The sequence below is a fragment of the Vibrio sp. Vb0667 genome (assembly GCF_033391095.1).
Window position 1 is genome coordinate 1 of the sequence record NZ_JAWPOL010000001.1, and the last position, 230686, is coordinate 230686.

Below are 230686 nucleotides of genomic sequence, written 5' to 3' on the forward strand. Positions count from 1 at the left end.
TACGAGAGGACCGGAGTGGACGAACCTCTGGTGTTCGGGTTGTGTCGCCAGACGCATTGCCCGGTAGCTAAGTTCGGGATCGATAACCGCTGAAAGCATCTAAGCGGGAAGCGAGCCTTGAGATGAGTTCTCCCTGATACTTTAAGTATCCTAAAGGGTTGTCGTAGACTACGACGTTGATAGGCAGGGTGTGTAAGCGTTGTGAGGCGTTGAGCTAACCTGTACTAATTGCCCGTGAGGCTTAACCATACAACACCCAAGGGGTTTTGATGGACTCAATGAAAGAACATTGAATGTGTAAGAACGAGAATTAAAAAAACAGCTTTCCAGATTAAAGAATTTGCTTGGCGACCATAGCGTTTTGGACCCACCTGATTTCCATGCCGAACTCAGAAGTGAAACGAAATAGCGCCGATGGTAGTGTGGGGCTTCCCCATGTGAGAGTAGGACATCGCCAGGCTTTAAACATCGCTTTCAAGTTCTCTTTAATTGAGATAACTGAAGGCAAAACTAAAAATTAGCATCAATAGTATAAGACTAAGTTTTAGTGACAATTTGTGGAGAGATGGCTGAGTGGTTGAAAGCACCGGTCTTGAAAACCGGCATACGTTAATAGCGTATCTAGGGTTCAAATCCCTATCTCTCCGCCACTTTTAAAAAAACCGCTGTTCTTACAGCGGTTTTTTTTATCTGCTGTTTTTTTAACCGCTGTTATCGAAACTTCTAATTGATTTTTCTCTAGCTCTTTCTCCAAGTTTTTGCGTACCTACTTTGGGTTTAGTTTACGCAGTAATACCTTCAATCGAAGACATTTCCATACGTCTCATTTGGGCTTCAAATAGAGCTTTCTTAAGTCTCAACGTGGGATGCTTAAACGCATTTTGATAGAGTTCCAGTCTAAATACTGCGGATGCACTTGGAGAAAAAATGAAGCTACTTTACTGGTTAGATGAATGGCAAGCTCTTACTCAACAAGAACAAGAGATGGCTTTACCTATCTCTGGCTACGATTTACTTGATGATGTGTTTGTGAAGTATGAACTCGTCGATCTTAACAAGCCATTGTTGTTTACATTTTCTCCTTCCGGTACTGATGTGCAGGTACAAGATTTAACTCCGGATTTTTCTCCTTGGGGCTACGAGCTCGGAATACAACAACAAGTAAACATTATTGCCTTTCAACATTTAGGACAAAGTAATTGGTTCCGTAGTCGGAATTTGATTTTCTTTCTGGAGCAGCTATCTGAGTTGCTTCATCCCTTCAAATGTCGTTTGGGTTATGGGCAAAGTCGAGGTGGCTTTGCAATTGGCGCGTTCGCTAACTTGCTGAAACTAGAACATCTTTTGTTGTTTTATCCTGTTAGCACTAAAAATAAAGCGTTAGTGCCTTGGGATGATCGGCCGAGTACTGAGCTTGCTCAGCAGTTTGCTTGGGAAAGCGGCTACCATGATCGAGATTTGGGCAATGCCAAAGGTTATATTATTTATGACCCATCCAATCGCATTGATCGTCTTCATGCTGAACGTTATCCAGAGCTTACCCATTTAAAAGTTGTCGGTATGGGACACGGCACTCAATCCACACAATTAGATAAATTAGAATTTTTTAATCTGGTGGCGCAGGAGTTTGTTCGCCATCAAACCTTAGATATTGACCAATTTAATAAGCAAATTCACGCTTTGTTTTAAAAGAGGACTGATATCAGAGTCCCCTGTAACCAGGGGGAGATGATCACACACTAAAAACTAGATTTTTAACACAATTGCTAGGCGCAATTTAGATGGAGGATTAATGAAGTTACTGTACTGGTTGGATGAATGGCTGGCTCTTTCTCGTGAAGAACAGCAAACCAGGCTACCGATGTCCGGGGAGGACTTACTTGATGATGTATTTGTTAAGTATGAGTTTGTCGACCGCAATAAACCGTTGTTGTTCACCTTTTCCCCTGCTGGTACGAATCTACAAGTACAGGACTTACACTCAGACTTTGCGCCTTGGGGTTATCGCTTAGCCCAGAAACAAAAAGTAAATATTATTTCATTTCAGCATCTTGGGAAAAGTAACTGGTTTCGCAGCCGTAATTTGATTTTCTTTCTAGAGCAGCTATCAACTTTACTTGAGCCTTTTGAATGTCGTTTAGGTTATGGGCTTAGCCGCGGTGGTTTTGCTATTGGTGCCTTTTCCAATCTATTAAAGTTGGATCAAGTATTGATGTTTCACCCGGTCAGCACAAAAAACAGAGTTTTGGTGCCATGGGATGATAGGCCAAGTACTGAACTAGCCCAACAATTTGATTGGGAAGGAAAGTATCACGACCTTGACCTTGGCGATGCAAAAGGCTACATCATTTATGATCCAACTAATGAAATCGACCGCCTTCACGCCAAACGCTACCCAGAGCTCACTCACTTAAGAGTCTTCGGGATGGGACATGGTACCCACGCGACGTATTTGAATAAATTCGGTTTTTATAAGCAAGTGGCTGTAGACTTTATACGTTATCAGAAGATAGATATAGCGCAGTTTCGTCATCAGACTAAAACGCTGCGATTAAAAGAAGATTACTATCAGTGCCTTAACAAGGCGAATGCGAGTTCACAGCATCGTTTGAACTTACTGAGTACCGCTCATAATGTGTTAATTGAAGAAAAGAAAGAACATGTGAAGGAGCATCAAGCGCAAATCGATATTCAGCCACTTGTTGATATTGCGATGAAGCATGAGCATGACAATCCGCAAGATGCAGTACAACTTTTGGAAGTGGCTCAGCAGTTAGTTCCGAATGACCCCGTTGTGGAGCACAAGTTGCAGCAACTGTCGTAGGCGAGTAATGCAGACTGGCATTTTGAATTTGGTCAGTGGCTTTTGTCGCTGGCCTTTTTAATAGCTTATGGATTGATATTTCGATGAAATCTAATGAAGCAGTACAAAATAAAAAGCCCAAGCAAATGCTTGGGCTCCATAAATGTTAATGCGAGTTTTAAAACTCTTTTGGCGCAAAGCCTGTCATCACATCAAGGCGAAGTTCTTTACCAACTTTTGTTAATGGGTGAACGATTACTAAGCCGCGTACGCGTTTTTTCAGTTTGCCGATGTCCGCTTGTTCTGCTTTGGTGATTTCACGAGAGAAAGGCATATCAAGTAAGCTTTTACGTTCTTTGTTCAGCTCATAGTTTTGCTTGTGCTTTAACTGGTTAAGCTTTTTGGTAAGCTGTTCTACTTCATCCGTGAACTTTGTAATCATTTCGTGATCACCACGAGAACGTGCCGCATCAAGTTTACGTTGGCATGTATCTAAACGGTTGTGCAGCTTTTGAATATCAGTTTTTATGCTCATGGTAATTTGGCTCAAATTTTAAATAGTCGAGAAGTATAGCATAGCTGAGATCACACGCTCTACTATACTTCTCGATTGTCTGGCTTTAGTTAATCAGTTCATTGCCCGATACGTTACCAGAGAAAAAGGCTTCGACGTTATCAAGCGTCACAGAGGCAATATTATTAAGTGCTTCGTGAGTCAAGAATGCTTGGTGGCCAGTAAACAGCACGTTATGACAAGCCGATAAACGGCGGAAAACATCATCTACAATGACATCGTTAGATTTATCTTGGAAGAATAAGTCTTTTTCATTGTCATACACGTCTAGGCCAAGCGCACCAATCTTACCTTGTTTCAACGCTTCTATCGCCGCTAGTGAATCTAGCAACTCGCCTCGACTGGTGTTAATGATCATTACACCATCTTTCATTTGCGCGAAGGCTTTTTCGTTCAATAAGTGATAGTTTTCTTCACTCATTGGACAATGGAGAGAGATAATATCCGCATTAGCGTAGATTTCTTCAAGCGAACAGTAACGGGCTCCCATTTCTAGCGCTAATGGGTTTTCGTAGGGGTCGTAGCAAAGCAGCTCCATGCCAAGCCCTTTGAAGATACGCATCGTCGCGATACCAATCTTACCCGTACCAATAACACCAACAGTTTTTCCGTAAAAGTTAAAGCCAACAAGACCCTCTAGCGAGAAGTTGGCGTCACGTGTGCGTTGGTAGGCCTTGTGAAGGCGGCGGTTTAGGCACATCATTAAACCAACCGTGTGCTCTGCCACTGCTTCTGGTGAGTAAGCAGGAACTCGAACCACTTGTAAGCCTAGTTCTTTGGCTGCTTGTTGATCAACTTTATCATATCCCGCGCAGCGCATAGCAATAAGCTTGGTCCCGCCCAGAGAAAGCTGTTTAAGGACAGGAGCTGAAAGATCATCATTAACGAACGCACATACAACATCACTGCCGTGCGCCATCTTGGCTGTTTTTTCGGTTAGTCGGAAGTCGTGATAGTGAAATTCAAAATCGCGGTTATTTTTAATTTTATTAAAAGAGGCTTCGTCGTAGGATTTTGCACTAAAAAAAGCAATGTTAATCATGGTTCCCTCTCAAAAAGTACGGACTTTATAAATAAATATGCTTATAAAGTAATGCAACTTAGCCGTAATGAATAGAGAAATCTTCTCTTTGACTTTGTTGTATCAAATAACGATAAGAAGTACGCCTTTCAGCGAGTGCTATCTTACGGTTCCGCATTAGATACTGTTTGCTTTACGAGCATTAACTGACTAGCATTATCGCTCTTTTCTTGTTCACTTTATTAGCTTAGGCGTTACGACAATGTCAGTAAAATGGTTCTCTATGTTCTTGTGTTGTGTGTTTGCTTCGGGCACTCACGCAGCTGTTGACCTTGTTAAAGTCGACAAGTCTAAGCGTCGAATGTATTTGATGGAACAAGGAGCAGTGCTAAAAGAATACCGAATTGCTTTAGGAGCGAACCCGCAAGGACATAAACAAGAAGAGGGAGACAATCGCACGCCAGAGGGCGAATACACTCTAGATTATGTTATAGAGGACTCTGCTTTTTATCGTTCTGTGCATATCAGTTACCCTGATGCGATTGATACGTTGGAAGCGAAGCGCCGAGGTGTGTCCCCTGGAGGGAACATCAAAATTCATGGCTTAAAAAACGGTGAGAGTCAGTTGCCGATTTACATCCAAAGTTTTGATTGGACTAATGGGTGTATTGCGATTACCAACGAGGAGATGGACGAATTTATCCAGCTTGTCGAGATGGGGACACCAATTCAGATTGAGTGGTAATAAAAGGTCCCCTTTAATGTTCTGGCTCTTATAGGCTATGGCATAAAGCGCTGTGGATGATCACTAAAAATACCGTCTAATTGAGGTAGGTATTTCAGTTTATTTGGATTGTTCACCGTATAGCACATCACTTTGTAACCGGCTTGTTGGAGTTTGTTTATCTGGCGAGTACGAACCCAGTTAATATTTAGGTTGCAGCTATAGGCACTAACTTCTTCCAAAAGGCGTTTATCTTTTCTCGTAAAGAATTCACTTAACACACCCAATCGGTAGCCACTGCAGTATTTGTGCATCGCTCTAATGACGTCATGACTAAAGCTCGATAGGAGTACATTCTCTTGCGGCATTGGACTTTTTGTTAACGCATTGGCGAGAGTCTGCGCCACTTCTTCCGCTGGATGGTTGTCTACTTTAACTTCGATATTCAAGTTAAGCTTATTCTCAGTAGCTAAAGTGAGCAGTTCATCTAGTGTCACGATCTTCTCGCCTGAAAAGTCTGTGCTAAACCAACTACCGAAATCTAATGCTTTTAAGTCTTCCAGGGTGAGCTCATCAACACGCCCTTGTCCATTGCTGCATCGATTGACGGTATGATCATGGCAAACCACTAAAACATTATCTTTGGTAGGCTGTATATCCACTTCCACCCACTTCAACCCCAGGTCAATGGCTGCCTGAATGCTTATTTTTGTATTCTCAGGGTATGAACCTGCCACGCCACGGTGACCAATTAATAACGTTTCCATTCGCTTTATCTTTTGCTTTGCGGTTGCCAGATTGTACTCGTTTTTTCTATGAAGATATATCTAGGTGCATATTGTTAGGAACCTTTAGTAAAAGTGAACATTAAACTCTAATGGCACGTTGCTGCTTCTTGGACTGAGTCCTGTGGACTTAAAGCATTAGAGTGTTAGTTGTTTAATTGGTAAATGAGTAATAAAATGCGAACCATTTTTATTTGAATGGTGAGTGGTAATGTCACGAGTTTTGATAGTCGATGATGACGTTCCTTTGTGTGAGCTGTTAGAAGCGGTTTTGCAAGAGGAGGGCTACATCGTCTCTTCTGTACATTGCGGTGAAAGTGCGCTGCAATATATGGAAAAAACGCCTGTAGATCTTGTATTGCTTGATGTCATGTTACCAAACCTTAACGGTATGCAAGTTGCTCGTAGGATCTGTCAGCGCTTCGCGACACCTATCCTAATGCTTACCGCTCTCAACGATGAAAACTCGATGCTTGATGGTTACCAAGCGGGGGCCGATCAGTATATCGGAAAGCCCTTTAATGTCGCTGAGCTTCTAATGCGCATCAAAGCGATTCTTCGTCGTGTTGGCTTGGAACGTCAACGTCAGACGATGTGTAGTACCGTTCAAACGATCAGTGACCAGCTTAATAGCTTACCCCTCACAAGTACGGAAGCTGAACTATTGAGCTACTTGGTAAAAAACCAAGGAGTCGTGATTTCAAAAGCAGAGCTTCAAACTGAAGTGTTAAAGAAAGAGCTGAGTCCTTTTGATCGCAACCTTGATATGCACATCAGTAACATACGTCGCAAGTTAGTTGAAGCGGGGCTTTCCAAGCAACATATCAAAACCTTCCGTGGCAAAGGTTACAGTTATTTAGAGGCTGTAAACTGTTAATGAAGCTCCGGTGTCCACCTTTTATTGCAAAACGTAAAGACAGCTTAGCGTTCAAGTTATTTAGTTGCATGACCGCAATTGTCATTAGCATTTTGGTCGTGCAATCCTTAGCGGAACAAGCTCTGGTGAAAGCCATGTTGAAAGTGCCCGATAGTGTGCGAGAAGAAATGCTAGACCTTGCACATCAAGCTAACGTATTGATTGAGCACGGAGACATGGACGAACTTGCTGACTGGGCAAATGCGCAAAACTTTTATTTATTTGTGTTGAATGAACATCAGCAACCAGTTACGCACCGTCTGATGCATCCGCACTTCGAGTTCAAACTTCAATTTAAGAGAAGCATCGATGATCAACTTGAGGGGAAAGTGAATCGCCCCATCATCAATATTCCTTTAGTTCATGGCAATACTTTAGTGATTCAGTTGCCACATCGACTGCACCCTGCAAATGACTTCATTCTGTATTTCTCTATTCTCAAAGTCGTGATTGCAGTGGTTATTTTGGCGCTCTTTTCGCTGCTAATGGCACGTAACTTACAGCAACCATTGGATCGATTGAGAGAAGCAAGCAAAAAGCTATCTAATGGCGATTTTAATGTTAGTGTCGTGAAAGAGCTGAAGTCGAGCACGCGTGAGTTTAACGAGTTAGCGCAAGATTTCGATCACATGACGCAACAGATTCATTCTCTCGCTGAAAAGCAGCGACTGCTTATAAGAGATGTCTCTCACGAATTGAGAACGCCGTTAGCGAGGCAGAACTTGGTTCTGCATCTTTTGCGAAAGCGTGTTGGAGAAAGTGAGCAAAGCCTAGTGACAAGGCTAGAAGATGAAGCAAAAGAGCTAAACCATTTGATCAGCGATATATTGGAGTTCAGTCGCTTGGAAAATGCGCGCTTCGACAAAGCCACGAAACGCTGTGATTTAGAAGTTTTGCTCTCCCCGCAAGTAGAGCGTTGCAAAATAGATTTGAAGTCAGAACAGACGTTGTCTTTCCGCTCAGAAGCTGTATGTGCTAAAGCTTTTTGTGAAGAAACGCTCGTCATTCGTTGTTTGAACAATCTTATTGGTAATGCCATTAAATATTCAGGACAAGCAGCTCAGATAGAAGTTTCTCTGGAAAATTATGTCAAAGAAGGGCAGCAGTTCACCACCATGTCAGTATCTGATGATGGGCCTGGTATTCCAGAGAACAAGCTGGTCGATATTTTTGATCCGTTTACACGCTTAGATGCTTCTAGAGATAAAAAGCTTGGTGGCTACGGTTTAGGTCTTGCGATTGTCAAAGAATCCATGCGTATTATGGGTGGAGCAGTTACGGCGAAAAACCGTGAGCAAGGTGGTCTGAGGGTTACTTTAGTGTTCAAGCAATAAGTATGATTAAGTCGTAATTTTTGTGACTAAAGTCACATTATAATGGCGCATCATCAGAGAGTACTTTACAAAAGTTTGCAAATGCAAAGAATGTAAATTTAATGCAAATGGTAATACTTATCACTTATATTCACCCGCGAAATAATTAAGAGGGAATCGCATTCAACAAGTATGTGACCCGAAAAATAATAATCGGAGTGAAAGGATATGTTTACTAAGAGCCATTTGGCGTTAGTGATCGGTGCAGTGTTAGCAACACCTGCAGTGGCGGAAGTTCAAACAGACGAACATGTAGTTGTAGAAGGTCGAGAGTTCGGCTACAAGGCAGATACAAACAGTACAGCAATGCGCATGGAAATGACGCAGCTGGAAACGCCGGGACAAGTAGCGGTTATCGATGAAACGGTAATTGATGAGCAGCGTGCAAGTACACTTGGTGAAGTGCTACGTAACGATGCAAGTGTTAGCGCGGGTGGTACAAGCCGTAACCGCGAACGTTTCTCTCTACGTGGTTTTGAACTTAGCAGTTCAGACGGTTTTCTTCGTGATGGTCGTCAACACTGGTCACACTACCGTCAGCCAATTGAGCTTTTAGAGCGTGTTGAAGTGCTTAAAGGTCCATCAGGTCTGCTATACGGTAAATCTGAGCCGGGTGGTTTGGTAAACATGGTTTCGAAAAAACCAACAACTCAAACACAAGCAAGTTTGAGTCAAGATCTAGGTTCGAATGATCACTCACGCACTGTGCTTGATGTGAGTGGCGCGCTAAATGATGCAGAGACACTGCGTGCGCGCGCAATTTTTGCCAAAGAAAGCTACGGCTCTTGGCGCAGATACGGTGATGGCACTGAGCCTAAAACAGATCGTACGGTAGCGGGCTTAGTGGTTGAGTACGACATCACCGACAACTTTATGGTATCGGCTCATTACGATCGCACGAAAGACGATGGTAGCGTAGACTCTGGCGCATACATTGTTGATGGCAAAGCGGTTCGCGGTGATAAGTACATTTGGGATGCGCAGTGGTCTGAAATTGATAACGAAGTAGAAAACTACGGTGTCGATATTAATGCGCAAGTCACGGATAACGTGAACGTAAAAGCAGGTTACAACCGTCAAGACTTTAAGCGTTTTGATGTGGAGTCTTACCCAGGTTTCGAAACTTATGACCAAGATACTAAGATCGACCATTCTGGTAACGAACGCAAAGATAATTGGGTGTTTGATACTGCATATATAGATGTGACGACGGACTTTTCTTTGTTTGGTACAGATAACACGTTTTTGGTAGGTGCGAACTACCTAGAGTATACCTATGACCGTTTCCAAAAGTATTACAACCCTATAAGTATAGAAGCCGGTCAGACAGTGCCTCGTCCTGGCTACTCTGGGAAAGTTAAACAGTCCACAAGCGAGCACGACACTTGGGGTATCTACGCGCAAAATATGATGACGATTAATGACTACTGGCAAGTGCTTGCAGGCGTTCGTTATGACGAAAAGCGTGATGATGAACTGACCGAAAACCAAGTTTCTCCAAAGTTAGGTGTGATATTCCACCCATCGACGAATGGCTCGGTTTACGTTCAGTATTCTGAAAGCTTCATGCCTCAAGGTGAAGTCAGCAACGGTAGTCGTACCTACATCAATGAAGGTGAGAAACTCGACGCTGAGCGTGGTATCTCTTACGAGATCGGAACTAAGTGGGAACTGTTTGATCAGCGTTTATTTGTATCTGGTGCTGTGTTTGATATCACATTAGAGAACATGTCGCTGGATGTTGAAAGTGGTAAAGATGCTAGTAATAAAGTTCTACATAAGAAAACTCAAGGTGGTGAGCAAGTACACAAAGGTGCTGAGCTAATGGCCCAAGGTTTTGTGACCCCTGAGTTGTCGCTAACCGCTTCTGCAATGTACTTGGATGCAGAGCTTAAGAAGGCAGAAAGATATGAAGGCAACCGCCCTGTAGATGTGCCAGAGTTTTCAGCAAGTCTATGGTCTAGCTACAAGGTTCAGGACAATACGAACCTAAACCTTGGTTTGATTTATGAAGGTGATCGCTACGGTGATGCGGCGAATACCTTCAAGAAAGATGGCTACGCTCGCGTTGATATGGGCGTGTCATACAAACATAAGTACGATGAAAACTTGGATATCATTGCTCGATTCAATGTCGAGAACTTATTCGATACCGACTACTTCGCAGGTGGTGGTAGCACGAATAGCGAGCAAAAAGGTGCGAGTGGGGTTGTGGTTGGAGAAGGCCGCAACTACATGGCAACAATCCAGTTCAAGTACTGATAACAATTTGATTATTAAAGGGGAAGGGTAGTCTTCCCCTTTGGTCGTTTTTGGAACACAGAAATATAACTCGTATGAATCTAATGAAATCAAGTATCGCTCTGTTGATATCATCGGTTTTGATTCCCGCTCACGCGGCGAACTTAAACGATGCACAAGCTGTGCAGAGTAAAACAAACCAGTCGTCGGCGGTAAGCCAAAAACGTATTGATGCAAGCGCAGAAAAATCACTTACTCTAGAAGCTGAAATTGAGCAGCTGCAAGAAGAAGTCGGTAACTTGAAGATTTATCGCGATCATCTTGCAAGCCTTGTTGAGAGCCAAAATCAAGAAGTTGATAGCTTGAACGAGCAAATTGAACAGATTGCTCAAACTCGTCAAGGTGTCGTGCCTTTAATGTATCACATGCTTGAGGGCTTAAAAGTGCTCGTCGCTAACGACAAGCCTATACGCAAAGCGCAACGTGAGGAGCGAATTGCAAAGCTGGATTCCATGATGACGCGTGCAGACGTTGCGGATGCAGAGAAGTTTCGTCGTATTTTAGAAGCGTACCAAATTGAAATGGATTACGGCACCAAGCTTGGCGTTTACCAAGGCAAGATTAACCTGGGTGACAATGAAGCTGTGGAGGCGGACATTCTCTATTTAGGCCGTTTGTCTTTGGTAGCGCGTAGCTTATCTGGTGACACATTTTGGAGCTGGTCACAGCAACAACAAGCATGGCAACAAGTGGGTTCTGAGCAAAAATCAGAGCTAGACAAAGCGTTCGCTATGGCGAATAAACAGATCGCGCCGAGTATGTTAACTCTGCCAGTGTCGTTAACCGCTGCGGAGGGCAAATAAATGATGAAAAAATGGTTATCGGTTGCATTAATCTCGACAGCCGCATTAATGCCTTATACAACTTTTGCTAGTGATGCGTTGTTACAAAAGGCGCAGCAAGAAAATCGTCAACAGCAATCGCACAATGTCGCGCGTGAATCAGGTTTTAAGCAAACAGAGCAAGACCTACAGGCTATAAAGAATAAATTGGTGGCAGAGCGTGCTGCTCTTCAAGCAGAGGCGGACTCATTAAGTGTTACCTTCGGTGAAAATGAAGCAGAACTGGCACAGCTAGAAGAAAAGTTGCGTCTAGAAACCGGGAGCCTAGGTGAGTTATTTGGCGTCGTTCGCCAGAACGCAAAAGAGCTAGAGTCTGAGCTAAAAAGCTCAGTAACCGGTGTAGATGCAAACTCATATCAGAAAGATATCGATGCTATTGTTGCGGCTAAATCACTGCCAACGTTGACCCAACTTCAGGCGATGTGGCGCAGCATGGAAGAACAAATCAAAGCAAGCGGTGAAATGGCAAACGTCTCTTTCACACTGCTAAATGGCGAGGGCCGTGAACAAACGGTTAGTGGTGTTCGTCTTGGTTCTATGGCGCTGCTGGATGACACTGGCTACGTTAAGTGGAATGGTCAACGCGGAGATGCGGTAAACTATCTTCGTCAGCCTGAAAGCGGTCCAACAGCGAATACTATTTCCTCTGGTGACATTGATGCGCTTGTCATAGATCCGTCACGTGGCATTCTTCTTGAGCAGCTCGCAAACTCACCGACTTTGGCTGATCGCCTAAATGCGGGTGGCGTTGTCGGCAAAATCATCCTTGGTTTATTGGCTATCGGCCTATTGATTGCGCTCGTACGTGGTGCATCTCTGATGATTTCGCGCCAGAAAATCATGAAGCAACTGAAAACCCCAGCGCAGCCAGGAAACAACCCTTTGGGTCGCGTGCTTGCGGTATACCAGAAAGACAAGCATCGCAGCGTAGAAGCGTTAGAACTACGTCTTTTGGAAGCCGTTGTTGATGAGCAAACCCACCTAGAAAAAGGGTTGTCGATGCTTAAGCTTCTTGCTGCTCTAGCTCCTATGCTTGGCCTACTAGGCACGGTAACGGGTATGATCGAAACCTTCCAAGTCATCACTCAATTTGGTAATGGTGATCCGAAAGTAATGGCGGGTGGCATTTCGATGGCACTTGTGACTACCGTACTTGGCCTTGTTTCAGCCATGCCTTTGCTATTAGCGCACAACGTATTGAGCTCTCAAGCAGAAAATATTCGCAGTATCTTAGAAAAACAAGGCATCGGTTTAGTTGCAGAACAAGCTGAGCGTGATATGCCGAATAACAAAAGTCACTCTAACACCTTAGCGGAGAACGCAGCGTAATGGAGCAGATCCTACTCAGCACATTGGGTTTGATCAGTGAGGATTGGGCCACAACCTTGACGAGCTTTATGCAGCAAGGTGGTCAAATCCTATGGTGGCTGGCCGCCGTCGTGGCGGTGTGCTGGCTGTTGGTTATGGAGCGAGTTATTTATCTCACAACGGTTTTCCCTGGGGTAAAAAAACAGCTTTGTGAGCAGTGGCACGCAAGATCAGAGCACCACTCTTGGTACGCGCATCAAATCCGTGAAGGATGGATTGCAAAAGCGCAAATCGAACTACGCCAAAACCTATCGACTATTAAGCTACTTGTGGCGGTTTGCCCAATGCTAGGGTTGTTAGGGACGGTGACAGGCATGATTACGGTGTTTGACGTAATGGCATCGCAAGGCAGCAGCAATCCGAAATTGATGGCTTCTGGTATCTCACTTGCTACGCTGCCAACCATGGCAGGTATGGTAGCAGCGCTTGCGGGCATGTTTATTCATGCTCGCCTTAGCAAAGTGTGTGAACGAAAAGCTATCCAGTTAGAACAATCTTTAAGGAGTCAAAAGTGAGACTCGGACGCAGACCTAACCAACAAGATGAAGCTCAAGTCGATTTAACCTCGATGCTTGATATCGTCTTCATCATGTTGATCTTCTTCATTGTGACCAGTTCGTTTGTACGTGAATCCGGTGTAGAAGTGAATCGCCCCCAGGCTTCTAATGTAGTAAGTCAAAAAGACGCGGGCATTTTTATCGCAGTAACGGCAGCGAATGATGTGTACATTGACAAACGAGTGGTTGATATTGAGCGTGTTGAGGCCTCTATTGAGCACCTGTTACTTGATCAACCTGATGCCTCGTTAGTTATCCAAGCTGACGAGCATGCTTACAATGGCACTGTCGTGAAAGTGATGGACGCTGCAAAGGCGGCGGGTGTGAAGAACATTGCATTGGCGGCGGAGAAACCTTAATGGGCAGGCTGTTACTTGCACTACCAGCATCACTGTTAATTTCTGTGAGCTTGTTTAGCTTTATGGCGTGGATGGTTGATAAAGGCAACCAGCGTGCACCAGAAGCTTCAGAAGCCGTTCGTTTTGATATGGTGATGGTAGAGAATGAAGCAGACGTACAGCGTCGTCAACGTTCAGTGCCGGAGCAACCAGAACCACCTCAAGCGCCGGAGCCAATGGATCTGTCTCAAGCTGACACTCAAATGGAACCAATGAGTCAGATGACGCCAGTCAGTGCTTTAGGTTTAAACACAGCCCTTGAAGGCATCGCGATTAGCGCCCCAAACTTGAAGGGAACAATGGGCAACCAGCAAGCACTGCCGTTGTATCGTGTTGATCCCCGTTATCCAAGTAAGGCGCTGAAACGTAGAGTGGAAGGTTATGTCATTATGCGTTTCACGATCGATGCAACTGGACGACCAAAAGATATTGAAGTGATCGAGGCTGAGCCCGAGCGCATGTTTGAAAGGGAAGCAATCCGTGCGCTTAAAAAATGGAAGTATCAGCCAAAAGTTGAGGATGGTGTGTCAATTGAGCAGTTCGGACAAACCGCTAAAGTGGAGTTCAAGTTAGCCAAATGATGAAAAAATTCTTAATCGGTACGGTATTAAGCCTGAGTGCACTCTCAACCATTGCCAGTGAGTTAAGCCAATACACCGCAGCGAGAGTTCAACGAGCACACAACTTGGCTCAAGAGGAGAAACTAAAAGAAGCGATTTCATCTCTTGAAGCTATGGAGCTTTCTCGTGGATATGACCAAGCTTATGTCGCTCGAATGTTGGGTATTTTTTACTGGCAGAACGAGCAAACTCAAGCGGCGATTAAGCAACTTGAGTTGGCAGTCAATAGTGGTTTGCTACAAGATGAGCAAGCATGGCAAACCCGAAAAATGTTGGCTGATATACTGCTGAACGAGCAACGTTTTTCTAAGGCTTTACCTCATTACTATGCCTTGAGCAAAAACATTCCTAAAGGTCAAAAAGCGCATGAACTATGGCTGCGTATTTCCCAATCTCATTATCAACTGAGTCAGTGGCAAAAAGTGCTTTCAGCAATGGCTCGTTATGAGAAGTTTGGTCAGCCAGACAAGCTTGGCGCATTGTCGATAAAGCTTTCTGCTGAGCTAGAACTGAAAAAGTGGAAGCCGGCAATCTCGACCATCAAACGCTTAATAGTGATTGAACCTGAGCGAATTGAATGGTGGCGTCAGCTTGTTGCTCTATATCTACGGGTTGATGACAACAAACGTGCCCTAGACTCTTTGGCGTTGGCAAAACTGAAAGGGTTACAACTTAGCCAAGATGACTTAAAGCTGCTGGCACAATTGTACGCGAAACGAGGTATTCCTGAGAGAGCTGCATTGGTGATGAACGAGCTAGAGGATGTAAACTCGAATAGTAAGCTAAAAGCTCAGCAAGCAACGTATTGGCAAATGGCAAAAGAGTGGGAAGAGTCTATTGATAGCTGGCGTATTGCAGCTCAGCTAGATAGGCAGTATTACTGGAACTATTCTCAACTGCTGGTGCAAGAAGGCCATTATAAAGATGCCATTGCCGCGCTCGATAATGTCAGAGGTCGTAAAGCGGATGTTGCACTTATCAAAACTCGCGCTTACTACAAACTTAAGCGGTTTGACGATGCGCTCGCTAATGCCAAAAGAGCGAATGAGATTAAGCCATCGAATCAGGCAAAAAGTTGGGTTAAGTATCTATCTCAGCTACGCAAAGTAGAATCGACGCAGAACTCATAGCGAACATTTTTATTAAATACCCGAGCTCAGTCTCGGGTATTTTTTTGTTTAAAGTAAACAATGTAAATTAAATGCCAATACGAATGATTATCACCTAAATTATGCCCCACATTTATTGGTGATGATTGTTTCTATGTTGCTTAAAAGCAAAGGTGTTCAAACTTGGGCTCGCCGCCTACATATCTATATTTCGATGGCTCTTCTCTTAGTTACGCTGTTTTTTGCAGTAACTGGTATTACCCTCAATCGCCCCGAATTGTTTGAACGCAGCGAACCTATCATTCAACAACATACTCTGACGGTTCCGCACTCAGTTTTATTCTCACATTCAGATACCTTTCAACCTAATCGTGAAGGGCTGGTGGCTTTCTTGACTAAAGAAACCGAGCTTCGCGGCACTCCCTCCGCACTAGATGTGTATACCGAAGTTGAGCAAGGTGAGTTGTTACTCGGAGAGCTTTCTATGGATTTTAAAGGCCCGGGTTATAACGCTACGGTCTTTATTGATATGACTACTGGTGCAGCAGACGTCGAAACGACGCACTACGGTATTGTTGCGCTGCTGAACGATCTACATAAAGGACGCAACAGTGGTGGGATTTGGAAGTGGTTTATCGACGTCACTGCGCTTTTGATGGTGTTTTTTGTTCTTACAGGCGTGTGCTTGTTACTGCCTAAGAAGAAGACGCTCAGAACGTCAATGCAATGGATGAGCTTTGGTACGTTACTGTCGCTCGTAATTTATTTTGTTGCTGTTCCATAACAGCTTTTTTAGAGAACACTTATGTTGAACACAGGAAGATTTTTCCGCCGTAATCACTTTTGTAAAGCCGCTTTGATCGCGGCTTTTACTCCTTTCTCTCTTTCCGCGGCGCCTCTACCAGATAACGCGAAGGTCGACTTCGAACTCGAACTTCCAAAGATAGATACCTCAATGTATGCACGCCCTTATGTGGCGGTTTGGGTTGAAAACGATCAGCGTAAACCAGTTAAAACCATTCAGTTATGGGTAGGGAAAGACGAATGGTTAAAAGATCTACGCAGCTGGTGGAGAAAAACGGGTCGTTATGATCGTGAACTTGTTGATGCGGTGACTTCTGCAACACGTCCTGCTGGTCAATACCGCTTTGTCTGGGATGGAACCAATGACTCAGGGGAGCGTTTGGAACAAGGAAATTACACGTTGTACGTCGAAGTCGTTCGTGAACACGGTGGGCGAAACTACTTACGTCAAAAAATAACGCTAGCGGACAGTGACGTACGCTATGAGCTTAAACCAACACAAGAGACGGGTGTCATCACCGTCAATTATCAAGTTAAGTGATTAAAGGACACAACAATGAAAACCAAAATGAAAGCAGTGGCATTGGCGAGTGTAATGGCAATGGGATTGGCTGTAACCACCACCGCACAAGCACATCCACGTTGGGTTCTGCCCTCTCACTTTACGGTTTCTAAAGAAGGCGGTGACTGGCTGACATTTGATGTTACTGCCTCTCACGGAACGTTTGTTTTTGATAAGCCTGCGGGTAGTGACCAGGCATTTGTGGTGATGCCGGATGGCCGCTCTGAGCGTCCTAACTTTGTTGTTCGTGGCAAGCGTCGCTCTATGTTTGATTTCTTTTTTACAGAAGAAGGCACGCACAAAGTCGCGATTAATAATCAGCCGAGCTACTACACACAATACAAAGCGGGCCGTCGTGATACGGTGAAATGGGCGCGAGCAAACAAAGCTGAGCGTGGTGACGTGCTTCCTGAGCAAGCGCGTGATGTGGTTACTCAACTAAGTTACACCCGAGCAGAAAGCTACATTACGGTTGGTATGCCAACGGACAAAGCGTTGGAGATTGAAGGCAAAATGCTGGAGATGAAACCGATCACGCATCCATCGGACATCATTGAAGGTGAGCCTGTGACTTTCCAGTTTTTCTTTAACGGAGAGCCACAAGAGGGCGTTACTGCTGAGATTACACGTGAAGGGACCATGTACCGAAACCATCAAGAACAAATCGATGTGGTGAGCGATAAAGATGGCAAAGTGATCTTCACGCCAGAAGTCGCCGGGCGCTACTTAATGAAAGCGAACTACAAAGGTGAATTAAAAGATAATCCATTGGCGGATAAAGCGAGTGCCAATGTTCATCTTACGTTTGAAACTCAACTTAACTAATCGAATTAGGCTCAGCAATTGCTGGGCCATTTTGGAATTATCATGAATAACACTTCTCTTCTAAAAGCGGTTTTGTTTTTTTCTGGATTTGCGTCCTTTCACGCTGCTGCACATTTTCCTCTGATGAGCTGTCACTTGGCGCAAGATAAAGTGATTTGTGAAGCGGGCTACTCGGATGGATCGACAGCGGTCGACTACGATGTCGAAATGTACGATTACGACGACAATCTGATCGCCAAAGAAAAAACAGATAAGCGTTCCATCGCAGAATTTACTCACCCTGAAACAGATTTCTATTTGGTATTTGATGCCGGACATGAAAGCCCGGTGGAAGTGGATATCGTTGAGCTGAAAGAGAAATGAGTGTACAGAAAGTTCGCCCTGATGATGGTAACCGAGAAGGAAAGTGGGTCGCACTGACAATCGCAGCAATTCTCAGTTCAGCAGCCATACTTATGCCCTACCATCAGGTCGCGACTGAAAAGCCAGACATGCAGTCTCATCAAGTGTTAATCACGGATTTACATCAAAATGAGTTGGGGTTGATCGCTGAGCTTAAGCTCGCTCATGAAGAGATTCGTGATTTGCAGTTAGATACCGGAACTTGGCCTGAGATCTCTGATATGGAGGTGCTTTGGATTGCTCCGTTCGTGAAAGACCAAAACTGGAAGCGTAAAGGTTCTCATCAGTGGCAACGAATTGATGACGGTGTCTACATTGGCGTGAAGACCAGTGCCCAAGGCTCTGCTTCCATGCTATTGGATAGCCGCAGTTCTCAAGCTGATATTTGGTTTAATGATTCTAGCCGTTCGTTAAATGTGGAGGGACTAAGCGATCTAGCTAAACGCCACGATTTCGGGTGGAAACAAATCGTTCTGTCAGACTCTTCCTCTCATTCTCACGCCCATTAAGACAACATAATTGATAAGTACTATGATCAAACGCTCTCTTTTACGTCGTATTCTTACAGCCACCGCGTTATTGACGGTGTCTTCTACTGGCTTTGCTGCCGATAAACTCAGTATTGGTATTACGCTTCAACCTTATTACAGCTATGTTAAAGCCGTTGTTGGTGAGAAGGCGGACATCGTTCCTTTAGTTGATGCTGGTTTTAATCCTCACAACTATTTGCCACAACCTAATGATCTTAAGCGCTTAAATGAAATGGACGTAATAGTGATCAATGGTATTGGTCATGACGATTTTGCACTGAAAGTGATCAAGGCTTCTCAGCGTGATGATCTCGTGGTTATCGAAGCGAACAAAGAAGTGCCTTTATTGCCCGCTATGGGGCAGTCTGTTGGTCAAGGAGCAGTGAACCCTCACACCTTTGTCGGTCTATCAACAACCATTCAAAAGGTTTACACCATCGCGAGTGAGCTAAGCCAACTGGACCCAGACAATGCTACGTTCTATCGCCAAAATGCTCGTAAATACGCGAAAACATTTCGCCTGATGAAGCGTGATGCAATGTTGTCTCTTGGTGAGTTGGACACGGCTGGTATGAAGGTGGCGACAACCCACAATGCTTACGGATATATCCTTCAGGAGTTTGGTGTTGACGTTGCCGCTGTCATTGAGCCTGCTCATGGTGTAGAACCAAGTGCAAGTCAGCTACAGGAAACGATAGAGAAAATTCGTGAATCGGGCATTGATGTTCTGTTTTATGAGCTCAATATGCCGAATCGCTTTGTTGATACCATCGAAGAGGCGACCGGGGTGCAGCTTTATCGCTTTTCTCACATGACTCACGGTGAGTATGAGGCTGATAAAGTCGAGGTTGAGATGCGAGATAATGTGGAAACACTAATCGAAGCCATGAAATTTGTGGCGAGTAAGCGAGCAGGGGAAAAGGCGTAATGACTGGACCTTCCGTTTCCTTAAGTAACGTGGGCCTAAAATACGCCGACAATATCATTTTGCAGAACATCAGCGCCGAATTCGAGAACGCGAAATGTCACGTGATTATGGGACCGAACGGCGGTGGTAAAACCTCTTTGCTTCGTTCGGTACTTGGACTCACGCCATTTTCGGGAAACATAGCGCTCAATTGGCCAGAACCATCAGCTGCATCGGGGAAGATAGGGTATGTGCCACAAAAAGCGATGTTTGAAGCAAGCCTCCCGTTAACCGTGATGGATTTTGTACTGCTTAACCAAACTCGTATCCCTCTATTTTGGCGACGTAAAACGAAACAAACTCAACATGCCCTGGCCCAGCTGGATCGCGTGGGTATGGCAACGCGTAGCGACCGTCGTATGGGGCAACTCTCTGGCGGTGAGCAACAGCGTGTTTTGTTTGCGCAAGCTTTACTGGATGAGCCCAATTTATTGGTTTTAGACGAACCTACAACTGGCATGGATGAGCAAGGTGTTCGATATCTTGAAGGTTTGATTCATGAAGTCGTTGGAGAAGGCAAAACGGTACTGGCAGTACACCATGACGTGACCGCAGTGCGCCGTTTAGATGCGCAGGTCCATGTTGTAAATCGTCAAATTGTGGCGTCAGGACACCATTCAGATGTGCTAAGCCCTGATCGTATAGAAACATTATTCAAGCACTACACAGCAAAAGTGGAGGCTGCATAATGGATTGGTTGCGAGAGTTAGCGGTTAGCGGCGTTGAAGCTGGATGGTTAAGCGATAGCTTTTCTTATGCTTTCATGGTGAACGCAATTGTTGCAGCGCTGATATTAGGACCATTACTTGGTGGTCTTGGTACATTAGTCATCGCCAAGCGACTGGCTTTTTTCTCTGAAGCGGTTGGGCATGCTGCGCTTACCGGAATCGCGATTGGTGTGTTGCTCGGTGAGCCGCCAGAGAATCCGATCATCGGATTGTTTAGCTTTTGTATGATTTTTGCGCTGTTGCTTCACTTTGTTCGTAATCGTACGAATGTACCTTACGACACACTGGTTGGGGTTTTTCTTGCACTAGCGTTAGCGGTTGGTGCTGCGCTGTTAATGTACGTTGCTCGCAAGATCAACATTCACATGTTGGAGAACGTGTTGTTTGGCTCGATCTTGACTGTGACGGACAACGATATCCTTATTTTAGCGATCAGTTGTTTGATCATATTACTGCTTCTTATTCCAACGTTTAACCGCATTTTGCTAACTTGTATCAGCCCGGATATTGCACGTGTACGCGGCTTTAATACCAGCTTTTATGATTACTTATTTGTCATGATGATCACCTTGGTCACCATCGCCGCGGTAAAGATTATTGGCGCGGTATTGGTTGGTGCATTGCTACTGATTCCTGGTGCAACGGCTCGGTTATTGACTAAACGCATGGGCAGTTTTGTTCTCCTTTCTTCTTTATTGGCAACCATTGCGTGTTTAGTAGGAACCATACTGCCGATGGAGCTTGAGCTACCAGTGCCATCAGGCGCATCCATCATCATTGTTTCTGCGGCATTTTTCCTAACAGCAACGGTTTACCGAATTATCCAAAAAGCGTAACCCTTTTTATAAAGTAATGAACATGAAGATAAAAAAATTAGCGATAACTTTTGGTTTGGTTATAGCGACAACACTTCCATCGTTGGCAAGCGCCAAAGACATTTTAACCAGCACTCCCGTCACGTACATGTTGTCTGAGCAACTCATGAAAGGTACAGGGATAGAGACTCAGTATCTGCCTCCAAAGCGTTACGGCGTTGAGCGTCTTGAGAACTGGTTCGCAAATAAAGGTACAGAGCAAGTTAAGCAAGCGGGTCAAGCCGCGACGGTTGCTATTACTCTTGGTGCGATTTGGAAACAAGACCCGACTTATGTTTACGCTCGACAGGGCAACATTCACTTGATTGAAATCGATGCATCGCAGGCCATTTCTCCTAGAGCTCAAGGAGTTGCAGTTCTGACATTGGAAAACGGGTCAACATCGAAGTACGCATGGCTGAACCCTACAAACTTAATCCGAATGGCGGGCATTGTTGGAGAGGATCTACAACGTGTATATCCTGAACACCAAAAGGCGATTCAAACGAATCAACAGGCTCTTATGCTCAATGTGCGTGAACTGATCAACCAACAACAGGCAGAGATCTTCGATAAAGGCATCGATTCAGTGGTACTGATGAGTGAGTCATTAGAGGACTTTGCCTCTGGCAACCAATTGTTTGTGGTTGGGCGCGAATTTAAGCCGGAACTTGAGTGGACAGAAGAAGACAAATTATCTTTAAAAGCTCAGTTTGAACAAGATAAAACGCTATGGTTAGTGACGGATAAACGACCGTCGAAAACCTTGACATCGCTTATTAAACCGAGCCGCATACTGCAAATTGATGTTATTGACCGCTGGGGCAGTAACGGTATCAAAACTGAGAAGCCACTCGCACGTTGGGAGATGTGACACGTAAAAAGCCACAGATTTTATGATGGGGAGTGAAAAGTTCCCTATTTTTTTGTGATTAAGTTCAAAATGTGAGCATTGATACCACTGGTTGCATAAGAAAGTGTTTGTTTCATTTCTATTTCATTACTACTTTGTTATGTGTTCGTTGCGATTGATTCGGATTTAATCTGTTTCTAAGCGAACCGGTACAAACAACTATACGGATGTTAACAATGAAAATGAAAACTCTAGCCGTTGCAGTGGCGGCACTAGCATGTGGTTCACAGGCCTTCGCAGCAGAAGTTTACAACAGCGATGGTACATCTTTATCGATCGGCGGTCACGTTTCAGTTGGCGTGGGTGAGTATTTCGAAGAAGAAGTAAAAGTTCACCAAGTGTCTCCACGTATCAATGTTGCGGGCAAGAAAGACATTGGCAACGGTATCACTATCGACGCTAAAGGCGAATGGGCACTTAACTACCTAAATGGTGGTAGCCAGTCGTTTTCAACTCGTTTGGGCTACATCGGCGCGACCCACCAGCAGTTTGGCCGTTTAGTGGGAGGTACACAGTGGTCTCCGTACTACGATGTCGCTGGCGTTGCGGATCTACCAATCGCGTTCGCGAACGACTTTTTGTACGACAATCACAACAATCTAGGTACTGGTCGTGCTGAAAAAATGATCAGCTACCGTAAAAGCTTTGAGTTTGGCGAAGGTTTTGCTTTCAACCTAGGTCTTGGTTGGCAAGGTGAAAATGATGATAGAGGCCTATCATTACAACAAAACCCTAACACAGGTCTTCCAGAATACGTTTCTAAAGGCAGCAAGTATGACCAACGTGGTCAAATCGCACTGAGCGGCTCTGTTGCGGGCTTTGGTCTAGGCTACGTATACAGCGGCGGTGATGTTGAGAATTCTGGTCTAGGTACTAAAACTGCTGAATCACACCTTGTTTCTGTAAATTACGGTGAGTATGGCTCTGGTCTGTACGCAGCTGTTGTATACGGCATGAACGAATACTTCTACGAGATGCGTGAAGAAACTACTCAGATTGAGGGCCTACTAGCGTACGGAGTCAACAATTGGACGTTCAGCGTTAACTACGAAGGTGTAGAAGACGACAAAGACAACAAGACAGTTTCAAGCGAAACTGCGCTACAAGCAGAGTACGCAGTAACTCCTGCATTCGTTACTTTCGCTGGTTACCAGTTTGACCTAGGTAACGACTACAACAATGAAGAGAACGACTACTGGACTCTAGGTGCTCGTTACTACTTCTAATAAATAGGCCAGTTTCTACTGCCTAAACACATTTATTGTGTTAACGCCTACTCGTTGTGAGTAGGCGTTTTTCTTTCTGCTTTCCTTTGGCTATAAGAGACGCTGGTCGTTCTGTGCTTAGGTAACCCCACTCCTTGTTTAGAGAGTGCGTCTATAAAAAATGCCCGCAACTTGCGGGCATTTTTTGTTGTTAGAGATACAGTTCTATTAATACGCTTATTCTTTATCGAGTAAATCGAGGAAGAAGGCATACTCTAGCGCATCTTCTTTTAAGCGCTTAAATCGACCAGATGCGCCGCCGTGTCCGGCTTCCATATCGGTTTTGAACAACAAAACGTTATCGTCTGTCTTCATTTCACGAAGTTTGGCGACCCACTTCATTGGTTCAAAGTACTGTACTTGAGAGTCGTGCAAGCCAGTCGTTACCAACATGTTCGGGTAGTTTTGCGCCTTGATGTTGTCGTAAGGCGAGTAACTCAACATATAGTCATAGTATGTTTTGTTATTTGGGTTACCCCATTCATCATACTCATTGGTGGTCAATGGAATTGATTCATCGAGCATAGTGGTTACCACGTCCACAAACGGAACATGTGCACCGATACCGCGGTACAGTTCTGGTGCTTGGTTGATGATAGCCCCCATTAAGAGACCTCCTGCAGAGCCACCAACAGCGAAGACTTTATCTTTCGCGCCGTAGCCTTGTTCAACCAAACCTTTAGTCACATCAATAAAGTCGTTGAATGTGTTTTGCTTGGTTAGTTTTTTACCGTCTTCATACCAAGGGCGGCCAAGCATTTCAGATCCACGAATATGAGCAATGGCGTAAACAAAGCCGCGATCCAATAGACTCAAACGTGTCGAGCGGAAAGTTGGCTCAATGGTTGCGCCATAAGATCCATAACCATATTGGTAGAGTGGATTCGTACCATCTTTCTTAAATAAGTCTTTACGATACACCAAAGAAACGGGTACTTCTTTACCGTCACGGGCTGTGACCATGATGCGTTCTGATTGGTAATTGTCAGGATTAAAATCACCAAGTACAGGTGTTTGCTTCATGATTTCTGACTCGCCCGTTTTTAGATCGAAATCGTAGTAGGTTCCTGGAGTGGTTAAACTGCTGTAATAAATACGAACTTTTTCGTTATCCAGCTCTAGGTTACCTGTCAAATAGGTAGCAAACGCATCGTCATTAAATGTGAGGGGGAATTCTTTTCCTGTTGAAAGCTGACGTACAGTGACGCTTGCTAGGCCGTTAGAGCGCTGCTCGTAGACGATGTGATCATCGAATAACTCGAAGTCGACAAGTTGAGTGTTGTCGTCTGCGGCAATCACATCTTGCCATTTAGAGCGGTCATGCATGTCATTTTGATGAACTTTCATCAAACGGAAGTTGACGGCTTGATAGTTAGTATAAATGTAGTACCAATCGCCTAGCTTAGAAATACTGTATTCAATGCCATCTTCACGAGGATAGAACGGTTTCGCCTTTGCTTTAGGGTTGTTCGCATCAATGATAGAGACCCCACTGGTTTCTGTACTCGAATGCCAGATATAAATATCTTCGCCATCTTTGCTTTTGCTTAGTGAGGTGTAATAGGCGCTGTCGGTTTCCTCAAAAATCAGCTCATCGTTGCTTTGTGGTGTGCCCAATACATGACGATAAACTTGGTAGCCCAATAAGGTCTGTGGATCTTTTTTGATGTAGTAAAAGGCGTTGTTATCGTTCTGCCATGCGACAGCGCTTGAGGCCCCTTCGATTTCATCTTGTAGGTAATTGCCTGTTGTCAGGTCTTTGATCTTAAGGGTGTACACGCGGCGGCTTAATGTGTCTTCGCCATACGCCAATAAGTTTTCATTCGGACTAACGTATAGGCCGCCGATACTGAAAAACTCATGTTCTTTTGCTAGTTCATTGACATCTAAAATGATTTGTTTGTCTTTGCCTGCAAAGTCTTTAGCTCGCAAATGGACTTCGTACTCGTTATCTCCGGTCACTTCACTGGAGTAGAAGTAGTTGCCTTTACGAACCGGTACAGAGTTGTCGTCTTTTGCGATGCGCCCTTTAATTTCTTCAAATAGCGTATCTTGAAATGTTTCAGTGTGCTTTAGAACGGTTTCTGCGTACTGATTTTCTTTCTCTAGGTGATGTAAAATTTCAGGGTCTTTACGTTCGTCGTCACGCATCCAGTAGTAGTTATCAACGCGGGTATCGCCATGAATAGTCATCGCGTGAGGGACTTTTTTCGCAACCGGAGCTTGAGTTTGTTGAGCAACGATCTGTGTTTGGGAGTATTGAGTCATGCTGGGGATTCCTTGATTGCTGCATCCGGCGACAAGCGCGACCGAGACGGCCAACGTAGTTAAAGTGAAACGCATCTGATTTTATCCTTATTGTACACCCAAGTGGCCTCATCCTGAGGGCTGGGCTTTCATTTTGTTAGTGGTTTTCAGTTGTCCATTCTTTGTTATGGGGTATACCGAAAAAGTGAGAATCCTCAATATTTCCGAGTTGGATACTCAATTTGAAGGGAGCTGAAAACACATTGTGTAAGCAGCTGTTATTTTTAACAAATATCAATTCGAAAGTTAAATCATTCTCATCGGGAAATCGATATAGTGTGATATGAAAAAAGGGACACACTTGTTGAGTGTGTCCCTTTTGGATTTTGAAAGTAAGCTGATAATGATCAGATAACTTGCGGTACTTCGTTTGAGTGATTGTGTGCTCGATTCACCCACATTAACCCAAGCATTGCAATTACCGACATTGCCATCATCAAAATGCCCAAAGGCATCTGGTTATGCGCTGGAAATAGTGACGCGAGCAAAGTTGCTACACCTGCCCCCAAGTTTTGCATGCCACCCAATGTCGCGCCTGCTGTTCCTGCATGGTATGGGAATGGCGCAATCGCTCCAGTTGTTGCTGCTGGGAAGAGAATACCCGCACCCAAAAAGTACACGGTTGCGCCTCCAACCAGCGTTAATGCCGTGGTTAAACCAAACAAGCCTGGGATGAGCACAATAGCAGAGCCCACAAAAATAGAGACCAAGCCTACATTTAAAGCACGACGCTCAGAGCGACGTCTTGCGATGTAGCTAGATAAGCCTGCGCCCACCAAGTAACCTGGGATCGGCAATATAAACAGCAAACTTACCGTTGTTGCTGGTAATTCTAATACCCCACCTAACAATACCCCAGCCGCCGCTTCGAATACACCCACACCAGCGAATGTTGCAACCAGGCAAATCAAAAAGCCTTGAAAGCGACGGTCAGACAAAACGTGTTTGTAGCTTTTGGCTACTGGTTCGAATTTGCGCTTCTCTTTTGGTAGCGTCTCCATCATGCTTGTCATCATGGTGATCACAACCGCGATAGCAAATAGCGCTAAGAACAAGTAGCTCGACCGCCATCCGAAAGCTTCTGTTAGGTAACCGCCTAATACTGGTGCCATTAATGGTGAGAAAATCACACACATGCTAATTAAGCTGTTTGCTCTGTGTAGATCAGAGCCTTCAAAGCAATCGCGAGTCAGAGTGCGTGACATCGCACCGCCGCAGCCAATACCTAAGCCTTGGATAAAGCTACCAATCAAGAACCATTCAAATTGATGTGCAAATAATGCTACCAGTGTACCCGCGATGTAGATAAGCAGCCCGACGATGATGATCGGTTTGCGTCCCAAGCGGTCCGATAGTGTGCCATACGCAAATTGCGACAAGCCATACGGGATTAGGTAACAAGCCATCACAGCTTGAAGTGATGACGCAGATACCAAAAACTCGCCCGCCATATGACCGATTGAAGGCACGTACATTGTCTGGGTCATTTGACCCACGGCAGTCAATATAGCGATTAAAAAGGTAAGTTTCGCTAATGGAAACGAAGCAGACATTTGCGTATCTCTCCAAAAAATTTAAGACGTAAAAACCCTTAGCGCTCTTTTACAGAGTGCCAACTGAATTCTTGTGTTGCGGGGGTATTTGCGCGAGATAATAGTGCTTGCTTGTATAATTAGCAATCGAAAAGTGTGAAGTTTAGCAAGATAAAAATCTATGATTTCAATTAGAAAAACTAATCCGACTTTGTTTTCAAAAAGCGGTGCATTTCTTTGTCTAATTACGTTAAGTCTTTTACTTTTCGTGAATAGAATGAGCCTTATAGGTAACTGGTTTTAATGGTTAAAGTGCAAAAATAAAGCGTCTGCTCGGTTGAGCTGAGTTCAAGATGAAACGAGTGAATAAAAGGTAGAGGAAAGCATCAGAAAGAAAAGGGAGCCGAAGCTCCCTTAGAAATGATTATGTCTATTCGCGCTCAGATGCGTATGCGTAAAGCATTTCTAGTGCGATGGTTGCTCCCGCTAGTGCGGTAACATCACTGTGGTCGTATGGAGGCGATACTTCGACAACATCCATACCCACGATATTCATGCCGGCTAAACCACGAATAATTTTCAGCGCTTTGTCTGAGTTCAAGCCACCACAAACTGGTGTACCAGTTCCCGGTGCGAAGGCCGGGTCTAAGCAGTCGATGTCAAAAGTGACATATACTGGCTTGTCTGCGACGGTGCGACGAATTTCTTCTAGGATCTCGTTCACCGACATGTCATTCGCTTGCATCGCATTAATCACATTGAAGCCGTGATCTTGCTGTTTGTACTCCGTACGAATGCCGATTTGTATTGAGTTCTTTGCTGAGATCAAACCTTCTTTCGGCGCATGGTAGAACATCGTACCGTGGTCGTATGAACTGCCATTTGCATAGGTGTCCGTATGAGCATCAAAGTGAATCAACGCCATTTGGCCATGATGCTTCGCATAGGCACGCAGGATAGGTAGCGTAATGAAGTGGTCACCGCCCAATCCCAACATGGTTTTACCACTTTTTAGAATTTCACTGGTTGCCGCTTCAAGGCGGTAAGTAAAATCTTCCGCATCACCGCAATCGAACACGAGATCACCTGCGTCGATCACTTTCAGTTTATCCAATACGTTGAAGCTCCAAGGGAACTTCTTACCTTCCCATGCCAAGTTGACTGAGGCACGGCGAATTGCATCTGGACCCATACGCGCACCTGGACGCCCAGATGTTGCCATGTCCAGAGGGACTCCCAACACCACAACGTCTGCGTCTGCCGATACCGGGTTACGAATGTACGGCAGACGTAAAAACGACATAGAGTTGGAGTAAAGCGAATAATCAGTTTTAGTAAACAAATCATTCATATCAGAAGTCCTCTAAATAGGTGTATCCTGCTAGACCTTGTTCTAGTTCTGCTAGGATTTGTGCTTGTTCATTGGCTTCAACTCGCTGTGAAACCAATTGTTTATAATTGTCACGAATCGCATCCACGTCGATATGAACGTAGCGCATCATGTCTTCTACACTATCACCTTCGTTGATGTAACTGATCTCAAATTGACCATGTTCATCAACATTGACTACAGCACTGTGGGTATCACCAAATAGGTTGTGCATGTCACCAAGGATTTCTTGGTATGCGCCTACTAGGAAAAAGCCCATTAAGTACGGTTTGTCTTTGCTCCAAGCTGGTACAGGCAGCGTGCTCTCGATGCCTTGACCATCAACGTAGTGATCGATCGCGCCATCAGAGTCACATGTGATGTCCAACATCACTGCACGACGCTCTTCCGCCTCGCCCAGACCAGAAAGTGGCAGAACAGGGAACACCTGATCAATACCCCAAGCATCTGGTAGAGATTGGAAGAGAGAGAAGTTCACGAAGAACTTATCCGCAAGACGTTCGCTCAACTCGTCCAGAATCGGACGGTGGAAGCGATTCTTAGTGCTCATCTTGCGGCTTAATTCGAAGTAAATGCGCAGTGACAATTGTTCTGCCCACGCACGTTGTTCCAAGTTAAGCACGCCTGTAGCAAATTGAGAGTGCACTTCTGCCAAATCACTTTGGGTATCATTGTAAATCTCAATTAACGCACGAGCGTCTGTACCATCTTGTAAGTTTTCCCAGTTTCGCCACATGTTTTGTAGCAACAGCGGAGCGTCCTCATCAAGCTCATGTACTTCTTCCGGTAGGTACGACTCGGTACCAATTACGTTAGAAATCAATACAGCGTGGTGCGCTGTTAGCGAGCGACCCGATTCCGAAATGATCACTGGCATTGGTTGTTCGTATTGCAGACACACATCGCCCACAGTGTTGACGATATTACGTGCGTATTCTGCAAGTCCGTAGTTCATCGAATTCGATGATTGGCTGCGTGTGCCGTCATAATCCACTGCCAAGCCGCCGCCCACATCGAAGTACTCGATGTTTGCACCGAGTGCGCGTAGTTCGCAGTAGAAACGTGCAGACTCGTTCACACCATTGCGTACATCACGGATGTTTGCCATCTGTGAACCAAGGTGGAAGTGAACCAGTTGCATCGCGTCTAGGTTGCCTTCGCGTTTAAGACGTTCAATAACGCTAAGCACTTGCGATGCTGATAAACCAAACTTCGATTTTTCACCGCCACTTGCTTGCCATTTCCCTGCGCCTTGAGAGGCGAGGCGAATGCGTAAACCAAGGCGCGGTTTTACGCCCAAACTTTTCGCTTCTTCTAGTACCAGATCCAGCTCAGAAAGCTTCTCTAATACGATGAATACCTTGTGACCCAGCTTTTCACCGATCAGTGCAAGACGCACATACTCACGGTCTTTGTAGCCATTACACACGATCACGGAGCTACCTTGTTGAGCCAATGCAAGTACCGCCAACAATTCTGGCTTGCTACCCGCTTCAAGACCAAGCTGCTTGGTTTCTAGTTGAGCTTGGCTCGCTAGAATTTCATCCACCACTTCACGTTGTTGGTTTACTTTAATTGGGTACACCAACAAGTATTTGTTTGGATATTGGTATTCTTCAATTGCTTGGTTGAATGCGTGGCAAATACCATGCACACGTTGGTGCACGATTTGCGGGAAGCGTACTAATACAGGCAGATTTAACTGCTTCGCTTCTAGCTCATTTACAATAGCGCTGAAAGGGATTTGATGTGCACGATCACTACGTGGTGATACATATACTTCGCCTTGGTCATCAATGCCGTAGAAACCTTGGCTCCAGTAGTGAACGTTGTAGTCCGCGCGGATGCGGTCTAATTTAGTTGCTTTTTCCAACTCGATTCTCACAAAAATGTACTTAACTCCTTAATTAGAAGGAAAAGTACAAAAAAGCAAATCATGAGGTATTTACCTCATACCCTGACACGAACTCCGTGTGCGCGCATTAACGGATAAAAGGGCCCTTGAGTCTAATGATTAAAATCTATCATCTCGATTATGATTTGTTGTCGTCGCTACGTGTGAATATTTGTTTACCGAAGCGTCCATTCTGCTGTTATAGTTGGTCTGACCAGTAAGGATTCGGTCATGAAGCATCTCACTAAAATAAGGACATATTTTGCAGCTGCACAGAATTCAGGGGTACATTCAGACCATGTATCTCGCCGAATATCCCGATAAATTATTGTTGCTTGATGGTGCCAGTCGAGCAGACATCCCTCATCTTAAAGACTTTATTGAACATCAACTCCATCGTCCTTTTTCTGACCTAAAGTTGGTTGTTGTGACCCACATGCATCCAGACCATGCTGGTGGTGCGCACAAACTACGTGACTTAACAGGATGCAAGCTATTGGCCGCAAAGCGAGAGAACCAGTGGTATAGCGGTGTAGACGGTTGGCTAATGCATTTGACCGATTTGATGTTAGCACGCTGGATGGCGAATCGGATGCGTAAACCAAAGCAAAACCTGTGGTATTCCCGCAAGCTAAAGCCAGATATTGAACTTATTGATGGAGAGTTTATTCCTGGATTTGATGATTGGCAGGTGCTAGAAACACTAGGGCATACCGACCGAGATCTGTCGGTTTATCATTCTGAACAAGATGTACTGTATGTGGCGGATTTAATGGTGCAGGTGAAACAGCATCTGATTGCTCCGTTTCCCATATTTCATCCGAATCAATATCGGCAATCATTAAAGCGTGTGTTTGAGATGAATCCGCAATGTTTGCTTTTGGCACATGGGGGAGAGGTGACTTTGGATGAAAAAGCGTATCAGCACATTTTGAATACAGCGCCGACTAAGCCAATGACGCACTGGCGAGTGACAAAAGTTAAAGCGAAGGGATTGTTGTTTGCGTTATTTCGTAGGAAGTAGGCTAAGATAAAGCCAGACGAGTGATGCTCAACAAAAACGTTCGATCACTCATCTGAAGCTACGGGGTTAAGATGCCAATAAGTGAGATTGGCTAGGATCAACGAGCACTTTGTCTGCCATACCCTGACGACCTAACAACATCATGTAAGTCATTTTTTCACGGTTAGTCAACGTAATGTCGATTGGCCATTGTTGGTCGCCCATACGCAGCATCGTTGTGATCACGCAGCGGTGCTCAAAAGTACCGTTAGAAGATTTAACCTTACGGTTTGCTTTTAGTTTCGCTGTGCAGCGAACCACTTGTTCTAAATGGTATACATCTGGGTGCAAATCGAATGCAACATAAGACTGACCATCTTTTTCAAAGCAATCAATATTGTCTACATGTAATGAAGAGGTTTGAGCGCCTGTATCAATACGCGCTTCAAGGTGAGTAATCCCTAACTCTGGCAAGCAAATAGCTTCGGCATTCCCAATGATCATTTTCTGATTCATAGTGTCATCCTAGCGACGAGTAACAAGAGAGCCGGTTTTTGGCTCTCTTGTGCGTTAAACAAAAATCAACCTTTACCGCGAGTACGGTTTGAATTTGGCTTAGCGTTTTTCTCGATAAAATCGAAGATCATACCTGCAATGTTTTTACCCGTTGCTAGTTCGATGCCTTCTAGACCAGGGGAAGAGTTCACTTCCATTACCACTGGGCCATTTTTAGATTGAAGGATATCCACACCACAAAGGTTCAAGCCCATCACTTTCGCTGCATTTACAGCGGTCGCACGCTCTTCTTTGCTCAAACGCACGAGTTGTGCAGAGCCACCACGGTGAAGGTTAGAACGGAACTCGCCTTCTTTTGCTTGGCGCTTCATTGCGGCAATCACCTTATTTCCGACAACAAAACAACGGATGTCCGCGCCTTTTGCTTCTTCGATAAATTCTTGCACCATGATGTTAGCTTTCAAACCCATGAAAGCTTCAATCACGCTTTCTGCCGCTTTATTTGTTTCAGCAAGTACAACACCAATGCCTTGAGTGCCTTCTAGCAATTTAATTACTAGAGGTGCGCCACCAACGTTTTTGATCACGTCCTGAATGTTGTCAGGATGGTGAGCAAAGCCAGTGCGTGGCAAACCGATGCCTTTACGTGATAGCAGTTGCAATGAGCGCAACTTGTCACGAGAGCGGCTGATCGCGACAGATTCGTTGACACAAAATGTACCCATCATTTCAAACTGACGTACAACAGCAGTGCCGTAAAACGTAATAGATGCCCCAATACGTGGAATAACAGCATCGTATTGCGGTAATTCTTCACCCTTGTAGCGGATCTTAGGGTTGTTGCTCGTAATGTCCATATAACAGTGAAGCGTGTCGATCACATCGATTTGATGCCCACGTTCTTCACCCGCCTGTTTTAGGCGCATGGTTGAATATAAATTCTCATTACGAGAGAGAATAGCAATACGCATGGCAATTCCTTAGTAAGTCAGTACCAAATTAAAATATAAGTATAGAGCATAGAATGCAGTAGGCAGGTGATCATGTTATGACATAACCTACTTACTTCAACGATTTAGAATTGTGGTTGAACAACCACGTCGTCAGAGGTGCGCACCTTAGGGCGTTTTTTTGTGAGATGAAAACGAAAAAGCATCGTCGACACGACAAAAATATTTTATCGAACGCTCACGCCTTGCGGTATGAGACTGTCAAGGGTGAGATAAATAAAATTGAGCAAAAATTTCATCGCTTTGTCACGAATTATCGCTTAAAAAAGCGGCCAATTTGACCGCTGTTTTTAGCTGTTTTGATAGTGACTTAAAAAAAGTTCCGCCGTTTGGGTAGCTAACAGCCTAGATTCTTCATTCGACAAAGAGGGGCGAATTCCCATTAACTGCGGCCAGAATGCACTGCCTTTAAGTAAGTTGTGCAATTGAGTGCTTGCTATATGTACATCATCAATTTGCAAAGCGCCACTGTTCGATTTCTCAGTAAGCCAGCGGTACAGGGCGGTTTCCTGTTTCGACATTTGTTCTGCTTGTTCTTTGAGATCTTCCGGCTTAAATAAGAAGTGCCCAAATGCCACTTTTGCCAGCTCAATATAGTTTGGTTCCGTCACCACAATGATCTCGCTGTAGAGTAATTCAATCAATTGATCTTTGAGTGGCAGAGTGGGCAATCGTTTAATATCGCTTTCCATCATTGACGAACGCCAAAGCTCAGTCAGCAACTCCGTCACGATCGCTTCCTTAGAAGGGAAGTGATTATAGACCGTGCGCTTAGAGACTTGTGCGATTGCAGAGAGCTTATCCATGCTGGTGTTTTGCACCCCAAACTCTTGGAACGCTTGCCTTGCCGCGCATAAGATGGCTTCTCTTTTGGTTTCGCTACGACTTTTTCTTTTTACATTCATAAGCTTGCTAATTTAAGAAGATCATTTCTTGATCTATTTTACACTAAGTAGTTTACTTTTGATAATTAGAATGTAAACTGCACTGTTTAGTTTACTTTTGTTCGGGTTAACTTTTTATGAAAAAAACTTTGCTAGCCACAGTAGGAGCGTTCGCGATGGGTACATCCATGATTTCTTGTTCTAATGTTGATACTGAAAAAGCGCCAACATACCCGGACAAATTTGCAAATACAGAGTTGGAATACAAAAGCGGTTTGGGCGACATGTTCGAAATCATGAAAGCGTATTTTACGACTGAGCGCCTTAACCCAACACCAACGATTGAAATTCCAGTGCATGCGATCACAGCGCAGCAGTTGTTAGAAGAGCAAGATGACGTCATCTATCGTCTGGGTCACTCAAGCGTATTAATGAAGCTCGATGGAAAACTGGTGATGACCGACCCTGTATTCAGTGATCGCGCGTCTCCTGTGAAATGGGTTGGACCAAAACGTTTTCACAAAACCCCCATCACGATAGAAGATTTGCCAACTATCGATGTGGTGGTGATCAGTCATGACCATTACGATCACCTAGATAAAGCTTCTATTAAAGTGCTAGGTGACAAAGTGGGCACTTTCTTGGTGCCGTTAAAAGTTGGCCAATTACTGGTGAATTGGGGTGTACCCAAAGAGAAAGTGATCGAACTAGACTGGTGGGAGTCACACTCTGTTGACGGCATTGAATATACACTAACTCCGACTCAGCATTTCTCTGGTCGAGGTTTGACAGACCGCGATACGACGCTATGGGGCAGTTGGGTTATTAATGCACAACAACACAAAGTGTTCTTCAGTGGTGACTCTGGTTACTTCAATGGCTTTAAAGAGATTGGTGAAAAGTACGGTCCGTTTGACTTCACTATGATCGAAACCGGCGCATACAATGAACTTTGGTCAGACATTCACATGTTCCCAGAGCAAAGCGTTCAAGCACACATTGATGTGCAGGGCAAAGTGATGATGCCAATTCACAACAGTACGTTTGATTTATCGATGCATGATTGGAATGAGCCGATGCAACGCGCGTTAGATATTAGTGAAGAGCGCGGTGTAACGTTAGTGAGCCCTGAGATTGGTCAACGCTTGGCGATTGCGGAGCCTCAGCCTGCGAAGGCATGGTGGCAATAATTGCTGAGCTAAGCAGTCAAACACCAGAATAGTTAAGTCACTTATCAGTAGTTACTATTAGTAGTTATGTGGTCAGGGATAAGGATAAAGGTGCGATGAAAGCAAAGTGGACGTTGTTACTTACATTAAGCATTCTGCCTACCTTTGCACTAGCAGGGGTAGAGCAAGATATCTCGACGTTGATAAAACGAGTTGAGCAATCCTCTTGCACCTTTATCCGCAACGGCAAGGCGTACACTAATCAAGAAGCGGCAGAACACATGCGCAATAAATGGGATTACGCCAAAGATGACGTTGATTCCGTGGATGTGTTTATAAAAGAGGTCGCGTCAAAGAGCTGGTTATCTGGCAAACCATATTGGGTGGATTGCCAAGAGGAACGCATTACCAGCGAAGAGTGGCTAACATCATTGATGCGCACCACCGATCACATCCAATAACACTTCTTTGATGGTCTGATAGCGCAGAGGTAGAGCACGACTGCGCTTACGAACTAGAAATAGCTCTTCACATACAGTGTTTTTCAGTTGAGCAATGTATAACGTGTCTTTTAGTGGAAAATTGTCGACCGCACTTTGAGGCAGCACGGTGAAGCCAAGTCCTTTGCTGACAGGCAGCAAAATTTGGCTCAATTGATTTACGTAGCCGGATAATGGTAAATCGCTCATCTTAATTTCTTGGAGCTGTGGTTCTTCACATTGGTCAAAAAACAGCGTCATGTAATGCTCGGCATCAGGGTGGCTAATGACACCACAGTCATGCAAGAGTTGTGGCGTTATCTGCTTATTTTGATAATGCTTTGGCAGAACCAAGCACAACCTCTCTTTACCAATTCGCTCACTGTGAAACAGACCTTTGTTGGGAACATCAGTCACGATACCAATATCGATGTGCCCTTGCGTTATGGCGTTGAGAATAGATTGATTTGGCGCGGCTTCTAAATGTAACGATAAGCTCGGGTGCTGTTTTTGCTTCTCCAAAATGGGCCCATACAACATTAACGCCATTGCACCAGAACAAGCCAGTTTACAGTGGCCTGAAAACGCATCATCAAAACTGAGCTCTTCGAGCAGCTTCTTCTCTCTATCTTCTAACTCGAGCGCATATGCGTAGACAATCCTGCCTTGCTCGGTTAATTCGAAGCTTTTGTTTTCGCGCTTGATCAAGGCATGCTGACAGCTTTGCTCTAATTTTTTGATGTGTTGGCTGACGCCAGGCTGAGTCATAAAAAGTTTTTCTGCCGTTTGCGTAAAATGACCGACTTCAATCAATGTCTTAAATGTATGTAACCAAACAGGATTAAGCATAGTGTGTGATTTTCTGAGAGCTTTGTTGGGAGACGTAAAGAAAATGATAGCACGGTGTTTTATGAAAACAGAGAAGACTTAAACGATAAAAGATGAATCGTTATCAATACATTACAGACAAAATAAAACCCCGCCTGGTTTCCCAGACGGGGCTTATTCTTTTTCGCAGCAATCCAGCTACTAATAGGTGCTCCCTGCATCTATCCTTGATTGTGGCTAAGTCCTTTAACCGAGTTCCTTGTTCATCGCCTTCCTAGCGGTGTCCATTCTTGCCTATCATCCTGACGGGCGAACTCTATCCTAGAGCTTAACTACATCCTTGCTGACAACTCATCCTAAGTTATCAAATCTTCATCCTGAAGATACCCAATCCTTTAGGCTTTTTTCCTGTTCCCGCCAACATCCTGTCGACAAATTGAGTATTGATGTTTTGCTGATTTGACTCAATTAACTTTTCTAAATTATTTTTACTTATTATTTTAAGTGAATTTAAATATTACTTTTAAATCATATATTTAATGTTTTTTCTGGCATTGCTCTTAGAGGTGATTAATCTATTTGCTTACAACTCTTGTAAGAGATCTCGCACAAGTTTGGTGGTGAATGTATTAATGTGCGCTTTTTGTTCCGAGTTCTGTGGATTGAACTGGATCACAATGCGTTAAAAGGGAGACGATAAAGATGAAAGTGAATTGATCTTGAGTAGAGATTTGTTTGAAAAGAAATAAAAATTCTTGCGGTTTTTATAAACAGTATGGTAAATCTGAAATGCCCACCTTGTTAATCCTTATTAAGATTCAATGACAGTATAAGTAGGGAACTTGATTGCCATTTTTCTGTCATATCTGGTGAGTAAGTTAACCGTGTCAGATAGATAATATGCCGTTTGCCAGTAAAAACATGCTGCAAGAAACCGGTAATTATCATTATGTTGTGAAATTGGTCACGGTTAAATGATTGGTTCCCTTATAGATTGAAGGGGATACGACCTTAGACAATAAGCTCCATGAGGAGCGTTACTTATATAAGATGAGGGACTTTACTATGAAAAAGACTAGAAGAGCTCAGCTACATCGTGTGCGTATTCAATACTGGAAAGACACGAAAGACGCACCAGCTAAAAAATCATAGTTAATTATACCTAAAGGCACGAGCTGGCTGTGGAACGCAGTTTCCCGTTGATTGCCAGCTCAAAAACACCACAATCACATTCACTCCGCGCAACTTCCCAACCCACCTATTTTTACTATCGCATTCTTCAAAAAATAAAAAAGCCAGTCTTAAGACCAGCTTTCTCTACCATTTATTGAGCTCTGCGTATTACAGGTTGCCCTTTAGTTACAGGTAGTTGGCGTCAACTAGTTCGCCCGCTTGCGCGCTTTTCACTTCTGGGCGTGCTTCTAACCATTTGATAACTTGCGCTTTCTGTTCTTCAGTCGCACTGCCGTAACGGTCAGTAGAACATAGGAAGCCTTCAAACAGTTCTAGACCACCGCCACCGAAGCAAAGACCAAGCTCGTCAATGTAGTCGATAAAGTCATCAACGAATGCATCGTAACGGTCGAAGTCGTTAATGTCTGTTTCACAGCTGATCTCGAAACCTAGGATTGCGAACTCACCTAAGAACAGCTTTTTACGGATACGACGGCTCTTGTTATCGATCTTGTCTAATTTCATGATTATCTCTCGTAGATGATTTGATTTCGTACACCTTATACCTTCTATCATACTTTAGCCCAAGTAAAATCAGAATGAAGCGATACAGTTGGTGATTATGTGACCAGAATTTAATTGCTTCGTTAGCTGTGTTGGTTGGTTTGCAGTATTGTTGAAACACAAGTTTCATATGTTTTAAGCACTTTTGTCATTTTTCTTATCCAAACTTCTTGCCGTTCAACTAATCACTTATTTATTAATTAAACTATAAGATCGGGAAAGTAAAAATGAGCAAGGAAACCTTTGACGCGACGCGTTATAACCAAAGTGAAAACAAACCATTTGAAGAAGTATTAGAAGCGAGCCTATCTCGACGCAGCATTCTGAAAGGTGGTTTAGGTATCAGTGCGATGACAGCGTTTGGTGCTTTCGGATTGGCTGGTTGTAACTCGTCTGACTCAGGGAGTACAGTAAGCAGTGGTTCGGGCGCATCTAAAGCCGTTCTTAACTTTGAATCTATCCCTGGCTCACTCACTGACGCAGTCTCAATTCCACAAGGCTACACCGCACAAGTACTAGTACCTTGGGGAACACCACTTAATGCACAAGGCAGCGCATGGCAAAATGATGGTACCAACACCAGTACCGATCAGTTAAATGCGCTAGGCATGCACCATGACGGCATGCATTTTTTCCCATTGAACGATAGCACTACAGATGGCTTGCTATGTATTAACCACGAGTACATCGACACATCAGCACTGCATCCAAACGGTCCGACGGTTGAAAATGGCGTACGTACCATTGTAGATGAAGTGCGCAAAGAGATTAACGCGCACGGTGTATCAGTGGTTCGCATTCAACTGGAAGACAACATGTGGAAGTTGGTTGATACCGACCCACTAAACCGTCGTTATACTGGTGCGACAGTCATGGATTTGTCTGGCCCGGTAGCCCACACATCTTTAACTGTCACTCGTTTCTCACCAGATGGCAGCCAAGCGCGTGGTACGTTAAACAACTGTGGCAACGGCTACACGCCGTGGGGCACGTACTTAACGTGTGAAGAGAACTGGCCAGGTTACTTTGTTAACGCCGGGACTCGTACAGAAGAGCAAGATCGCATTGGTGTCGATGACCAAAGCACTCGTTACCTATGGGAGACATTAGCAGGAAATGCAGAAGAGCGTCTTGATGAGTTCTCTCGCTTTAATGTGGCTCCAACAGGAGCAAGTGCGATGGATGATTACCGTAATGAAGCCAATGGTCACGGTTACATTGTCGAGATTGACCCTTACACGCAAAACTCACGTGCGAAGAAACGTACTGCGCTAGGTCGTTTCCGTCACGAGGGCTGTACTTTCGGTAAGCTTGAAGAAGGCAAACCAGTGGTATTTTATTCTGGTCACGATTCTCGCTTTGAATACCTATACAAATTTGAATCTGCGGCAGCGTGGGATCCAGCAGATGCTAACCCTGATAACCGCTTGGCGATGGGTGACAAGTACATGGACGAAGGCACACTGTATGTGGCGCGCTTCAATGAAGACAGCACAGGTACTTGGTTACCATTAACGCTTGATAGCGTAACAACCGCTGGTGGTACGTTAGCGGATCACTTTGATTCACTGGCTGAAATTATCATCAATACTGCGGGTGCGGCGGATTTAGTTGGGGCAACACCAATGGATCGACCAGAGTGGTGTACGGTTGATCCATTCACGGGTTCAGTATATTTAACATTGACGAACAATACGCGCCGTACAGAGGAAACTAACCCTGCAAATCCACGTTTGAACAACAAGTTTGGTCACGTAATCCGTTGGGATGAAGGCGAAGCAGCAACAGACTTCACGTGGGATATCTTTGTGTTTGGTTCTCCAGCAAACGGTGATGCGGACACTAACCGTTCGAGCTTGACCGAGCTTAACCAGTTTGCGAGCCCAGACGGCTTAGCGTTTGACCCTCGCGGTATTCTGTGGATTCAAACAGACAACGGTGCAGACGAAGTGACGTCTTACACCAATGACCAAATGCTTGCGGTTGTACCTTCTAAGCTGACGGATGAAAACGGCACACAAGAAGTGATCGGTGCAGAAAACCAAGCTGAGTTGAAACGTTTCTTTGTTGGCCCTAACGGCTGTGAAGTGACGGGCTTTACCATTAGCCCAGACTACAAGTCTCTGTTCGTGAACATTCAGCACCCAGGCAACTGGCCTTACAGCGACAATGCAGCAGAAGAAACACCTGCGGGGATGACACTGCGTCCACGTGCCGCGACGGTGGTTATTCGCCGTGAAGACGGTGGTGAAATTGGTGTTTAACCAATAGGTCATACGACTGAATATCGGGAATAAGAAAAGCCCTGCGTTTGCAGGGCTTTGTTTTTTCTATCTAAATACACATGCACTTTGTATCTAGGCTTGTATCTAGATAATAAGCTTAGTTTTTCAGCGAGCCGCCCGCAGTGCGAATCACATCTTGATACCAGAAGAAGCTCTTCTTACGTTTACGTTCTAACGTACCTTGACCATCGTTGTGGCGATCAACGTAGATGTAACCGTAACGTTTGCTCATTTCAGCGGTTGAGTTCGCGACCAAATCGATTGGTCCCCAACTGGTGAAGCCCATCAGCTCAACGCCATCCAAAATTGCTTCATGTGCTTGTACAAGATGGTCGTTCAAGTAAGCGATGCGGTAATCATCTTGAATCTCACCGTTTTCATCGATTTCATCACGCGCACCTAGGCCGTTTTCTACGACGAACAGTGGCTTTTGGTAGCGGTCGTGAAGGAAGTTCAGCAGAACACGCAGGCCTTTTGGATCGATCAGCCAGCCCCATTGGCTCTTTTCAAGGTATGGGTTTGGTACGCTATCGACGATGTTACCCACTTCTTTCTGTTTCGGATCCGCACTTGCACAGCCGCTTGCGTAGTAGCTGAATGAGATGAAATCGACACTCGCAGACGCAATTTCTTCTAAGTCGCCTGCTTCCATCTGAATTTCGATGCCGTTTTCACGGAAGTAACGCTTCATGTAGCCTGGGTACTGACCACGTGTTTGTACATCACCGAAGAACAACCACTTGTTGTTTTCATGCATGGCAGCCAGCACGTCATCAGGGTTACAGGTGTATGGGTAGTTGATTGCGCCAAGCAGCATGTTACCAATCTTGCCGTTGGGTACGATTTGCTGACACAGTTTTACCGCTTTTGCGTTGGCGACTAGTTGGTGGTGAATCGCTTGGTAAATCTCTTGTTCACTGGCGTCTTCTTGCAAACCAACACCAGTAAATGGTGCGTGTAGAGACATGTTGATTTCGTTGAACGTTAACCACAGCTTCACTTTGTCTTTGTAGCGTTCCAGCACGGTGCGGGCATAACGTTCGAAGAATTCGATGACGCGACGATCGCCCCAACCGCCATAGTTTTCAACCAGTGCGTAAGGCATTTCGTAGTGAGATAAAGTTACGAAAGGTTGGGTGTTATGCTCGGCAAGTTCGTCAAAAATTTTATCGTAGAACGCCAAACCTTCTTCGTTAGGTTCTAGCTCGTCACCGTTCGGGAAGATGCGGCTCCACGCTAAAGACAGGCGCAGACAGTTAAAGCCCATCTCTTTGAATAGCGCAATGTCTTCTGGGTAGCGATTGTAGAAGTCGATCGCCACGTCTTTGATACCCGGCGTACGCTCTTCACGAGTTTGATGCGGACTCAAAATACCGTTTGGCAGCATGTCTGATGTCGATAACCCTTTACCCCCAAGGTTGTACGCCCCTTCTACTTGGTTTGCAGCAATGGCACCACCCCAAAGAAAATGTTCAGGAAACTTAATCATGCTTCTCACTCTTTATATTTAGGAAATGTTTGTGGATTTATTGCTTGAGAATAGTGTAGGAGACACCTCGATACTTGTATCGAGATCGTATTTTTCTCAAACAGCGGGGATGCTTAGTTCTAATGATGATTTTGTAATCAATATCAACCTAGGCTGATTTGAACAATAGAGTGAAAGTCAGCCCATTTTGTTCATTCTTATGCACGGTAATTTGTCCGTTCATATCACGCATATTGTTGGCCGTAATCGCTAAACCCAGCCCCAATCCTTCACCAATTTTCTTTGAGGTTTGGAAGGGTTCGAACATGGATTCGAGCATCTCATCCGACACGCCGCAGCCATTATCACTGACGATCAGTTCGACCCGATTAACGGTTGGATTGACGATCAAGTTGAGCTGCGGGTTGGTGGTGTTGTTCATTGCGTCTAGCGCATTTGAGACAAGATTACCGAGCACCTGAAGCAGTCGTTGTTCTTCGCCCATGATGTTAGGTAAGTCATGAGGAACTCGAACACGCACATCCACTTTGTCTAATTGGGTTTGATAAACGCGTAAGGTCTCTTCGAGTGCGGAGGTAAGAGAAATTGCTTGTAGGCTTTCTGGTTTGTTATAGGCAAACGTCTTTAGCTGACTAGTCATGCTTGCCATGCGATCAATGAGCTTCTGCACCAATACGTTGTTAGCTTTCATCATCTCGGTTTCACCGCGTTCTGCTAACAGTTCGTTTGTTGTGAGCAGGGTACGCAAGCCTGTCAGTGGTTGATTGAGCTCATGAGTGATCGCGCTCGACATGCGACCCAAAGCGGCCATTTTGCTCGATTCAATCAACTGGCTTTGCGCTTCTTTTAGCGCTTGAGTACGCTCTTCTACCCGTTGCGCCAGTTCTTGGTTGACCTGTTGCAGCGATTGCTCGGCTTTTTTCCGCTTACTGATGTCTATGATCGTTGCAAGGAAGTACTGCTCGCCATGCCAAGGGAAACTGGTCAGTGAGAACAAGACAGGGAAGACGCTTCCGTCACTGCGTCTGGCAATGGTTTCGACCGTGCTGATCTCTGCGAGCTCTTTATGTTTAGGTAAATCCTTAAGCAACTTGAGTGTGGTGGAGTTGGGATTGCCTGCGTCGAATAACTCCCAAGCAAAAGCATGTCGATTGACGCTTTCTGGTAAACAGAACAAACGCTTCGCCATTGGGTTGAGATCGAACAGTTGCCCTTGTTCATCAATCAATAGCAAACCAACGTGGGTCTTATTGATCATCTGTTTCAAGCGGCGTTGAGACTCTTCCAACAGGGCTTGAATTCGCTGTTGATTGATGTGCTTTTGGCGACGTTGTAAGCCAATGATGACGAGTAATACAGCCAACAAGAGCAGCGCCGCTACGCTCCAACCAATCACGTTGATGGTTTGTTGAATCGGCTTAGAAGGGGTGAGGTAGCTGACGTACCAATTCAAATCATCCAATTTAACGGTGTGCGCAAAATAACGTTGCTGGTTAAGTGTCCACACACTGATATTGGTGTTGTCGTATAAGCGCTGCGTTTCTAACTGAACGGTGTTGCTCGGTTCGTTAAACCAGTCTGCGTTATAAAGCGAGCTGCTTGATAGGAAAAAGCGTTGCTGGCGATTTTGCAACGTAATGATGTCTTGGCTGGTAATGGTCTGTTCGGTCAACAGGCTGAGGTTGATTTGCACCACGACAATACCTGCGATATCCAAACCATCATAGATAGGGGCTGCAAGATAATACAACGGGCTCGAACCTTTGGTTTTGTTCACCAAGGAAACCCCACCGCCTTGATTGTGAATTTGTTCCACAATGGCTTTTCGGTCAGACAGGCTAAAGCGCTCTTCGATTAAACTCGAGACCAATACTTCGCCAGAGTTAGACAGGATTAGCCAACCTTCAGTATTGGCGGCTTTATCGAGTTGAGTCAGTTGGGTTTGCAACGGTTCGTAATAAGTCAGATTCCCTTTCACAAACGCGATGGTTTCTGGATTGTTGGTGACGAGGTAAGGCAGGTGATAGAAGCGTTTAAGTGCACGACGAACTTCACCAATATAGTCGAGCAGTTTTTGTTGAGCTTCGGTTTGAGTTTGTACGCTCAACCATTGACGAGCAACCTCTCTGCTGGCGCTATAACAAGACAACATCAGCACTGCTGCAATTACGACCACAAGCCAAGTTTTGCCATTCCTTTTGCGCTGCATACTGACTCCGTTCAGCTAGTGCGTTCTCACCGAGAGTCATTAAAGAGTGCGCCTAACTGGTTGGATGTTAAAGACTTGTAAGCAAGAAGTGAGATCTAGCTCCTTTTCTCCTCAGTGGTTTTTGCTACCGTTAGCAAAGAGCGATTTCTATTCCACCTACGGTAGTAACTCATGGCTTTTGACGACACCCCTAAAATTGCACTTATCGAAGACGATGACATTGTTCGTCAGGCTACCAGTCAGTGGCTGCAACTCGCGGGGTTCGACGTGACCGCGTTTAGTTTGGGGGAGGAGGGCAAAGCCGCCATTCTTAGCCAAGAATTTGATGCGATTGTCAGTGATGTTCGCCTGCCGGACACCGACGGCTTGTCGATACTAGAAAGCCTGATTGCCAATCACATTCCAACGCCGGTTATCTTGATCACCGGACATGGTGATGTCGATATGGCAGTTGGGGCGTTGCAAAACGGTGCGTTTGATTTTATCGAGAAACCTTTCCAACCTGAGCGCCTATCCCAGCGAGTGACCGATGCGGTCGAGAGTTATCGCGCACAAACGTCTACTCAAGATCGCCAAGAGTATCTATCTAGCGTTAGCGGCTTAGAAGAAATGCTGATTGGCCGAAGCCGAGTGATGCAACAGCTTAGAGAACAAGTAGCCAAGTTAGCACGCATTGATACTAACGTGATCATTTACGGCGAAACAGGTTGTGGTAAAGAGCTGGTGGCGACCAGTTTGCATAATGAAAGCCAACGCAGATCCTATCATTTTGTGCCAATCAACTGTGGCGCTATTCCTGAGAACCTGTTTGAAAGTGAGCTGTTTGGGCATGAAGCAGGGGCATTTACCGGAGCGGGTAAAAAGCGCATTGGTAAGTTGGAATACGCGGATAAAGGCACTTTATTCTTTGATGAAATCGAGAGTATGCCGCTGTCTATGCAGGTGAAAGTGTTGCGTTCATTGCAGGAACATACGGTTGAGCGCGTTGGGGGTAATCAGCAGATCTCGGTTGATTTGAGAGTGATCGCCGCCGCGAAAGAAGATCTCAATGATCATGACGAGTTTCGTCAGGATTTGTACTATCGTCTTAATGTGGCGCAGATCTATTTGCCACCGCTACGTGAGCGAGAAGAAGACGCGTTGATCTTGTTCGAACACTTTGCTCTGAAAAGTAACCCTGAGAGCCGCCCACTGAGTGAAGCCGATAGAAAGGCCATTCTTGCTTACTCTTGGCCTGGTAACGTACGTGAGCTTAGGAATGTAGCGATGCGTTTTGCATTGGATGAAACCGTCTCCGTAATGGAAATTCTCTCCAGTCGACCATCCTCAACAACCGAAGAGACGCATGCGGGCGTGCCGTTGGCGATTCAGCTACATAACTTTGAACGTAAGGTGCTACATGATTCTTTAGTCAGGCATCATGGACGCATCAATGAGGTGATGCAGGAGTTGGATTTACCACGTCGAACCCTTAACCAAAAGATGCAGAAGTTTGGTTTGAATCGCTCCGACTATACTTAGTACGATTTCTAGCTAATGTAAAATCATTGGCATAACAAACATGTTATGCGCTTTTGGCAGGAGCTGGGACAAACTTATAATTTAGGTCTTTACCTTCTCCAAACAAGGTAACGAGGTTCCTTCCAGTATGTTTAGAGCTATATAGCGCTTCGTCTGCTTCAGCAAGCGCCTCTTGAAGTGATTGCCCTTCAGATAACTGACTGATACCAAAGCTCATGGTCACTTCAGTTTTAAATGATTGCAAAGCGGTTTCAGTTTCGACCGCAAGGCGAATTTGCTCTGCGACAATTTTGGCTTGCTGTGCTTTTTCGAGCAAAACAATCATGAACTCGTCACCACCAAATCGCACAATGCAGGCGGACTCAGGAAGATGCTTTTTAAAAATAGTGGAGATCGTTGCCATGACGGAGTCGCCAACCGTGTGACCATAGTGATCATTAATCGCTTTGAACTTGTCTACATCAGTCATAATAATGCTGATTGCTTGGCTTTTTTTATGTGCTTTACTAACCAAGTTTGGAACGATTTCTTCCATGGCTCGACGATTATATAGCCCTGTGAGTGCATCTAAATGAGAGAGATCATTAATGGATTGCACCAAGCGTCCGTTAATTAACCATAGCATACTAAAGCTCAAAGCAACGATCAGGCAGATGCTAAATAAGAAAGTCAGCTGATGGATAAGGCCTGCGACCATAAAACTTGGTAACTCACCTGAAAAAGTACTCCAAAGCGCCCTAAATCCCATAAAAAAACTAAATCCAAAGAAAGAGTAAGCCATTGCTTTAACAGGGAGCTTTAAGTCCTTTTGGGTACCTTTAAGCATGGCGACACCACTAAAGAAGGTGACGATACAAATATACATGCTCAGATAAATAATGCGGCTTTTGATAGAAGGGTCATGGAAGGTGAAATAGTAAAATGAACCACTGAAAACAGGTGTTAACAAGGTAAGACAGTGAGCCAATTTTAAAGGGTATTGACGAAAAATGCTTACGCTATATAGCGTAAGCAAGAAGCCGACTAATATGAGAGTGTTGGCTATGACGATGGTCAGCCAGTCTGGCGCAGAGCCTCTAAAGCCAAGTAAAAAAGGGCCTAAACCAATAAAAAGTAGTGATATCGAGAAGGTTTTTAGGCCTTTGACTCTACCCTGAGTGTATTGATAACAAAGCAGACTAATAGAGTAAATGCAAGAGAACAGAATAACGATAAAGTTCAGTGTTCTGATGTCTAGATACTGATTATCCATAGGCGACCCATATCAATCTTTCATTCAGGCAACTCCTTTGCCTGATATCAATAAGCGAGCTACATAGTAACGCACTTATTGAGCGATGTCTTATGTTAAACGGCTATTCATTCACCAGCTCGAATTGTTCGGTTTGGTTGGTTTTCGTCGTAAACAGCAGACCAACAATCATCATAAATACGCTAGGCACAATCCAGCTAGCAAAGTCATTGTACAGAGGCATGTAATTACCCATCCACTCATCAGTGGAACTTGGCATGTAACCTAGGATGTGCAGCGCATCAACACAACCAAACATTAGAGCAGTGAACGCGGTTGCGACGACCATGATTTGCGACATCTTGTCGCGCACCGGTGCCATGATCATCAACGCAATCGCTACTGGGTGAAGCGCCACAACCGCTGGTAATGTGATAGCCAATAGTTGCTCTAGACCTACGTTGGCGATCAAACCAGCCAATACCATGGTCGTGATAACGCAGCCTTTGTAGTTCACTTTGCTGAAAGTGTTGTCGTAAAACTCACTGCCTGCTGTGGTTACGCCGATAGCAGTAGTCAAACACGCCAATACCATCACGGCACCTAGTAATAGTGAGCCAAATGCGCCGAAGTGGCTGAAGGTGAATGCCGTTAAAATGTCGCCACCATTGCTGAACTCAGAACCCAAGTATGAGCTTGTCGAACCAATGTAAGCCAATGAGATGTAAACAAATGCCATGGCAACCGCGTACATCAAAGCTGCGATTAGCGTGTATTTTGCGGTGGCTTTCGGGCAATCCACACCCATGCTGCGAATCGCGCGGAAGATAATCCAACCAAAACCGATAGAACCTAATGCATCCATGGTCATGTAACCTTGGGTTAAGCCTTCAGCAAATGCGCCAGATACGTATGGTCCCGTTGCGGCAGTTAGCTCACCTGCAGGAGAAACCAAAGCCGTCACAGACATGATGATCAAGATTGCCATCAAGGCAGGCGTTAAGATCTTGCCTAGGTTGTCGACCAACTTACCCGGATATAGAGCAAATAGAATGGTGATAGCACAGAAGGCAATAGTGAAAGGCACCAAAGCGGCATCACCAAACATTGGCGCAAAGCTGAATTGATAAGCGACGGTAATCGCACGTGGGATTACGAACGCAGGGCCAATCACAATAAATACCATCACCCAAAAACTTGTCGCCAAAGGTTTAGGCAGGGCAGCGGTTAATTTGTCTGAACCGTTTACGATAGCCACCATCACCAGTGCCATCGCAGGCAGACCAACACCCGTTAAGAGGAAGCCAGACATCCCGCTCAGAAAGTTTTCACCTGCTTGGTAACCCAAAAATGGAGGGAAGATCAGGTTACCTGCGCCTAAGTACATGGCGAAAGTCATGAAGCCCAAAGCGGCGATATTGCGTGCGCTTAACATTGTTATTCCTCTTATGTTTCGCTTGGAAGAAACTGAAAGGAATGGGAGGAGTATGTGGTGTTCCCGTCAGCTTCTTCTCAAGCTGACAGAAAGTTTAGATATAGCCTGTCAGCTCTGAATCAGTTTCAGAGAGAGCAGGAGGATCGCAGCAGCAACGCCAGATGGGCGTTTTAAAGCGAATTGTAATTGCGCAGTTGCTGACATGGGTGATCCTTAAAGACGAAAAAATACCAAGGAATATGTTTGCCTTGGTGTGTTGTTACACTAACGAACATAGGGCCATTGGCACAACCCCGAAGTAGAAAATAAGTTGATACGGTCAATGTTTGTTTCTGAACTGGTGGATCGAGCTGCTTTTTAAATTCAAAATTAGAATAAATGACTTTTCATTTCTGTAACATGGCTTGCTTTGCTGTATTTTTGTGCTATTTGAAGTCGTTTAGGCTATAAACCTTAGCTGATAAAGTGAGCAGTTTAGAATGATACGCTTTTTCTTCTTATTGTTAAGATGCTCATTAGCTGCAGTTCAATCCAAAATTGCATCGGCAAAATATTGCTTATTAGTGAATCGTGCATTTATTTTGTCTTGATCACATTTTATTAACCTTTTGCGATCTAGGCGTACAACCTTCTCATCTTAGATAGGCAAGATCTTGCTCATTGCTTTGCTATCAAATCAGCAGAATCTTGCTCATTTTTGATGTCTTTCAGCTCTTAGTTCAATAAATACAAAGGTTTAAAAGTTGGCATTTCAATTGCTCTAGGGAATGTGTTGTTAATAAAGGTTTAACATGATGTAAATCCCCAATCGTGAAACGACTACACGGAGAGTAATAATGAAAATGAATAAGCTGGTAAAAGCTTTGGCTGTCGCTGTGACTTCTTTTGGTATTGCTGCTAACGCTGCGGCAGAAGATCGTAGCTACATTCTTGCAACGGCATCGACAGGTGGTACTTACTACCCTGTGGGCGTAGCGTTGGCGACGTTAAGCAAAGTGAAATTGGCACCAAAGCACCACTTCTCCCTTTCTGCAATCAGCTCTGCGGGCTCTGGTGAAAACGTCAAACTACTGAACGAAAACGAAGCACAGTTCGCGATTCTGCAAGGTCTTTACGGTGCATGGGCTTGGTCTGGTGAAGGTCCTTATGAGAAGAGCGGTCGCCAAGAGCAGTTGCGTTCGGTCTCTATGCTGTGGCAAAACGTTGAGCACTTTATTGTTCGCTCTGACCTAGCAAAAACGGGCACAGTGACTGACCTGAACAACCTAGATGACAAGAAGTTCTCTATCGGTAAGAAGAACTCAGGTACTGAGAACTCTGGTCGCCAAATCATGAAAGGTCTGAAAGTAGATCCTGATAAATTCAACCTTGCTTACATGGGCTACGGCGGTAGTGCGAGCGCACTTCAAAACGGCACCATTGACGGTATGAACACGCCTGCGGGTGTACCTGTTGGTGCGGTTACTCAAGCTTTTGCTGCGTTGGGTAAAGACATTTCGATCCTTTCGTTTACTGACGAGCAAATCAAAGAGGCGAACGGCAACTACAACCTATGGACGAAGTACGAGATCCCTGCGAACACGTATCCAGGTCTAGATAAGCCGATCACCACCATTGCACAGCCTAACTTCTTGGCAGTTCGTGAAGATATCTCGGAAGAGGACGTTTACCAGCTAACCAAAGCGATCTACGAGAACCTGCCTTTCCTACAAGGTATTCATAAAGCAACCAAAGCAATGGCAATTGAGAAAGCAATTGCAGGCTTGCCAGTGCCTCTTCACCCAGGTGCGGTGCGTTACTACAAAGAAATGGGCATCGAAATCCCATCAGACCTAATGGCGAAATAACGCCAACTTCGCCCCGAGTTTCGGCTCGGGGCATTTTATCCCTACCGATTTCTAAGATGGAAAAAGCCGCCAGAGCTTGGAGTATGAGATGAGCGACTCAATAGAAAAGGAATTGCAGAAATTTGAGCTGCCCACGCGCACTGATTTTCCGTGGGTAACCACCACAATCACAGTGTTTGGCGTGGTGTTGTCTGCTTTGCACATTTGGTTTAATACCTTATCGACGTTACCAGAGTTATGGATTTCCGCGACCCACTTTGCTGGCTTTGCGGTGATTTGTGCGCTTTGTTATCCGGCTCATATCTCTCTTAAGCAGAGTAAGATTGCACTCGGCATCGATGTGTTAATTGCCATGGGCGCAGTCGCGTGTTTGCTCTACATTCCCTATGCCGAAGATGCGCTGTATGAACGTGGCGTCAAGTTCGTGACCAGCGATTGGGTCTTCGCCATCATGGCAATCCTGATTGTGATTGAGCTTATCCGACGCACCATGGGTTGGTTTATTCCAGTGCTGATTGTGGTGTGTTTAAGCTACGTTGTGCTTTGGGGTAAGTGGGCGACAGGTATTTTCCACTTCCCGGGTTTGAGCATGGAAACCTTGCTCTACCGTAGCTTCTATTCTTCTGAGGGCATGTTTGGCTCTATCTCGCGCATCAGTTGGACTTTCGTATTCATGTTCATTCTGTTTGGTGCGTTTCTTGTGCGCTCTGGTGTCGGTGATTACATCATCAATGTGGCACGTGCTGCGGCTGGCAAAATCATTGGTGGTCCCGGTTTTATCGCAGTGATTGGCTCGGGATTGATGGGCTCAGTATCTGGATCTAGTGTGGCAAATACGGTTTCAACTGGTGTTATCAGTATTCCTTTAATGCAAAAAGCAGGTTTCCCTTCGCGCTTCGCGGCGGGCGTTGAAGCTGCGGCGTCGACAGGTGGTCAGTTGATGCCACCTGTGATGGGAGCGGGTGCTTTCATAATGGCGTCTTACACGCAAATTCCTTATGTTGATATTATTGCCGTTTCTTTCATTCCTGCTCTTATCTATTTCTTGTCTGTGGCGTTCTTTGTGCGTATTGAAGCCAAACGCAGCGGCGTTCAAAAAATCACGACAAGTGATGAATCTCTATTAAAAGTGCTGATCAGCGGTTGGCACAACCTTATCCCACTGGCGGTATTGGTCACTTTGTTGGTTCAAGGTTTTACACCGACTTACGCTGCAGGTTTGTCAATCATTTCTGTGGTGGTGGCTTCTTGGTTCTCGAAAGATCATAAGATGGGACCAAAAGCGATCATCGAAGCGCTATCGCAAGGTGCAAAGAACATGGCGACAACCGCCGTATTGCTGGTGGGTATCGGTTTGGTGATCAACGTGATCAGTACAACTGGCATCGGCAACACCTTCTCACTGATGATCGACGGTTGGGCGAATGGCGACTTGTTCATCATGATCGTTCTGATTGCGCTCGCTTCTCTTGTTTTAGGTATGGGTTTACCTGTGACAGCGGCGTATATTGTATTGGGTACTCTGTCTGCCCCTGCGCTTTACAAGTTAATTGCCGAAAACCAATTGCTTGAATTGATGGTGTCGGGTCAATTGCCTGAACAAGCAAAAGCTATCTTCATGTTGGCGGCGCCAGAAAAGTTGGAACTGCTTAATGCACCAATGGCGTTGGAAACCGCGAAAGAAATGGTGGCGCTAGTACCTGCGGACTTTATGGAAACCCTACTAGAGCAAAGTTTGGGTATGGAAGCGGTAGGCTTGGCATTGCTGGCTGCTCACCTCATCATCTTCTGGTTATCGCAAGACAGTAACGTAACGCCTCCAGTGTGTTTGACCGCATTTGCAGCGGCAACCATCGCGAAAACACCTCCAATGCGTACCGGCCTGATGGCGTGGAAAATCGCTAAAGGTTTGTATCTTGTACCGCTACTTATTGCCTATACAGGCTTGGTCAGTTGGGATGTGACGTCGGTAATTACCGTAGGCTTCTTTGCCATCATCGGTACCTATGCATTGATTGGTGCGATTGAAGGCTACTTGGAAGGTCCTCTAAACATTCTGACGCGTCTCTTGTTGGTAGTGGTGGGTACATTGCTGGTTTGGCACGATATCCCAATGTTGGTTCGTGTGGCAAGCTGCGCGGTATTTGTCGCGGTGTTCATTTACAGTGGTCGCAAGTTCAAATTGCAACAATCTCAACTATCGGTTTTATAAGAGGTCGTATGAAATCAGTCTATGACTACATCATTGTTGGTGGCGGTATCGTTGGTGTGTCGACAGCATGGCAACTACAGCAACGTCATCCAGACAAATCCATTTTATTGGTTGAGAAAGAGTCCGGTTTTGCCCAGCACCAAACCGGACACAATAGCGGCGTGATTCATGCCGGGGTGTACTACGCACCGGGCAGCTTAAAAGCGGATTTTTGTAAGCGTGGGGTAGAGCGAACCATTTCGTTCTGCGCCGAGCACGATATTCCGGTGGAGAACTGTGGCAAGTTACTGGTTGCGACCAATGAGCAAGAAGTCGAACGCATGAATGCCCTCTATGAGCGCTGCCATGTCAACGGCATCGACGTAAAGCTACTCGATGAAGTTCAACTTAAACTGGCTGAACCAAACATCACGGGATTGGGCGCGATTTATGTCAAAACCACCAGTATTGTGGACTATCGTTTGGTCACTGAGCAGATGGCGGAAGAGTTCAAAAAGCTCGGCGGTCAAATCAGCTTGAGAACCAAAGTGGTGGCTGCCGAAGAGAAGGACGAAGAAGTTCAACTGACCTGTATTTCAGACGGTCAAACCATGCAGCTCAATGCTAAGTTCTTGGTTACTTGCAGCGGCTTGATGGCGGATCGCATGACGAAGATGATGTCTATTCCGACCGATTTCCAAATCATCCCTTATCGTGGTGAATACTACCGCTTAGATAGCAAACACGACCAAGTGGTGAATCATCTTATTTATCCAATTCCCGACCCTGATTTGCCATTCTTGGGCGTCCACCTGACTCGCATGATTGATGGCAGTGTGACCGTAGGTCCAAATGCGGTGCAAGGCTGGAAGCGAGAAGGGTACGACAAGGTTAACTTCAGCTTGCAAGATACCATGCAAATGCTGAGCTTCTCCGGTTTCTGGAAGGTGACACAAAAGCATCTAAAAACCGGATTGGATGAGTTTAAGAACTCGTGGTGGAAGCCGGGCTATCTCAAGCTGGTCAATAAATACTGCCCAAGCATCAAGGTAGACGATCTCAAACCATATCCTGCGGGTATTCGTGCGCAAGCGGTGTTATCCGACGGAACCTTGGTTCATGACTTCTTGTTTGCCGAAAGCGCCAGAAGCCTGCACGTTTGCAACGCCCCCTCTCCTGCAGCGACATCTGCAATGCCTATTGGAGAGTACATTTGCGATAAAGTGAATGAAAAGATAGAGGCGAAAACGGTATAAAACAAAGGCGACGTAACTGTCGCCTTTATTGTATTTGAATCTGGGAATTAGGAGTTGCCATCTTTAGGGCAGAGTTCCCCTTTCTTGGCGTGTCTTTCTATCATGTAATCGCCTCGGGCACTGTGCAATACAATTGCATTCCAGACCTGACCATCTTGCAACTCGAACTCAAACGCATAATGGGTGCCGCCGACCATTTTGGTTCTCACCTCATGAATTGCTTTCAATTTATCATCGGCATTCATTTGATAAAGCACCATGTTGAGTGAGCGTCTGGCGTCAGGAGTTGCCTCAGCAAGTTGCCAACGGCCCTGCTCGTTTGTTGCGGAGCAAATAGACCGCATTTTACTTTTCATGGCGGATGACATCTGCTTGTCTACGGCCAAAGCATTTGGTGAAAACAGTGGAACCGTCAAAGGAATCAAAGTTACCAGAAACCGCTTTAAGGTCATAAAAACACTCCGTTGTTTTACTCTTGCTTGAGTATAGACCTCAATGGCTTCAGATGTGGTGCAGTAGACTCTGGGCCTACAATATCGCAGTTCGTATCAACGAACTGATGATAAACAAGGCGACCACGCTTACCAGCCAAATGCCAATGAACCACAAAATGGGTTTTAGTTTCATCAGTGATATCCTTCTCCACGTTTAATCTTGCCGCGGAAAACCCAGTACGAATAAGCCGTGTAGGCTATGATCAGAGGAAGTAATACCACCGCACCGGCAAGTAAAAATGCCAAACTCTTATCTGGCGCGGCGACGTCTTGATAAGTGAGTGCGAATGGGACCAAGTAAGGGAATGTACTGACACCGAAACCCATCGCGGACAAAAGAAACAGGCCGATCGCAAGAACGTAGGCTCGGACGGCTTTGTGGTCGAGTAAGGCTTTGAATAGCTGCCAAATAAGTGCCGCTGCAATAATTGGTAATATGAAAAACAGTAGCGAGTTTGGTAATGAGAACCAACGTTCAAATACGATATTTTGGCTCAATGGCAGCCACAAACTGGCGATGAATATACAGGCTACCATCGCTAGCCCCCATCGTCGCGCGACCACGTAATAGCGCCCCATCAGCTCTTCTGGAAGCTTGATTAATAACCAGCATGAACCGAGCAGAATATAAGCACAAACAAGCGCCAAGCCACAAAATACGCCAAATGGCGAAAGCCAATCAAACCATCCACCTGCGTATGCTCGTTCACTAACCTCTATACCTTGGAGCAGGGTTCCGAGCATAATGCCTTGCATCAATGCCGCGGTGAGTGAACCAATGAAAAAAGCGCTATCCCATAAAAACTTTCCGCGTTGTGTTCGGAAGCGATACTCAAAAGAAACCCCGCGCAGAATTAACCCGAGCAGCATTAAAATCAGAGGAGCATAGAGTGCTGGCATAATGACCGCGTAGGCGAGGGGGAACACGGCAAAAAGCCCACCACCGCCAAGAACTAGCCAAGTTTCATTCCCATCCCAAACAGGAGCGATGCTGTTCATCATCATGTCGCGCTCTTCATCGTCATTAGCGCTGAGGAATAGGATACCAATACCGAGATCAAAGCCATCTAACACGACATAAATCAGAACAGAGAGCCCAATCAAAGCGTACCAAATTAATGCGTAATCCATGAGTTAGCTCCTAGGTTAGATGGTTAGAATGTGTGATGGCATCAGTTTTCGTGCCATCAGGAAGTCGGCTATCTAGACCTTCTTCATATCGAGTTGGAGACTTGCGCATCAAACGTAGGAGATAGAAGAAGCCAGCTCCAAAAACCACAAAGTAAACCACGATGAACGCCGTCAGGGAGACGCTCACCGCGGCGGCATCAATAGGCGATGCCGAATTGGCTGTGGTTAAAAGACCGTATACGGTGTAAGGCTGTCGACCGACTTCGGTGGTTATCCAGCCTGCTAAAACTGCAATGAACCCCGCAGGGGCAAACAGGACACAAATACGTTGAAGTGCCCTTGAATCAAATAGTTTGCGACGCTTTCTTAGCCATAGGCTCCACAAACCAATAACAAGCATGCCAAAACCAAGCGCGACCATTACTCGGAAAGACCAGAAAACGATAGAGACAGGAGGGTGTTCCTCCTCTGGAAAAGCATCTAATCCCTTCACTTCACCGTTGAGGTCATGAGTTAAAATCAAACTACCGAGTTTGGGGATTTCCAGTGCGTATTCCATACGTTTTTCTTCATCGTTAGGGATACCGAAGAGGATCAATGGCGCGCCTTGGTGAGACTCATAGTGCCCTTCCATCGCGGCGACTTTGGCGGGTTGATGTTCAAGGGTGTTTAATCCATGCATGTCTCCAGCAACGATTTGAATTGGTGTCACGATGGCAGCCATCCACATTGCCATCGAGAACATAATTCTGGCTAGAGGGTTATGGTTTGCTTTTAGTAAGTGATAAGCGGCAACGCCAGCTACAACAAAGGCAGTAGTAAGGTAAGCGGCGAGCAACATATGAACGAGCCGGTAAGGAAAAGAAGGGTTGAAGACAATCGCCCACCAGTCTTCTGGGATAAACTGTCCGGCTTCGTTGATACTGTAGCCCGCTGGTGTTTGCATCCAACTATTAACCGAAAGTATCCAAAAAGCAGACAAAAACGTCCCGAATGCGACAATACAAGTCGCGGCGAAGTGAAGCTTCTTACCCACCTTATCCATACCGAAAAGCATCACGCCTAAAAACCCAGCTTCGAGGAAAAACGCAGTAAAAACTTCATAACCCATTAGCGGGCCTAGGATTGGGCCTGTTTTGTCGGCAAACACGCTCCAGTTAGTACCGAATTGATAGCTCAACACGATGCCACTCACCACACCCATACCAAAACTGATGGCAAAGATTTTGAGCCAGTACTTATAGATTTGCATGTACTGTTTGTTGCCCGTTTTTAAGTACAAGCCCTCTAATACAGCGAGATAACTTGCCAAACCAATCGTAAAAGCTGGAAAAATAATGTGGAAAGAGACAGTAAAGGCAAATTGGAATCTAGCTAGGTCAATGGCGAGTGTGTCCATGAGCGGTCCCTTTTTCGTTGGATAAACTGTTCGCCGGATTTAAAGAGGAGACAGAAGAGTGGCGAACAAGGTGAAGTACGAAGAAGGAAGACGAAGAGATTAAAAAACGATCGCTTTTTACACATGTGCGTACCATCTTTTAGATAAAGGAGGAGCGTTATGAGCCTTAAACACTACTTTGAGAAAGCGACACCTAAGTTTGGTCCAGGTGGGAAGTATCACAAGTTCTACCCATTGTTCGAAGCTGTCGAAACCATTTTTTACACGCCTGGTAAGGTAAACCAAGGCATGACTCACGTTCGAGATAGCATCGATTTAAAACGTATTATGATCATGGTGTGGCTGGCGGTCTTCCCTGCCATGTTCTGGGGTATGTACAACATAGGCCAGCAAGCGAGTGATGCCTTGTTGTATGGAATGGATCAAGCCTCAGCTCAGCAAGCGCTTGTTTCTTCATGGCAACTGAGTTGGGTATGGGGCTCGTTAGATGCGGTTTCACAAGCGGGGTGGGGAAGTAAAATGTGGCTTGGTGCTACTTACTTTCTCCCGGTTTATGCGACGGTGTTTATCGTTGGTGGTTTCTGGGAAGTTCTGTTTGCTATTGTGCGAAAGCATGAGGTGAACGAAGGTTTTTTTGTCAGCTCTATACTCTTTGCGCTGATCCTTCCTCCGACAATTCCACTGTGGCAAGCGGCTTTAGGTATCACTTTCGGTATTGTTGTGGCGAAGGAGATTTTCGGTGGTACTGGACGAAACTTCCTAAATCCAGCTTTAGCAGGGCGCGCGTTCTTATACTTTGCCTATCCTGCCAACATGTCAGGTGGTGCGGTATGGGTCGCGGTTGATGGTTACTCTGGCGCTACTCCACTTAGCCAATGGTATGAAGGTGGGCAAAGTGCCTTGATAAATAATATGACAGGACAAACAATTTCATGGGGAGATGCTTTTGTTGGTAATTTACCAGGCTCGATGGGTGAAGTCTCCACGTTGTTGATCGCACTAACAGGCTTGGTTCTCATCTTTATGAAGATTGCATCGTGGAGAATTGTTGCGGGCGTGTTGGTCGGTTTAATCGGAGCTTCACTACTATTGAATGCGATCGGTTCAGACTCTAACTCCATGTTCTCCATGCCGTTCTACTGGCACTTCGTGATTGGTGGGGTTGCGTTTGGTACCTTCTTTATGGCGACAGACCCTGTCTCGGCAGCTTTTACCAATAACGGGAAATGGGCATACGGACTATTAATCGGTGTGATGACGATTTTTATCCGAGTGTTGAACCCGGCTTATCCAGAAGGCATCATGTTAGCGATTCTATTTGCTAACTTATTCGCGCCACTTTTCGATTACCTAGTCAAAGAAAGTAATATCAAACGCAGAATGAAAAGGGCGAGACCTTCTTAAAATGAGGGTAACCTCACTGAAAATTGATTGAAAACTGCACTATATTGAAAAGGTCAGAGACATGGGGTTTCTGGCTTTTTATTTTTATCAGGAGGACGAAGACGATGAGAATAAAGGATATTCTCGATAGCCGTTTGGTGCTGTCGTTCTGGTATAACCTAGACTACTGCTTGTCTCTTCTTAGTAAAATCTCTTCTCGTTGATTTCCTCAATGCAATCGCATTGAAAAGCATTCTATCTATTTGTTTTTTAGTCTTACGTGAAACTGCGTAGGGCAATGCGTATAAGGAAGTTAACAATGAAACGTATTCCAGAACCTTTCCGTATCAAAATGGTTGAGCCAATCAAAATGACGACTTTGGCAGACCGTGAAGTCGCGTTAAAAGAAGCGGGCTATAATCCATTTCTTCTTCGTAGTGATGATGTTTATATCGATTTGCTGACTGACTCTGGCACTGGTGCCATGAGTGATAATCAGTGGGCTGGCATCATGATGGGGGATGAATCCTATGCGGGGAGTCGAAATTACTACAACCTGTGTGATGCAGTGGAGCACTTCTTCGGTTATAAGCTCACCGTGCCTGCACACCAAGGGCGTGGTGCCGAGCAAATTTTGTTCCCCGCTTTGATTGAGCGTATGCGTCAGGTGCGTGGTGGCGAAACGCCAGTATTTATCTCGAACTACCATTTTGATACCACAGCGGGTCACATTGAACTCAATGGCGGTAAAGCGATTAACGTGGTAACGGAAGAAGCATTCGACACCACTACGCCTTATGATTGGAAGGGCAATTTTGATATCGATAAGCTGGTGGCAACAATTGAAGCGCACGGTTCGCATAACATCTGTGCAATTATCACCACGATTACTTGTAATAGCTCCGGTGGTCAGCCTGTGTCGATGGAAAACATGCGCAGTGTGTACGAGATTGCAACCAAGTACGATATTCCAGTGGTGATTGACTCGGCTCGTTACTGTGAGAACGCCTACTTTATCAAGCAGCGTGAAGCGGGTTACGAGAATAAATCGATTCTGGAAATCATCCGTGAGATGTACCAGTACGGTGATATGCTCACCATGTCAGCTAAGAAAGACCCGATGGTAAACATTGGTGGCATGTGTTGTATTCGTGATCATAAGGAGTTGTTCCAGGCGGTGCAGACGCGCTGCGTACCCATGGAAGGATTTGTAACATACGGCGGCATGGCTGGGCGTGATATGGAAGCGCTCGCTCGCGGTTTGTATGAAGCCGCGGATGAGGATTTTCTTCACTATAGAATTAGCCAAGTTCAATACTTAGGTGAGCGCTTACGTGAAGGCGGTATTCCGATTCAATACCCAACGGGTGGTCATGCGGTGTTTGTGGATGCCGCTAAGATTTTGCCACATATTCCAGCGGATCAGTTTCCTGCGCAGGTATTGTGTAATGCTTTGTACTTGGAAGCGGGTATTCGAGCAGTAGAGATAGGATCGTTGCTGCTTGGTCGAGATCCGGAAACGGGTAAACAAAAAGCGTCAGAGCTTGAGTTGATGCGTTTGACCATTCCACGTCGTGTCTACACAAACGATCATATGGATTACATTGCGGATGCGATTATCGAACTGAAAAATCGTGCACATGAGTTAAAAGGGCTCACTTTCGAGTACGAGCCACCAGTGCTGCGCCACTTTACTGCTCGATTTAAAGAGATCGATTAACTCAAGTTTAAATCTAGATAAGCAAAAGGCCGCGAGTTTCACGGCCTTTTTCGATTCGTTTATTTCTTAGCGTTACAGTTACGCTAACTCTAATGTGATGCGAACGAACTGGTCGTCTTGATACTGCACTTCATAATTGAAGGTACCACTGGCGTAAATGCTGCCAAGGAAAAGTGAGCGTTGACTCATTGGTCCGCGGAACAGCATCGAAATAGGAGCGATTAGGGCGTTATTATCATCGAAGTGCTGATTTAAGTTCTCAGAAAGCACACACAGCAAACAGCCGTGTTGGTCGTGAGATAAGTCGACGTCTTCCGGTCGCGATAATAACACGGTAGTCCCCAGTTTCTTCTCAATCTCGTTGATCAGCAGCAAGTAGCTATCTAGATCGGGTTGAGGGTTGCTGGGTTTGTCTGCACCGACGCAGCGCTCGAGTAATACTTCCAGATTTCCGTTCTCACCTTTTGCCTGCTGAGTCAAAGACTTTAACGGCTTTTTAATCAGCTTATAGCGATTACTCTTCAGTTTTGGTTTCAGCCATTTCTGAAGTAAGTCATTACGTTCTTTAAGGGAGAGGCCATGCGAGGACGCGTGAATTTTAAAGTGCAGGTGTAATAAAGCGTGAACCGCAAGCTCACTCAGAAGTTGATTAGCATCTGTAGACTGTCTTGCCTGCTTAGAACTTTGCATTACACTCGAACAAAATTAGGGAAGAAGGATAATGGTGCCGAGAGAGGGACTCGAACCCTCACACCAAAGGCACTAGCACCTCATGCTAGCGTGTCTACCAATTTCACCATCTCGGCATCATGATGCTCTGAATACTCAGAGGCCTCGAAAGAAGCAACGCGAATTATAACCAAAATCCACCTGTTGGCGAGAGCAAAATGACGAATTTTGGCTCTTTCGAGTTTGATTGCATATTTATTGGTCACTTTTATGTTTTTTACCATCAACGCCTATCCTCATTTCCTTACTTTTACTAATGGTATGACGATAAAAGAGTGCTTTTGCCTAAATTTTGAACGCTTGAACGTTTGCGTAAATAAATGTGATGAATATCTCTTTTTGTTGGCTATACTTGCGTCCCGTTTAAGCGGGAATTAGGGTTTAGTTGTTCAGGACCCTTACCCATACAAGCCGTCACATGGAGCAGGCCAAGCAACATGCTCGCCAGCAGTGAATGACCCCACGGACCGGACCAGCTACGTTCAATTGCTTGTATAAGGTAAAAATAAGATGTCGAACTATTCGTTCTGTCTACATTCTGGATCTAAAAGTGAGTTATCACTCGCTGCGTTGTCCCTTTCTTCTGCCAATTCCTTTGGCTCTTTTTTCTTTTTCAACGTTTAGTAGGTCCAGCTCATGAGTGTTCTATTTAGTCTATTTGGTATTGTTGCACTGCTAGGTTGTGCTTTCCTACTTTCTGAGGGTCGTTCTTCCATTAATTGGAAAACTGTATCTCGCGCCTTGATGCTACAAATGGGGTTTGCTGCGTTAGTGCTCTATTTCCCGTTGGGTCAAGCGGCGCTGGCGAGTTTAAGTAATGGTGTCGCGGGGCTACTCAGCTTTGCTGATGAAGGGATTAAATTCCTCTTTGGTGACCTCGCTTCTTCTGGCTTTATCTTCGCTATTCGTGTCCTTCCTATCATCATCTTCTTCAGTGCTCTTATCTCCGCCCTTTACTATTTGGGCATTATGCAAAAAGTGATTCAATTTATTGGCGGCGCTATCCAGAAGTTCTTGGGTACGAGTAAAGCAGAGTCTTTGGTTGCAACAGGGAACATTTTCTTATCTCAAGGCGAGTCACCACTTCTTATTCGTCCATTTCTTTCTAACATGACTCGCTCTGAACTGTTTGCTGTGATGGCTGGTGGTATGGCTTCAGTGGCGGGCAGTGTGCTTGGTGGTTATGCTGGTTTGGGGGTCGACCTCAAATACTTGATCGCGGCAAGCTTTATGGCAGCGCCAGGTAGTTTGATGATGGCAAAAATTATCGTTCCTGAGCGTCAAACGCCAAGCGATTACAACAATATTGAGCTAGATAAATCAGAAGAAAGCAACGTAATTGATGCGCTAGCAAGCGGTGCTATGGGCGGTATGAAAGTTGCTGTTGCTGTTGGTACCATGCTTATCGCTTTCGTGAGTGTTATCGCGATGGTGAACACGGGGCTAGAAAACTTGGGTGAGATACTTGGTTTCTCTGGCGTAACGCTACAAGCGATTTTTGGTTATTTGTTTGCACCTCTCGCATGGTTGATTGGTGTGCCAAGCCACGAAATCCTAGCTGCGGGTTCATACATTGGTCAGAAAGTGGTGATGAATGAGTTTGTTGCGTTTATCGATTTTGTGCAGCACAAAGCGACACTGTCTGAGCATACTCAAATTATTATCACTTTTGCGTTGTGTGGTTTTGCGAACATTGGCTCAATTGCGATTCAGTTGGGTTCTATCGGCGTGATGGCACCTGAGCGCCGCAAAGATGTTGCAAGTCTAGGCCTAAAAGCGGTTGCTGCTGGTACACTCGCTAACCTGATGAGTGCGTGCTTAGCGGGCATTTTTATCTCTCTCTAATTTAGATTGAAGATACACACTAAAAACCCGCCTAAATGGCGGGTTTTGTTATTTCTAAGGCTTGGGCATTAAGCCGTAAGGTATCGATTTAAAAGCCTCTGGGTGCTCTTGATAAGTTGGCGCTTTATGTACCCCTTTCCAATCGAGCAGCATGATGGCTAGCACGTTACGGTGTTCGCCGTACTTGAGATCAAAGTTACCGTCGACCGACGGAATCATCCCTTTTTCTGCGTTGATTGCGTGACGAATGGCTTGGCGGGTTTTCTTTACGACCGGATCATGGTCCAAGCCTGCTAACAAAAACGAAATGCCGACTTCCGCAATCACGTCTTCTTTGGCGCGCAGTAGGATAGTGTCGATATTGTTGCGAAAGTAATCATAAATCCATTGGTGTTTCTTCTCGCTTACTCGCTCCTGATAATACTGTGAATCGGCAAAGATGATGTGCGTCATCCCATAGAGTTTGTTCCAATACTGCTGAGCTGAAAGCATCTTATCTTTATCGTCGGGGTAGGTGTCACGGAAGGTTTGAGTGAATTCCTCGACCACATCTTGCTCTCCTAACTGACGAAGCCAGTAGACTTGGTTTGCAAGCTGAGCTGCCCATGCTTCTATCATCTCTTTGTCCGTAACGTAACGCGAGAAATCGTAGCGCCTAATAATTTTTCTCAGCGTTTTGTCTTGTTTATGCTTTAGGCCGTATTCGTTTGCTCTTGCCATTGCGCCAAGCAAATCCACACCAAGATAAAGGTACTCAGGATGGTGTTTAGTCACGGTATAGCGTCGCTGCCCTCGTTCGGTTTCTTTCTCTTGATACGTGGTCAGCCTTTGAGATGAATAGAGAATGATGTCTTCTGGTTCAACAACTTCATTAGCAAATTGGTTTAACCGGCTGGCTACTTGTGCCATGTCGGTCCAAATGGCAGCGTGATATTTCTCATCTAATGTTTGGCGGTACATGCGTAAGCCAAAATGGCCCTCTTTAAACGCCGGGAAAGTGAACAGTTCCTGTTCGTAGGTACTACGAATCAACTGCGCTGATTGAGTATTATCGAGAAGCGGTACCTCTTCCTGTGATGCCTGAGCTGCAAAGGTAAGTGAGCAAGAGAGTAAGACCGCTAAGCTAAGAGGTTTAATACGCATAAATCCATTCCCTATGAAGTCCTGAACCTAAACCTACCATCAATATTAATTGAGAATGTAAAAGCTGAGTCAATAGTTAAAAATTTGCCTAAAAGTCAGGTTGATACGTTCACCTTTGGTTTTCGCGGTTTTTGGTACGCAGTGCTTCCAGTGATGCTGTAGCTCGCCAGCCATAATCAGTAAGGAGCCGTGAGAAAGCTCATATTCAATCTCAGTTTTACAATGTAAATTTCTAAGCAAAAATCGACGTGTTTCACCTAAGTTCAAAGATGCGATAACAGGGTTTCTACCTAACTCTGGTTCATTATCTTGGTGCCAGCCCATTGAGTCTTGGCCGTGTCGATATAAGTTAGCGAGAACAGAATTAAAAGTGACATCAGCAACTGATTCACAACGCACTTTGAGCTGAGTTAACTCAGGAGTCCAAGGGTGAGGTTGCATGGTTAAGCCTGAGTAAGTATATGCTGCATCACCGTGCCACGCTTGTAAGCGAGGTTGAAGTACTGACTTGCCGAACATAGTAATGTGTTCTTGGTGCCATGGCAGTGTCTTTCGAAGTTGGTCAAAGTAATTATCCGCCTCAAGATGGTTAAGAAATTGAGGATCATAATAAAGTTTTCCTCTTTCTACTTCTTGCCATAGATCGCCGCCAAATAAATCGCCTTGTTGATGCATCATCTCACACCTAAAACATAAAAGTTGTCAATCACTGTTACCTTTCTGATTATGATTGGTTATTCTTGTGATAATAAGAATTTTAACAATAAATAAAAAATCTCGTAGTTGTATACGAGTTGTGGGGAGAAAATGCGTTATTTACCCAGAAAACGATGCTATTTTGCATTGTTCTTCCTCACCTTTTTCGCTTTGTGTATTGGGGTTATCGAGCTGTTAAATCGAAACCAGCAAGAGCTTCACAAAGAGCGAGTTCAAGTTGAGGCCAAAGAACAACTTTCCATTCTCCGTTCCAATTTGGAAGCGGTACTTATGGCGGATATCTACAAAGCCAGTACTTTAGCGACACTCATTACGTTACTTCCTAAAAACCAAGAAGAAGAATTGAGTATCGCCGCTCACCGAATCCTAAATAAAAGTAAACATATTACAATCATCGGTATCGCGAAAAATGATGTAATTAGTCATGTATTTCCACGCCAAGGTAATGAGCGCCTAATCGGCCTTGATTACCGCGCAGTGCCACAGCAGTGGGTACAGGTGCAAAAAGCCAAGGATGTACAAGAAATTTTCATCGCAGGGCCAGTGACTTTGATTCAAGGTGGCCGAGGTTTGATCGTGCGTGTGCCTGTTTTTCTTGATCCTCCAATGAATCAGGACTACTGGGGAGTGATCAGTGCGGTGATTGATTTCGATGCTCTGATGAGAGAAACCGGCGTAATTGATTTCTCGTATCGTTACCCTTTAATGATCCGTGGTTACGATAGCGGTGGCTCATTTGGTGATGCTTTCTTTGGCGCGCAAAGTGTAAGTAGCATGGCATATGCAAAAGAGATGGTTCATTTTCCTTATGGTGGGTGGAGTATGGTGGTTTTCTCTGGAGGCAAAGCTGATCGCCAAATCTCTTGGCATCAGTTGCATTTAGCTAGAGTAATCGGCTATCCCATTATATTCGCACTTAGCCTCGCGCTGTTCGCCATTTATCGACTGTATACCATTGCAGATGACAGAGCTTTACACGATGAACTCACGAATTTACCAAACCGTCGCTATTTTATGAAGTTTTACAAGCAGCAGTTCGAAATAGCGAAACGTTATAAAAAGCGTTATAGCTTCGCCTTAATTAATATTGACCTAGATAGGTTTAAACACATTAACGACACCTATGGTCACGACGCAGGTGACAAAGTTTTAATCGCTACGGCTGAAAGGGTAAAAAGCTCTCTGCGTAAATCAGACATCGTGGCCAGAATGGGCGGTGATGAGTTCTTAGTTGTAGTTCATCACCCAGGAACGGAAGAAAATGTTCAGTCCCTTCTACAAAAACTTCGATTAGCGCTATGCTCGACGCCCGTCATTTACGATGAAACGCTTATCTATTTGAAAGCCAGTATTGGGTACGCGATATTTGACCCGAAAATGTCATCTCCTGAGCAAATGATGAAAATAGCCGATGAGAGAATGTATCAACAAAAGCATGGCGGATGAGCCTGAACCCAGTTTCAATAAGGGGTTAGAGGAATGGTAAAGTTGGGAGCCCGAAATCTCATCATCATTGAGGTGCAAGAATATGTGACTTCATATGTTCACAGACACTTTGCTGAGAGAGTCGTTATTAGTAGTGCATTCAGTGGCATATTTGAATAATGTTGCATTTTGCAAATGCAGTTTGCGAAATTAATGGTTAATAAAGCAACGATATGCATCTGGATCTACTAAAAAACGGCTTTTTTAAAGTTGGCACGCATCGTGCTTTACTTAGAGTGACCCTTATTAAGCCGAGGGTCACCTAGCCAACTGACGTTGTTAGTGAATACAAATTGTTCACAAGTATATACCGCCAATCACGTTTATTGTGATTGGCGTTTTTTCTTTCTAAAGCCCGATGATATTCACGTCGCTGCCCGTCTCATCAGCTTCTCCGCACTTGCTGTAACAACTAGGTTGTCTTGGACAAACCGCCCCTCTGGAGCAGATCAACCTTGCTTGGGTTTGAATCCCGCGCTCTATCCAGTTGATGTTTAATATCTTAGCGATAGTCGTTAAGTCTTTTTTGATGTGGGGAGGAATAACACTACTTCCGCCGGAAGCGACACAAAGGGACTTAAGTTCTTCCGCTATGGAAACGGCATCGCCACCTTGTGCAGAAATAGCAGGGTTAAGATCAATACCGGCACATAGCACGCGATTATTTCCCGCAGGGTCAAATACGTTGACCGATTCGCAGCAGTAGATACGTGGCTCGTCGCCAACATTTAAGATCGAGATTTGCGCTGAACTGGTATCCAAAGGCTGGGAAAGGCGTCGGAATACCGCCCAGTGCTGGCAAGGGTCGTTTACTTTGCGCATGTTGCCCCAAGGCAATGGAATACCATTTCCTCGATACACTGCTTTTAACTTGCCGGGGCCATAGGCATCAAAATAGTGCCAATGAGGGTAAGGCGAGACCACCGTCATGCGACGCATTGCAACGGAAGGAGAAACGCCGGCCTTTTTGTGAACATCAATTTCGTAACCGGAGCGGTCAAGCAACTGACGAAATGGTACTTTGGGGCAAAGCAAGGCACCAGCAAAAAAGCTGGACTCAAAATCACGCCAAGCTTGCAGGATATCTTGCGAATTGAGTTCAGAGTTCGACACAGGGCTGTCCATTTGCTCCCAATTGTTTTGATGCCCGATAGATAAAACGTTATTCATTGCATCGCTGCTATGGAGCACTCGATGGCCGATATATACCGCCAAGTCATACTTCAATCGGGTTGGATAGTCACGCATTCGTTTATTGAGATAAATAGTCCCAGGTGGCTCCATGAAAGACGTAATCAACTGTTTGGCGCTGACGCCCAGTTCATCAATCACATCTTGTGGCGCTCGATCTACCCAGCGGATATCCAATCCCATACTCTTTGCAATGTCTACGAGATCTTCTACAGATAGATTCAGCCGCTTCAAGCCGACCTCTTCGGCGGCGCGCTCTAAATCAGGAAAATGGTTTTGATGGTTTTCTTGGTGTGCGCGGATCAGTAAGTGGGCGAATTGACGCCCCGTGATACCTGTTTGGGAGAGCATTTCTGGTATCGCGATTTGAAGAATATCATTGGAAAACAGGAAGCTCGGCTCCAACGCCATGCCACTAATCCCGCCACGATTTCCTTTGTTGGGTGTGATGGCTTCTAATTCGGGTTCATCATCTAAAAACCACGCCGGATCTTTTTGAAAAACTTCCGCGATCACTTCGAGCATATCGATACTCGGTACGCGTTTTCCGCGCTCAATCATCGAAAGGTAAGAAACCGAAGGAGCGTACTCTGGATTAATTCTTACACAACGGGCAGACAAATCTTCCATCGTTAAATGGTTGTTTTTTCTTAGGTTACGAATTTTCGTACCAAGAAAATGAGACTGACGAATAAGGCTTTTTGACACAGACATTTTGTAAAATTCACATTGTAAAATTTTTGTTGTGAAATTGTAGTCAATATTTCGCTAGTCTACATAATGAGCAGGCAAGGAAATTAACCATCCACTTCACAGAATTGCCTGAAACTTAAATAAAGGATTTAAGTTTTTACTCTAGGACGAGTTTTTAAGTGCGAGGATATGACGATGAATATGCTGAACTTCGATAAAAAAGAGATGCAACAACAACAACGCCCATTTATCGCTGAAGCCGTATTTGCCGTCGAAGCGGTAAGTGCTGAGCAGCAGAGTGAGAAACAAGTAAAAGCGAAGCAACTCCTTGACCGCATGTTCCCATTGGAGAACGGGTCGCACCAAGATGTATCAAGTTACGTGATTGATTACCGCCATGTTTTGGCTTATTTCAAAGACGGTACACACAGCGGCCTGAAAAGCCCGAAACATTTTGTGGCGTACACTGGTGGAAAGGAAGATCCAAAGTCGATTTTGTTTAAAGATGATTCGGGCAATCATGTAGAAGTGCTGTTTGGCTGTCACAAAGGCACTGGTTGCGTGGAATTAGTGGACATTGACGATATTCAATTAGAAACTCGCACGACGTTTCATCCTGAACTAACTGGCAATGCACCAACCGCGATGCGCCATTGGATAAGTCTAATCAAAGGCGACAAAAAAGGTAAGCCGATGGCATGCAGTGAAGATAAAGAATATACCGCAAAAAATGGTGACGACTACATTCTAAGTTACTGTTACAGCGTCGATTAAGATACTCATGATTGGATACAAAACCCCCGCACTTTACAGCGCGGGGTTTTCTTTTTCATCATAAAAGTCGTTTTCGCTTAGCCAGTTTATTTAAATTGGCATCACGCGGTTACGACCGAGTTGTTTTGCTTCATAAAGCTGTTTATCGGCTTTATTGATTAAGGCTTCAGGCGTATCACCCGGCTCAAATTCTGCTACCCCAAAAGAAGCTGTAATGCTGTGAACTTGTGTGCCTGAGCGCTTATCTCTGATACGCAGTTTTTCTATCATCCGGCGTAGTGTGTCTGCATATTGGCGAGCAATTCGCAGAGATTTGTTAGGTACAATTAACGCGAATTCTTCACCACCAAAACGGTACGCACATATCCCATCTCGACAGCTTTGTTGTAGCCGGCGGGCAATGGCTTTTAATACTGTATCGCCAAAAAGGTGCCCGTAATTGTCGTTAAATGATTTGAAATGATCGATATCAAGCATGATCAAGGTCATTGCCTGATTTGATGCAATAAGTGAAGAGAGATCTTTGTCAAATGCTCGGCGGTTGTATAGGTTTGACAAACCATCGAACAACGCATCTTGCTGTACTTCAGCCAGTTGGTTTTTGAGGCGAGAAATTTCTTCACTCGCGTTAGTCAATTGGCTATTCAAAAACTTTGTTGAGTGACGAATTTCATGTGACTCTGCGACAAGTTGACGAATCACCACCATCACTTCTTCAATGCTTAGGCTATTGTCCTCAACTTTTTCCAGTTTATTAAAGCTTTTGTCTACCATCTCGGAAAAGGAGGAAGTATCTGAAATCGTATCGCTCATTGAACTGGATACTTCGTGTAGCAGAACTTCTACATTGGTTCTAAGATCTTCAAGGCTGGTTTCTGCTTTGCTGGCCACATAGTTGTTGTAAAGCTGTTTATTGGTTGCTGGCGGGCAAATACCGTAGTTTTCTAACACCGTGTCTAACTCAAAGTTGAGTTCTGGAATGGTCTTGTCAACGTAGGTATACCAAAGCGCGTAGTTGGCTGGCGTGGCAGCAACATGGTTTTTGATCATCAGTGGGACCGCTTTTTTTAAATTAGCGGTTGATTTCTTAAACTCGTCGGTCATTTCTGCGATGGTACTAGCAAAATGGGATTGGGCTTAGATTAACGGATATTAACTAATGTCGCTTTAATTTTTATCACTTTTGCATGGTTTATATAGAAAATGAGTGATTAAGATCGTGATCAATACCGTTGGATTCAAATTTTATAAAATATCAGTATGAAACATGTACAGGCATTTGGTGGTATTGCGTGTTTTGAGATATCCAGCAAATGGATTCCGTGTGAACGTTAGTAACCTAATGATCGTCAAACTCTCGTTTTCGTATAAAAGCAAGTAAATCAAAAGGCTTAACGTCAGGGTCTCCGTGAAAAGAACTCGTAGACGAAGAATTAACATCTGAGGGTGCGAATTGAAAAAGAAAATAGGACTTTATTGGTTCACGAACGACTTGCGATTGCACGACAACCCACTGTTGAAAAGCGCCAGTGTAGAAATGGACGAGTTAATTTGCTTGTATTGCTACCCTTCAATGACGCCTTACTTGCATCACTTTGCGCAGGAAGCCTCTTTCGGGCGCGCGAAATTGCAGTTTCTCGACTCATCGCTTAGTGAACTCAATCAATCTTTGAATCACCTTGGTCAGCGATTATGGGCGGTTGAACTAACGCCCGATCAAGCAATCAAGTATGCTGTTAATCGCTTCGGCGTCACACATATATATGCTGACGCCTTTCCCGGTTCGGATGAGCAACAAGCGTTAGATCGCGCAGTTGAAGGCGCGTCTCATGTAAAAATAAAACAGCAAGCAATCCGGACCCTGTTAAGGGAAGAACAACTGCCATTTGACTTGAGCAATCTGCCTACCACTTTCACGCAGTTTAGAAAGCAAGTTGAAGGTTTAGACATCTCTCGGCCCCACGAGAGTATCCGTTCGTTACCTCCAATTCCTTTAGGTGTGAATCTTCCTTCCGTTACTGCATATTACTTTGACGCAAAAGCTGCGTTTCATGGTGGAGAAAGCCGCGGGCTTGAACATTGTCGCCAGTATTTTGCTTCCACACTAGCCAGTGAATACAAACAAACACGCAACGGTTTAGATGGCATGGATTACTCCACCAAGTTCTCTCCTTGGTTAGCTCATGGGTGCGTTTCTCCGAAAACTATTTATGCCATGTTGAAACGTTATGAAGCGGAGAATGGTGCAAATGATTCAACCTACTGGATTTACTTCGAACTGCTTTGGCGTGAATACTTTTATTGGTATGCCCGTCGACACAAGCGACAGCTCTTCCGATTCGGTGGCATCCAAAATCGAGCACCACTCACCAGCTTTTACGCGCACCGTTTTCAACAATGGAAGAAAGGTGAAACGCCATTTCCTATCGTCAATGCGTGTATGCACCAACTTAATGAAACGGGTTATATGTCGAATCGTGGCAGACAGTTAGTTGCCAGTTGTTTGGTGCATGAGCTTGGCCTCGATTGGCGTTATGGCGCGGCGTACTTTGAGTCACAACTGGTCGATTACGATGTGGCATCAAACTGGGGAAATTGGCAATACTTAGCAGGCGTTGGTGCTGATCCGCGTGGTTCACGACAATTCAACCTCGAAAAGCAAACCGAAATGTACGACCCGCACATGGAGTTCATCGATAGGTGGCAAGGTCGTTGTCCTGGCGCGCATTTGGATAGTGTAGACATGGTCGATTGGCCGATTGTGATGGGCAGCAGTGACAAAGCTTCGTCATCGGAGAAACCGTAATGCAATTTGAAACCGTACGATTGATCTTGGGCGATCAACTTAACAGTGAGCACTCTTGGTTTCAGCAACCGGATGAGCAAGTGCTTTACCTGATTGCGGAGCTCAAGCAAGAGAATACTTACGTCACGCATCATATTCAGAAAGTGTGTGCGTTCTTTTCCGCAATGGAACAGTTTGCGAAAGAGCGTCAGAGTGAAGGTCACCAAGTTCTGCACCTCACGTTGGATGACACACAATCCTTCGACGATCTTGAGCAAGTCTTGCAACACTACGCGAGTGAAGTTGGTGCAAGTAAGTTTGAATATCAACGCCCGGATGAATACCGTCTTCTGGAGCAGTTAGCCAAACTAAAGCTTGATGGGGTCGTGACGCGTTGTGTCGACTCGGAACATTTTTTGTTGCCGTTTGAGGAAATAGAATCGCAGTTTCCTCAAGGTAAACACATCATGATGGAGCACTTTTACCGCCGTATGCGCAAGCGCTTCGACATCTTGATGCAAGACGGAAAGCCCGTCGGCGGAAAATGGAATTACGATGCCAATAATCGTAACAAGCTCAAAGCCAAAGACATTGAACAACTGCCACAACCTTTGATGTTCAGTACTGACATCCACGGCATTATTGAGCGGCTGGCACGACATGACATCAAAACCATCGGAAATCTCGAAGGGGACTTGTTGTGGCCGATTAATCGCGCGCAAAGCCTCTCTTTACTCGCGCATTTCTGCCAAGTCTGTCTGCCGTTATTCGGACGTTTTCAAGATGCCATGACAGGCCAGCACGACGCTAAGTGGAGCTTGTATCACAGCCGAATTTCATTCTCGCTTAACAGCAAATTACTGCACCCGAGAGAAGTCATTGATGCTTCACTCAAGGCATTTCATTCCAACGCGGACATCGACATTTCTCAAGTTGAAGGGTTTATTCGCCAAATCTTAGGATGGCGAGAGTACATTCGAGGGGTCTATTGGGCGAACATGCCTCATTACCCGAAAAACAACGAATTGGGCGCAGAAAGAAAGCTGCCAGATTTCTTCTGGAATGGTGAAACTAAAATGGCTTGTATGCGCAATGCGATTGGGCAGTCCCTCGATTACGCCTACGCACACCACATCCAACGATTGATGGTCACTGGTAACTTTTGCTTGCTAACCGAGATCGACCCAGATCAAGTGGATGAGTGGTATCTCGGTATCTATGTTGATGCGATTGAATGGGTCGAAATGCCGAACACTCGTGGCATGGCATTGTTTGCGGATGGCGGCATTGTTGGCACCAAACCTTACGCGGCGAGTGGTTCTTACATCAACAAAATGAGCGACTACTGTAAGGGTTGCCATTACGACAATAAGGCGAGGAGTGGGGAAGGATCGTGTCCGTTTAACAGCCTTTATTGGCGCTTTATGAACAAACACGACAAGCGCCTCGCAGCCAATCCACGAATCGGGATGATTTTCCGCTCTTGGGACAACATGGAAGAACAGCAGCGCCAAGCGATTCTTGATACCGCAGAGCACTACATAGAAAACGTGGAGAACTTGTGATGGAAATACTCATCGTCGGTGGCAATGGTGGAATTGGTTTGGCGATGGTGAGAGAAGCCGCAGCTCGGTTTCCTCAAGCTCGCGTGCATGCCACTTATCGTAAGCAGCAACCAGATTGGCAACACCCAAATGTCGTTTGGCATCAAGTGGATGTATCGCAAGACGAGCAGGTAAAAGCGTTCAGTGAGCAGATTGAACACGTCGATTGGTTGGTGAACTGTGTTGGTATGTTGCACACCCAAGAGAAAGGTCCTGAGAAGAATCTTAGCTCGCTCGACGCAGACTTCTTTCAGCAAACCATCACGGTTAATACTTTGCCAAGTTTGCTGTTGGCGAAATACTTCACGCCCAAGCTAAAGCGCAGTACTGCACCCAAGTTTGCGACCATTTCGGCCAAAGTTGGCAGCATTAGCGATAATCAGTTAGGTGGTTGGTACAGCTATCGAGCATCGAAAGCCGCATTAAACATGTTCCTAAAAACCATGTCGATCGAATGGCAAAGAGTGGTCAAACATGGCACGGTGCTTTCACTTCACCCTGGCACCACAGATACCGCTTTGTCGGCACCTTTTCAAACCAATGTCCCAGAGGGAAAGTTGTTCATGCCAGAGCGAGTTGCTAAGGATTTATTAGGCTTGATAGAAAAAGCAACCCCGCAAGATAGCGGGGCGTTTTGGGCTTATGATGGGACGTTATTACCTTGGTAAGAGAACGCGTACAAACGTTAATACAAATGAAATAACATACTCCAGAGAGGGTCGGAGTGACCTACGTTTTCGTTGATTTATTTCTTCGGCAACGCTCAGAACAATAAACGATTTCCTCCCAATTTCGCGCCCACTTCTTTCTCCAAGAAAATGGGCGCTGACAGACCGGACAGACTTTCATGGGAAGGTTGGATTTAAAACCTTTCATCGCGCTGAATGTTCACTCCTAATTTGGTTAAAACTACTTATCAAATAGGTACAGGTAATCGCCGTAGCCTAAACTCGCCATCTTGTTCACAGGTACAAATTTCATCGCAGCAGAGTTCATACAATAGCGTAATCCCGTCGGCTTCGGACCATCTTTAAACACATGACCTAGGTGTGAATCACCAAACTTACTGCGGATCTCCGTTCTAGGGTAGAGCAGTTTATAATCGGTTTTCTCCACGATGTAACCCGGGTTAATTGGTCGAGTAAAGCTTGGCCAACCTGTGCCAGATTTGTATTTATCAGTAGAAGAAAATAGCGGTTCACCGGTCACAATATCCACATAAATTCCCGCTTCTTTGTTGTCCCAGTATTCATTATCAAACGGACGCTCCGTGCCTTCTTCTTGCGTCACGTAATACTGTAGCTCTGTTAAGTTTGATTTGATTTCAGACTGAGCAGGTTTACTGTACGCTTTCACTTTCGAAAGCAGCTTTTTTTCTTCAATCAACTGTCGAAGTGTTTTAGGACTTTCTTTTCGATCTTCACCAAATACTTCGTCGAGATATTTATCGCGACCTGATGCGTAGCGGTAGTATTTGTACTTCAAGCTACTCTTCTTGTAGTAATCCTGATGGTACGACTCCGCAGGGTAAAACTTTTCAAACTCGATCAGCTCTGTTTTCAACGGTTTTGGATAGATCATCGCCTTGTCGATTTCCATCATAAACTGCTTAGCAATCTGCTTTTGCTCCGCATTATGGTAGAAGATCGCTGGACGGTATTGAGGACCACGGTCAACAAATGAACCTTTATCGTCGGTAGGGTCGATATGACGGAAGAAGTAGTCCAGCACTTGCTCGTAGTTCACGACAGCAGGATCGTACTTCACCTCAATCACTTCAATATGACCAGATTTACCAGAAGAGACTTGGCGGTAAGTCGGGTTTTCAATATGACCACCTGAATAACCTGATACAACATCGATTACGCCGGGCAGTTGCTCTAAATCCGATTCTGTACACCAGAAACAACCGCCAGCTAGCGTTGCGATTCTTGTATTCTCTGAAGCCTTCAGCTTATCCATCGTATCGGCGGTACCTGTTTTACTCAATAGTAGAAACAAGACTGGAAGTGCGAAGGAGAAACCGGCCAATAACTTAGACATATTCTTCATAGCTACCTCATCGTTATTTTTGTAGAAAGTGTTACTTAAATAAAAAGTGTTACGTATAGAGAAAGGTAACCGAGCGAAAAAATTACAGTAATGTTGAAAATTCCGTTGCCCTTTTATGCGATAGAGCTAAAGTATCGACAAGAAACACACCGCTAGTAAGGGCAACGATGCCTTGAATAAGCGATGCTAAATGAGGTAAATCATGCAAGCTGAAGTTAAATGGATAGAAGATTTTAAATTCCTTGGGCAATCTCAGTCGGGCCACTCCGTAGTGATGGATGGCAATGGTGGTGCAACCGCACCAAGCCCAATGGAAATGGTACTAATGGCTGCTGGTGGCTGTAGCTCTGTCGATGTTGTTGATGGTTTGAAAACAGCAGGCCAAAAGGTTTCGTCAGTTAATGCCAAGCTAACCACAGAGCGTCGTGAAACCGCACCGCGTATCTTTACGCAAGTGAATATCCACTTTGAAGTGTCAGGTGACGAGCTTGACCCAGAAGTCGTAGCAAAAGTGGCGGCTGACTCGCTAGAAAAATACTGCTCGGTTTGCTTAATGCTAGGCGAAGGTGTTGAGATGACCCACAGTTGGGAAATTGTGTAAGTTGACAGACTCCACAAAATATAAAAACAGGAAAGAGAAAAGTCCGGGCTTTTCTCTTTTTTTATTTCGCAGTTCACGTACCTTGTGAAGAATCTGAAAGCAGTAATTGCAGGTTGTAGGAGTCTTCCAGTGACAGAACTAGAAAAAATGATGTCTGGCCAGGTCTTTGATGGCATGGACAAAGAAATTGACGCCATTAGAAGCCATGCTCTTCAAGCACTTAGAGCACTTAATAATAACACCGACGAAAGTCAGCGCGACGAATTGCAAAAGCAGCTATTTGGCAAGGTAGGCCGTTGTATTGTCCAGTCCCCTTTTCATTGTGAATTTGGTAAGACCATCGAAATAGGTGAAGAAACCTTTATCAACATGAACGTTGCCATGCTCGATGGTGCCAAAATTACCATCGGGAACCACGTGCTCATTGGACCGAGCGTGCAATTTTATACCGCTTCTCATTCTGTTGATTACCGAAGTCGTCGGCGTTGGGAAACGTTTTGTAAACCTATCACGATTGAAGATGATGTGTGGATTGGCGGAAATTCGGTCATTAACCAAGGTGTGACGATTGGTGCTCGCTCGGTTATTGCGGCGAACTCGGTAGTCAACCATGATGTGCCGCCAGATTGTCTATACGGAGGCACGCCAGCTAAGTTGATTCGTCGTCTCAACGAAGAAGAGTAAGAATCGATAGTGATGGCATGATGACTCGCTTTACAGGCGTAAGAGAATCATGCCAGCAGAAAGGGATAATTCATCAAGGAGCCTAAGATGTCGAACAAGACAGAAGTCCTCATGTGCCCTACATGTGGGGTAGAAACGCATCATGTCGTGGTGTTAGTTAGAAAAAAAAGTGGCTTTGAAGGTGATAAAAATCGCAAAAAGAAAGAGTTCATCGCTGGCTTTCTCAAAAGTGTAGTATTCGGCGCCTTCCTTGCCTCTATGGATGAATTTGAACGTCATTTGATCTGCGAAAACTGTGGTCATAAAACCATTCAATAGTAACTGATAGTCCTTCTTTCTCTGCATAAGTTCATAAGTGCGGTTTGAAGCACTGGTTATTCAAATCGCATCATCCTCTTTTAGTGCTTTTGCTCTTCTTGTGTTCCTCTCTCAAAAATGAGTCACATTAGTACGCATTTTAACCGCTTGGATACAGATAACTCACTGCTATATATAATAAATTTTGGTGGGAAATACGTGTTTCAGCTCGATGTTTAAACTCTGTTCTATCGACACGTTTTGGGTCAGTAAACACTTAAATTTCGTTTGCTTTATGTTGTATGTAGCGCAATTGTGTGAAATTGGTCACATTAACGTTTAATTTATAAAAAAATAATTAATGAATAGTAATTCACAAATATGCTGACCGTATGTGCTATTTAGTTTTGATTTATCTTTTGTGTATTCGCTTGGTGAATATTTTGTTGTTTTTAGATTGACTAAAGGTTTGATTTTCTATTCAAACTTGTGAAAGGTTGAATGGATATATTAGAAAACATGAATTTGATCTTGTTTCTATCTTTTGTTTTAAATGCGAAATTCATTATTAACAACGGATGGTTTTGATGATTTCTCTTATGTGTATCCCACCAATTTTAGAAATTGAAAATTAAACTCTCTCAATACAATAACGACTAAAATTAAACGGAATGATGTTCTTATATTTTTATTGTATTTTAACTTATACATTTTGACTCATTCATTTTAACTGTTTTTGTTGATTTTAAGTTGTTGATAATAATTGTCTTTTAACTTTTGTTTTAATGACGTTGATTTGCTGCTTCTTTAATGTTGTGGTGTGTGGCTTTATTTATAAAAAGTCATTTTAAAGTACGTTTTTAAGCAAATTAGAACGCGACAATACTCAGATAAATAGTATTAAAAAGTTAAATAAGGATTTAACCATAAGAGTAATTTTATGGTTGATAGGTTTATTGGGGTTGATTATCTGAATTTTTATGGAATTTCATCCCAATAATCTGTTTGTCTTTAAGTTTATTCTAATGAACTTAATTCTCATGGAAGTTTCAAAACATGCAGCACACAACAAAGTGGATGATGACGCCGCTTGCAATGTTGTTGGGTACGCTGTTTTCAGCGCCATCATTCGCGGTGGAAACGAGTGTAATTGATAGCACTAGCACGCCTGAATCTACACAAAATGAAGGAGATACGTCCTGTATTGTTTGTAAGTTTAGTGGGGCCGTTTACCTATCTTACGATACAAACATTTACGATAAAGACGACTACCGTTCTGTCCGCAATTTCTCGTGGGGAGGCGATCTCGTTTATTCCTTTTCGAGCGACACAAAAGCCTATTTTTCTACGGGGGGCTATCGTGCCCTAGAAGATGAAGTCGGCACCTACGCGACAGATTCGGTGTTGGGCTTGCAATACACGAACCTATATCGCTTTGGAGATACAGGGAAAATCGGCGTTGCGGGTCAGCTCACCATTCCAACTTCAGAAACATCTCGTAAAGATGAACTGCACACCGCAGTTCGTTTAGATGTGCCGATCTCTTTTTCAGCTTGGAGAGTCGATTTTTCGGTTTCGCCAAGACTGAGAAAAAATTTCCACGAATACAAAACCATGGGTGGACGCTCGCTGACTGAGTGGACTTACTCGTTGTTTGCTGTTGCGGAAAAGTCGTGGGAATCGTTCGCAGTGGGGATTACGGCGTTAGGTGGTAACAGCATCAGTTATCAAGGTACGCGCAGAAGCAGTTGGCAGTATGAGGGGGCGTTGTACGGCACATACGAGCTTGATGAAAGCTGGTCATTGCTACTCGCGGCATCATCAACGGGTTTCTATCAAGATGCAGAGCGAGGCACCTTGGGCAACATCGATTTGTTGGACCAAGAGAAAGCGTCTTACATCGTGACAGTGACTTACTCCTTCTAGGAAAATAACAACAATTAAGGATATCCAAATAATGTTTAAAAACTTGACTCTGGTGTCAGCAATAACGGCCGCACTTGCAGGCTGTGGCGCAGATGATCAGGCGTATGACTATGTCGAAAGAGATGCAAAAGAAGTCGCAGTAAAAGATCTTAAAGACGGTCGTTGGTTTTACGTTCCGACGACTGGTGCCGCTCCACGCTTTGCTCTTAACCAATTCCCATTCTTGCAAGGTTCACCTCGTTACGTTGAGCTTTGTTTTACCAAAGAAGGTCTGGAAGTTCGCAGTTACGATAAAAACTACCCAGACGCGCATCTAAGCAAAGATGCTAATAACTACTGCGGTGAAGAGAAATTTGTCGCAGACGACGACGGCGTTAACTTCGCGCAAGTGCTGACGATTCCGGGTGACTTTGCGGCGTATCGCTGTCAAGAAGACGCGCATGGTGATTGCACCAACAAAGAAGAAACCAACGAAGACGCAAGCCTAAACTACAAGAAGAAAACCCACTTCACTCCTCGTCCTGAAGATCTCGAAATTGCAGAATTCAATATGGAAGATCTGTATGGCATTACCGAAGGCATTGATGAAATTGGCGCACCACGATTGATCTCGTGGGACTTTGACCCTAAAAACGGTCTTCTCAATTTCGAACTAGAGCGCACGTTCCGTATCGATTTAGATAATATTTCCGACTACATCAACTTTGCAACGAAAGCGAGCTTGGATGAAGCGCTTGTAGATGGCGCGTTTAAATCTCGGTTCTACTATTCGTTAGTGCACGAAAGTGAAGTGGCAACCGAAGGTTACCAACCGATCTTGTACCCAGTGGGTGATGAGAACGACATTGGTTTCTTCACTACGTCGACGAAAAAGCTTAACCCAGTCACGAATAAATACGACCGTGATGTGGTTTACCTCAATCGTTTCAACCCAGATCAAGGCTCTATCAAATATTACTTGAGCGACAATTTCTTTGAAGAGAAGAACAAGTTGTTCTTGGATGCAACGCTGCAATCGATCGACAAGATGAACCAAGCGCTGAATGTATTTGGGGCGGATGCAGGCAAGCCTGAAATCGAGATTGTGAACAAAACCAAAGCGGCTGGTATTCACCCAGGAGATCTGCGTTACAACGTGATTAACCTGATTGACGAGCCTTTAGCGAACGGTCTGCTTGGCTATGGCCCGTCGGTTTCTAACCCGATGACGGGGGAAATCATCAAAGGCCACGTGAACCAATACGCAGGCGTTGCAAGAACGGGTGTGCCTTTCTATTGGGATAACTTGGCGCGTTTCTATAATCGTAATCAACTGGACTTAGATGGCTTAGATCCATTGCCAACCAGCAGCGAATCTGTGAAAACAGAAGTTGCGGATAGAATTGAAGCGCTTTCTACAATGGCGGCGATGACTAGCCTGAAATCGGATGAAAACATTCATGCGCCGCTCGTTTCAAAAGAAGACATCGTTTCTGGAAAAGCAGCGACGAAGAGCCCAACTCAGCTAATGAAAAACTTCAATGATGACATGGAGTTTGAAAAGGTGGTTGAAGCTGAAGAGAACCGTTTGTCTTTCTGGGCAGAGAACAACGTCTATCCAATCGAAGCGTCGTGGGTTTCTTCAACCAACAAGGCCATGTTGGACAACTTGAAGTTGGATGACGAGCGTTACTTTGAGATCAAACTTGATGACGCAGGTAACGAAGTATCGCGTCAGCTTAAGCGTTGGAAATACCTGCCAAAAGAGTTGCAAGTGAAAGCCGCAGATGCGATTACGGTTGCGACTTACAGCAATACGCTTGTTCACGAGCTTGGTCATAACATGGGTCTGCGCCATAACTTTAAAGGCTCAAATGACAAAGCGAACTACTACACGCTAGAGCAAGCGCATCAACTCGGCTTGAACAACATTCCTGCTTACAGTTCGACAATGGACTACGCACCAAGCATGTTGGATGAAACGCCAACTTGGGGTCTGTACGACATTGCGGCGTTTAAGTTCGGCTACGGCCGTAAAGTCGAGACGATTCAAGATTCTTCAGGTTCAGCTCCTGCACCTGTTGCGAAACCGGCAGACAGTGCGAGCGATGAAGACAAAGCGGTATATGCTCGTTACCTCGCTGATCAGCAAGCCTACCAACAAAGCTTTGCATACAAGTTTGGCAACAATCCAGACAACACATCGCTGATGGTGTGTTCTGAAGTGAAGGCGCTAACGGGGGACGAGAAAGGCAAATCACTCTACAACTGTGACTTTAGCCGATTCGATATCGCTGCGTTGTCTGATGATCCTGAACTGAATGCGAAAACTCGTTATGGCGCACTTTACTACCTAGATAAAGTGAATGAAATTGAGCGTAAGTCTTACGATTTCTGTACCGATGGGAACGTTTCTCTAAACAGCGACTGTAACCGTTTTGACGAAGGTACAAACCTAGAAGAAATTGTTTCTTACGAGTGGCAGAACTATCTCGATAGCTATGATCGACGCAACTTGGAGTTATATGGGACCACAGGATTATTCTCGTCCGATTATCCTGGTTACTTAGTGCGCCGTTACATGGAAATGAGCGCTATCCGTGACAAGATGGAAGATCTTGAGCGCATCGATAACCTGTACACCAATTTAGGTTACACTTCGTCAACGGATAAGCCGGGTGATTTCTTATTGCGCCTTGCTTCAAACCCTCAATACTGTAGCGAAGGCAAAGCCGATAACTCATGGTTCTGTGATTACGCGAATGGTGCGAAAAAATCCGCGGCGTTCTTCCTTGATATCTTGCGCACACCAGAGCATCAATGTGTGATAGAAAATGCGGCAGGCAACCAAAAAGTGATTTCTTTTGGTCAACTGTTAGACAACAACTCACACCAAATTCCGGCTGATTACGATCTTTCAACAGCCAGCTGTTTTGATGATTTGGCAGCACGCTTTATCGAAGATTCAGATGAGGGCTATATAGCTGTTGCGGAAACTGCGAATGGACGCTTCCTAAACTCAATTGGTAGCTTTGACCCGGATTACCCTTGGTCAAATGCGGTGTCTGTGTTGGGTAACTGGCCAGACAAAGCGCTTGCTAGCTATTTCTTGGCACGTCGATTCTCGAACCGTTTTACTGATGAGGTGAGCTTTGCATCGCTGCTTGATATCCCTGGGGTGCAAGCTGAATACGAAGACATCATGGGCAACGTCGTGGCAAATGATGCGTTAAATACGCCAGTTAAATTGGTGGGTAAAGACGGTAAGGAATACATCAATCTAAAAGGTGTTACCGTGAACCTACACATCACTGAGCAAATGGAGTCCCTACCACCAATGCCTCGTGGTATTGCAAGATTCCTTGATATTGGTGCAGAAGGCCGCGGACGTGTTGGCGATGTCATCTTGAGAATGGGTGTGCGCCAAATGAAGTCTTACGACTACACAGTGAAGACTCGTGGTCAATCTCAGTTTGATACGTTTACGAAGCAACAAGACCGCTACGGTATTATCGCGGGTGACAAGGTTGAGTTTGTTATCGACGGCGAGAAGTTTGTGGCAACAAAAGCAAACAAGCTGGCTTACGACTACGCAAATCAACTGGTGACGTCCAAAGGTTACGATCTAAAAACTTACCTAGATAGCTATGAGCCTGCAACACTAAACAAGGTCGCAGAGAGCATCGATAGTGCTTGGGGGCCATTCCGAACAGCGATTGTCCCAGCGTTCCACGATCCTGTATTGCTGCTGGATGCGCCAATGGTCAACGCAATGAAGCGAACCATTGATGCGGATATTGCGGCAGGTGTGCTGTCGTTTAGCCAGTCGTTCATCAACTTTACGACAGCGAATGTGACTTCGGGTGATTTGGTCATCGATGCAACTTCAGGCACATTGAGCTATAAAGGTGGTAAAGCGCACGATGAGCTGAAAGCGTTCGAAGCTTACACAGATGCGATGCTTTTGATTTACAACGATCACGCCGAAGACATGATGTTCGCGGTCGACAATGTGTACGCAGGGTACATGGCGTCTTCAGATGCTGACAAAGAACTTTGGCTGAAAGATCTCAATATGATTCAAGCGTATTTGCGTGGTGATATCGGCGCTGTGGCTGGTGATTACTACAAGATGCTTGATCGCCTACCAACTGCAGTGAGTTTCCAGTAAATAACTCTTAATTCACTCATACAAAGGCCTGCAGCAATGCAGGCCTTTTTCGTCATAGGATTGATGGAATTTAGGAGTGAAAGATGATCTGTCCGTCTTCTGTCATCACAAGTGTCGCTTTGCTTTGTTCGATAAGTTGGGCAGCATAAGAAGGGGTAACTGCCTGCATATCACCTTTAGATCGAAGAGTTAAAGACTCCCACGCTTGATCTCGATATTTCCCTGCTTGGGTGTATTGAATCAGTACTTTCATAGCTTCACGCTCCGGTGTGGTTGACGTGCTACTTAAGTTAACGATCTTAGGTTGGTTGCGCATCTGTTAAAAATGAAACATTAGTTTAACTAAACGTGCCTTTCCAAATATCTCGCATTGAGCAGAGCAATTTAGAATCCTTGTGATGGAAGGATGAAGAACACTCAATCTTTCGATTCATACTGCGCAATATAATGTTTGAGAGATTTGGTTTCCGCACTCTGAAACTCTTCATCGTGCATACGCAGTGCTTGGATACGGTCGAGGCGGAACTGGCGGTAGCCATCGCGCAATTCGCACCAGGCGACCAGCGTCCAGACTTTGCCCCAAAAGAACTGGCCTAACGGTTGGATTTTTCTTTCGGTCACTTGTCCGCTTTCATCTTGGTAATCCAAACTGACCTTAAACTGATGATCAATCGCGTGGCGCAGAAGCTGCCCTCGTTTGGCAGTCTCGGATTGGGTGTGATAATCGGGCACAATCAGCGGACAATCTTCCACTTGTTGTTTGAGCTTATCGGGCAATACCGAAAGTATTTTGGTGGACGCAGAGTGAGACGCTTCGGCGAGTTCAACATCCGACCAGGCTCGAACCATCCGCATACCCAGTTCAAGCGCCATCATCTCTTTTTCTGAGAACATCAAAGGCGGCAGATGAGAGCCAGCTTGCAACAGGTAGCCAACACCTGCTTCACCTTGAATCGGAACACCAGAACTAAGCAACGACTGAATATCGCGATAAATCGTACGTTCGCTAACTTCCATTCTTTCTGCGAGCTCTTTCGCTGTCACGGCGTAACGCTTTGCGCGCAGAAGCGTCAGTAGCTCAAACAGTCGTTCTGATTTGCTCATGATGTTCCTTATCTAGACCTACTGGTTGTTAGTGGTAGTGTGGCTGATTACTTCTCTAGCTCACTGCACATTTTTAAGTTGTGATGTTTAAGCTCGAAGCTTTCGCAGTCAATCATTGATAACAGAGGCTGAAATTCAACGGCTTGCTTAATCTGTTTTCCCGCCTGTTTTGCATCGTCCATTGAACGCCAGTAAATGATGTCTGTCCACACACCGTCAGTCGCTTCGTGACTGAGTGAGCGATACAAAAAGCCCGGCAGATTCTTCACAAACGTTTGTGACTGTTTGGCAGCGGCGATCACGTCTTGCTCTGTTGTGCCTGCGGTTAGACGAAATTGCACAGTTTCGATAACGGTTTCCATATTGTGATTCCTTATTGGTTTTGGCGGATTGCCTGTTGAGTTCCAAATAAGGTTACGCGGATGGAATGTCAGAACGTGTCAGTAGTGAAATCTCACTCACTTATCATCAATATGGTTATTTTTCTGGGCTATTGTAACGATCCCAGTAAGGTAAATCTGTGCCGAGCTTTTCGCTGATAAAATCGATAAAGGCTCTTACTTTCAACGGCATGTGCTTGCGCTCAGGGAACACCGCATAAATGGCGTGTTCTGGTAGAGAGTACTCTTCCATCACCGGTTTTAGATTTCCTGCGGCAAAGTCTCTTCCTGCAATAAATGTTGGCAGTTGAGCAATGCCCGAACCTCTTAACAGCAACTGGCGAATGGCTTCGCTGTTATTGACGATAAAGTTTCCTTTTGGAAGTACCTTGTATTCGCTGCCGTTGTTGATGAACATCCATTCGACGCCGCCACGGAAATAGGAGTAGCGCAGGCAGTTGTGACCGACTAAATCACTTGGTTTTTGCGGTGTTCCAAACTCCGCTAAGTAATCTGGTGAGGCACAAAGCACACTTTTACAAGGGGCGAGACGTTTTGCGATTAGATTGGAAGAGGTGAGTTCACCAATACGGATCCCCAAATCAAAACCGTCTTTAACCAAATCGACCATTTTGTCTTCGAGGTTTAAATCCACTTCAATTTTCGGGTAACGAGCGAGAAACTCGCTGATCAAAGGCGCGATATGCAGCACACCGAAAGACATCGGCACGGTAATTTTGAGCCGACCTTGTGGCGAGCCTTGCAGTTCCGATACCGCGTCTACGCCTTGCTGGGCTAGGTTGAGCGCTTGAGAGGCGTACTCAAAATAGCGTTCTCCTGCTTCGGTCAGGCTCAGCTTACGTGTAGTTCGATTAAGGAGACGAATGCCCAAATCGTCTTCTAGTTGGTTGATGCGTTTGCTGATCGCCGATTTCGTCAGATTCAGCTGTTTGGCCGCAAGGGAAAAGCTGCCGCATTCGACAACAGCAACAAAAACGGGCAGGGAGGCAATCGCGTTCACATCAATCTCCTATTATCGTGAAGCATTTATTGTTGAGCACAAGGATACAATTAATTTCCAATTATAGAGATTATCTTCAAGAAGAAAACAATCTAGACTATGCACCAGTATTACGACCTTGATTTTGGGAAGAAGAAAATGAAGTACGATTGGATCCTGTTTGACGCTGACGAAACCTTATTCCACTTTGATGCTTTCAAAGGTTTACAGCTTATGTTTTCTCGCAAAGGCGTAGATTTTACTGAACAAGATTTTGCTCATTACCAAACCGTAAACAAACCGCTTTGGGTGGATTACCAAGACGGCAAAGTAACGGCAGATGAGCTAAAACATAAGCGTTTTACCGAGTGGGCTGAGAAGTTGAATACCACAACAGCAGATCTCAATAGCGCATTTTTAGAAGCAATGGCCGATATTTGCAGCTTGTTGCCAGGTGCAAAAGAGCTGATGGAAGCGCTGCAAGGCAAAGCTAAAATGGGCATCATCACCAACGGTTTTACAGAGTTGCAAGCAATTCGCCTTGAGCGCACAGGGATGACTGAGTACTTCGATAAAGTGGTGATCTCTGAACAAGTGGGCGTAGCAAAACCGGACTTAGGTATTTTTGAATACGCGATGCAGCAAATGGGCAACCCATGCAAAACGCGCGTACTGATGGTGGGTGACAACCTGCATTCCGATATTCTGGGTGGTAATAATTTTGGTATTGAAACTTGCTGGTTAAATACCACAGGCGCAAGCGTCGATGAGCGTATCGCACCAAATTACACCGTTGAGTCTTTGAGTGAACTAAAGAACATTTTGGTGGCGTAACCGAATCGGGTATTATTCCGCAGTAACCCTCAGAAAAATCAAGGAATAACCATGTCAGACATCAAACAGCTAGACAGCAAAGTCGTTTACCAGAATAAGTGGATGACGGTGCGTGAGGACAAAATTTTACGTCCGAGCGGCGCAGAGGGCATCTATGGTGTGGTCGACAAACCTGATTGTGCTGCGATTCTGGCTATCGATAACGGGATGATTCACTTGGTTCAGCAGTACCGTTACACCGTAGGCCAACGTTGTTGGGAGATCCCACAAGGGGCGTGGGAATCAAACCCAGATGCGGATCATCTTGAGCTTGCCAAAGGCGAGCTGCGTGAAGAAACGGGCATGCAGGCGAGCGCAATGGCGTATGTTGGCGCGCAGTTTATCGCATACGGCTTTTTGAATCAGACATGTCACGTCTACTTCGCCACTGATTTAACGGACGTGGGCAATCAACTCGACAGTGAAGAAGAGGATTTGATCACTCGCGCTTTTTCTGTTGAGGAGTTCGAACAGATGATGATCGACGGCACGATCAAAGATTGTGTCACCATCGCCGCTTATGGTTTGGCGAAGCTGAAGAAATTCATTTAGTTATCCATGACGATTTTTTAATGAAAACAGCGGCCTAGTGCCGCTGTTTTTAGTTTGGGTGAGTTCGTTGAGCCATCGCTTACTCGTCGATTTTCTTACCTAAGATTTCCACTTGCGCTTTTTTGGTCACCCCCGCGACTTGCAGCGCTGTGCTGCCAACCGATTCATAGTTCAACTCGATTTTGTCTAACTTCGCGTTATCTTTTGTTGGTAGGCTTAAGCTTCTTGATGACATGCCTTTAGTCAGAACCCCTAAACTGTCGAACGTCTTTTCCTGACCATCTTTCATGATTACTTTAACGCTTTTCAGATCGACCGTACCTTGCGTACATTTGATTTTTATGTGGCTGAAACGAGCGTTAGCAAATGGTGACAGTGGATTGACTGTGTCGGTTTCCGATTTAAAACTGACGGTCTTATCTGCAATCTTATCCCAATCGTTGTCTCCTGCAACCGATTGGAAAGAGGCTACAGCCGCTAAAAGACAGAGTGCGATGGTGTTGAACAGTTTCATAGCTTTTCCTTACCTTAGGTTTAGATATTCTGTTTAATCAGTTCGATGACGTGTGTGACTTCGTCTTGAGTTAAAGCCCCTTCTTTCACGAATAAAATTTCGCCTTGTTTATTTTGTACGATAATCGCAGAACTTTCTTGCTGCAGATCCCAAGTTGTTGCTAATACGCCATTTTTGTCTAACACCATGGAAGACCAAGAGAATGTCTTTTTGCTGTCCTCTGCCGACGATTTTACAAATGTACCGGTTCCCCAGATGGCGTCTTCTTGGTTGATCACGGTTGTGGTCTGATACTGATCTTCAGGAAAGTGAGCGGCAGTGATTGCTGACATCAGCGGCGCGTTCATCTCTTTAGCTTTACTACGACCTGCAATGGCTTGTATCACACGGACTTTGCCTAACATCTGCTGAGTTGCCCAAGGTTGATAAGCCACATCGTCTCCTTGCAGCGTCATTTCGCCATAGGTATCAATGCTGACGGAAGGGGTGGTTTGACCGACAGAAAGGTTATGAGAGAAGGCGAGTGTCGGGGCGAGTGCGAGTAAGAGTGACAGAACAGATGGAGTTTTCATTGGGGGTTCCTGTAACTAAGTGAGGTTAGAGCGAATCAAAATAAGGGGCAAATACGATGCCCCTTATCGGATGTGGCGTTTAGTTAGAAAGTACAACGCGCGCATTTAGCGGTTGCAGCGGACGATTGTTTTGTCCCATGACTTCCATCAGTTTCGCGGCTTGATCTTTGGATAAGGTTTGAGTGTCTTTAAGCACAAACCATCGCACACCTTCTGAACATGGTGGTGTGGTTAAAGAGCCGTTAAATCGATAGTAGTTTGCAGTTTTTGGCAGTAAGTCGTTAATCTCAAACGTATCTTTAAAGAACGTGGTTTGATTCTCTTGTGGGATTGCGTTGATCAGTTTAGACAGCCCTGCGTTTTGATCGCCAGCATCAAACATCACCGAAATTACCGCCAACTCGCCGTCTGCGTTGGCGTGTACAAAGTGCGCTTCAAGTGGATATTGGCGGCCTTTGATTTGGTTTTCTGAAGGTGTGTGGAAATGGAACTGTTGCAGCTCGAACGTCTCGCCATCGATGGTGAAGCTATTACGTCCATTCACTTGCGCTTGCAGCGTATGACCATTGTTGGTTAAACCAATGACCTGACCAGTGTACGAAAGGTTCAGTGCTTCCAGTTTTGCATCGGCTGGGTTGTCGATGTTGATTGGGCTTTGGTTTTTCGTGGTTGCGCAGTCTTTGGCGATTTCTCCCCAGTGTTCTGGCCCGTGTTTGTCATTGCCATAGCCCCATTCCGAAGCCTGAGCCGCGCTTAGAGTGAGAAGTGAGAGTGAAAAAGCAAGTAGTGTTTTGTTCATAATAATGTCTCTGTTCGGTCGCTTTGATAAGCGTTGTTACAAGGCAATGACCTAGAGGTTTGATCACTGCCTGACAAATTAGAAACGGTGGCTGAGTTGGGCACCAATTAGGAACGCATTTGAATGGGTCACGCCCGTTACCATCGGTGCAGGAACACCTTCATACGCGTACTCTTCTACGTTGACATCTTCACCAATCAAGTACGTCATGCCGATGTCAACCGTGGTATCTGATGACCATTGGTAAGAGGCCCCCGCAGATAACCAGTGACGGTTCGAATCTGGGATAGAAAGCGAAGTCAGCTCATCGACAGGTGTTTTGTCGAACATGTAACCCGTGCGAAGTGTCCAACGTTCATTGGCGTACCAAGTCGCACCGATGGAGTAGTGCGCGGAGTCTTGCCACTGAAAATCTTTTAGCAACTGATCATCAGCTTTCAAGCTGTCAAATGCTGACCAACCAATCCACTGCACAGAATAGTGCAGGGCAAATTTAGGTAAGACGCGGTGATAACCGGAAAACTCCGCAATATCCGGTAGCGGCATAGCAAGCGAGTCGTACGATTCGCCAGCAAAGTGGATGTCACCCTTGGCATCAATGTTAGGGCTGTGCTTGTAGCTTAAACCTAAGCGATGACGTTCGTTAAACTCGTACATCATGCCAATGTTCGCGCCAAGCCCAATGCCGCCAGCTTCCACATCAAGTGCGTTGCCTTTTACGGATCCACAGCGTTGTTCTAGTTCGTTTCCAAGTATGTTCCCACCAACGCAAACACCCACGTCCATATCGCGGTACAGCTCACCAGAGCCGTAAATCACATCAATACCACCACCGATACTAAAACGATCGTTCACCTTGTATGCCAAGCTTGCGCCAAGGTTGACACTCGCTACGCTGGTGACACCGCCAAAAACAGGTGCGCCATAGTTTGGTTTAAACTCCATGTCGGTTCCGAAGTTGGAGTATGCCGATAAGCCTAGATACCAGTCGTCGTTGATAGGGTGAATAAAGTAAAAATTGGGTACAACGGCTGGTTGACCAACGCCATCGACGTCATCAATGTCGGTCACGGTTTGAGAGAAGGACGGGGTAATTTCAACTTGAGGGGACGGAGGAAAACCGCCCATACCAACATTGACATCCGCATTAATGTTAGCTCGATGATATTGCGCATTTTTAACGGTAACGTCAGGTTTGACGTAAGTGACACCGAACGATAAGGCATTTTGTTTAAACAGCGTCATCGCTGCGGCGTTGCGGCTGACTACAGACGCATTATCACCAATAACAGCATCACCAGCAAAAGCACGACCAAGACCCGTCGCCGAATGTTCGTTAATTTGAAAACCACCGGCATACGCCGTCGATGAGGCTAACCCGATTAATAAATAAATCGGTGAAAGAGTTAATTGTCGCTGCATGTTTTTCTCATGAATTAATTAGAAGTTGTATTGCAACGAAAATCAGTAAAATAAACAAATCTGACCAGTGCATTTAAGAGTAAAGCTAACAGTGTGCTGACAATAAGTAAATTTAACTTAATAAATATTTATTGTTGAATTTATTAATGCTTCATGGCGTGAATATAGTGGTTATTTTACGTGTAAATTAAATCCTGAACCTCTATTTTTATTTTTGCGGTATTACTTCTCTATTTTTATTGTACTGACTGTTCCCTAACAAATAGAGGGAAATCCAGCGATAAAGTGTCCGTGATGGAAACTCTGAGTCATTTGTATTTCCATTGCATCCCAACGTTGGTAGTTCAAATCAGCAAGAGAACTATCGTTTAAACCCACATGACACACTCCTCTCGGTCTTACCTGTGTTATGTGGGTATTTTTTATTTAACTTGCCACTTAACTCCTCTTTAAATTCAATCATCAAAGTGACCATCATGAAATTTAAAATGATTGCATATTGAATAAGTTTAGTTTTTACTAGTTTTTTGGTATTTAAAAGTTTTGTTTATAATACTTATAACTTGAATTTCTATATTAAAAATGGTCTTTGCTATACGTATTGAATAATAAAGTTTTGAAGTGACTATAATATCTCTGATTTTTCACGTTAGTGAAGTTATTCACTCAGTTTCTTGACGTTAATTTACCTATCTTTACGTCTCGTACCCTGTACGGCTAAGACAAATAGCAGTATAAAATCAAAACGATTATTTACTTCACTCCTGCTATGAAACTCAATAAAAAATGGCTCGTTTTGTGTGGCCTACTTGCTATTGGTGCTGGTGGTTATCATTATCTGCAACGTCCAGAACCCATTTCTCCTTACGCGACAGAAGTCGTTCGCAAAGGCAATATCGAAAAGGCGGTATTAGCCAACGGCATGTTGCAAGCGTCCAAATTGGTGAATGTAGGTGCGCAAGTATCTGGGCAAATTCAACGCCTCGCTGTGAACTTAGGGGATGAGATAAAACAGGGAGACTTGATTGCACAGATTGACAGCCTGACTCAGCAAAATAGCCTCAAAGAAGCCCAAGCGTCTCTTAATAGTCTCAACGCTCAGTACCAGGCTAAGCAAGCGCAGATTAAACAAGCAAACTATGAATACGTGCGCCAAAAAGGCATGTTGGCAGCGAAAGCGAGCTCACGAGCTGATTACGAGAATGCCGAAGCGACGCTCGCCATCTACAAAGCCGAGTTAGCGCAACTGGATGCCGAAATCGAGAAAGCCAAAATCAACGTCGACAATGCGCAGTTAGATCTCGGTTACACCACCATCAACGCACCGATGGATGGCACGGTGGTCTACACCGCGGTGGAAGAAGGACAAACCGTAAACGCCAATCAAACCACGCCAACTATTATCGAGTTAGCCAAGCTAGATACGATGACGGTGAAAGCCGAAATTTCGGAAGCCGATGTGATTTTTGTTCACCCAGGCCAAATGGCGCTGTTCACCATTTTAGGCAAACCGAATCAGCAGTTTAAAGGCACACTGCGCGCCATTGAGCCGGGGCCAACCATCATGGATGGCGATGACAGCGATTTGAGCATTTCAGATAGCGACGCCATTTACTACAACGCTGTATTTGATGTGAAGAACCCGCAAGGCATTTTGCGCATCGGCATGACTGCGCAAGTTTCGATTGTCCTTGAGCAATCGGAAAATACCTTGATTGTCCCTTCACAAGTGCTGCAAAAATCTGGCGGCAAAGGCAACTATACCGTGCCAGTGCTTGAACAGGGCCAAGTGGTGCAAAAGCCCGTGACAGTGGGTATCAACAACAAAGTGAACGCAGAAATTCTCTCAGGTTTGAAGGAGGGCGACCAAGTTGTTCTTGGCAATGCTATGGATGGAGAATCATCAAGCCGAGGTGATCGTCGTCGACCTCCGATGAGGTTCTAAGATGAGTGACGTGCTTTTAAAAGTTGAGGATTTAACTCGACGATTTGTCTCTGGCGACGAGTCGCTTACCGTGTTGAACCACATTAATTTAGAGATAAAACGCGGTGAAATGGTCGCGATCGTGGGTGCATCAGGCTCAGGTAAATCGACGCTGATGAATGTGCTCGGCTGCTTGGATAAACCGTCCAGTGGTCGATACTTCATTAATGGGCAAGATGTCTCGACGTTGGAATCCGACCAACTGGCGGAACTGCGCCGCGAGTATTTTGGCTTTATATTCCAGCGTTACCATTTGCTGGGGGACTTAACCGCGGTGGCAAACGTGGAAGTACCTGCGGTTTACGCGGGAGTTCCTCATCGTCAAAGAACGGAGCGAGCGCAGTCGTTATTGGCTCGCTTGGGGCTGGAAGATCGTTTGACTCACAAGCCCAGCCAACTGAGTGGTGGCCAGCAACAGCGCGTGAGTGTTGCTCGTGCACTGATGAACGGTGGTGAGGTGATTCTTGCTGATGAGCCCACTGGCGCATTAGACAGTCACAGTGGGCAAGAGATGATGGCACTGCTTAAAGAGTTGCATCAACTTGGGCATACGATCATCTTAGTGACTCATGATATGAACGTGGCGAACTTTGCGGATCGCATCATTGAAATCAAAGATGGTGAAATCATTGCAGATACGCCAAATGCACAAGTTGTAATTAATGAGCAAGCAGAAAAGACACCGAGCGCATCTTTTCATCGCCCAGCGCAAGCCGCCAGTAAGTGGTGGAAGTGGGACAGTTTTATTGACGCGCTCAAAATGGCGCTGCTGGCGATGTCTAGCCACAGAATGCGCACGTTTTTGACCATGCTCGGCATCATTATTGGTATAGCTTCGGTGGTTTCCGTGGTGGCACTAGGTAATGGTTCACAACAGCAAATTTTGTCGAATATTTCATCCATGGGAACAAACACCATTGATGTCAGGCCGGGCAAAGGGTTTGGTGACCGCCGCTCCGGACGAGTGAAAACGCTAACCGCCGACGATGCCAAATCGTTGGAGAGTCTACCTTTTGTCGACAGTGTCACGCCGTCTTTATCCAACAGCTTAACCGTGCGTTACGCCAATCAGGATGCAACCGCGTCTGTGGAAGGGGTTGGGGAAGATTATTTTCGTGTGCGCGGTTATGAGATCGCCAAAGGTCAGTTTTGGGATGAAGAGAGCGTGAACTCACTCGCCCAAGAAGCAGTGATTGATGACAACACCAGAAAGGAAATGTTTGCGGATAGAAATCCGATTGGTGAAGTGATTTTTCTAGGTTCATTGCCAGTGCGTATTGTGGGTGTCACGCAGAAAAAAGAAGACGCGTTTGGAAACAGCGACGCGCTGAAAATTTGGGTGCCATACACCACTATGTCGGGACGAATGATGGGACAACGCTACCTCAACGGCATTACTGTACGGATTGATGAGAACGCCCCAAGTGCGGCGGTAGAGCAGAGCATCATCAACTTGTTAAAAATGCGCCACGGTACAGAAGATTTCTTCACGATTAACACTGACACCATTCGTCAGAGCATCGAGAAAACCACCGCAACCATGACGTTACTGATCTCAGCGATTGCGGTGATCTCCCTAATTGTCGGCGGAATTGGCGTAATGAACATCATGTTGGTGTCGGTGACAGAGCGCACGAAAGAGATCGGTGTACGAATGGCTGTGGGTGCGCGGCAAGCGGATATTTTGCGTCAGTTTTTGATTGAAGCGGTACTGGTGTGTTTGTGTGGTGGCATTGCTGGTATTGGCTTGGCATTTTTGATTGGTTTTGCATTCAGTACATCTGGCAGCAGCTTCCAAATGATTTACTCAATGAACTCGATCATCTGGGCGTTTATTTGCTCAACGTTGATTGGCATCGCCTTCGGCTTTTTACCCGCTCGCAATGCCGCCAAACTCGATCCGATAGAAGCGCTAGCGAGAGACTAAAAATGAGTAACACAATGAAATTCAAGACTCGATTGGTCGCGGCTGCCTTAAGCGCAGTGTGGTTGTCAGGTTGTGGGTCGCTTATGCGTAGTGACTATCAAGCACCTTCGGTGCAAGTGCCTGCAAGTTGGCAGCAGATGCATGTTGCGGGTGATGTCAGTATGGATCCTTGGTGGTTGGCGTTTAACGACCCAACGCTTAATCAATACATTACTCAAGTGTTGGCTCAAAACAACGATTTGACGCTGGCAACGCTAACGCTAAAGAAAGCGCGTTTACAGCTGGGTTTAGCGCAAGATGACCTTTTCCCTACGTTGAGTTCTTCCACATCAGGACAAGTTCAAAAATCTCTTGATAGCGGGGAATCGGCAGATAGCTACAGCACTAACTTGTCCGTCAATTACGAGTTGGATTTGTGGGGAAAAATCTCGGCGGACGTTGACCAAGCCAAGTGGACGGCGATGGCAAGTCAACAAGATCGCGAGGCGACCGCACAAAGTTTGGTGGCAACGACGGCATCGTTATACTGGCAAATCGGCTATCTGAAACAGCGTTTAAACCTCAGTCAGCGTAATGTGGAAGACGCAGCTCAAACGCTACAATTGATTGAAAAACAGTACCAACTTGGCGCTGTGGATCAGTTAGATGTGCTTGAAGCCAAACGTACGTTGGCAAGCTTACAAGCGCAGCAAAGTGAATTTGAACAGAGTTTACTTGAGGCAAACAACGCCTTTGCGATTTTGTTCAATCAACCGCCGAAGAGCATCAGTGCAACCATCCAAATGCTGCCTGAAGGCGATATGCCATCGTTGAGTGTTGGTGCTCCGTCTGATTTATTGATCCGCAGACCCGACATTAAAGCAGCGATTTACGAAGTCAAAGCCGCGCTAGCAAATAAAGACGCAGCAGATTTGGACTATTTGCCTAAGCTGACGCTCACTGGGGCTTTGGGTGGATCGTCACAAGCGCTCAAAGACCTGCTTTCCAACCCGATCGGCAGTTTAGGTGCGGATATGACGCTACCGTTTTTGCAGTGGAATGAGATGAAAAACAGCCAAGCCATTGCCGATTTAGACTATCAATCGGCCATTGTGAGCTATCGCCAAGTGTTGTACGCCGCCTTCCAAGATGTCGAAAATGCCTTGTCAGCACGAGAAAAATTGAAGTATCAAGCGGCGCGTTTACAAGAGCAGTATGATGCCGCAAGTGCTGCTGAGTCCATTTATGCTGCGCGGTATCAGTATGGCTCGACATCGATCATGGACTATTTGAATGCACAAGAAGACACCAGAAACGCGCAAGCTTCTTTGTTGGAAAACCGCTACAACCAGTTTCTCACTCAGGTTACGCTTTACCAGTCTTTAGGAGGAACCGACGTTGCGCCGTTGTAATTAGGGATCAGCGCACACTAGCGAAGCGTCATGAACAAAGCCTTTTTTGAAGGTATTACTGGTCCCATCAATGGGACCAGTAATAAAAGCTTAAGTTACTTGGCGAACTTCTTGAAAGGTGCATCAACCGGAGTGTCAGCTAGGTGATTGGTGTAGTTACTCATCACTTTTTGCGCTAGACCAAGTACAATTTCAAGCAGTTGCTGCTGTCCGTAACCCGCCGCAAAGAACTTCTCTATCTGAGACTCTTCCACTACACCACGTTGACGCACCATTTGAAGCGTTGTTTCTCGTAGTGTTTCAAGTTTTTCGTCTGCCAATGGTGTTTGGTTGACGAGAGCATCAACAATCTCCTGATCCACTTTCATTGACGCCGCGATCGCACTATGAGCAGGAACGCAGTAGTGACAACCATGTTCAACGTTGATGGTTTGCCATACGACGGTCAATTCTTCTGCGTTAAATGATGTTTGTTGAAATAGCTCATGCACAACTTGATAACCCTCAAGCAAGGTTGGCGCTTCAGCCATAACAGCATGAAGATTTGGTAGCATGCCAAACGCTTTGACTGAATTTTCAATCAGGTGCTTTGATCCTTCGGGTGCGTTTTCTGCGGTATACAGTTTAAATTCTGCCATGTTTAAATCTCCTGTAATTGGATATGAGCGGATTAGGCAAGAACAGGATAGTTGATTTTGAGCGGTCGCTCAATATAAAATTGAGCATATGTTCAAAATTGATAATTGCTCATGGCGAATACAAAGAAATTCCAACGTGATGAAGTGGTGAAAGCCGCCTCGGATCTATTCTGGAAGAAAGGTTTTCATGCAACATCTACACGTGATTTACAAGATAGCGTTAATCTGCGTCCTGGAAGTATTTATGCGACGTTTGGGTCAAAAGAGGGGCTATATTGTGAAGCGCTAAAAATGTACGTTGCGAACTTGCAAGCCCTGTTTGAGTTGCATTTAGCTCAGAACACAACGGTTCTAGATGCAATAGAAGCTTTCGCGATTGATGTGGTTATCAATCAGCGAGACTCCAATCCCAGTGAAGTGTGCATGTTAGTCAAATCAGCAAGTGAATTTGCTGAGGATTTTAATGCGCTGCGCAATCAAACAAACAGCTTAGCAAACCAATTTGAATCTTTTCTTGCAAAGCTGTTTGAGCGAGCAATCGAGAATGGCGAAATTGAAGCCCAGGATACATTGCTTCTTGCTCAGTTGTTCCAGGTTCAGTTTACGGGTATACGAGCCTACTCATACCGCAGTGATGATGAAACCTTAAAGACGTTGATCTCTATTATGGTGAACAGCTTCCGCGGTAACGTACCAAAACAGAACGCTGAATGAGACTGCTCAAAGTCAACGTCTCTAAATCAACGGCTTGAAGTAAGCGAGCTCAAATAAACCCGTTATCGGGGGTCGATATCGATAAAAAATGACCACGAAGCATCGTGGTCATTTTTATGCAGATTAACTTGCAATGAACAACAACGGCTTATTAAAAGCGAAACTCTTCTAAGTTATTGCTGCTTTCTAACATTTTTTCAGCCACATAACGATGCGTTGCTGTGGTTGGGTGAGTCACATCCCAGAACACGAACTTATCTGCGCCAGATGCTGCACATTCAGAACGTAATGAGTGAGTGTACATGTAGTCAACAGAGGATGAACGGTTGATGTCTAAGCAAGGGTCGCTTGCATTTACGAAACCGTGTTCTTCTGGTGCCGAGGTTAACTTCTCAAACAGTGCGTGTGTATCAAACAATGCGATGTTGTAGCCTTGGGCTTTGTAGTACATCGCTTGTGCTTTGATGAACTCGTTCATCTTCAATACTTTCGCACGAATCGTTTCAATTTCTTCCTGTGTTGAGTATTTGAACTGTGGTGCTTTGGTTGCATCAGGCAGTGTCATCAACATGAAGTTCTTCGCGCCAGCGTCTGTTAAACGAATCAGAGCTTCAGCGTAATCCGCTTTTACTTCCGGCACGCTACGGTTGTAGTTCATGAAATCATTTAAACCAAACTCTAACGTAAACAATGTGTTAGCAGGGTTGTAGTTCTTCGCCAGCTTTGTGTAGGTTAAGTAAGAAGAAACTTGTTCGCCGACACCAGTTAGCGCGATGTATTGGTTTTCACCTGCTGCGCCACCAACTGCCCAGTTGTATAGCGGTAAGTTTTTGGCTTTAGCAACGTATTCCGTCCAAACAAAACCGTTTGAGAAGTGACCCAAGAACCAGCTATTCGGGTTAGGGAAGCGCCATTGGGACGCGTTAAAGATGTTGCCTGTATCAGACAAGCTATCGCCTAAAGCCACTACTTTGTTTATCTGATCTGGTTGCATTGCAGCATCATTGCTCCAGATCGTGTGGTTATAAGAATAACGATTGTCAGCAGCAAAAAATGTAATGTCTGCGTTCTCGTTCGCTAGATCTAGTGTTTCTTCACAACGCTGACGAATTACGTTTTGTGAGGTATTGGTGTAGAACATGTTTTTAAATGAAACAGAGCTCCACCAATAGCCATCGATAGTGAAGTCACTACCATCTTGGTTTTTTGCCCATTTCCAATCGGTAGCCGCATCGTCCTTAGAGTGGCTCGTACGATACCAGCATCGAACGTACGTATAAGTTTGATTTTCTTGCGCGCTAACCACTTCAGCCGCAGAAACCATTGCTGGTGATAAAGTTGGCTCCTCTGCAATGGCGGAGGCAAGCGGAAGTAATGCAGTTAATAGTGTGATTGTTTTTTTCATCATTCACTCTTCTTGTAATGGTTATTGTTCCGAATGCGTGAATACGCTCGGCTATAACAGTATTTAGATGAGAATTTTTCTCACTAAACCTTCTAATTCTGAGTAAATGCTCAAGACAGTCAACAACTAAATATTCAATATTTCAGTTTTGGCACCACGGTCAAAAAATCCATTCAGCATAGCAATCGATTAAATGGGTGATATTTAGAATAATTACTCACTAACATTAATTTAACATTCACTTTTTGTTAATTAAGTAATTGCTTTATAAGGTTTTGTCGGTGATTTTTAATGTTAACTTAAAGTGTTTATTGAATGATCTTTTGTACAAATTTGTATATTTATGAAACAAATTGTTTGGCATTTTTGCTCTGTAAACTATAGCTGAAGCTCTCATGCAAACATCATGATGATGACTTTTCATGAGAATATAGTGAATAAAAATTAGCTCAAATAAGGAATAGGGCAAATGCACTACACAACAAGTAAAAAACAAGGCTTATTTTCGTTGTCTGCCGTAGCAATAGCACTGACCACTTCGATGTCAGCGTTTGCGGCTCCACCAATGGGATTTGATGAATCTAAGTTACCGACGAAGTACATCGTCAAATTCAAAGAAGATGCAGTCAGCCGTTCTTCAATGGGTGGTAACTCATTCTGGGGGCCACGAATCGCGCAGGAGTCTGTTCTAGAACAGGTGAAGGCACGTAAGGTGGAAAAACTAGGCAATCGCGCCATTTACAGCGTTGAATTGGATGGCGATGACTTAGAGCCGCTTCGCAATCGTAGTGATGTGGAATACGTGGAAGTCGATCCACCTCGCTATTTGCTCAGCGAAACGACCCCATGGGGATATGAAGCGGTTAATGCTCAACTGCTAGCTGACTTCAATGCGGGTAATCGCACTGTATGTATTATCGATTCAGGGTACGACATTTCGCACAACGACCTAAGCGGTAACCGCGTTGCTGGTACTAACGATAGTGGTACGGGATCATGGAGTGATCCGGGTAACAACAATGCCCACGGTACTCACGTCGCGGGTACGATTGCTGCGATTGCCAACACCGAAGGTGTAAAGGGTGTGATGCCAAACCAGAATGTTAATTTGCACATCGTGAAAGTATTTAACGAATCGGGTTGGGGTTACTCATCTGGGCTTGTTAAAGCAATCCAGACCTGTGCCGATAATGGTGCTAACGTTGTGAACATGAGCCTTGGTGGTAGTCAATCAAGCCGAACTGAGCAAAATGCACTGCAAAATATTTACGATCAAGGCGTTCTATTGATCGCCGCTGCGGGTAATGATGGCAATACAGCGCACAGCTATCCAGCTTCTTATGACTCAGTGATGTCTGTTGCGGCTGTTGATAATCAAAATGATCATGCAGCGTTCTCACAATCTACTAATCAAGTTGAGATCTCAGGCCCGGGTGTGGCGATCTTATCAACGGTTACGGTAGGTGAAGGTAAACTTTCTGATATTACCTTGAATGGTGTCAGTCAGTTTGATCGTGGGATTGTTCCTCACAATCGTTTGATCAATAACGGTTCTTCGTATGTTCCGGATCCAATCGCGGGTTCAGTAACGGCAACGCTAGATAGCTGTGATGTCTCTGGCGGTAACTTTAACTGTGGTGATATGTCGGGCAAAATTTGTTTGACTGAGCGTATTGGCAACCAGTCTTCAGGAAACTACCCTGAAGTGGATGCGGTTCAGGCTTGTTACAATGCGGGTGCGCGAGCTGCAATCGTATACAGCAACTCTGAACTACCTGGTTTACAAAACCCATTCTTGGTAGACACAAACAACGCTTATCGTATGGTTTCGGTAACGGTTGATCGTGCATTTGGTCAAGAGCTGTTGGGGTATGTTGGTCAGGAAATTACTGTTGCAACAACCTCTGGTGAAGATTACGAATACTACAATGGTACATCAATGGCGACACCGCACGTAACGGGCGTAGCTGGCTTGGTGTGGAGTTACCACCCAACCTGTACAGCAGCGCAAGTGCGTAATGCACTAGTGAAAACTGCAACAGATATTGATGTTGCTGGTCGAGACAACCGTACTGGCCACGGCCTAGTTAATGCTGAAGCGGCGAAGCTGTTCTTGGACGCTGGCTGTAATGGACCTGATGGTGGTAGCTCTTCGGATTCTAGCTTCTCAAATACCAGCCCTGTCGCGATTCCAGATAATAAATCTTCTGGCGCAATCAGTGCAGTAGAAGTCGATCGCTCTGGTGATTCAGGCACAGTAAGTATTGACGTTGATATTAGCCACACTTACATCGGTGATTTACGAGTGACTGTAACGTCACCGACTGGTGGAGAAGTTGTACTTCACAATAATACCGGCAGCAGCGCTAACGATATAAAAAATACGTTCCAAGCGGATTTTTCTGGTTTTGAATCGCAAGGTACATGGGAACTAAAAGCGGTGGACAGTGCCAGAAGAGACACAGGCACCATCAACAGTTGGACTCTGACCTTTCAATAAGGAGTGACTATGAAGAAGTTGACCTTACTTTCTTTGTCTGCGGTAGGCGCTACCGCACTATTGGCAATCGGACTGAGCTCAAGCAGCTTGGCAAACAATCAAGGATTTCCTCTCGTGGATGAACGCCAAGATCAAGCCGAGCAGCAACCTGCACGTTACTTTGTTAAGTATCATGAAGGAAAAGAGAGCGAAGTGAGAGCGCTTCTTCGTCAGCACAACATTGAAGTGGTCGACGCTCTGGTGAAACAACACGTGTTGATTGTGGTGGGTGAACAGGCGAAAGTTGAGAAGCTCGCCGCTCACGATGCGGTCGAATACACCGAGCAAGAGCCGACAAGAAAGCTGCTATCTAACGGAAATACGCTTCAATAAGCCAAACCTCCTTAAGATAGTGCCAAAAAGAAAAACGCCCCTCACGTGAGGGGCGTTTGTTTTCTTTCTACGATTGTTTTCTATGATTATTTTTTATGACTGGTTTCTTCTAAAGCCAGTCGTTTGCTATGACGAGATATTCTTGAAGATTGATGCCGATGAGCCTATTCGCGCATCAATCAAGTCAGTTATCAGCTAGTTATATTCAGACTAACTACTTAGCGAACAATCAGACCCAGTAGGATACCAACAGCGCCGAAGTCTGCGTCACTAAAGGTCGTGTTAGCAAAACCTAGGTCACCCAGTACTGGCATTAGGAATACTGGTAGGAAGGTAATCAGTAGACCTTGTGCAAAAGCACCCAAGATTGCACCGCGACGACCACCTGTAGCGTTACCAAATACACCTGCCGCTGCACCTACAAAGAAGTGTGGAACGACACCAGGGATAATCACAGTAAGCCCCATCACGTAAAGTAGGAACATACCCAAAAGACCCGCCGCAAAGCTCGATAGGAAGCCAACCAATACTGCGTTTGGTGCGTATGGGAATACAACCGGACAATCAAGCGCAGGTTTCGCGTTTGGTACTAGTTTGTCTGAGATGCCTTTAAACGCCGGAACGATTTCTGCGATAACCATACGTACACCTTGAAGGATAACGTACACACCACCGGCGAATGTGATGGATTGCATCAGCGCGAACATGAACCAGTGCTTACCACCGCTAACTTCGCGTACAAAGTCACCGCCAGCGAAGATACACGTCACCATAAAGATGATGCCCATGGTGAACGAGATTGCTACTGGCGTATCACGTAGGAACAACAAGCTCTTAGGTACGTTCATCTCTTCAGTAGAGTGTTCTTTGTTACCGAACTTGCTGCCAATAAAGCCCGCTAGCACGTAAGAAAGGGTAGAGAAGTGACCAATCGCAACGTCGTCAGAACCTGTTACTTGCTTCATGTACTTGTGAACAATCGCAGGGAAGAACACCATCACAGAGCCCACAACCAGAGAGCCAAGTGCGATCAGTGGAACACCTTTCATGCCGCTAGAAGCAAGGATCGCCGCTACCATCATCGACATAAATAGCGTGTGGTGACCTGTTAGGAAGATGAATTTCCATGGCGTGAAGCGAGCGATCAAGATGTTCACTAACATACCGAAGAACATGATCATCGCCATCTCTTTACCAAACGCTTCTTGCGCGATAGAGACGATAGCTTCGTTGTTTGGAACCACGCCAGTGATGCCGAACGCGTGTTGGAAAATCGTCGCAAAGTCACCCAGAGAAGTTACAACCAGACCCGCACCCGCACCAAGCACGATGAAACCAAGAATGGTTTTTACCGTGCCTTTAATGCACTCGGTGACCGGTTTTTTCTGGGCAATTAAGCCGATTAGGGCGATAAGACCTACCAGAACCGCCGGCTCTGATAGGACATCGTTCATTAAGAAACTGAAAAATTCCATAACGCCACCTTATAGAGCGCCAAGCTCTTGAAGTGCCACAGATAGACGCTCTTTCATTGCCACTTTGTCGACCATGTTATCAAGCGCAACGATGCGTGGTTCAACGCCCAGTGCGTTCAACTGCTCAACGATGTCGTTAGTACCGATGAAGATGTCACAATCCGTACCTTTTGCAGAACCTAGATCGATATGATCCACTTCTGCGTTTACATTCAATTCTTTCACGATGCCTTTGATGCTCATTTCCATCATTAGGCTAGTACCAAGACCGTGACCGCAAACAACCATAATTTTCATAATTCAGACCTTTTCTTTTTATAGGGGTGTATGCCCATTTTGAAGGGCACATCAGGAGTTAGTATTTTTCGATGATCGCAAGAACATCTTGTGTGTTTTGAGCGGAGCAGATGGCTTCTACATGCTCTTCATTCATAAACAACTCAGCCAGTTTAGAAATCGCATCCACGTGCGAGTTACTGTCTGTCGCGGCTAGCGTAACCAGCATTTTCACTGGGTCGTTACCTTCAGAATCGAAGTTCACGCCGTTTTGAATCACCGTGATAGCAAGAGACAAACGGTTAACGCCATCTTCAGGGCGAGCGTGTGGCATTGCCATACCAGGACCTACCACGTAGTAAGGACCGAGCTCTTCGTGTGAGCGGTAAATAGCGTCCACGTAGCTTGGATCAATCGCGCCATTTTCAATCAGTGCTTCACAGGATTTGCTCACCGCATCTTTCCAGTCAGTAGCATCAGAATGGATGCGAATCACATCAGAGGTAATCAGTTCACGTAGCATTGGATCTTTCCGGTTTGTTGTTTTGTTGATGGGTACTTTATCGATCAATTTGTCAGAAAAACCTGAGAATGATCACAAATGGTAGCGCTATCTGATAGCGCTATCATAAACTGTGATAGCGCTACCATTTTTATCAGTCATCCGAGTTTCATATGCTTGTGATCGACTTCTAATGCGCTAATATCAAAACCACTAAAACGCTGTGGTAAGATGTCGCGGCAGAAAATAGAGAACACTAAATAAGAACAATGAGCGAACCTCGCAAACGAAGAAGTACTGGCAATGTCACCTTGGCGGACGTCGCTAAAAAAGCCGGCGTAGGCACCATGACGGTGTCGAGAGCATTACGAACGCCCGAGCTAGTATCTGACAAGCTGAGAGAAAAGATTCAACAAGTGGTTGATGAGCTCGGCTATATCCCGAATAAAGCGGCAGGGGCTTTGGCGTCTGCTGAAAGTTACTCCATCGCTCTTATCATTCCTTCCCTGTTTGAAAAAGCGTGCGCGCTTTTCTTACCGAGCTTTCAACAAGCGTTGAACAAAGCGGGTTATCAGTTACTGCTTGGCTACAGCGACTACTCGGTAGAGCAAGAAGAGAAACTGCTTTCGACATTTCTTGAGAGCCGCCCAGCCGGAGTCGTGCTGTTTGGTAATGAACACAGCCAACGTACTAATCAGCTTTTGGAAGCCTCGAACACGCCAGTATTGGAAATTGCTGAGTTAAGTTCGAAAGCCAGTTACCTCAATATCGGTGTTGACCATTTTGAGGTGGGTAAAGCCTGTACCAAGCATGTGATTGAGCAAGGCTTCAAGAACGTGGGCTTCATTGGTGCGCGTGGGGATCACTCCACTTTGCAACGTAAGCTACACGGCTGGCAAAGCGCGATGATTGAGAACTACCTTGCACCGGACCATTTCTTAACCACCCACGAAGCGCCATCTTCACAATTAGGTGCGGAAGGGTTGGCAAAGTTATTGCTGCGCGATTCAAGTTTGAATGCTCTGGTATGTAGCCATGAAGAGATTGCGATTGGCGCGTTGTTTGAGTGTCATCGCCGAGTGCTGAAAGTCCCGACTGACATTGCGATTATCTGTTTGGAAGGCTCTTCTATGGGTGAGCACGCCTACCCAAGTTTGACCTGTGCGGAATTCGATTACGAACGTATGGGGACGAAAGCCGCAGACAAGTTACTGCAAGCCATTAAAGGTGAGCCTGTAGAACATGCAACGGACATGGGCTTTAAGCTAAAACGCCGAGCGAGTACTGCGATCAACTAACCTCATTTGGTTAGAAACTAATACGTGATACAAAAAACCTCTCGATGCTGAGAGGTTTTTTATGCGTGAGAATAATGATTCTCTACTAAGGACGCTCACCTGCTGCTAGGCGACGTTCGATATCTGCAACCACTTCTGGGAAGTCAGCGATCGTATCGATAAGGTAGTGCGGCGAGCTCTTGAGCAGTTTTGCACGCGCTTTTTCACGAGCGGCATCAAGCGTTGCTTCGTCCGCGGCTTGGTATTCTTCAAACGTTAGGCCTGCTTCGTTACCAGAAAGCAGCAAACCAACGGTCCACATACCTGCGTTGTGACCTTCATCGATGCCCGGTGCGGCGTCATCCACTTTGATACACGCATTAACATCGGTAACATTCAGCTCAATCACGTTTTTCAGTGCCATAAATGGTGCTGGGCGACCACCTTGCGGCAGGTCATCCGTTGCTACTACGTAATCCGGTTTGTAGCCGTAATCCGCAGCCACAGGAATCAGCACATCCATCACTTCGCGAGGGTAACCAGAACAAGAACCGATCTTGATGCCTTTGTCTTTCAGACCGTTCACAACTTCAATCGCATTAAGGATTGGCTCTGCGTGGTCAGCCACTTTTGCTTTTTGCAGCGGCATGAATGCTGCGTAGATAGCGTCGATGTCTTCGCTGGTCATTGAGCGACCAAACTTCTCATTCCAACGCTTATCAACGGCAGGAATACGACCCACTGCTTGGATGTGATCCCACTTACCAAGCCCCATTGGTTCGCGCGCTTCCTCAAGGTCGATTTCAAAATCAAAGCCTTGTTTGAATGCTTCCACAAAGATGCTGGTTGGCGCAAAAGAGCCGAAATCGACGATAGTGCCAGCCCAGTCAAAGATCACTGCTTGAATTGGTGAGTTGCTCATGTTCAATCCTTTTTCTTGCTTGCCAGAGCGCTTGCCTACACGTTGGAACCGCGCTCTGGATAAATTGGTTTTTGTTGAGGTCTATCGACCCTAAAAGTAGTTAAAGTCTTTACACACTTTGGCGATCGCTTCTTCGAAAATTGCCAACGCTTCTGTTAGTTGTTCGCGGGTGATGATCAGCGGTGGGCTGAGTTGAATCACATTGCCTTGCGATACCTTGAAACTCACTCCGTTGTTGAGGCATTGGTAAAGCACAGCTTCCGCTTCGTCATACGCGCGTGCTTTGCTCTCGTGGTCGGTGACCAGTTCAATACCCCACAACATGCCGATGCCACGAACATCACCAATCACTGGGTACTTGGCTTTCATCTCTAGCAGCTTTTCACGCATGAACTGGCTGTCGGCTTTGGCTTTATCTAGCAAGCCGTCTTGTTCAATGGCTTCCATGGTTGCCAGTGCTGCAGCACAACCGATAGGGCTTTTCTCATGAGTGTAATGACCCATGGAGATTTGCTCAGCAGTGTTGTATTTGTCTTTGGTCACCATGGCTGCGATAGGCACTAAGCCTCCGCCCAAACCTTTACCGATGCAGAGCATATCTGGCTCGATGTCGTAGGCTTGGTAGGTAAACCATTCACCGCTGCGACCCATGCCGTTAGGGATGTCGTCGATGATCAGCATGACATTGTGTTTGTCACAGATTTCGCGGATGCGTTTCCAGTAGGCTTTGCTTGGCACTTGAACGTCGGTATTACGAACCGCTTCTGCAATAAATGCGCCCACGCCGCCTTCTTTCTCAATCACGTATTCAAGGTAGTCGGCATAATGCACATCGCTACCGTCGGCAACTGGAAAAGCGCCTCGGTAAGACACTGCTGGTGGAATGCGTTCAACACCTGCCATTAATGGTCCCATGCCTTGGCGGAAACACGCTTCGCCACCTACTGAGATGGCATCCAATGATGCGCCGTGGAAGGAATCCCACAACGACACCACCTTGTAGTTGCCCGTGATGTGGCGTGCTAATTTAAGAGCCATGCCCACTGCAGATGTGCCACCTGGAGCAAACAACACGCGGTTCAATTCACCGTCACAGATTTGGGTGAGCTTTTCGGCACATTCAATCGCGGTTTCATTGGTAAAACGACGTGGTGAAAACGGCAGTTTGGCAATTTGCTCTTGCACACGTTTAATCACATGCGGGTGACCATAGCCCAACTGGTGGACGTTATTGCCATGGAAGTCCATGTACTTTTTGCCTGTAGCATCTTGAATGTAGATGCCTTCTGCTGCTTCCAAGGTATCTAAGCAAGGTGTCGACATGGCTTGATGAAGAAAGACCTCTGAATCACGCTTTAACAAAGCTTGCGTGCGTTCGTCATCCATCGATGCATTCCAAGCTTGGCGCGCTGGTGTTGTGTTGACATCGCCTTCGCTGCGGAAATGGGTCGGTTTGATATTCTGAGTCATAACGCTCTCTCAATCAGAAGGCTGCTTTACGCAACTTGCCAGTACATTGCTTTTTCAATCGCACCGATTAAGCGCTCGATATCTGCTGGGTAAACTTCACCAATGTTGCCGATACGGAAGCAATCTGCGTTCGATACCTTACCCGGATAAATCACAAAACCTTGCTCTTTCAAACGTGTGTAGAACGCTTTGAACTGGTAATCACTGTGCGTCGGAGAGTAGAAAGAAGTGATGATTGGCGAGTGAAGGTCATCACTCAGTAGTGGCTCAAACCCCAAAGAGCGCATACCTGCAACCAGTGTTTTCTGGTTAGTTTGGTAACGGTTATGACGAGCCTCAATGCCGCCTTCTTGTTCCAGCTCTAACAATGCTTGATAGAAAGCGCGAACCGTGTGCGTTGGAGACGTAAAACGCCATTTGCCGTGGTTCACTTCCATGCAGTGCCACTGGTCGTACAGATCAAGGCTCAAAGAGCGTGCCTGACCTTGGCACTTTTCTAGCTCAGTTTGTTTCGCAATCACAAAGCCGAAGCCCGGTACGCCTTGAATACATTTGTTTGCAGAGCTGATCATAAAATCGATGCCTAGCTCTGCGATATCGATAGGAATGCCACCAAAGCTCGACATGGCATCGAGAATCACGACTTTACCGTGTGCTTTTGCCGCAGAAGCAAATGCCTCAATTGGGTTGAGCATGCCAGTGGTTGTCTCGCAGTGAACAATCGCCACGTGTGTGATTGTAGGATCCGATGCCAATGCAGTTTCCACCTCGTTCAAGTGTGGCTGTGATGTTTCGCCTGGGGAAACTACATGGCATGGAATATTTAGGTAATCAGCGATCTGAGCGATACGTGCACCGTAAGCACCGTTGTCGACAACTAGCAGCTTTCCATCTTTGCCAATGGCGCTGCCAATCGTCGCTTCTACTGATGCGGTGCCACTACCTTGCATTAGTACGCTGGTGTAGCCGTCTTGCTCCGTCGCCAGTTTTACAAGCTTAGTGCGGATCACTTCTACAATGTCTTTGTTGTATTCATCATCCCAAGTACACCAGTCTTTCAGCATGGCTTCGCGTACTGTTTCAGAAGTAGATAGAGGACCTGGAGTCAGTAGTAGGTATTCGTTTTTCATCTCGATTTCCATCAGAATAAGCTAATTGGTCTACACCAAATTTCGAGTTCACTCTAGCGAGGAAGAAAAGGGCAGTAAATAGGCGAATCTTCAATTTCACAAAACTTTAATATCCAGAAAATTGCGGATCAATTGAACGATTATTCATCGATAATTTTCGTAAAACTGCCATTTAATGGTCATGAATTCGTCATAAAGGCTCAGTAGGGTGTATATCGTCAACTGGTACAGACCAAATGAGAACTTAGCCAAATTAACTGGAGAAAATGATGAAAAACCGTTTGATGAAAGGATCGCTGGCTGCACTTGTCTCTCTGCTAGCTACGAATGCAATGGCAGCACAGGAAGTCACGGTTTACACCGCTTTCGAAACTGACATTCTTGCTAAATACAAGTCTGCGTTTGAGAAAGATAACCCAGATATCAAGATTAAGTGGGTTCGCGATTCAACCGGTATCATGACGGCGAAATTGCTGGCAGAAAAGAACAACCCTCAAGCGGAAGTGGTTTGGGGTCTTGCTGGCTCGTCAATGGCACTGCTTAAAGATGAAGGTCTTCTTAAGCCTTACACACCAAAAGGTTTGGAAGAGCTGCACGCGAATCTAAACGACCCTCAATCAAACCAAGCTTGGTTTGGTAACGATGCGTTCTTTAACGCAGTTTGTTTCAACGAAGCGGTAGCGAAACAACTTAACCTACCGAAACCAACGTCTTGGGAAGACCTAACGAAGCCGGTTTACAAAGGTCACATTGCAATGCCGAACCCAGCGTCTTCAGGCACTGGTTACATGCAGGTTTCTGCTTGGCTACAAAACATGGGTGAAGATCAGGCATGGAACTACATGCGTGACTTAGACAAGAACATTGCACACTACACGCACTCGGGCTCTAAGCCATGTGTTCAAGCGGGTATGGGTGAAGTGGCTATCGGTATCTCGATGGCGAGCCGCGGCGCGAAGCTGAAAACACAAGGTGCACCACTAGCGGTTATCACACCAAAAGGCATCGGCTGGGAATCAGAAGCCGTTGGTCTAGTAAAAGAGTCTGATGCAGCGAAGCGCGTTGTCGACTGGTCAATCTCTAAAGCAGCAAACGAGCTTTACGTAGAAATGTACCCGGTGGTTGCACATAAAGAAGTGAAAGCGACTGTGTCTAACTTCCCTAATGTTCAAGAGAACATGGCGAAGATGGACTTCGCGCAAATGGGCAGTAAGCGTGCAGAGATCCTAGCGGCATGGTCTGAGAAGTTCGACGCGAAATCAGAGCCAAAGTCTTAATCGAATTTGCTTTGAGTTGAATACTGAAATCCACCTCGGTTGAGGTGGATTTTTTGTTTTCTCTGTTATTTCAAAGTTTGCTGAAAGTAGATTCCTAGTCTCACCTAGGTTCGCTGGAATGACGAACTTAAGAAAGTCGGGAATCTCTAATTACCACTTAAACAAACCTTATCTCCCTTCATCTATTTGTCATCTTCTGGCTATAAATTTGTCATTGGAACGTAACACTCCAAAATTAAAGTTGGTATATACCATTTGGAGCGTGTGCTATGTCAACTAACCAACATTACCTAAATATTGAAAATGTAGTGAAGCAATTCGGACAGTTCACTGCATTAAAGAAAATCTCGCTAGCGATTGAAAAGGGCGAGTTCGTTTGTTTTCTTGGCCCTTCTGGCTGCGGTAAAACCACTCTATTACGTGCCATTGCAGGTTTAGACTTGCCAACGTCTGGTGCGATTTTTCAAAACGGTCAAGAGACCACATTCCTACCACCAGAGAAGCGCGATTTCGGCATTGTATTCCAATCTTACGCGCTGTTTCCGAACCTTACCGTGCAAGAGAACATTGCGGTGGGTTTGAAGAACCAAGGCATGTCGACCAAAGAAGCGTTAGAGAAGGTGGATTACTGGCTAGAAACCATTGGTCTTCCAACCTCTGGCGAGAAATTCCCTAACCAACTTTCTGGTGGTCAACAGCAACGTGTTGCTTTGGCTCGTGCACTGGCGCTATCTCCGGGTCTACTGCTACTTGATGAGCCGCTGTCAGCGCTAGATGCAAAAGTACGTGTTCACTTACGTGACGAGATTTGTAAGCTGCAACGTAAGCTTGGCATTACCACTATCATGGTTACGCACGATCAGGATGAAGCGTTGTCGATGGCGGATCGTATCGTGGTAATGAACCATGGTGTGATAGAGCAAGTCGGCACACCTCAAGAGATCTACCAACAACCAGCCACGCGCTTTGTCGCTGAGTTTGTCGGTAGCATGAACTTTATTGAAACCTCAGTAGCAACGGACTCCCAAGTACGCATTGCAGAAACCCTAATGCCAGCGCCCAGCTTGACTAATCGTAAGATCCAACGCGGTGACCGCTTCGACCTTGCGGTGCGTCCTGAAAGCATCAAGTTCGTAGAAAACTACACCAATTCTTTACCTGTGCGAGTTACGGCAACCGAGTTTCTGGGGGCGTTTTTCCGCATTGATTGCGTATTGCAAAACGACAGCTCAACGAAAACCATCGTAGTGGATGTGCCTGTGGAAACGGTTCAAAAACTCAATATCAAGGCGGGCGATGTACGTTACATCCAGTTTGCTGAAGAAGGGCTGCATGGTTACGCCGTGCCCTCGGTTGATAAAGCACTAGCGGCGTAGGTGTAAACATGGATGCGAAGACAATGACGATGAATAGCCTGACTACACGAGACAAAGCAAAATCCTTACTCGGACGTGTTAGCCGCGACAACCTTGTGTTGTTCGGTCTGCTCGCTAGTTTGTCGACCATGATGGTGCTGTTCATCTTAATGCCGCTTTGGGCAATGTTGACCAAGAGTGTGCAAAATGCCAATGGCGAATTTGTCGGTCTGGCAAACTTTGCGACGTACTTTTCCTCTTCAAGCTTGTGGGTGTCGGTGGGAAACACCTTCACTTTGGGCGTGATTGTGACCTCGGTAGTCGGTGTGCTTGCGTTTGGTTATGCCTACGCGCTGACTCGTTCATGCATGCCGTTTAAAGGTTTGTTCCAAATCCTAGGTACTGCGCCGATTCTCGCGCCTTCGTTGCTACCAGCGATCAGTTTAATCTTCCTTTTCGGTAATCAAGGCATTGCCAAAGAGATGCTGTTAGGAAGCTCGATTTACGGCGTGATTGGTATCTCGATGGGTTTGATTTTCTGGACCTTTCCTCATGCATTGATGATTTTGACCACTTCGCTGCGCACTTCAGATGCCCGTTTGTATGAAGCAGCCCGCGCACTTAAAACCTCACCAATCAAAACTTTCTTTATGGTGACGTTACCTGCGGCGAAATACGGTTTGATCAGTACGCTTATCGTCGTCTTTACACTGGTTATCACGGACTTTGGTGTGCCGAAAGTGATTGGTGGCAGCTATAACGTTCTGGCGACTGACATCTTCAAGCAAGTTGTGGGACAGCAAAACTTTGCCATGGGTGCGGTGACCAGCATTATGCTGCTATTTCCTGCGGTAATGGCATTCGGCGCAGACCGCTGGGTACAGAAAAAGCAAAAGAGCTTATTTGACACTCGCTCGGTGCCATATCAGCCAGAACCCAACAAAGCGCGCGACAGCATTTGTTTGGTTTACTGCAGCATCATTTCTATCGCAGTGCTGGCGGTTTTGGGTATGGCGGTGTATGGCTCGTTAGTGACGTTCTGGCCTTGGAACAAAGCGTTGACGCTAAACAACTACAACTTTGCTGAAATGAGCACTTACGGTTGGAGTCCATTTTTTAACTCGCTAACGTTGGCAGGTTGGACGGCAGTTATTGGTACAGCCATCATCTTTGTCGGCGCTTACTGCATTGAGAAAGGGCGTGCGTTTGGTCCAATTCGTCAGGTGATGCAAATGCTTAGTGTGGTGCCAATGGCGGTTCCGGGTATGGTGCTTGGCTTGGGTTACATCTTTTACTTCAACGATGCGAACAATCCTCTGAACGTACTTTATGGCACCATGGCATTCTTGGTGATTAACACGGTAGTGCATTACTACACAGTGGGTCACATGACCGCCCTGGCAGCGCTAAAGCAGTTGCCATCGGAGATTGAAGCCACAGCAGCATCGGTGAAGCTTCCTCAATACAAGTTGTTCTTTAAAGTGACATTACCTGTGTGTTTACCTGCGATTTTGGACATTGCGACTTACTTGTTTGTTAATGCATTGACCACCACTTCTGCGGTAGTATTCCTTTACTCAACCGATACGATTCCGGCTTCGGTCTCGATTCTGAATATGGACGATGCAGGTCAAACTGGCGCTGCAGCGGCAATGGCTGTGATGATTATGATGGCTGCCGCAATTGCGAAGATTGTTCAGATGACTTTGGGTAAATTGTTAGAGAATCGCACACAAGCTTGGCGCAAAAGATAAGGACACTTCGTGCAATACGTAAAAATTAAAGATTCGATTGTTGAACAGATTGAAGCGGGCATGCTATCGCCGCGTCAAAAACTGCCAGCAGAGCGTAAGTTGGCGGAGTCGTTCGATACTACACGCGTCACTCTGCGTGAAGCTTTATCACTGCTAGAAGCGGAAGGTCGAATCTATCGCGAAGATCGCCGAGGTTGGTTTATCTCACCTGAGCCATTGCGTTACGACCCAACGCAAACGCTGAACTTCCCGAACATGGCGAAAGCGCAAAATCGTGTGCCAAAAACGGAGTTGGTTGCAGCAAAAGGAACGTTGGCAAACAAACAAGCCGCGCGTTTGCTAGACTTGCAGCCTTTCTCGGATGTGTATCGAGTCGACCGTGTGCGATACCTTGAAGACAGACCTGTGGTATTCGTAACAAACTACATTCGTCCAGAGCTGTTTCCGAACCTGTTGGACTACGATTTATCAAATTCACTGACGGACATTTACCGCGAGCATTATGGCGTGACGTATCAAAAGATTCGCTACCGCATTTCAACGAGCACTTTGTTGGGTGAAATGGCTCAGGCACTGCGCGCGACAGCTGGCACTCCCGCGATGGTGGTGGAGCGCATCAACTACAACCAGCACGGTGAGTTGATTGATTGCGATATCGAGTATTGGCGACACGATGCCATCAGCATTGAATCTCTGGCGGAACTCAATCGTTAAGTGGATTTTCTCATTATCTAAGGCTCCATCTAGGGGCCTTTCTTTTATTCAGACAGGAACGTTGAAATGGATTTGTTGGCGATTGGTCTCGTCGTTTTCTCTGCTGTTCTCCATGCGGGCTGGAATATCCTTGGCAAAAGCAACTCAGGCTCTGGACTCGCGTTTACCATGGCCGCCAGCTTTTCTGCATGTTTCATTCTTACCCCTTATTTGATTTGGTATTTGGCAACCATTGGCTGGACATCATTACCGAGTGAGTTTTGGGGATTGCTGTTCATTAGCGGCATTTCACAAATGGTTTATCTGGTTGGTTTGATTGTCGCTTATAAGCACGCTGATGTGGGGGTGGTTTATCCGATTGCTCGGGCACTGCCTGTGATGATGGTCGGCGTAATCAGTGTGGCATTGGGGCATGAATTATCCAGTCAGCAGTGGCTTGGATTCTTGCTGATTACCCTTGGTTGTATGCTGGTACCACTGACGAACTTTCGTCAAATGACATTGGGCTCTTATTTGAACGTTGGTGTGTTCTGGGCATTGATTGCCGCAATAGGCACAACGGGTTACTCCCTGGTTGATAAAGAAGCGCTGAGTTTACTCACAGGGCAAGCGTCAGAGATCTTGAATGATCAGTACAGTGCGATCTTTTACTTAGGCGTGCAGTTTTGGGCAATTGGTATTCCTGCTCTTGTTTGGTGCTTGGTTACAGGCAAGCCAGATGAGATTAAGACTGCGTGGCAGATCCGCAAAACAGCCAGCATGGCGGGGGTAATGATGGCATCCACCTACGGTTTGGTACTGTTTGCGATGACCATGACAGACAACGTGAGCTTGGTCGTAGCACTAAGGCAAATCAGCATTGTGTTTGGATTGTTTATGGGGATTTGGTTTCTGTCTGAGAAATGGTATCTCACCCGAGGGCTTGGCGTTACTTCTATCGTGGCGGGGATCATTCTCGCGCTTGCGTATTGACCTATATTCACGAAAAAAGGCAGCGAATGAGCCTCTCGCTGCCTTTTGTATTAACTTGTAAGCCTTGTTTAAAAACGCAGTTGCGCACCAAACATCACGCCGCTAGAGTCAAAATCGCTGTTTTTTGAGTACACATATTCTGCATTCAAACCAAAGTGTTTATAGCTCCAGCCGATACCGCCAGCCGCTTCACCTCCGACACTTGAGTGTTCGATGTTCTTGCTCTGACCGTTCACTTTATAAGTGTATTCGAGAGTGTAGAGAGTGACACCTGCCTTGCCGTACAGTTCGAAACCTGAACCCAGAGGATAGCTAGCATAGCCACTCAAGCGAGGTCCGGAGAAGCTCGTATCGGTGACTTCTGAAATCGGACTCACGAGTATCGAGCCGATACCGTCAAACGCGCCTTTATAACCTGCTTCGATACCAAAGTTATGTGTTGGCATGTAGCGGTAATATATTTCACCTAAGAACATGTCGCCTGATTCTTTGCTTGTCGGAGCATCGTAGTTCACATCGCCATAGCCAATGTTTGTACCTATGATGTGCTCACTGGTTTCTGCATTGGCTGACAAAGAAAAAGCCGACAGCACTAAAGCAGTAATGAATGAATAACGCATGAACGCTTCTCCTTAGCTTTTAGCTTGCTCGCCTTTTAATATTTGTTCGAAAGTGACCTTGGTGTTGTCTAGCCATTCATAACGGCGACGATACATCGAACGCTTAGAGCGCGACATGCCTTCGATATCTCGACGGGGTGCATTTACATCAATTGAGTAAAAATGACGATTGTATTCGGTGCCGCCCAATTCTTGCCAGAGTGCATCGTAATCCGTTTTTATTCGCCCTTTGCTGTAACGTTTAGCTGCGTAAGTATGGGACTGCGTTTTCACCGCTAGAATCGTATTTACTTCCCAAATTTGTGCGAGCAAAGTGAGCAAGCTCACCATCAAGCTTTTTGGTCTCTGTCCGTAAAGCTTACGAGTTAGCTTTTTAATTTTCGCGTTGTTTTCTTCACTGCTTCGCGGTCCTTGTAAGCCGCCAATCATAATGCTGCGTCCAGATTCGATGTGACCTAGCGTAAAAGAGAGCGTGTAGAAGTTGCCATCTTCAGCGCTGTGCAGCACTAGGCTCATGTCGCCTTCTTTTTGATAACGTGCTTCGTATACTAATCTCACCGAGTACAGTATTTCGTCAATTTCAAAAGAGGCTAATGTTAGGCCTTTCGAGTCTGTGTAGATTTCTTCGATTGTTTGTTTAGAAAACAGTTCTGAAATAGTTTTATAGTGATCAACTACCAAGTTAGAACGATCGAACGCTGAGTTGTTTTTGATGATATACGGACGAAACGGTTTCTCTAAAAACCGATGCGTACGTGTACAAAGCAACTCTAACAATGACGATTCAATATTGTCTGAAAGGTGCTTAAATGCACGTTTGTAATAAAGCGCACGTAAGATGAACTTAGCTCTGTAGGTCCAAATTGGCTTGTAGACATCAGCATAATCATCTGAGTAAATCGATTTGCTATGGTAAAAAATGGATTTGTTCGCGGTCATTTTCACTCCAGATTAACTTGTGCTCAATAGCGACAATTAAGAACCGACGGACGAGCAGCGAAGAACCCGAAAAGGAGGAATGCAAAGCACGACTGAAAAGAGGTGGTTTTTGCTGTGTCCGACGTTTGTGTAAGGTTTTGAACACTGTTCTTTTGCTGGAATTCTAAGAGAAAATTGACCTTAGGTATTGTATGGTTTGGTAAGGAAGTGTCAGGTTGAAACCCATTGTTCAAAAGAAAGAAAATGCGAATGTCGGCTGAATATGACGTTGAGTTGCTAAGTTAATGTGAAATAAGTTGAACGAAAATTGAACATTATTTGAAATTGTTTTGACGTGTTTTAGGTCTTTATACGTACCTTATAAGTATCGAGCCAATTTTGGCCCGATGTAAAGGTAAGTAAGGAGAGGTTTATGAAACGCTTAACAACTTTAGCAAGTACGATTGCTCTGATTGCTGCACCTTCTATGGCTCTTGCTAGTGGTTATCAGTGGACAAACGATACCGAAACTATCCATGGCGACGTAATGGATAGCAAACAAGCGGCTTATGAAATGGGCCGAGACATGATCCAAAGCTACCAAAATAAATCATCTGGACAACTCCGTGATGAGTTTACGAGCCTTACAACGTATGTTGATCGCCAATCGTTTTCTATCACTGACTCAAAAGTCATGGTAAATGAGTTCTTGCAAAGTGACGGGCAAGTTGTTTACCAGCCTATTCTCAATGTTCAATACGAGTACCGCATGCGTGATACCGGTAAATACTAACCAGTAAGACGGACTTGAATTGTTTACCACTAATATTTTTTGCTGTTTGTTTTGGGGAGCCACGAGCTCCCCATTTTGTTTTTGTCGAAAGCGAAAATTTTCACACTCTCAGTGCAACATTTTCTATCGCTCAGCGTTAGATTTTCTTGCTCGTTGATTGTCATCATCGTTTGTAAAGTGTTTGCGGAAATGGATGTAACGCACTAACGAGGATACCCGATGACACATCATTCATATTGGTTCAAGCAGGCAATTGAAGCTGAGCAACCAGAAACGCCACAACCGTTACAGCAGAACATTAATACTGACGTTGCGATTGTTGGTGGCGGATACACCGGACTTTGGACCGCGATTATGATTAAGCAGCAATCTCCGGAAAAAAAGGTAGTCGTGATTGAAAAAGGCCTTTGTGGCAGTGGTGCATCGGGCGCAAACGGCGGTTGTATGCTGACTTGGTCGACAAAGTTTCCGACATTGAAACGGTTATTCGGTGAAGAACATGCTGCTTGGTTAGTAAAAGAGTCGGAACAAGCAGTGCTAGAGATTGACGACTTTTGTCAGCAGCACAACATCGATGCGCAATTATCGTTGAAAGGGGTTTATTACACTGCAACCAATCAGGCTCAAACTGGGGGAATGCAGCCAGTTGTGGACGAGTTAAAGCGATTAGAAGTGAACAGTTGGCGTCGTTGCTCGGTGGAGGAACTGCGTGCCAATGCGGGTTCACCTCGACATATAGAAGGCTTTCACTCTCCAGTTGCAGCCAGCGTTCAACCTGCATTATTAGTGAGGGGGTTACGCCGTGTTGCTATTGATCTGGGTGTAGAAGTTTATGAGAACACGCCGATGACGCGTCTAGATTATGGAAAACCTGCCATTGTCTGTACACCTAAAGGAAACATTCAAGCGCAGCAGGTGGTATTGGCATTAAATGCATGGATGGTGGAGCAGTTTAAACAGTTCAAAAACAGTATCGTGGTGGTCTCTTCCGACATGGTGATCACCAAGCCGCTTGGTGACGCACTACCTCTATCTGGTTGGCAGGCAGGTTCTAGCGTGTTGGATTCACGTATCTTCGTCCACTATTACCGAGATACGCCAGATGGCCGTTTGATGTTGGGGAAAGGCGGCAATCAGTTTTCTTTCAATAACCAAGTTGACGCAATGTTTAACAAGCCAACACGCTACCAAGGTCTACTGCGCAAGTCGTTCGATAAGTTGTTTCCTCATTTGAGAGGAGAGGAGTTTGCTTATTCATGGACGGGGGGCTCTGATCGTTCTGCTACTGGTTTCCCTTTTTTCGGCGAGCTAGATAAACAGAGCAATATCTTTTACGGATTTGGTTATTCAGGCAATGGTGTAGCGCAGACTCGAATGGGCGGAAAGATCTTATCTTCATTGATATTGGGAATCGATAACGAGTGGACGAACAGTGGTTTAGCCAAAGGACCGTTGGGGTATTTCCCACCAGAACCGCTTCGCTGGACCGGGGCTATGATAGTGCGCAACGCGGTACGTCGAAAAGAGGAAGCAGAAGATAACGAGAAAACGCCGTTTATCTGGGATAAGTGGCTAGCAAAACTCGCGGGACCAGCAGGCAAAGCGGATAAGCTTGACTAAACTGAAGACTTTAGCCACAAACGAGACAGTTTGCAGTGAAAGTCATTGGGGCGCGATGAAGCCTTGTGTTAGCCTCTGTCTTTCAAGCTCAGATTTAAAAGGTGAGTCATAAAATGAAAGTATTCAGCAACTTCGATAGCGGCAGCATTCACGTAGTGAAAGCGGACGACAAAAACGACATCCAACTCAAAATTCCTAACGACAATATGTCGGAATTCTACCAGTGGTTCCACTTCCGTCTTGAGACAGAAGCTGAGCAATCACACACCATCAAATTGCTTGATTTGGCTAAATCGGCTTATCCAGAAGGATGGCAAGGTTACGATGTGGTTGCGTCTTACGATCGTGAAGAATGGTTCCGACTACCGGCAGAGTTCGATGGCGACACGCTGACTTTCACTGTAATCCCTGAGCGCAGCTCAATTTACTTCGCGTACTTTGCGCCATACACGTACGATCGTCATTTAGACTTGTTACACATGGCACAAAGCGCGCACCACTGCCAACTAGAGACGCTTGGTCATACGCTAGATGGCAATGACATGAGCTTGCTTACTTTCGGTGAGCCAGAAGAAGGCAAAAAGAAAATCTGGATGATTGCACGTCAGCACCCAGGTGAGACAATGGCGGAATGGTTCATGGAAGGTATGATCCAACGTCTGTTAGATGAAAACGACACGGTTGCGCGTGCATTGCTTGAAAAAGCGGTGCTTTACGTCGTACCAAATATGAACCCAGACGGTGGTATTCGCGGTCACTTGCGTACCAACGCAGTAGGTGTAAACCTAAATCGTGAATGGCAAACGCCATCAATGGAAAAGAGCCCAGAAGTCTACCTTGTGCGTCAGCGCATGCTGGAAACGGGTGTTGACATGTTTTTAGATATCCATGGCGATGAAGCGATTCCGTATAACTTCGTCGCTGGCTCAGAAGGTATTCCTTCTTACGATGAAAATCTTGCCGCTTTAGAGGCATCATTTAAGCAAGCGTTATTGACTATTACGCCAGAGTTCCAAGATGAGATTGGTTACGATAAAGATGAGCCTGGTAAAGCGAATTTGACTGTGGGTTCAAATTGGGTTGCAGAGCAGTTCAAATGCTTGTCTTACACAATCGAAATGCCATTTAAAGATAACAACAATCACCCTGATCCACTTTACGGTTGGTCTCCTGAGCGTAGTGTCTTGTTTGGGCAAGATGTATTAGCTGCAACGTTAACCGTAGCGGATAAAATTTAGCGCGACGAGTTAACGCTTTTTCATTATTTCGAAAACAGCTCATTTAAATGAGCTGTTTTTTTTGTGCTCTCCACATCCACGCTCCCCTGTAAAAATTTGTTGCCATTCACAAGCTTAAATGATGATTCTTAAATTTGAGAAAGTGGCCTTTTATGGTGATTTGCGTCACAGAAAGTTGGCTTCTTTGTGATATTCTCCGCAACGAATTGACTATGGCTAAACCAACGCAACGAACTTTATTTTTCGGTTGGGTATGCGGATGAAGCTCATGAATAGATGGTCTTGAGGTTACCTTTTTCCGTTTTACGTCATTGGCGTTTGAATATCATTTTTGATTCTTTCCTACGCTATTTAGCTATTTCTATTCGAAGAAAAGAGAAAGTTACGGCTTCATATTTTACGGCAGTATGCTGCCGCGGTGTGTTGCTTTGTGTACAAGAAAAAGGAAAAGAATAATGAAAAAAATCGCTATAGCAGTGGCTACTGTACTTGCTGGTGGTGTGATCTCAAACGTTGCACTTGCTGACACTTACATGGGCGGTAAAGTAGGTTACAACTCTCTAAACGATGCGTGTTACCTAAACGAACCTTGTGACGACGACAGTTTTGCAGCATCTATGCACTTAGGCTACAGCTTCAACAAGTACGTTGCAGCAGAGTATGGTGTTGATTACCTTGGTGACTTCACTGCAAACTTCAAAAAGCCTGGCCTAAACACCGTTGATGGTGATCTTTGGGCGTTGACGCTTGCTCCTAAATTTAACCTACCGCTAACGGATTCTTGGAATCTATTCGCGAAAGTTGGTGCTGCATACATGATGGCTGGTGACGAGAAAGATTTCGTACCAACTGGCTCTCTGGGTGCTGAATACCAAATCAACTACAACTGGAGCCTACGTGCTGAATACCAACGCTACCAAGATATGTCTGATGATGTAATTGAAGACATGGATTCAGATTTCTTCGGTATCGGTTTCAACTACAAGTTTGGTTCTGAGCCAGTCGTTCAAGAAAAAGCCGTTGAAGAGGTGGTAGAAGCACGTCCTGCAACCCGCATTGTAGATCACGTTTACCCTGCTCAAACAACAGCGACAGTACAATTCGACTTAGAAAGTGCAGAAGTGAAAGATGCGTCGAACCTTTCTGGTACCGTTGATTTGATGAATACTTACCCACAAGCTCAAGTTGAGATCACGGGTTACAGCGATACGACAGGTTCTGCTGCTTACAACAAGCAACTCACAGAAAAACGTGCGAAAGCCGTTGCTGACGAGTTCCAAGCAAAAGGTATTGCGGCTGAGCGTATGACAGTGAAAGGCATGGGTGAAGCTAACCCAGTAGCAAGCAACGAAACACGTCAAGGTCGTCAAATGAACCGTCGTGTTGAAGTAGTTGTCCCTGCGTTTGAATACCAAACCACTGAGAAAGCAGAATAATTCCTGCTTAAGAGACAGTTCCAAAAGCCAGCGTGTATCACGCTGGCTTTTTTGATCCCGCTTAACAAACTCAGCACTTTCATCAATTTGTCATCACCAGTTCATAGCATGACAGCCAAGTGCTTGGGAGAATGATATGCAAAGTTTACCGCCGCTCAATTTGCTCCGAGCTTTTGAAGCCACGGCGCGACTACAGAGTTTTACAAAAGCCGCAGAGGAGCTAAATGTGACTCGTGCGGCCGTAAGCCAACAGGTGAAATCGCTAGAGTCACAGCTCAATGCGACGTTATTCGTGCGCAAGGGCACTCACCTTACGCTGACCTGCTCCGCACAAGAATACTGGCCTGTGGTTAATCATGTGCTTCAAACATTATCGACCACGACGCAGCATTTATTTACTCGTCCCAAGAATACGCAAGTTAACTTACATGTCGCTCACAGCTTTTGCTCTCAGTGGTTAATGCCAAGATTGGCTGATTTTCAGCGACAATTCCCAGACATTTCCTTTAAAGTCTCGACAACTGCTAATACAGTTCCAAACGCCAGTGCGATTGCGGATATCGAAATTATTAACGGAGATGGAGATTGGCAAGAGCAAGAAGCCATACGATTAACCCAAGAAAACTGGATTGTTGTCGCAAGCCCCGGCTTTATGCATTTAAACCCGATAAATGACCTCTCGCAGTTAGCTAAAGCGCCTAAAATCTGTACTAGCGGTTATCATGAATCTTGGCAAGAGTGGCTTACGCACCAAGGTTATCAAGGGAAGGTGAGCAAAGTCGTCGCCGAGTTTGAACACTCATTGCTTGCTATTCATGCTGCGATTAATCAACTTGGCGTGTTGCTGGTAAGAGACTTTCTTGTTGAGGATGAGCTGCAACAGGGCGTATTAGTCCAGGCTGGAAATTGGCATATGCCAAGTTCTGGTGCACATTATATGATGGTTCGAGCATCCGAAAAATCACACGTAAACACCTTTGCTCAATGGTTAATACAGAGTCTTTAATGTTCGTTCAGCGAGTAAGTAGAGCGCATGTGTGGTTTGGCTATTATTAGCAGTAGCAAGTCATCAGTCTAGGACTGAGCGACATGCTTAATGACATCTAATAACCACTGATTTACCGGAGCTTGCTGTTGAGAGCGACGACAGCTCATCACGTAGCGAACATCAAGCTCTAGCCCAGCAGGAAGCGCGATACTCCGGCAACCCTTAGGAACATGTCCACTCATCGTTATGCCAAAATGATTCGTTTGCAGAAGCACTTTTTTAATCATCGCTGGATGCTCAATTTCCACTTTAGGCGTGGTTCTAAAACCCATATGTTTGAGCCTTTCTAACACTGGGTATCGGTAGTCGTTCCATCCCGGCGTTTTAAAAAGTATAAAAGGGTATTCTTCTAGTTCTTGGGAGTTTTGAGCGGGATGATCTTGTCGAACAAAAAATACCGCTTTTCCTCGCCCTAGCTCGGTCTGAACAATTGACTGTGGCAGATCTTCATCAAAGTAATGAATCGCAATGGCGTTTTCACCGTCAATTAATCGTTTTTTTGCTTCGCTACCCCAGCGCAAACATGAGAATTTTGCTTCTGGAGCGTGCTTTAGTAACTCCAAGTAAAACTTGTCACCGAAGTACTCCCAAAACAATGTGTTGGCATAAATAGTGATTGAGCCGTCAAAATGAGCTGGTGAAAAATGCTGTGGTTTGATGGAATCAATGCTGTTGAGTATTTGCTCAAAATGCGTAATGTTCGCTTCCACAAAAGCTGTTGGTTCAAAGCCATTTTTGGTCTGAACGAATAGCGGATCATTGAGCTGAGTTTTCATCTTAGTCAGATTTTTGCTGATTGCTCCTGACGTTTTACCGAGTGATTCTGCGACTAACCGGACGTTACGTAGCTCATACATCCGTTTTAATACCAAAATATTTTGAATATCCAGATTAACGCTCATACATTCTCTCGCTTGGCGTTTGTCGACAAATCATATCGCTGAATTTCTTAAGAAAAGACAACGCTCGGTCAATTTAAGTTGCTGCCTTATCCCTGATTTATTGAAGGTAACGATAAGTTATTCTTGGTTACATCAGTTTATTAGCATGGATTTCCATTTGGTAAATAATGGCTTTCCTCGTATGAGCGCGTTTCTGTTGTTACAGTTTTTCCACCGAAAGAAAGTAAGAACGATAATAGAGGTGATGTATGAAAAAACTAATCGCACTTGTTTTGATGGTTTGCTCAACAAACGTAGCATTTGCTGGCGATGGGTCATACACGGGCACGATTGATATGACGATGGCAACGAAAAATCAGGTTGACGTAGAGCGTGCAGATTCTCAATTGACGCTGAAGGGTCGCAATGAAATGGCCTATGGCGGTGTAACAATCCATTCGGATGCTGCAACTCAAAAAATTGAACTTCGTGGTCGACGTGATTAATCGAATAGTTTCTTGTTAAGAAAATGCCGCGAAGAACGCGGCATTTCTATATGTAATATCATCTGATCATAATTACCAGATAAGCGTATGGTGAGAAGCTAAGCGCAATGACCACCTGCCATTATTCGCATGGCGGTGCCATATGAATGACAGCTAAGCCCCCCAAAGAGGTTTCACGGTATTTTTTATTCATATCTTTACCAGTCTGATACATGGTTTCGATAACTTTATCTAACGAAATTAAACATTTACTTGTGCGCTTTAATGCCATACGCGATGCATTAATCGCTTTCATTGCTCCCATGGCATTTCTTTCAATACAAGGTACTTGAACCAAGCCGCCAATCGGGTCACAAGTCATACCCAATGAATGCTCCATCGCAATTTCCGCAGCAATACAAACCTGCTCGTTACTGCCCCCTCTTAGCGCTGTTAAGCCAGCGGCAGCCATGGATGAAGAAACCCCAACTTCTCCCTGACACCCCACTTCTGCACCAGAAATTGACGCGTTAGTTTTATATAAGATGCCGATAGCGCCGGCGACTGCGAGAAAGTCTTTTAGCTGTTTAACATCGAGCTCTTTGATGAAGCGATGGTAGTACATCAATACCGCCGGAATCACCCCTGCTGCACCATTCGTTGGAGAAGTGACGACTTGCCCTCCTGCTGCATTTTCTTCACTAACCGCAAAGGCGAAGAGATTGATCCAATCCATGATCTCCATCGGATCGTTTTCAACTGCAGCGTTGGCTTCGAGCTTTTTCAAAAGGTTTGGTGCTCGACGAGTGACATTTAGACCACCTTCCAAAATCCCTTCCGTATCGAAACCACGTTGCATGCAGAGCGACATCACTTTCCAAATTTGCTCTGCTCTTTGGTTAATTTCTTCGTCTGAGCGAAATGCGAGTTCGTTTTGGAGGATCATGCCTCCCAAGCTGAAACCGTTCGTCTCGGCTTTTTCCAGCATCTCATCTGCGGATGTAAACGGAAATGGTACTGCGACCTCATTTTGTTGCGTGCCGTTCTCTAGTTCGTCGGCGGTGGCGATGAATCCGCCCCCAATGGAGTAATAAATTTCAAACGCTACTTGATCTCCAGCTGCGTCTAATGCCGTAATCGTCATACCATTTTCATGCAGGGGAAGGTTGTCGCTATGAAAGACGATGTCATGGTCGTAGCTAAACTCAATCTGGTGTGTACCGGCGAGCATGAGCGTATTATTGTCTATGGTATTTTGTAGCGCACTTTTGGCACTGCTCATTTTGATGGTATCAGGTTTATTTCCCATCAAACCAAGGACCGTGGCTCGGTCTGTATGGTGCCCTCGACCTGTCAGTGACAATGAGCCATAAAGGTCCACTTGCACCCGATGCACTTTCGCCATAGAGTCGCTAACTAGCTGAGTGAAATGGAATCCGGCAAGCATAGGACCATTAGTGTGGGAGCTGGATGGCCCGACACCAATTTTAAATATATCGAAAATCGACAGCATAATTGACTTCCTTTAGCAGTGAACCTTTATAAAGGTCTCTAGAACAGTGTTGTTAACTAGATGTTAAAGCTTGTGGGTCGGGAGTGAAAGAAGATTTTTGTAACACTGCCAACTAAGCGCGAGATTTTAAAATGAAGTTAGACAACATCGTCATCGTTTTAGGTAAACGCCTCGTCAATAACAGGTTGACCTCTGAGGGCATAACAAGAGTCGAAGCTTTGTCTTGTAGGACTGCATCACTACCGACAGAGCGAACGGCGATTATTTTTTGTGGCGGAGTAACGCAAGGACAAAGTGTTTCTGAAGCAGAGGCGATGTACGCGTATTTTAGAACCCTAAACGCAGACTCTGTGAATCCGTTCCCTGAACGTCATATACTCTTAGAAACGGAGTCGTTGAACACGTTTCAAAACATGCGTTATGTTTCCCAAGTTTTGTGCAAAAGTGGGTTGTTCGAGTTATGGTCGGGGCATCCGGTTGAGGTTATCTTGCTGTCTAATGACTACCACCTCGAACGAATCATTGATATCCAGAATTTGATGGATGAGCAAGGCTTATTACGAGTACTTAAATCCGATTGCGAATCCATGGGGGTGACTCTCAATATTCCACTGGATATCAGCAAACATATTAGCGTGCCATACCCACATAAAGGGCTTATGGCGGAGACATTCTTGCTACTCGATGAACTCACAACCTACCGAGTTTATTTAGAAGGGGTCAAGCATGGCGTATTTTTCCGAGATTTATCAATTGTCCGAAAAAAGCCACTTATGATCGCAAGAGATGCTATTCACAAATTGCTCTCTTTCCCGCTCGATAAAGAGGCTTTGCAACATATTGGAGAAATGAAAAAGGCCGTCGAAATGACGGCCTTGGATGAATCTATAGGTGCTGCGGAAAAGGCATTAAGTATCTTCCATCCGATACTGACTGCATTGAACCGTCGCTTTGACCCAGAGTCTATTCATTAAGCTCGCGTTTTGTGCGGACGGCGCTTAATGCGATCAAACAGTAGCAAAGCAGTTCTATACCTTCTTCTGAGATATTTTTAACATCACGGATGTAATTTTCGTCCATCACTTGTTGCCAAAAACTACCCATACCATACAAACGAGAGAAGACTAATAATAGCATTACAGCACCAACTAATAGCTTCATATGTGGCACCGTTAAAATGGTCGCCATTTCGTTCATGGTACCTTTACCACCTTGGTAAGCTTTGGCGCAAGCCAGTGCGGTGACAGCAAGTGCTGGGAAAACCCAAGAGCCATGATGAATCATGTCTGTCCAATAGTCCGTTTCGCGAATAATCAGTACTGCAAAAAATCCTGCAATCAAAATAGCCGCATGCTTTAGCTGAGGCTGTTGTTTCGATAAGCTGAAAAACGACCATGATGCAATAGCAAGCATCACAAGCTGGAGCGTTTCTGTAACGGAAAGCTCGCCAAGGCTTGATCCCAACACGACATAATCAAGACGAAGACTAAGGTTAACGAGAATACTTATAGCGACAATCATCAAGGCGTTTAAACTCGATTTATAAATAATGCGCTTTGATTTTTCAGTAACAACGTTGCTTGGGGCTGACTCGGCTTCTTTTACTATTTGTGTTTTCATCTTGCTCACCTGTCCCAGAAAATGTGGAAGAAATGTGAATTAGTGTGATCTGTGTTTGGAATTTTATTGTCCAAGTGGAAAGTTATGTCAGGGGAATGTCAAGAATAGAACACTGTTCGATATAGGGTCGATGTGCGGTAAAGTCAGAGATATGTAAAAACAACGTAAGAACACTTTGATAAATCAAATAAAAAAGGAGCCCAAAGGCTCCTAAGTGATAGAGGGAAGGTGACGTATCGATAAAAATAATTAGTAGTTGTCACCCTCATTTTCTTTGTGATTCTCGCGATAGTATTCCCATTGCTCGACGCGTTCATTGTCCGACAGCACACAGTAAGTGACACGTTCGCCGTTTTCCGACACGGTATCCAGCTCACCACCTTGCTGAACACAGTATACGGCTGCGGGATTTGCAACGGAGGTATACTCAGTTGATCGGGTCGCTCCCTCGTAAGTTGAACAACCAGCCAGTACCAATGTTGCAGCCATAGCCATCATTAAATTTGTCTTTTTCATTCTTTATCTCCGCATGGGGTGGGCGAGTATTGTATTGATTATAGGCAACTTTAAGAGATTATTGTCTTATCGATGTTAAAAGTAAGAGGGACGTATAAGAATTTAGATATTCTCATTTATTGCTGATTAGCACGTCACACTTCTGTTCTAGGCGTATTGTTGTGAAGGTCATATCAATCACTTCCTGACAAGCGCTCGAACGTACCTGGTCTACAACAATGATTTAAAGTGTGAAATTCGGTAATATGCGCACAAAACATTGACCGTGGTATTTTCGATGAGACATTTAAAATCGACCGTTCATCCAGACATAGAGCATTTGGATGACAAAATTGTTTTTCAGCGCAATGCAGCGCGAGCCATTGTACTTGATGGTGAAGATGTGCTGTTGCTCTATACAGAACGTTACCATGACTACACGCTACCAGGCGGTGGTATTGATGATGGTGAAGATGTCATTGCTGGATTAGTCCGTGAATTAGAGGAAGAAACGGGCGCCCAAAATATACATGGTATTAAGCCTTTCGGAATCTTTGAGGAGTTTCGTCCGTGGTACAAGGATGACGCTGACGTGATGCACATGGTGTCGTATTGTTATACATGTAAAATCGAACGTGAGCTAGGCGAAACGGCGTATGAAGATTACGAAGTTAAAAATGGAATGCGCCCAGTATGGATGAACATACACGAAGCAATTGCACACAATGAAAAAACGATGGCAGAAAGCCCGAAAAAAGGCATGAGCATTGAGCGCGAAACGTTTTTACTTCAGTTGATTTCTAAAGAATTACTATAAACAGCTAGTTTGCATCATTACGACTTAGCTTCTGTTGGCGCTATTGTGGGCAAAGATTTTAGAGCAATAAAAAAGTCCGGACTCCCCCCCGGAACCCGGACTTATTCCAGACGCGCAAGCGAAGCGTCATCTTGATATGTTAGATTTGTTTCGAACTATGAAAACAATAGCTGTTTTACATTTAGTGTGTAAATAATTATTAGGTCTGACCATTGGTTTTCATGTTTTTTTGCAAACACAATGTGACGCATATCTACCCAATTGCCAAGCGTAATTGGGGCGCTTTTTAGTAAACCACTACTCTTTCTTATCTTTGAGATACCTTACCTCAACTTTTTTGCACACGTTTGCATAGAGATCACGAGTTTTCAAATTCGCCGAACAGGATCTTGTAATTTTACGTTTCTCTGACATTGGGCTCTGTCGTAGCTTTTATCACAAATTAACTAGCGGAGGCAGTCGGCTAAAGTCGACCAGCGGTTGTGAAATCATAGGAGCGTCTGGAGCAAACAAGAGTAAAGGTTGAAATGATGAGGATTGTAACTGACCGATATCTATCAACTTTTCCAATGCATAGAAGCGGCTGACGTATTGGCGAGTCTCGTTAGGCAGCGTGAGTTGTTGGAAATCTCGACTTCCTGCTCGCTGAATAGCACGTGCAACACGTCCTTCTCCGGCATTGTATGCAGCTAAAGTGAGAGCCATATTTTGATCGAATTTGTTGTATAAAAACGCCAGGTACTTGAGCGCGGCCGTTGTGCTGGCTTCTGTGTCAAAGCGATCGTCTTGTTTTGTATTTATCGTTAATCCGAATCGTTTCGCTGTGGCTGGTATCAGTTGCCAAAGTCCGGCGGCGTTAGCATGAGAAACGGCTTTGGGATTGTAAGAAGACTCTAACATTGGCACTAAGGCTAGGCTATTTGGTAATGAGTGGTTTTGAAGCTGTTTGAAAATGTGGTTAATTACCGGTTTGGATGAATCGAGACGCTTGGCAATTTGTGGCTTGTATGGGGCTAATACTTGATACTGCGTTTGAATATCGGCAGCATTTGGTTTTGCCTGGCATGTGAATGGAAGGTAGGACAGAAAGGCAATAAAAATAAAAAGGCCTACAGTACTCAGCCGAGATGGCGACTGAATCTGTAGGCAAGACGAACATCGTTTAGAACGATTTATCTTCATAAGTGTGTTGCACAGGTTGTTTGAGTTGACTGACCAACTCATGGAACGCCGCAGAGCTGTGGCCATTGCTCTGATTGTATTGTTGGCACTGACTTACCAACGTTTCCAATAGCGCCCATTGTTTTCTAGCTTGCATACCTATTTGGGCAGGCAAAGCATTGAAAATTCGTTTTACGCTGGCGTCATTACACGCTAACCCCAGCGCTCGCATACACTGGCTTCTGTCATTGGCGGAGCGGCTGAGTTTATTGAGTATCGGCATTTGTTTCTGAACATTGTCGTTCAGTGCCTCTCCATCAAACTTTAAGTACAATACCTTTTGCTGCTGAAGCAAAGGAAGCAGTTGTTGATAAAGCTTAATATCCTCAGATATAGAGCGAACAAATTGTTGAATTCGCCGCGATACTGCGCTTGCCATGATGTCTTCCTAGCGTTTTATTACTCGTGACCTGTATGGAACTGCATGATTGCCTTGGATAGCACTTTTGTATCTAGGCTAAGTTCACCACGCGCTAATGCGTTGCGTACTTGTTCTACTTTTTCCATATCAACATCAGGTAGTGATGCCATTTCGGCTTGAGCGCGATCTATCGCTACGGTATTCGCTTGAAATGCAGGCTCGTGTACTTTGCTCTGTTCGACGACGTCGACAGGCTGTTTGCTTGCTTGCTGTAATTTTGTTTGTGGGACATGACCGCCCGCGACTTTGTCGATTTTCATGCTGTGGTCCTCATCATCATGTTCTAAATTAAGTAGGCGGTTAGAATGTGATAAACATTAAATATTTTTTTTGTACTCGAAGTTCAGTGTTACTGACGAGAGCCAAAATTAAAAAATGTTACCCCGAGTCAAAAAATCAAAATTGAGTATGAACCTGGTTTAATCCAGTTACGACTGCTCTTATGACCTTGCCCGAACTTGGGTTTTCCACGTCAATTTGTTGCCCTTTCGCTCCATCTTCTAAGGCGACTCCTTTTGTGCTGGCACTAAATCCATTTTTGCTCGCAATGACTATGACTTCATTGCCTTTCTCGATTAGAGGTGGGGCCGACAAATTGGATGGATTAACCACTTGTCCAGCCCGCAAACGACGAGAGGTTTCTAAGCCTACTGCTTGCTCGGGGCGAGTATAAAAATCGTCTTGGCGAGAGATGGTTCGGGTTTCAAGCTTTATGTGTTTAGCCGTTACGACTTCATTTCGGCCAACCGTGGTTGTCGCGACCAAAACAGGCAGAGTCAGCGAAGACTTTATCGTAACGTTAATTCGCCATGGTGATGCGATATTGTCGCAGCTGACTGAGCGCTTGAGGTTACCGACTGGCAACGTGTTGTTGTCACGACCTGTGATAACTAAAGGCGATTCACATTCTGGCAAGTGATTGGCTGAACCGGGCACCCACATGTCGAAGTCTAGTTTGTACTCCCCCCACTGATTGGAGAGCGCTACGCGATCCACCTCTTGTTCGAAATCCGTTGCTACAACGGATTTTATCTCTTCAACGCTTAGGGTTTTGTCATTGGTGTTGGCGAATGCTTGTTCTGATGTCAAAGCGAGTAACGTCAGCATTATTGTTGAGGAAGTGGACACTTTCCTCTTGTTTTTAATGCTTTCCGAGAACCGGAAGTTTGGCTTCCATCCTTGTTTGTAAATCATTGATATATATAGCTATTTTTTATGGCACGTATCTTGTTTGTATGTTGGCGTATTCGAGCCAACTGTAAGGAAGATGCATGGCGATCACATTTGAAAATGCTTTAGGAGTACATCCAGAGGCACTTAATTTTCGCGTTCAGCGTACCAAAGTCCTCGCCAGTAACCTAGCAAATGTTGACACCCCTGGGTATTTGGCGAAAGACCTAAGTTTCACCACCGTAATGAACCAAGTAACGGCAGGTGGTGTGAACAAACCGGTGCCAAAGTTCCAGGTTCAGGCCCAATACTCGGTGCCTTACCAGAATAGCAAAAATGGCAACACCGTAGAGCTTGGTGTTGAACAAGCAAAATTCACGCAAAACAACATGGACTTTCAAACTAGCCTGACGTTTCTCAACATGAAATTTAATGGCTTAGCGAAAGCGATTGAGGGACGTTAATTATGTCATTCACTGATATTTACTCGATCACTGGTTCCGCGATGACAGCACAAACTGTGCGTCTTAATACGGTAGCCAGTAACTTAGCAAACGCAGATGCAGTATCTGCAAATCCAGAAGATGCTTATAAAGCGCTTAAGCCAGTATTTGCGACTGTGTACCAAAAAACGCAAATGACAACAGAAAATGGAGCTTATCCCAATGCAGAAGTTCGCATTGTTGACGTTGTTAAAAATGCTGGAGATGCAGAGAAGCGTTTTGAGCCGAACAACCCACTGGCTAATGATGAAGGCTATGTGTTTTACCCAGATATTGATGTAGTTGCTGAAATGGCAGACATGATGTCCGCAACACGCAGCTTCGAAACGAATGTTGAAGTATTAGCCAATGTAAAAAGTATGCAGCAAGGTCTGCTTAGATTAGGGCAGGGTAGCTAATGAGTATTGCACAATACACTCCTTTATCGTCTGACGCTCCAGTAAATACAAAAGCAAAAGACAGCAACGGTATCTCACCAAACCCTAAAGACATGAACAGTGCTTCTTCATTGGAGAATGAGTTTATTTCTTTGATGGTGGCTCAAATTCAAAACCAAGACCCACTTAATCCCCTTGATGGTACGGAGTACGTTGGTCAATTGGCTCAGTTCTCGCAGGTACAAAGTACCGAGAATATGTCTAAGACAATGCAACAGAGCATGGTGTTACTGGACAACATGCAAGTGCTCTCAACAGCGGGCCTTGTTGGGCAAACGGTTTACGTCAACGCGGATGAATTTCAGCTTGGTGAAGACGTACAAAACGGAAAAATCGAACTCGCTCATAGCTCAAACCAAGTCACGTTAGTTGTTAAAGATGAATTTGGTCAATCAACTAAAGTGCCACTAGGTGCTCACGGCAAAGGTGACGTCGACTTTTCAATTAATCCTGAAGAACTTGGTCTTAAACCAGGCAAATACTCAGTGGCCGTAGAAGTGCAAGAAGGGCAAGCAAGTCCAAATGTGCTGATGGCAGGCACTGTTGAGCAAGTGCGCATTCCAAATACCGGTGGCGCAGCATTAGTCAATGTCCATGGCGTTGGCAACGTTCCTTTCTATCAAATCACTCAGTTTGGTGCTTAACCAAATACGGAAATCAGAGGTCTATTTATGAGTTTTAACATCGCACTAAGTGGTCTGGACGCGACCAACACAGAGCTAAACACAATCAGCCACAACATTGCCAACGCATCAACGTATGGTTTTAAAGGTGGGCGCACAGAATTCTCCGCTGTATACAACGGCATGCAACCTGGTGGTGTGGAAGTCGCGTCAATTTCACAGAACTTCGACAAAGACGGCAGTATCACAGGAACTGGCCGTGCGATGGACCTAGCTATTAATGGCGGTGGCTTTTTTGTTACTAAAGATAATATGGGTCAAATGTTGTACACACGTTCAGGTGTGTTCTCAACGGATAAGAACAACTTTGTTACGGCTAACAGCGGTGCAAAGCTTCAAGGTTACAGTGTCGATAGCAACAACAACCTAATGACAGGTTCTGTGGGTAATATTCAGGTATCGACTTCCTCACTGAATGCTAAAGCAACAGACAGCTTAGATTTTGTTGCGAACTTCGACGCAAGCGCGTCTGTTATTGATAAAGCCGTAACGCCATTCAATCCAAAAGATCCAAGCTCATTTAACTCGTCTTACACAACAAAAGTCTACGACTCATTGGGTAACTCGCACACGGTAACTCAGTACTTTACTAAGACTGCTTCTAACTCGTGGGAAGTGAACGTTCAAGTAGATGGCGGTACGACGCCAGTAGCAACTGTGCCTGTAACGTTTGGTAAAGATGGCTCGCTTTCAACACCAACTGCGCCGTTTAATGTTTCATTCCCTGCAGCAGGCGCGAACGCGATGAGTGTAGACATTAACCTGAAAGGCAGCACGCAATTTGGTGCAGCTTTTGGCGTAAGTACTAATAGTCCTAACGGTTACACATCAGGTGAACTTGCAGGTGTACGCGTTGAAGGTAACGGCATGGTTTACGCGACTTACACTAACGGCCAATCACAGCTACAAGGTCAGGTTGTTCTTGCTGATTTTGCAAACACACAAGGCTTAGCGAAAGTGAGTGGAACATCATGGACTCAAAGCTTTAGCTCAGGTGCTCCAATTATGGGTGTTCCGGGTTCAGGTACGATGGGTGACCTAACTCCGGGTGCATTAGAAGGTTCTAACGTTGACTTAACCAGCGAGCTTGTTGCTCTAATGACTGCACAACGCAACTACCAAGCAAACGCAAAGACAATTTCTACCAGCGACAAGCTTACTCAAGCTTTGTTTAACGCGGTGTAATGGGAGTTTTGCATGGATAGTTTGTTATTTACGGCAACGTCGGGTGCCAGCCGAGTTCTTAAAGCGCAGCACGTTCGTTCAAACAACTTATCAAATGCTGATACTGCGGGTTTTCGAGCGGATATGGAGCGTGTGCGTAGTGTAGAGATGCAAGGCCCAGGTTTTGATGGTCGCACTATGGTTGTGACCAACTCTGCCTCAACACGTTTCGACGCTGGCGATATTGTGAAAACAGGACGTCCGTTGGACGTTGCGGTTATGGGTGAGGGGTATCTCTCTGTAGAAACCCCAGCGGGTAACGAAGCTTACACCCGTGCAGGCAATATTCAGGTCGATACTTTTGGCGCTCTAACAATCAATGGGTTCCCTGTCCTCGGTGACAATGGTCCTTTGGTTGTGCCGGATTACCAAAAGATTGAAATCAGCGAGCGTGGTCAAGTCTCAGTGATCCCACCAGGTGGCGGCGCAGAAATTGTGGCAGGCACTTTGAAGTTGGTTAAACCGGAAATTAATCAGCTGCAAAAAGAGAGCGATAGCTTGCTGCACAGCGTAGATGGCGTGCCATTCGCGGCAGATGAAACCGTGCAACTCTCTCCTGAGCACATTGAGGGCAGTAACGTATCTGCTATTGATGAATTGGTTAGTGTGATGTCGCTGACGCGCAACTTTGAAATGCAAGTTCGCATGATGAAAACGGCGGAAACTCTAGCAAAAGCTGGTAACAAATTAATGGCGGCGAGCTAAGTCTCGCCCCGCAAGGAGTAAAAAATGCATTCAGCATTATGGGTAAGTAAAACAGGCATGGCAGCGCAAGACACGAAGATGACTGCCATTTCTAACAACCTAGCAAACGTAAACACGGTTGGCTTTAAGCGTGACCGAGTCGTATTTGAAGATCTTTTCTACAGCATTCAGCGTCAACCAGGCGCTCAAGTAGACCAAGTTAACGAATTACCAAGTGGTATTCAGCTAGGTAGCGGTGTTCGCGTTGTTGGCACACAAAAAGTGTTCACGCAAGGTAATACCCAAAATACAACGCAAGAGTTGGATCTTGCTGTAATGGGTCAGGGTTTCTTCCAAATAGAAAACTCGGACGGGCAGATCATGTATACACGTAATGGTCAGTTCCATCGAAACTCAGAAGGCTTAATGGTGAACAGTCAGGGCCTGCCTTTAGAGCCTCAAATCCAGATCCCAGACAATGCGGTCTCTTTCTCTGTGGGTGTTGATGGCACCGTGACTACAACAACAGCAGACGATCCAACACCTCAGCAGCTTGGTCAAATTACACTTGCAAAATTCATCAATCCAGCAGGCTTAGAGGCCATGGGTGGCAACTTATTCCGTGAAACGGAAGCCAGCGGTCCAGCTGATGAGCTGATTGCAGGAGCTGATGGTGCCGGCATTATCAAGCAAGGTGCACTGGAAGGGTCAAACGTACAAGTAGTAGAAGAGATGGTCGACATGATCACCACTCAACGTGCGTATGAGATGAATGCGAAAGTGGTCTCTGCTGCAGATGACATGCTGAAGTTTGTTTCGCAATCAATGTAAGTATGAAATTGGTGATGATGAAGGAAAAAGCAATGAAATGGCTTTCTAAGAGTTGGGCAGTAGCCGCCGTGTTGCTGGTGGGATGTGCTGGCCGTCAGGAATTTATTCCGCCTGAGCCGAATGCTGAGGAATATGCACCACCAACGCTCGATTACACGCTGCCGGAAACCCAATCTGGTAGCCTTTATCGTCACCAATACACGATGACCCTGTTCCAGGATCGTCGTGCTTACCGAGTTGGCGATGTATTAACGGTTCAACTATCAGAAGAAACCTCATCGAGTAAAAATGCGGGTACTAAGTTCGGTAAAAGTTCAGCAATTAACTTTGTGGCGCCGACCATAGGCACGAAAACTATCGATGAGTTAGGGGTTAGCGTGGATGGCAAACGTAACTTCGATGGCAGTGCATCAAGTTCACAAGGCAACAAGCTTCAAGGTGCCATTACGGTAACGGTACACGAAGTATTACCTAATGGCGTATTGCGTATCAGCGGTGAAAAATGGCTTCGTCTGAATCAAGGCGACGAGTTTATTCGTCTAACCGGTATCGTCCGTGTGGATGATATTAACCGCAGTAACCAAGTTTCTTCTCAACGAATTGCTGATGCAAGAATTACCTACGCAGGTCGCGGAGCGCTAGCTGACAGCAACGCAGCCGGGTGGCTAACTCAGTTCTTCAACAGCCCATGGGTACCTTTCTAATGAAGACAATGCAATCTTTCTTTATGTCTCTCCTATTGGTGTTGACCTTGGGACTACCAGGCACTTCACGTGCTGAAGCGGAAATTCCGATCATGGACTTGGTCGATGTTCGCGGCATTCGAGAAAACCAACTGGTTGGTTATGGTTTGGTGGTTGGCTTAGCCGGCCAAGGTGACCGAAACCAAGTGAAATTTACCTCTCAATCTATTACCAACATGCTACGTCAGTTTGGGGTTCAAATTGATGACAGTATGAACCCTAAGCTACGAAATGTGGCTTCTGTGAGTGTGACAGCGTCCGTTGATCCAATGGCAGGCCCAGGACAAACGTTGGATGTGGTTGTGTCTTCAATCGGTGATGCAAAGAGCCTTCGTGGTGGTACGTTATTGCTAACGCCTTTACGTGGTATTGATGGCGAAGTGTACGCGATTGCGCAAGGCAACGTGGTTGTGGGGGGCTTATCTGCAGAGGGGCGAAGTGGCTCCAAAGTAGAAGTAAACACACCAACGGCGGGTCGCGTTCCGAATGGTGCGACTTTAGAGAGAGAAATCAAAACCGATTTCAACCAACGTGATGAAATCACCCTAAACCTGCGCAAGCCTAGCTTCACTACAGCAAAAAATATTGCGCGTGAAATTAACAACACTTTTGGACCTAACGTTGCAGTTGCGATCAATAAAGCGCGCATTGATATGCGTGCACCAAAAGATACACAGCAGCGTGTCGTCATGATGTCGATGCTTGAAGAAATGAGCGTTGTTGAAGGCCGTAAACCTGCTCGTATTGTCTTTAACTCTCGCACTGGCACCGTGGTTATCGGTAAGAGTGTCAAAGTGAGTGAAGCAGCAGTAAGTCACGGTAACTTAACCGTGCGAATTTCTGAATCACAACAAGTTAGTCAGCCTAATGCGTTTGCAAATGGCGATACGAAAGTCGTTAACCAAACGGATCTTGATGTGAATGAAGATCTCGCTCAGATGGTGATATGGCCTCCAGGCACGGAACTTAACACCATAGTTAATGCGGTAAATAGTTTAGGTGCCACGCCTACAGACTTGATGTCTATCCTGCAAGCTTTGAGTGAAGCGGGTGCGTTGAACGCTGAATTGGTCGTGATATAAGGAGTTAAGGATGAAGCTAGACAGTACCAATGAACAAACTCAGTTAAATTCGATGCTTTATCACGACAACAGTGCATTGGCTAACATCAAGCATAGTCGTGATCAAGAAGGCGCACTTGAAGTCGTCGCAGGTCAATTTGAGGCAATGTTCCTACAAATGGTGTTACGCCAAATGCGTAGCAGTAGTGACGCTCTTGCTGATAAAGACAGCCCGTTTGCCAGTCAGCAACAAGGGGTATTCCGTGATATGTATGACGGACAGCTGGCGATGGAACTAGCAAAGAAACAGAGCTCAGGCATTGCCAATATGCTCATCCAGCAGCTGAGCCCGTCTATGCGTGAGGTTGCTTTCGATGCTGCGCGCAACATCTCATCCGCTAACGATGGTAAAGGTTCGAATTCTGAATCTATCTCACAAGTAGATTCTAAAGAGGTGGAGAAGAATTCAAGCCTATTTAATACCGCTTCTCAAGCCGTCGCCTCTGTTAAACAGGTATTCGGTGAGGCCGGTATGACTACCGCGTTTTCTCAGCCGTTGATCAGAAAAATGGAGCTGTAAATGAACCTAGTTAATATTGCCCTTTCAGGTTTAGGCGCGAACCGTGTGGCCCTAGACGTAACCGCGCAAAACGTGGCAAACGTGAATACCGTGGGTTACAGTCGTCAACAAGCGTTGATGGCGTCTGTCGATGATGGTAAAGCCAATCGCTTAAGTCCAGGTTTAGGGGTAGAAGTCACTAGCATTCGCCGCGTTACTGATCAATTTCTGATTAAGCAAACGTGGTCGACTAACAGTATGGCGGCATACGCATCTGGATACACCAGTAACATGAGTCAGCTGGAGAATACGCTTGGTGCCGATGGTTTCAGTATATCGGCTGGCTTGGACTCGCTAAACGCTGCGCTTAACGATGCGACCGTTAAGCCGGAATCCATACCTTACCGCCAGCAGATCATTAACGAATCTGAAGCTTTGGCCCGCCGTTTTAATACGCTTACCGAGTCTTTATACAATCAACATAAAGACATGAGCGACCAACGTAATGCAGCGCTTAACCACGCGAATAGCCTTATGGAAAATATCGCGAAGGTGAACAAGCAACTGGTAGAGATGCAAGGTACAGGTGGTAACCCATCACAGTTAATGGATGAACGAGATAGGTTAATCGGTGAGTTATCTCAAACCATTGAAATCAAAACAACACAGCAGCATGACGGCAGTGTTCAGGTCACACTAACCTCTGGTCAACCGCTTGTGATGGGTACGGACCATGGCAAACTGGAAGCCATTCCTGACCCGAGTGATCCTTACTTGGCGGACTTACACGTCACGTTCTCGAATCAAAGTTTTGCGATTGGTGACTCGCTTGGTGGCAAATTAGGTGCGATTAATGACTATCAAACCGAAGTGTTGAAACCAAACCAATTGGCTCTGAATGACATGGCGAAAGCTCTCGCGGATGAATACAACGCCGTGCTTGCAACTGGCAAAGACTTAAATGGCAACTCAGGTAAACCTCTGTTCAGCTATGACCCAGCAAACCCTGCAGCCAGTTTGGATATTACCAAGCTAACTCCAGATGAGCTTGCGTTCTCAAGTGATGGAACACCTGGTAACGCAGATGCGTTGCAATCATTGATCGAGTTAAGCAACAAGCCAGTGGCGGTATCAGGTTACGGCTCAGTAAGCTTGAACGATGCCTTTAGTTCAATGGTGGGTCAAACCGCAATTAAAGCACGCCAAGCTAACGCTGATTATCAAGCGAAGTTAGCCATGAACAAGCAAGCGCACGCAGCTCGCGATAATGTTAGTTCCGTAAACAGCGATGAAGAAGCGGCTAACCTAATGATGTTTGCTAATGCGCACAATGCCAACATGAAAGTGATCAGCACAGCAAATCAACTGCTCGATTCTATTCTGCAGTTATTCTAAGAGGAAAGTTTAGATGCGAATTAGTGACAATCAATTTAGTCAAATGATGTTGCACAGCTTGCAGAGCAATAGCGCGGGATTAGGCGAAGCTCTGCAACAGATGTCTACTGGCAAGCGCTTGACCAAGCTGTCTGACGATCCAATGGCTTCGATCAAGTTGCTTAACTTAGACCGAGAAACCAGTGCGATTGCTCAGTACAAAAACAACATTGAAAACGTAAAAACGACGCTATCGAGTCAAGAAACCCATTTAGATTCGATCAAAGAAAGCTTAAAAAGCATGCGAGACATCGCGCTTTGGGGTGCGAACGGCTCTCTTACTGACGAAAGTCGTGGCGGTATGATTACAGAGCTTAAGAGTTACCGTGACTCTATTGAGTCGTCTTTTAACGCGCAGGATGAAGAAGGGCACTACCTTTTCTCTGGTACTAAAACGGATACTGCGGCTGTAAGTAAAGCGAGCGGCAGCTACGTAATTGAAGGTAATAGTGACAAGCGCGTAGTAACAATTGCTAAAGGTGTCACGATGGATTCCAATATGACTGCAAAAGAAATATTGGACCTTGGGGGAGGCCATAACGTGCTTAACCAAATTGATGCGCTGATCAAAGAGTTTGAGAGCCCTACCGCCAACTTCAGAGCTGAAGTTGAGGCGAGTATCAGCGCTATCGACGATACTTTTTCAAACGTACTAGGGACCATGACTGAGATTGGTGGTCGACACAACAACTTAGATCTTGTTGGTGGCGCGCACAGTGAAAACAAGCTGTTCGTTGACAAAGTATCTGGAGACCTCTCTGCTCTGGACTATGGTGAAGCGTCGGTACGATTGAGTAATTACATGGCCGCTTTGCAAGCAACGCAAGCAAGCTATGTGAAGATCGATGGTTTGTCGCTGTTTGACCGTTTATAAGGTTAGGAAGTTCTTTTTATGGTAATGAGTACAGTAGAGGTTAGACCCCATAGCATACGCTTAGGTGGACAAGAACAAGCCTCTATCATGCCGACCCGTTCTGCAGACTCAAGTACGGCAATTAAACCGCGCCCGGCGCAAATTCAGGCTGACACTGCGTCAGCCTACTCTGTATCTGGTATTCAGCTTACGCAGGGTCAGCAGCAAGCCACGGCGGTTCAGATCGCGTCCAAATCGCTGCAGGTGATTGGCAAAGAGCTCACGCAAATTAAACGTGGTTTGACGCAAGCTGTGAATCAAGGCGTACAAAATGTTCCTAGTTTGCAGGATACATTGGTTCGCTCTAAAGCCACCATCCAAAAAGTCGTTGAGCAAGCACGTTTCGATGGCCAGAAAGTCCTAAATAACGAACTGCACTTAAAACTGGATAAAGCGGACATTCGTCGCTTTTCTATTCCAGGTTTGAATGTTCATCGCTTAAGCGACAAGGCCGAGCAAATCCGTTTGGATTTTCCTCAAGGTCAAGCGGTGATGATTCAGTTTGATGGACAATCAGACGGTGAGCGAACGGTCAAAATGCTGGATCGCAGCTTGATTGCGTTAGGAATGCGAGCCTCATTAGCCGATGATGGCAGCATTTTATTTGAAGCCAGAGACAACGCTTATCAACAAATGCAGCAAAAGGTGATGGTAACGGGGGAAGGGCACCGATTCCCTGCGGGGCAGCCTAACGTTTTGAACTTAAAGTCTGAGCCAGATGGTATTGCGGAGCTCGGGTTTGATTTAGGCTCACGCGACGGCATCAAGCAGACGATTGCCAAAGTAAATCAGCATCTGAAACAAGTTCAAACGAGCTTGCAGGAGGCGAAAGCTTTTCATGGTGAACTGAATACTCAAATGCGTTCTATCCAAACCAAAACCGCACAGCTTTCAGTCAATGAGGTGAATGCAAAACTGGATGGATTCATGCAAAAGTCTGGCGAGTTTACTTCGACTTTTCAGGCATTGAATGCGCAAGCAAACGTGCGTCGTCATACCGTGGTCGCTTTACTGAAGTAACGAACACTCCAATGATTCCCGGCTTTACACTGTTATCGTCCCCCAATAACGAAAACAGCGCACTGTCGGGAATCTCTCTTTGACTCGTCTAGGGCTCGAGTGCTTTTGCCACCGAACGATTCAATTTCTGGAATAGCCATCCAAGTGCTATCAAAGATGCACCTAAGCCTAAGAAGCTTATTGCTCGCCAGAACCCATCCAGAGAGCTCACATCCCATAAGAATACTTTCAGTGCGACACCGGCAAGGACCACTAGACCGACACGCTGCATCATCAGCCCCTGTTGGGTCACGCCGCGCCAAGTCAGCAATCCACCTACGAGCAAGCCAGCCACTGAATAACTGAACAACTCTGCCATGCTGGTTGGCTGATACAGCATCATCGATGTGGTTTGCCAGAATTGACGGATAGACATCCCCAACCAAATGGCTGCAAGTAAAAAGCCTAGACTAGCAATCGCAAATCGATGAACTTGCAACGTATTCCAGCGCTTAAACGTTGCGATAAGCAGGATGCAAGCTGGTAACAGCCAGCCGATACTCAGCATGTTAAAGATGGGAAGTGCTTGTGCCGAGACGTTATCAGTCACCAACGGCGATTCTGCCGTATTAAGCAAAATAATCAATATAGCGAACGCGCACCAAAGCAAGTAACTATAGATTTCGTAGATACGGCTTAAGCGTTGCGCAAATTGGCTGCGGTAGCTGTATACCAAACCCATAACTAATGCTTGATTGGCAAAGACTGCCGCACTTGTGAAGTCGATGTGCCCCAAGTAACCATATTGCCCCGTTAACCAGTAGTTAGTTTGGGTGAACAATGCCATTAAGAATACATGTAAAAACGCCCCTTCAAACCAGTTGGTCAGTTCTCGGTCCACTTGTTTTAGTGTTGAACGAGCATAAGACAAGATGAAGAGAGAAGGCAGATAACTCACAAGAACCCAAGCCCAATGCCCAGCTTCTACCGGTTGCCATTCGGGGATGAAAGGTAGCAGCGTGAGTCGGATAACCAGTATTCCCATTGCCACTTTAATCGCCCAACTCGCAGGTCGAAATAACCCGACTTGAGCCTGTAAGGCCATTATCGCAACTTGTATTGAGATTGCTGTTGTTAACCAAGTATCGCTCAACCAAACAAAAGCAATACCTATGATTAAAGCATGCATAACGGCAGAGCATTCTAATGCCAACGAACGTGCACGCTGACCAAGCACAACGTAGTAAGTGGCCATCAATGCGCAGAATGCAGTCCAATACCACAGGTAGCCCTGCATAAATTCGTCAATATAAAACAACGTAATTAAGCTCATCGCGGGAGCCAGTACCAGCAGAAGCAGCCCACTGAGTTGCGAACGGTCACTAAGTGATTGGCAATATGTTCGATAGCCGATCAGTGCAATACTCACCGCCAATGCGAATAGAATGCTAGCTTCTCGCTCTAACATATACAGCGCATCAAAAGCGATGGTAAGAACAATCAGCGCGGTTGCTGAGACGAGAATAGATGGCAAAAATACACGTAATGACCAGCCTGTACGAAGTGCTGGTAGCCAGATGATCGCAACAAGCAGCGTATAACAGTACGCCATTTGTAGAGTGTTCAGCTCCGGCATTCTGGTGACGGCAGAAAAGGTCAATAAAGCAGTTGCGAGAGCGGTAGCGGTCGGCGAGTTTGTCCACTTGCTTTGATAGTGACGAAAGCGAGGATTGAGCATCCAACCCATTCTCGGAACCGCGAAAATGAGATACAAAGTGATGGAGAGATAAATCGCGAGCCACGAGAACAACCGTTCTGTTGGTACACTCTCAATCAACAGCAACATCCAAATGACATGTGGAATCGCGATACTTGGCGTAATCCATGCCCTACGCACTTTTTGCATCAATAAGGTCGCCGCGAACGAAATCGCGCAGATGTATCCGGCTAACAAAAAGTAGTTGGGTTCACTACCTCCAATCCACAGTGGTGCTGTGTAGCCACCAATTAAGCCAAGCACGGCCATTAACGGCCCTTGTCGCAATGATAATGCTAAACTGAAAAATGCCGCTGAAGCCAAAATGATCAACGAGATACTTGGCGTTAGCATTTGATAAACCACAAAGGCAAAAATGACGGTGCAGTAAATGCCCGTTAATCCCGTACCGGTAACGGCAGCAGGAACATACGTAAAGCCTTGGGCTCGTGCTGCCCGCTGCGGATTCTGTTGTTCTTTACGGTGAAACCACTCGCCAACAAGCACCATAAGTAATGAGATCACAAAGGCAAAGGACACTCGCATAAATGGCGAAAACTGGATGTGACTACCAATCACCTGTACGAGATAACCTCCACCGATCAGCATGGCCAATGCGCCTACCCAAACCAACCAATTTTCTTGGATGTTGCTAAGCAGGCTCTGAACTTTACTCTGAAGGAATGACTCATTTTCTTGACTAAAAACATCCAGTTGCACTTCTCTTGTCTGGGCGTACCCTTGATTCGCAGCGCTCTGGTCCAAGTCTAGGTTGGCAGCGGGATCATGTTCCCCAGAGGATGAGACATTTTTCTGTTGTGATTCTATGTGAGGTGACGTCGCTACAGATGGTGTGTCTTTTTCGATGCTGGATTGTTGGTGCGCTTGTTGGTTTGAGCCCCCATGGACACTGGCTCGTAGTGATGTGACTTCCTCACGAAGTTTGGTTAGTTCTTTTTCTAAAAGTGCAGCTCGGTTGGCGGCTTTCACTCCGATGAGGATGGCGAGACACGCCATGAACAGTGCTAGTATTACGTACAATCCATTTCTCCTTGCGTACGTCGCGTGAACCACGATTCTTAACTTTGAGCACTTACGCTAAAGCTTAGTTCATGCTCTATGCCTTAGCCTCATATAGTGCTAGGTTCCGCGCTTTCTTTAGAAATCATTCTACATAATGAAACTCAATGCGTAATGATGAATTCGACAAAGTCGCACACTTGTGTGCCACTTTAAGACCTGATGAACAAAAATGAGTCGTTAAGTCATTGGGGGTCAACTATATTCATAATTCTGATGCGATCGCCAAATGACTTCAAACATGTGCGTTTCGTAGCGATGTCATCGAAGGTCAGTCGTTTGATTTGCACGTTCGGTTGTTTCTATTTGACCGTAAGGCTGAATGTATTCGGGTATAGCGCATTCACGCGAAAAAAGACAAAAACAGGTAATTATTGATGCAAGTGGGTAATGAAGCGCTGGTGCTGTCAGCGGTTGGGGTTATTGGTTTAGGTTGCCAATGGTTAGCTTGGCGATTGCGTTTGCCAGCGATTTTATTTTTGTTGTTGGCAGGGCTGGTCGTCGGGCCATTTATGCAGTGGTTAAATCCTGATGAGATATTAGGTAATTTGCTCTTTCCGTTGGTTTCTTTAGCGGTGGCAGTGATTTTATTTGAAGGCAGTTTGACCTTAAATTTTAAAGAAATTCGTGGCGTGAGTGGTTCGGTATGGAGCATTGTTTCCATCGGGGCGATCATTTCGTGGGCAGCGACCAGTATCGCAACACACTATTTCCTCGGCTTTACTTGGGAGCTTGCCATGTTGTTCGGCAGCTTAACCGTAGTAACAGGGCCGACGGTCATCGTGCCACTTCTACGAACCGTAAGACCTAACAGTACGCTTGCTAACATTTTGCGATGGGAAGGGATTTTGATTGACCCGCTCGGTGCGCTTTTTGTTGTGATGGTTTACGAGTTTATCGTATCTCACAGTGCGATAAATAGCGTCGAAGTGTTTGGGACGATCATTGCTGTCGGTGTCATGCTAGGTGCGGCCTCAGGCTATGCAGTTGCGACGATCATGCGTCGTTCTTGGCTACCGGAATATTTGCAGCCATTTGCGGTTTTGATGGTGGTTCTAGGTGTATTTTCGGTCTCTAACCACATTGAGTCTGAAGCTGGGTTACTAACCGTCACCGTAATGGGTATGTGGCTCGCAAACGCTAAAAACATCAATATTCAGCAAATTCTGCATTTTAAAGAGCATTTAACCATTTTACTGATCACCGGATTGTTCATCTTCCTTGCGGCTCGAATCAGTCTGGATGATTTTGCTGCGCTAGGTAGCGGTGCGTTATTGTTGTTTGTATTTATGCAGTTAGTGTCGCGTCCGTTATCGATTTTTCTTTCAACCTTCCGCAGCAACTTGCGTCTCAAAGATAAGCTGTTTTTGTCTTGGGTTGCACCGCGCGGTATTGTTGCTGCTTCGATTTCGTCTCTTTTCGCGATCAAATTGACTGAATACGGCATTGATGAAGCGATTTTACTGGTCCCTATGACCTTCATGGTGATTATAGGAACGGTCGTGTTACAAAGTGCGACGGCACGTCCTGTAGCGCTGACGTTGGGCGTCGCAGAGCCAGCACCACGCGGCTTCTTGTTGATTGGTGCTAACCGAGTAGCAAGAGAAATAGGGCAGGCGTTGTCGCGTTATGACCGTCGCGTATTAATGACTGACTCAAACTGGGAGTACATCAGTCAGGTTCGTATGTTGGGACTGGATTACTATTACGGCAACCCTATTTCTAGTCACGCGGACGACAACTTGAACTTGATAGGAATAGGTCAAGTGGTTGCATTAACGCCCGATCAGCATTTCAACATTATGGCTTGCATGCAATTCGTCGACGAGTTCGGGGAAGATAAAGTTCACTGCTTACAAAAAGTGAAAACCAACAGCAATGGCAGCGAGAAGCACTCCGTGGCTCAGGAGTACCATGGTAAATTGCTGATGGGCGGCAATGTAAGCTATACCCAGCTAGCCAGTATGTTAAGTCGTGGTGCAGAGGTTAAACACACGAAATTGAGCGATAACTTCACGTATCAAGATTATTTAGCGCATCACAAAGGTAGTTCAGTTGTACCGCTGTTCCATGTAGAAGAAAAAGGAAAAATTCAATTCTGTGATGATCCCGAACAGTTTGAACCAACGACGACAAGCACTGTTGTGTCGCTAATTCTGTCGGACAGCGTAAAGTAAACTACAGAGCAATGTGATCCATTTGCATCATGGGTATCGTACGCTGATTATCTCAATTTGAAGAGAAACTTGCCGGCTTGTTTAAAACGGAAAGCGAGTTTCTTTTCTTATAATGTCAGGGGCAGTCGAGATTCATTACTCGTTTCGGAAAAGTAATCCGGCAAATTCACAAAATTCGCATTGACGTTACTGATAAGGATCGCAATACTGCGCGACTGTTTTACTTTAGGGTGACATTATGGCTCCGCAAACTAACCGAAAAGATTTACACCTAGATGCTGTTTTACATCATGATATGAGCATGAAGCATAAAACGGCGGGTTTTGAGTCTGTCGAGTTTGAACACTGTGCGCTGCCAGAATGTGACTTTCACGCGATCGATTTATCGACAGAGTTTCTTGGTCATCAATTAGCGCTACCGTTTTTGATTAGCTCGATGACTGGCGGAGCAAAAGACGCAGAAACGATCAATTGTCGTCTAGCTGAAGCAGCAAGTGAATTAGGTATTGCCATGGGTGTGGGCTCGCAACGGATTAGCTTAGAAGAAAGTCAGCATTCGGGCTTGGGTAAAACCATTCGTGAGTTGGCGAAAGAAGTACCGTTGTATTCCAATCTTGGAGCCGCTCAATTGCTCGATAAAGGTAAACTCGATAATGCGCAACGTGCGGTTGAGGCGATTCAAGCCGATGCCTTGTTTGTGCACGTTAATCCAATGCAGGAAGCGTTTCAGAAAAATGGCGACCACAATTGGGTTGGTGTTTTCCAGGCAATTGAGACGCTTAAATCTCGCGTGAAGGTTCCTATCATTATCAAAGAAGTCGGTTTTGGTATTAGCGGACACGTTGCGCAGCGATTAATTGATGCTGGTGTGGATGCAATTGACGTTGCGGGCGCGGGTGGCACAAGCTGGAGTGCGGTTGAAGGGTATTGCCAAGATAATCCGAAAATGCAGCGTGCAGCCGAGCTTTTCCGCGATTGGGGTGTCCCTACAGCAACATGTTTGGCTCAAATCCGCGCACTGCATCCTACATTACCCTTGATCGCCTCGGGAGGTGTTCATAACGGACTTGAAGCGGCGAAAGCCATTCATTTGGGTGCTAATCTCATTGGGCAAGCTGGTGCGGTATTAAAAGCTGCGACGATCAGCACGCAGTCTGTCGTCGATCACTTTGAACAAATGGCATTAGAGCTGCGTTTAGCGTGCTTTGGTACTGGCTCTTTTAAGGTTGGTGAGCTAACAAAAGCGCGCTGCCTATAGCTTTTAGAATGGCGCGCTTTACACAGAGTCGCTCAATAATTTTTCGGTGTCTTAACACGTAGACTGATAATTTCGTTATAGTTGATACAAAAGTCACTTCAGCTAGTGACGCCTTTATTCAGACACTTGAATGGGCATGTGTTGAAGAGATTGAGTTTAATTTTACTATTGTTTGCAACTGGAACCTTAAATTTATGAAAAAACTAGTCATGCTGATGTTGGCGGCTTCTGCTTTGACCGCTTGTAGTGATGAAGTGGGCACTGAAGGCTGGTGTAACGACATGCGCGATAAGCCAAAAACAGAATGGACAGCAGACAACGCGGTAGACTTTGCAAAGCATTGTGTTCTGCAAGATGGTGTCGGCAGCGAGCAATGGTGTGAAAACCTGAAAGATAAGCCGAAAGGTGACTGGACTGCAAACGAAGCGACCAGCTTTACTAAACACTGCATTTTTTAAGCACAGCGGAAAGCGCCTTTTCTGAGGCGACATTCTGTGAGGTAAACACCAAGCGTTATTGCTTGGTGTTTTTGTATCTAAAATAGCTCGATTTTTCACGTGTCAGCGCACTTCCCTCTGAATGGAAAGTTTTACATTTTCGTTTCATTTTTGAAAACCTGTATTGCCTGTCTTTAATTTTTCGTATTGCAATGGCATGGTGTCGAGATAGCCATCTAATTCAATTAGATTCATAACAAAAAGGAATTCAAATGGAAGTACTAAAAGGCTCATGTCTGTGCGGCAAGGTAAAGTTGGAAGTGGCAGATGAATTTAAGTACATGGGAAATTGCCATTGCTCTGAATGCCGCAAGTTCACAGGTTCTGACTATTCATCTGCCGGTGGTATTGCGTTGGATAAACTGCTTATTATCCAAGGGAAAGAAGATATTCAAACTTATCAGAAAAGCGAAAATACCATGCTATGCTTTTGTCGCCACTGCGGATCGAGCCTGTATTCGAAAAAGAACAATGGGATCGTCAATATTCGCCTTGGTATCTTGGATGACACACCTTCTCACAAGCCTGATTTCCATATTTTTGTCGCGTCGAAAGCGCCATGGATCGAGATATCGGATAACCTGGCTCAATTTGATGCAGGGCCAAGATAGTAGAGTTGTTGTAGATAAGTATTTAGAAACAGAGCGCGTTACAATACGCTTGCGACACGCTCTGTGCTTTTACTTTGTATATTAGAACGGAGACGACTATTTGGCGTCTTGTAGTTCTTCTAAGCCACCGGCATTGTGCAGATTCGTAAAGCCTTGTGATTGTAAGTATTGATACGCTTTGCCAGAGCGGTTACCACTGCGACAGTACAACACGATAGCTTGATCTTTATCGACGTCTTGAAAATGTTTATCAAGTTCAGATAAAGGGAAGTTGACGGCATTATCCAAATGCCCTTCAGAAAACTCTTGCGGCGTACGCACATCGACAATCATCGCGCCCTTGTCAATCAATTGCCACCCTTGTTCAGCGCGTTCAGAAGCCGACACGTTGGGTGAGAGGAAGCCAACGCACAACGTTGCAAGAAATAGAGATACGGCCTTTTTCATTGTTTGATTATCCTTTTTAAGAGTACGTAACCACTCTAGATTTGATTGAGCACATTTTCCATCATAAAGAGATGCTAAGTGGTTGTGAATGCGATAATTCGATAGAAAATTTTATTTAATTTAATAAAAAATTTTTATCAAATTCACCTCTTGAACTCTCATTTTTCGACCTTATTATTTTCATCGAAAGCGAGCTGTCGACTCGCAAATCCATCTTGATGTTTATTTTGTCTTTTATTTTTGGTTCCAAGTAGGAGGCACTTAAAAATGAAAATTCGTCCTTTAAATGACAAGCTAATTGTTGAAAGACAAGAGGTGGAAAATAAATCTGAAGGGGGAATCGTTTTAACTTCTCAGTCGGTGAAAAAATCAAACCGCGGGAAAGTCATTGCTGTTGGTTTAGGTAAACGTCTTGAAAATGGCGAACGCGCTGCGATGGAAGTCAAAGTGGGCGACCAAATCATTTTCAATGACGGTTACGGCGTGAAAACCGAGAAAATTGACGGCGCAGAATACTTAATTCTGTCCGAATCTGATGTGTTAGCAATCGTTGAGTAATTATTTTTGTAGTAGTTTTTTGAGGAGATAACCATGGCTGCAAAAGACGTATTATTTGCTAATGACGCACGTCAAAAAATGCTGAAAGGTGTGAACTTACTGGCGGACGCAGTAAAAGTGACACTAGGCCCGAAAGGCCGCAACGTTGTGCTTGATAAATCTTACGGCGCGCCAACCATCACCAAAGATGGCGTGTCTGTAGCGAAAGAAATCGAACTGAAAGATAAGTTCGAAAACATGGGCGCACAAATGGTGAAACAAGTGGCGTCCAAAGCGAATGATGAAGCGGGGGACGGTACAACGACCGCTACCGTACTGGCGCAATCTTTCATCAATGAAGGTCTTAAAGCGGTAGCCTCTGGCATGAACCCAATGGACCTAAAACGTGGTATCGACAAAGCCACTGAAGCGGCGGTTGAGAAACTACGTGAAATGTCTAAGCCATGCAGCGACAAAGAATCTATCACCCAAGTGGGTAGCATTTCTGCAAACAGCGATCGCGCGATCGGTGAAATCATTGCAGAAGCGATGGAGAAAGTGGGTCGCAATGGCGTGATTACGGTTGAAGAAGGCCAAGGTCTAAACAACGAATTGTCTGTGGTTGAAGGTATGCAATTTGACCGCGGTTACTTGTCGCCATACTTCATCACTAACCAAGAAAATGGCAGCGTCGAGCTAGACAACCCTTACATCCTATTGGTGGACAAAAAAGTCAGCAGCATCCGCGAGCTATTGCCTGTACTAGAAGAAGTGGCGAAATCTTCTCGCTCGCTATTGATCATTGCTGAAGACATCGAAGGTGAAGCGCTAGCGACATTGGTTGTGAACAACATGCGCGGCATCGTGCGTGCGACCGCGGTGAAAGCGCCTGGCTTTGGTGACAACCGTAAAGCGATGATGGAAGACATTGCGGTACTAACTGCTGGTACGGTCATCTCTGAAGAAATCGGCCTAGAGCTCGAAAAAGCAACGTTAGAGCAACTAGGTAGTGCGAAGAAAGTGACCATCACCAAAGACACAACAACCATTGTGGGTGGCGCAGCAGAAGCAAGCGCGATTGCTGATCGTGTGGCTTCGATTGAAAAACAAATCGAAACAACCACCTCTCAATACGATAAAGACAAGCTTCAACAACGTGTTGCGAAGCTTTCTGGCGGCGTAGCGGTGATCAAGATCGGCGCTGCAACCGAAGTTGAGATGAAAGAGAAGAAAGATCGCGTGGACGATGCACTACACGCTACTCGCGCAGCGGTTGAAGAAGGTATTGTTGCTGGTGGTGGTGTTGCCCTAACTAAGATCGCGAAAGAATTGGCGGATCTAAAAGGCGACAATGATGACCAAAACGTGGGTATCCGAGTTGCGCTACGTGCAATGGAAGAGCCTCTTCGTCAAATCGCAACTAACGCAGGTGACGAAGCTTCTGTTGTGGCGAACGCTGTCAAAGCTGGTGATTCCGATTACGGTTACAACGCTGCAACAGGTGAATACGGCAACATGATCGAAATGGGCATCTTGGACCCTGCGAAAGTAACACGCTCAGCGCTTCAATTCGCTGCGTCTGTTGCTGGCTTGATGATCACCACTGAAGCGATGATCACCAACCACGTTGAAGACAAAGAACTTGATATCTAACGTCATCAACCGTTAGTGATTAAGTAAGCGTTAAAATAACAATAACATTGCAAAACCTAAGCGGGCTCGCTTGAGCCCGCTAATCAGTCATTTGAGGTAAGTGTTATGACCCGTTTACCTGCGTTTTCTTTCTCAATATCTGAGCCGGGCGGTAATGAAGCTTCGTCAACGTGGCCGACTGCTATTCACTTCCCCCTCGTTCCAGCTGGGCCAGAGTTTTCGATCGAAAATGCTCTGCCTAAACGTCCGACAGTGACGATATTCACTATCGATCTGTCTCAGTTATTTAAAGGGGACGCTCGGGTCATCCATTAACTGTATCGAAACAGCCAGCGCACGTTGGCTGTTTTTTCTAATTTAAAGTATTGATAATGTAGATTTTTATTTGATTACTGCCACTTGTTCAATGATCAATTTGAACTGGGGTAATCGGACCGCAAGCGCACTACACCTTTAAGCCCAGCATTGCGCCGAAAATGATTAATCCCGCCCCACATGCTTGATTGAGTCGATGCTTAATCTTCAACAAGAAAGCTTGTAGCTGGGATGACGTGAATAAAACAGCAACGATAGAAAACCAAATACCATGCAGCGCAATCATATAAATCCCGTAAAACAAGGCGATGGGTTGCTGACTAGAGTCGGGAGAAATCACTTGGCTAAAAATACTCAGAAAAAACAGCATCGTCTTGGGATTGAGTAAATTACACAGAAATCCCTGCATGAAAAATCGCCACATTGAATACTCGCTCTGTTGAACGGTTTCTGAGTTTGATGCAGGTTGCGAGGAGAATATTCCTTTAATCCCAAGGTAGACAAGATAAGCGGCCCCAAGATAGCGCACGAGATTAAACAACCATTCATTTTGTGAAATTAAGTAACTGATCCCCAGCATGGAGTAAGCGATGTGGATGCTGATCGCCATGCTGATACCAATCGCACTGTACACGCCTGCTTTTCGTCCTTGATTTAAGCTATTTCTTAATACCAAAACAAAGTCTGCGCCAGGGCTAATAACAATAAGCACACCTAATAACGCAAGAGTTACAAATTCCATATCGATTTCCTGTTTGAATGATGAAGTCTGGGATGTAGCGGAATTGTAGGCGTCTTTATTACTGACTATAATCGAAAAATATTCCCATATTGGTGAGAAAAACTCACAGATGCGTCACCTGAAATCTTTTTATGTATTCCACGTTGCGGCGAGCTCTTCAAGCTACACTGAAGCGGCTGACAAACTGAACATTACCCACGGAGCCGTGAGTAAGCAGATCAAGCAACTTGAGCAATATCTGTCTCAACCTTTGTTCTTCAAAGAGGGCAGGAAAGTCGTGTTGACGGCAGAAGGCGAATTACTCAAGACATACACAGAAACGGCATTCCAAACGCTAGAAAAAGGCGTGAATACGCTTATGCAAGAGAAGCATCAGCATCTTGAAGTGTCTTGTGAACCGACATTAACCATGCGCTGGTTGATGCCAAGGTTGGCCGCGTTTAATGATGAACACCGTGCTGATGTTCGTTTGTCGACGGCTGGTGGCCCGGTAACATTAGGATCAACTGGGCTTTCGATGGCGATTCGTCGAGACGATTTTGCGCAGCATCACGATTACGACAAAACCATTCTTGTGGAAGAGTGGGTGGGGCCGGTATTTTCTCCTGAGTATTGGCAATCCATTAAAGACAATTTGAAAGCAGCTCGATTGTTGAATAGCCAAACCAGACCGAATGCTTGGGCGGATTGGCAGCAATCAACACGTTGTGAAACTTTCAACGGCAACACTCAGCAATCATTCACGCATTTTTATTTTTGCATACAAGCAGCGGTGGATGGCTTAGGCGTCGCAATGGGATCGTATCCTTTTGTCATGGACGATATTAAGCGTGGTAATTTGGTCGCACCATTTGGGTTTTCTCCATCAAGTTGCAATTACGTTTTATTGAGTCAAGATAAAAAGCGTACAGAACTCGAACATAAATTTATCACGTGGTTACAAACGCAAATGGCAGAGTGTGTGCCACTGTCATCACAGCAGATTACGCAAGGCGAATAGAAGGCATAGAGCGAGATTACGTCAGTCAGTTTTATGGAAAAAGGCTTAGGAAATTGGAAATGGAAAACCTCAATATTGTTGAAATCAAATCATTTGTTCCGGCGAAAGATTACGCGCTATCAAAACGTTTTTATGAGGCGATTGGCTTTGAAATGGCATCGGACTTCGGTGATGTAGCATATTTCTCTCAAGGTAGCTGCGCGTTTCTTTTACAGAATTTTTATGAGCCAGAACACGGCAATAACTTCATGATGCACTTGCTCGTAGAAGACGCAGAAAGCTGGCATCAGCACTTATCCAAAGTGGGTCATGAAGAATTTGGTTCGCGTTTGACTGAGCTGGTCGAGCAACCTTGGGGCATGCGCGAATGTTGTTTGTTTGACCCTAGTGGCGTTTTATGGCGAATTGGCCAGAACATGAATACTGACTAACGCCAGTCTTATTTTCACCACATCTACGCGCAGGTATTGAGATCTCGATATCTGCGCGTTTTCTTTTTTACTTAGCCTTGCCAACGTTTGTAGCGCACTCACGCCTTTTTCGAGGTGGTGTGCGATGGGCTAACGCCAAAAAACTCCTCAAGCAGCATGGCTTTGAGTTCTGCTCTGACTTCTGCGCCACCGATTAACGCCAAAAGTGCGAGTCCTCCTGGAATAAGGATGACCATTAATATCGGTCTTAAAATATACGAAAAGCAGAAGATGGTCGGGAAGAAAATCAATCCTTGGCCTAGTTTGTTTAATACGTACATGAGCGATTCCTTTTGTTTTTATATAAAATGAGCGCGATCAATTTTATAAATGAGCGCGCTCAATTTGTCAATCTCAACCACGCAAGGTATGATCCTTTCAGGCTCATTAAGCAGACACATCAATGACGAAGCGACAACAGACCAGAGATAAAATTCTAAAAGCCGCATGGGCATCTTTTGCTCAAAATGGCTATGACATGACGACCACAAGGCAGATAGCGAGAGCAGCAGGAGTAGCCGATGGCACAGTGTTTAGCCATTTCCCGACTAAACTGTCGATTTTGCGCGAAGGGATGCTGGCGCAACTGCAACAGATCAGCCAAGAAACGCTAGTCAGTGTGGAAGGTAAAACCGATATCGACATTGGTTTGGCGCTGACGGAGAAATACTATCGCTACTATTTTGCGAACGTTGAGCTGAGCCGAGCTTTGTTGAAAGAAGTGATTTGGGATTTGGATTATTATCAGTCGTTTAACCAAGCTTTGTTTCAATCTGTAAACGGAAGCTCCGTCCTTGAGGGAAAAATACCGCTGATTTTTGACTGCTATTTTATGACGTTAATCTCGCACTTGAGCCGTGCAGAACCGGATGTTGAAGCGGCACTTGAAGAGTTTCATGCTAAGTTTCAGCAAATCATTGCGACTGCATAACATGGCCCCAACGCAGGATCTGAAAGAATATACTGCCTGTCATTTTATTTGCTGGACTCCCATTTTCTCGTTTCAGTTGGCGTCTCACCAAATAGCCGCTTGTAGCTTTGACTGAACTGCCCGAGATGGAAAAAACCAAAGTCAAAAGCAATTTCTGCAATTGTTCGATTATCTTCAGGGCTTTGTAGCACTCTACGTACTTGATTCAGGCGCATTCGATGTATGAACTGCTTTGGGGAAGTATTACAGCAATGTTCAAAGGTGTACTGTAGTGTGCGACGACTGACGTGTACTGCGTCACACAGTTCACTGACGGTTATCGGTGTACGGTAGTCTAGATCCTGTAGCTGTTGTTTTATACGGTGCATCACGTGTTGACGATGAGAGCTTGATATCGGATGGCTCGTGTGCAGTGAACTGAGTGAGAACAACTCCAGCACAATATCTTTTAAGATTGCTTGATGTGTGGTTTCAGACCATCTTGGCTCGGCGGAACCAAGTAACGTGCCTAAGTAGTATTTAAGTTGTTGAATGTGTTTTTCCGTCAAACCCGTTAAGTGTAATGTGTTGTTTTGGATACTCCCAAGCTCAAGTTGATTTTCTATGATGTGAACGAAGTTTTTGTCGAGCACTATTCCATAGATAGAAAACTGCTCCGGTGTCATTAACTCAAAATCAGCGCCACCTTGCCTAAGCAAAAGTTGGCTTGAATTAAACTGACTGTGATTTAGGTGTAGCGGCTTATTTTCCGCACTCAAACCCAACCAAATACCTCCCTCTTCAACCCTGCATTGCTGTCTTAGCGAGCGGTTACTGTCTTCACGAAACACATGGAAATTGGGAAATCGTCGTTCTCGAATTTGACCTAAAAATCGACCATCGCTGAGTTGGTCATATTCCTGTTGCCAGTTTATCAGACTCGCAGCTTGTTGGTTTGCATCCTTAGTGTGATGGATGCACAGCATTGGTGCAGTTTGGGGTATTTGGTTACTCATCCTTGTGATGCTCATTCCTTTTTTGTGAGTCATGTTGGATCAGTATTTATATAACTCATTGTTTATTATTGGTTTATAAATGTTGCCAGTTTTTGATAACGCTACGGAACACATTTGGCAATACTTTCTTAAAGCTTATTGATAGTTCAGCAAAAAGCGAACCAAATAGTGAAGAGGAAGAGCAATGACGGCAACTTATCGTCGGCAACAAGGAAGTAAAGTCTATACCTTTAAGTCATTAGCTGACTTGATGGCGAAAGCGACACCGGAGCGCTCAGGCGATGCGTTAGCCGGGGTTTGTGCTCAGTCAGCGGCAGAACGTGTAGTCGCACAAATGGCGCTGTCTGAGTTACCACTTAAAACGTTTCTTAACGAGGCGGTTATTCCATACGAAAGCGACGATATCACTCGTCTAATTATCGATACGCATGACCTTGAAGCCTTTAAGCCGATTGAGCACTTGACGGTCGGAGATTTTCGAAATTGGCTGCTGAGTGAAGAAGCCGATGGTGAAACGTTGGCTAAAATTCGTCAAGGTTTAACACCAGAAATGGTGGCCGCAGTCAGTAAGATTATGCGCAACCAGGATTTGATTCTCGTTGCTAAAAAATGCCAAGTTGTCACGGCTTTTCGGAATACGATTGGTTTGCCGAGTCGCCTGTCTACTCGCTTACAGCCGAATCATCCCACTGATTCTCTCAACGGTATCGCAGCGACCATTTTTGATGGTCTGATGTACGGAAATGGCGATGCGGTTATCGGTATCAATCCGGCAACAGATAATGTACCTCAAGCTATTAAGTTAATGAACTTAATGGATGAGGTGATTCAACACTATCAAATACCGACTCAGTCTTGTGTGTTAACTCATGTCACGAACACGATCGAAGCCATTGAAATGGGTGCACCAGTCGATCTCGTTTTTCAGTCGATAGGCGGCACGCAAGGGACGAATGATACCTTCGGAATCGACTTGTCGATTTTGAAAGAGGCCCATGAAGCCGCGTTGTCTTTGAATCGAGGCAGTGTAGGAAACAATGTGATGTATTTTGAGACCGGACAAGGTACAGCGCTGTCTGCGAATGCATTTCATGGAGTCGATCAACAGACTTGTGAAGCCCGCGCTTATGCTGTCGCGAAACAGTTCGATCCTTTGTTGGTTAATACTGTCGTTGGGTTTATTGGCCCTGAGTATCTGTTTGATGGCAAGCAAATTATTCGTGCTGGGCTTGAAGATCATTTCTGTGGGAAGTTGCTTGGTTTACCTATGGGTTGCGATATCTGTTACACCAATCATGCCTATGCCGATCAGAATGACATGGATAACTTGCTGACACTATTAGGTGTGGCCGAGTGCTCGTTCATCATGGGTATTCCAGGGTCTGATGACATCATGCTCAATTATCAAACTACCTCATTTCACGATGCCCTTTACGCAAGAAAAGTACTCGGTTTGAAGCCAGCACCAGAGTTCGAACAATGGTTAATGGAGATGCAGATTTTCGAGAGCGTGCAAGACGTTCGGTTAAGTGAGCAAATCTCTCGCTCGTTTTCGGGAGCAATTAACCAACTGAATAAGGGGTATTCTCATGGGTAAAGTAATCACCATTGCTCAGTCCCCACAAGATGAGTCTGAAGTTGTCACATACAACCCGTGGGGCAAGTTACGTGACTTCACCTCTGCTCGGATCGCTCTGGGTCGTAGCGGGAACAGTGTACCAACCAACGAGTTACTCTCATTTCAGCTGGATCATGCCCAAGCTATGGATGCAGTGCATTGCAGTTTGAATATTGAGTCTCTCGTTGCTGGTTTGTCGGACTCTTACTCGATTCTTGAAAATACCTTAGAGCCTCCAGTGGTAGTGAGCAGCCGAGTAAGTGATCGGCTTATGTACCTGCAAAGGCCCGATTTAGGAAGGCAACTCGATGAATCTTCTTGGCAAACGCTCAACTTGATAGCAAATGAGCATAACACTGACATTGATCTTGCGATTGTTATTGCTGATGGACTTTCTTCCGTCGCAATTCAAAACCATGCCGTGCCTGTTGTTACTCGATTGATTTCTCTTTTAAGCGCTGATGATGAACATCAATGGAAATTCGCACCTATCACAATCGTAAAGCAAGGAAGAGTAGCGGTAGGGGATGATGTTGGTGAATGTTTTAACGCCAAGGCCGTGCTGGTTTTAATTGGAGAGAGACCCGGTCTAACTTCTCCGGATAGCATGGGTATGTATCTCACTTGGGGGGCTAAACGAGGCTCTAAAGATTCCCAAAGAAACTGCATTTCCAATGTGCGTCCCCAGGGGCTCAACTATGACGATGCCTGTGAACGCGCATTTTACTTGCTCAAGGAGGCTCGAAAATTACAACTGTCAGGAGTGAATCTGAAAGATCGCTCAGATATCAATGAGCCAAGTGGCGCAAGCGTTGAAGATAAACACAGCGACAACTTTTTAATTTCATCAAAGTAGAAGGATTTACTATGTCTAAACATCAGGAGTACTTGGCCAAAAGGCAGCTAAAAAGAGGCACCGCAGGTTGGATTTTACTTGCGGGCTTAGGTGTCTCGTATGTTATATCTGGTGACTTCGCCGGTTGGAACTTTGGCATCGCTCAAGCAGGATGGGGAGGCTTTCTTATTGCTGCTATCGCGATGGCAGTAATGTATTTCACGCTAGTATTGTCTTTAGCTGAAATGTCTGCGGCTATTCCTGCTGCGGGTGGTGGTTACAGCTTCGCAAGACAGGCGATGGGGCCGACAGGTGGCTTTTTCACTGGCTTATCAGTTTTGATTGAATATGCGCTCGCGCCTGCTGCGATAGTGATTTTTATTGGCTCAGCAGTGAATGAATTGGTTGGTATCGATGGTCCTGTTGTTTACGCACTTTTCTACGCCGTCTTTATCGCTATTCATATGGCAGGGGTTGGCGAAGCTCTCAAAGTAATGATGGTCATCAGCGGTTTGGCTGTGCTAGCTATTCTAATTACTGCTGCTGTGCTTATTGGTCACTTTGACGTTAATAACTTATTCGATATTGCTCCGGCGACGGCTCAGGCAACAGAAATCTTGCCGTTTGGGTGGTATGGCGTATGGGCTGCGTTGCCATTTGCAATGTGGTTGTTTCTTGCGGTTGAAGGTGTGCCTTTAGCGGCAGAGGAGGCAAAAAATCCGGCAAAAGATGTTCCCAAAGGCATCATTGGTGCGATGCTGTTTTTATTGCTAACCGCAACTCTCGTAGTCGTCCTTTTGGCTGGCGCGGTTGGCTCAAAGGTCATAGGCGATAGCGCGGTGCCATTAGTTGACGCCCTAAAGCTTACGGGCAATTCAACGGTAGCAATGGCCGTGAACTTACTTGGATTGGCTGGCCTTATCGCTTCTTTCTTTTCAATCATTTATGGTTACAGTCGCTTGGTGTTTGCGCTTTCCCGCGCGGGTTATTTACCGCAAACTTTGTCATTAACCAGTGACAAAAAAGTGCCTTCTCGTGCGCTTTTGGTTCCGGGCGTTTTTGGGTTCTTGGTTTCACTTACGGGTGAGGGGGACTTAATCTTGGCGATGGCTGTTGTCGGTGCGACTGTATCGTACGCATTAATGTCCTTGAGCCATATTTTATTGCGAATTAAACAGCCGGAATTAACTCGTCCATATAAAACGCCTGGTGGGATAATTACTTCGAGTATTTCTCTGGTGCTTTCTTTGATCGCAATGACAGGTGTTTATGCTTTTGATCCCTCAGCCTTTTTCATGACAATGGGATTGTTTCTTATCGGTGGTGTTTATTATGGGTTATACAGCCGCAACAAATTGGTGGCAGCAACCGCCGAGGAAGAGTTTGCCATGCTGTCTGTGGCAGAGCTAGAGCTTGAATCAGATGTCGTACGATAGTCACTTTGATTCTTGTTATTCAGCATATTAAGGGAGCCATAGGCTCCCTTTGTCATTTCTATCAAAAGTGCATAGCGCACAAATGCATCACTTTAACTTTATAAGTGTTTAATCATGTGAAAGTCTAGTCTGGATAACGATGGCGCAGATCCATCACAGGTAAAGGTTAAGTTTTCAAGGAAAGATCATGATAAACAAGGTATTTAATACACTTTTGGGAACAGAGTTACCGATTATTCAAGCGCCAATGGCCGGTGTGCAAGACAGCCAAATGACCATCGCCGTCAGTAATGTTGGCGGGCTTGGCTCGTTACCTTGTGGAATGCTGAACAAAGACGCCATCGTAAAAGAACTTCAACTTATCAAGCAGGCAACTAACCGACCGTTTAACCTCAATTTCTTTTGCCATGAAATGCCGGAGTATGACGCCAACAAGCACGAAAAGTGGCAAAAAACGCTGCAACCGTATTTTTCCGAGGTTGATGCAACCGTTCAGGCTCAGCCAAACGCTCCGACAAGGATGCCTTTCAATCATGATATTGCTGACGCGATTGAACCATTTGCACCGCCAGTGATCAGTTTCCACTTTGGTTTGCCAGACGATGATCTGTTAGCTCGAATTAGAGGGTGGGGAGGGAAGATCCTTTCGTCAGCGACCACGGTGGACGAAGCACTTTGGCTAGAAGCAAAAGGCGTTGACGGTATTATCGCCCAAGGCTTGGAGGCTGGTGGACACCGAGGTATGTTTTTATCGGATGATTTAACTACTCAATTAAGTTTGATGGCGTTATTACCACAAATCGCCAAACGGGTGAATTTGCCCGTTATTGCTGCAGGCGGAATCGCTGATAGAAGTGGGGTGGAAGCCGCGTTGAGATTAGGAGCGAGTGCCGTTCAAGTTGGCAGCGTCTATTTGTTGTGTGATGAGGCGAAAACATCGTCTTTACATCGATATGCCATTGCCAGTGAACGCGCGCAACATACCGCAGTGACCAATGTTTTCTCGGGCCGACCAGCGAGAGGCATTGTGAATCGCGCGATGTCGGAGCTAGGCTACATCAGTGAGTTTGCGCCGAAATTCCCATACGCCTCCATTGAAATGGCTCAACTAAGAGCGCTTATGGAAAAGCAAAACCGAGATGAATTCACACCGTTGTGGTGCGGACAAAACTCGTCGGGTTGTAAGGAAATATCGGCGGCAGAAATGACATTGTCATTAGTGGAAGGCATCGATTTAAACTGATAGGCATCTTGCCTTTTAAAGCGATGCTGACTGAATGGTTACGAGTTATCCCTGTATTTATGTAGTAAATCTAATGGGATGTGACAGTAATCATTCGGAAAGTTTGTGAGTCTGTCTTGGTGCTCATCATCACTTGGTACATAATTCGTGAGTGGCAGTACTTCTACGGCGATCTTGTCGGCGTCCGGTCGTGCTGCGATAAACGCTTTCGCGATGGTGAGATGCTGTTCGTTTTGGCTATAAACACCAGTACGGTACTTCTCACCTACGTCTTCACCTTGCTTGTTAACGCTGTAAGGGTCGATTATCTCAAACAAATACCCCATTAAAGTTTCAACCGAAACTTGCTCAGGGTCGAACTGGGTTTTCACGCACTCTGCGTAGCCATCGTATTCGGATTGAGTGTTATCCGTTGTGCCATTTGCTCGCCCGGCTTCTGTGTTGATTACGCCCGGAAGGTGGCGCATAAATTCTTGCACGCCCCAAAGGCAACCGCCTGCGAAGTAAATTTCTTCCATTACTTTTATCCTAGTCTTTACCGTTGTTGGGATGTAGGGAGCTAACCCCTCTTCTTCCATCCCATTTTCGTTGCCCTATTATCTGTTGATGGGAGCGATATTCGCAAGGTGCAGCTTGGCTAATCAGACCACGCGTTTTTTCCTTTTTACTTTCAAGTTCTTTTCATATGAAACATCAGGTGAGTATACTGTAAGCTCATCAATAAGGAGCGAATCTGTGAACCCAAGACAAAATGAAATCCTGCAATTAGTGAACGACCGTAAACGCGTTCAAGTCACGGAGCTTTCTGACATCATTGGCGTGTCGGGCGTGACCATCAGACAGGATTTGAACTTTCTGGAGCAACAGGGCTACCTAAAGCGCGTTCACGGCGCAGCTACCGCGTTGCAAAGTGATGACATTGATGCCCGCCTAGAAGTACGTTTCGATATTAAACAATCGCTCGCAAACCAAGCTGCGGATTTGGTCGCACCGAATGAGACAGTGCTGATTGAAGGAGGCAGTGCCAATGCGTTGTTGGCTCGGACATTGGCTGAGCGCGGCGATGTGACCATTATTACGCCATCGGCGTATATCGCCCATCTCATCCGTAACACTTCTGCCAACATTATCTTGCTTGGTGGCGTGTATCAGCACCAAGGCGAGAGCTTGGTCGGACCGCTGACTAAGTTGTGTATTGAGAACATTCATTTCAGCACGGCCTTCTTGGGTATTGACGGCTTCCATCAAGACACTGGCTTTACTAGCCGCGACATGATGCGCGCTGAGATTGCAGAAACCATCATTGCGAAAAAAAGGCGCAATATTGTTCTAACGGATTCTAGTAAATTTGGGCAAATTTATCCCTCATCAATTGGTAAGACTGACGAAATATCAGTGCTGCTGACTGACAAAGCCGCTCCGAAAAGCGACCTTGAACAAATCAAAAAGCGAGGTGTGGAAGTTATATTAGGCTGATTAAGCCACGCTTCGTTTTCTCTTCGCGAGCATTGCTGTTGGGGAGAAACCGGTGACTAGCATAGTGCCGCTAAGCACTAGAATTGTTCCTATGATGGTGTTAGAGCCGACGGGCTCATCTAGCACCAAGTAGCCCCATAAGATACCAAAAACAGGAACAAGAAAAGTGACAGTCAGTGCTGACGCTGGGCCGATATCAGAAACTAAGCGGAAATAGAGCAAATAAGCGAACCCTGTGCATACAACGCCGAGCGTGACAACAGAGCTCCATTCGAAATGACTTGGTTCTGCACGCATTGGTAAGAATGGTAGCAGCGGCAGTACCCAAATAACCGCCGCCCACATGCTGCCGTGAGCATTGTCAAAAGCTGGTACTTGTGGCGCATTTTTAGTGTAGTTGGTAGCAATGCCATAGCTGAAAGAAGCCATCAAACTGGCGGCAATAGGGAGCATGGCTTCTTCACCTATGGTTGAAGTATCTAAGCCGACCAAGACTGCAACGCCTCCAATGCCTATTAGCATACCGAGAACAGATTTCGCTGTGAGTGGGCTGCGGTACCAAACAAAGCCAACTAGTGCTCCCCATATTGGGGCGGTTGAGTTCAATATTGCTAAAGTTGATGCATTCAGTGTCTGGGCTGCGTACGCAAAGAGTAAAAATGGAACTGCGCTATTGAATAAGCCAATAATAAAGAAGTGTTTAGTATGCGCAGTTAACGTGAGTTTCTTCTTCAAATATACGGCGATCAATAACAAAGCGACGGCGGCAAATGTAACTCGAAATTCGATTAAGTAAGCCGGCCCGAATGTGTTGGCGGCGACTCGCATAAACAGAAACGAGCCACCCCAAATAGCAGCGAGGCAGAGTAAGCGAAAAAAACTGACGGCAGTCATTTGACATCCTTGGTCGAGGTCTAGCGCCTCATCGATTAATTGTTGCGCTAACAGTGAATTAAACCAAGGATGAGGTCAACCAGAAATGTAATGCCAGTTCCGGATCTGGCTAGCTTGGGCTCACGTTGATGGTGTGTTGTTGATTTGTGATGACTTAATGGCTCTCTGACCATACTGCGAATTCATTTCCACTCGGTTCAGTGAAGTGGAATCGACAGCCGCCGGGGAATTCGAAAATAGGGCGGATAACTTTTCCACCATGCAGCTCTACTTTTGTCTGAGTGGCCTGAATGTCTGAGCTATAAAATACTAAAAGTGCGCCACCATTTGCGGTTTGGTTTATAAACTCAGATTTGAAGAATCCGCCATCCAACCCTTGTCCTGAAAATGCAGAATATTCTGGACCATAATCGGTAAAGCTCCAGTCAAAAGCACGCTCAAAAAATTGTTTGGTCGCACTGACATTAGTGGAACCAAATTCAACGTAATTCAATTTTTCATGTTGATGCATGGTGAAATCCTTCTCGGTTACTATCGTTTCTAGGCGAACTTTTCTACGATGATGTCGTCCGCTTTTTCGACAAATAATGCGCCATTATCTCTGAGCTCTGTCAGCACATTCTCTACATTATCAGGCAGCACCGCACGAGTTGAAGCAAGATTAACTACCACATTGTAGCCAAGTTCCAGCGCTTGCATGACGGATTTTTTCACGCAAAAGTCTAAGGCAAGGCCACCGATAACTAAGGTATCAATCCCGTTGAACTTTAGAAATTCATGCGCGCCTGTCGTTTTGGTGTCGGCAATATCATGGAAAAAAATACCGTAAGGGTGTGCGTCAGGATCCATACCTTTATTAACTTGAAAATCATAGTCCAACACGGGTGGTAAGCCATCTAGCAGCTCAGAACCTGTTGTGCCAAGCACACAGTGACGGTTCCACTTTATATCCACATTCGGTAAACCAACGGGCTCAAGCATATTGGATGGCGATTCTGCATCCCACTTTGCTTTTGGTGGGTGTAAGTCACGACTGACCAGTTTTAATCGGCCTTTGGCATGATTGTTCAAAAGTTCCGGTACGATTTCCAACGCACCTGCAACGGGCAGTTCATCTGGACATAACTCACTAAAGCCTTTCTCTGGATCAACGTCGATCACTGCTGTAGTTTGATAGTTTACTCGAACAGTCATGGCAGACTCCTTGTCTGTCTGATTGTCTGCGTTTATCCACGCAAACAGTTTTGAAAAAAGGTTACTTCGTCGCTAGTCAGCGTATATACCATTGCGGGTTTTCCACCTTTGCCTTTGTTGGTTGAAGCGACTTTATTAGTGGGTTTTAGTACGCCTGAATCTATCAAGCGGCGCTTAATCGTCATTCGGCTGATATCAATACCAAACTCTTGATAAGCAGAAATGATGTCCGCAACCAAAAACTCTTTGTCTAATGCAAACAAAAGAACCGATGTGTATTCAATGGATGCACGAAGCTTTTGCCACGCTTTTTCAATGGTTTTTTGATGATCAAATGCGAGAGTCTCTTCTCCATTGAGAATAGCCTGTAGCGAAAACCATTTAAGTTGGCATTCCGGTACACCTGCATTATTTATTTGCTCTACATTGTTACGATCAACTAAGGCGTAGTGCGTAATGTTTAAGCTCCAGTCTTCTGGATCGCGTTTTGGATCACCGTCGATAAACGCTTCGCTAAAATGGCGAGGGTAGGTATGGATTTTCTCACGGCAAATTCGGCGACGCGCCGCTTCAAAGTTTTCATCGGCCGGGCGTCCGCCTTCACTGGTTAAGTCTTTATCAAAGACAAATCCGCCCGGTAGTGCCCAGACTCCATGGTATGGCCGATTTGGATTTGAACGTTTAATCAACAACACTTCCAATCCCTTATCGGCACAGCCAGATAGCCTGAATGGAATAATGTCGACAGATACGATCATGGTTGGGTCCTAATATTGATTTGTAAGTAATCTAGCGCATAACAAGTGGTCAATCAATGGGTAAGTAACGAGTTGTTAGAAACGTTTTTGGTAGTGTTCGTAATACGGTTTGAGCATAAATTTACGGATGACTCTGACTTATTCACAATGCTTGCTCGAATTCTAGACAAAAAAACCTTATAAAAATGAGTGGTTAGTAACAAAAGTTGACAAACTATAGATGGGTGTTTATTGTTTACGCAAATTAGTTAGTAACAAAAAGTTATATACCCAGGAAGGGCATGTAGAAGGGCACCTAATGACCACCAAACTATTTTCTTCCCGCATCATTCAAAGTGCTTTGGATTTCGATGTCTACAAAGTCAATATGATGAGCGCTGTAACAGCGCTTTACCCTGATGCGATGGTGTCATATAAGTTTATCGTGCGCAGTGAGGAAGACCTCTCTGAGCTTTTGCCCGAGGTAAAAGCCGAAGTCCTTAAACTGCAAGATATTCAATTTACGCAAGAAGAAATTGAATATATTAAGCGTGTCGCGCCTTACCTGAATCCTGACTTTGTTGATGCACTGCGCCATTTCCGTTTCAACCCACAAAGCGATGTCTCTTTCCATAACAAAGCCATGGCTGATGGCTCAAGCCAGTTAAGAATTACCATTAACGGTTTGTGGCGAGACACCATCTTGTACGAAACGATCATCATGAGCATCGTGTCTGAAGTTCGTAGCCGTCAGCGTTGGTCAGATATCCCTGTTGCGCAATTTACCACTGTTTTAGAAGAGAAAGTTCGACACCTAAAGTCGGAACTAAAACGTCGTAACATTACTAACTTTAAATTTTCTGACATGTCGACGCGTCGACGTTTTTCCTTTCAAGCTCAGCGCACTATGCTGGAATATTTGTGCCAGGAAGTGCCGGAATGTTTGACAGGAACAAGCAACTATCACTTAGCAAAAGAGCTAAACTTGACGCCTATCGGCACGGTTGCTCATGAATGGTTTATGGGACACCAAGCTCTGGTGAATGTGCGAGATTCGCAAAAAGTGGCGTTGCAACGTTGGCAAAAAATGTTTAATGGTGCACTAGGTATTGCGTTAACCGATACGATTGGTATCGATGCTTTCCTTAAAGACTTTGATGAAGAACTAAGTAACGCGTACTTCGGTGTACGTCACGATAGTGGTTGCCCTTATAGCTGGGGTGAAAAAATGATTGCACACTACCAGTCGCTGAATATAGACCCATTAACAAAAACACTGGTGTTTACCGACGGACTTAACTTCGAACAAGCGTTAGATATTTGCGAGTATTTCCAAGGACGTATTCAGGTGAGTTTTGGTATCGGTACTTTTCTTGCCAATGATATGGGTGATTATGTCAATAAAGATGGTGACGCCTACCAGCCACTTTCTATCGTGATAAAAATGGTCACGTGCAATGGTTCACCGGTCGCCAAAATCAGTGACGAACCTGAGAAAGCCATGTGTGAAGATATCTTCTTTTTGATGAATCTCAAGCGCCGCTTTGAACAACCTCTTGATTTAAATGAGTGTCGTAAAATGATTGATCGTTTAGAAACTGAAGGTCAAAATTATCTCATCGACGTGTAGGCGTTATCCTCTCTCCTTGATAAGCACCCTCTATCGTTACGACAAATTTATATAGGTAAACGTGGAGGGTGATTTCGTTATAGTAATATACAGAAGTAACCAGATACAGCGCAGGAAAGCACTCAAAAGTTGATGTGTTATCTGCCTTTGATTGGTGTAAATCGATACGTTACAGCATCGTGGACGGTGTATCTCATCCGACACTAAACTCAGTCTAATCACGTAGTTTATTCCCACGTACCATGAGCTCACTCGGGTATAGACGTCTATCTGCTTTTATGGCTTTGGGCTTCACGTAGTTGCTTGAATCAGGAGTCAAAATGAACCTAGTAGTACATTTGCAAAAGAAAGCGATCCGAAAATATGGCTATGAGATGGCTACTCGCCAAGCATGGAAGTGTGGTATCAAGGCAAATCTTGTAAAGCGCGTGATTGGCCTTTTTAAAGGACAAATTGTTTGTGTGGTTGAAGGTTGCCGAGCAGAGTTTTCTTCTCCTCTTAATAACCCCCTTCACGAAGATGACAAGCAGGGGCGATATGTGTTTGTTGGCGGTGTATGCTGGGAACCAAATAACATTATAGCGCCTGGTTTCCCTGATTTTATGTTTATGCACGTGCGTAATCTAAGCCACCGTCATAAGTATTTAACGGATGACGAACTATTTTTGAGCTTGGCTTAAAAATAAATCTCATAGACTAGTTCAGCCCAATCATAATCAGTAGTGATACAGTTTTAGCTCTGTTGACACGTTGCTGAGTGTTTCTTGACGTATCTTTTATAAAACAGTGTTTCTTTACTTGTTAATGACAGAGGGTTTGTTTTCGTCTGATGTGATTTCCCTTTTGCGATTTACCATAACGCTCATCAAAGCAAACCATACTGGGATGTAAATCATGAATATGAAATCTATCGCAATTGCAACGGCAGTTGTTGCTGTACTAGCAGGCTGTAAAGACAAAACGCCACCAGCTCCAACTCAAGCAAACATTACTTTGGTTGAAGCGGTGACTGAAACGGTGAAAAAGCCGCACCAAGTATGTAAAGACGTGGTAGTAACCGAGCAAGTTGCCCCTGCGGATGACAATAAAATTATTGGTACGGTTGGTGGCGCAGCAGCTGGAGCAGCGCTGGGCAACCAAATCGGTGGTGGCTCAGGTAAAGTGATTGCAACTGCAGCTGGTACGATTGCTGGTGCACTGACAGGTCGTAAGATCCAGGAAAATGTGCAAAAAGGTGATGTAGTAACAACGACGAAAAAACAGTGTCATACAGAATATACGACATCTGATAAAGTAGTGGGTTACGACGTCACTTACGAAGTTTCAGGTGCACCAACGACGGTTCGTTTGGCGAGCAAGCCAGCGACAAAAACGTTCCCAATTCAAGATGGTAACGTTGTTCTACCACAATAGTTAGCGACTTAACCGAAGCGATTAACAAGCCCTTTTATCTTTGAGATGAAAGGGCTTTTTCACATAAGCGGCGTTTTCATCTGTTTTCCCATTGGAATGTGCGGCCAGAAATACCCGTTAATTTCCGCGTTCGATACAATCACTTTTCTTAAAGTACGAACGGAAAAAACATGGAAGATTTTTACCTGACCGAGCACGGTTTGGCTGGTTATTTCGAGGCGCAATGGTTCGACAAGTTCATTGAGGAGCAACAGATTGAGATGATAACCAGTCGCTCAAAACAAGTCCCACTTTCTTTTTTGTCATCACCTCACTGCTCCCAAGTTGCTGATTTTATTGCGCAAGTGGTAATCGGAAGCAGCGTTCAGCCGTATTCCCTACTTGAGGTTGGGGCGGCGCTGGGAAGAAATTATTATGAGCTAGTGCAACGCTTACCTAACCTTAAAGAAGCGACGCTTGTGGAGCCTTCAAATAGGTTAATGGATGGCTTGAAGCAACTGTTAATAGAAGAACAACGCGTCGAGCTTACTTACCTTCACGATGTGAACACCTTAAACACTTTAGAGGTTGAGAATAGAGATATCGTACAGAAATGTGCTCATGTTGATTTGACGCTAATTAACCAGCCTTTTGAGCTCGATACTCTCCAATCTCGCTTTGATTTAGTCGTATGTTTAAATGTGATTGATCAATGTGAGTCGCCACTTAGCGTGATCAATGCTCTAAAAAAAACCACCAAGGTGGGTGGGCTGATCGTTGTCTCTTGCACTTATCAGTGGAACGCGAAACACATCAAAAATAAAGAAGAGGCGGTTGATGATATCAAAGAATACTTTGCTGAAGGCTGGCGTCTAGTGTCGGAAGCCGAGCATGAATATCGCATCCGGTTTAATGATCGCTTTGCAAGGCAGTTTTTATCTCACGTAGTCGCTTACGTAAAAACCGATTAGAGCCACATAAAAAAACCGAGCACTTACGGCTCGGTTTTTTAGTCTTTGGGTTAGAGCACAACTTTAAGTAACGTGCGCTTCTTGTTGCTCTTGCAACTTTTTCTTGCGACGCTCTCGTTTAGAAAGCCAAACCAGAGGCACAACAATCATAATGGTTCCTATTGCCATAAATATGTCTGGCACTTCTCCAAACCAAATCAATCCCACAAACACGGCACCAATTAAGCCACTGTATTCAGCGCTGGCAATTTTGTTGCTATCGATCGAGCGGTAAGCGATGACACATGTTGCTGCATAAATCATGATGAACAAACTTGAGCCAGCAGCAACAGGGAAAGCACTCCAGTCCCAAGGTTCTGCTTCGATCAGAACAAGCAAGAAGGCTACTGGAATACCTGCCAAGTTTGTCATCAATAACGTTTGCATCACAGACTGATTTTTTGGCAGTTTTCGAATGAGCAAGTTATTGATTGCTAAAGTAATTGCAACAACTAAAGCTGAAATGGCTGCCCAATCGATTTGGTCTGGACGAATGATGACCAATACACCGGCAAAGCCCATTATCGCTGCGGCGACCGATTGCTTAGACAACTGTTCTCCAAAAAAGATTGCTGCAAGCGGCAACATGATCAATGGCGCGGCGTAAAAGATCGCGTTCGCAGTTGCGAGCGGTAAAGATGAGATCGCCAAAACCATGAATATTGCACCAAGTAACCATACGTGAGCGCGAACAGCATGCCACTTAAACCCTTCAAGAAAAGGCGCATTTTTTGTTAGCAGGTAGACTGGCAGCAGGAAAAGCACCGCTGATATTTGTCGGAAAAAGACAAATTGAAAAATAGGCACTTCATTTCCGACACTTTTAATTAAAGAGTCCGAAAGCACCGCAATGAGATTTCCAACAATTAATAGCAGCATCGCTGCTCCGACCGATGTAACTTTCACTTTTTCCTCTCCTCTTTCTTTGCCAAAGAGTAGGTGATGTCATAGGATGAAGTGAAGTGATATTTATTAGTTTAAGTATGAGATTTTTAGATAATGAAATTGCCACCACTCAGAGCGGTTCACTGTTTTGAATCTGTTGCCAGAAACTCTAGCTTTTCGCTTGCTGCTGAAGAACTCAATGTGACGCAAAGTGCCGTTAGCCACCAGATACGATTATTAGAAGATTACTTGGGTGAATCATTATTTATCCGCCAAGGCAGAAAGCTCTCTTTGTCCGATACGGGCACCCGCTATTTAGAGGATATTAGCCCAGCAATTAGCTCAATTGCGATGGCCAGCCAAAAGGTGCGAGAAGGGGACAAAGGCAGCATACGGTTGGCGATTTATAGCTCGCTCGCCGTAAAGTGGCTTATTCCGCGTTTGTCTGATTTTAAGCGCCTACATCCAGAAATCGATCTGACACTCAATATGGTCGTTGGTGATCCTGAACAGACAGACAGCGTTGGCGATTGTTTTATCACGGTAGAGAAGCCAAAGCGAAACTACATGTCGGTAAAGTTATACGCGGAGACGTTGTATCCGGTCTGCAGCCATAAAATTTGGAAAGAGTTGCAAGATCAACCGATTCCAGAAGCGCTTTGGCGATACCCTATTTTGTCGACAGACTCAATTTATCGAGAGAGAGGAAAAGATTGGGCAGAGTGGTGCAGAGCGGGCGGTTACACCTTGCCGAAAGATGTCGATGTTCAACATTTTAGTCATATGTTGTTGGCAATAGAGGCGGCGCGTTATGACCAAGGCATCGCATTTGCGAATGATTTTATGCTCAATGAAAGAGATAAAGCGCACGATTTGGTGTACATCCCTTCTCATGGATTGGAAACCGGCGACAGCTTTTATTTTATTCATAAAAAGAGTCGAGCCAAGCAAGCGGAAATCATCAAACTCACTAACTGGTTGAAGCAGCAATGCTTGTGAAATGACTAAATTGTCAAAATTAAGAAAGAAAGTGGCAAAGTTGTGTCTAAATATTTCATGTTTTATTGAGTTTTTATTCATTAACATCCACTTGGTTTTGAAACCAAGTGAAATGGATAGCATGGCATGCTTAAGGATGGGCAAAACATAACCTCAATAATTAACAGGCAGTGAAATACAATGTTTAAAAAAACATGGCTAATGACAGCCCTTCTAGCAACATGTTCTGTTGCAAACGCAGCTCCTTACGTTGGTGCATCTGTAGGTCAAGCATCGTTTGGTGATGTTAATGGCTCTATCAATGGTGGTGGTACTAACGCTAGCACTAAACTTAAACTTGAAGATGACTCAAGCCTTTCAGGCAAAGTATTCGGTGGTTACAAATTCAACGAATACATTTCTCTAGAAGCAGCCATTGGTGGCTACGATGCTTTAGACGGCAAAGTTGTTACTGTTGGTGATATGAAGTATCTATCGATTCAGCCAAAAGCGACTCTACCGATTGGCGATCGTTTCAACCTTTTTGCTAAAGCTGGTCTTTCTTACTTCAATGCTGAATTCAAAATTAGCAACTCTGTGATTGACGGTAGCGCAGGCCATACCACCATTTCTGACAGCACTGTAACAGGCATGTACGGTTTAGGTGCAGAGTTCGCTATTACTGAAAACTTTGCTCTACAAGTTGAATGGGAATACATGATGCCTGAGCTAGACATTGCGAAATTTGGCAATGAAAAAGTAACGGTTGATGCAGACATCAATGTATTCTCTGTAGGTATGAGCTACCGTTTCTAAGAATACTTATTCAAGTTACCTCTTGGCTTAGTAAACGTTTTTGACTTCTGTTGGTCGAGCTGAGTCCAAGCTTTGAATTTGTTTAGATATAGCACAGGAAGTTTAGTTGCTAAGCGTCCTGTGCTATTTTTTTGCTTTGGAATAACTCTTAGGAATCTTTGTGAACGATGTCAATCTTAGGTATCTGGATCTACTGTTAAAGCACTTTGAACCTCACCAGTATCACCTTGTTACGCTTTCTGAGCTAGAAGCGGTGATTTGCACGTCGAGGCGCAATGTTTCTATTGTGATGAAAAAGCTTGCCACTTACGATTGGGTCGATTGGCAACCTGCGATTGGCCGAAGTAACGCTAGCCGTCTCAGTATTAATATTTCCCTCCAACAAGCGATGACCGAGTTTTTGGTTGAGGAGCTTGGCAGAGGAAGAATGAACTCAATAACGAAACTTATTGATTGGTTCGGTCAAACCGCGGTTAGAGCACTGACTATCGCTTCTGAAAAAGTGAATCGATTGAACGAATCAAATAACGCTATTTTGATTTCTTCTTACCCTTGGGTATCCAAAATCGACCCTGCGAATACTTACCGTCACACTGAATTACACGTCGCGAAAAGCGTTTATGACGTATTGCTGACCCAAAATTCCAATGGTGGTATCGAGCCATCGTTAGCACACGAATGGAAAATGGAAGGCAAGGTAATGACGTTATGGTTGCGGCCAGGCATATATCGCCATGATGGCGAGCCCCTTAATATACAGGATGTGGTTTGGAGTATAGAAAGACTCAGGGAGATAAAAGGACCAGTTCACGAGCTCTGGCAATGCATTGATAGCGTGGTTGCAGAAACATCTAACTGCTTAAAAATCATATTGAAGTATCCGAACAAGTTGTTTCCATACATGCTAGCAACTCCTCATGCGTCTATTCTGTGTCGAGATGTCGTCTCTTTCGGTTCTAGTTATTCCTACCACATAGGGACTGGGCCATTTAAAATCAGCGGCTGGAACCAGGAGAGTATGACTCTTGAAGCGCACAAAGAGTATTTTTCAGCACGCGCATTGTTAGATCAAATAACGCTGTCTCATGGTGATGTTAAAACCTTAAATATGTTGAGCTTTAACCAAAGCTCCGATCACGTTGAAGTGGAAAAAATTAGCGCATTTTCATATCTGACCTACCGCGAACGCGCGGAATCCCAACTCACAAAAGAGACTTGGTATCAACTCGCTGATTACATCCATGTGCAAAAGCGAATTTATGATGCGCCAAGTGCCGTTGACAGCATTCAGTTAGAGACTCATGAGCAAGATTTATCAATAACAGATGGTGGTGTGATACCTAAACTGAAAGGTAAAGTGGTATTAGCTGAACCTGTCTGGACGATACCGAGTTTAATTCGTCATTCCGAATGGTTGCACAGTGTGATTCGTGCGACGGGATTGGAGTTGGAGATCGTCGTTATTGATGACATTAGTTTTCCTGAGGTAGTGTCTCACCAAGCAGATTTGCTCTTCATTGAGGAAGTCATGGAAGCACCATTTGAATATGGCATCTTCGAATGGCTGTCGATAGCAACTGGACTGCGTTTTAGTTTTGATCAAAGCCAGATGTTAAGCCACAGAGAAAAGGTTCGCAGGGCGATGGCTGATGATCACTCGCTGCAGTCTTTATTAAACCTAGAGAAAGCGCTGCGCGATCAGTACCTATATTTGCCTTTGTTTGTTGGCTACGAAGAAGTGACAAAAACACAGCAAGTGCGAGGTGTGCAGGTGAAGAATACAGGCTATAGCGACTTACATAGGTTATGGATTGCTCATTCACACTAACGTCTGTGTGCAAGATGATGCAAATGTCCAACGCATAAAGCCATCGAAATGATGGCTTTATAAGGGCGTGTCGGATTAGAAGTTGTACGACACACTTGCGCCAACAACCCATTGGTTTGCACTATCAACGATAGAAGAGTCGCTGATACCGCTGCCTAGGCGCGTGTATTGTGTCATTTGGCTTACTTGCCAGTTGTCGTTGATTGGCATAACAAGTTTGTAGCCCACACCATAGCTTACCGTTGAATCACCTTTGTATGCTTTGCGGTTTGCGTTTGCTTCGCGTTGTTTTACACCAAAGTAGTAATCTACGTAGTCTTCACTTTGATAAGTTAGGTTAGCAAAAGGAACAAAATCAACACTACCGAATTTCATTATGTGGAAGTAAGTCGCGCCCGCTAAGTAACCTTTGTAAGCACCGCTGATATCGTGCTGAAGGTATGTAGAAATGACGTTGTTTTGATCCAGTGTAAAGTCTGCGTTTAAACCTAGATCGACGGCGAAACGGCGTTTATCTGTGCCTTTCAGGCTTTTCGCTGTATCACCGTCGCGCATTACACCGCTACCTACAAGGTAGGCACTCATGTTGATTAACTCATTGGTGTTACCGAAGAAGCGGTAGTTAATGCCACTTAGGTCGGCATTAAAGTCGTCACCATGGTAACCACCGTTGAGAATTGGTGCTGTATTATGCTTTTGATCTTTGAAAAGATCGCTGCCTTGAGCCACACCAGCTTCTACGTTCCAACCGCCTTCGTTGTTGTAGATGTTACCGTTACGAATGTAAGTATCGCCAGCGAAAGCTGAGCCAGCAGCTGTCAGAGTAAGTAGTGCAATTAATGTTTTTTTCATCATTTTTCCGAGTTGTTCTGTTTTGTTTTGAACACTGTACAAAATGACGTTGTAAGCATCTATCGGCAAAGCGTATGGAAATGTAATGAACAATCAGGGTAAGAAGCAGAATGTTGCTTCAGAATAGAAAGGTTGCTGGAATAGCTTTCGTTAAAACAGCGAAAAAATCCGAGCTGGGGTGGCTCGGATTTTGGGTATTTATCAGGTATTGATACTAGCTTCTTACTGTTTCGTTAAGTTGTATAGTGGTGCTAGGTCACCCGTTACTTTTTCGCCATTCATGTCTAGCTTCATAAGTACGTTTTCACCAACAAAGTATTGGTTTGGTGCATCTTCATTTGTCAACGTTACGATGCTGCCATTTGCGTCCCAAGTGAATTGACCTTCAGATTTTGATTGACCGTCTTCTTTGTCTTGGTAGCTTTCTTCAAGTACGTAAGTGCCATCTTGATTTAGTGTGATGGTCATATCGATACCAGCACAATCCGCGCAAGGTAGTGTTCCTTTGTAGGTGCCGTTCCAGTCCAGAGCACTTTGTGCGTTGTGTTCAGAGTCTACAAATGTCTCTTCAGTAATTACCTGTTCTTCTTCTACTGGTAACGTGTCAATTGTCTCAGTCGTAACGTCTGCACTGGTGGTGACTTCAGTTTCCGTTGCCTGAGGTACTTCAACTGCGCTTGTTTCGGCAGGTTTCTCATCTTGACAGCCTGCAAGAATGATTACCGCGCCTGTTAGTGCCAACATTGTCTTTTTCATTTTATCCCTCTTTAAATCAAGATTTTGTATGAGAGTAATAGTAGACATTTATCGAGGATTTGCGTCATCAAAAAGCAATAGAATGATCTAACTATGTCAATAAAACCGGATATGAGCATGAAATTGTCAGGAAAATCAGAACAATGTAAATGTTGCTTTGGGTATCAAGCTTGAGCCCACAGACAAATATCTAAAAGGGGATTGTGAGCGAGTTAATTGATAACAGCTCACATTGTTGTGAGCTGTATTATCAACATCATCTAAGAAACGTTATTGAAGCTTGAGTGTGAAGTGCCTCGTTTTGTGCTTCGTTGATCAGAAAACAGCTCCGCAATAACCTGACGATTTAATTCGCCTTTCAAATGGCCGTGCTCATCGATGACGGGCAGTGAATGTTCACACGACATGACTTCAGTCAGCACTTGCTCAATGGCTAAATGTGGAGAGATGATAGGCACCTCTTCATAGATATCATCACGCCAATCTGATAGGTGAGTTAACTTCGCTGCGTTTAGCAATCCTTGCTGTGTTATCACGCCTTGATAGCCTGCATTGGTCTCATGGTAGGCATAATCACGTTTAACACGTTTCATTTCACTCAGCGCATCTTCAATGGTTTCAGCGCGAACACAGTACGAAGGTGGCTGCATCAGCGTTTCGACCGTCAGTGCTCGCGCTCTATTGACGTCTTTTACAAAGGCTTCAACGTACTCATCGGCAGGATGCAGTAAAATTTCGTCTGGTGAACCTTGTTGGACAAGTTCACCGTCTTTAAGAATCGCGATGCGATCGCCAAGTCGAAGCGCTTCATCTAAATCATGAGTAATGAAAATAATGGTTTTGTGCAGCTTCTGTTGCAGCTCTACCAACTGATCTTGCATTTCGCTCCGAATCAGAGGGTCCAATGCTGAGAAAGCCTCGTCCATCAACAGTATTTCGGCGTCGGTAGCCAGTGCCCGTGCAAGGCCCACACGCTGTTGCTGTCCACCCGATAGTTGAGCAGGATACTGGTGCTCATAACCCGTCAGTCCAACGGTTTCTAACCATTCATTTGCTTTTTCTAAGCGCTCCTCTTTACTCATTCCCTGAACTTCCAAACCATATGCGATGTTGTCGATAACAGTGCGATGAGGCAGCAAGCCAAAGCGTTGGAACACCATAGACATCTTGTGACGGCGAAACTGTTCAAGTTCTTTGTTAGAAAGTTGCATGACATCCACCCCTTCTACCAAGATCTGCCCCATGGTTGGATCGATTAATCTATTGAAGTGGCGAATCATGGTGGATTTTCCAGAACCGGATAATCCCATAATGACAAAAATTTCACCCTTTTGAATTTGCAGGTTGATGTCTTTTAGTCCGACCGTGTGGCCCGTTTCCGCTAAAACCTGCTCTTTACTATGTCCCAACTTAACGCGCTCAATCACGCTATTGGGTCTGGTACCGAAGATTTTATAAAGACCGCTGATTTCGATAAGTGGACTAGTCATGTTTTGAATCTCTTAAATGAGCTTGAGTGCGTTTCGCATACGCTTGTGAAGCACGATCAAAAAGGATTGCTAGGGCGACAATTGCTAAACCATTGAGAAGACCAAGAGTGAAATATTGATTGGTAATAGACTTTAGAACAGGCTGACCTAAACCTTTTACCCCAATCATTGATGCGATGACCACCATTGACAGTGCCATCATGATCGTTTGGTTAATTCCCGCCATGATGGTTGGCATTGCAAGCGGAAGCTGAACTCCAAAAAGCCGTTGCCGAGTGCTGGCACCAAATGCGGTTGCGGCTTCCAATACTTCTTTATCAACTAGACGAATGCCCAAATTGGTTAAACGAATAACCGGTGGAATCGCGTAGATCACTACTGCGATAAGGCCAGGAATTTTCCCGATGCCCAATAACATCACAACTGGAATGAGATACACAAATGCTGGCATGGTCTGCATGACGTCGAGTAATGGTGTTACCACCGACTGAATGCGATTAGAGCGCGCCATAGCAATGCCGATAGGGATACCAATTGCGATGGCAAGCATAGTACATACAGTGATGATACTGAGCGTGCGCATAGTGTCTTCCCACATTCCAAAATAGCCAATCAGAATCAGCGAACCAAAACATGCAGCGGCCAGTTTCCAAGAGCGGCTAGCGGCATAAACGAGAGTGGTGCAGACACCTAAAATAATGAACCAAGGTGTAGAAATCAGAAGCTTTTCAAACCAGACAAGAAACGCCAGGAGCGGATCAAACAGAGACTCAATGAGTTCACCATACTCGCGAGAGAAATCTCTGTAGGCGCCGTCGAGTGTTTTGCGAATCGCCCTGAGATCAGAGGCATCCATTTCCGGGAATTCGCTGAGCCAATTTGAGTCAGACATATGTACTTCCTTTTTCTGATATACCTAAGCGCTTTCAAGAAACTTAATTTGGCAAGAAGAGTAGGGCATCTAGGCCAAGTAATGGTCGTTCGACAGGTTCTGTATCGAAAGTATTACCCTTTAAGCTCAGGCCAATGTCGTCAAACTTCTCTTTTTCGTTCCTTAGGTATACATCCTTTAAATAAAACAATCATTAGTGTTCAAACTAATGATTTGCTTGGATTATAGTTTTTCTTCTTCAATAAAATGAACACATTAGCGTGTATTTGTATGAAAAATCTGCGCAAACTAACGTTTTTATTATCCGGTTAATTAGAATTGATCTTTTTGTTCGTTTGTCATCAAAATTCCTAAATTATTAGATGTCTAATTAATGCTGATGTATTACGTATTTGTCGTGTTGATTTTTGCAAACTTAGTTTATTGGCATATGCTAAAAATGTTATTGGCATATGCCAGTTTAAGGCGTAATTTGACTCTGTGTTTTTGAGGGACAATGATGGCAAGACCAAAGATAGAAAGACGAATATGCGGACGTGCGGCTCACCATTGCTTTAAGCCCAATGGCATTCCATTTAATCAGTTGGAGCAAGTCGCCATATTACCAGAAGAGTTAGAAGCGCTACGTTTAGCCGACTTAGAGGGGCTTAGCCAGCAGCAAGCTGCGGAGCAGATGGGCGTTTCTAGACAAACTTTTGGTAACACAGTAAAAAGTGCAAGATTGAAAGTCGCAAAAAGTTTAGTTGAAGGTCATGCATTAGTTTTTCCGAATGAGGAGTCAAACTTATGATTTATGCTATTCCTAATGATGGTGAGCGGGTGGCAAACCACTTTGTAAAAGCACCATACATTGCTATTTATTCTGATACTGACGGTATGCTAAAAAACTTAGCGAACATAGCTTCTATGCCACAAGCGGGTTGTAATGCGAAGTCTCAGTTGATTCAGTCTCTACAAGGGTACAATGTGGATGCTGTTCTTGTGCGAAATATCGGTGAACGTGTATTGGCAAAGCTACTTAGCAGTGGCACGCCAGTATTTAGGCTGTCTACTCGTAGTTCCTTGGAAGATGTGCTTGCGGTTCCAAGAGAGCCTTTGATTGAGCCCTCTCAAGGACGCCCATCAAACAATCATAAGAAAAGTGTTCACAAACAAAAAGGCGGCTGCGGCTCCTGTGGTTGTGGTGGCCAAAAATCAAAACCCTCCTTGTTGGCAAGACCTAAGGCGCTACTCAAAGCAACATCTAGCCCTGCTATACTTAAGCTAGAGTCGATGGCTAATAAGGCAGGTTAATATGGTTTGGTTATTTACCTTTCTTGGTTTTCTCGCAATCATTTTGTTGATGTCACTTGGCGTCATTTTTCACAACAAGCGCATTCAAGGAAGTTGCGGCGGTTTAAACAACGTCGGTGTTGATAAAGTATGCAACTGCGAAACCTCATGCGCAGAACCTGAAAGGCGTTTATATCAAATCTCAGAGCCTAACTCATCACCTGAGCGTTAAGGCTTTTGGCCCATTGCGGCAAGGTTTGCCGAAACCAGTCCAAATACTTGCTGGTCTGCGGATTCTCTCTGGAGACCAGTATGTTGACTACCTCGACAACGATCCACGCTTTTGCTAGTCCGATATCGCGCGCCAATTCTGTTGTTTCACCTTTCTCTGCGCACTTTATATATTTGTCTGCTACGTTCAAGTAATCATCAAATGTGCCCATGCCCTCGATGAGCGGCGCTAAATCTATCGCGACATGCCCTGTAGAAAAGCGCTCCCAGTCGAACAGCACCAGCTCGCCATTTTGGCGCTGTCCCCAGTTTCCTGCATTGGTGTCTCCGGAGATCAAGTTCTGCCCATCGAAAAGGTGCGCCGATCGTTGTTGTAGCTGGTGGAAGAACTGTTCTGTCTCTGAGCCCAGTTTAAGTGTTGCGAGTGCTTGTTGAGTCGCTTGTGGTGTCCACTGGTGGCGGTGATAAACACCATCTGATGTTGGTGGAAGTCGGTGCAGTTTGACGAGTTGTTCAATGACTCGATCATCTTCAAGTAAGAATGCTTGCTCGACTGCGTGGGGAACGTATTCAATGTACAGAACGTTTTTCTGGTCGTCGAGTTGAATCAAGCGCGGTACGTGTATTCCAAGCGCGTTAAACTGCTCGGCATAGCGTTGATAAAACGCCACTTCTATTTGAGTAGGGTTACGTTTTTCTATTACTTGGACGCCATCTTTTTCGATGAGAAAAACTTTGGCACTGCCCATTTGGTTGAGTTCTTGTTGCGACACCGGACTTCCTGTCTTCATGTAGAGAGAGCTCACCTTAATCGCTGCACTCACGTTTTCCAATAGCCACGACAAAGTGCCTCAAAAATATTAAATGCAACTGTTTAAATATGATTTTGCTGTGAGTGTCTAAATTTTACACAGTCTCGCCTGTACTCCGATAAATTCGTTCTACGCTTACTATTCGTCTTAATAAAGGAGAACCAAAATGGCTGTAATGAAGCAGGATATTCCAAATCGTGTAACGGTTTACCATGACAATATCGATCAAGAACAAGAGCTGAAAAATGCGATGCTGCCAGAGAAACCGCGCTACTTTAACGGTGCTCCGACTTACAAAGCGAACAGCATCGAAGAGTTTGAAAGCAAAATCAGTCAGATAGGTTTGTCTCTCGATAAATAATTTTTCTTTTACCTAAAAGCGCCCTCAAAATGAGGGCGCTTTTTTGTTTATGTGATTGATTTGAATCGTAGGGAATTAACCTTGTTGTGCACTGCCTTGGCAGACCTGTTTTTGCACTGCTGGTGGCGCGGGCTCGTAATGGCTTAAAGTCATACTAAAACTGCCTTCACCACCCGTGATAGCTCGTAATCGACGAGCGTAATCTTGCAGCTCGTTTACTGGTGACTTGGCTCTGAGTAAGGTGAAGCTACTGTCGATTGGCTCGGTGCCTTCGATTAAGCCTCGGTTTCCAGATAAATCTCCAGAAACATCGCCAACGTTCGCGGTTGGGATGTGCAGTTCCATCTGGACAATGGGTTCTAGCACAATAGGATCTGCGTTGTTAATCGCATCTAAAAAGGCTTTCTTACCTGCGATGACAAACGCTATTTCTTTCGAATCGACGGAGTGATATTTACCGTCATAAACGGTGACTTCCACATCCTTAATTGGGTTGCCAGAAATCGCGCCTTCCTCTAACGCTTGCAAAATACCTTTTTCAACAGCAGGAATGAGCGCGGTTGGAATGGCGCCACCCACCACTTTGTTGATGAACTTAAATCCGGCACCACGTTCGAGTGGACGAACCTTCAATTGCACTTCACCAAATTGGCCTGCACCGCCACTTTGTTTTTTGTGTCGATAATGCCCTTCGGCAGGTTTGGTGATGGTTTCAAAGTATTCGACGCTTGGTTGGCAGGTTTCGACGTCCAGTTTGTACACGTTCGCCATCTTTTCTAATGCGACTTTGAGGTGAAACTCCCCTTGGCCGCTGATGATGGTTTCGTTGGTGCGAGCGCGATGTTCGATGCGCAGAGAAGGATCTTCACTGGCAATTTTATTCAGCACATCTCCTAATTTTTGCTCATCTCCACGCTTAAGAGGCTTCAAGCACAAAGAATACATGGGGTCAGGAAGATCCAACGTTTTGAGTTGAACACCATCTTCTTCGTGAGAGTCATGAACGATTGAATCGAATTCGAGATCATCCACTTTGGCTAAAACGCAGAAGTCGCCTGTAAGCGCGCGAGGGATCTCGGTTCTATCTTTGCCCTGCAGTTGATATAAGTGCCCAACCTTGAATGCCTTGTTGCTTTCGCCAATATAAAGCTGGCTGCCCGCATTGATTTCACCCTGATATACACGTAAGTAGGCAAGTTTTCCCATATATGGGTCGACGCTGACTTTGTACACGTGTGCGACGGTGTGCTCTAAGGTTTCGCAATTTACTTTGATTTTTTTGCCGTTCTTTTCCAGTTGAGGAGGGTTACCCTCGTTTGGCATGGGCATGATCTCCGCCAAGGTGCGTAGCAGCAGCTCGACGCCCGCACCGGTTTGTGCTGAGACAAAACAGACAGGAATCACATGTCCAGTTCTCAGTGCTTCTTCAAACGGATCATGCAGTTGCTCTGCGGTGAGTTCGGAGCCTTGTTCCAGATACAGTTCCATTAGTTCTTCATCGACTTCGATAACTTGGTCAATTAAGGTCTCATGAGCTTCATCTACCGTTGCAAGTAAGGTTTCTCGTCCCAATTCTGGTTCGAAATAGCAGTCAACTACAGATTCTCCGTCAGTCGAAGGTAAGTTGATCGGCAAGCAGTGGTCACCAAAATGCTCAACGATGTTCTCCATCAATCTCTCTAACTGATTACCGTGGTTATCGAGCTTATTGATGATGATCATCTGACATTTTTGCTGCTCTTTTGCAAAGGTGAATAGGCGATCGGAAGTTTGGTTTAGTGGTGTTTGAGGGTCGATGACAAGGGCGGATGTTTCAACGGCAGGAAAAACGCTGATAGTACGGCCAAGTAACTCGTTTTGTCCCGGAGTGTCGATGATATTGAGCCGGTGTTTATTCCAGCGCAGTGCGACTGGCGTTGCTTCAATACTGTGTTGATATTGGATGGATTGAGGGTCGAAGTCGGTAACAGTATCGCCTTTTTCTACGCTGCCTAAATGGTGGGTGGCATCGCAGGTGAAGAGCAGTTTTTCTATCAGTGTGGTTTTACCGGTCCCGGTTTGACCGACAAAAGCGATATTGCGTATTTTATTGATAGGCATAGAGCCTCCTTGCAAGATGGCGTGAAAAACCTACGAATTGCTAGGAAGTGGGTTGTTATAGAAACCCACGCACTGCATTGGAGTAGGGCGGGATTACCGCCTATTCGTTTTCCACGTCATTTTCCGGATGACTCGATGCATAAGATCACCTTCTTGGACTACTGGAATCTTAGCATGCCTCAATAACCATATAATTTATGTGACTTATTTCATGATGGGGCTGATTGTTTTTTTTATCGAGATCATAAACTCAGAGGTTCTGACTTTTGGAGTAAAACCTCTGGATTGTTTAGGCTATTTGGAAAGAACGATTTCGCCGTCGCGATAAACCAAGCTTGGCGTTACATCTTGTCCTAGTAACACCGGGCCATCAAGATCGACAACGCTCGCCTGAGCAGCAATGGGTAACGCGGCTCGCATCGCCAGCGACGTCCCCAACATACAGCCGGACATGAGGCTAAAACCGAGTTTTTGGGCGTCGTCGGCTAATAATAGTGCTTCAGTGAGCCCGCCAGTTTTATCTAGCTTAATGTTCACCATCTCGTATTTGCCAAGCAGTTGATGCAATTGCTCTCTGGTGTGACAACTCTCATCGGCGCAAAGTGGAATGGGGTGTGGAATGCTGGCGAGTACGTCGTCGCAGTCTTGTGACAACGGTTGCTCGATCATGGTGATATTAAACGGTTCGAGTTGAGCAAATACCGTCGCGAGGTCGAGGTTTTGCCACGCTTCATTCGCATCTAAGACAATTTGTGCGTGCGGCGCGGCATCGCGTACTGCTGCAACGCGCTCAATCACGTTTTCACCATCCAGTTTTACCTTTAGCAGTTTTGCGCCTTGGCTAAGGTAAGCTTGTGCCTGTTTTGCCATCGCTTGCGGCGTGTCGATAGAAACCGTCATCGCCGTCACAATCGCCTCGGGTAACGTAAAGAGGTCGTGAACCTGTTGCTTGTGGCTCAAAAGCGCGTGAAGATGCCAAAGGGCGCAATCCAATGCATTTCTTGCCGCCCCCGCGGGCAATAACGATTGAAGCTGGCTTTTGAGAACCATGACATCAGCTTCGCCTTTGGCATACAAACTTTGCAGTTCATGTGCGGCGTGAGAAATCGCCTTAATCACCGATTCAACCGATTCACCATAACGAGGGTATGGCGTGCATTCACCTTGGGCTGTCATGCCTCGATGTTCAATTGTCACTCGGACTAAGTGGCACTCTGTCCGACTGCCGCGAGAGATGCGAAATGGTGTCGCCATGGCAAGCGTGACAGGTTCTACATGAATTTTCATCTCACTAGTTTTCCCTAAACCGCAGTTATTTTCTAAACCGTAAATGTTTCTTAAATCGTAAGGAGCCTATCTGCAACCGCATCAACGCCAAAACGTACAGGGTCGGTGACGGGCACTTGGTATTTGTCGCTCCAATCCTGGCATAACTGGGCTGCATCTTCTTCGCTGACCGCCGAAGTGTTCAAGCAAATACCCACTAATTGAGCGTTTGGATTTGTTAGGCGAGCAGCGGCCAGATTCGCTTCTATCGTTTGTTCAATGGTTGGCAAGCTCGCATGTGGTAAGTTGCGGATGTGCGGGCGACCAATCTCATGGCACAGTATCAGAGCGTCAGCTTGTGCGCCGTGAAGTAAGCCCAAACTTACGCCAGCAAACGAAGGGTTAAACAATGAACCTTGCCCTTCGATGATGTCCCAATCGTGATCGGTGAACTTAGGGCTGATCGCTTCTACTGCGCCGGAGATAAAATCGGCAACTACGGCATCAATCGAAATGCCACTGCCTGCGATGAGAATTCCGGTTTGACCCGTTGCTTTGAACTCTGCACGACAGTTTTTACGCTTCAATGCATGCTCAATGGCAAGGGCAGAGTACATTTTGCCAACGGAGCAATCTGTCCCTACAGTAAGTACTCGCTTGCCTGCGCGAGCTTTGCCATTGCCGACCTTGAGCGGGGCATCATAATGACGAACATCATATAGTTTGGTTAATCCGCGTTGTTCTAGATCGGCAAGAGGAGCAAATTCCGCCAAACGTTGGTGCATGCCCGATGCAATTTCAAATCCCATCTCTGCCGCTTCAAGTAAGGTTGCTTGCCAAGCTTCGGGAATGACGCCTCCTGGATTTGCCGTGCCGAGCACCAGCGTTTTTGCTCCTTGCTGCTGCGCTTGTTGTATTGTCATGTCGGTTAAACCAAGCGATACGGTTTCTGGCGTCAGGCGGATTTGGCCAAGACAAATCTCAGGTCGCCATTGATATATGCCACGTGCGGTTTTTGCTGCGAGTGGATCGGTTACATCGCCAAGAAAAAGTAGGTAAGGTTGAGCAATTTGCATGATGGTTCCCTTCGTCATCGTTATTGCTCATTAATGTAGCCAGACTGATTTAGGAAACCGAATGCTTATTTGTTAGGCAGGTATAACTTCAGGTTATACCTTTAAACCATCTGTTGTTTTAGGGCGGTGATAAATTGCTTTGTCGCAATGGATTGAGGTGTGTGCTCTGCGAATAAAATAGAGACAGAGAAGGACATATTTGGCTCCGAAGCATGCACGGAAACGGCATTATCTTGGCGATATTGTTTTGCAGTCCAAGGGTCTACAATCGCGAATCCTGCTTCGTTTTTCACCAGTTCAGCCGCCGCGGAGTAGCTGCGGACGGTAATGGCATGTTGATAATGCTCGTCACGCGCTGACAAGGTTTGATGTAACAGCAAGCCCAGAGGGTCTCGGCTATCTAAACCGATAATGGGTAAATCGTGACTGATGAGTTCTTCTAAAGTGACGGTTTTTTCTGTGGGTATCGCTGCGCTTTTAGGGGCAATTAGCGCCAAGTTTTCTTTTAATAACATGTGTCCCATGATCGCTGGTGGCGTTTCTTCACCGAACGCAATGGCGACATCCAATTCATGTTTCAGTAAACCTGAGCACAGCTCATCGCGATTGGCCGTTAAGAGCTCAAAGGAGATGCTGTGCTCTTTCGACAACAACGCGACAGTCGGCGTTAACAAGTGTGCGGCCAAAACAGGCGGAGCACCGACTCGTAAATGTTGAGTTCCCTGTTTGACTTTGTTGGTCAGAGAGCGAAATTGTCCGAGTTGTTGATAGACTTTTTCAGCCTCTGGCAATAAGGCTTTGGCTTCTTGAGTTGGAACGAGACGGCCCTTTACACGCTCAAATAAAGCGAAGCTCAGTTGTTGTTCTGTATGGGCGAGAACTCGAGTGACATTAGGTTGGGAAACGTGCAGTAAGCGAGCCGCGCCTGACACCGTTCCTGCTTGCATAATGGCGTAAAAGACTTCTAATTGCCTTAAGTTCACTGCGATTTCTCTCTGCTCATGTTGGTCACCTCAGAATACCCAACCTTGCTGATAAGCGATAGAGGCAAAAGTGCTGGCGTAAAAAATAGGAAGACGATGTTGGTTGCCTTCCTATCTCGCTTTTTCAATTTCTCAACTTCTCAATTTCTATGCTTCACTTTGCTGCTGCATGAAGGGGCAGGTCGTTAAACGGCTCGACGTCTCGGCTGAGTAATCCCATCAAAATCACTGCTAATACCATGACAGCAGCTGCGATTGCAAAACCGTATTGTGTTAGTTCGTAATGACTCAATATTGCAATCAGGACGTAACTGAGAGATTGAATGGTGGTGGCAAACATGCTGATGCCGCCATCGACGCGACCTCGTTGATGAACCGCTACGGTGTGATGCATCCAGTTGACTCTCGCAATGCGATTTAGCGCGTTAAATACGCCAAACAGCGCCGTAAACAATAAGATGGTCAGCGGGCTCATCGCAAAACTCATCCCGATAAGCGCAAAAGAGACCATAACCATCGAAGCGAACATAATGTGGCTATGGGAGGAACGGCTTAGCACTTTGGTGACAATAAAGCCGGTTAGCAACGAGCCGAGGCCAAAACTGATGTTGAACCCTGCAAACCAATCGCCAGAGATGCCTTGTTCAGAAAACCAAATCGGCACCAGTTTGCTCAAATACGTCAATGCAGGATAAGAGAGGCAAGAGAGCAGAATAAAGCCATAAAATCGGGGTTCGAGGCGGAATATTTGTTTGCTCTCTTTGAGTTGCGCGATGAAAGCAACGGATTTTGATGCCCTTAATTGTTGGGTATAAGGCGTCAGAATATAGAACATCGCTGCTAACGCAGAGGCGCTGGCCGCAAACAAAGCAAACTCTTTCATACCCCACATTTCAAGCAAAACAATACCCAACGCGCCAGCTCCGAGGGTTGTGGATTGCATTACAATTTCTTGCTGACCCGAAATTTTCGCATACTCATGGTGCTGATAATTTTCTTGGGTGAAAGCGTTGTTGGTCGTCCATGCAAAATTACTCGAAACCCAATACACCAATTGTGCAAAAGCCAGCAACCAGTGTGACTCGAACCCTAACCAATAAGCAATGAACACCACCAAAGCCATACCCGATTGAATCCATTGATTGAGCACGAGTAGTACTTTGCGTGAATGTCGGTCAATTAAAGTGGAAAAGAAAGGCGTTGCTAGAAAAGAAATCGCGGTGCAGCTCAGAGAAACTAAAGCGACGAATGTACCCATGTTAGGTTCGGAAAGCATGACCCATGGCAGTGCCATCATGAATAAGCCAGAGGAAATGCTGTCGAAGAAGCGGCCAGCTAAGTACGGCTGAGTTTTATTTTTCATTATGTTTGCCTCTAACTCCCGATGGATTTCAAAAGGTTGATGTCCAACTGTCTTGTGTTTAACAACCAAGTCGTTCGCGCTGAACACATTATCTTGAGATCGCCGGGGTTTAGCGTTAATTAAGATGGTGCAACTTTAAAACCTCAAGTAAACTTGAGGTAAAGCATTTTTTTAACAAAATTGATACACAGGGAGTCAAGGATGGAAATCAGCGTAGGAGAAGTGGCAAAACGTTCTGGAGTGAAAGTATCTGCCCTACATTTTTACGAGCAAAAAGGACTGATTTCGAGTTGGAGAAATCAAGGTAATCAGCGTCGCTACCATCGCAGTGTGTTGCGCCGTGTTGCGGTGATCAAAGCAGCGCAGCAAGTTGGGTTGTCGTTAGAAGAAATTAAACATGCGTTAGATGAACTGCCGAAACACCAAGCCCCTAACAAAGCGCAATGGGAAGAAATGGCAAGCCATTGGCATGAACAGTTAGAACAAAAGATTCAAAAACTTAAAGCGTTGCAAAACGATTTAGGCGGATGCATTGGCTGCGGGTGCTTGTCGTTAGAAACCTGCGCACTGCGAAACCCAGAAGATGTATTAGGGAAAGACCACTCGGGGTCGAACTTAACGTTAGAAGAAGAGTAGCGATTATCTCTATTCTTTGTCGAAACTGTCGACTACGATCGCGCCCATCGAAGCAGGCATTGTGATGACGATAACGCGCTTTATCGCAACCAAAGGCTCATTCATGAGTGGCAGCTTATCAAGACAGAAAAGAACTAACGCTACCACAACGGCCGCAATGAGGTACGCGATAACCACACGAAAAATAAAGATGGATACGCGATTCTTGATGTGGCTTTGAAACACGCTTTGATACGCGAAAAAACTGAGGAAAATGACAGAAAGACTTAACAGCATGAGCAAGTTTGCCATTGGTAGGCTCTCACCCAATCGCCACGCCTCCTCCGAAAATGAGATCGGGACTGCTAGGGCAAAAGCACCAACCAATACTTGGCTAGCGTCTTCTAGATTAAAGTGGCTGCTCATGCTGTTTATTCCATTATTCGCTTGCTAGATGTAAGAGCTTTTCAAAACGCTCATTACCGTGCAGCAATTCGAGGTCTCGTTCTTCGGCAAGTAAATCACGAATGGATGGGCTGTATTCAATTGCGCGTTCCAAGTCTTCAATAGCTTGCTCTTCGATACCAAGGCGAGAGTATGCACACGCGCGTTGATACAGTGCAGGGCCGTTGGTGTAATCGACTTCAAGTACGCGGTTACAAATGCTAAGTGCCCAATGGTATTCGTTGATTTCCATCGCTGCGTCGGCTTTGTAAGTCAACGCTTCTAAATCACCTGGACGAATTAATAAGATTTCATCATAGATTTCAATACGTTGTTCTGGAGTTTGAGAGCTTTGTGCACGTAGCCATAAGTTATGGATCTCGTTGATTTTCTCAATCTCTTTGTTGTTTTCACTGATAATGCGAGTTTTGCGTTTTAAATCTCGCTCAAGGGCGACAAACTTTTTCTCGTATTCTTGGGCGATCTTCTCCAATCGTTTATCAGCCATCTCTTTGGTGTTGTGTTTAAACTCGCGCAGAGATTGCCATCCGACAAAGGCAATCAGCGATGCGACACCAGCAATGATGTAGAAGAAGTATGTAACGGTCACGTTGGCATAGTTCAACGATTTATCTGCGACCGTTAGCTCGCGATCGGTGATCTCTGTGATCATTCGCTTTTCTAGGCTTTGATAGTCCTGACGTAGCGCTTTTAGTTCATCTAAAATATAGCGTTCCATTAATGGTCTATCTAACAGATCCGATTCTGAATACTTTTCCTCCGATGCCATTGTTGGCAAGGCAAGTATCAGCGAGAAAAAAATACCAATAAATAAGCGCATATAACGTCCTTTCACGAGAAGAGTACAGATAGACCATGCAACAATAGCAAATAGCACAAACGTTTAGCAAAGTTATTACAAAAGAAATAACAGTCGTCTACGTAGAAGTCATATTCTTGTTGTTTTTCAGTTTGTTCCTGGTGGTTATTTGTTGTGATATCTTTTATCCTCCTTGCGAATTTATGATTAATGGAGTGAGCATGGACGCGCGAGCTAAGGATTACTTAGAACAATTCCTAGAATTATTATCACCAGAACAAAGGGAAGCTGTACCATCAGTCAGTGCTGACTATTATTGTGCCGACGAATACAACGCGAATGTATGCGCAGATTTGGTTCGTATTGGACAGAAAACAGCATCGTGCAGTTTGGAGCTTTGGTATCGAGAGCATGGTGAAATCATGCCCCAAGTCGGTCATTTACAAGTAGTGACGAATTGGGATGGGGACCCGGTTTGCGTGATACGAATTACTGACGTAAGTACATGCAAATATGAGGATGTAACCGCAGAGTTTGCCTTCGCAGAAGGCGAAGGTGATAGAACCTTAAACTGGTGGCGTGATGCACATACTGCATTTTTTAAAGCTGAATGCGATGAGTTGAACATCGATTGGCATGAGAAACGTACGCTGGTTTTAGAGCGTTTTGAAGTGGTGTATCCCGTCAATTAATCTCTGATAGCAGCACTGATTTGAAGTGCTGCTTTCTTTATTGAGAGACCATTTTTAGCGCTTTCGAGCGGTCACACTAAACATGTGCCAATGTTTTTGGCTTCCTACTACAGTGGTCCCGTCTTCATCTCTTTCATGCAATGAAATGAGGCCGTAACCCTCGAATAAGCTTTCCACTTCCTTTTTTGTTAATGCGGTAATGTTTGGATGCATTTCGGAGGTAACCCAGGAGTCTTTCACTCCCAAGAAATCGCCGCAGAAGATACCGCCTGGTTGTAATGCGCTGTCTATTTTTGTCCAGACTTGTTTGAAGCCTGTGTCAGGGCAAAAGAACAAACTGGCATTTGCGATAACCAAGCTGCACTGAGGATAATTAAATTCAGTAAAACAGCACTGCGAAACCGAAAATCGTTTATTACCTTCAAAGCGTGTTAAACAAGTTTTTACTGCATCTTCATTGCTATCACATGCGTGAACCTTAAATCCTTTTTCGAGGAGGAAGTGGCTGTCTCGACCTATTCCGCAGCCAATATCGAGAGCGACTTTGCCTTCTACCTTAAGTAGGTTTACGGCATTTTCCACGTTTGGGCGGTGAGGTTGGCTTAAAATCTTCTGATAGTATTCATTCCATTGCGCTGGCATTGAACTTCCTTATGTTGGTTGTGTCCCCAGCCCCAAAACTAGCGTCCATTTTGTTTTGCGTGACTGGGGAGATTTGCAGTATTGGCAACTGTTATAGCTGATCTTCAATTGGTAATATTCCGGAGAACCAAGCGCCCATTTTTCGCCATACTCCTGCTTCTGGTTCGGAGTCGTATTCTTCGCCTGTTTTTACGTCGGTCCAGACAATGTCCCCGTCGCGCAGAGTTAAGGCATAGGCGTTACTCGACAGTTGATTCGGCAGTTGTTCTAGAAACATTTGCACATATTCTGGCTGTTCGATAACAACGGCCATTTCGGTATTCAAAGCGGCCGAACGTGGGTCCCAGTTCATCGAACCAACGAAAAGTGTTTTGTTATCAATCGTCATTGCTTTTGCGTGTAAACTTGCTCTGCTACTCCCCGTGAGGCTCCACTTACTTTTGAGTTTCGCGCTCGCTTTTACTTCCCATAACTTGATTCCAGCTTCGAGTAGATCTTTTCGATATTTTGCGTACCAACCATGCACGGCAAACACATCGTTAGACGCGAGGCTATTGGTCACAATCGTGATATCAACGCCTCGCTTGGCCGCGTTACTTAATGCTTGAGTACCTGCTTCAGTTGGAACGAAATAGGGAGAAATGAGCACAAATGAATCCTCAACACTTTTAACCAGTTCCGACAAATTATCAATAAGTTGGCTCTCTCGGGTCGCGACTTTATCGGGCAGATCAAACCATACTTTCGCTTCTCCCCAGTAGAGCTTGAGTTTGCCTTGTTTTAGATCTTGGTACATATCCAGTTGAGTGAAGTCATAGCGGCCGGTTGAAAACTTTTCCTCTAACCGGAGTTTATTGACCTGCTTTTGAATCGCTTGGTCGGTAATTTGCTGTGAATTCGGTGTAATCCATTCCATTGGTATCGAATAGGCGCTATTCCAGTAGAGGTCGAACTGATCGGCAGTTTGTTGTACCGCCTCACCATAGAGCAGAAGATCAAAATCACCAAACTCAACTTGCGATTCAAAAGAGAAGTATTCATTGCCGATATTTCTACCTCCGACAATGGCGGAAACACTGTCTGCAATCAGAGACTTATTGTGCATACGACGATTAAGGCGTTCAAAATCGCTAGCAAGAGCGAACCAACGGGAGTCGCGATACTGATGCGGGTTAAATAAGCGGATTTCTATATTAGGATGTGCATTGAGGGCAGCCATCACATCGTCGTTTCGCTTTTGCATATCGTCAAGCAACAGCCTTACTCGAACACCACGCTTTGCCGCTTCATACAAGCGCCACGTTATTAGCTGACTCGTTTCGTCACCACGGTAAATATAGTATTGAAGATCAAGGCTTTTCTGGGCGGACTCGATCAAAGAGGTTCGAGCAAGAAGGGCATCGTGTCCCTGATTTAACGGTGCAAAGCCAGTTATGGACTTAGGGTCTCTCCCGTAAGCTTCAAAGTACTGCGCAAGAACAGAATCCTTTTGATAACCGAGCTGAAAGCTGGTGGACTTTTCACTGGCGTCATTCAACGATACGGATGAGCATGCCGATAAAATAGTGAGCAGCGAGGGGAAGAGCAACTTGGCGAGCGTTTGTAACAAAGCACATTTCCTTGTCTTACAGAGTGTTACCTACTCCAAATTATAGACTTAAGCTGACGCCACATGCACCCAGAACCGTTTGATAACGAGCGATTAATCAATGAATTGCCATAGAGCCTGCACTAAGTTCAACTTTTAGAGCGCAGATAATCATTTATTTTAATTATCATTATGGCCGTATTGGTCATAATCACTAATATCTGGTGATTATGACCAATAGCACACTGGATAAAATAATGCTTTTTATATAACCATATGATTTTTAATAAATAAATGCTTGGCATGTCATTTGCTGTTTAGAATAAAAGTTAAGTCAGAGCAACTTGCGCAGTTGGTTAATTTTTTGTTAATTTTATTAACTTTGAATTGGCAATAACTATCTAGTTAGCTGCTTAAAAGACTAGGCAAGTGCCGCTTTGATGTTTATTCAAATTCAATTCTCTCACCACCATGCTTACCGGGAGCAATGGACTGAATAAAAGTGTGGTGTTGAAAACAACAATAAAAAAGGATTTTCGATGTTAGCAAAACCCATATTACGTTGGCTTTTACCCTTCGTCGTCGTTGGAGGCTCTTATGCAGGATATGCTGCAATTGCCGCAACTGCGCCGGAAAAAGAGTCAACCAAAGATGCAATTACAGAACCTACTGTTCAGGCTTCTTCTCTTTTTCCTACCGATCACAAAGTGGTGATTACCGGTCACGGTGAATTAGTCCCTTTTGAAAAAACACACCTTTCCGCGCAAGTTAGTGGTGAAGTTACGAGTTGGCACCCGAATTTTGTGACGGGTGGCATCGTAAAACGAGGAGAGGTTCTTTTCACAATTGAAAGTGACAACTATGAAGCGTCGGTTTTACAAGCTGAAGCCGATTTAGCTAGTGCACGCGCAAACTTGATTGAGGAACAAGCGAAAGCCGAAGTGGCAAAACGTCAGGCAAAGAGACTGAGCGATAAGCAAGTGACGGATCTGTATTTACGCAAGCCTCACGTTTTGAGCGCACAAGCGCAAGTGAAGTCGGCTCAAGCGGCACTCAAACGAGCAAAAAGAGAGTTAGAAAATTGCAAAGTCGTTGCACCTTACGATGCGCTGGTTGTTGAGCGTGATATTGGTGTTGGTCAATTTGTTACATCTGGTTCTCGAGTTGCCACATTAAACAACATCGAAGTGGCAGAGGTGCACGTACCGATTGCCGGTTTTGATAGTGCATTTTTACCCGAATCCATTGGTGAACTCACTGCGACAGTGACGCAGCAAGGTGTGTTTTCTACCACTAGAGAAGGTCGAGTAGTTCGTGATCTAGGCATGATTGATAGCGCTACCCGAATGATTAACATGGTCATTCAAATCGCGGACCCATACGGTGTCGATAACCAGCAGCCTCCAATTAAATTCGGCTCCTACGTTGAAGTGAGCTTCACTGGTAAGGAACTTAAGCATATCTACCGCTTGCCACAGGAATTAGTAAAAAATCGTACCGTGTGGGTAGTGAATGGCGATAATCAACTTCAACCCAGAACTGTCACGGTTTTGAGAGCAGAAGGTGAGTTTTTGTTGGTGGGCGAAGGTTTAGAGCAAAGTGATAAGTTGGTACTGACCTTGCCCGAGTACCCTCAAAAAGGCATGGCGGTACAAATCGCAAAAAAGAGTGACGACTCCGAAACCGTCGTACAGTAAGTAGGAGTATGTCATGGAAGATACTAAACAAAAGGGCTTAATTGCCTATTTTGCGAATAACCCCGTCGCTGCCAACCTTTTGATGGTGTTCATCATTATCATGGGTGTGGTGAGCTTTCTCTTTATTCAAAGGCAGATGTTTCCGAATATTGAGGTGAACTACATTGATGTTCGTGCGACTTATCCTGGCGCTTCTCCTCAAGAGATAGAAGAGAGTATTCTCGTTAAGGTCGAGGAATCGATTAAAGACGTCACCGGGATTAAAAAAGCAGTCTCAACGGCCTCTAGAGGTAGCGCGTATGTTTCCATCGAGGTAGACGTTAATGCCGATATCAAGCGTGTCTTAGATGATGTAAACCAACGTATTGATACCTTGTCTAACTTACCAGCGGGTATGGAACCAATCAATGTCTACCAAGTTGAATGGCGCCAAGATGTAATCGAAATGGGGTTAGTTGGGGACCGACCGCTCGAGGAGCTTAAACCGCTTGCTAAGCAAATCGAAGATGAATTACTTCAGTTAGAAAACGTCATGCTGGTGTATCTGAGTGCGCCAGAAGAAGAAATAGCGATTGAAGTTGACCCACTTGTTCTTCGTAAATACGACCTTACGTTGAGCGATATCAGCAGCGCGATCAGCCGTTATTCAGCTAACTTTTCTGCGGGCGAAGTAAAAACAAACTCAGGGATGATTGCAGTAAGGATTGAAAACCAATACTACCGTGGTGATGAGTTTAGAAATATTCCTGTAAAGCTTGGCGCAAATGGTGCGAAGGTTTTACTGCAAGATATCGCCACGATCAAAGATGGCTTTACGGAAGAAGAGCGCTATTTTGAATACTCAGGGCAAAATGCGATCTACATGTCTGTTGAAGCAACTCGTGATCAGAACATTATCCCTGTTGCACAGTCCGTTCGTAATTATATTGAAGCAAAAAACAAGACATTGCCGCAGGATGTTAAGCTCAAAGTCTTAGTTGATACGACTTATTATTTAAATGGGCGTCTCGACATGATGTTGAAAAACTTGCTGCAAGGCGCTGCATTAGTCGCGATTATGCTGACCATTTTCCTACGTTTCCGCTTGGCTATGTGGGTAATGATTGGGCTACCTGTCTGTTTCCTCGGTGCTGTAATGATGATGCCAGCTTTGGGTATTACAGTGAACATCGTCTCGCTGTTTGCTTTCATCATGGTGCTCGGAATTGTGGTGGATGACGCCATCGTCATGGGAGAAAGTGCGTACAGTGAAATCGAAGAAAAGGGCGGCGGTGTCGAGAACGTGGTACGCGGTGTCAAACGTGTTGCTACGCCAGCGACATTTGGTGTTCTGACAACGATTGCTGTATTCGCACCATTCTTGCTTTCGAGTGGTATTGATAGTGCCTTCTTTTATGGTATCGCGGGGGTCGTGATTCTTTGTTTGATCTTCAGTTTGATTGAATCGAAGCTGATCCTTCCTGCACACCTTGCGCATACTCATTTTAAGCCAGTTAAACCAGGTGGCTGGCGTGACCGATTTAACCAACGTTTTTTTGGTTTTGTAAATGGTCCATATCGTAACTTTGTAACAACATGCACCCATTGGCGCTGGACAGTGTTTGCGGTGTTCTGTGGTTTACTGCTGATCAGCGCGGCTTTGATCAACGCGAATTATGTTCGGGTGATCCCTAACCCTAAAGTGCCGACCGACTATCCTGCGATCACTATTGAAATGAATGATACCGTTTCAAGTGAGCAGACAATCAGTGCACTCAAGACTATTGAACGTATCATGCAAAAGATCGAATCTGAGACCATTGCGGAACATGGTCAAGGAATGATTCGTGATGTGCTGTCGTACAACAGAAGCCGCACCGAAGGTCGTGTATTAGTACCTCTGGTTGATGAAGAGTTACGCCCGTTCAATACATTTGAACTGGCTCGACGTTGGCGTGAAGCTATGCCTGTTATTCCAGGTATGAAGAGCATCAAAATCCGCGAGCAGAGTGCGGGTGGTGGTGACAGAGATGAGTTTGGTTACTTGTTGTTTGGTTCTAACATCAATGAGCTCAACAAGGCTGGGCGTTACTTGATAGAGCGTTTACAGCAGGAAGAAGGGTTATATGATATTTCATCTTCTATTGATTCTGGAAGCAAAGAAGTACTCCTGTCTCTTGCGCCTGTAGCGTACGATCTCGGTCTGGATCTCACCATGATCGCAGAGCAAGTTGGTGGCAGCTTTTATGGTGGCGAAGCACAGCGCATTATTCGTGATGGTGAAGAAATTAAAGTTATGGTGCGTTACCCGCAATTGACGCGTGAAGCATTCTCATCATTGCGTTACGCTGTGATTACCACACCAGCAGGTAAGAAGGTCATGTTGGGTGATGTGGTGAAGATCAATGAGCAGCCGGGCGTGAGTAGCATTCGACGTGAAGGCGGGTATCAAACCGTTTATGTCTATGGTTCCATAGACGAAGAATTGGTTGAACCTCAAGAAATCGTTAAGGTCATTGACGACAATATCTTACCGGACATGAAGCAAGCCTTCCCAACTGTGAAAACAGAATTGGGCGGTGATATTGAAGAGCAGGCTGCGCAGCGTAATGAACAGATTTTGTTCTTTATTGCAGGCATGATCATCGTCTACATCTTGTTAGCTGTACCGTTAAAAAGTTATACCCAACCTTTGATTGTAATGTCCGTCATTCCGTTTAGTCTGACGGGGGCGATTTGGGGCCATTTCTGGCTAGGTTTAGACATCAGTATGATGTCGACATTTGGTTTGATCGCCGCTGCTGGCGTGGTTATCAACGACTCTCTGGTTATGACAGATTACGTAAACCAAGTGAGAGAAAAGGGTATGAACATCAAACAAGCGGTTGTTGAGGCGGGTTGTGCTCGTTTTCGAGCTATCACGCTCACCTCAATAACGACGTTTGCGGGTGTATTGCCGATAATGTTTGAAACGAGTTTGCAGGCGCGTTTTGTCATACCGATGGCTGTCGCTTTGGGCTTTGCGGTGTTGTACGCAACGGTTCTGACTTTAGTGTTGGTGCCTTGTTTGTATTTAATGCTTGAAGATATTAAAAATATTTTCAGATCGATTAAGAGGTTTATCCATCGTTTGATTAATCGTTTCAGAAAGTCGCCAGTGACGTCGAGCGTTGAAGCAAGCGTATCGAGTTAACAAGCTTGATATTAACGATTAGGAGCAGCCTTCGGGCTGCTTTTTTGTTTCCGCATTTTGATTCAAAGTGATTTTTTAGTGGGCAGTTACGTAATTATCTGATGAGAAAACTGCCTGACAAAGCATTTCTAATGTGTATGTTTCTAATGTTTTAAATTCGTATGGCTAATTTGACACTTGGTTAGCGAAATTTACCAGACGAAGATAACGTTGAATATGAGGATTTGTTTAAGTCGTTGAAAAATAACAAAATAAAAGTTGGCATCGTATGTGCAATATATAAATTGTAATTAAAATTAACTGCTAATCCTCAAGGAGCTTATTATGAAAAGCGTATTTCTATCTACTCTAAGTCTTATTGCTGTAATGTCATCACCAATCGCTGCTGCTAACACTTTAGACAAAGAGGAGTGGAGCTCAGATTTACGTCAGGACTTTTCTGAGATGAAACATGAAGCTATAGCAGATATTCAGCAAATGAACATGGATGCCATTCACGCACGTGATGAGCGTATCGTGAAAAACATTAAAGATGAGCAAGAACAGTTAGTAAAGGTAACGTGCCACAAAGAGAAAGCAAGCAAGTCATAAACGCCGATAAAAGAGACTAACAGACGAAAATGAATCCAATACGAGTTCGGTGTTAGTTAGCAGTAAGCACTGACCTTGTTGCTCTACTTGCCAGCCTTTTAAGGCTGGCTTTTTTGTTTCTCATTTCATGGGTGGAGAGCAGATCCTCAAGCCTATTATCAATAGTTGGCGTGTTTGATGAGCTATTGCTGGATGGAGCGGATGTAACTTTCAAAAGTGTAGATTTCAGTAAAGTGGAGGTGATGTTAGATATTTAAAATTTAGAAAAGATCCGATCTCCTTTTTGACCTTCATACTACCTTAGTATGTGGCTTACCTTTACTTGAATTAGAACTCATATTGCAGGCTCTCGTTTAAAGGTATTGATGCATATTTGAAGAATAAGAGATAGACATATGAGTTTTATTAAAATGTGTAAAGATGGTTTTAGAGGAAAGCCGGATTTCTCTAATTTATTACATAATGCGTTCCAGATAGATGACTTAGTACTATCATTTGAATGTCCGAACAATATATATGAAGGTCATGTATACCAAGATTTTATTGAATTACAACGATTCAATATTGATTCAAAAGTAGAGCGGCATGAAAAGTTTATAAACTTGGCCACGATTTATTTCTCTTTTCAAAATAAAATAATAAATCCACTATTACCAATCAATAAACAAGGTAGCTTATATATTCGGTTAAGGATTAAATCTTCAGATAAATATATTACTAGTGTTAATCAACTATCTTCATTTATAGAGAAAGAGTACGTGGATTTTTATCATGCTGTAGAGTCACCTGACGGTTCTCAAAAAGGTGATCATACAGAGTTGATGAATGATGCCATTGCGTATGCAAATCATCGTTGGGGAATGGACCCGATAAACGAAGAAAAAAAGAGAGCGAAAGAAGAGTTCCTTGTAGGAGAGTTTCTTCGTGGTTATCCTCCAATCAAATGCCAAGATATCAAGATTGGTGAAAATACATTTTCAAAATATGTAGAAGGAAATTTGGAGTATAAAAAAGACTATCGAAGAGTGTACAATTTGCCTATCAAAAATGAGTTTTACTTTAGTATTGAATTTTTATATGAAATCGAGCCTATGTTTGCTCAAAAAAAGTTTTTAGATTGGGTAAGACACGCGGATGAAATCTTTGAAAAAAATGTTTTAGAGTTGCTAGCACTGTCTCCGCTTATTGATTCGCATACTACCTCCAAATCCGAAAGGTTGGCAAAAAAAAGTTGATCCAGAGCGTTCATACTTAACTTAAAGAAAAAAGCCCGCGAAGAATGCTTTCACGGGCGAAAAAAGGGCACCAAATTGGGTGTCTATTCATTTTGGAGGTGGTCGAACGTCCATATAAAACTGACAATAGGCTTGGTGAGAGGCTTACCACCAGCGCGACCAACGAGGCTAAAGTTAACATTGTTGTAATCATTGTTAAAATGTTAATTCTTCAATCAATGTTTTCATTATCGTGAGTTTAAATTGTGAATGTGTTGCCTACGTGTATTTTTACTCTGTGAAATGCCGTTTTTGACAATAAGACATATTATAAATCTTGTGTTGGTTATTTGATTTGGTTATATAAAACTCAACATACTTAATCCTTAACTGTTCATATTTACACTTAATGAGACACAATAACCCTCTGCTTGTTAAGTGATTGTGTGTTTTTTAACGCATTGGTATTGAACAAAAAGCGACCTAAGCCGCTCTTGTTCATTTTGATAAGTTTACTTATCAGTCGTTTTAGATTTCTTCGTGCTTATGGACTAGGCCGAAGTCAGCTAAAATGGCATACGCAGCAGGGATCATAAACAACACCAGCAGAGTGGATGCGAAAATACCAAACACGATGGAGATAACCAGTGGTTGGATAACCTGTGCTTGCAAACTGGTTTCAGTCAGTAACGGAAGCAAACCTGCTGCAGTGGTCATTGATGTTAGGAATACTGCTCTAAAGCGTTCCCGACTGGCTTTGACTACCGAGTCATGCACATTATCCCCTTCATCCACATGATGGCGTATGTACTGAACTAACAGAATCGAGTCATTCACCACAATCCCCGCTAGTGAGACAAAGCCCATCATACTTGGCATACTTAATGAGTGACCGAGTAGGATGTGTCCCCATACCACGCCAATAAAGGCGAGGGGAATCGCAAGCATTACGACGAATGGTTCCAAATAACTGCGGAATTGGTAACTCAGAATCGCAAACACGCCAAACAAACCAAGCAAGAAGCCTTTACCCATTGATGCGCCAGTTTCAGCGGTATCTTTGGCTTCACCTTCAAAATCAAAGCGAAGACCAGGATACTTTTGCATAAGCTTTGGTGCTTCATCCTGTTGGAACTGACGAATAATGGCGGTTGAGTTGGCTTTCGTATTGTCGATATCGCCGAATACGCTTACAGTGCGCAAGCCATCAATGCGCTGGATTCTTACGTAATTACGCTGGAAATCCAAAGTTGCAATGGTCGCGAGTGGGATTTGATTACCATCGGACAAGATTATTGGGAAGTTTGCCAATTGCTGTAAGTCACCAGCTTGCGCTTTATTGAGGCGAACTTCGATGGAAATGTTTTCTACCCCAACTTGGATCTCGTCTGCGGTTTGGCCAAAGAAAGCCGCGCGCAATTGATTGGCAATGAGCTGACCGTTAATACCATAAGCTTCCGCCCCAGGACGAAGTTTAACCAAGACTTCTTCTTTACCCATGCGCATGTCATCTAATACGCCATGGACACCGTCAAATTCATTCAAGTATTGCTGAATGTCGATAGAGGCTGCTTTGAGTGCATCCAGATCATCATGCTTCGCTCGAATCTCAATCGCCCGGCCACCTGGCCCCATGGTCGGTTGTTTAAATACCAGTGAGATAGGATCCGCAAGTTCACCAATGTCTTCACGCCATGCGTCGATAAATTCATCGATGAGTGTGTTACGACTCTCGGCGCCCAGCAAATCCAGACGTACCGTGGCAATGTGAGGGCCAGATTCATTCGCGTCGGCGTTAGCATTGAATTGACTGGTGATGTGCAGAACCAATGGATTGCCGTCTTCCACTTTTTCTGTCCATTCTTTATCTAGCTTTTGAGCGGAAGCAACGATCTTACCGACGACAGCTTCCGTTTGAGACAGAGAAGAACCCGGAGGAAGAATAATACGCGCTTCTGCAATGTCGCCATCCAGTTCAGGGAAGGGTTGGAACTTGAGCAAACCACCTACTAACGTGGCAGCGGAGATAAGAAGCAAGGCAACCACGCCACCCATAAAGGCATAGCGATACTCGACCACTTTATCCACTGCGTTGACCAAGGTGGTGTTGCGGAAGTTTTCAAAAGAAGCGAGCAGCTTTTGTTTGAACTTCGGTGTTGTTCGCTCTTGCTTTTGTTTATGCAGTGAATGAGAAAGGTGGTTAGGTAAGATCAAGAAGGCTTCCACCAAACTTAAACTCAGTACGAGGATCAGAACTTGAGGAACCGCTTTAAGTACCGCACCCATTTCACCTTGCAAAAATAACAAGCTACCGAAAATACACACCGTAGTTAAAAAGGAAGAGATGACCCCCGGCAGTACCTTTTTCACGCCTTTTATCACGGCATCATCGATCTCTTCTCCTCGGTCGAGGTGAGCGGCAATCGATTCGGCAATAACGATGGCGTCATCCATCATGATACCGATGGCCATGAGTAGCCCGACTAAAGACATGATGTTGATGGACAGGCCAAGTTGCGCCATCAAAAATAACCCACCTAAGAAGGCAACGGGCAAACCAGCTGCGACCCAAAAGGAATAGCGAAAACTAAAGAACAACCACATGGTGGCGAAGACCAGAATGATACCTTGCCAACCGTTTTTGACCATCATGGTCAGGCGATCCCAAAGCACGGATGAAAGGTCATTGGTCATTTGTAGCATCACACCGTCTGGCGCGATGGCTTGTTGTTCTTCGACAAATTGAGCAACACGTTCTTTAATGCGCAGTGCATCGTCTTCTTTGTTTTTGCTGACTTTTAGTAGGGCAGAAGGGTGACCATCGAAGAGGACTTTCTGTTCGTCCAATTCAAACCGGTCGGTAATCGTCGCAATATCTCTTAGACGGATGATTGAGCCATTTGTACCAGAGCCCACGACGATAGTCTCAAGCTCTTCCGGCGTCACGCGTCGTTCGTCAAAGCGGATCAGAAAGTTCTTATCTGGCGTTTCGACATTACCACTTGGCAACTTGACGTTTTGACGACCAATCTGCTCTGCAATATCACCCACACTCAAGCCAAGTTGGCGAATGGCTTGAGTATCTAACTCTACTCGGTATTGGTGGTCAGAGAAGCCTGCAACTTCAACCAAAGAGACATCGTAATCGATTTTTAACGTGCGTTTAAGCTGTTCGGCATACGCTTTTAGCTCTGGCCATGTGGTATCTGCGGTGATCGCGACATCCACAACTGGCTCGTTCCAATCGAGCTCTTGGACCACAGGAGATTCAATCTCTTGTGGGAAGTCGTTTATCGAGTTGATCTGGGTTTGAACATCAACCAACATGCGCCCAATGTCGGCTTCTTCATTCAGTTTTAAGATAAGACGCGCAGAGCCTTCTATCGCCTCACACTGAGTTTCTTTAATGTTGGCAAGGCCATCGACAGCATCTTCCATTCGGATACAGATGCTCTCTTCTACCTCTTGAGGGGAAGCGCCGGGGTAAACCACACCAGCTAGGATGTAGGGCGGATCAAACTCAGGAAAAGTTTCACGCTTAATCGTGGAAAGTGAAGAAATCCCCAATATCAGCAGCGTTAGCATCAGCAAGTTGGCTGCTGTTGGATGCTTGGCGAAGAATCGGATCATGAATCAGACTCCTCAATAGCCGTTTCTGACTGTTCAGGTGACTCTTTCAATAGCATGCCGTTAATCGCAGGCAGCAAATCGTTGATGATCAGCTTCTGACCTTGCTCTAGTTGACCATCGATCACCACTTGGTTATTGCGACGATATAACACTTCAACCGTGACGACTTGCAGACGGTTGTCATCTCCCATCAGGTAAATCTTATCGCCATGAAGCGCACGCTCTGGGATGACCCAACTCGGGTTCTCTTGTCCCTCAATCAAGGCACGCACAAACATGCCGTTCACCAATGGAGGCGCAGACGTTGGGTTTAATGCACGGTAGTCTTGTTCAATTTCCAGAATCACACCGGCAGTCGCTTGGCTTGGATCAACCGTTTCACTGATGCGTGCAACTTTTGCTGGCCAGCTTGCAGAGAGGTTACCGCTGCTGAGTTCAATGTTGGCATGAATCGCATTCATATCAGGTTGTGGAATACCAGATTCATCGCGGACAAACTCACCGATGCTCGCCGCCAAAGTTTGCATGTCATGAAGGGATAGTTGAGCTTCCACTTCCATGACATCAATACCATGTCCTGTCACCATGGTTTGTTGGAGGTTAACCACTTGCTTTTTCTCAATTTCTACGTCAGCAATACGCAAATCGTAAGGAAGCGTGATGATGGTTTTATCAAGCGAGCGTTCGGCCTCATCCACTTTTGATGCATTAACTTTAACTAGGGCTTCCGCGACTCGTTTCTCATCCGGCATCAAACCAATTTGATTTTCAATATCCAGCACTAACTTACGTTGAGAGAGCGCGCTTTGCTCTTGCTGATCTACATCCGATTGCGAGGTTAAGCCTTTCTTACGTAGGTTTTGTTTACGGTCTAACTCTTTGTTGGCGATAACCAGACGGTTGGCTTCTATCTTGAGTGTGCTTTTGAGATTCGCTTCTTCTTGGTTCAGCTTAGCCAGAGAGGTTTGAGCAGATTTGAGATCGGCTTGAGCTTGAACCAGTTTCAGTTCGTAATCGAGTGGGTCGATTCGCAAGATTTCTGTCCCTGCTTGCAACACTTGTCCTTTTTCCAGCTGCGGATGGCGGTAGACCACTTTCCCCGTCACTTCGGCTATCGCTTTCCATTCCACTTTTGGGGCGATCTTGCCAAACCCTATGGCTACTGGAGCAATGGCTTTGAGCTCAAGTGGAATCGTCTCGACCAACCGTGCACGATCTCCAGCGGGTTTTACGGGCAAATCTGGTTTGAGGCTAATCGCCAAAAACAGAATGACGACCCCCACCGCAAGAGCAGGAAAGAACAGCAGCTTTTTATTTATCTTCATATTGGTCGCCCGAGTCTAAAAATCCATGTTTCATCAGTTGTATGTTGTGTTCGAATAATCGGTTCAAGAAGGCTTCAGAAAGTTCAATGCCATGAATGGCGAGCAGTGCTGGTGGTGCCATAAAAGGAAATACCATCAAGCTGATGTAAGAGACGCGACAAAGTTGAGGGTCGGCGTCTTTTCGTAAAACGCCACTATCGATCAACTTATCAAAGATCACGCCTTGCATTGGCTTACTGATATCTGCGAAGACTTTTTCGAGCAGTTTGCGTTGGGTTTCCGATGGGGGCATATTCATAACTTGGGCAACTAAGCGTGGGAACTGTGGTACCTTGATCATTTCGCGGTAGTAGGTGCGCATTAGATCGAGAAAGTTTTGCTCGTTACTGTTGGATACCAACGTCTGCATCTGCTTTTGCACCGGTGACAGTGTTTCGCGCAACATGGTCTCGAACAAGCCTTCTTTGTTGCCAAAGTAGTAACGAATCATCGCCACGTTCACGCCTGCTTTCTGCGCGACTAGGCGAGTAGAGACCTTGTCATAAGCCATAATGGTGAAGAGTTCGCGCGCGTGGAAAATCAGTTTTTCCCTTGCGTCGATATTATCTGTGGGTCTTCCCGCCCTTCGATGCGCTTCCGTCACAATCTTCTCTCAAAATATTAAACATTTGATTAATTATAAGACGCTGATTTCTCATGCGACATGTGAAAAATTAATCAGTATTTAATCAAGTGATTAATTTGTGATGAAGAGAAGTAAAAAAGAGCAGAAAGAACTGCTCTTTGAACAAATAGAAAAGTATTTACTTAGGAAGAACGGTCTTGTGAGGCTATATCACCCCCAACTTAACACACTCCAATTCGGTCTGTTGGCGTGTTCTTTGAGTTGTGGGCATGGATTTACCAGATAAGCGTAGTTCGCGTATTCACAAAGCGGTAAATCGTTGATTGAATCGGTATAGAAATGGATTTCGGAATAAGGCTCAGGCTGATTTTCTAGCCACTGTTTTAATCGCGTGACTTTGCCTTCACGATAACTCGGGATACCGTCGATTTCAGCAGTATAACGGTTGTTTTTCTCGATTAAATCAATTCCGAGTGCGGTTGGAATATTAAGACGGCGACCAACGGCTTCCACCAAAAAAGTGACGCTGGCAGAGATGATAACCATATCTATACCATCACGAGACAGTTGCTCAATCAGGGTTTTGGCTTGAGGGAACTGTTTAGGCAAAATATGGCTTTCAACACATTCTTCAACCAAGGCGTTTACTTCTTCAATCGGCATGTTTTCTAGTGGCTTCATGGAGAACGCTAGGTAATCTTCCATGTCCATTTTGCCTTCAGAGTACAAGGCCATTAGACGCTGATCTTCCATAATAAATAAAGGAGCAGTCGCGATGCCTTTCTCAACCATAAACTCGTTCCAAATCATTGCGCAGTCAGCGTTTATTAGGGTTTCATCCATATCAAAAACATACAAAGGTTTGGACATGTTTAGGCTCTCACTGGTTGAATTTCGTTTAGGTTAAAGAGTAGTTCTAGTTGGCTGCCATTCGCTAGTAAGCGTTCTGAAGAGCGGTTAAGTAAGTCAACAGTGAGCTCACACTCTTCAACGTTCACTTGATAGCGAATAACATTACCTAGAAGCTGGTGGTTGGTGATCGTACCTACTTGTGGCGCTGAGATGTGGCTATCATATTGACGACCTTGCTCTTTTACATATATAGACTCTGGGCGAATCGCTACTTTCCATTCGGTATCAATGTTGAAGAGTTGCTTGGCTTTATTGGCCTCTACAAGGTTGTAGTGCCCCATGAAACCGGCCACAAACTCGTTAGCAGGATGAGTATAAATTTCTTCAGGTGTTCCTGCTTGAACAATTTCCCCTTTACTCATTAGGAAGATACGATCAGACATAATCATCGCCTCTTCTTGGTCATGAGTTACGAAGATAGTGGTGAGATTCATCTCTTTCTGAATATCTCGGATTTGCTGACGAAGGTGTTTGCGGATTTTGGCATCAAGCGCAGAAAGTGGCTCATCAAGCAATAATATGCGAGGTTTCACCACCAACGCTCGAGCGAGTGCGACACGCTGGCGCTGACCGCCAGAAAGTTGATGCGGATAGTGTTTTTCTTTACCTGCCAGATCCACCAGTTTGATGACTTTAGCCACTTCACGTCGAATATCATCATTCGCAAGCTTTTTCATTTTTAAGCCAAATGCAATGTTGCCTTCGACGGTCATATTGGGAAACAGCGCATACGATTGAAAGACCATCCCAATACCACGCTCTTGCGGGACTTGATGCGTGATATCTTCTCCGTTTACCCAAATCTCGCCTCCATCGACAGGGTTAAGCCCAGCAAGGCTGCGAAGTAGTGTCGATTTACCACAACCGCTAGGGCCCAAAAGCGTAATGAATTCACCTTGCTCGATGTTAAAGTGAATGTCCTCAAATACGGTGTTATCACCAAAACATTTAGTCAGATTTTTCGCTGTTACGTAGCTCATTGTTTGACTCCTCGGCTGAAACGACTTGCCAACCAAGTCAGTAAAAAAATAAATAGGAAGTAGGTCATCACTAAGGCAGACGTAAAGTGGCCGCTCGTCTGACGCATGTTATACAAGTAGATTTGCAGGGTTTCATAACGTGTGCCGACTAAAATATTGGCGAACACAAACTCTCCCAATAGAAATGAAAATGAAAGGAAAAGCGATGCCATCAGTCCTTTTTTGAGGTTAGGTAAAATGACCATCAAAAACGCTTTGGTTGTGCTTGCTCCTAGCAAGTGTGCAGCGTCCATTAAATCGTTAAGGTTAATTGCTTCGAAGCTATTAGAAATCGCACGATACATGAACGGTAACGCTATGGTGAAGTAAGTACCTACTAGAATCCAAGGAGTACCGATAAGGGAGATTTCACTGTCAGCATAAAGTTGAAGCAAGCCGACGGAGGACACCACTGGTGGTACAGCGAATGGTAGCAAAATCAATACGTTCATGAGCTTATCGAGCTTCGGAAAGTAGTAAAACACCACGAATATCGCTGGCAGAACCAGAATTACACTGAGGATTAGCGAAGCAATACAAATAAACAGCGAACGCCCAAACGCTTGCAAAAAGCGTGGGTCGGTCAGCAATTTAACGTACCAATCAAAAGTGAAACCATCTGGAAGCACCGTGGCACCCCAGCGTGATGAAAGCGAATAGACAAAGGTCGCTAAAATCGGGATGAGCATGATCCCAACAATGGAATAAACCACCGTTTTATGGAATCGAGTATTAACGTTGTTCATGACTACTTCCTACCTGCATAGCTTTTCGAAATGAGCCATTGGTTAATCACTGTGATAAAGGCAAGTAACGCCATTAGAATCACCGAAATTGCAGCGGCGAGATTAGGTTCAAGGAACAGGTCTCCCGATACCAGACTCGCAATTCGAATTGTGATGACGTTATAGTTACCGGAGGTCAACGCATAAACACTCGCATATGCGCCAATTGCGTTGGCTATTAAGATAATAAAGGTACCGAATAAGGCTGGTGAGAGCACTGGCAGAGCGATTTTCGCCCAATACTGTGATGTTTTGGCTCCCAGTAGCGCAGCAGCTGCTTGCCAATCATCGCTCAACGCGTCGAACGCAGGGTAGAGCAACAACACCGCCAGCGGGATTTGGAAGTAGATGTAAATGGCCAGCAGACCCCATTTACCATAAAGGTCGAAATCACCGAGTAAGCCATACTGCTTGAGCAAAAGGGTAATCGCCCCATTGGTGCCCAAAATAATGATAAAAGCGAATGACAGAGGTACGCCTGCAAAGTTGCTGCTCATGTTCGTAAACGCAATCACACCGTCGCGGACTTTAGAATCGACTCTGCGTAGAGAAGAGACCAACAGAGTCGCAATGGCTAAGCCAAAAATGCTCGACCATACAGCTAACCACAAACTGTTGCCAAACGCCTGCATCATAAAGGCGGAGTCGAGCACTTCAATGTAGTTATCGAAGGCAAACTCGCCATCGTAGATAAAGCTGTTTAACAGTACCCAAATCATCGGTGCGAGTTGAAATAGGTAGAAAAACAGCGCGAAAGGCACCAACCAAATGGCTGGCTTAAAGCGCTTTAACCAAGTACTTGCCAAATTTGAGCGTGATTCGCTGGAGCTTGGGGAGAGGACTGAACTGCTCATAGTGCTAACAATTCCTGAGTGTATGGCTTCGTGTGGTCAAGGTTTAGCAATTGACAAACGGTGCCACAAATATCAGTTTGCTTAATATGACAATCTTGATGGGTAAACTTATCACCAATGACAAACAGGGGAACTTCTCGTTCTTCAGGTAAAATCCCACCGTGAGAAAGATCGTTGTTCATGCCATGATCGCTGGTCACAATGATTTGATACCCATCAGCAAGCCATTGATCGATGTAGTTGGAAAGAATAATGTCTGCACCTCGCGCACAATTGCGGTATTGGCGAGAGTCTAGGCCAAACTTATGTCCTGTATCGTCGATATTCATCGGATGGATCAATAAGAAATCAGGTTGATAGTTTCGACGTAAATACTCTGCGTCCAGGAACAAGGCTTCATCAGGATAATGATCCCAATGGTAAAAGCAGCCGTGCTGGATATTCAGGGTTTCATCATGCGTGAAACGATCGCGAACAGGTTCAAATGGCGCGCGATTATAAAGCTCACTTACCCAGTGGTAGGCAGCCGCAGCGGTCACTTTTCCTTGGGCTTTTGCCAAACTGAAAATGGAATCGTGTTTGGATAGACGAACGATATTGTTGTTTACGATGCCGCTTTCTACAGGGCGAACGCCCGTTAAAATGCACTCATAAAGTGGGCGAGACATAGAGGGCAGCTCACACTGCACAGGATAAAGCGTTGCGCGAGTTTCTTGTTGGGAACGACTTTGTTCTAGAAGACCATTGAGGTAGCCCATGCAATCACGGGCTACCTGATAGTTCAGTCCATCTAGAACAACAAGGATGACCTTATTGCTCATAACGACTTACTCTTATTGCTGGTGGATTAAGACACTTTCTTGCCATTGACGTGGCAGCTTACGTGCGGACTTTTCCCAAGCTGAGAAGTCAGTCACTGGGTGAACATTGCTGTATTGGTCATTAGCAATTAGCTTGTCTTGCACTGCTTGAGGCAGCGTGATGTTGGTGCGGATTGGACGCGCATAACCTTCTGCTAAGTTGATTTGCCCTTGATCGCTGAAGATGTATTCACGAGCAAGCTTTGCTGCATTAGGGTTCTTCGCGTATTTATTGATTATGGTTGTATAACCAGAAATCACAGAGCCATCTTGAGGAATGCTCACTGTAAAGCGGTCGCGGTCAATTTTGTCGCGGTAGTTCAATGCATTGAAGTCCCACATGATCGCCACTTCCACTTCGCCTTTTTCTAGGTTGGCGATGTTCGGATCGGTAAATGAAAGACGACCTTGCTTCGCGAGTTCAGAAAAGAATTTGAGCGCAGGCTTGAGGTTGGATTCGTCCCCACCGTTGGCGAACGCTGCGGCGAGAACCGCGTTGTTTGCCTGTGCTGCTACGCCTACGTCACCTACGGTCACTTTGTAGTCACCTTTTAATAGGTCATCCCACGTTTTTGGCGCGTCTTTTACGAGGTTATTGTTGGAGATAAAAGAAATAGTGCCAGTGTAGGCAAGTGCCCAATGACCATCTTCGTCTTTTGCCCAATCTGGGATGTCATTCCAAGTTGTTGGTTTATATGGCTGAGTGACGCCTTTTTTTACCGCTACACGTGCAAAGGCAAAGCCTACGTCACCAATGTCTGCGGTCGCGTTTTTCTTCTCAGCTTCGAATTTTGCGATTTCTTGAGCCGAGCTCATATCCGTGTCTTGGTGCTTAAGGTTGTAATTTGACTTTAAATCAGCCCAAGTGTCTTTCCAGTTTGCCCAACTGTCAGGCATACCCACACTGTAAACCGCCCCTTCTTTTTGTGCTGCTGCTACCAAAGATTCAATATCGGCTTCTTTCGCTACTGTTGGCGTAGCGAGCGTTACCGCAATGATTGCCGCTGGTGCGGTAATTGAACGACTTAGCAAAGTTTTCATTGTCTCCATCCTTCTGGACTAGGTCAGTAAGTTCGCTTTGTATGCTATGGATGGAATGTGACGATTTAGCGCAAGTAATTTGACAGTTTTGCTGATTTTATATGGCACTTATATTTCATACGTTCAGTATGTGTTCTGTTGATTAATGTCATATTTTTGTTACGTAAACGCCTTATGTTATTCGTCAAATTATCGTTGGACTAGATCAGAATGAGAGCGACAGGCACCGGACAATTTGGTACCCAATTAGGAAAAATTAGAAGCAGCTTAAAACAGCAGATTCTTTCCGGCATCATGTCGGAAGGACAAAAACTGCCGTCAGAGAGAGAGCTCAGTGAGCTGTTTTCTACGACTCGAATCACTATCAAAGATGCGTTGGTGTCTTTAGAAACGGAAGGTCTTATTTATCGAGAAGAGCGCCGGGGTTGGTATGTATCTCCTGAGCGTATCTGTTACAACCCGTTGTCTCGTTCTCACTTCCATCAAATGATTCGAGAGCAGCATCGTATTGCAGAAACTAAGTTACTCAACGTGCGAAGTGAAATGGCCGCAGGTGAGTATGCCAAATCGTTAGAGGTGGAGCGAATTACCCCAATTTATGTAATTGAACGGTTACGTTTTATTGATGGGCGAGCGGTATTGTTTGTTGAGAACGTGCTCAAAGCGGCACTGTTTGAGGGGATATTGTCTGAGAACCTCACCATGTCCCTGACGGGCATTTATCGTGAGAAGTATGGTTACGAGACAAAGCGCTCTCGTTTTGATGTGATTCCCACGTCAGCTCCTGCTCATGTCGCTAAGGCGTTGAACCTAGCTGAAGGACAACCCGTTCTGAAAATTCGGCGGGTAAACTACAAACAAGATGGGCATTTAATGGACTGCGAATTCGAGTATTGGCGTCCAGACGCAGTGATGATTCGTATTGATAGCGTAGGATAAAGCGCAGAATTAAAAAGAGCCCAATTAAGGGCTCTTTTTCGCATATTGGTAGGAAGGCGCTTTAAACGAGGCCTTGCTCTTTCGCCATTCTGCTTGCAATGCCGGGTGCTTTCCAAATGCTTGGCAGCAAAATGAAAGACACAGGCACGGCAGTAATTACAATGAAAGACTGCAATGCAGAAATACCACCAGAGCCCATTGAGATAAGCGCAATAGCGACAATACCCATAATCAGCCCCCAGAACGAGCGAATCACTGCGTTTGGTTCTGTTGAGCCCGTCATCACTACACTGATTGTGTAAGTCATCGAGTCACCTGTCGTCACGATAAATGTTGTCGTTAAGATCAGGAACAGAACCGAAATGATCATTGGGTAAGGTAATTCACCAGTAATCGCTAGCAGTGCTGCGGGCAAGTTAAAGCCTTCAAACGCAGATGAAATCAAACCAGGGTTATCAAGTTCAAACGCAAGGCCACTGCCACCAACGATACTAAACCAGAAGCAAGTAATCAGCGGTGCCGCGATGCTAATAGACATGATTAATTGGCGAATTGTACGACCACGAGAGATACGAGCAATAAAGATCGCCATCATTGGGCCATAACCGATAAACCAACCCCAGAAGAATACTGTCCACCAGCTTAGCCAGCCTGTATCACCACGGTAAAGTGCCATAGGGAAGAAGTTATCCACCATACGACCAACGCCTTGCACGTAGCCATCAACGATAAAGCTTGTCGGCCCGAAGAACAGGATGTAACCAATTAATAGTACAGACAAAATGATGTTGTAACGACTGACGATTTGAATACCCTTGCTCAAACCGCTCAGTGCGGAAAGGGTATACATCAGGATCGCCGCCATAATAACCATACTTTGCGTTACGAACGTATCTGGCAGGCCAAACAATGAGTTTAGCGCGTAGCTAATTTGTAAACCTAAGAAGCCGATAGGACCGATGGTTCCTGCTGCTACTGCAATGATGCTACATGCGTCAGCAACATCACCAATCCAGCCTTTAATGGCTTTATCACCAAACACAGGGTAAAGCAGAGTACGCGGCTTAAGAGGCAGGCCTTTATCGTAATGCAAGTGCATTAAGACAATGGAAGATAGACCACCAAGGATCGCCCAAGCTAAGAAGCCCCAGTGCATAAAAGACTGAGATAGGGCATTGATTGCGGCAGTTTTCGGTGAGGCTTCCCCGTATAGAGGCGGAGCAGTCACAAAGTGCGCGATAGGCTCAGCTGCGGCCCAGAACACACCACCACCTGCAAGTAGAGTACAGAGTACGATTGACAACCACTTAAAGTTATCAATATCAGGTTTCGCTAGACCACCTAGGCGCACATAACCAGTGCGACCAAACGCAAGAGCCAAACCAATTAGGAAATTCAGAAGAAGCAGTACTTGCCAGTAAGCTCCGAAATATTTAGTAGCAAAGCCGAAGCCGGTGTTAACCATTGCGGTTAGAGAGTCGGTATTCGTTAGAGCAAGTAAAACGAATAGAGTGAGGAAGCTACCACTTAACCAAAAGACAGGATTGGTGAGTTCGAGGCGCTTGAGTAAAGATGGGGGATGAATAGCAGAATAGTCAGCATCCTGAATAGGCGCTGTGTGGGAGGCGGCATTCGTCATATTTGACATAATTACTTCGCTTTTTAGGGCTATGAAGCCGTGCATTTCCCCTCACATCGTTTCAACGAAAAGTGTGAGGATGTTCAAAAAGCCGATGATGTTAACATGTCGAAGTTGCAAATATAACCTTAGATTTCGATTGATTTTTAACAGGTTAGCCAAGTTGCTGATTTTTGGGTAGAGATCAAAAGAAAGAGTTTTTACGTGAAATGCACCGCATTTCGTATGTAATTAACATTTCCCTTGTTTTTGCATGGGATTATCAGGATTACATTGAGAAAACATGTTTTTCCGAAGCTAAGGTTTAACTCGATGGCTCACTTCGAACTTAACGGGCAGTGGATGCTTACCTCGCCACAGCGTCCCAATCTTGAAATTCCAATGTTTATTCCGGGCGATAATGTGTCGGCGCTTTTACAAGCAGAGCAGATTCCAGATCCTTATTTTGCCGATAATGAAAACAAAGTTCGATGGATTGAAGAGTGTGAGTGGCATATCTCACGTGAGTTTGACGTCGACGCGTTTACGTTGTCTGCCAAGCAAATTTGGATGACGCTAACTCGTGTCGATACATTGGCAACCTTCTATGTTAATGGTGAGTTAGCACTAACTTGCAGCAACATGTTTACCCAGCAACGTGTGGATATTAAACCGCATTTAAAGCAAGGTACTAACACGATTCGGGTTGAGTTTGCTCGGGTGGATTTAGAAGGTATCGCAAGAGCAAAAAAACTGCCATTTCCTATTCCATCGGCAATGGGCAACAACCAAATTCCACACATGAACTTGATCCGCAAAACACAATGCCATTCCGGATGGGACTGGGGCATTTGCTTGATGGTATCGGGTATTTACGACCCCATTCAAATCGACATTGTGAATGAGCTTTGGCTCAAAGGTTTCTCGACAGAGCAGCAATGGCAAGCCGATGGGAGTGTGTTTCTTGATGTAGTAGTTGAAGTGGAAACGGACAGTCAACGCCATGAAATGATGGTTGAATTTAATGGTGAGCGTCAATGTATTCAAACAAAAGGAAGTGGTCACTATCATTGCCAGTTCCACATTTTGGAGCCTCAACGCTGGTGGCCATCGGGTTATGGCGAAGCGTATCTCTATCCCATTACCATTTCTTGCAGAGAGCAAAAGTTAACGCACAACATTGGTTTGCGTCAGTTAACCCTAAATAACCAAGTTGATGAGCACGGCTCTGCAATGGAATTTATCGTCAATGGCGTACCGATTAATGCTAAAGGTGCCAACTGGATCCCTATTGACGCAATGCCGGGGCGAGAGTACGAAACACGTTATCGCAACCTTTTGCAAAGTGCGGTTGACGCCAACATGAACATGATTCGCGTATGGGGCGGTGGTCAGTACGAGAGTGAAACCTTTTATAACCTTTGTGATGAACTTGGCTTGTTGGTGTGGCAAGACATGATGTTCGCCTGCTCGTTGTACCCATCAAACGACGAGTTTTTAAAAGACGTAGAAGAAGAACTTAGATTCCAAATCCCGAGGCTTAAGAAGCACCCATCAATCGCACTTTGGTGTGGTGACAATGAAGTGATTGGAGCTATTGGTTGGTATGACGAATCTAAGCGCAGCAAAGTCAAATACACGGTTAACTACGATCGCCTCAACCGCATGATTGAGAAGGAGATTACCGAGCAAGATAGCACTCGCCGTTTCTGGCCAAGTTCCCCATGTAATGGTGAACTGGATTTCGGTGATGCGTGGCATGATGATAGTAAAGGCGATATGCACTTTTGGGACGTTTGGCATTCAGGAAAATCATTCAGTGCCTACCTTGACGTGAATCCTCGTTTTTGCTCTGAGTTTGGTTTTCAATCTTGGCCATCTTTTGCTGAAGTTAAGCGGTTTGTCCCTGAGCAAGACTGGAATATTACATCCCCAACTTTCGAACAACATCAGAAGAACCCTCGAGGTCATAGTATTATTACAGAGATGTTCACGCGCTATTTTCGTTTTCCCTCTGGATTTGAGAGCATGCTGTATTTAAGTCAAGTTCAGCAGGCAATCGCGATCAAAACTGCATGCGATCATTGGCGTGCCATTTCTCCAGTTTGTCGCGGCATGCTGTACTGGCAACTCAACGACAATTGGCCTGTCAGTTCTTGGTCTAGTTTGGAATACAGTGGTCGATGGAAGCAGTTGCACTACCATGCAAAACGCTTTTTTGCGCCGCAGTATTTGGTATTTTCCGAGCATACAGGCGAGTTGAGCCTACATTTGCTCAATGATGCCAAAGAGTCCGCAAGCGTCAACGCATTGCTCAAGTGGGTAGATTGGCAAGGGGAAGAAAAGCAATGTTGGAGCTTAGAACAAACAGTCATAGCAGACAGCAATACGATTTTGTGGCAGTTGGATGAATTGATCGAGAAGGATGAACTTACGTCAGGCTTCTTCTATGTTGAAGCGCAAATCGGTGAAGACAGAATAAGTAACACATGGTTTAGTACTCACGAGCTAAAAACCTTGTCGATAGCGAAAGCCAATATTGGTGTCTCTATTGAAGGGAGGCAAATTACTTTGATTGCGGATAAGCCTGCGTTTTTTGTTCATTTGGAGAGTGATGCTGATGGAAGGTTCAGTGACTCTAGTTTTACTCTGTTGGCCAAGGTTCCAATGACGGTTGAGTATTTAGGTGATGATGTTTCAGGTATGCAGCAGTCGTTGAGGGTATGCCACCTTAATGATTAAAGCGGGCATAGAACATCTATATGCTGATAACTAAAAAGGGAGCGTTTGCTCCCTTTTTAGTTACCAAGTATCCGTTATTAAGCTCAGGTTGAGACAGAAGACTATTTAAGTTTCTGATGGACCCGATAGCTAACGACAAAGCCAATGTAGAATAGTGCAGCAAGAGTAATCACTGCCGTCGCGTACGCCAGCAGGCTGTTTAACCCTAAACCAAAAGCCAAAGTGAAGGCGATACCATGAATGGCTTCCGCAGGGATTCGGTACCAAGCAGCGTGGACGGAAGATCCGAAGAGGATAAAGGTACTAAGTAAGACAATCGTGCCGCCTATAAAGCCGACCCATCTGCTGTTGTTCATGTTGCAGTCTCAGGGGTTACCGAGGTAACGTAACAAAATATTTCAGGATCGTATTATACAACCGATCATCGCGAAAAGCGCTAGAGAAATTTCGCGGATAAAACAGAGTGTTTTAATTCGAACAAAAGAATACGACCATAGCCAACTTAATACAGGAATAACAAAACATGTTGAGATTTATACAACGTCGCCGCATTAAGAAAGTGATTAAACTAATGAGTACCAGATTGGTGGTGGGATACGGCAGTCGTGAGTACTTTTCGGTTGGTCAGGTAAAGACGAGCACCAGCGAGTTAAGCGCGTGCCAACAAAAAATTGCGTTGGCATTATATGCGGATCCGCAAGATCTTGATTTGGAAAATCAACCAGAGTTGCAAGCAATACGCTCAGACGTGGCGTATGACTTCTTCGCTGGTGTCGATTATACCGCTCAAGATGTGCTTAATTTACTCGGTTCTGGTGGCTGGAAAGGAGGTCGAATGGAAGATGGAATGTCTCATCATTTTGGTATGCACAGTCGCTATTAAAAACATGCGTTAATTTTATAAATTCGATAAATATTTTTGCTGTTAAAGATTAATTAAATTTTCTTTCAATTGGGTAACAATTACCTAATTATGCACCCGAATCCCAGCGCGTCGCTGGACTGGTTGGATTGCATACCATGAAATTAATCATCAAAGGATTGGGGCTGAGTGCTCTTGTGCTCAGCATGTTTGCTCATGCAGATAGCAAAACGTTGAACGTTTATGCATGGGGTGGCTATTTGCCGGAAGCATCGTTAAAAGCGTTTGAAAAACAAGAAGGCGTTACGATTAATTATTCGACCTTTGAGAATAATGAATCAATGTACACCAAGCTAAAATTGCTAAAAGGTTCTGGTTACGATGTGGTTTTTGCTTCTGCGTACTTCATTGAAAAAATGGGTCGAGAAGGGCTGCTTTCGAAAATAGATCACGCTCAAGTGCCAAACATGCAAGACACAATGGACGGTTTACTTGGCCAAGCGCACGATCCGAAAAATGATTACTCTCTGCCTTATATTTGGGGCATTACAGGGATCAGCTACAACGAATCCATAGTTGAGCAACCAGTGACCAAATGGGCAGACTTATGGGAGTCTCAATACGAACAACAAGTCATGTTGATTGATGACGTCCGCGACGTGTTCGGTATGGCGCTGAAGAAAAATGGCCATAGCGTGAATACAAAAGACGAAGCTGAAATCGAACAGGCTTTTGATTCTCTAGTAGCGCTGAAAAACAACGTATTACTGTACAACTCAGATGCGCCGCAAGTCCCTTACGTGTCCGGTGAAACATCGGTCGGCATGCAATGGAACGGCAACGCATTCCAAGGACAGGTTGAAATGCCTGAGCTGAAGTTCGTGATGCCGGAAGAGGGCGCGGTATTGTGGATGGACAACTTCACTATTCCGTCTGGCAGTAAAAACAAAGCATTGGCGCATAAATTTATTAACTTCATGTACCAATCAGAGAACCAAGCGGAAATCGTGACCAGTTTGGGTTATGCGTCGGCAACGAACGCTGGGCGTGACAAATTGCCAGAAGAGTTGAAAAATAACCGTACTATTTTCCCTTCATCAGAAGACATGAAAAAAGGCGAGTTTATTAATGATGTTGGCGCAGAAACGTTAGCGATTTACGAAAAGTACTGGCAACGTTTAAGAACGCAATAAGCAACGTCTTTGCCTATTGTTAGGCTTAAAATCGTTCAAATTTGGATTCCCCTCATCACGAAAGTGGTGAGGGGAATTTTTTATAGGCTTTGTACTGCGAGTGTTGCTACGCGGCACGCTTTACGAGGCAGAAGTGCTTTTTACCGCGTTGCAGTAACCAATATTGATCAAACAGTGGGAAGCTTAAACTCGGGTTATCAGCCGCCACTTTTTCACCGTTTACACTGATGGCGTTGTTGCTGATGTGTTCGCGTGCAACACGCTTCGAACTTGCTAAGCCCGACTCAATCAACAGCTCAACCAAATCTTGTTGTGTGCTCTCAATGCTTGGTAAACCATCCAACTCCAACTGTTTTAATTCACCCAAACTCAGTTGTTGCACATTACCGCTGAATAAAGCTTGAGTGATACGCTCGGCACTGGCTAGGCCTTCTTCGCCATGAACAAATCGCGTCATTTCTTCAGCGAGAATACGTTGTGCTTGTGGCTTACCTTGGCTTGCTTGGTCTTGCGCTTCAATGCTGGCAATTTCTTCGCAGCTCAAGAATGTGTAGTAACGCAAGAAGTGGTAAACGTCGGCGTCTTCTGCGCCAAGCCAGAACTGGTAGAACGCGTAAGGAGAGGTCTTGCTAGGATCTAGCCACACTGCGCCGCCTTCGGTTTTGCCAAATTTGGTGCCATCGGATTTGGTGATCAGCGGCAGAGTTAAGCCAAATACTTGCTCACCATTTTGACGGCGAGTTAAATCGATCCCGCTGACGATGTTTCCCCATTGGTCATTGCCACCGATCTGCAAACGGCAACCGTATCGACGGTTTAGCTCGGCAAAATCGTACGATTGCAGTAGGGCGTAGCTAAATTCGGTGAAGGAGATACCTTGGTCAGGTCGTTGCAGGCGTTGTTTTACCGATTCTCGGTTGACCATAGTATTGATCGAGAAGTGCTTACCCACATCGCGGAAGAAGTCGATCACATTGATCGCTTTCATCCAGTCAGCGTTGTTCACCATGATCATCGGCTTGGTCAGTTGGTGGTTCATCAACTGCTGAATTTGATTAGAAAGATCGTTAACCCAGCCGGAGACGATTCCCTCTGAGTTCAGACTGCGCTCAGTCGCTTTAAAGCTTGGGTCGCCAATCATGCCCGTTGCACCGCCAATCAAGGCTATAGCCTGGTGTCCGGCATCTTGAAAGCGCTTAAGCATAATCAAAGGCACGAGGTGGCCGATGTGCAAGCTGCCTGCTGTAGGATCGAAGCCGCAGTAAACGGTTTGAGGCTGTGAGAGAAGTGTCTGAATTTCTTCCAAATCGCTGGCTTGTGCGATCAAGCCACGATCTTGTAAATCTTGCAGTAATGGTGTCGTCATTCTTTTTGTCTGTCTTAGTGGTTGTTGTATTCAGACTAAAACGCGACACCTTTTGTCGATATATCCCTTAAGGGACAGTTTTTTATCTTGAATGGAGAATAAGGTGATTGAGGAAAAGCTGGAATAACTCACTCAATGAAGACACATTTAACTGCGAGTAAATGCGTTTTCGATGATTTTTGACTGTGCCTTGCACTAAGTGTAACCGCGCGGCAATTTCTTTGGTGTCAAACCCTTGAGCGAGAAGTGAAGCCACCTCTTGCTCGCGACGAGTGAGTGATTCTAAGCCAAATGTTGCTAAAGCTTGCTCAATGGCTAATCGCATACTGCCAGAATAAGCACTCTGGGCAAAAACAGGCTCAGAAAAGGTAAACTCCGTTTGTTTCCAGTGCTGCTGACAAAGCGATTGAATTATCGGGAAGTAGGGCTTTAGCTTATTGATTTGTTGCTGAGAAAAGTATTTTCCATCAGTCATATATCCGAAGTACAGCATGACCCAACGGCCAGATTCAACTTCGACTAGCATGCTAAGCTCGTCTTTCCACCCTGTTTGATGATAGAACTGCTCGCAGTATGAGGTGAAGTCAACGCCTTTACGCGCCACGTCTTTGAGCGTAAATACGCCTTGTTGCTTTGTCTCGTTTAGTTTGAGAAAAAAAGGGTCATTTTGAAATGAGTCAGTAAGGTAGCGTTGAAAAAGTAACTCTCGCTCGTTCTCAATTGAGTCGTAGAGATAAATAGGATGTTTACCTTCTCGGTAACCTAAAATAACTGCGCAATCAAAATGAAAAAGAGTGCGAATGACACGCATAAGTTTAGGAGTAAAGTTAGGCGTGTTAAGAGCAGAAATTGCTTCTGCTAGCAGATTATTAAAGTTATTGTCAGGCATGGGATACCGAATTGCAGGTGGTTTTGCGCAAGCATAACCAAAAGCAATCCAACGAGAAAGGGAAGTCGCCATCTTCTGGTGGCTTCCATAGAGAAAGTTGCGTAAGTGCTCAGTTTTGAGGAATCATAGCCCCGTTAACTTATTGATAAGGGTGCATAACAACGGTTTTATTTAAGCAATTAGTTGCTATGCGTTACTGCGAGTTAGTGAGCTCTTCGTTAACCCAATATTTAGAACCAGACACGTTAGCATCGATGAGCAAACCTTTAGCGTTCAACTGATAGACGGCGACGCCGCTGTTAAATTGTTTTGAAAGTTGCTCTGAATCTTCGCCCGCAACAGCAGAGGCTTCACTTGTGGCCTCCCATCCTTCGTTGACGAACGTATCAAAGTCTTCTTTGCTCTCAAACAGAACCACTTGTTGGTAAAATTTGCCGCCAGCCCCAAGTGCAACGCCCAAACCAAACATATTCATATAAGTGCGTTCTTCTGTTTCCTTATTCACTGCGACTCCTGACCCTGAGTTGGTGTGAAACAGCAAAGATAATTTACGAGAATCAAAGACCGCGTAGCCGTACGCGTTGTCGTAAATAGCTTTTGCCTCCGGCTTTTCATTAAATAACTTGAGCAAAGCGCTATCTGCCATTAAGTCCACGGCTTGGCGAGCTTCTTCTGGCGTATCGCCTTCCATCAGCTCATCAATTTTTTTGTCGGCAGCATCTATCCATTCTTTGCTTTTCTCGATGCTGGCTTCTGTCCATTCGCCTGCGGTATTGATCGCTTCCTCGGACCAATTCGTGAAATCTTGCCACGCTTGTTTTGAAAACGCTTTGGTGTCGTCCCAAGCATCTTGGGCAGTATCAGAAACTGCGTCGCCAAGCTCAGACATTTTATTGGAAATTTCATCCCAATCGGCATAAGCAGGGGATGCCAGGAGCATCAATGTAGTAAGGAGTGCGATAGGCTTTTTCATCAAATTCTCTCTGGAGTTATCGATATACCATTCATTTTAGGTCATCAGACTTTGATAATGAAATTGACTAAATGACGAACTTGAGAGAGGAATCACGAACTGATTGTGAAATGACGTGTGAATAACAAAGCCCTCACAAGGGGAGTGTGAGGGCTAGAGTTTATCGTGTGTTACTTGCTGCTAACTTTACCGAGTTTTAACCAAGTATCGATAACCGTATCTGGGTTTAGTGATACAGAGCTAATACCTTGATCCATTAGCCATTCCGCTAAGTCGTCGTGGTCTGATGGGCCTTGACCACAAATACCAACGTATTTGCCTGCTTTTGTTGCTGCATCAATCGCCATCTGAAGCATTACCTTAACCGCTGGGTTACGCTCATCAAATAGATGTGCAACATCGCCAGAGTCACGATCAAGTCCAAGCGTTAGCTGAGTCATGTCGTTTGAACCAATCGAGAAGCCATCAAAGTACTTTAAGAACTCATCGGCAAGGACCGCGTTGGATGGCAGTTCGCACATCATGATGACTTTAAGACCCTGATCGCCACGGCGCAGATCAAACTTCGCTAGCAAATCAATCACTGATGCTGCTTCGCTTGGTGTACGCACAAATGGGATCATGATTTCAACGTTTTTCAGACCCATTTCGTTACGAACGCGTTTGATTGCTTGAGTTTCTAGCTCGAAGCAGTCTTCAAACACTGGAGAAATGTAACGAGACGCGCCACGGAAGCCAAGCATTGGGTTTTCTTCATGCGGTTCGTATGCTTTACCGCCAACCAAGTTGCTGTATTCGTTAGACTTAAAGTCAGACATACGAACAATAACGCGTTTCGGCCAAAATGCCGCAGCAATGGTTGCGATACCTTCTGTCAGTTTGCTTACGTAGAAATCGATAGGATCTTTGTAACCACGAATACGCTGAGTGATTTCTGCTTTTAGCTCATCGCTTTGTGCATCAAAGTTAAGTAATGCTTTCGGGTGGATACCAATCATCTTATTGATGATGAATTCAAGACGCGCAAGACCAACACCTTCATTTGGAATTTGTGCGAAGTCAAACGCGCGATCAGGGTTACCCACGTTCATCATCACTTTTGTTGGTAGCAGTGGCAGTTCATCAACAGAAGAGCGTTTTACATCAAACTCAAGTTCACCTTGGTAAACGTAGCCCGTTTCACCCTCTGAACAAGATACGGTCACGGTTGCACCATCGGTTAACTTGCTTGTCGCATCGCCACAGCCAACGATTGCAGGAATACCAAGCTCACGAGCGATGATGGCAGCGTGGCAAGTACGGCCACCACGGTTGGTTACGATTGCAGATGCTTTTTTCATCACTGGTTCCCAATCTGGGTCAGTCATGTCTGTAACTAGCACGTCACCTTCTTGGACTAAAGACATTTGGTCCAGAGAGTCAACCAAGCGAACCACGCCTTTACCGATGCGCTGACCGATTGCACGACCTTCAACCAAAACATCCGCTTTGTTTTGTAGCTCGTAGCGCTCAATCACGTTTTGTTCCGTTTGTGAACATACGGTTTCAGGACGCGCTTGAACAATGTACAGCTTGCCATCAATGCCATCTTTTGCCCATTCAATGTCCATTGGACGCTGATAGTGCTTTTCGATGATCATTGCTTGCTTTGCGAGCTCTTTGATCTCGTCGTCGTTCAATGAGAACGTGTTGCGCTCTTCATCAGGAGTATCAACGATATCAACTTGTTTGCCGATTTCTTGGTTATCTGAGTAGATCATTTTGATCAACTTAGAACCAAATGTTTTCTTAACGATTGGGTGTTCGCCTGCTTCAAGCATTGGCTTGTGAACGTAGAACTCGTCAGGGTTTACTGCACCTTGAACGACCATCTCGCCTAGACCCCATGAAGAGGTGATGAAGACAACTTGGTCGAAACCCGATTCAGTGTCTAGTGTAAACATAACACCCGACGAGGCTTTATCTGAACGCACCATACGTTGGATACCCGCAGATAGCGAGATGCCACGGTGGTCGAACCCTTGGTGAACGCGGTAAGAAATCGCACGGTCGTTAAATAGAGAAGCGTAAACGTGCTTAGTTGCTTCTAGTACTGCGTCGATGCCTTTCACGTTCAAAAACGTTTCTTGCTGACCAGCAAAAGAAGCATCAGGTAGGTCTTCTGCCGTAGCAGATGAACGAACTGCGACTGAAAGCTCAGGATTGCCTTCGATCAGTTCTTGGTAATTTTCACGAATTTCTTGTTCAAGGTCCGCAGGGAAAGGGGCCTCTAATACCCATTGACGAATGTTTGCACCTGTCTTACGCAGAGCTTCTACATCTTCAACGTCTAGTTCATCGAGTAATTGGTGAATACGCTCATCCAAACCTTCGTGGTCAAGGAATTGGTTAAACGCGTATGAGGTTGTCGCAAAACCATTTGGTACAGAAACGCCTGCGTTTGCTAGGTTAGAAACCATTTCGCCAAGTGAAGCATTCTTACCGCCGACTTTGTCGACATCATCCATGGATAGGCCATTGAACCAGAGGGTGTTCTTTTGCATGTCTTTCTCCAGAAACATTGCAGCTTAGTAGGGGGACTTAAATCGATCTAAACAATCGCATGTTGGCTGTTATTACACGTTGACCATACATTGCTTCATTTAGATTGATATCAAAGGCAAACGATTACGTTCTGGCTGAAAAAAATTCAAAAGAATTTTTAAAGCTGTGGTGAACCTAACTGAAAGCCAAACTGATTTATTAATATTATGTGTACCATCCTACTCAAAAGATTTTGAAAAATTAAACAGAAATGCAAATAAATAACCAAAGTCGTGATGTATTCTATGTTTCTGACGGTACGGCGATAACATGTGAGACATTAGGGCATGTTGTTCTCGGTCAATTTCCGTTCATTCCTAACGAAAAAACCTTTCCGTTTGTAGAAAGCCAGGACAAAGCTACTGACGTAGTCAAAGAAATTGAAACTTCCTACCAGCGCAATGGCGTCAAACCTCTGGTCTTTTTCTCAATTGTCGTTCCAGAAGTACGTGAAATGCTGCTTGAAGCGCCGGCATACAGTTACGATGTGTTGGAGAGTATTGTGCAGAAAGTGCAAGACGACATTCAGATGGCACCAAAGCCTAAGTTGCAGCGTTCTCGCAGTGTGGGGAAAGATTCCGACACCTATTTTGACCGTATTGCGGCTATTGAATACACATTGGCGCATGATGATGGCATCACGCTAAAAGGGTTGGAACAAGCCGATATTATCCTGCTGGGAGTATCGCGCAGCGGAAAAACGCCGACTAGCTTGTACATGGCGATGCAATTTGGTTTACGTGTTGTGAACTATCCGTTCATTGCGGAAGATGTGAAGATGATGCGTTTGTTGCCTGAGTTTGAGATCCATCGTCATAAGTTGTTTGGGCTGACGATCGATCCCGGGCGCTTGACTGAAATCCGTGAGAATCGTTTGTCTGGAAGTGATTACGCTAGCACAGAGCAGTGCAAGCTGGAGCTAGACACTGTTGAGGCGTTGTTTAGAAGAGAGGCGATCCCATATATCAATACGTCCTCTCTGTCTGTTGAGGAAATTACTACGCGTATTCTGGAAAAAGCAGGAATGAAGCGTCGCTTGTTTGGCTAACAAGAGACGCTCATGTCGCTATGTGTAAGAGGAGGTAAGATGTGTACCTCCTCTATCGAATGAACCTTAGACAGAATTAATAGTATTGGAACATCTTTTGGATGTCTTGATAGTTTTTGGTCTGAGTCAGTGACAACATCAGTAAGATACGTGCTTTTTGTGGGTTCAATGTACCAGCGGCAACAAAGCCGTATTTTTCGTCATCAATTTCAGCATCCAAAGTGGTTGAGCCGCTAGGCGTTCGGGAGCTTCTTACAACAACAACGCCATCTTTACTCGCTTTCTCTAGCTCATCAAACACAGTGTGGTACAAGTTACCATTACCGACACCAGCACTTACGATGCCGTCAAACTTCGCATCCACAAAGGCTTTCACTGGCAAATTGGAGGCATTTGCATAGTTATAAACAATACCGACCTTAGGCAACTTAGTAAGCTTTGATACATCGAATGGGGTTTCTGTCGTATGTTTACGCTCTGGGCTTCGTTGATATTTGGCATCGCTATTATGAATGTAGCCGATAGCACCAAAGTTGGGTGACTGGAAAGTGCTGACGGAGGTTGTATTGGTTTTTGTCACATCTCGCACATCGAAAATCGTGTCATTCATTGCGACTAGCACGCCACGTCCTTCTGAATCTTCATCGGTGGCTGTTACGACTGCATTGTATAAGTTGACTGGTCCATCAGCACTCATTGCGGTGGAAGGACGCATTGCACCGACGATCACGACAGGCTTTTTGCTCTTGACGGTCAGATCAAGGAAGTAAGCGGTTTCCTCTAACGTATCCGTACCATGAGTAATGACGATGCCGTCAACATCATCTTGATCGAGTAGCTCATTAACTCTTTTCGATAATTTTAGCCACACTTCATCATTCATATCTTGTGAACCGATACTGACCACTTGCTCTCCAGAAATATCGGCAATGTTGGTCATACTCGGCACCGCAGAAATCAATGATTCAACGCCGACTTTACCTGCTGTGTAGTTTGATTCTGTTGCAGATTGACCTGCGCCTGCTATGGTGCCGCCAGTGGCAAGAATTTTAATGTTCGGAAGATCGGATTGCGCGAAAGACAAAGAACTAAGGCACAAACCAAGGGTTATCGTACTGAGGCGGAAAAGATTTTTCGTCATGGGAATCACCTGCTGTTAGGTTGGATGTTGGGGAGCTCATCTATCCTAAAAACAGCGGGTTAGATTTTTTGAGTACTAGTTCAACAAATTGCAGATGAAGATCGTGATCAACTAATCACTTAAAGAATATTAAATCAACCAGTTAACCTAATTGGCGTGTTTCTTTAACAAGTGAGATGTGCTAGTAACGTGCACAACGTGTTAAGTCCTATAATTTATTGATTTATAAATAGAAGGAGGTAGGAGTCTCGTGATGAGGTTATTAAACATGAATTTAGCCGTGCAATTTTCCAAAGTTTACAGTGTAAAAAAAGCGGCTTTACCCCGGAACAGATAAAAGCCGCTTGCCAATGATGTGTTAATTCACATCTTATCGCATAATCATTTGTTCACGACCAGGACCCACAGACACCATTTTTACTGGTACGCCCATGAGTTCCTCAATGCGTAGAACGTATTTCTGTGCTGCTACTGGAAGCTCTTCAAACTTACGACAACCTGTGATGTCCTCGCTCCAGCTTTCCATCTTCTCGTAGATTGGCGCAAGAGAGGCAGTTTGAGGCCAGATTGGGTTTTCGCTGTGGTCGCCTTCGTAGCCAACACAGATTTTCAGATCGTTAAGGCCAGTCAAACAGTCTACTTTCGTTAGTGCAATTTCAGTTGCGGCTTGCAGTTCAACGCCATTCTTCGTAGCGACTGCGTCGAAGTAGCCCATGTCGCGTGGACGACCCGTAGTTGCACCGAACTCGCCAGCAAGTTCGCGGAAAGCGTCTTGCTCTTCCATTGCAGTGATCAACGTACCAGTACCCACTGATGAGCTGAAGGCTTTTGCAACCGCAATAACGCGTTCAGGACGAAGTGCCGGAAGGCCACTACCGATACCCGCGTACATTGATACAACGTTAGAAGATGTTGTCCAAGGGTACTCACCGTAAACAAGGTCACGACCCGCGCCAAGCTGCGCTTCGAACAATAGAGTTTTGTCTTTCGCTTGTAGTTCTTTTAGAGGAAGCGTTACGTTGCAAATTGAATCGCGCCAAGGTGCAGAGACTTCTAGCAGCCAGTTCGCCAGTTCTTCAGCGGTTTGTTCAAACTCGAACGTCGGGTAAAGTGCACGCAGTTGCGGCAGTTTCCAATCCATCATGAATTGAAGGCGTTCAACCAATACTTCTGGTTGCTTCAACCAACCAACTAGGATGCCTTTCTTCATTACGCGGTCACCGTACGCAGGTGCAATACCTTGACGAGTTGAACCGTATGCTTTGTCGCCTAAACGTTGTTCTTCTAGCGTATCTTCTAGTGCGTGTAGAGGTAGACACAGTGTTGCGCGATCTGAGATGCACATATTCACTTTTACGCCTGCTTCTTCAACTTCCGCAATCTCCTGAGACAGCAACGCAGGGCTGATAACCATACCCGGACCTAACACTGCCAAACAGTCTGGGTTGAATACGCCACTTGGTAGCTGGTGCAGCTTAAACGTACCTAGATCGTTAACCACGGTGTGACCCGCGTTGTTACCACCTTGGAAACGAATGCTCGCAGAAGCTTGCTCTGCCAAAAAGTCAACGATGCGGCCTTTGCCTTCATCACCCCAGTTTGCACCCACAACAACGATAGACGACATAATTTAATCTCCAAAAACAGATGCAAAAATCTTAAGGTGTTCGCCATAATAAGAGAAATTAATTATACTCATTAACTTGATAAGAATCTCATATCGGAATTGGCAATGTTAGATTTGAACTGGCTGCGAACCTTCGTAACTCTTGCAGAGGTAAAACACTTTGGTAAAACAGCGACGGAACTCCACATGACACAGCCGAACGTAAGTTTGCATATCAAGCAGTTGGAGCAAGCCACGCGCACGAAATTGATTGAGCGAAATCCTGTGCAGTTGACGCAAGCGGGGAAGCGTTTGTTAGCTACGGCGCAGCGGATGCTCAATGAGCTGCAAATTTGTCAGTCGGATCTCAATGCCATCAACGATCTTACGCAGGGGACGCTTTCTATTGCGGCGAGCGATATTGTTTCACGTTTACTGCTTATCAAACCATTTCAGCAATTCAAAAGTGAATATCCGGGGATCGACTTGGCATTGTTCAATACCACATCTTCTCAAGCGGTGGATTTGGTGAAAAGTGCGCGTGCCGATATCGGCTTTGTTATCGCACAAAAAGAGAGTCAACCGCTGCATTTTACGCCTCTCACGCAGATTCACTGGTGTGCGTTTGGCGATAACATTTTTGAGTGGCAAGACAATCGAAAAGAGAGCCAGACGCTGATCCTGCTAGGGCACGATACTCGAACCCGAGAGCTGATTGATGCGTCTTTACCTGAACTAAATCTGCCTAAGCATCGCGTGATGGAAGTGGGCAGTGTGGAAGCACAAATCGACTGGGCGGAAGCGGGGTTTGGGACTGCTATTGTGCCGGATTTCTCGCTCGATCCGAGATTAAAGCTTTCTCGTGAAGTTACGCCTTTGCCAAGTTTTCCAAACACTGATTTCGGCTACATCGTGCGTCAAAATCAGGTGTTATCCAAAGCGGCAAAACAGTTGCTGGCATGGGTTGGCGAGAATGTGTCGGTGGTTGAGGGCTAAGACGATGAAAGAAAAGGCCATGAAAGAGACGAAGATTACGATTTCGCTCCCATCCTTGATTCACCGTATTGGGGGCGACCATGCCAAGCGAGCGAAAACACTCGCAGCAGAAAAACAGTGCGATCTTAAGCGAATTAGACGATCTCGTCACTGGCAAATCTCGGGCGAGGCTTTGGATGTAAAAGCGTTTTTAGAGCATCTCAAAAACGAAGAAGCAGAGACGATGCGATTTGCGATCAACAAGATCGAACAAGCTCTACTTGCTCACCAAGACAAATTGGAACCTTTGGACGTGAAGTTGATACGTTTGGTGAGACAAAACCCAAACATCACCCTAGCGGAGCTGATGGCTGAAACGAACTGCACGTTAGTTCAAGCTCGCACGGTACGATTTGGTGCTGAGTTGCTTTAAGATCGGTTTGTGGTTTACTCACTTTATTAACAGATGTTAGGGTACCGATCAAAATCACTCACTAAGACCATTTTATTATGGATATTTGGCAGCTTCTCCTTTTTATTCCTGCTTGCTTCGCTCTAAATATGGCTCCAGGCCCAAACAATTTATTGGCAATGAATAATGCGCGTTGTTACGGCTTTAGGGCCGCGTTTACGGCCAGTTTAGGCAGGATTGCTGCTTTTTCAGCGATGATTGCGTTGTCTGCATCAGGTCTGGCTGTGATTTTGTATACGTCAGAAATGCTATTTTTGGCAATAAAGTTGGTAGGAGCGCTGTATCTACTGTGGATTGCGTTTAACCTTTGGCGTTCAGAGTCCAGCCCGATCTCTGACTTGGACAATTCGCGCAATTACGCAGGACTTGCGAAGCAAGAATTTACACTTGCTGCTGGCAACCCGAAAGCGATACTTATTTTTACTGCATTCTTGCCGCAATTTGTTGATGCCAATGCCAACGTTCAAGAGCAGTTTTTTGCCCTTGGCTCGACGTTTTTGATATTAGAAATGGTCGCCATTTCAATCTATGCCATCTTTGGTTTGTACTTGAGGCACTGGTTTTCAAATCCAAAAATGGCGAAACGTTTCAATCGCGGATGTTCGTTGTTTTTAGCCGCATCAGGTGCGAATTTGCTACTAAGTAAGCAATAACAACACATCATCTCCGTAGATTATTTTTCTATAAAAAGAGCCGCTGATGTTACATCAGCGGCTCTTTTAGTTGATGCATCGATTAATTTATTGTTACCACATCAAATCGTCAGGCACGACGAAATCTGCGTATGGATCGTCTTCTGCTGGAATGTCCGATTCAGGTTCTTTTTGTTCGATGATGACGGACTCATCACGTTGAGCAATTTTATTCGCTACTCCACGTGGAATGACAACATAGCTTTCACCAAAAATTGCGATTGCCAAAATACCTTTGATCAACTGCTCGCGGATAAGTGAATCTACATAAAGTGATTTCACTAGCGTACCGTGAGTGAAGTTGTATTTGATGTCGCCATCTTTTAAGTCGATCTTGTTCATCTCAATCAATTGATTGATCTGCGCTTTGATCTCTTTGTTTAATCGCTCAGCATTTTGCTGCTCGCTCAATTGTTTATCACGCTCTAACTGTTGGCGTTTATTCTCTTCAACCGCCGCTTTTACTTCGCGTGCTTGAACGCGTGATTTTTTAGAGCCTTTCTTCGCTTTCTTTAGTTTCTTTTCATTAACTAAGCCAGCTTTCAGCATTTGTTCTTGAAGGGTAAGTTTTGCCATGTTTCATCCAGTTAGTGCGCAATTTTGGGCATTTTACCCACTATTGCCACTTGTAGTAAATAATAGTGCTTTCTATGGGTCTAAAATGTTTGGTTGGCTTGTTGTCTCTTTAATGGAAAGTGCAAAGCGGGCCTTCTCCAAAGCCCGCGAGCATTACTGAAATCTAGGTGGGTTATGGCTGCCACTGTTTAGATGTGACGAGGTTATCCATCACTTTGTTTACCGCTTGATGCGCTTTGTCGACAATGGTGTCTATATCGTTACGATTCGCGATAAGCGGTGGAGCAAAACCGAGGATGTCACCATGTGGCATAGCGCGAGCGATTAAGCCTTGCTCTAAACAGGCCGCCGCGATTTGCGGGCCTACTTTCAAGTTTGGATCAAAGTGTGCTCGGCGAAGCTTGTCTGAAGAAAACTCCAACGCATGCAACAAGCCAACGCCACGAGTATCACCGACTAATGGATGATCGTTAAACGTCTCTGCCATACGTTGCTGCAAGTAAGCGCCGACTTCGGCCGCGTTTTGCACTAAGCCTTCACGTTCAATGATATCGAGGTTGCAGTTCGCGGCTGCCGCCCCCATTGGGTGACCAGAGTAGGTATAACCGTGTCCGATAGCGCCCCATTGGTCGGTGCCGTTTTCTAGCACACTCCAAACTCGTTCACTGACGATCACGCCAGACAGCGGTTGATACGCTGAGGTTAACCCTTTCGCTACCGTGATGAGATCTGGTTTCATGTCGTAGTGGAGTGAGCCAAAATCGGAGCCGAGGCGACCAAAGCCACACACCACTTCATCCGCAATCAAGAGTACATCGTATTTGTCGAGTACTTTGCGAATCGCCTGCCAGTACCCTGCTGGTGGTGGCACAATACCGCCAGTACCGAGCACTGGTTCCGCAATCATTGCTGCTACCGTTTCTGGGCCTTCTTCCAAGATCATCGCTTCGAGTTGATCTGCGCAATATTGAGAGAATTCAAGCTCAGACATACTCTCGTCTTCACGGCGATAATAATATGGCGCGATGGTGTGTTTGATACGCTCAAGTGGTAAATCAAAATGGGCGTGGAACAACGGTAAACCTGTCAGTGAACCGGACGCGATACTTGAACCATGGTAGCCGCGGTCACGCGAAATGATTTTTTTCTTCTCTGGTAGACCACGAGCATTGTTGTAATACCACACCAACTTAAGTTGAGTTTCGTTCGCGTCGCTGCCTGACATGCCGTAGTAAACTTTGCTCATGCCTTCAGGCGCCATTTTGATGATGCGATCTGACAGTGTCACGAGCGCTTCGTTCGTATGGCCGACGTAAGTGTGGTAGTACGCCAGTTCTTTGGCTTGTTCATAAATCGCATCGGCCATTTCAGTCCTGCCATAGCCAATGTTCACACAATACAACCCGGCAAAGCCGTCTATCAGCTCGATGCCTTCTGAATCGGTGATGCGTATTCCGCTTCCGCTCGAGATAATTCTTCCCGGAAGCTCCCCGGCCGCATACTGCTTCAGGTGGGTTGAGGCATGAAATACTCTCTGACGATCGATCTCTAAAAGTTGTTGGGTTTTGTTACTCATGATCCTTCTCCTCGAATAATTGGATATCCATATTTCGTGCCTCAACTGCCACTGACGGTTGGTAAAGCGCCTAAGCAGCAGTATTTGATTTCGCTGTATTCTTCAAATCCGTGACGGCTTCCTTCTCGTCCAAGACCAGACTGTTTCACGCCGCCGAATGGGATAGGGTGCCCTGTCATTTTGACGGAGTTCACGCTCACCATGCCAAACTCCAAACCGCGCATGCAGTGCCAAATTTGGTGAATATCGTGACCATAAACATAGGCAGCTAAGCCGTACTCAGTGTCGTTGCTCATTTCAATCACGGTATCTAAGTCTTGGTAAGGCAATACGCCTGCCACAGGACAAAAATTCTCTTCGCGATACACCGCCATTTCAGAGGTTACATCGGCTAGCAATGTCGGCGCGAAGAAGTTTTCGCCTGGTACGGGCTGGTGGTATCCCGCTACCAATCGCGCGCCTTTGTCGAGCGCGTCACGCACCAAATCATGCGCTTTATCCACCGCAGTGCGATTAATAAGCGGTCCCATGGTGGTTTTTTCGTCTAAGCCATTGCCCAAAACGATGTGGCTCATTTCTTTGGCAAACGCTTCCAAAAACGCTTCGTACTTATCGTCAGGGACGAAAATACGGTTTGCGGCCAAGCAGTCTTGTCCTGCGGTTTGAAACTTCGCATCCACGGCGGCTTTGGCTGCTTGCTCGACATCCATATCTGGCAGCACGATGAAAGGGGCGTTACCACCGAGCTCCATACTGCACTTCTTCACGGTTTGTGCCGCGTCGCGTAGCAACAGTTTGCCTACTCGAGTTGAGCCTGTGAACGAGAGCGCTTTGACTTTATCGGAGTGACACAAGGTTTGTGACACCATCACCGCATCGCCAGTGATCACGTTAAATACACCAGGTGGAAAGCCAGCTCGGTCTGCTAACTCTGCCAACGCTAACGCAGAAAAAGGCGTTTCACTGGCGGGCTTAATGAGCACCGGACAGCCTATTGCTAGTGCGGCTGCGGCTTTGCGTGTGATCATGGCATTAGGAAAGTTCCATGGCGTAATCAGTGCTGCGACACCAATTGGCTCGCGCACCGTTGATAGCTGCGCATTCGGAATATGACTTGGG

General features: G+C 45.2%; 214 protein-coding genes, 2 tRNA genes and 2 rRNA genes (1 of these 218 cut by a window edge). 120 read left to right on the plus strand and 98 right to left on the minus strand.

Annotated features, from left to right (window positions below; all coding sequences use genetic code 11):
• From R8269_RS00005 to R8269_RS00025, 5 genes are all read left to right on the plus strand, one after another.
• Positions 1-249, plus strand: a 23S ribosomal RNA gene (locus R8269_RS00005); the annotation flags it as partial.
• 94 nt (positions 250-343) lie between these two features.
• Positions 344-460, plus strand: a 5S ribosomal RNA gene (gene rrf, locus R8269_RS00010).
• 99 nt (positions 461-559) lie between these two features.
• Positions 560-650 (plus strand) — tRNA-Ser (locus tag R8269_RS00015).
• 277 nt (positions 651-927) lie between these two features.
• The gene (locus R8269_RS00020; RefSeq protein WP_005374276.1) at positions 928-1689 is read left to right on the plus strand and encodes a hypothetical protein; all 762 of its coding nucleotides are present in this window, start codon (positions 928-930) and stop codon (positions 1687-1689) included.
• 103 nt (positions 1690-1792) lie between these two features.
• Positions 1793-2824 carry a hypothetical protein gene (locus R8269_RS00025; RefSeq protein WP_025768076.1) on the plus strand — a complete coding sequence of 344 codons (1032 nt, stop codon included), beginning with the start codon at positions 1793-1795 and terminating at the stop codon, positions 2822-2824.
• A gap of 157 nt (positions 2825-2981) precedes the next feature.
• Here R8269_RS00025 and R8269_RS00030 read toward each other — a convergent pair whose 3' ends face one another.
• Together R8269_RS00030 and R8269_RS00035 are read right to left on the minus strand one after the other, a co-directional pair.
• Positions 2982-3338, minus strand: coding sequence for a YibL family ribosome-associated protein (locus tag R8269_RS00030; RefSeq protein WP_005374274.1), 357 nt, complete (start codon positions 3336-3338; stop codon positions 2982-2984).
• Between the two features lie 85 nt (positions 3339-3423).
• A complete protein-coding gene (locus tag R8269_RS00035) occupies positions 3424-4419 on the minus strand; it encodes a 2-hydroxyacid dehydrogenase (protein WP_005374273.1) in 996 nt (331 codons plus the stop codon).
• A 241-nt stretch (positions 4420-4660) separates the two neighbouring features.
• On the opposite strand from R8269_RS00035, the gene R8269_RS00040 reads away from it, so the two are divergent.
• Positions 4661-5143 (plus strand): L,D-transpeptidase family protein, encoded by a 483-nt coding sequence (locus tag R8269_RS00040; protein ID WP_005374271.1) that lies wholly within the window; start codon positions 4661-4663, stop codon positions 5141-5143.
• A 35-nt stretch (positions 5144-5178) separates the two neighbouring features.
• Here R8269_RS00040 and R8269_RS00045 read toward each other — a convergent pair whose 3' ends face one another.
• Complete coding sequence (locus R8269_RS00045) at positions 5179-5889, minus strand: glycerophosphodiester phosphodiesterase family protein (RefSeq protein ID WP_017819703.1); 711 nt, start codon at positions 5887-5889, stop codon at positions 5179-5181.
• A gap of 229 nt (positions 5890-6118) precedes the next feature.
• Here R8269_RS00045 and R8269_RS00050 point away from each other — a divergent pair, with 229 nt between their 5' ends.
• From R8269_RS00050 to R8269_RS00140, 19 genes are all read left to right on the plus strand, one after another.
• Positions 6119-6784, plus strand: coding sequence for a response regulator transcription factor (locus R8269_RS00050; RefSeq protein WP_017635544.1), 666 nt, complete (start codon positions 6119-6121; stop codon positions 6782-6784).
• Entirely contained in the window at positions 6784-8157 is a 1374-nt protein-coding gene (locus R8269_RS00055) for a sensor histidine kinase (RefSeq protein ID WP_025768074.1), read from the plus strand. The genes R8269_RS00050 and R8269_RS00055 overlap by 1 nt, the downstream gene beginning before the upstream one ends.
• A gap of 207 nt (positions 8158-8364) precedes the next feature.
• Positions 8365-10458: a TonB-dependent siderophore receptor gene (locus R8269_RS00060; RefSeq protein WP_005374262.1), complete on the plus strand. Its 2094-nt coding sequence runs from the start codon at positions 8365-8367 to the stop codon at positions 10456-10458.
• A 74-nt stretch (positions 10459-10532) separates the two neighbouring features.
• Positions 10533-11300 carry a DUF3450 domain-containing protein gene (locus R8269_RS00065; protein ID WP_005374260.1) on the plus strand — a complete coding sequence of 256 codons (768 nt, stop codon included), beginning with the start codon at positions 10533-10535 and terminating at the stop codon, positions 11298-11300.
• A complete protein-coding gene (locus R8269_RS00070; RefSeq protein WP_042523423.1) occupies positions 11301-12668 on the plus strand; it encodes a MotA/TolQ/ExbB proton channel family protein in 1368 nt (455 codons plus the stop codon).
• Entirely contained in the window at positions 12668-13222 is a 555-nt protein-coding gene (locus R8269_RS00075) for a MotA/TolQ/ExbB proton channel family protein (RefSeq protein ID WP_005374258.1), read from the plus strand. Before R8269_RS00070 ends, R8269_RS00075 begins: the two co-directional genes overlap by 1 nt.
• Positions 13219-13623, plus strand: a complete 405-nt coding sequence (locus R8269_RS00080; RefSeq protein ID WP_005374257.1) for an ExbD/TolR family protein — start codon at positions 13219-13221, stop codon at positions 13621-13623. The genes R8269_RS00075 and R8269_RS00080 overlap by 4 nt, the downstream gene beginning before the upstream one ends.
• Positions 13623-14243: an energy transducer TonB gene (locus tag R8269_RS00085; RefSeq protein ID WP_005374256.1), complete on the plus strand. Its 621-nt coding sequence runs from the start codon at positions 13623-13625 to the stop codon at positions 14241-14243. Before R8269_RS00080 ends, R8269_RS00085 begins: the two co-directional genes overlap by 1 nt.
• Positions 14240-15412 carry a tetratricopeptide repeat protein gene (locus tag R8269_RS00090; protein ID WP_005374255.1) on the plus strand — a complete coding sequence of 391 codons (1173 nt, stop codon included), beginning with the start codon at positions 14240-14242 and terminating at the stop codon, positions 15410-15412. The genes R8269_RS00085 and R8269_RS00090 overlap by 4 nt, the downstream gene beginning before the upstream one ends.
• Positions 15413-15545: 133 nt before the next feature.
• Complete coding sequence (locus tag R8269_RS00095; RefSeq protein ID WP_005374254.1) at positions 15546-16175, plus strand: PepSY-associated TM helix domain-containing protein; 630 nt, start codon at positions 15546-15548, stop codon at positions 16173-16175.
• Between the two features lie 21 nt (positions 16176-16196).
• On the plus strand, positions 16197-16736 hold the full coding sequence (locus R8269_RS00100; protein WP_025768071.1) for a DUF2271 domain-containing protein: 540 nt from the start codon (positions 16197-16199) through the stop codon (positions 16734-16736).
• Between the two features lie 15 nt (positions 16737-16751).
• Positions 16752-17582 carry a DUF4198 domain-containing protein gene (locus R8269_RS00105; RefSeq protein ID WP_005374252.1) on the plus strand — a complete coding sequence of 277 codons (831 nt, stop codon included), beginning with the start codon at positions 16752-16754 and terminating at the stop codon, positions 17580-17582.
• Positions 17583-17624: 42 nt separating this feature from the next.
• Positions 17625-17945 (plus strand): hypothetical protein, encoded by a 321-nt coding sequence (locus R8269_RS00110; protein ID WP_191115967.1) that lies wholly within the window; start codon positions 17625-17627, stop codon positions 17943-17945.
• Positions 17942-18493: a DUF6162 family protein gene (locus tag R8269_RS00115; RefSeq protein WP_005374250.1), complete on the plus strand. Its 552-nt coding sequence runs from the start codon at positions 17942-17944 to the stop codon at positions 18491-18493. The genes R8269_RS00110 and R8269_RS00115 overlap by 4 nt, the downstream gene beginning before the upstream one ends.
• Positions 18494-18515: 22 nt before the next feature.
• Positions 18516-19442, plus strand: a complete 927-nt coding sequence (locus R8269_RS00120) for a metal ABC transporter solute-binding protein, Zn/Mn family (protein WP_005374249.1) — start codon at positions 18516-18518, stop codon at positions 19440-19442.
• Positions 19442-20170, plus strand: a complete 729-nt coding sequence (locus R8269_RS00125) for a metal ABC transporter ATP-binding protein (protein WP_017635536.1) — start codon at positions 19442-19444, stop codon at positions 20168-20170. The genes R8269_RS00120 and R8269_RS00125 overlap by 1 nt, the downstream gene beginning before the upstream one ends.
• Positions 20170-21045 carry a metal ABC transporter permease gene (locus tag R8269_RS00130; protein ID WP_005393560.1) on the plus strand — a complete coding sequence of 292 codons (876 nt, stop codon included), beginning with the start codon at positions 20170-20172 and terminating at the stop codon, positions 21043-21045. Before R8269_RS00125 ends, R8269_RS00130 begins: the two co-directional genes overlap by 1 nt.
• Before the next feature lie 22 nt (positions 21046-21067).
• Entirely contained in the window at positions 21068-21937 is an 870-nt protein-coding gene (locus tag R8269_RS00135) for a metal ABC transporter solute-binding protein, Zn/Mn family (RefSeq protein ID WP_005374240.1), read from the plus strand.
• A 215-nt stretch (positions 21938-22152) separates the two neighbouring features.
• On the plus strand, positions 22153-23202 hold the full coding sequence (locus R8269_RS00140) for a porin (protein WP_005374238.1): 1050 nt from the start codon (positions 22153-22155) through the stop codon (positions 23200-23202).
• A gap of 216 nt (positions 23203-23418) precedes the next feature.
• Here the strand turns inward: R8269_RS00140 and R8269_RS00145 are convergent, their stop codons facing one another.
• The 4 genes from R8269_RS00145 to speA all read right to left on the minus strand — a co-directional run bounded on the left by R8269_RS00145 (position 23419) and on the right by speA (position 30343).
• Complete coding sequence (locus R8269_RS00145; RefSeq protein ID WP_318222411.1) at positions 23419-25584, minus strand: S9 family peptidase; 2166 nt, start codon at positions 25582-25584, stop codon at positions 23419-23421.
• A gap of 311 nt (positions 25585-25895) precedes the next feature.
• Positions 25896-27101, minus strand: a complete 1206-nt coding sequence (gene emrD / locus R8269_RS00150; RefSeq protein WP_005374234.1) for a multidrug efflux MFS transporter EmrD — start codon at positions 27099-27101, stop codon at positions 25896-25898.
• Positions 27102-27510: 409 nt separating this feature from the next.
• Positions 27511-28431 (minus strand): agmatinase, encoded by a 921-nt coding sequence (gene speB / locus R8269_RS00155; protein WP_005374233.1) that lies wholly within the window; start codon positions 28429-28431, stop codon positions 27511-27513.
• Position 28432: 1 nt separating this feature from the next.
• On the minus strand, positions 28433-30343 hold the full coding sequence (gene speA, locus R8269_RS00160) for an arginine decarboxylase (protein WP_031778854.1): 1911 nt from the start codon (positions 30341-30343) through the stop codon (positions 28433-28435).
• Between the two features lie 319 nt (positions 30344-30662).
• On the opposite strand from speA, the gene R8269_RS00165 reads away from it, so the two are divergent.
• Positions 30663-31388, plus strand: a complete 726-nt coding sequence (locus R8269_RS00165; RefSeq protein ID WP_161441194.1) for an MBL fold metallo-hydrolase — start codon at positions 30663-30665, stop codon at positions 31386-31388.
• Positions 31389-31454: 66 nt separating this feature from the next.
• Here the strand turns inward: R8269_RS00165 and R8269_RS00170 are convergent, their stop codons facing one another.
• The 3 genes from R8269_RS00170 to R8269_RS00180 form a co-directional block, all read right to left on the minus strand.
• Entirely contained in the window at positions 31455-31883 is a 429-nt protein-coding gene (locus R8269_RS00170) for an ATP-dependent zinc protease (protein ID WP_005384193.1), read from the minus strand.
• 65 nt (positions 31884-31948) lie between these two features.
• On the minus strand, positions 31949-32854 hold the full coding sequence (rimK, locus tag R8269_RS00175; RefSeq protein ID WP_005374224.1) for a 30S ribosomal protein S6--L-glutamate ligase: 906 nt from the start codon (positions 32852-32854) through the stop codon (positions 31949-31951).
• Between the two features lie 329 nt (positions 32855-33183).
• Positions 33184-33798, minus strand: a complete 615-nt coding sequence (locus R8269_RS00180) for a TetR/AcrR family transcriptional regulator (protein WP_318222412.1) — start codon at positions 33796-33798, stop codon at positions 33184-33186.
• A gap of 155 nt (positions 33799-33953) precedes the next feature.
• Between R8269_RS00180 and R8269_RS00185 the strand changes: the two genes are divergently transcribed.
• Together R8269_RS00185 and R8269_RS00190 are read left to right on the plus strand one after the other, a co-directional pair.
• Complete coding sequence (locus R8269_RS00185; protein ID WP_318222443.1) at positions 33954-34967, plus strand: MBL fold metallo-hydrolase; 1014 nt, start codon at positions 33954-33956, stop codon at positions 34965-34967.
• 95 nt (positions 34968-35062) lie between these two features.
• The gene (locus R8269_RS00190) at positions 35063-35407 is read left to right on the plus strand and encodes a DUF5329 family protein (RefSeq protein ID WP_017635527.1); all 345 of its coding nucleotides are present in this window, start codon (positions 35063-35065) and stop codon (positions 35405-35407) included.
• Here R8269_RS00190 and R8269_RS00195 read toward each other — a convergent pair.
• Together R8269_RS00195 and R8269_RS00200 are read right to left on the minus strand one after the other, a co-directional pair.
• Positions 35375-36274 (minus strand): LysR family transcriptional regulator, encoded by a 900-nt coding sequence (locus R8269_RS00195; RefSeq protein ID WP_017635526.1) that lies wholly within the window; start codon positions 36272-36274, stop codon positions 35375-35377. The genes R8269_RS00190 and R8269_RS00195 overlap by 33 nt on opposite strands.
• A 1338-nt stretch (positions 36275-37612) precedes the next feature.
• A complete protein-coding gene (locus tag R8269_RS00200) occupies positions 37613-37951 on the minus strand; it encodes a YggL family protein (protein ID WP_005374208.1) in 339 nt (112 codons plus the stop codon).
• 266 nt (positions 37952-38217) lie between these two features.
• Between R8269_RS00200 and R8269_RS00205 the strand changes: the two genes are divergently transcribed.
• Positions 38218-40254: a PhoX family phosphatase gene (locus R8269_RS00205; RefSeq protein WP_318222413.1), complete on the plus strand. Its 2037-nt coding sequence runs from the start codon at positions 38218-38220 to the stop codon at positions 40252-40254.
• 118 nt (positions 40255-40372) lie between these two features.
• On the opposite strand, the gene R8269_RS00210 is transcribed toward R8269_RS00205, so the two are convergent.
• Positions 40373-41764, minus strand: a complete 1392-nt coding sequence (locus R8269_RS00210; RefSeq protein WP_318222414.1) for a glycoside hydrolase family 1 protein — start codon at positions 41762-41764, stop codon at positions 40373-40375.
• Between the two features lie 148 nt (positions 41765-41912).
• The gene (locus R8269_RS00215) at positions 41913-43973 is read right to left on the minus strand and encodes a sensor histidine kinase (protein WP_318222415.1); all 2061 of its coding nucleotides are present in this window, start codon (positions 43971-43973) and stop codon (positions 41913-41915) included.
• A gap of 171 nt (positions 43974-44144) precedes the next feature.
• Here R8269_RS00215 and R8269_RS00220 point away from each other — a divergent pair, with 171 nt between their 5' ends.
• On the plus strand, positions 44145-45494 hold the full coding sequence (locus R8269_RS00220) for a sigma-54 dependent transcriptional regulator (RefSeq protein WP_318222416.1): 1350 nt from the start codon (positions 44145-44147) through the stop codon (positions 45492-45494).
• Between the two features lie 43 nt (positions 45495-45537).
• Here the strand turns inward: R8269_RS00220 and R8269_RS00225 are convergent, their stop codons facing one another.
• Positions 45538-46746 carry a GGDEF domain-containing protein gene (locus R8269_RS00225; protein ID WP_005374203.1) on the minus strand — a complete coding sequence of 403 codons (1209 nt, stop codon included), beginning with the start codon at positions 46744-46746 and terminating at the stop codon, positions 45538-45540.
• A 103-nt stretch (positions 46747-46849) separates the two neighbouring features.
• A complete protein-coding gene (gene brnQ, locus R8269_RS00230) occupies positions 46850-48160 on the minus strand; it encodes a branched-chain amino acid transport system II carrier protein (protein ID WP_104980348.1) in 1311 nt (436 codons plus the stop codon).
• Positions 48161-48996: 836 nt separating this feature from the next.
• Here brnQ and R8269_RS00235 point away from each other — a divergent pair.
• The 3 genes from R8269_RS00235 (at position 48997) to lhgO (ending at position 53454) form a co-directional block, all read left to right on the plus strand.
• Positions 48997-50007, plus strand: coding sequence for a TAXI family TRAP transporter solute-binding subunit (locus R8269_RS00235; RefSeq protein ID WP_206957424.1), 1011 nt, complete (start codon positions 48997-48999; stop codon positions 50005-50007).
• Between the two features lie 88 nt (positions 50008-50095).
• On the plus strand, positions 50096-52219 hold the full coding sequence (locus R8269_RS00240) for a TRAP transporter permease (protein ID WP_206957425.1): 2124 nt from the start codon (positions 50096-50098) through the stop codon (positions 52217-52219).
• An 8-nt stretch (positions 52220-52227) separates the two neighbouring features.
• Complete coding sequence (lhgO, locus tag R8269_RS00245; protein WP_053304664.1) at positions 52228-53454, plus strand: L-2-hydroxyglutarate oxidase; 1227 nt, start codon at positions 52228-52230, stop codon at positions 53452-53454.
• 47 nt (positions 53455-53501) lie between these two features.
• On the opposite strand, the gene R8269_RS00250 is transcribed toward lhgO, so the two are convergent.
• From R8269_RS00250 to R8269_RS00260, 3 genes are all read right to left on the minus strand, one after another.
• A complete protein-coding gene (locus tag R8269_RS00250; protein WP_167415763.1) occupies positions 53502-53906 on the minus strand; it encodes a cystatin in 405 nt (134 codons plus the stop codon).
• A gap of 174 nt (positions 53907-54080) precedes the next feature.
• On the minus strand, positions 54081-55079 hold the full coding sequence (gene cydB / locus R8269_RS00255; RefSeq protein ID WP_167415762.1) for a cytochrome d ubiquinol oxidase subunit II: 999 nt from the start codon (positions 55077-55079) through the stop codon (positions 54081-54083).
• A gap of 10 nt (positions 55080-55089) precedes the next feature.
• Positions 55090-56478, minus strand: a complete 1389-nt coding sequence (locus R8269_RS00260; protein WP_017635517.1) for a cytochrome ubiquinol oxidase subunit I — start codon at positions 56476-56478, stop codon at positions 55090-55092.
• 159 nt (positions 56479-56637) lie between these two features.
• Here R8269_RS00260 and R8269_RS00265 point away from each other — a divergent pair, with 159 nt between their 5' ends.
• Positions 56638-57882 carry an NADH:ubiquinone reductase (Na(+)-transporting) subunit B gene (locus tag R8269_RS00265; RefSeq protein ID WP_258477324.1) on the plus strand — a complete coding sequence of 415 codons (1245 nt, stop codon included), beginning with the start codon at positions 56638-56640 and terminating at the stop codon, positions 57880-57882.
• A gap of 298 nt (positions 57883-58180) precedes the next feature.
• Positions 58181-59581 carry a tryptophanase gene (locus R8269_RS00270; RefSeq protein WP_005384172.1) on the plus strand — a complete coding sequence of 467 codons (1401 nt, stop codon included), beginning with the start codon at positions 58181-58183 and terminating at the stop codon, positions 59579-59581.
• Between the two features lie 78 nt (positions 59582-59659).
• On the opposite strand, the gene R8269_RS00275 is transcribed toward R8269_RS00270, so the two are convergent.
• Together R8269_RS00275 and R8269_RS00280 are read right to left on the minus strand one after the other, a co-directional pair.
• On the minus strand, positions 59660-60271 hold the full coding sequence (locus R8269_RS00275; RefSeq protein WP_017819727.1) for a DUF2913 family protein: 612 nt from the start codon (positions 60269-60271) through the stop codon (positions 59660-59662).
• Between the two features lie 32 nt (positions 60272-60303).
• Positions 60304-60387, minus strand: a tRNA-Leu gene (locus tag R8269_RS00280).
• A gap of 559 nt (positions 60388-60946) precedes the next feature.
• Here R8269_RS00280 and R8269_RS00285 point away from each other — a divergent pair.
• Positions 60947-62155 carry a NupC/NupG family nucleoside CNT transporter gene (locus R8269_RS00285; RefSeq protein WP_017635515.1) on the plus strand — a complete coding sequence of 403 codons (1209 nt, stop codon included), beginning with the start codon at positions 60947-60949 and terminating at the stop codon, positions 62153-62155.
• 54 nt (positions 62156-62209) lie between these two features.
• Here the strand turns inward: R8269_RS00285 and R8269_RS00290 are convergent, their stop codons facing one another.
• Together R8269_RS00290 and R8269_RS00295 are read right to left on the minus strand one after the other, a co-directional pair.
• The gene (locus tag R8269_RS00290; protein WP_005384167.1) at positions 62210-63298 is read right to left on the minus strand and encodes a DUF3541 domain-containing protein; all 1089 of its coding nucleotides are present in this window, start codon (positions 63296-63298) and stop codon (positions 62210-62212) included.
• A 69-nt stretch (positions 63299-63367) separates the two neighbouring features.
• Positions 63368-63973 carry an alpha-ketoglutarate-dependent dioxygenase AlkB family protein gene (locus R8269_RS00295; protein WP_065275108.1) on the minus strand — a complete coding sequence of 202 codons (606 nt, stop codon included), beginning with the start codon at positions 63971-63973 and terminating at the stop codon, positions 63368-63370.
• A 132-nt stretch (positions 63974-64105) separates the two neighbouring features.
• Here R8269_RS00295 and R8269_RS00300 point away from each other — a divergent pair, with 132 nt between their 5' ends.
• Positions 64106-65461 carry a sensor domain-containing diguanylate cyclase gene (locus R8269_RS00300; RefSeq protein WP_258477699.1) on the plus strand — a complete coding sequence of 452 codons (1356 nt, stop codon included), beginning with the start codon at positions 64106-64108 and terminating at the stop codon, positions 65459-65461.
• Between the two features lie 387 nt (positions 65462-65848).
• On the opposite strand, the gene R8269_RS00305 is transcribed toward R8269_RS00300, so the two are convergent.
• Positions 65849-67405 (minus strand): DUF3612 domain-containing protein, encoded by a 1557-nt coding sequence (locus tag R8269_RS00305; RefSeq protein ID WP_080773721.1) that lies wholly within the window; start codon positions 67403-67405, stop codon positions 65849-65851.
• Between the two features lie 174 nt (positions 67406-67579).
• Between R8269_RS00305 and R8269_RS00310 the strand changes: the two genes are divergently transcribed.
• Positions 67580-68158, plus strand: a complete 579-nt coding sequence (locus tag R8269_RS00310; protein ID WP_064354490.1) for a malate synthase — start codon at positions 67580-67582, stop codon at positions 68156-68158.
• A gap of 90 nt (positions 68159-68248) precedes the next feature.
• On the opposite strand, the gene R8269_RS00315 is transcribed toward R8269_RS00310, so the two are convergent.
• Positions 68249-69262, minus strand: coding sequence for a GGDEF domain-containing protein (locus R8269_RS00315; protein WP_005374150.1), 1014 nt, complete (start codon positions 69260-69262; stop codon positions 68249-68251).
• 349 nt (positions 69263-69611) lie between these two features.
• Between R8269_RS00315 and R8269_RS00320 the strand changes: the two genes are divergently transcribed.
• From R8269_RS00320 to R8269_RS00330, 3 genes are read left to right on the plus strand one after another with little or no spacing between them, the layout of a single operon-like run.
• On the plus strand, positions 69612-70964 hold the full coding sequence (locus R8269_RS00320; protein ID WP_031778851.1) for a DASH family cryptochrome: 1353 nt from the start codon (positions 69612-69614) through the stop codon (positions 70962-70964).
• Positions 70964-72508: a cryptochrome/photolyase family protein gene (locus R8269_RS00325; protein ID WP_005374147.1), complete on the plus strand. Its 1545-nt coding sequence runs from the start codon at positions 70964-70966 to the stop codon at positions 72506-72508. Before R8269_RS00320 ends, R8269_RS00325 begins: the two co-directional genes overlap by 1 nt.
• Positions 72508-73215, plus strand: coding sequence for an SDR family oxidoreductase (locus R8269_RS00330; RefSeq protein ID WP_182039675.1), 708 nt, complete (start codon positions 72508-72510; stop codon positions 73213-73215). Before R8269_RS00325 ends, R8269_RS00330 begins: the two co-directional genes overlap by 1 nt.
• A 61-nt stretch (positions 73216-73276) precedes the next feature.
• On the opposite strand, the gene R8269_RS00335 is transcribed toward R8269_RS00330, so the two are convergent.
• Both R8269_RS00335 and msrB read right to left on the minus strand, forming a co-directional pair.
• On the minus strand, positions 73277-73423 hold the full coding sequence (locus tag R8269_RS00335) for a DUF2256 domain-containing protein (protein WP_005374142.1): 147 nt from the start codon (positions 73421-73423) through the stop codon (positions 73277-73279).
• 33 nt (positions 73424-73456) lie between these two features.
• Positions 73457-74599: a peptide-methionine (R)-S-oxide reductase MsrB gene (gene msrB, locus R8269_RS00340; protein ID WP_005374134.1), complete on the minus strand. Its 1143-nt coding sequence runs from the start codon at positions 74597-74599 to the stop codon at positions 73457-73459.
• Positions 74600-74801: 202 nt separating this feature from the next.
• Here msrB and R8269_RS00345 point away from each other — a divergent pair, with 202 nt between their 5' ends.
• The 5 genes from R8269_RS00345 (at position 74802) to R8269_RS00365 (ending at position 82257) form a co-directional block, all read left to right on the plus strand.
• Complete coding sequence (locus R8269_RS00345; protein WP_005374132.1) at positions 74802-75200, plus strand: OsmC family protein; 399 nt, start codon at positions 74802-74804, stop codon at positions 75198-75200.
• A gap of 129 nt (positions 75201-75329) precedes the next feature.
• Entirely contained in the window at positions 75330-75884 is a 555-nt protein-coding gene (locus R8269_RS00350) for a sugar O-acetyltransferase (protein ID WP_258477701.1), read from the plus strand.
• 87 nt (positions 75885-75971) lie between these two features.
• Positions 75972-76202 carry a hypothetical protein gene (locus R8269_RS00355; RefSeq protein WP_085569221.1) on the plus strand — a complete coding sequence of 77 codons (231 nt, stop codon included), beginning with the start codon at positions 75972-75974 and terminating at the stop codon, positions 76200-76202.
• Between the two features lie 1035 nt (positions 76203-77237).
• A complete protein-coding gene (locus R8269_RS00360) occupies positions 77238-78107 on the plus strand; it encodes a hypothetical protein (RefSeq protein ID WP_318222417.1) in 870 nt (289 codons plus the stop codon).
• Positions 78108-78138: 31 nt separating this feature from the next.
• Positions 78139-82257, plus strand: coding sequence for a M66 family metalloprotease (locus tag R8269_RS00365; protein ID WP_318222418.1), 4119 nt, complete (start codon positions 78139-78141; stop codon positions 82255-82257).
• A gap of 70 nt (positions 82258-82327) precedes the next feature.
• Here R8269_RS00365 and R8269_RS00370 read toward each other — a convergent pair whose 3' ends face one another.
• The 4 genes from R8269_RS00370 to R8269_RS00385 all read right to left on the minus strand — a co-directional run bounded on the left by R8269_RS00370 (position 82328) and on the right by R8269_RS00385 (position 84762).
• Positions 82328-82510, minus strand: a complete 183-nt coding sequence (locus R8269_RS00370) for a hypothetical protein (RefSeq protein ID WP_005393690.1) — start codon at positions 82508-82510, stop codon at positions 82328-82330.
• Positions 82511-82674: 164 nt separating this feature from the next.
• On the minus strand, positions 82675-83361 hold the full coding sequence (locus tag R8269_RS00375) for a helix-turn-helix transcriptional regulator (RefSeq protein WP_213867539.1): 687 nt from the start codon (positions 83359-83361) through the stop codon (positions 82675-82677).
• Positions 83362-83408: 47 nt separating this feature from the next.
• Positions 83409-83723, minus strand: coding sequence for a hypothetical protein (locus R8269_RS00380; protein ID WP_025637937.1), 315 nt, complete (start codon positions 83721-83723; stop codon positions 83409-83411).
• A gap of 115 nt (positions 83724-83838) precedes the next feature.
• Positions 83839-84762: a LysR family transcriptional regulator gene (locus tag R8269_RS00385; protein ID WP_053307145.1), complete on the minus strand. Its 924-nt coding sequence runs from the start codon at positions 84760-84762 to the stop codon at positions 83839-83841.
• Between the two features lie 138 nt (positions 84763-84900).
• On the opposite strand from R8269_RS00385, the gene yjjG reads away from it, so the two are divergent.
• Together yjjG and R8269_RS00395 are read left to right on the plus strand one after the other, a co-directional pair.
• The gene (gene yjjG, locus R8269_RS00390; RefSeq protein ID WP_005374109.1) at positions 84901-85575 is read left to right on the plus strand and encodes a pyrimidine 5'-nucleotidase; all 675 of its coding nucleotides are present in this window, start codon (positions 84901-84903) and stop codon (positions 85573-85575) included.
• 51 nt (positions 85576-85626) lie between these two features.
• Positions 85627-86166, plus strand: a complete 540-nt coding sequence (locus tag R8269_RS00395; protein WP_017635078.1) for an NUDIX domain-containing protein — start codon at positions 85627-85629, stop codon at positions 86164-86166.
• A 79-nt stretch (positions 86167-86245) separates the two neighbouring features.
• Here the strand turns inward: R8269_RS00395 and R8269_RS00400 are convergent, their stop codons facing one another.
• The 4 genes from R8269_RS00400 to R8269_RS00415 all read right to left on the minus strand — a co-directional run bounded on the left by R8269_RS00400 (position 86246) and on the right by R8269_RS00415 (position 89473).
• Entirely contained in the window at positions 86246-86680 is a 435-nt protein-coding gene (locus R8269_RS00400; protein WP_005480927.1) for a hypothetical protein, read from the minus strand.
• A gap of 20 nt (positions 86681-86700) precedes the next feature.
• Complete coding sequence (locus R8269_RS00405) at positions 86701-87252, minus strand: YtfJ family protein (RefSeq protein ID WP_005374105.1); 552 nt, start codon at positions 87250-87252, stop codon at positions 86701-86703.
• A 79-nt stretch (positions 87253-87331) separates the two neighbouring features.
• Positions 87332-88051, minus strand: a complete 720-nt coding sequence (locus tag R8269_RS00410; RefSeq protein WP_318222419.1) for a carbonic anhydrase family protein — start codon at positions 88049-88051, stop codon at positions 87332-87334.
• Between the two features lie 78 nt (positions 88052-88129).
• The gene (locus R8269_RS00415) at positions 88130-89473 is read right to left on the minus strand and encodes an OmpP1/FadL family transporter (RefSeq protein ID WP_017635081.1); all 1344 of its coding nucleotides are present in this window, start codon (positions 89471-89473) and stop codon (positions 88130-88132) included.
• A 769-nt stretch (positions 89474-90242) separates the two neighbouring features.
• Here R8269_RS00415 and R8269_RS00420 point away from each other — a divergent pair.
• The 3 genes from R8269_RS00420 to R8269_RS00430 are packed head-to-tail and all read left to right on the plus strand — an operon-like array spanning position 90243 to position 94775.
• Positions 90243-91418, plus strand: coding sequence for an efflux RND transporter periplasmic adaptor subunit (locus R8269_RS00420; protein ID WP_213971496.1), 1176 nt, complete (start codon positions 90243-90245; stop codon positions 91416-91418).
• Position 91419: 1 nt separating this feature from the next.
• Positions 91420-93384, plus strand: a complete 1965-nt coding sequence (locus tag R8269_RS00425; RefSeq protein WP_025594350.1) for a MacB family efflux pump subunit — start codon at positions 91420-91422, stop codon at positions 93382-93384.
• Positions 93385-93398: 14 nt separating this feature from the next.
• On the plus strand, positions 93399-94775 hold the full coding sequence (locus tag R8269_RS00430) for an efflux transporter outer membrane subunit (protein WP_318222420.1): 1377 nt from the start codon (positions 93399-93401) through the stop codon (positions 94773-94775).
• A 95-nt stretch (positions 94776-94870) separates the two neighbouring features.
• On the opposite strand, the gene R8269_RS00435 is transcribed toward R8269_RS00430, so the two are convergent.
• Positions 94871-95413 carry a carboxymuconolactone decarboxylase family protein gene (locus tag R8269_RS00435; RefSeq protein WP_005374097.1) on the minus strand — a complete coding sequence of 181 codons (543 nt, stop codon included), beginning with the start codon at positions 95411-95413 and terminating at the stop codon, positions 94871-94873.
• Positions 95414-95524: 111 nt separating this feature from the next.
• On the opposite strand from R8269_RS00435, the gene R8269_RS00440 reads away from it, so the two are divergent.
• Positions 95525-96127, plus strand: a complete 603-nt coding sequence (locus R8269_RS00440; RefSeq protein ID WP_005384344.1) for a TetR/AcrR family transcriptional regulator — start codon at positions 95525-95527, stop codon at positions 96125-96127.
• Between the two features lie 151 nt (positions 96128-96278).
• On the opposite strand, the gene R8269_RS00445 is transcribed toward R8269_RS00440, so the two are convergent.
• On the minus strand, positions 96279-97535 hold the full coding sequence (locus R8269_RS00445; RefSeq protein WP_017819748.1) for a type 2 secretion system lipase: 1257 nt from the start codon (positions 97533-97535) through the stop codon (positions 96279-96281).
• A 466-nt stretch (positions 97536-98001) separates the two neighbouring features.
• Here R8269_RS00445 and R8269_RS00450 point away from each other — a divergent pair, with 466 nt between their 5' ends.
• Positions 98002-100032: a S8 family serine peptidase gene (locus tag R8269_RS00450; RefSeq protein ID WP_318222421.1), complete on the plus strand. Its 2031-nt coding sequence runs from the start codon at positions 98002-98004 to the stop codon at positions 100030-100032.
• Positions 100033-100041: 9 nt separating this feature from the next.
• Positions 100042-100404 (plus strand): ATPase, encoded by a 363-nt coding sequence (locus R8269_RS00455; protein ID WP_213906004.1) that lies wholly within the window; start codon positions 100042-100044, stop codon positions 100402-100404.
• A 218-nt stretch (positions 100405-100622) separates the two neighbouring features.
• On the opposite strand, the gene R8269_RS00460 is transcribed toward R8269_RS00455, so the two are convergent.
• From R8269_RS00460 to R8269_RS00470, 3 genes are read right to left on the minus strand one after another with little or no spacing between them, the layout of a single operon-like run.
• Positions 100623-101879: a PTS ascorbate transporter subunit IIC gene (locus R8269_RS00460; protein ID WP_138939774.1), complete on the minus strand. Its 1257-nt coding sequence runs from the start codon at positions 101877-101879 to the stop codon at positions 100623-100625.
• A gap of 9 nt (positions 101880-101888) precedes the next feature.
• Positions 101889-102176 (minus strand): PTS sugar transporter subunit IIB, encoded by a 288-nt coding sequence (locus R8269_RS00465; protein WP_005374080.1) that lies wholly within the window; start codon positions 102174-102176, stop codon positions 101889-101891.
• A 58-nt stretch (positions 102177-102234) separates the two neighbouring features.
• Positions 102235-102678 (minus strand): PTS sugar transporter subunit IIA, encoded by a 444-nt coding sequence (locus R8269_RS00470; protein ID WP_138939772.1) that lies wholly within the window; start codon positions 102676-102678, stop codon positions 102235-102237.
• Positions 102679-102926: 248 nt separating this feature from the next.
• On the opposite strand from R8269_RS00470, the gene R8269_RS00475 reads away from it, so the two are divergent.
• Positions 102927-103955: a LacI family DNA-binding transcriptional regulator gene (locus R8269_RS00475; protein WP_005442357.1), complete on the plus strand. Its 1029-nt coding sequence runs from the start codon at positions 102927-102929 to the stop codon at positions 103953-103955.
• An 85-nt stretch (positions 103956-104040) separates the two neighbouring features.
• Here the strand turns inward: R8269_RS00475 and phnX are convergent, their stop codons facing one another.
• The 3 genes from phnX to phnW form a co-directional block, all read right to left on the minus strand.
• A complete protein-coding gene (gene phnX / locus R8269_RS00480; RefSeq protein ID WP_042523361.1) occupies positions 104041-104856 on the minus strand; it encodes a phosphonoacetaldehyde hydrolase in 816 nt (271 codons plus the stop codon).
• Between the two features lie 90 nt (positions 104857-104946).
• A complete protein-coding gene (locus tag R8269_RS00485) occupies positions 104947-106326 on the minus strand; it encodes an aspartate aminotransferase family protein (protein WP_213965383.1) in 1380 nt (459 codons plus the stop codon).
• A 26-nt stretch (positions 106327-106352) separates the two neighbouring features.
• Positions 106353-107456 (minus strand): 2-aminoethylphosphonate--pyruvate transaminase, encoded by a 1104-nt coding sequence (phnW, locus tag R8269_RS00490; protein WP_033006696.1) that lies wholly within the window; start codon positions 107454-107456, stop codon positions 106353-106355.
• A 266-nt stretch (positions 107457-107722) separates the two neighbouring features.
• Here phnW and R8269_RS00495 point away from each other — a divergent pair, with 266 nt between their 5' ends.
• From R8269_RS00495 to R8269_RS00515, 5 genes are all read left to right on the plus strand, one after another.
• Entirely contained in the window at positions 107723-108733 is a 1011-nt protein-coding gene (locus tag R8269_RS00495) for a putative 2-aminoethylphosphonate ABC transporter substrate-binding protein (protein WP_005384363.1), read from the plus strand.
• 269 nt (positions 108734-109002) lie between these two features.
• Positions 109003-110109, plus strand: a complete 1107-nt coding sequence (locus R8269_RS00500; protein WP_005432488.1) for a putative 2-aminoethylphosphonate ABC transporter ATP-binding protein — start codon at positions 109003-109005, stop codon at positions 110107-110109.
• A gap of 8 nt (positions 110110-110117) precedes the next feature.
• Positions 110118-111842 (plus strand): putative 2-aminoethylphosphonate ABC transporter permease subunit, encoded by a 1725-nt coding sequence (locus R8269_RS00505; RefSeq protein WP_258477298.1) that lies wholly within the window; start codon positions 110118-110120, stop codon positions 111840-111842.
• A gap of 9 nt (positions 111843-111851) precedes the next feature.
• Positions 111852-112556, plus strand: coding sequence for a phosphonate utilization transcriptional regulator PhnR (gene phnR, locus R8269_RS00510; protein ID WP_005374048.1), 705 nt, complete (start codon positions 111852-111854; stop codon positions 112554-112556).
• 66 nt (positions 112557-112622) lie between these two features.
• Positions 112623-113528 (plus strand): EamA family transporter, encoded by a 906-nt coding sequence (locus R8269_RS00515; RefSeq protein WP_005374046.1) that lies wholly within the window; start codon positions 112623-112625, stop codon positions 113526-113528.
• 68 nt (positions 113529-113596) lie between these two features.
• On the opposite strand, the gene R8269_RS00520 is transcribed toward R8269_RS00515, so the two are convergent.
• Together R8269_RS00520 and R8269_RS00525 are read right to left on the minus strand one after the other, a co-directional pair.
• Positions 113597-114148, minus strand: a complete 552-nt coding sequence (locus tag R8269_RS00520) for an outer membrane beta-barrel protein (protein WP_005374044.1) — start codon at positions 114146-114148, stop codon at positions 113597-113599.
• A 12-nt stretch (positions 114149-114160) separates the two neighbouring features.
• On the minus strand, positions 114161-115087 hold the full coding sequence (locus R8269_RS00525) for a VirK/YbjX family protein (protein ID WP_005374042.1): 927 nt from the start codon (positions 115085-115087) through the stop codon (positions 114161-114163).
• Between the two features lie 412 nt (positions 115088-115499).
• Here R8269_RS00525 and R8269_RS00530 point away from each other — a divergent pair, with 412 nt between their 5' ends.
• The 5 genes from R8269_RS00530 to R8269_RS00550 all read left to right on the plus strand — a co-directional run bounded on the left by R8269_RS00530 (position 115500) and on the right by R8269_RS00550 (position 121159).
• On the plus strand, positions 115500-115859 hold the full coding sequence (locus R8269_RS00530) for a DUF3316 domain-containing protein (protein WP_005374041.1): 360 nt from the start codon (positions 115500-115502) through the stop codon (positions 115857-115859).
• Positions 115860-116078: 219 nt separating this feature from the next.
• Positions 116079-117479 carry an FAD-dependent oxidoreductase gene (locus tag R8269_RS00535; protein ID WP_213872742.1) on the plus strand — a complete coding sequence of 467 codons (1401 nt, stop codon included), beginning with the start codon at positions 116079-116081 and terminating at the stop codon, positions 117477-117479.
• Positions 117480-117592: 113 nt separating this feature from the next.
• Entirely contained in the window at positions 117593-118717 is a 1125-nt protein-coding gene (locus R8269_RS00540) for a M14-type cytosolic carboxypeptidase (RefSeq protein ID WP_005374037.1), read from the plus strand.
• A 455-nt stretch (positions 118718-119172) separates the two neighbouring features.
• Positions 119173-120153, plus strand: a complete 981-nt coding sequence (locus R8269_RS00545) for an OmpA family protein (RefSeq protein WP_005374035.1) — start codon at positions 119173-119175, stop codon at positions 120151-120153.
• Positions 120154-120289: 136 nt separating this feature from the next.
• Positions 120290-121159, plus strand: a complete 870-nt coding sequence (locus R8269_RS00550) for a LysR substrate-binding domain-containing protein (protein ID WP_005374033.1) — start codon at positions 120290-120292, stop codon at positions 121157-121159.
• Positions 121160-121227: 68 nt separating this feature from the next.
• On the opposite strand, the gene R8269_RS00555 is transcribed toward R8269_RS00550, so the two are convergent.
• The gene (locus R8269_RS00555) at positions 121228-122103 is read right to left on the minus strand and encodes a LysR family transcriptional regulator (RefSeq protein ID WP_005374031.1); all 876 of its coding nucleotides are present in this window, start codon (positions 122101-122103) and stop codon (positions 121228-121230) included.
• Between the two features lie 248 nt (positions 122104-122351).
• Here R8269_RS00555 and R8269_RS00560 point away from each other — a divergent pair, with 248 nt between their 5' ends.
• On the plus strand, positions 122352-122588 hold the full coding sequence (locus tag R8269_RS00560) for a hypothetical protein (protein WP_005374030.1): 237 nt from the start codon (positions 122352-122354) through the stop codon (positions 122586-122588).
• A 121-nt stretch (positions 122589-122709) separates the two neighbouring features.
• Here the strand turns inward: R8269_RS00560 and R8269_RS00565 are convergent, their stop codons facing one another.
• Positions 122710-124080 carry an L-serine ammonia-lyase gene (locus R8269_RS00565; protein WP_213965386.1) on the minus strand — a complete coding sequence of 457 codons (1371 nt, stop codon included), beginning with the start codon at positions 124078-124080 and terminating at the stop codon, positions 122710-122712.
• A 131-nt stretch (positions 124081-124211) separates the two neighbouring features.
• Here R8269_RS00565 and R8269_RS00570 point away from each other — a divergent pair, with 131 nt between their 5' ends.
• Positions 124212-125054: a YdcF family protein gene (locus R8269_RS00570; RefSeq protein ID WP_005374027.1), complete on the plus strand. Its 843-nt coding sequence runs from the start codon at positions 124212-124214 to the stop codon at positions 125052-125054.
• On the opposite strand, the gene R8269_RS00575 is transcribed toward R8269_RS00570, so the two are convergent.
• Positions 125044-125700 (minus strand): hypothetical protein, encoded by a 657-nt coding sequence (locus tag R8269_RS00575; RefSeq protein ID WP_005374025.1) that lies wholly within the window; start codon positions 125698-125700, stop codon positions 125044-125046. The genes R8269_RS00570 and R8269_RS00575 overlap by 11 nt on opposite strands.
• A 249-nt stretch (positions 125701-125949) precedes the next feature.
• A complete protein-coding gene (locus R8269_RS00580) occupies positions 125950-126216 on the minus strand; it encodes a DUF333 domain-containing protein (RefSeq protein ID WP_005374023.1) in 267 nt (88 codons plus the stop codon).
• Positions 126217-126493: 277 nt separating this feature from the next.
• On the opposite strand from R8269_RS00580, the gene R8269_RS00585 reads away from it, so the two are divergent.
• On the plus strand, positions 126494-127012 hold the full coding sequence (locus tag R8269_RS00585) for an NUDIX hydrolase (protein WP_005374021.1): 519 nt from the start codon (positions 126494-126496) through the stop codon (positions 127010-127012).
• A gap of 435 nt (positions 127013-127447) precedes the next feature.
• Here the strand turns inward: R8269_RS00585 and R8269_RS00590 are convergent, their stop codons facing one another.
• From R8269_RS00590 to flgA, 4 genes are all read right to left on the minus strand, one after another.
• Complete coding sequence (locus R8269_RS00590; protein ID WP_213965387.1) at positions 127448-128194, minus strand: lytic transglycosylase domain-containing protein; 747 nt, start codon at positions 128192-128194, stop codon at positions 127448-127450.
• A complete protein-coding gene (flgN, locus tag R8269_RS00595; protein WP_213965388.1) occupies positions 128175-128612 on the minus strand; it encodes a flagellar export chaperone FlgN in 438 nt (145 codons plus the stop codon). Before flgN ends, R8269_RS00590 begins: the two co-directional genes overlap by 20 nt.
• 20 nt (positions 128613-128632) lie before the next feature.
• On the minus strand, positions 128633-128914 hold the full coding sequence (gene flgM / locus R8269_RS00600; protein WP_005374016.1) for a flagellar biosynthesis anti-sigma factor FlgM: 282 nt from the start codon (positions 128912-128914) through the stop codon (positions 128633-128635).
• Positions 128915-129050: 136 nt separating this feature from the next.
• Positions 129051-129848, minus strand: a complete 798-nt coding sequence (gene flgA / locus R8269_RS00605; protein WP_213965389.1) for a flagellar basal body P-ring formation chaperone FlgA — start codon at positions 129846-129848, stop codon at positions 129051-129053.
• Positions 129849-129925: 77 nt separating this feature from the next.
• Here flgA and flgB point away from each other — a divergent pair, with 77 nt between their 5' ends.
• The 12 genes from flgB to R8269_RS00665 are packed head-to-tail and all read left to right on the plus strand — an operon-like array spanning position 129926 to position 139916.
• Positions 129926-130288: a flagellar basal body rod protein FlgB gene (flgB, locus tag R8269_RS00610; protein ID WP_005374013.1), complete on the plus strand. Its 363-nt coding sequence runs from the start codon at positions 129926-129928 to the stop codon at positions 130286-130288.
• Between the two features lie 2 nt (positions 130289-130290).
• The gene (gene flgC / locus R8269_RS00615) at positions 130291-130725 is read left to right on the plus strand and encodes a flagellar basal body rod protein FlgC (protein WP_005374012.1); all 435 of its coding nucleotides are present in this window, start codon (positions 130291-130293) and stop codon (positions 130723-130725) included.
• Positions 130725-131408, plus strand: coding sequence for a flagellar hook assembly protein FlgD (gene flgD, locus R8269_RS00620; RefSeq protein ID WP_005384410.1), 684 nt, complete (start codon positions 130725-130727; stop codon positions 131406-131408). The genes flgC and flgD overlap by 1 nt, the downstream gene beginning before the upstream one ends.
• Before the next feature lie 27 nt (positions 131409-131435).
• Positions 131436-132632, plus strand: a complete 1197-nt coding sequence (flgE, locus tag R8269_RS00625) for a flagellar hook protein FlgE (protein ID WP_017635110.1) — start codon at positions 131436-131438, stop codon at positions 132630-132632.
• A 12-nt stretch (positions 132633-132644) separates the two neighbouring features.
• The gene (gene flgF, locus R8269_RS00630) at positions 132645-133376 is read left to right on the plus strand and encodes a flagellar basal-body rod protein FlgF (RefSeq protein ID WP_005374009.1); all 732 of its coding nucleotides are present in this window, start codon (positions 132645-132647) and stop codon (positions 133374-133376) included.
• 24 nt (positions 133377-133400) lie between these two features.
• Entirely contained in the window at positions 133401-134186 is a 786-nt protein-coding gene (gene flgG, locus R8269_RS00635; protein WP_005374008.1) for a flagellar basal-body rod protein FlgG, read from the plus strand.
• Positions 134187-134218: 32 nt separating this feature from the next.
• Positions 134219-134890 (plus strand): flagellar basal body L-ring protein FlgH, encoded by a 672-nt coding sequence (flgH, locus tag R8269_RS00640; RefSeq protein WP_017635111.1) that lies wholly within the window; start codon positions 134219-134221, stop codon positions 134888-134890.
• Positions 134875-136011, plus strand: a complete 1137-nt coding sequence (locus tag R8269_RS00645; RefSeq protein WP_086026720.1) for a flagellar basal body P-ring protein FlgI — start codon at positions 134875-134877, stop codon at positions 136009-136011. The genes flgH and R8269_RS00645 overlap by 16 nt, the downstream gene beginning before the upstream one ends.
• Positions 136012-136021: 10 nt before the next feature.
• Positions 136022-136570, plus strand: coding sequence for a rod-binding protein (locus R8269_RS00650; protein WP_005384422.1), 549 nt, complete (start codon positions 136022-136024; stop codon positions 136568-136570).
• The gene (flgK, locus tag R8269_RS00655) at positions 136571-137944 is read left to right on the plus strand and encodes a flagellar hook-associated protein FlgK (RefSeq protein WP_151515808.1); all 1374 of its coding nucleotides are present in this window, start codon (positions 136571-136573) and stop codon (positions 137942-137944) included.
• Positions 137945-137957: 13 nt separating this feature from the next.
• Complete coding sequence (gene flgL, locus R8269_RS00660; protein ID WP_005373998.1) at positions 137958-138857, plus strand: flagellar hook-associated protein FlgL; 900 nt, start codon at positions 137958-137960, stop codon at positions 138855-138857.
• Between the two features lie 18 nt (positions 138858-138875).
• Positions 138876-139916 (plus strand): flagellin, encoded by a 1041-nt coding sequence (locus tag R8269_RS00665; protein ID WP_042523339.1) that lies wholly within the window; start codon positions 138876-138878, stop codon positions 139914-139916.
• An 88-nt stretch (positions 139917-140004) separates the two neighbouring features.
• Here the strand turns inward: R8269_RS00665 and R8269_RS00670 are convergent, their stop codons facing one another.
• Positions 140005-142668, minus strand: a complete 2664-nt coding sequence (locus R8269_RS00670) for a DUF2339 domain-containing protein (protein WP_373924458.1) — start codon at positions 142666-142668, stop codon at positions 140005-140007.
• A 440-nt stretch (positions 142669-143108) separates the two neighbouring features.
• Here R8269_RS00670 and R8269_RS00675 point away from each other — a divergent pair, with 440 nt between their 5' ends.
• From R8269_RS00675 to R8269_RS00690, 4 genes are all read left to right on the plus strand, one after another.
• Positions 143109-144908, plus strand: a complete 1800-nt coding sequence (locus R8269_RS00675) for a cation:proton antiporter (protein ID WP_213965391.1) — start codon at positions 143109-143111, stop codon at positions 144906-144908.
• Positions 144909-145146: 238 nt separating this feature from the next.
• The gene (gene fni / locus R8269_RS00680; protein ID WP_213965392.1) at positions 145147-146166 is read left to right on the plus strand and encodes a type 2 isopentenyl-diphosphate Delta-isomerase; all 1020 of its coding nucleotides are present in this window, start codon (positions 145147-145149) and stop codon (positions 146164-146166) included.
• A 194-nt stretch (positions 146167-146360) separates the two neighbouring features.
• Entirely contained in the window at positions 146361-146624 is a 264-nt protein-coding gene (locus R8269_RS00685; RefSeq protein ID WP_005373992.1) for a DUF3012 domain-containing protein, read from the plus strand.
• Positions 146625-146875: 251 nt separating this feature from the next.
• A complete protein-coding gene (locus tag R8269_RS00690; RefSeq protein WP_033906292.1) occupies positions 146876-147274 on the plus strand; it encodes a GFA family protein in 399 nt (132 codons plus the stop codon).
• A gap of 96 nt (positions 147275-147370) precedes the next feature.
• On the opposite strand, the gene R8269_RS00695 is transcribed toward R8269_RS00690, so the two are convergent.
• Positions 147371-147721: a rhodanese-like domain-containing protein gene (locus tag R8269_RS00695; protein ID WP_130546452.1), complete on the minus strand. Its 351-nt coding sequence runs from the start codon at positions 147719-147721 to the stop codon at positions 147371-147373.
• A gap of 267 nt (positions 147722-147988) precedes the next feature.
• Between R8269_RS00695 and R8269_RS00700 the strand changes: the two genes are divergently transcribed.
• The 3 genes from R8269_RS00700 (at position 147989) to R8269_RS00710 (ending at position 150226) form a co-directional block, all read left to right on the plus strand.
• Positions 147989-148279, plus strand: a complete 291-nt coding sequence (locus tag R8269_RS00700) for a co-chaperone GroES (RefSeq protein WP_005373989.1) — start codon at positions 147989-147991, stop codon at positions 148277-148279.
• Between the two features lie 33 nt (positions 148280-148312).
• Complete coding sequence (gene groL / locus R8269_RS00705; RefSeq protein WP_053304624.1) at positions 148313-149911, plus strand: chaperonin GroEL; 1599 nt, start codon at positions 148313-148315, stop codon at positions 149909-149911.
• A gap of 105 nt (positions 149912-150016) precedes the next feature.
• The gene (locus R8269_RS00710; RefSeq protein ID WP_005373984.1) at positions 150017-150226 is read left to right on the plus strand and encodes a hypothetical protein; all 210 of its coding nucleotides are present in this window, start codon (positions 150017-150019) and stop codon (positions 150224-150226) included.
• A 130-nt stretch (positions 150227-150356) separates the two neighbouring features.
• Here the strand turns inward: R8269_RS00710 and R8269_RS00715 are convergent, their stop codons facing one another.
• On the minus strand, positions 150357-150968 hold the full coding sequence (locus tag R8269_RS00715) for a LysE family translocator (RefSeq protein ID WP_318129954.1): 612 nt from the start codon (positions 150966-150968) through the stop codon (positions 150357-150359).
• A 109-nt stretch (positions 150969-151077) separates the two neighbouring features.
• Between R8269_RS00715 and R8269_RS00720 the strand changes: the two genes are divergently transcribed.
• Complete coding sequence (locus R8269_RS00720; RefSeq protein WP_017819777.1) at positions 151078-151968, plus strand: LysR family transcriptional regulator; 891 nt, start codon at positions 151078-151080, stop codon at positions 151966-151968.
• A 59-nt stretch (positions 151969-152027) separates the two neighbouring features.
• On the plus strand, positions 152028-152399 hold the full coding sequence (locus R8269_RS00725) for a VOC family protein (RefSeq protein WP_005373979.1): 372 nt from the start codon (positions 152028-152030) through the stop codon (positions 152397-152399).
• Between the two features lie 98 nt (positions 152400-152497).
• Here the strand turns inward: R8269_RS00725 and R8269_RS00730 are convergent, their stop codons facing one another.
• Complete coding sequence (locus R8269_RS00730) at positions 152498-152719, minus strand: hypothetical protein (protein WP_017635120.1); 222 nt, start codon at positions 152717-152719, stop codon at positions 152498-152500.
• A gap of 122 nt (positions 152720-152841) precedes the next feature.
• Between R8269_RS00730 and R8269_RS00735 the strand changes: the two genes are divergently transcribed.
• Complete coding sequence (locus tag R8269_RS00735) at positions 152842-153369, plus strand: TetR/AcrR family transcriptional regulator (RefSeq protein ID WP_054576168.1); 528 nt, start codon at positions 152842-152844, stop codon at positions 153367-153369.
• Positions 153370-153413: 44 nt separating this feature from the next.
• Here the strand turns inward: R8269_RS00735 and R8269_RS00740 are convergent, their stop codons facing one another.
• Positions 153414-154364: a helix-turn-helix domain-containing protein gene (locus tag R8269_RS00740; RefSeq protein WP_033906296.1), complete on the minus strand. Its 951-nt coding sequence runs from the start codon at positions 154362-154364 to the stop codon at positions 153414-153416.
• Positions 154365-154548: 184 nt separating this feature from the next.
• On the opposite strand from R8269_RS00740, the gene R8269_RS00745 reads away from it, so the two are divergent.
• The 4 genes from R8269_RS00745 (at position 154549) to R8269_RS00760 (ending at position 159496) form a co-directional block, all read left to right on the plus strand.
• Complete coding sequence (locus R8269_RS00745; protein ID WP_005388715.1) at positions 154549-155961, plus strand: ethanolamine ammonia-lyase subunit EutB; 1413 nt, start codon at positions 154549-154551, stop codon at positions 155959-155961.
• A complete protein-coding gene (gene eutC / locus R8269_RS00750) occupies positions 155954-156838 on the plus strand; it encodes an ethanolamine ammonia-lyase subunit EutC (RefSeq protein ID WP_017635123.1) in 885 nt (294 codons plus the stop codon). The genes R8269_RS00745 and eutC overlap by 8 nt, the downstream gene beginning before the upstream one ends.
• A gap of 11 nt (positions 156839-156849) precedes the next feature.
• Positions 156850-158253, plus strand: a complete 1404-nt coding sequence (gene eat / locus R8269_RS00755) for an ethanolamine permease (protein WP_005373969.1) — start codon at positions 156850-156852, stop codon at positions 158251-158253.
• A gap of 187 nt (positions 158254-158440) precedes the next feature.
• Positions 158441-159496, plus strand: coding sequence for an NAD(P)H-dependent flavin oxidoreductase (locus R8269_RS00760; RefSeq protein ID WP_033906298.1), 1056 nt, complete (start codon positions 158441-158443; stop codon positions 159494-159496).
• 38 nt (positions 159497-159534) lie between these two features.
• Here the strand turns inward: R8269_RS00760 and R8269_RS00765 are convergent, their stop codons facing one another.
• Positions 159535-160014 carry a peptide-methionine (S)-S-oxide reductase gene (locus R8269_RS00765; RefSeq protein ID WP_054701515.1) on the minus strand — a complete coding sequence of 160 codons (480 nt, stop codon included), beginning with the start codon at positions 160012-160014 and terminating at the stop codon, positions 159535-159537.
• Between the two features lie 217 nt (positions 160015-160231).
• Between R8269_RS00765 and R8269_RS00770 the strand changes: the two genes are divergently transcribed.
• Complete coding sequence (locus R8269_RS00770; protein ID WP_017635127.1) at positions 160232-160972, plus strand: DNA-binding transcriptional regulator YciT; 741 nt, start codon at positions 160232-160234, stop codon at positions 160970-160972.
• On the opposite strand, the gene R8269_RS00775 is transcribed toward R8269_RS00770, so the two are convergent.
• From R8269_RS00775 to R8269_RS00790, 4 genes are all read right to left on the minus strand, one after another.
• Complete coding sequence (locus R8269_RS00775) at positions 160973-161866, minus strand: DMT family transporter (RefSeq protein WP_005373960.1); 894 nt, start codon at positions 161864-161866, stop codon at positions 160973-160975.
• Between the two features lie 154 nt (positions 161867-162020).
• Positions 162021-162377 carry a VOC family protein gene (locus R8269_RS00780; protein ID WP_025768007.1) on the minus strand — a complete coding sequence of 119 codons (357 nt, stop codon included), beginning with the start codon at positions 162375-162377 and terminating at the stop codon, positions 162021-162023.
• Between the two features lie 29 nt (positions 162378-162406).
• Entirely contained in the window at positions 162407-163060 is a 654-nt protein-coding gene (locus R8269_RS00785) for an isochorismatase family protein (RefSeq protein WP_053307171.1), read from the minus strand.
• Positions 163061-163092: 32 nt separating this feature from the next.
• Positions 163093-163818 (minus strand): NUDIX domain-containing protein, encoded by a 726-nt coding sequence (locus tag R8269_RS00790; RefSeq protein WP_005373953.1) that lies wholly within the window; start codon positions 163816-163818, stop codon positions 163093-163095.
• A gap of 298 nt (positions 163819-164116) precedes the next feature.
• Here R8269_RS00790 and pncB point away from each other — a divergent pair, with 298 nt between their 5' ends.
• From pncB to R8269_RS00810, 4 genes are all read left to right on the plus strand, one after another.
• Positions 164117-165427 (plus strand): nicotinate phosphoribosyltransferase, encoded by a 1311-nt coding sequence (pncB, locus tag R8269_RS00795; protein ID WP_025998656.1) that lies wholly within the window; start codon positions 164117-164119, stop codon positions 165425-165427.
• A gap of 320 nt (positions 165428-165747) precedes the next feature.
• Positions 165748-166107 carry a hypothetical protein gene (locus tag R8269_RS00800; RefSeq protein WP_005373947.1) on the plus strand — a complete coding sequence of 120 codons (360 nt, stop codon included), beginning with the start codon at positions 165748-165750 and terminating at the stop codon, positions 166105-166107.
• 214 nt (positions 166108-166321) lie between these two features.
• Complete coding sequence (locus R8269_RS00805) at positions 166322-166840, plus strand: glycine zipper 2TM domain-containing protein (protein WP_005373945.1); 519 nt, start codon at positions 166322-166324, stop codon at positions 166838-166840.
• 170 nt (positions 166841-167010) lie between these two features.
• Entirely contained in the window at positions 167011-167790 is a 780-nt protein-coding gene (locus tag R8269_RS00810; RefSeq protein ID WP_213879730.1) for a methyltransferase domain-containing protein, read from the plus strand.
• Between the two features lie 63 nt (positions 167791-167853).
• On the opposite strand, the gene R8269_RS00815 is transcribed toward R8269_RS00810, so the two are convergent.
• Positions 167854-168735 (minus strand): DMT family transporter, encoded by an 882-nt coding sequence (locus R8269_RS00815; RefSeq protein WP_005373940.1) that lies wholly within the window; start codon positions 168733-168735, stop codon positions 167854-167856.
• A gap of 93 nt (positions 168736-168828) precedes the next feature.
• Between R8269_RS00815 and R8269_RS00820 the strand changes: the two genes are divergently transcribed.
• The 3 genes from R8269_RS00820 to R8269_RS00830 all read left to right on the plus strand — a co-directional run bounded on the left by R8269_RS00820 (position 168829) and on the right by R8269_RS00830 (position 172336).
• The gene (locus R8269_RS00820; RefSeq protein ID WP_005387224.1) at positions 168829-169713 is read left to right on the plus strand and encodes a LysR family transcriptional regulator; all 885 of its coding nucleotides are present in this window, start codon (positions 168829-168831) and stop codon (positions 169711-169713) included.
• 180 nt (positions 169714-169893) lie between these two features.
• On the plus strand, positions 169894-170508 hold the full coding sequence (locus R8269_RS00825) for an outer membrane beta-barrel protein (protein ID WP_005373936.1): 615 nt from the start codon (positions 169894-169896) through the stop codon (positions 170506-170508).
• Between the two features lie 160 nt (positions 170509-170668).
• On the plus strand, positions 170669-172336 hold the full coding sequence (locus R8269_RS00830; RefSeq protein WP_213905986.1) for an ABC transporter substrate-binding protein: 1668 nt from the start codon (positions 170669-170671) through the stop codon (positions 172334-172336).
• Positions 172337-172411: 75 nt separating this feature from the next.
• Here the strand turns inward: R8269_RS00830 and ompV are convergent, their stop codons facing one another.
• The 4 genes from ompV to R8269_RS00850 form a co-directional block, all read right to left on the minus strand.
• Positions 172412-173188: an outer membrane protein OmpV gene (gene ompV / locus R8269_RS00835; protein ID WP_017635134.1), complete on the minus strand. Its 777-nt coding sequence runs from the start codon at positions 173186-173188 to the stop codon at positions 172412-172414.
• A gap of 222 nt (positions 173189-173410) precedes the next feature.
• Positions 173411-173944 (minus strand): copper resistance protein NlpE, encoded by a 534-nt coding sequence (locus R8269_RS00840; protein ID WP_005373930.1) that lies wholly within the window; start codon positions 173942-173944, stop codon positions 173411-173413.
• A gap of 260 nt (positions 173945-174204) precedes the next feature.
• Positions 174205-175434: a quaternary amine ABC transporter ATP-binding protein gene (locus R8269_RS00845; RefSeq protein ID WP_258478789.1), complete on the minus strand. Its 1230-nt coding sequence runs from the start codon at positions 175432-175434 to the stop codon at positions 174205-174207.
• Positions 175427-176326, minus strand: coding sequence for an ABC transporter permease (locus tag R8269_RS00850; protein ID WP_053349335.1), 900 nt, complete (start codon positions 176324-176326; stop codon positions 175427-175429). Before R8269_RS00850 ends, R8269_RS00845 begins: the two co-directional genes overlap by 8 nt.
• A 499-nt stretch (positions 176327-176825) precedes the next feature.
• Between R8269_RS00850 and R8269_RS00855 the strand changes: the two genes are divergently transcribed.
• Genes R8269_RS00855 through nqrM form a run of 3 tightly spaced genes read left to right on the plus strand, consistent with a single transcriptional unit; the run spans position 176826 to position 177830 of the window.
• Complete coding sequence (locus R8269_RS00855; protein WP_005373924.1) at positions 176826-177116, plus strand: DUF134 domain-containing protein; 291 nt, start codon at positions 176826-176828, stop codon at positions 177114-177116.
• Positions 177113-177619: a NifB/NifX family molybdenum-iron cluster-binding protein gene (locus R8269_RS00860; protein WP_005387209.1), complete on the plus strand. Its 507-nt coding sequence runs from the start codon at positions 177113-177115 to the stop codon at positions 177617-177619. Before R8269_RS00855 ends, R8269_RS00860 begins: the two co-directional genes overlap by 4 nt.
• A 1-nt stretch (position 177620) precedes the next feature.
• Positions 177621-177830 carry a (Na+)-NQR maturation NqrM gene (gene nqrM / locus R8269_RS00865; RefSeq protein ID WP_017635136.1) on the plus strand — a complete coding sequence of 70 codons (210 nt, stop codon included), beginning with the start codon at positions 177621-177623 and terminating at the stop codon, positions 177828-177830.
• Here the strand turns inward: nqrM and R8269_RS00870 are convergent.
• A complete protein-coding gene (locus tag R8269_RS00870; RefSeq protein ID WP_262649082.1) occupies positions 177808-178620 on the minus strand; it encodes an aminoglycoside phosphotransferase family protein in 813 nt (270 codons plus the stop codon). The genes nqrM and R8269_RS00870 overlap by 23 nt on opposite strands.
• Before the next feature lie 187 nt (positions 178621-178807).
• On the opposite strand from R8269_RS00870, the gene R8269_RS00875 reads away from it, so the two are divergent.
• Positions 178808-179002, plus strand: a complete 195-nt coding sequence (locus tag R8269_RS00875) for a hypothetical protein (protein ID WP_005373920.1) — start codon at positions 178808-178810, stop codon at positions 179000-179002.
• A gap of 75 nt (positions 179003-179077) precedes the next feature.
• Here R8269_RS00875 and fusA read toward each other — a convergent pair whose 3' ends face one another.
• The 5 genes from fusA to R8269_RS00900 all read right to left on the minus strand — a co-directional run bounded on the left by fusA (position 179078) and on the right by R8269_RS00900 (position 185790).
• Positions 179078-181102: an elongation factor G gene (gene fusA, locus R8269_RS00880; protein ID WP_042523303.1), complete on the minus strand. Its 2025-nt coding sequence runs from the start codon at positions 181100-181102 to the stop codon at positions 179078-179080.
• 294 nt (positions 181103-181396) lie between these two features.
• Positions 181397-182389, minus strand: coding sequence for an N-acetyl-D-Glu racemase DgcA (gene dgcA, locus R8269_RS00885; RefSeq protein WP_262649084.1), 993 nt, complete (start codon positions 182387-182389; stop codon positions 181397-181399).
• A 50-nt stretch (positions 182390-182439) separates the two neighbouring features.
• Positions 182440-183444 (minus strand): N-acetyltransferase DgcN, encoded by a 1005-nt coding sequence (gene dgcN / locus R8269_RS00890; RefSeq protein WP_191115971.1) that lies wholly within the window; start codon positions 183442-183444, stop codon positions 182440-182442.
• A gap of 101 nt (positions 183445-183545) precedes the next feature.
• Complete coding sequence (locus tag R8269_RS00895) at positions 183546-184427, minus strand: LysR family transcriptional regulator (RefSeq protein WP_215810473.1); 882 nt, start codon at positions 184425-184427, stop codon at positions 183546-183548.
• A gap of 154 nt (positions 184428-184581) precedes the next feature.
• Positions 184582-185790: an MFS transporter gene (locus tag R8269_RS00900; RefSeq protein ID WP_042523295.1), complete on the minus strand. Its 1209-nt coding sequence runs from the start codon at positions 185788-185790 to the stop codon at positions 184582-184584.
• Positions 185791-185991: 201 nt separating this feature from the next.
• Here R8269_RS00900 and soxR point away from each other — a divergent pair, with 201 nt between their 5' ends.
• Entirely contained in the window at positions 185992-186426 is a 435-nt protein-coding gene (soxR, locus tag R8269_RS00905) for a redox-sensitive transcriptional activator SoxR (protein ID WP_005373898.1), read from the plus strand.
• A 9-nt stretch (positions 186427-186435) separates the two neighbouring features.
• Here the strand turns inward: soxR and R8269_RS00910 are convergent, their stop codons facing one another.
• Complete coding sequence (locus R8269_RS00910) at positions 186436-186831, minus strand: DUF2391 family protein (protein WP_005373896.1); 396 nt, start codon at positions 186829-186831, stop codon at positions 186436-186438.
• 13 nt (positions 186832-186844) lie between these two features.
• Positions 186845-187690, minus strand: a complete 846-nt coding sequence (locus tag R8269_RS00915) for a tetratricopeptide repeat protein (RefSeq protein ID WP_005373890.1) — start codon at positions 187688-187690, stop codon at positions 186845-186847.
• A gap of 200 nt (positions 187691-187890) precedes the next feature.
• Between R8269_RS00915 and R8269_RS00920 the strand changes: the two genes are divergently transcribed.
• A complete protein-coding gene (locus R8269_RS00920) occupies positions 187891-188361 on the plus strand; it encodes an ASCH domain-containing protein (RefSeq protein WP_017635141.1) in 471 nt (156 codons plus the stop codon).
• Positions 188362-188415: 54 nt separating this feature from the next.
• On the opposite strand, the gene R8269_RS00925 is transcribed toward R8269_RS00920, so the two are convergent.
• Positions 188416-189003 (minus strand): class I SAM-dependent methyltransferase, encoded by a 588-nt coding sequence (locus R8269_RS00925; RefSeq protein WP_215810474.1) that lies wholly within the window; start codon positions 189001-189003, stop codon positions 188416-188418.
• Positions 189004-189094: 91 nt separating this feature from the next.
• Positions 189095-190612 (minus strand): phospholipase D family protein, encoded by a 1518-nt coding sequence (locus R8269_RS00930; protein WP_047102775.1) that lies wholly within the window; start codon positions 190610-190612, stop codon positions 189095-189097.
• A 518-nt stretch (positions 190613-191130) separates the two neighbouring features.
• Here R8269_RS00930 and R8269_RS00935 point away from each other — a divergent pair.
• From R8269_RS00935 to R8269_RS00950, 4 genes are all read left to right on the plus strand, one after another.
• A complete protein-coding gene (locus R8269_RS00935; protein ID WP_215810475.1) occupies positions 191131-192288 on the plus strand; it encodes an efflux RND transporter periplasmic adaptor subunit in 1158 nt (385 codons plus the stop codon).
• 13 nt (positions 192289-192301) lie between these two features.
• Positions 192302-195460 (plus strand): efflux RND transporter permease subunit, encoded by a 3159-nt coding sequence (locus tag R8269_RS00940; protein ID WP_213987643.1) that lies wholly within the window; start codon positions 192302-192304, stop codon positions 195458-195460.
• Positions 195461-195784: 324 nt separating this feature from the next.
• On the plus strand, positions 195785-196051 hold the full coding sequence (locus R8269_RS00945) for a hypothetical protein (RefSeq protein ID WP_005373876.1): 267 nt from the start codon (positions 195785-195787) through the stop codon (positions 196049-196051).
• Between the two features lie 395 nt (positions 196052-196446).
• The gene (locus R8269_RS00950; RefSeq protein ID WP_215810476.1) at positions 196447-197286 is read left to right on the plus strand and encodes a DNAase; all 840 of its coding nucleotides are present in this window, start codon (positions 196447-196449) and stop codon (positions 197284-197286) included.
• Positions 197287-197793: 507 nt separating this feature from the next.
• On the opposite strand, the gene R8269_RS00955 is transcribed toward R8269_RS00950, so the two are convergent.
• The 9 genes from R8269_RS00955 to R8269_RS00995 all read right to left on the minus strand — a co-directional run bounded on the left by R8269_RS00955 (position 197794) and on the right by R8269_RS00995 (position 208316).
• Complete coding sequence (locus tag R8269_RS00955; protein WP_215810477.1) at positions 197794-200895, minus strand: efflux RND transporter permease subunit; 3102 nt, start codon at positions 200893-200895, stop codon at positions 197794-197796.
• Entirely contained in the window at positions 200892-202220 is a 1329-nt protein-coding gene (locus tag R8269_RS00960; RefSeq protein WP_213907137.1) for an efflux RND transporter periplasmic adaptor subunit, read from the minus strand. The genes R8269_RS00955 and R8269_RS00960 overlap by 4 nt, the downstream gene beginning before the upstream one ends.
• Entirely contained in the window at positions 202207-202863 is a 657-nt protein-coding gene (locus R8269_RS00965) for a TetR/AcrR family transcriptional regulator (protein ID WP_042523279.1), read from the minus strand. The genes R8269_RS00960 and R8269_RS00965 overlap by 14 nt, the downstream gene beginning before the upstream one ends.
• A 192-nt stretch (positions 202864-203055) precedes the next feature.
• Positions 203056-203715 carry an HAD family hydrolase gene (locus tag R8269_RS00970; RefSeq protein WP_258664377.1) on the minus strand — a complete coding sequence of 220 codons (660 nt, stop codon included), beginning with the start codon at positions 203713-203715 and terminating at the stop codon, positions 203056-203058.
• A gap of 2 nt (positions 203716-203717) precedes the next feature.
• A complete protein-coding gene (locus R8269_RS00975; RefSeq protein WP_085569185.1) occupies positions 203718-204737 on the minus strand; it encodes an ABC transporter ATP-binding protein in 1020 nt (339 codons plus the stop codon).
• Positions 204734-205522, minus strand: coding sequence for an ABC transporter permease (locus R8269_RS00980; RefSeq protein ID WP_064369404.1), 789 nt, complete (start codon positions 205520-205522; stop codon positions 204734-204736). Before R8269_RS00980 ends, R8269_RS00975 begins: the two co-directional genes overlap by 4 nt.
• 2 nt (positions 205523-205524) lie before the next feature.
• Positions 205525-206415, minus strand: coding sequence for an ABC transporter permease (locus tag R8269_RS00985; protein ID WP_047102769.1), 891 nt, complete (start codon positions 206413-206415; stop codon positions 205525-205527).
• Positions 206412-207236, minus strand: coding sequence for an alkaline phosphatase family protein (locus R8269_RS00990; RefSeq protein WP_005373854.1), 825 nt, complete (start codon positions 207234-207236; stop codon positions 206412-206414). Before R8269_RS00990 ends, R8269_RS00985 begins: the two co-directional genes overlap by 4 nt.
• Before the next feature lie 12 nt (positions 207237-207248).
• Positions 207249-208316, minus strand: coding sequence for an ABC transporter substrate-binding protein (locus tag R8269_RS00995; protein WP_005373851.1), 1068 nt, complete (start codon positions 208314-208316; stop codon positions 207249-207251).
• A gap of 210 nt (positions 208317-208526) precedes the next feature.
• Between R8269_RS00995 and R8269_RS01000 the strand changes: the two genes are divergently transcribed.
• Complete coding sequence (locus R8269_RS01000) at positions 208527-209255, plus strand: UTRA domain-containing protein (protein WP_005387087.1); 729 nt, start codon at positions 208527-208529, stop codon at positions 209253-209255.
• A 61-nt stretch (positions 209256-209316) separates the two neighbouring features.
• On the opposite strand, the gene R8269_RS01005 is transcribed toward R8269_RS01000, so the two are convergent.
• On the minus strand, positions 209317-210903 hold the full coding sequence (locus R8269_RS01005) for a BCCT family transporter (RefSeq protein ID WP_005373846.1): 1587 nt from the start codon (positions 210901-210903) through the stop codon (positions 209317-209319).
• A 303-nt stretch (positions 210904-211206) separates the two neighbouring features.
• On the opposite strand from R8269_RS01005, the gene R8269_RS01010 reads away from it, so the two are divergent.
• Positions 211207-213615 carry a beta-mannosidase gene (locus R8269_RS01010; RefSeq protein WP_258477259.1) on the plus strand — a complete coding sequence of 803 codons (2409 nt, stop codon included), beginning with the start codon at positions 211207-211209 and terminating at the stop codon, positions 213613-213615.
• Between the two features lie 101 nt (positions 213616-213716).
• Here R8269_RS01010 and R8269_RS01015 read toward each other — a convergent pair whose 3' ends face one another.
• Positions 213717-213971 carry a hypothetical protein gene (locus R8269_RS01015; RefSeq protein ID WP_005387084.1) on the minus strand — a complete coding sequence of 85 codons (255 nt, stop codon included), beginning with the start codon at positions 213969-213971 and terminating at the stop codon, positions 213717-213719.
• Positions 213972-214138: 167 nt separating this feature from the next.
• Here R8269_RS01015 and R8269_RS01020 point away from each other — a divergent pair, with 167 nt between their 5' ends.
• Both R8269_RS01020 and R8269_RS01025 read left to right on the plus strand, forming a co-directional pair.
• Positions 214139-214498, plus strand: a complete 360-nt coding sequence (locus tag R8269_RS01020; RefSeq protein WP_318222422.1) for a DUF6559 family protein — start codon at positions 214139-214141, stop codon at positions 214496-214498.
• A gap of 137 nt (positions 214499-214635) precedes the next feature.
• Positions 214636-215670, plus strand: coding sequence for an ABC transporter substrate-binding protein (locus R8269_RS01025; RefSeq protein WP_054577719.1), 1035 nt, complete (start codon positions 214636-214638; stop codon positions 215668-215670).
• Between the two features lie 106 nt (positions 215671-215776).
• Here the strand turns inward: R8269_RS01025 and tyrS are convergent, their stop codons facing one another.
• From tyrS to ppsA, 4 genes are all read right to left on the minus strand, one after another.
• Positions 215777-217036: a tyrosine--tRNA ligase gene (gene tyrS / locus R8269_RS01030; RefSeq protein ID WP_182015815.1), complete on the minus strand. Its 1260-nt coding sequence runs from the start codon at positions 217034-217036 to the stop codon at positions 215777-215779.
• Positions 217037-217118: 82 nt separating this feature from the next.
• A complete protein-coding gene (locus tag R8269_RS01035; protein ID WP_182015934.1) occupies positions 217119-217925 on the minus strand; it encodes a helix-turn-helix domain-containing protein in 807 nt (268 codons plus the stop codon).
• A 193-nt stretch (positions 217926-218118) separates the two neighbouring features.
• The gene (locus R8269_RS01040) at positions 218119-218898 is read right to left on the minus strand and encodes a hypothetical protein (protein WP_005373824.1); all 780 of its coding nucleotides are present in this window, start codon (positions 218896-218898) and stop codon (positions 218119-218121) included.
• 170 nt (positions 218899-219068) lie between these two features.
• Positions 219069-221441 carry a phosphoenolpyruvate synthase gene (gene ppsA / locus R8269_RS01045; protein WP_047102763.1) on the minus strand — a complete coding sequence of 791 codons (2373 nt, stop codon included), beginning with the start codon at positions 221439-221441 and terminating at the stop codon, positions 219069-219071.
• Between the two features lie 251 nt (positions 221442-221692).
• Between ppsA and R8269_RS01050 the strand changes: the two genes are divergently transcribed.
• Entirely contained in the window at positions 221693-222529 is an 837-nt protein-coding gene (locus R8269_RS01050; protein WP_042523263.1) for a pyruvate, water dikinase regulatory protein, read from the plus strand.
• Between the two features lie 76 nt (positions 222530-222605).
• Here R8269_RS01050 and ansB read toward each other — a convergent pair whose 3' ends face one another.
• Together ansB and R8269_RS01060 are read right to left on the minus strand one after the other, a co-directional pair.
• Positions 222606-223670, minus strand: a complete 1065-nt coding sequence (gene ansB, locus R8269_RS01055) for an L-asparaginase 2 (protein WP_318222423.1) — start codon at positions 223668-223670, stop codon at positions 222606-222608.
• Positions 223671-224040: 370 nt separating this feature from the next.
• The gene (locus R8269_RS01060; protein WP_005373814.1) at positions 224041-225297 is read right to left on the minus strand and encodes an adenylosuccinate synthase; all 1257 of its coding nucleotides are present in this window, start codon (positions 225295-225297) and stop codon (positions 224041-224043) included.
• Positions 225298-225402: 105 nt separating this feature from the next.
• On the opposite strand from R8269_RS01060, the gene R8269_RS01065 reads away from it, so the two are divergent.
• The 3 genes from R8269_RS01065 (at position 225403) to R8269_RS01075 (ending at position 227376) form a co-directional block, all read left to right on the plus strand.
• Positions 225403-226272: a LysR family transcriptional regulator gene (locus tag R8269_RS01065; RefSeq protein ID WP_005373812.1), complete on the plus strand. Its 870-nt coding sequence runs from the start codon at positions 225403-225405 to the stop codon at positions 226270-226272.
• Positions 226273-226291: 19 nt separating this feature from the next.
• Positions 226292-226684: a ribosome recycling factor family protein gene (locus R8269_RS01070; RefSeq protein ID WP_017633574.1), complete on the plus strand. Its 393-nt coding sequence runs from the start codon at positions 226292-226294 to the stop codon at positions 226682-226684.
• 77 nt (positions 226685-226761) lie between these two features.
• Complete coding sequence (locus R8269_RS01075) at positions 226762-227376, plus strand: LysE family translocator (RefSeq protein WP_017633575.1); 615 nt, start codon at positions 226762-226764, stop codon at positions 227374-227376.
• Between the two features lie 93 nt (positions 227377-227469).
• Here the strand turns inward: R8269_RS01075 and R8269_RS01080 are convergent, their stop codons facing one another.
• From R8269_RS01080 to R8269_RS01090, 3 genes are all read right to left on the minus strand, one after another.
• Positions 227470-227991: a DUF2058 domain-containing protein gene (locus tag R8269_RS01080; protein WP_033906326.1), complete on the minus strand. Its 522-nt coding sequence runs from the start codon at positions 227989-227991 to the stop codon at positions 227470-227472.
• A gap of 172 nt (positions 227992-228163) precedes the next feature.
• The gene (locus tag R8269_RS01085) at positions 228164-229567 is read right to left on the minus strand and encodes an aspartate aminotransferase family protein (protein ID WP_318222424.1); all 1404 of its coding nucleotides are present in this window, start codon (positions 229565-229567) and stop codon (positions 228164-228166) included.
• Between the two features lie 41 nt (positions 229568-229608).
• On the minus strand, positions 229609-230686 hold the 3' portion of the coding sequence (locus R8269_RS01090) for an NAD-dependent succinate-semialdehyde dehydrogenase (protein ID WP_318222425.1). 443 nt of this gene lie beyond the right edge of the window; 1078 of the gene's 1521 nt are visible here — the last part of the coding sequence; its start codon lies beyond the right edge, outside the window; the stop codon is at positions 229609-229611.

Coding starts and splice junctions, on each gene's coding strand:
- R8269_RS00020 (WP_005374276.1), top strand. CDS start 928: ATGAAGCTACTTTACTGGTTAGATGAATGGCAAGCTCTTACTCAACAA.
- R8269_RS00025 (WP_025768076.1), top strand. CDS start 1,793: ATGAAGTTACTGTACTGGTTGGATGAATGGCTGGCTCTTTCTCGTGAA.
- R8269_RS00030 (WP_005374274.1), bottom strand. CDS start 3,338: ATGAGCATAAAAACTGATATTCAAAAGCTGCACAACCGTTTAGATACA.
- R8269_RS00035 (WP_005374273.1), bottom strand. CDS start 4,419: ATGATTAACATTGCTTTTTTTAGTGCAAAATCCTACGACGAAGCCTCT.
- R8269_RS00040 (WP_005374271.1), top strand. CDS start 4,661: ATGTCAGTAAAATGGTTCTCTATGTTCTTGTGTTGTGTGTTTGCTTCG.
- R8269_RS00045 (WP_017819703.1), bottom strand. CDS start 5,889: ATGGAAACGTTATTAATTGGTCACCGTGGCGTGGCAGGTTCATACCCT.
- R8269_RS00050 (WP_017635544.1), top strand. CDS start 6,119: ATGTCACGAGTTTTGATAGTCGATGATGACGTTCCTTTGTGTGAGCTG.
- R8269_RS00055 (WP_025768074.1), top strand. CDS start 6,784: ATGAAGCTCCGGTGTCCACCTTTTATTGCAAAACGTAAAGACAGCTTA.
- R8269_RS00060 (WP_005374262.1), top strand. CDS start 8,365: ATGTTTACTAAGAGCCATTTGGCGTTAGTGATCGGTGCAGTGTTAGCA.
- R8269_RS00065 (WP_005374260.1), top strand. CDS start 10,533: ATGAATCTAATGAAATCAAGTATCGCTCTGTTGATATCATCGGTTTTG.
- R8269_RS00070 (WP_042523423.1), top strand. CDS start 11,301: ATGATGAAAAAATGGTTATCGGTTGCATTAATCTCGACAGCCGCATTA.
- R8269_RS00075 (WP_005374258.1), top strand. CDS start 12,668: ATGGAGCAGATCCTACTCAGCACATTGGGTTTGATCAGTGAGGATTGG.
- R8269_RS00085 (WP_005374256.1), top strand. CDS start 13,623: ATGGGCAGGCTGTTACTTGCACTACCAGCATCACTGTTAATTTCTGTG.
- R8269_RS00090 (WP_005374255.1), top strand. CDS start 14,240: ATGATGAAAAAATTCTTAATCGGTACGGTATTAAGCCTGAGTGCACTC.
- R8269_RS00095 (WP_005374254.1), top strand. CDS start 15,546: ATGTTGCTTAAAAGCAAAGGTGTTCAAACTTGGGCTCGCCGCCTACAT.
- R8269_RS00100 (WP_025768071.1), top strand. CDS start 16,197: ATGTTGAACACAGGAAGATTTTTCCGCCGTAATCACTTTTGTAAAGCC.
- R8269_RS00105 (WP_005374252.1), top strand. CDS start 16,752: ATGAAAACCAAAATGAAAGCAGTGGCATTGGCGAGTGTAATGGCAATG.
- R8269_RS00110 (WP_191115967.1), top strand. CDS start 17,625: ATGAATAACACTTCTCTTCTAAAAGCGGTTTTGTTTTTTTCTGGATTT.
- R8269_RS00115 (WP_005374250.1), top strand. CDS start 17,942: ATGAGTGTACAGAAAGTTCGCCCTGATGATGGTAACCGAGAAGGAAAG.
- R8269_RS00120 (WP_005374249.1), top strand. CDS start 18,516: ATGATCAAACGCTCTCTTTTACGTCGTATTCTTACAGCCACCGCGTTA.
- R8269_RS00125 (WP_017635536.1), top strand. CDS start 19,442: ATGACTGGACCTTCCGTTTCCTTAAGTAACGTGGGCCTAAAATACGCC.
- R8269_RS00130 (WP_005393560.1), top strand. CDS start 20,170: ATGGATTGGTTGCGAGAGTTAGCGGTTAGCGGCGTTGAAGCTGGATGG.
- R8269_RS00135 (WP_005374240.1), top strand. CDS start 21,068: ATGAAGATAAAAAAATTAGCGATAACTTTTGGTTTGGTTATAGCGACA.
- R8269_RS00140 (WP_005374238.1), top strand. CDS start 22,153: ATGAAAATGAAAACTCTAGCCGTTGCAGTGGCGGCACTAGCATGTGGT.
- R8269_RS00145 (WP_318222411.1), bottom strand. CDS start 25,584: ATGCGTTTCACTTTAACTACGTTGGCCGTCTCGGTCGCGCTTGTCGCC.
- emrD (WP_005374234.1), bottom strand. CDS start 27,101: ATGTCTGCTTCGTTTCCATTAGCGAAACTTACCTTTTTAATCGCTATA.
- speB (WP_005374233.1), bottom strand. CDS start 28,431: ATGAATGATTTGTTTACTAAAACTGATTATTCGCTTTACTCCAACTCT.
- R8269_RS00165 (WP_161441194.1), top strand. CDS start 30,663: ATGTATCTCGCCGAATATCCCGATAAATTATTGTTGCTTGATGGTGCC.
- R8269_RS00170 (WP_005384193.1), bottom strand. CDS start 31,883: ATGAATCAGAAAATGATCATTGGGAATGCCGAAGCTATTTGCTTGCCA.
- rimK (WP_005374224.1), bottom strand. CDS start 32,854: ATGCGTATTGCTATTCTCTCTCGTAATGAGAATTTATATTCAACCATG.
- R8269_RS00180 (WP_318222412.1), bottom strand. CDS start 33,798: ATGAATGTAAAAAGAAAAAGTCGTAGCGAAACCAAAAGAGAAGCCATC.
- R8269_RS00185 (WP_318222443.1), top strand. CDS start 33,954: ATGGGTACATCCATGATTTCTTGTTCTAATGTTGATACTGAAAAAGCG.
- R8269_RS00190 (WP_017635527.1), top strand. CDS start 35,063: ATGAAAGCAAAGTGGACGTTGTTACTTACATTAAGCATTCTGCCTACC.
- R8269_RS00195 (WP_017635526.1), bottom strand. CDS start 36,274: ATGCTTAATCCTGTTTGGTTACATACATTTAAGACATTGATTGAAGTC.
- R8269_RS00200 (WP_005374208.1), bottom strand. CDS start 37,951: ATGAAATTAGACAAGATCGATAACAAGAGCCGTCGTATCCGTAAAAAG.
- R8269_RS00205 (WP_318222413.1), top strand. CDS start 38,218: ATGAGCAAGGAAACCTTTGACGCGACGCGTTATAACCAAAGTGAAAAC.
- R8269_RS00210 (WP_318222414.1), bottom strand. CDS start 41,764: ATGATTAAGTTTCCTGAACATTTTCTTTGGGGTGGTGCCATTGCTGCA.
- R8269_RS00215 (WP_318222415.1), bottom strand. CDS start 43,973: ATGCAGCGCAAAAGGAATGGCAAAACTTGGCTTGTGGTCGTAATTGCA.
- R8269_RS00220 (WP_318222416.1), top strand. CDS start 44,145: ATGGCTTTTGACGACACCCCTAAAATTGCACTTATCGAAGACGATGAC.
- R8269_RS00225 (WP_005374203.1), bottom strand. CDS start 46,746: ATGGATAATCAGTATCTAGACATCAGAACACTGAACTTTATCGTTATT.
- brnQ (WP_104980348.1), bottom strand. CDS start 48,160: ATGTTAAGCGCACGCAATATCGCCGCTTTGGGCTTCATGACTTTCGCC.
- R8269_RS00235 (WP_206957424.1), top strand. CDS start 48,997: ATGAAAATGAATAAGCTGGTAAAAGCTTTGGCTGTCGCTGTGACTTCT.
- R8269_RS00240 (WP_206957425.1), top strand. CDS start 50,096: ATGAGCGACTCAATAGAAAAGGAATTGCAGAAATTTGAGCTGCCCACG.
- lhgO (WP_053304664.1), top strand. CDS start 52,228: ATGAAATCAGTCTATGACTACATCATTGTTGGTGGCGGTATCGTTGGT.
- R8269_RS00250 (WP_167415763.1), bottom strand. CDS start 53,906: ATGACCTTAAAGCGGTTTCTGGTAACTTTGATTCCTTTGACGGTTCCA.
- cydB (WP_167415762.1), bottom strand. CDS start 55,079: ATGGATTACGCATTAATTTGGTACGCTTTGATTGGGCTCTCTGTTCTG.
- R8269_RS00260 (WP_017635517.1), bottom strand. CDS start 56,478: ATGGACACACTCGCCATTGACCTAGCTAGATTCCAATTTGCCTTTACT.
- R8269_RS00265 (WP_258477324.1), top strand. CDS start 56,638: ATGAGCCTTAAACACTACTTTGAGAAAGCGACACCTAAGTTTGGTCCA.
- R8269_RS00270 (WP_005384172.1), top strand. CDS start 58,181: ATGAAACGTATTCCAGAACCTTTCCGTATCAAAATGGTTGAGCCAATC.
- R8269_RS00275 (WP_017819727.1), bottom strand. CDS start 60,271: ATGCAAAGTTCTAAGCAGGCAAGACAGTCTACAGATGCTAATCAACTT.
- R8269_RS00285 (WP_017635515.1), top strand. CDS start 60,947: ATGAGTGTTCTATTTAGTCTATTTGGTATTGTTGCACTGCTAGGTTGT.
- R8269_RS00290 (WP_005384167.1), bottom strand. CDS start 63,298: ATGCGTATTAAACCTCTTAGCTTAGCGGTCTTACTCTCTTGCTCACTT.
- R8269_RS00295 (WP_065275108.1), bottom strand. CDS start 63,973: ATGCATCAACAAGGCGATTTATTTGGCGGCGATCTATGGCAAGAAGTA.
- R8269_RS00300 (WP_258477699.1), top strand. CDS start 64,106: ATGCGTTATTTACCCAGAAAACGATGCTATTTTGCATTGTTCTTCCTC.
- R8269_RS00305 (WP_080773721.1), bottom strand. CDS start 67,405: ATGTCTGTGTCAAAAAGCCTTATTCGTCAGTCTCATTTTCTTGGTACG.
- R8269_RS00310 (WP_064354490.1), top strand. CDS start 67,580: ATGAATATGCTGAACTTCGATAAAAAAGAGATGCAACAACAACAACGC.
- R8269_RS00315 (WP_005374150.1), bottom strand. CDS start 69,262: ATGACCGACGAGTTTAAGAAATCAACCGCTAATTTAAAAAAAGCGGTC.
- R8269_RS00325 (WP_005374147.1), top strand. CDS start 70,964: ATGCAATTTGAAACCGTACGATTGATCTTGGGCGATCAACTTAACAGT.
- R8269_RS00330 (WP_182039675.1), top strand. CDS start 72,508: ATGGAAATACTCATCGTCGGTGGCAATGGTGGAATTGGTTTGGCGATG.
- R8269_RS00335 (WP_005374142.1), bottom strand. CDS start 73,423: ATGAAAGGTTTTAAATCCAACCTTCCCATGAAAGTCTGTCCGGTCTGT.
- msrB (WP_005374134.1), bottom strand. CDS start 74,599: ATGAAGAATATGTCTAAGTTATTGGCCGGTTTCTCCTTCGCACTTCCA.
- R8269_RS00345 (WP_005374132.1), top strand. CDS start 74,802: ATGCAAGCTGAAGTTAAATGGATAGAAGATTTTAAATTCCTTGGGCAA.
- R8269_RS00355 (WP_085569221.1), top strand. CDS start 75,972: ATGTCGAACAAGACAGAAGTCCTCATGTGCCCTACATGTGGGGTAGAA.
- R8269_RS00360 (WP_318222417.1), top strand. CDS start 77,238: ATGCAGCACACAACAAAGTGGATGATGACGCCGCTTGCAATGTTGTTG.
- R8269_RS00365 (WP_318222418.1), top strand. CDS start 78,139: ATGTTTAAAAACTTGACTCTGGTGTCAGCAATAACGGCCGCACTTGCA.
- R8269_RS00370 (WP_005393690.1), bottom strand. CDS start 82,510: ATGAAAGTACTGATTCAATACACCCAAGCAGGGAAATATCGAGATCAA.
- R8269_RS00375 (WP_213867539.1), bottom strand. CDS start 83,361: ATGAGCAAATCAGAACGACTGTTTGAGCTACTGACGCTTCTGCGCGCA.
- R8269_RS00380 (WP_025637937.1), bottom strand. CDS start 83,723: ATGGAAACCGTTATCGAAACTGTGCAATTTCGTCTAACCGCAGGCACA.
- yjjG (WP_005374109.1), top strand. CDS start 84,901: ATGAAGTACGATTGGATCCTGTTTGACGCTGACGAAACCTTATTCCAC.
- R8269_RS00395 (WP_017635078.1), top strand. CDS start 85,627: ATGTCAGACATCAAACAGCTAGACAGCAAAGTCGTTTACCAGAATAAG.
- R8269_RS00400 (WP_005480927.1), bottom strand. CDS start 86,680: ATGAAACTGTTCAACACCATCGCACTCTGTCTTTTAGCGGCTGTAGCC.
- R8269_RS00405 (WP_005374105.1), bottom strand. CDS start 87,252: ATGAAAACTCCATCTGTTCTGTCACTCTTACTCGCACTCGCCCCGACA.
- R8269_RS00410 (WP_318222419.1), bottom strand. CDS start 88,051: ATGAACAAAACACTACTTGCTTTTTCACTCTCACTTCTCACTCTAAGC.
- R8269_RS00415 (WP_017635081.1), bottom strand. CDS start 89,473: ATGCAGCGACAATTAACTCTTTCACCGATTTATTTATTAATCGGGTTA.
- R8269_RS00420 (WP_213971496.1), top strand. CDS start 90,243: ATGAAACTCAATAAAAAATGGCTCGTTTTGTGTGGCCTACTTGCTATT.
- R8269_RS00425 (WP_025594350.1), top strand. CDS start 91,420: ATGAGTGACGTGCTTTTAAAAGTTGAGGATTTAACTCGACGATTTGTC.
- R8269_RS00430 (WP_318222420.1), top strand. CDS start 93,399: ATGAAATTCAAGACTCGATTGGTCGCGGCTGCCTTAAGCGCAGTGTGG.
- R8269_RS00435 (WP_005374097.1), bottom strand. CDS start 95,413: ATGGCAGAATTTAAACTGTATACCGCAGAAAACGCACCCGAAGGATCA.
- R8269_RS00440 (WP_005384344.1), top strand. CDS start 95,525: ATGGCGAATACAAAGAAATTCCAACGTGATGAAGTGGTGAAAGCCGCC.
- R8269_RS00445 (WP_017819748.1), bottom strand. CDS start 97,535: ATGATGAAAAAAACAATCACACTATTAACTGCATTACTTCCGCTTGCC.
- R8269_RS00450 (WP_318222421.1), top strand. CDS start 98,002: ATGCACTACACAACAAGTAAAAAACAAGGCTTATTTTCGTTGTCTGCC.
- R8269_RS00455 (WP_213906004.1), top strand. CDS start 100,042: ATGAAGAAGTTGACCTTACTTTCTTTGTCTGCGGTAGGCGCTACCGCA.
- R8269_RS00460 (WP_138939774.1), bottom strand. CDS start 101,879: ATGGAATTTTTCAGTTTCTTAATGAACGATGTCCTATCAGAGCCGGCG.
- R8269_RS00465 (WP_005374080.1), bottom strand. CDS start 102,176: ATGAAAATTATGGTTGTTTGCGGTCACGGTCTTGGTACTAGCCTAATG.
- R8269_RS00470 (WP_138939772.1), bottom strand. CDS start 102,678: ATGCTACGTGAACTGATTACCTCTGATGTGATTCGCATCCATTCTGAT.
- R8269_RS00475 (WP_005442357.1), top strand. CDS start 102,927: ATGAGCGAACCTCGCAAACGAAGAAGTACTGGCAATGTCACCTTGGCG.
- phnX (WP_042523361.1), bottom strand. CDS start 104,856: ATGAGCAACTCACCAATTCAAGCAGTGATCTTTGACTGGGCTGGCACT.
- R8269_RS00485 (WP_213965383.1), bottom strand. CDS start 106,326: ATGACTCAGAATATCAAACCGACCCATTTCCGCAGCGAAGGCGATGTC.
- phnW (WP_033006696.1), bottom strand. CDS start 107,456: ATGAAAAACGAATACCTACTACTGACTCCAGGTCCTCTATCTACTTCT.
- R8269_RS00495 (WP_005384363.1), top strand. CDS start 107,723: ATGATGAAAAACCGTTTGATGAAAGGATCGCTGGCTGCACTTGTCTCT.
- R8269_RS00500 (WP_005432488.1), top strand. CDS start 109,003: ATGTCAACTAACCAACATTACCTAAATATTGAAAATGTAGTGAAGCAA.
- R8269_RS00505 (WP_258477298.1), top strand. CDS start 110,118: ATGGATGCGAAGACAATGACGATGAATAGCCTGACTACACGAGACAAA.
- R8269_RS00515 (WP_005374046.1), top strand. CDS start 112,623: ATGGATTTGTTGGCGATTGGTCTCGTCGTTTTCTCTGCTGTTCTCCAT.
- R8269_RS00520 (WP_005374044.1), bottom strand. CDS start 114,148: ATGCGTTATTCATTCATTACTGCTTTAGTGCTGTCGGCTTTTTCTTTG.
- R8269_RS00525 (WP_005374042.1), bottom strand. CDS start 115,087: ATGACCGCGAACAAATCCATTTTTTACCATAGCAAATCGATTTACTCA.
- R8269_RS00530 (WP_005374041.1), top strand. CDS start 115,500: ATGAAACGCTTAACAACTTTAGCAAGTACGATTGCTCTGATTGCTGCA.
- R8269_RS00535 (WP_213872742.1), top strand. CDS start 116,079: ATGACACATCATTCATATTGGTTCAAGCAGGCAATTGAAGCTGAGCAA.
- R8269_RS00540 (WP_005374037.1), top strand. CDS start 117,593: ATGAAAGTATTCAGCAACTTCGATAGCGGCAGCATTCACGTAGTGAAA.
- R8269_RS00545 (WP_005374035.1), top strand. CDS start 119,173: ATGAAAAAAATCGCTATAGCAGTGGCTACTGTACTTGCTGGTGGTGTG.
- R8269_RS00550 (WP_005374033.1), top strand. CDS start 120,290: ATGCAAAGTTTACCGCCGCTCAATTTGCTCCGAGCTTTTGAAGCCACG.
- R8269_RS00555 (WP_005374031.1), bottom strand. CDS start 122,103: ATGAGCGTTAATCTGGATATTCAAAATATTTTGGTATTAAAACGGATG.
- R8269_RS00560 (WP_005374030.1), top strand. CDS start 122,352: ATGAAAAAACTAATCGCACTTGTTTTGATGGTTTGCTCAACAAACGTA.
- R8269_RS00565 (WP_213965386.1), bottom strand. CDS start 124,080: ATGCTGTCGATTTTCGATATATTTAAAATTGGTGTCGGGCCATCCAGC.
- R8269_RS00570 (WP_005374027.1), top strand. CDS start 124,212: ATGAAGTTAGACAACATCGTCATCGTTTTAGGTAAACGCCTCGTCAAT.
- R8269_RS00575 (WP_005374025.1), bottom strand. CDS start 125,700: ATGAAAACACAAATAGTAAAAGAAGCCGAGTCAGCCCCAAGCAACGTT.
- R8269_RS00580 (WP_005374023.1), bottom strand. CDS start 126,216: ATGAAAAAGACAAATTTAATGATGGCTATGGCTGCAACATTGGTACTG.
- R8269_RS00585 (WP_005374021.1), top strand. CDS start 126,494: ATGAGACATTTAAAATCGACCGTTCATCCAGACATAGAGCATTTGGAT.
- R8269_RS00590 (WP_213965387.1), bottom strand. CDS start 128,194: ATGAAGATAAATCGTTCTAAACGATGTTCGTCTTGCCTACAGATTCAG.
- flgN (WP_213965388.1), bottom strand. CDS start 128,612: ATGGCAAGCGCAGTATCGCGGCGAATTCAACAATTTGTTCGCTCTATA.
- flgM (WP_005374016.1), bottom strand. CDS start 128,914: ATGAAAATCGACAAAGTCGCGGGCGGTCATGTCCCACAAACAAAATTA.
- flgA (WP_213965389.1), bottom strand. CDS start 129,848: ATGATTTACAAACAAGGATGGAAGCCAAACTTCCGGTTCTCGGAAAGC.
- flgB (WP_005374013.1), top strand. CDS start 129,926: ATGGCGATCACATTTGAAAATGCTTTAGGAGTACATCCAGAGGCACTT.
- flgC (WP_005374012.1), top strand. CDS start 130,291: ATGTCATTCACTGATATTTACTCGATCACTGGTTCCGCGATGACAGCA.
- flgD (WP_005384410.1), top strand. CDS start 130,725: ATGAGTATTGCACAATACACTCCTTTATCGTCTGACGCTCCAGTAAAT.
- flgE (WP_017635110.1), top strand. CDS start 131,436: ATGAGTTTTAACATCGCACTAAGTGGTCTGGACGCGACCAACACAGAG.
- flgF (WP_005374009.1), top strand. CDS start 132,645: ATGGATAGTTTGTTATTTACGGCAACGTCGGGTGCCAGCCGAGTTCTT.
- flgG (WP_005374008.1), top strand. CDS start 133,401: ATGCATTCAGCATTATGGGTAAGTAAAACAGGCATGGCAGCGCAAGAC.
- flgH (WP_017635111.1), top strand. CDS start 134,219: ATGAAATGGCTTTCTAAGAGTTGGGCAGTAGCCGCCGTGTTGCTGGTG.
- R8269_RS00645 (WP_086026720.1), top strand. CDS start 134,875: ATGGGTACCTTTCTAATGAAGACAATGCAATCTTTCTTTATGTCTCTC.
- R8269_RS00650 (WP_005384422.1), top strand. CDS start 136,022: ATGAAGCTAGACAGTACCAATGAACAAACTCAGTTAAATTCGATGCTT.
- flgK (WP_151515808.1), top strand. CDS start 136,571: ATGAACCTAGTTAATATTGCCCTTTCAGGTTTAGGCGCGAACCGTGTG.
- flgL (WP_005373998.1), top strand. CDS start 137,958: ATGCGAATTAGTGACAATCAATTTAGTCAAATGATGTTGCACAGCTTG.
- R8269_RS00665 (WP_042523339.1), top strand. CDS start 138,876: ATGGTAATGAGTACAGTAGAGGTTAGACCCCATAGCATACGCTTAGGT.
- R8269_RS00670 (WP_373924458.1), bottom strand. CDS start 142,668: ATGGCGTGTCTCGCCATCCTCATCGGAGTGAAAGCCGCCAACCGAGCT.
- R8269_RS00675 (WP_213965391.1), top strand. CDS start 143,109: ATGCAAGTGGGTAATGAAGCGCTGGTGCTGTCAGCGGTTGGGGTTATT.
- fni (WP_213965392.1), top strand. CDS start 145,147: ATGGCTCCGCAAACTAACCGAAAAGATTTACACCTAGATGCTGTTTTA.
- R8269_RS00685 (WP_005373992.1), top strand. CDS start 146,361: ATGAAAAAACTAGTCATGCTGATGTTGGCGGCTTCTGCTTTGACCGCT.
- R8269_RS00690 (WP_033906292.1), top strand. CDS start 146,876: ATGGAAGTACTAAAAGGCTCATGTCTGTGCGGCAAGGTAAAGTTGGAA.
- R8269_RS00695 (WP_130546452.1), bottom strand. CDS start 147,721: ATGAAAAAGGCCGTATCTCTATTTCTTGCAACGTTGTGCGTTGGCTTC.
- R8269_RS00700 (WP_005373989.1), top strand. CDS start 147,989: ATGAAAATTCGTCCTTTAAATGACAAGCTAATTGTTGAAAGACAAGAG.
- groL (WP_053304624.1), top strand. CDS start 148,313: ATGGCTGCAAAAGACGTATTATTTGCTAATGACGCACGTCAAAAAATG.
- R8269_RS00710 (WP_005373984.1), top strand. CDS start 150,017: ATGACCCGTTTACCTGCGTTTTCTTTCTCAATATCTGAGCCGGGCGGT.
- R8269_RS00715 (WP_318129954.1), bottom strand. CDS start 150,968: ATGGAATTTGTAACTCTTGCGTTATTAGGTGTGCTTATTGTTATTAGC.
- R8269_RS00720 (WP_017819777.1), top strand. CDS start 151,078: ATGCGTCACCTGAAATCTTTTTATGTATTCCACGTTGCGGCGAGCTCT.
- R8269_RS00725 (WP_005373979.1), top strand. CDS start 152,028: ATGGAAAACCTCAATATTGTTGAAATCAAATCATTTGTTCCGGCGAAA.
- R8269_RS00730 (WP_017635120.1), bottom strand. CDS start 152,719: ATGTACGTATTAAACAAACTAGGCCAAGGATTGATTTTCTTCCCGACC.
- R8269_RS00735 (WP_054576168.1), top strand. CDS start 152,842: ATGACGAAGCGACAACAGACCAGAGATAAAATTCTAAAAGCCGCATGG.
- R8269_RS00740 (WP_033906296.1), bottom strand. CDS start 154,364: ATGAGTAACCAAATACCCCAAACTGCACCAATGCTGTGCATCCATCAC.
- R8269_RS00745 (WP_005388715.1), top strand. CDS start 154,549: ATGACGGCAACTTATCGTCGGCAACAAGGAAGTAAAGTCTATACCTTT.
- eutC (WP_017635123.1), top strand. CDS start 155,954: ATGGGTAAAGTAATCACCATTGCTCAGTCCCCACAAGATGAGTCTGAA.
- eat (WP_005373969.1), top strand. CDS start 156,850: ATGTCTAAACATCAGGAGTACTTGGCCAAAAGGCAGCTAAAAAGAGGC.
- R8269_RS00760 (WP_033906298.1), top strand. CDS start 158,441: ATGATAAACAAGGTATTTAATACACTTTTGGGAACAGAGTTACCGATT.
- R8269_RS00765 (WP_054701515.1), bottom strand. CDS start 160,014: ATGGAAGAAATTTACTTCGCAGGCGGTTGCCTTTGGGGCGTGCAAGAA.
- R8269_RS00775 (WP_005373960.1), bottom strand. CDS start 161,866: ATGACTGCCGTCAGTTTTTTTCGCTTACTCTGCCTCGCTGCTATTTGG.
- R8269_RS00780 (WP_025768007.1), bottom strand. CDS start 162,377: ATGCATCAACATGAAAAATTGAATTACGTTGAATTTGGTTCCACTAAT.
- R8269_RS00785 (WP_053307171.1), bottom strand. CDS start 163,060: ATGACTGTTCGAGTAAACTATCAAACTACAGCAGTGATCGACGTTGAT.
- R8269_RS00790 (WP_005373953.1), bottom strand. CDS start 163,818: ATGATCGTATCTGTCGACATTATTCCATTCAGGCTATCTGGCTGTGCC.
- pncB (WP_025998656.1), top strand. CDS start 164,117: ATGACCACCAAACTATTTTCTTCCCGCATCATTCAAAGTGCTTTGGAT.
- R8269_RS00800 (WP_005373947.1), top strand. CDS start 165,748: ATGAACCTAGTAGTACATTTGCAAAAGAAAGCGATCCGAAAATATGGC.
- R8269_RS00805 (WP_005373945.1), top strand. CDS start 166,322: ATGAATATGAAATCTATCGCAATTGCAACGGCAGTTGTTGCTGTACTA.
- R8269_RS00810 (WP_213879730.1), top strand. CDS start 167,011: ATGGAAGATTTTTACCTGACCGAGCACGGTTTGGCTGGTTATTTCGAG.
- R8269_RS00820 (WP_005387224.1), top strand. CDS start 168,829: ATGAAATTGCCACCACTCAGAGCGGTTCACTGTTTTGAATCTGTTGCC.
- R8269_RS00825 (WP_005373936.1), top strand. CDS start 169,894: ATGTTTAAAAAAACATGGCTAATGACAGCCCTTCTAGCAACATGTTCT.
- ompV (WP_017635134.1), bottom strand. CDS start 173,188: ATGAAAAAAACATTAATTGCACTACTTACTCTGACAGCTGCTGGCTCA.
- R8269_RS00840 (WP_005373930.1), bottom strand. CDS start 173,944: ATGAAAAAGACAATGTTGGCACTAACAGGCGCGGTAATCATTCTTGCA.
- R8269_RS00845 (WP_258478789.1), bottom strand. CDS start 175,434: ATGACTAGTCCACTTATCGAAATCAGCGGTCTTTATAAAATCTTCGGT.
- R8269_RS00850 (WP_053349335.1), bottom strand. CDS start 176,326: ATGTCTGACTCAAATTGGCTCAGCGAATTCCCGGAAATGGATGCCTCT.
- R8269_RS00855 (WP_005373924.1), top strand. CDS start 176,826: ATGGCAAGACCAAAGATAGAAAGACGAATATGCGGACGTGCGGCTCAC.
- R8269_RS00860 (WP_005387209.1), top strand. CDS start 177,113: ATGATTTATGCTATTCCTAATGATGGTGAGCGGGTGGCAAACCACTTT.
- nqrM (WP_017635136.1), top strand. CDS start 177,621: ATGGTTTGGTTATTTACCTTTCTTGGTTTTCTCGCAATCATTTTGTTG.
- R8269_RS00870 (WP_262649082.1), bottom strand. CDS start 178,620: ATGAAGACAGGAAGTCCGGTGTCGCAACAAGAACTCAACCAAATGGGC.
- R8269_RS00875 (WP_005373920.1), top strand. CDS start 178,808: ATGGCTGTAATGAAGCAGGATATTCCAAATCGTGTAACGGTTTACCAT.
- fusA (WP_042523303.1), bottom strand. CDS start 181,102: ATGCCTATCAATAAAATACGCAATATCGCTTTTGTCGGTCAAACCGGG.
- dgcA (WP_262649084.1), bottom strand. CDS start 182,389: ATGAAAATTCATGTAGAACCTGTCACGCTTGCCATGGCGACACCATTT.
- dgcN (WP_191115971.1), bottom strand. CDS start 183,444: ATGCAAATTGCTCAACCTTACCTACTTTTTCTTGGCGATGTAACCGAT.
- R8269_RS00900 (WP_042523295.1), bottom strand. CDS start 185,790: ATGAAAAATAAAACTCAGCCGTACTTAGCTGGCCGCTTCTTCGACAGC.
- soxR (WP_005373898.1), top strand. CDS start 185,992: ATGGAAATCAGCGTAGGAGAAGTGGCAAAACGTTCTGGAGTGAAAGTA.
- R8269_RS00910 (WP_005373896.1), bottom strand. CDS start 186,831: ATGAGCAGCCACTTTAATCTAGAAGACGCTAGCCAAGTATTGGTTGGT.
- R8269_RS00915 (WP_005373890.1), bottom strand. CDS start 187,690: ATGCGCTTATTTATTGGTATTTTTTTCTCGCTGATACTTGCCTTGCCA.
- R8269_RS00920 (WP_017635141.1), top strand. CDS start 187,891: ATGGACGCGCGAGCTAAGGATTACTTAGAACAATTCCTAGAATTATTA.
- R8269_RS00925 (WP_215810474.1), bottom strand. CDS start 189,003: ATGCCAGCGCAATGGAATGAATACTATCAGAAGATTTTAAGCCAACCT.
- R8269_RS00935 (WP_215810475.1), top strand. CDS start 191,131: ATGTTAGCAAAACCCATATTACGTTGGCTTTTACCCTTCGTCGTCGTT.
- R8269_RS00940 (WP_213987643.1), top strand. CDS start 192,302: ATGGAAGATACTAAACAAAAGGGCTTAATTGCCTATTTTGCGAATAAC.
- R8269_RS00945 (WP_005373876.1), top strand. CDS start 195,785: ATGAAAAGCGTATTTCTATCTACTCTAAGTCTTATTGCTGTAATGTCA.
- R8269_RS00950 (WP_215810476.1), top strand. CDS start 196,447: ATGAGTTTTATTAAAATGTGTAAAGATGGTTTTAGAGGAAAGCCGGAT.
- R8269_RS00955 (WP_215810477.1), bottom strand. CDS start 200,895: ATGATCCGATTCTTCGCCAAGCATCCAACAGCAGCCAACTTGCTGATG.
- R8269_RS00960 (WP_213907137.1), bottom strand. CDS start 202,220: ATGAAGATAAATAAAAAGCTGCTGTTCTTTCCTGCTCTTGCGGTGGGG.
- R8269_RS00970 (WP_258664377.1), bottom strand. CDS start 203,715: ATGTCCAAACCTTTGTATGTTTTTGATATGGATGAAACCCTAATAAAC.
- R8269_RS00975 (WP_085569185.1), bottom strand. CDS start 204,737: ATGAGCTACGTAACAGCGAAAAATCTGACTAAATGTTTTGGTGATAAC.
- R8269_RS00980 (WP_064369404.1), bottom strand. CDS start 205,522: ATGAACAACGTTAATACTCGATTCCATAAAACGGTGGTTTATTCCATT.
- R8269_RS00985 (WP_047102769.1), bottom strand. CDS start 206,415: ATGAGCAGTTCAGTCCTCTCCCCAAGCTCCAGCGAATCACGCTCAAAT.
- R8269_RS00990 (WP_005373854.1), bottom strand. CDS start 207,236: ATGAGCAATAAGGTCATCCTTGTTGTTCTAGATGGACTGAACTATCAG.
- R8269_RS00995 (WP_005373851.1), bottom strand. CDS start 208,316: ATGAAAACTTTGCTAAGTCGTTCAATTACCGCACCAGCGGCAATCATT.
- R8269_RS01000 (WP_005387087.1), top strand. CDS start 208,527: ATGAGAGCGACAGGCACCGGACAATTTGGTACCCAATTAGGAAAAATT.
- R8269_RS01005 (WP_005373846.1), bottom strand. CDS start 210,903: ATGTCAAATATGACGAATGCCGCCTCCCACACAGCGCCTATTCAGGAT.
- R8269_RS01010 (WP_258477259.1), top strand. CDS start 211,207: ATGGCTCACTTCGAACTTAACGGGCAGTGGATGCTTACCTCGCCACAG.
- R8269_RS01015 (WP_005387084.1), bottom strand. CDS start 213,971: ATGAACAACAGCAGATGGGTCGGCTTTATAGGCGGCACGATTGTCTTA.
- R8269_RS01020 (WP_318222422.1), top strand. CDS start 214,139: ATGTTGAGATTTATACAACGTCGCCGCATTAAGAAAGTGATTAAACTA.
- R8269_RS01025 (WP_054577719.1), top strand. CDS start 214,636: ATGAAATTAATCATCAAAGGATTGGGGCTGAGTGCTCTTGTGCTCAGC.
- tyrS (WP_182015815.1), bottom strand. CDS start 217,036: ATGACGACACCATTACTGCAAGATTTACAAGATCGTGGCTTGATCGCA.
- R8269_RS01035 (WP_182015934.1), bottom strand. CDS start 217,925: ATGCCTGACAATAACTTTAATAATCTGCTAGCAGAAGCAATTTCTGCT.
- R8269_RS01040 (WP_005373824.1), bottom strand. CDS start 218,898: ATGAAAAAGCCTATCGCACTCCTTACTACATTGATGCTCCTGGCATCC.
- ppsA (WP_047102763.1), bottom strand. CDS start 221,441: ATGCAAAAGAACACCCTCTGGTTCAATGGCCTATCCATGGATGATGTC.
- R8269_RS01050 (WP_042523263.1), top strand. CDS start 221,693: ATGCAAATAAATAACCAAAGTCGTGATGTATTCTATGTTTCTGACGGT.
- ansB (WP_318222423.1), bottom strand. CDS start 223,670: ATGACGAAAAATCTTTTCCGCCTCAGTACGATAACCCTTGGTTTGTGC.
- R8269_RS01060 (WP_005373814.1), bottom strand. CDS start 225,297: ATGTCGTCTATCGTTGTTGTGGGTGCAAACTGGGGTGATGAAGGCAAA.
- R8269_RS01065 (WP_005373812.1), top strand. CDS start 225,403: ATGTTAGATTTGAACTGGCTGCGAACCTTCGTAACTCTTGCAGAGGTA.
- R8269_RS01070 (WP_017633574.1), top strand. CDS start 226,292: ATGAAAGAGACGAAGATTACGATTTCGCTCCCATCCTTGATTCACCGT.
- R8269_RS01075 (WP_017633575.1), top strand. CDS start 226,762: ATGGATATTTGGCAGCTTCTCCTTTTTATTCCTGCTTGCTTCGCTCTA.
- R8269_RS01080 (WP_033906326.1), bottom strand. CDS start 227,991: ATGGCAAAACTTACCCTTCAAGAACAAATGCTGAAAGCTGGCTTAGTT.
- R8269_RS01085 (WP_318222424.1), bottom strand. CDS start 229,567: ATGAGTAACAAAACCCAACAACTTTTAGAGATCGATCGTCAGAGAGTA.